General features: G+C 44.1%; 195 protein-coding genes, 7 tRNA genes and 2 riboswitches (2 of these 204 only partly in view). Of the genes, 74 read left to right on the top strand and 128 right to left on the bottom strand.

Going from position 1 to position 230,686, the window contains the following annotated elements; genetic code table 11:
* From LJ707_RS11665 to LJ707_RS11540, 26 genes are all read right to left on the bottom strand, one after another.
* Positions 1 to 893 carry the 5' portion of an acyltransferase gene (locus tag LJ707_RS11665; protein ID WP_228951114.1) on the bottom strand. It extends 244 nt beyond the left edge of the window, so the window shows 893 of its 1,137 coding nt (coding positions 1-893); the start codon lies at positions 891 to 893; its stop codon lies off the left edge, out of view.
* Between the two features lie 20 nt (positions 894 to 913).
* Complete coding sequence (locus LJ707_RS11660; protein ID WP_228951111.1) at positions 914 to 2,713, bottom strand: ABC transporter ATP-binding protein; 1,800 nt, start codon at positions 2,711 to 2,713, stop codon at positions 914 to 916.
* A 35-nt stretch (positions 2,714 to 2,748) separates the two neighbouring features.
* Positions 2,749 to 3,273 (bottom strand): ArsR family transcriptional regulator, encoded by a 525-nt coding sequence (locus tag LJ707_RS11655; protein ID WP_228951109.1) that lies wholly within the window; start codon positions 3,271 to 3,273, stop codon positions 2,749 to 2,751.
* 215 nt (positions 3,274 to 3,488) lie between these two features.
* Complete coding sequence (locus LJ707_RS11650) at positions 3,489 to 5,891, bottom strand: tyrosine-protein kinase (protein ID WP_228951103.1); 2,403 nt, start codon at positions 5,889 to 5,891, stop codon at positions 3,489 to 3,491.
* Between the two features lie 17 nt (positions 5,892 to 5,908).
* Positions 5,909 to 6,712, bottom strand: a complete 804-nt coding sequence (locus LJ707_RS11645) for a polysaccharide biosynthesis/export family protein (RefSeq protein WP_228951098.1) — start codon at positions 6,710 to 6,712, stop codon at positions 5,909 to 5,911.
* Positions 6,713 to 6,923: 211 nt separating this feature from the next.
* Positions 6,924 to 8,321 (bottom strand): UDP-glucose 6-dehydrogenase, encoded by a 1,398-nt coding sequence (locus LJ707_RS11640; protein ID WP_228951096.1) that lies wholly within the window; start codon positions 8,319 to 8,321, stop codon positions 6,924 to 6,926.
* 281 nt (positions 8,322 to 8,602) lie between these two features.
* A complete protein-coding gene (locus LJ707_RS11635; RefSeq protein WP_228951094.1) occupies positions 8,603 to 9,349 on the bottom strand; it encodes a tyrosine-protein phosphatase in 747 nt (248 codons plus the stop codon).
* Between the two features lie 115 nt (positions 9,350 to 9,464).
* Positions 9,465 to 13,751 carry a DNA-directed RNA polymerase subunit beta' gene (gene rpoC, locus LJ707_RS11630; RefSeq protein WP_228951092.1) on the bottom strand — a complete coding sequence of 1,429 codons (4,287 nt, stop codon included), beginning with the start codon at positions 13,749 to 13,751 and terminating at the stop codon, positions 9,465 to 9,467.
* A 149-nt stretch (positions 13,752 to 13,900) separates the two neighbouring features.
* Positions 13,901 to 17,704 carry a DNA-directed RNA polymerase subunit beta gene (rpoB, locus tag LJ707_RS11625; protein ID WP_228951090.1) on the bottom strand — a complete coding sequence of 1,268 codons (3,804 nt, stop codon included), beginning with the start codon at positions 17,702 to 17,704 and terminating at the stop codon, positions 13,901 to 13,903.
* Between the two features lie 169 nt (positions 17,705 to 17,873).
* Entirely contained in the window at positions 17,874 to 18,257 is a 384-nt protein-coding gene (gene rplL / locus LJ707_RS11620) for a 50S ribosomal protein L7/L12 (RefSeq protein WP_228951088.1), read from the bottom strand.
* A 64-nt stretch (positions 18,258 to 18,321) separates the two neighbouring features.
* Entirely contained in the window at positions 18,322 to 18,843 is a 522-nt protein-coding gene (rplJ, locus tag LJ707_RS11615) for a 50S ribosomal protein L10 (protein WP_228951086.1), read from the bottom strand.
* 2 nt (positions 18,844 to 18,845) lie between these two features.
* Positions 18,846 to 19,544: a 50S ribosomal protein L1 gene (rplA, locus tag LJ707_RS11610; protein WP_194102314.1), complete on the bottom strand. Its 699-nt coding sequence runs from the start codon at positions 19,542 to 19,544 to the stop codon at positions 18,846 to 18,848.
* A 22-nt stretch (positions 19,545 to 19,566) separates the two neighbouring features.
* Positions 19,567 to 20,010 carry a 50S ribosomal protein L11 gene (rplK, locus tag LJ707_RS11605; RefSeq protein WP_194102315.1) on the bottom strand — a complete coding sequence of 148 codons (444 nt, stop codon included), beginning with the start codon at positions 20,008 to 20,010 and terminating at the stop codon, positions 19,567 to 19,569.
* A 194-nt stretch (positions 20,011 to 20,204) separates the two neighbouring features.
* Complete coding sequence (gene nusG, locus LJ707_RS11600) at positions 20,205 to 20,747, bottom strand: transcription termination/antitermination protein NusG (RefSeq protein WP_194102316.1); 543 nt, start codon at positions 20,745 to 20,747, stop codon at positions 20,205 to 20,207.
* 12 nt (positions 20,748 to 20,759) lie between these two features.
* Complete coding sequence (secE, locus tag LJ707_RS11595) at positions 20,760 to 20,954, bottom strand: preprotein translocase subunit SecE (RefSeq protein WP_228951084.1); 195 nt, start codon at positions 20,952 to 20,954, stop codon at positions 20,760 to 20,762.
* 26 nt (positions 20,955 to 20,980) lie between these two features.
* Positions 20,981 to 21,051 (bottom strand) — tRNA-Trp (locus tag LJ707_RS11590).
* Between the two features lie 103 nt (positions 21,052 to 21,154).
* Positions 21,155 to 22,342 carry an elongation factor Tu gene (gene tuf / locus LJ707_RS11585; RefSeq protein WP_228951082.1) on the bottom strand — a complete coding sequence of 396 codons (1,188 nt, stop codon included), beginning with the start codon at positions 22,340 to 22,342 and terminating at the stop codon, positions 21,155 to 21,157.
* 50 nt (positions 22,343 to 22,392) lie between these two features.
* Positions 22,393 to 22,464, bottom strand: a tRNA-Thr gene (locus LJ707_RS11580).
* Between the two features lie 88 nt (positions 22,465 to 22,552).
* Positions 22,553 to 22,625 (bottom strand) — tRNA-Gly (locus LJ707_RS11575).
* 85 nt (positions 22,626 to 22,710) lie between these two features.
* Positions 22,711 to 22,791: transfer RNA gene (locus tag LJ707_RS11570), tRNA-Tyr, on the bottom strand.
* 34 nt (positions 22,792 to 22,825) lie between these two features.
* Positions 22,826 to 22,898, bottom strand: a tRNA-Thr gene (locus tag LJ707_RS11565).
* Between the two features lie 255 nt (positions 22,899 to 23,153).
* Positions 23,154 to 23,501 carry a ribosome hibernation-promoting factor, HPF/YfiA family gene (hpf, locus tag LJ707_RS11560; RefSeq protein WP_194102319.1) on the bottom strand — a complete coding sequence of 116 codons (348 nt, stop codon included), beginning with the start codon at positions 23,499 to 23,501 and terminating at the stop codon, positions 23,154 to 23,156.
* Positions 23,502 to 23,513: 12 nt separating this feature from the next.
* Positions 23,514 to 24,407: a tyrosine-type recombinase/integrase gene (locus LJ707_RS11555; protein WP_228951080.1), complete on the bottom strand. Its 894-nt coding sequence runs from the start codon at positions 24,405 to 24,407 to the stop codon at positions 23,514 to 23,516.
* Between the two features lie 90 nt (positions 24,408 to 24,497).
* Positions 24,498 to 24,692, bottom strand: coding sequence for a 30S ribosomal protein S21 (gene rpsU, locus LJ707_RS11550; protein WP_228952509.1), 195 nt, complete (start codon positions 24,690 to 24,692; stop codon positions 24,498 to 24,500).
* 106 nt (positions 24,693 to 24,798) lie between these two features.
* Positions 24,799 to 25,326 carry an adenine phosphoribosyltransferase gene (locus tag LJ707_RS11545; RefSeq protein WP_228951077.1) on the bottom strand — a complete coding sequence of 176 codons (528 nt, stop codon included), beginning with the start codon at positions 25,324 to 25,326 and terminating at the stop codon, positions 24,799 to 24,801.
* Complete coding sequence (locus tag LJ707_RS11540; RefSeq protein WP_228951074.1) at positions 25,323 to 26,156, bottom strand: helix-hairpin-helix domain-containing protein; 834 nt, start codon at positions 26,154 to 26,156, stop codon at positions 25,323 to 25,325. The genes LJ707_RS11545 and LJ707_RS11540 overlap by 4 nt, the downstream gene beginning before the upstream one ends.
* Before the next feature lie 86 nt (positions 26,157 to 26,242).
* On the opposite strand from LJ707_RS11540, the gene LJ707_RS11535 reads away from it, so the two are divergent.
* Positions 26,243 to 27,997: a lysophospholipid acyltransferase family protein gene (locus tag LJ707_RS11535; protein WP_228951072.1), complete on the top strand. Its 1,755-nt coding sequence runs from the start codon at positions 26,243 to 26,245 to the stop codon at positions 27,995 to 27,997.
* Between the two features lie 81 nt (positions 27,998 to 28,078).
* On the opposite strand, the gene LJ707_RS11530 is transcribed toward LJ707_RS11535, so the two are convergent.
* The 12 genes from LJ707_RS11530 to LJ707_RS11475 all read right to left on the bottom strand — a co-directional run bounded on the left by LJ707_RS11530 (position 28,079) and on the right by LJ707_RS11475 (position 45,521).
* The gene (locus tag LJ707_RS11530) at positions 28,079 to 29,536 is read right to left on the bottom strand and encodes a hypothetical protein (protein ID WP_228951070.1); all 1,458 of its coding nucleotides are present in this window, start codon (positions 29,534 to 29,536) and stop codon (positions 28,079 to 28,081) included.
* A 17-nt stretch (positions 29,537 to 29,553) separates the two neighbouring features.
* Complete coding sequence (locus tag LJ707_RS11525; RefSeq protein ID WP_228951067.1) at positions 29,554 to 29,874, bottom strand: hypothetical protein; 321 nt, start codon at positions 29,872 to 29,874, stop codon at positions 29,554 to 29,556.
* A 394-nt stretch (positions 29,875 to 30,268) separates the two neighbouring features.
* Positions 30,269 to 31,597: a hypothetical protein gene (locus tag LJ707_RS11520; protein ID WP_228951065.1), complete on the bottom strand. Its 1,329-nt coding sequence runs from the start codon at positions 31,595 to 31,597 to the stop codon at positions 30,269 to 30,271.
* A 145-nt stretch (positions 31,598 to 31,742) separates the two neighbouring features.
* A complete protein-coding gene (locus tag LJ707_RS11515; protein ID WP_228951062.1) occupies positions 31,743 to 34,553 on the bottom strand; it encodes a TonB-dependent receptor in 2,811 nt (936 codons plus the stop codon).
* Positions 34,554 to 34,658: 105 nt separating this feature from the next.
* Positions 34,659 to 35,192 carry an Mpo1-like protein gene (locus tag LJ707_RS11510; protein ID WP_228951060.1) on the bottom strand — a complete coding sequence of 178 codons (534 nt, stop codon included), beginning with the start codon at positions 35,190 to 35,192 and terminating at the stop codon, positions 34,659 to 34,661.
* 44 nt (positions 35,193 to 35,236) lie between these two features.
* On the bottom strand, positions 35,237 to 36,799 hold the full coding sequence (gene rny / locus LJ707_RS11505; protein ID WP_228951058.1) for a ribonuclease Y: 1,563 nt from the start codon (positions 36,797 to 36,799) through the stop codon (positions 35,237 to 35,239).
* Between the two features lie 224 nt (positions 36,800 to 37,023).
* The gene (locus LJ707_RS11500; protein ID WP_194102328.1) at positions 37,024 to 37,314 is read right to left on the bottom strand and encodes a cell division protein ZapA; all 291 of its coding nucleotides are present in this window, start codon (positions 37,312 to 37,314) and stop codon (positions 37,024 to 37,026) included.
* A 22-nt stretch (positions 37,315 to 37,336) separates the two neighbouring features.
* Positions 37,337 to 37,627, bottom strand: coding sequence for a hypothetical protein (locus LJ707_RS11495; RefSeq protein ID WP_228951055.1), 291 nt, complete (start codon positions 37,625 to 37,627; stop codon positions 37,337 to 37,339).
* A gap of 113 nt (positions 37,628 to 37,740) precedes the next feature.
* On the bottom strand, positions 37,741 to 40,140 hold the full coding sequence (gene pheT, locus LJ707_RS11490; protein WP_228951053.1) for a phenylalanine--tRNA ligase subunit beta: 2,400 nt from the start codon (positions 40,138 to 40,140) through the stop codon (positions 37,741 to 37,743).
* A 97-nt stretch (positions 40,141 to 40,237) separates the two neighbouring features.
* On the bottom strand, positions 40,238 to 43,366 hold the full coding sequence (locus LJ707_RS11485) for a PAS domain S-box protein (RefSeq protein ID WP_228951050.1): 3,129 nt from the start codon (positions 43,364 to 43,366) through the stop codon (positions 40,238 to 40,240).
* A gap of 6 nt (positions 43,367 to 43,372) precedes the next feature.
* Entirely contained in the window at positions 43,373 to 44,659 is a 1,287-nt protein-coding gene (glyA, locus tag LJ707_RS11480) for a serine hydroxymethyltransferase (RefSeq protein WP_228951047.1), read from the bottom strand.
* A 103-nt stretch (positions 44,660 to 44,762) separates the two neighbouring features.
* A complete protein-coding gene (locus LJ707_RS11475) occupies positions 44,763 to 45,521 on the bottom strand; it encodes a ScpA family protein (RefSeq protein WP_228951040.1) in 759 nt (252 codons plus the stop codon).
* 139 nt (positions 45,522 to 45,660) lie between these two features.
* Here LJ707_RS11475 and dxs point away from each other — a divergent pair, with 139 nt between their 5' ends.
* On the top strand, positions 45,661 to 47,592 hold the full coding sequence (dxs, locus tag LJ707_RS11470) for a 1-deoxy-D-xylulose-5-phosphate synthase (RefSeq protein ID WP_228952508.1): 1,932 nt from the start codon (positions 45,661 to 45,663) through the stop codon (positions 47,590 to 47,592).
* Positions 47,593 to 47,706: 114 nt separating this feature from the next.
* Positions 47,707 to 49,539: a glycoside hydrolase family 15 protein gene (locus tag LJ707_RS11465; RefSeq protein ID WP_228951037.1), complete on the top strand. Its 1,833-nt coding sequence runs from the start codon at positions 47,707 to 47,709 to the stop codon at positions 49,537 to 49,539.
* Positions 49,540 to 49,544: 5 nt separating this feature from the next.
* Here LJ707_RS11465 and LJ707_RS11460 read toward each other — a convergent pair whose 3' ends face one another.
* Both LJ707_RS11460 and gmd read right to left on the bottom strand, forming a co-directional pair.
* The gene (locus LJ707_RS11460; protein ID WP_228951035.1) at positions 49,545 to 51,185 is read right to left on the bottom strand and encodes a gliding motility protein RemB; all 1,641 of its coding nucleotides are present in this window, start codon (positions 51,183 to 51,185) and stop codon (positions 49,545 to 49,547) included.
* Positions 51,186 to 51,204: 19 nt separating this feature from the next.
* Positions 51,205 to 52,341, bottom strand: coding sequence for a GDP-mannose 4,6-dehydratase (gmd, locus tag LJ707_RS11455; RefSeq protein WP_228951033.1), 1,137 nt, complete (start codon positions 52,339 to 52,341; stop codon positions 51,205 to 51,207).
* A 148-nt stretch (positions 52,342 to 52,489) separates the two neighbouring features.
* Between gmd and LJ707_RS11450 the strand changes: the two genes are divergently transcribed.
* Entirely contained in the window at positions 52,490 to 52,708 is a 219-nt protein-coding gene (locus tag LJ707_RS11450) for a PLD nuclease N-terminal domain-containing protein (protein WP_228951027.1), read from the top strand.
* A gap of 49 nt (positions 52,709 to 52,757) precedes the next feature.
* Here LJ707_RS11450 and LJ707_RS11445 read toward each other — a convergent pair whose 3' ends face one another.
* The 10 genes from LJ707_RS11445 to LJ707_RS11400 form a co-directional block, all read right to left on the bottom strand.
* Positions 52,758 to 53,324, bottom strand: a complete 567-nt coding sequence (locus tag LJ707_RS11445; protein WP_228952507.1) for a DUF3109 family protein — start codon at positions 53,322 to 53,324, stop codon at positions 52,758 to 52,760.
* 9 nt (positions 53,325 to 53,333) lie between these two features.
* The gene (locus LJ707_RS11440) at positions 53,334 to 54,113 is read right to left on the bottom strand and encodes a DUF3108 domain-containing protein (protein ID WP_228951024.1); all 780 of its coding nucleotides are present in this window, start codon (positions 54,111 to 54,113) and stop codon (positions 53,334 to 53,336) included.
* 156 nt (positions 54,114 to 54,269) lie between these two features.
* Entirely contained in the window at positions 54,270 to 54,785 is a 516-nt protein-coding gene (locus LJ707_RS11435) for a DUF2480 family protein (RefSeq protein ID WP_228951023.1), read from the bottom strand.
* A 70-nt stretch (positions 54,786 to 54,855) separates the two neighbouring features.
* Entirely contained in the window at positions 54,856 to 56,967 is a 2,112-nt protein-coding gene (locus tag LJ707_RS11430; protein ID WP_228951021.1) for a SurA N-terminal domain-containing protein, read from the bottom strand.
* Positions 56,968 to 57,058: 91 nt separating this feature from the next.
* A complete protein-coding gene (gene lptC / locus LJ707_RS11425; RefSeq protein WP_228951020.1) occupies positions 57,059 to 57,637 on the bottom strand; it encodes an LPS export ABC transporter periplasmic protein LptC in 579 nt (192 codons plus the stop codon).
* A gap of 1 nt (position 57,638) precedes the next feature.
* Complete coding sequence (locus LJ707_RS11420; protein ID WP_228951019.1) at positions 57,639 to 58,982, bottom strand: hypothetical protein; 1,344 nt, start codon at positions 58,980 to 58,982, stop codon at positions 57,639 to 57,641.
* Positions 58,975 to 59,718 carry a type III pantothenate kinase gene (locus LJ707_RS11415; protein ID WP_228951018.1) on the bottom strand — a complete coding sequence of 248 codons (744 nt, stop codon included), beginning with the start codon at positions 59,716 to 59,718 and terminating at the stop codon, positions 58,975 to 58,977. Before LJ707_RS11415 ends, LJ707_RS11420 begins: the two co-directional genes overlap by 8 nt.
* Complete coding sequence (purQ, locus tag LJ707_RS11410) at positions 59,718 to 60,410, bottom strand: phosphoribosylformylglycinamidine synthase subunit PurQ (protein ID WP_228951017.1); 693 nt, start codon at positions 60,408 to 60,410, stop codon at positions 59,718 to 59,720. Before purQ ends, LJ707_RS11415 begins: the two co-directional genes overlap by 1 nt.
* Positions 60,411 to 60,455: 45 nt before the next feature.
* On the bottom strand, positions 60,456 to 61,442 hold the full coding sequence (locus tag LJ707_RS11405) for a DUF6427 family protein (RefSeq protein WP_228951015.1): 987 nt from the start codon (positions 61,440 to 61,442) through the stop codon (positions 60,456 to 60,458).
* A 31-nt stretch (positions 61,443 to 61,473) separates the two neighbouring features.
* Entirely contained in the window at positions 61,474 to 62,901 is a 1,428-nt protein-coding gene (locus tag LJ707_RS11400) for an L-serine ammonia-lyase (protein ID WP_228952506.1), read from the bottom strand.
* Positions 62,902 to 62,995: 94 nt separating this feature from the next.
* Here LJ707_RS11400 and LJ707_RS11395 point away from each other — a divergent pair, with 94 nt between their 5' ends.
* On the top strand, positions 62,996 to 64,147 hold the full coding sequence (locus LJ707_RS11395) for a DUF1624 domain-containing protein (RefSeq protein ID WP_228951013.1): 1,152 nt from the start codon (positions 62,996 to 62,998) through the stop codon (positions 64,145 to 64,147).
* Here the strand turns inward: LJ707_RS11395 and LJ707_RS11390 are convergent.
* From LJ707_RS11390 to LJ707_RS11355, 8 genes are all read right to left on the bottom strand, one after another.
* Positions 64,138 to 64,845 (bottom strand): peptidoglycan DD-metalloendopeptidase family protein, encoded by a 708-nt coding sequence (locus LJ707_RS11390; RefSeq protein ID WP_228951011.1) that lies wholly within the window; start codon positions 64,843 to 64,845, stop codon positions 64,138 to 64,140. The two genes, LJ707_RS11395 and LJ707_RS11390, sit on opposite strands and share 10 nt — an antisense overlap.
* A gap of 11 nt (positions 64,846 to 64,856) precedes the next feature.
* Entirely contained in the window at positions 64,857 to 65,228 is a 372-nt protein-coding gene (gene rbfA, locus LJ707_RS11385) for a 30S ribosome-binding factor RbfA (RefSeq protein WP_228951009.1), read from the bottom strand.
* Between the two features lie 101 nt (positions 65,229 to 65,329).
* Positions 65,330 to 65,707: a hypothetical protein gene (locus tag LJ707_RS11380; RefSeq protein ID WP_228951007.1), complete on the bottom strand. Its 378-nt coding sequence runs from the start codon at positions 65,705 to 65,707 to the stop codon at positions 65,330 to 65,332.
* Between the two features lie 5 nt (positions 65,708 to 65,712).
* A complete protein-coding gene (locus LJ707_RS11375; protein WP_228951005.1) occupies positions 65,713 to 66,939 on the bottom strand; it encodes an FtsX-like permease family protein in 1,227 nt (408 codons plus the stop codon).
* 22 nt (positions 66,940 to 66,961) lie between these two features.
* Positions 66,962 to 67,603, bottom strand: a complete 642-nt coding sequence (locus LJ707_RS11370; protein ID WP_228951003.1) for an MBL fold metallo-hydrolase — start codon at positions 67,601 to 67,603, stop codon at positions 66,962 to 66,964.
* A gap of 182 nt (positions 67,604 to 67,785) precedes the next feature.
* Positions 67,786 to 68,094 carry a hypothetical protein gene (locus LJ707_RS11365; RefSeq protein ID WP_228951001.1) on the bottom strand — a complete coding sequence of 103 codons (309 nt, stop codon included), beginning with the start codon at positions 68,092 to 68,094 and terminating at the stop codon, positions 67,786 to 67,788.
* 3 nt (positions 68,095 to 68,097) lie between these two features.
* Complete coding sequence (gene gldD, locus LJ707_RS11360; RefSeq protein ID WP_228950999.1) at positions 68,098 to 68,676, bottom strand: gliding motility lipoprotein GldD; 579 nt, start codon at positions 68,674 to 68,676, stop codon at positions 68,098 to 68,100.
* The gene (locus LJ707_RS11355) at positions 68,673 to 69,545 is read right to left on the bottom strand and encodes a shikimate dehydrogenase (protein ID WP_370632396.1); all 873 of its coding nucleotides are present in this window, start codon (positions 69,543 to 69,545) and stop codon (positions 68,673 to 68,675) included. The genes gldD and LJ707_RS11355 overlap by 4 nt, the downstream gene beginning before the upstream one ends.
* A gap of 255 nt (positions 69,546 to 69,800) precedes the next feature.
* On the opposite strand from LJ707_RS11355, the gene LJ707_RS11350 reads away from it, so the two are divergent.
* The 4 genes from LJ707_RS11350 to LJ707_RS11335 all read left to right on the top strand — a co-directional run bounded on the left by LJ707_RS11350 (position 69,801) and on the right by LJ707_RS11335 (position 79,692).
* Positions 69,801 to 72,986, top strand: a complete 3,186-nt coding sequence (locus tag LJ707_RS11350; protein ID WP_228950998.1) for a TonB-dependent receptor — start codon at positions 69,801 to 69,803, stop codon at positions 72,984 to 72,986.
* 23 nt (positions 72,987 to 73,009) lie between these two features.
* The gene (locus tag LJ707_RS11345; RefSeq protein WP_228950997.1) at positions 73,010 to 74,638 is read left to right on the top strand and encodes a RagB/SusD family nutrient uptake outer membrane protein; all 1,629 of its coding nucleotides are present in this window, start codon (positions 73,010 to 73,012) and stop codon (positions 74,636 to 74,638) included.
* 140 nt (positions 74,639 to 74,778) lie between these two features.
* Complete coding sequence (locus LJ707_RS11340; protein ID WP_228950996.1) at positions 74,779 to 78,357, top strand: VCBS repeat-containing protein; 3,579 nt, start codon at positions 74,779 to 74,781, stop codon at positions 78,355 to 78,357.
* 6 nt (positions 78,358 to 78,363) lie between these two features.
* On the top strand, positions 78,364 to 79,692 hold the full coding sequence (locus LJ707_RS11335; RefSeq protein WP_228950995.1) for a vanadium-dependent haloperoxidase: 1,329 nt from the start codon (positions 78,364 to 78,366) through the stop codon (positions 79,690 to 79,692).
* Positions 79,693 to 79,765: 73 nt separating this feature from the next.
* Here LJ707_RS11335 and pruA read toward each other — a convergent pair whose 3' ends face one another.
* Positions 79,766 to 81,394 carry an L-glutamate gamma-semialdehyde dehydrogenase gene (gene pruA / locus LJ707_RS11330; protein WP_228950993.1) on the bottom strand — a complete coding sequence of 543 codons (1,629 nt, stop codon included), beginning with the start codon at positions 81,392 to 81,394 and terminating at the stop codon, positions 79,766 to 79,768.
* Positions 81,395 to 81,588: 194 nt separating this feature from the next.
* Here pruA and LJ707_RS11325 point away from each other — a divergent pair, with 194 nt between their 5' ends.
* Together LJ707_RS11325 and LJ707_RS11320 are read left to right on the top strand one after the other, a co-directional pair.
* Positions 81,589 to 82,272, top strand: a complete 684-nt coding sequence (locus LJ707_RS11325) for a carboxypeptidase-like regulatory domain-containing protein (protein WP_228950991.1) — start codon at positions 81,589 to 81,591, stop codon at positions 82,270 to 82,272.
* Positions 82,273 to 82,430: 158 nt separating this feature from the next.
* Positions 82,431 to 83,723 carry an HAD-IB family phosphatase gene (locus tag LJ707_RS11320; RefSeq protein WP_228952502.1) on the top strand — a complete coding sequence of 431 codons (1,293 nt, stop codon included), beginning with the start codon at positions 82,431 to 82,433 and terminating at the stop codon, positions 83,721 to 83,723.
* Between the two features lie 165 nt (positions 83,724 to 83,888).
* Here LJ707_RS11320 and LJ707_RS11315 read toward each other — a convergent pair whose 3' ends face one another.
* Both LJ707_RS11315 and LJ707_RS11310 read right to left on the bottom strand, forming a co-directional pair.
* Positions 83,889 to 84,362, bottom strand: a complete 474-nt coding sequence (locus LJ707_RS11315; protein ID WP_228950990.1) for a universal stress protein — start codon at positions 84,360 to 84,362, stop codon at positions 83,889 to 83,891.
* Between the two features lie 65 nt (positions 84,363 to 84,427).
* Positions 84,428 to 85,711, bottom strand: a complete 1,284-nt coding sequence (locus LJ707_RS11310; protein WP_228950989.1) for a voltage-gated chloride channel family protein — start codon at positions 85,709 to 85,711, stop codon at positions 84,428 to 84,430.
* A gap of 32 nt (positions 85,712 to 85,743) precedes the next feature.
* Positions 85,744 to 85,811: riboswitch (Fluoride riboswitch) on the bottom strand.
* Positions 85,812 to 85,941: 130 nt separating this feature from the next.
* Here LJ707_RS11310 and LJ707_RS11305 point away from each other — a divergent pair.
* Both LJ707_RS11305 and LJ707_RS11300 read left to right on the top strand, forming a co-directional pair.
* Positions 85,942 to 86,343 (top strand): putative quinol monooxygenase, encoded by a 402-nt coding sequence (locus LJ707_RS11305; RefSeq protein ID WP_228950985.1) that lies wholly within the window; start codon positions 85,942 to 85,944, stop codon positions 86,341 to 86,343.
* Between the two features lie 34 nt (positions 86,344 to 86,377).
* A complete protein-coding gene (locus LJ707_RS11300) occupies positions 86,378 to 87,331 on the top strand; it encodes a tryptophan 2,3-dioxygenase family protein (protein WP_228950982.1) in 954 nt (317 codons plus the stop codon).
* Here LJ707_RS11300 and LJ707_RS11295 read toward each other — a convergent pair whose 3' ends face one another.
* Positions 87,332 to 88,432 (bottom strand): S41 family peptidase, encoded by a 1,101-nt coding sequence (locus tag LJ707_RS11295; RefSeq protein ID WP_228950980.1) that lies wholly within the window; start codon positions 88,430 to 88,432, stop codon positions 87,332 to 87,334.
* A gap of 164 nt (positions 88,433 to 88,596) precedes the next feature.
* Between LJ707_RS11295 and LJ707_RS11290 the strand changes: the two genes are divergently transcribed.
* Positions 88,597 to 89,661 carry a branched-chain amino acid aminotransferase gene (locus tag LJ707_RS11290; protein WP_228950978.1) on the top strand — a complete coding sequence of 355 codons (1,065 nt, stop codon included), beginning with the start codon at positions 88,597 to 88,599 and terminating at the stop codon, positions 89,659 to 89,661.
* 73 nt (positions 89,662 to 89,734) lie between these two features.
* Here LJ707_RS11290 and LJ707_RS11285 read toward each other — a convergent pair whose 3' ends face one another.
* From LJ707_RS11285 to LJ707_RS11270, 4 genes are all read right to left on the bottom strand, one after another.
* On the bottom strand, positions 89,735 to 90,016 hold the full coding sequence (locus LJ707_RS11285; RefSeq protein WP_228950976.1) for an ATP-dependent Clp protease adaptor ClpS: 282 nt from the start codon (positions 90,014 to 90,016) through the stop codon (positions 89,735 to 89,737).
* Between the two features lie 41 nt (positions 90,017 to 90,057).
* On the bottom strand, positions 90,058 to 92,757 hold the full coding sequence (locus tag LJ707_RS11280) for a carboxypeptidase-like regulatory domain-containing protein (RefSeq protein ID WP_228950969.1): 2,700 nt from the start codon (positions 92,755 to 92,757) through the stop codon (positions 90,058 to 90,060).
* Positions 92,758 to 92,843: 86 nt separating this feature from the next.
* A complete protein-coding gene (dcd, locus tag LJ707_RS11275; protein WP_228950966.1) occupies positions 92,844 to 93,380 on the bottom strand; it encodes a dCTP deaminase in 537 nt (178 codons plus the stop codon).
* 74 nt (positions 93,381 to 93,454) lie between these two features.
* Positions 93,455 to 93,607 carry a hypothetical protein gene (locus LJ707_RS11270; protein WP_228950964.1) on the bottom strand — a complete coding sequence of 51 codons (153 nt, stop codon included), beginning with the start codon at positions 93,605 to 93,607 and terminating at the stop codon, positions 93,455 to 93,457.
* A 148-nt stretch (positions 93,608 to 93,755) separates the two neighbouring features.
* Between LJ707_RS11270 and LJ707_RS11265 the strand changes: the two genes are divergently transcribed.
* From LJ707_RS11265 to LJ707_RS11250, 4 genes are all read left to right on the top strand, one after another.
* Positions 93,756 to 94,409: a 4'-phosphopantetheinyl transferase superfamily protein gene (locus LJ707_RS11265; RefSeq protein WP_228950962.1), complete on the top strand. Its 654-nt coding sequence runs from the start codon at positions 93,756 to 93,758 to the stop codon at positions 94,407 to 94,409.
* Positions 94,399 to 95,121 (top strand): lipoyl(octanoyl) transferase LipB, encoded by a 723-nt coding sequence (gene lipB / locus LJ707_RS11260; RefSeq protein WP_228950960.1) that lies wholly within the window; start codon positions 94,399 to 94,401, stop codon positions 95,119 to 95,121. Before LJ707_RS11265 ends, lipB begins: the two co-directional genes overlap by 11 nt.
* A complete protein-coding gene (locus LJ707_RS11255; protein WP_228950958.1) occupies positions 95,118 to 95,837 on the top strand; it encodes an SGNH/GDSL hydrolase family protein in 720 nt (239 codons plus the stop codon). Before lipB ends, LJ707_RS11255 begins: the two co-directional genes overlap by 4 nt.
* 77 nt (positions 95,838 to 95,914) lie before the next feature.
* Complete coding sequence (locus LJ707_RS11250) at positions 95,915 to 96,298, top strand: response regulator transcription factor (protein ID WP_228950955.1); 384 nt, start codon at positions 95,915 to 95,917, stop codon at positions 96,296 to 96,298.
* Between the two features lies 1 nt (position 96,299).
* Here the strand turns inward: LJ707_RS11250 and LJ707_RS11245 are convergent, their stop codons facing one another.
* From LJ707_RS11245 to gltX, 5 genes are all read right to left on the bottom strand, one after another.
* Positions 96,300 to 97,286, bottom strand: coding sequence for a glycosyltransferase family protein (locus tag LJ707_RS11245; RefSeq protein ID WP_228950953.1), 987 nt, complete (start codon positions 97,284 to 97,286; stop codon positions 96,300 to 96,302).
* A gap of 44 nt (positions 97,287 to 97,330) precedes the next feature.
* A complete protein-coding gene (locus LJ707_RS11240; protein ID WP_228950951.1) occupies positions 97,331 to 98,185 on the bottom strand; it encodes a UDP-2,3-diacylglucosamine diphosphatase in 855 nt (284 codons plus the stop codon).
* 624 nt (positions 98,186 to 98,809) lie between these two features.
* Positions 98,810 to 100,327, bottom strand: a complete 1,518-nt coding sequence (locus LJ707_RS11235; RefSeq protein WP_228950944.1) for a GH3 auxin-responsive promoter family protein — start codon at positions 100,325 to 100,327, stop codon at positions 98,810 to 98,812.
* Between the two features lie 16 nt (positions 100,328 to 100,343).
* The gene (lptB, locus tag LJ707_RS11230) at positions 100,344 to 101,084 is read right to left on the bottom strand and encodes an LPS export ABC transporter ATP-binding protein (protein WP_228950942.1); all 741 of its coding nucleotides are present in this window, start codon (positions 101,082 to 101,084) and stop codon (positions 100,344 to 100,346) included.
* Positions 101,085 to 101,296: 212 nt separating this feature from the next.
* A complete protein-coding gene (gltX, locus tag LJ707_RS11225; protein ID WP_228950940.1) occupies positions 101,297 to 102,817 on the bottom strand; it encodes a glutamate--tRNA ligase in 1,521 nt (506 codons plus the stop codon).
* Between the two features lie 153 nt (positions 102,818 to 102,970).
* Between gltX and LJ707_RS11220 the strand changes: the two genes are divergently transcribed.
* Both LJ707_RS11220 and LJ707_RS11215 read left to right on the top strand, forming a co-directional pair.
* On the top strand, positions 102,971 to 104,179 hold the full coding sequence (locus LJ707_RS11220) for a HAMP domain-containing sensor histidine kinase (protein WP_228950938.1): 1,209 nt from the start codon (positions 102,971 to 102,973) through the stop codon (positions 104,177 to 104,179).
* A complete protein-coding gene (locus LJ707_RS11215) occupies positions 104,157 to 104,675 on the top strand; it encodes a DinB family protein (RefSeq protein ID WP_228950931.1) in 519 nt (172 codons plus the stop codon). The genes LJ707_RS11220 and LJ707_RS11215 overlap by 23 nt, the downstream gene beginning before the upstream one ends.
* On the opposite strand, the gene LJ707_RS11210 is transcribed toward LJ707_RS11215, so the two are convergent.
* Together LJ707_RS11210 and LJ707_RS11205 are read right to left on the bottom strand one after the other, a co-directional pair.
* Positions 104,676 to 105,362, bottom strand: coding sequence for a hypothetical protein (locus LJ707_RS11210; RefSeq protein ID WP_228950929.1), 687 nt, complete (start codon positions 105,360 to 105,362; stop codon positions 104,676 to 104,678).
* A gap of 120 nt (positions 105,363 to 105,482) precedes the next feature.
* On the bottom strand, positions 105,483 to 105,827 hold the full coding sequence (locus LJ707_RS11205; protein ID WP_228950927.1) for an LPXTG cell wall anchor domain-containing protein: 345 nt from the start codon (positions 105,825 to 105,827) through the stop codon (positions 105,483 to 105,485).
* Between the two features lie 337 nt (positions 105,828 to 106,164).
* Here LJ707_RS11205 and LJ707_RS11200 point away from each other — a divergent pair, with 337 nt between their 5' ends.
* The 5 genes from LJ707_RS11200 to LJ707_RS11180 all read left to right on the top strand — a co-directional run bounded on the left by LJ707_RS11200 (position 106,165) and on the right by LJ707_RS11180 (position 109,744).
* On the top strand, positions 106,165 to 106,746 hold the full coding sequence (locus LJ707_RS11200; protein WP_228950925.1) for an RNA polymerase sigma factor: 582 nt from the start codon (positions 106,165 to 106,167) through the stop codon (positions 106,744 to 106,746).
* Positions 106,743 to 107,237, top strand: a complete 495-nt coding sequence (locus tag LJ707_RS11195; protein ID WP_228950923.1) for a hypothetical protein — start codon at positions 106,743 to 106,745, stop codon at positions 107,235 to 107,237. Before LJ707_RS11200 ends, LJ707_RS11195 begins: the two co-directional genes overlap by 4 nt.
* 325 nt (positions 107,238 to 107,562) lie before the next feature.
* A complete protein-coding gene (locus tag LJ707_RS11190; protein ID WP_228950921.1) occupies positions 107,563 to 108,420 on the top strand; it encodes a DUF2911 domain-containing protein in 858 nt (285 codons plus the stop codon).
* Positions 108,421 to 108,535: 115 nt separating this feature from the next.
* Entirely contained in the window at positions 108,536 to 109,081 is a 546-nt protein-coding gene (locus LJ707_RS11185) for a peroxiredoxin (RefSeq protein WP_228950919.1), read from the top strand.
* Positions 109,082 to 109,159: 78 nt separating this feature from the next.
* A complete protein-coding gene (locus LJ707_RS11180) occupies positions 109,160 to 109,744 on the top strand; it encodes a carboxymuconolactone decarboxylase family protein (protein ID WP_228950918.1) in 585 nt (194 codons plus the stop codon).
* Between the two features lie 290 nt (positions 109,745 to 110,034).
* On the opposite strand, the gene LJ707_RS11175 is transcribed toward LJ707_RS11180, so the two are convergent.
* From LJ707_RS11175 to LJ707_RS11160, 4 genes are read right to left on the bottom strand one after another with little or no spacing between them, the layout of a single operon-like run.
* Entirely contained in the window at positions 110,035 to 111,576 is a 1,542-nt protein-coding gene (locus LJ707_RS11175) for a DHA2 family efflux MFS transporter permease subunit (protein ID WP_228950917.1), read from the bottom strand.
* A 6-nt stretch (positions 111,577 to 111,582) separates the two neighbouring features.
* Positions 111,583 to 112,635, bottom strand: a complete 1,053-nt coding sequence (locus LJ707_RS11170) for an HlyD family secretion protein (RefSeq protein ID WP_228950916.1) — start codon at positions 112,633 to 112,635, stop codon at positions 111,583 to 111,585.
* 18 nt (positions 112,636 to 112,653) lie between these two features.
* Complete coding sequence (locus LJ707_RS11165) at positions 112,654 to 114,012, bottom strand: TolC family protein (RefSeq protein ID WP_228950915.1); 1,359 nt, start codon at positions 114,010 to 114,012, stop codon at positions 112,654 to 112,656.
* On the bottom strand, positions 114,009 to 114,641 hold the full coding sequence (locus tag LJ707_RS11160; RefSeq protein ID WP_228950914.1) for a TetR/AcrR family transcriptional regulator: 633 nt from the start codon (positions 114,639 to 114,641) through the stop codon (positions 114,009 to 114,011). Before LJ707_RS11160 ends, LJ707_RS11165 begins: the two co-directional genes overlap by 4 nt.
* Before the next feature lie 194 nt (positions 114,642 to 114,835).
* On the opposite strand from LJ707_RS11160, the gene LJ707_RS11155 reads away from it, so the two are divergent.
* The 4 genes from LJ707_RS11155 (at position 114,836) to LJ707_RS11140 (ending at position 122,034) form a co-directional block, all read left to right on the top strand.
* A complete protein-coding gene (locus tag LJ707_RS11155) occupies positions 114,836 to 117,334 on the top strand; it encodes a PIG-L family deacetylase (RefSeq protein ID WP_228950913.1) in 2,499 nt (832 codons plus the stop codon).
* A 148-nt stretch (positions 117,335 to 117,482) separates the two neighbouring features.
* Positions 117,483 to 119,894: an ABC transporter permease gene (locus LJ707_RS11150; protein WP_228950912.1), complete on the top strand. Its 2,412-nt coding sequence runs from the start codon at positions 117,483 to 117,485 to the stop codon at positions 119,892 to 119,894.
* 112 nt (positions 119,895 to 120,006) lie between these two features.
* The gene (locus tag LJ707_RS11145; RefSeq protein WP_228950911.1) at positions 120,007 to 120,213 is read left to right on the top strand and encodes a hypothetical protein; all 207 of its coding nucleotides are present in this window, start codon (positions 120,007 to 120,009) and stop codon (positions 120,211 to 120,213) included.
* A 111-nt stretch (positions 120,214 to 120,324) separates the two neighbouring features.
* Positions 120,325 to 122,034 (top strand): sodium:solute symporter, encoded by a 1,710-nt coding sequence (locus tag LJ707_RS11140; RefSeq protein WP_228950910.1) that lies wholly within the window; start codon positions 120,325 to 120,327, stop codon positions 122,032 to 122,034.
* On the opposite strand, the gene LJ707_RS11135 is transcribed toward LJ707_RS11140, so the two are convergent.
* From LJ707_RS11135 to LJ707_RS11120, 4 genes are all read right to left on the bottom strand, one after another.
* Positions 121,994 to 123,139 carry a M20/M25/M40 family metallo-hydrolase gene (locus tag LJ707_RS11135; protein ID WP_228950909.1) on the bottom strand — a complete coding sequence of 382 codons (1,146 nt, stop codon included), beginning with the start codon at positions 123,137 to 123,139 and terminating at the stop codon, positions 121,994 to 121,996. The genes LJ707_RS11140 and LJ707_RS11135 overlap by 41 nt on opposite strands.
* Positions 123,140 to 123,151: 12 nt before the next feature.
* Entirely contained in the window at positions 123,152 to 123,697 is a 546-nt protein-coding gene (locus LJ707_RS11130) for an N-acetyltransferase (protein ID WP_228950908.1), read from the bottom strand.
* A gap of 246 nt (positions 123,698 to 123,943) precedes the next feature.
* Complete coding sequence (locus tag LJ707_RS11125; protein WP_228950907.1) at positions 123,944 to 125,629, bottom strand: sodium/sugar symporter; 1,686 nt, start codon at positions 125,627 to 125,629, stop codon at positions 123,944 to 123,946.
* Between the two features lie 202 nt (positions 125,630 to 125,831).
* Complete coding sequence (locus tag LJ707_RS11120; protein ID WP_228950906.1) at positions 125,832 to 127,454, bottom strand: NADP-dependent glyceraldehyde-3-phosphate dehydrogenase; 1,623 nt, start codon at positions 127,452 to 127,454, stop codon at positions 125,832 to 125,834.
* A 123-nt stretch (positions 127,455 to 127,577) separates the two neighbouring features.
* On the opposite strand from LJ707_RS11120, the gene LJ707_RS11115 reads away from it, so the two are divergent.
* The gene (locus tag LJ707_RS11115; protein ID WP_228950905.1) at positions 127,578 to 128,183 is read left to right on the top strand and encodes an HAD family phosphatase; all 606 of its coding nucleotides are present in this window, start codon (positions 127,578 to 127,580) and stop codon (positions 128,181 to 128,183) included.
* A gap of 16 nt (positions 128,184 to 128,199) precedes the next feature.
* Here the strand turns inward: LJ707_RS11115 and LJ707_RS11110 are convergent, their stop codons facing one another.
* The 4 genes from LJ707_RS11110 to LJ707_RS11095 all read right to left on the bottom strand — a co-directional run bounded on the left by LJ707_RS11110 (position 128,200) and on the right by LJ707_RS11095 (position 136,100).
* A complete protein-coding gene (locus tag LJ707_RS11110; RefSeq protein ID WP_228950904.1) occupies positions 128,200 to 129,429 on the bottom strand; it encodes a hypothetical protein in 1,230 nt (409 codons plus the stop codon).
* 43 nt (positions 129,430 to 129,472) lie between these two features.
* Positions 129,473 to 130,429: a methylenetetrahydrofolate reductase [NAD(P)H] gene (metF, locus tag LJ707_RS11105; RefSeq protein WP_228950903.1), complete on the bottom strand. Its 957-nt coding sequence runs from the start codon at positions 130,427 to 130,429 to the stop codon at positions 129,473 to 129,475.
* A gap of 92 nt (positions 130,430 to 130,521) precedes the next feature.
* Positions 130,522 to 134,196, bottom strand: coding sequence for a methionine synthase (gene metH, locus LJ707_RS11100; RefSeq protein WP_228950902.1), 3,675 nt, complete (start codon positions 134,194 to 134,196; stop codon positions 130,522 to 130,524).
* 148 nt (positions 134,197 to 134,344) lie between these two features.
* Positions 134,345 to 134,455: riboswitch (SAM riboswitch) on the bottom strand.
* Positions 134,456 to 134,495: 40 nt separating this feature from the next.
* Positions 134,496 to 136,100 carry a S41 family peptidase gene (locus LJ707_RS11095; protein WP_228950901.1) on the bottom strand — a complete coding sequence of 535 codons (1,605 nt, stop codon included), beginning with the start codon at positions 136,098 to 136,100 and terminating at the stop codon, positions 134,496 to 134,498.
* Between the two features lie 108 nt (positions 136,101 to 136,208).
* On the opposite strand from LJ707_RS11095, the gene murQ reads away from it, so the two are divergent.
* From murQ to LJ707_RS11080, 3 genes are read left to right on the top strand one after another with little or no spacing between them, the layout of a single operon-like run.
* A complete protein-coding gene (gene murQ / locus LJ707_RS11090; RefSeq protein WP_228950900.1) occupies positions 136,209 to 137,021 on the top strand; it encodes an N-acetylmuramic acid 6-phosphate etherase in 813 nt (270 codons plus the stop codon).
* A gap of 16 nt (positions 137,022 to 137,037) precedes the next feature.
* Positions 137,038 to 137,604 carry a hypothetical protein gene (locus LJ707_RS11085; RefSeq protein ID WP_228950899.1) on the top strand — a complete coding sequence of 189 codons (567 nt, stop codon included), beginning with the start codon at positions 137,038 to 137,040 and terminating at the stop codon, positions 137,602 to 137,604.
* A 50-nt stretch (positions 137,605 to 137,654) separates the two neighbouring features.
* On the top strand, positions 137,655 to 138,395 hold the full coding sequence (locus tag LJ707_RS11080; RefSeq protein WP_228950898.1) for a Bax inhibitor-1/YccA family protein: 741 nt from the start codon (positions 137,655 to 137,657) through the stop codon (positions 138,393 to 138,395).
* Between the two features lie 79 nt (positions 138,396 to 138,474).
* Here the strand turns inward: LJ707_RS11080 and LJ707_RS11075 are convergent, their stop codons facing one another.
* The 7 genes from LJ707_RS11075 to LJ707_RS11050 form a co-directional block, all read right to left on the bottom strand.
* Entirely contained in the window at positions 138,475 to 140,943 is a 2,469-nt protein-coding gene (locus tag LJ707_RS11075; protein ID WP_228950897.1) for a YfhO family protein, read from the bottom strand.
* Between the two features lie 77 nt (positions 140,944 to 141,020).
* Positions 141,021 to 141,317 (bottom strand): hypothetical protein, encoded by a 297-nt coding sequence (locus LJ707_RS11070; RefSeq protein WP_228950896.1) that lies wholly within the window; start codon positions 141,315 to 141,317, stop codon positions 141,021 to 141,023.
* A gap of 2 nt (positions 141,318 to 141,319) precedes the next feature.
* Positions 141,320 to 141,577: a DUF4834 family protein gene (locus tag LJ707_RS11065; RefSeq protein ID WP_228950895.1), complete on the bottom strand. Its 258-nt coding sequence runs from the start codon at positions 141,575 to 141,577 to the stop codon at positions 141,320 to 141,322.
* Between the two features lie 163 nt (positions 141,578 to 141,740).
* A complete protein-coding gene (gene uvrB / locus LJ707_RS11060; RefSeq protein ID WP_228950894.1) occupies positions 141,741 to 143,774 on the bottom strand; it encodes an excinuclease ABC subunit UvrB in 2,034 nt (677 codons plus the stop codon).
* Between the two features lie 129 nt (positions 143,775 to 143,903).
* Positions 143,904 to 144,941 (bottom strand): macro domain-containing protein, encoded by a 1,038-nt coding sequence (locus LJ707_RS11055; protein WP_228950893.1) that lies wholly within the window; start codon positions 144,939 to 144,941, stop codon positions 143,904 to 143,906.
* 1 nt (position 144,942) lies between these two features.
* On the bottom strand, positions 144,943 to 145,179 hold the full coding sequence (locus tag LJ707_RS20315; protein WP_255678879.1) for a DarT ssDNA thymidine ADP-ribosyltransferase family protein: 237 nt from the start codon (positions 145,177 to 145,179) through the stop codon (positions 144,943 to 144,945).
* Positions 145,151 to 145,546 (bottom strand): DarT ssDNA thymidine ADP-ribosyltransferase family protein, encoded by a 396-nt coding sequence (locus tag LJ707_RS11050; RefSeq protein WP_255678878.1) that lies wholly within the window; start codon positions 145,544 to 145,546, stop codon positions 145,151 to 145,153. The genes LJ707_RS20315 and LJ707_RS11050 overlap by 29 nt, the downstream gene beginning before the upstream one ends.
* Before the next feature lie 242 nt (positions 145,547 to 145,788).
* Here LJ707_RS11050 and LJ707_RS11045 point away from each other — a divergent pair, with 242 nt between their 5' ends.
* Positions 145,789 to 147,309: a family 43 glycosylhydrolase gene (locus tag LJ707_RS11045; protein ID WP_228950892.1), complete on the top strand. Its 1,521-nt coding sequence runs from the start codon at positions 145,789 to 145,791 to the stop codon at positions 147,307 to 147,309.
* 122 nt (positions 147,310 to 147,431) lie between these two features.
* Here LJ707_RS11045 and LJ707_RS11040 read toward each other — a convergent pair whose 3' ends face one another.
* Positions 147,432 to 147,701: a hypothetical protein gene (locus LJ707_RS11040; protein ID WP_228950891.1), complete on the bottom strand. Its 270-nt coding sequence runs from the start codon at positions 147,699 to 147,701 to the stop codon at positions 147,432 to 147,434.
* 722 nt (positions 147,702 to 148,423) lie between these two features.
* Between LJ707_RS11040 and LJ707_RS11035 the strand changes: the two genes are divergently transcribed.
* From LJ707_RS11035 to LJ707_RS10925, 23 genes are all read left to right on the top strand, one after another.
* Positions 148,424 to 149,014, top strand: coding sequence for a Crp/Fnr family transcriptional regulator (locus LJ707_RS11035; protein ID WP_228950890.1), 591 nt, complete (start codon positions 148,424 to 148,426; stop codon positions 149,012 to 149,014).
* Positions 149,015 to 149,071: 57 nt separating this feature from the next.
* A complete protein-coding gene (locus tag LJ707_RS11030) occupies positions 149,072 to 149,527 on the top strand; it encodes a hypothetical protein (RefSeq protein ID WP_228950889.1) in 456 nt (151 codons plus the stop codon).
* A gap of 180 nt (positions 149,528 to 149,707) precedes the next feature.
* Positions 149,708 to 150,304, top strand: a complete 597-nt coding sequence (locus LJ707_RS11025; RefSeq protein WP_228950888.1) for an RNA polymerase sigma-70 factor — start codon at positions 149,708 to 149,710, stop codon at positions 150,302 to 150,304.
* A 112-nt stretch (positions 150,305 to 150,416) separates the two neighbouring features.
* Positions 150,417 to 151,418 (top strand): FecR family protein, encoded by a 1,002-nt coding sequence (locus LJ707_RS11020; protein WP_228950887.1) that lies wholly within the window; start codon positions 150,417 to 150,419, stop codon positions 151,416 to 151,418.
* A 244-nt stretch (positions 151,419 to 151,662) separates the two neighbouring features.
* Positions 151,663 to 155,091 carry a TonB-dependent receptor domain-containing protein gene (locus LJ707_RS11015; protein WP_228950886.1) on the top strand — a complete coding sequence of 1,143 codons (3,429 nt, stop codon included), beginning with the start codon at positions 151,663 to 151,665 and terminating at the stop codon, positions 155,089 to 155,091.
* Positions 155,092 to 155,096: 5 nt separating this feature from the next.
* Positions 155,097 to 156,887: a hypothetical protein gene (locus LJ707_RS11010; protein ID WP_228950885.1), complete on the top strand. Its 1,791-nt coding sequence runs from the start codon at positions 155,097 to 155,099 to the stop codon at positions 156,885 to 156,887.
* A gap of 6 nt (positions 156,888 to 156,893) precedes the next feature.
* Positions 156,894 to 158,144, top strand: coding sequence for a hypothetical protein (locus tag LJ707_RS11005; protein ID WP_228950884.1), 1,251 nt, complete (start codon positions 156,894 to 156,896; stop codon positions 158,142 to 158,144).
* 5 nt (positions 158,145 to 158,149) lie between these two features.
* Positions 158,150 to 159,166 carry a fasciclin domain-containing protein gene (locus LJ707_RS11000; RefSeq protein ID WP_228950883.1) on the top strand — a complete coding sequence of 339 codons (1,017 nt, stop codon included), beginning with the start codon at positions 158,150 to 158,152 and terminating at the stop codon, positions 159,164 to 159,166.
* Positions 159,167 to 159,177: 11 nt separating this feature from the next.
* Positions 159,178 to 160,392 carry a fasciclin domain-containing protein gene (locus LJ707_RS10995; protein ID WP_228950882.1) on the top strand — a complete coding sequence of 405 codons (1,215 nt, stop codon included), beginning with the start codon at positions 159,178 to 159,180 and terminating at the stop codon, positions 160,390 to 160,392.
* Positions 160,393 to 160,397: 5 nt separating this feature from the next.
* The gene (locus tag LJ707_RS10990; protein WP_228950881.1) at positions 160,398 to 161,453 is read left to right on the top strand and encodes a fasciclin domain-containing protein; all 1,056 of its coding nucleotides are present in this window, start codon (positions 160,398 to 160,400) and stop codon (positions 161,451 to 161,453) included.
* A gap of 9 nt (positions 161,454 to 161,462) precedes the next feature.
* On the top strand, positions 161,463 to 162,428 hold the full coding sequence (locus tag LJ707_RS10985) for a fasciclin domain-containing protein (RefSeq protein ID WP_228950880.1): 966 nt from the start codon (positions 161,463 to 161,465) through the stop codon (positions 162,426 to 162,428).
* Positions 162,429 to 162,487: 59 nt separating this feature from the next.
* On the top strand, positions 162,488 to 165,787 hold the full coding sequence (locus LJ707_RS10980; protein ID WP_228950879.1) for a TonB-dependent receptor: 3,300 nt from the start codon (positions 162,488 to 162,490) through the stop codon (positions 165,785 to 165,787).
* A 238-nt stretch (positions 165,788 to 166,025) separates the two neighbouring features.
* Positions 166,026 to 166,877, top strand: coding sequence for an AraC family transcriptional regulator (locus LJ707_RS10975; protein WP_228950878.1), 852 nt, complete (start codon positions 166,026 to 166,028; stop codon positions 166,875 to 166,877).
* A gap of 160 nt (positions 166,878 to 167,037) precedes the next feature.
* On the top strand, positions 167,038 to 169,113 hold the full coding sequence (locus tag LJ707_RS10970) for a beta-galactosidase (protein WP_228950877.1): 2,076 nt from the start codon (positions 167,038 to 167,040) through the stop codon (positions 169,111 to 169,113).
* Positions 169,114 to 169,317: 204 nt separating this feature from the next.
* Positions 169,318 to 169,803 carry a cyclophilin-like fold protein gene (locus LJ707_RS10965; RefSeq protein WP_228950876.1) on the top strand — a complete coding sequence of 162 codons (486 nt, stop codon included), beginning with the start codon at positions 169,318 to 169,320 and terminating at the stop codon, positions 169,801 to 169,803.
* A 106-nt stretch (positions 169,804 to 169,909) separates the two neighbouring features.
* On the top strand, positions 169,910 to 170,599 hold the full coding sequence (locus tag LJ707_RS10960; protein WP_228950875.1) for a hypothetical protein: 690 nt from the start codon (positions 169,910 to 169,912) through the stop codon (positions 170,597 to 170,599).
* A 196-nt stretch (positions 170,600 to 170,795) separates the two neighbouring features.
* Positions 170,796 to 173,267, top strand: coding sequence for a TonB-dependent receptor domain-containing protein (locus tag LJ707_RS10955; RefSeq protein ID WP_228950874.1), 2,472 nt, complete (start codon positions 170,796 to 170,798; stop codon positions 173,265 to 173,267).
* A gap of 7 nt (positions 173,268 to 173,274) precedes the next feature.
* Positions 173,275 to 174,270, top strand: a complete 996-nt coding sequence (gene moaA, locus LJ707_RS10950) for a GTP 3',8-cyclase MoaA (RefSeq protein WP_228950873.1) — start codon at positions 173,275 to 173,277, stop codon at positions 174,268 to 174,270.
* Between the two features lie 33 nt (positions 174,271 to 174,303).
* Positions 174,304 to 175,434 (top strand): XdhC family protein, encoded by a 1,131-nt coding sequence (locus tag LJ707_RS10945; protein ID WP_228950872.1) that lies wholly within the window; start codon positions 174,304 to 174,306, stop codon positions 175,432 to 175,434.
* Positions 175,435 to 175,450: 16 nt separating this feature from the next.
* Positions 175,451 to 176,035, top strand: coding sequence for an NTP transferase domain-containing protein (locus LJ707_RS10940; protein WP_228950871.1), 585 nt, complete (start codon positions 175,451 to 175,453; stop codon positions 176,033 to 176,035).
* Positions 176,036 to 176,357: 322 nt separating this feature from the next.
* Complete coding sequence (locus tag LJ707_RS10935) at positions 176,358 to 176,825, top strand: (2Fe-2S)-binding protein (RefSeq protein WP_228950870.1); 468 nt, start codon at positions 176,358 to 176,360, stop codon at positions 176,823 to 176,825.
* Between the two features lies 1 nt (position 176,826).
* On the top strand, positions 176,827 to 178,929 hold the full coding sequence (locus LJ707_RS10930) for a molybdopterin cofactor-binding domain-containing protein (RefSeq protein ID WP_228950869.1): 2,103 nt from the start codon (positions 176,827 to 176,829) through the stop codon (positions 178,927 to 178,929).
* A 77-nt stretch (positions 178,930 to 179,006) separates the two neighbouring features.
* Positions 179,007 to 180,257 carry a PQQ-dependent sugar dehydrogenase gene (locus tag LJ707_RS10925; RefSeq protein ID WP_228950868.1) on the top strand — a complete coding sequence of 417 codons (1,251 nt, stop codon included), beginning with the start codon at positions 179,007 to 179,009 and terminating at the stop codon, positions 180,255 to 180,257.
* Between the two features lie 1,166 nt (positions 180,258 to 181,423).
* Here LJ707_RS10925 and LJ707_RS10920 read toward each other — a convergent pair.
* From LJ707_RS10920 to LJ707_RS10910, 3 genes are all read right to left on the bottom strand, one after another.
* Positions 181,424 to 181,894, bottom strand: coding sequence for a cupin domain-containing protein (locus LJ707_RS10920; protein ID WP_228950867.1), 471 nt, complete (start codon positions 181,892 to 181,894; stop codon positions 181,424 to 181,426).
* Positions 181,895 to 181,902: 8 nt separating this feature from the next.
* A complete protein-coding gene (locus LJ707_RS10915) occupies positions 181,903 to 182,457 on the bottom strand; it encodes a DapH/DapD/GlmU-related protein (protein WP_228950866.1) in 555 nt (184 codons plus the stop codon).
* 300 nt (positions 182,458 to 182,757) lie between these two features.
* Positions 182,758 to 183,504, bottom strand: coding sequence for an SDR family oxidoreductase (locus LJ707_RS10910; protein WP_228950865.1), 747 nt, complete (start codon positions 183,502 to 183,504; stop codon positions 182,758 to 182,760).
* Positions 183,505 to 183,937: 433 nt separating this feature from the next.
* Here LJ707_RS10910 and LJ707_RS10905 point away from each other — a divergent pair, with 433 nt between their 5' ends.
* From LJ707_RS10905 to LJ707_RS10870, 8 genes are all read left to right on the top strand, one after another.
* A complete protein-coding gene (locus LJ707_RS10905) occupies positions 183,938 to 184,408 on the top strand; it encodes a (2Fe-2S)-binding protein (protein ID WP_228950864.1) in 471 nt (156 codons plus the stop codon).
* Positions 184,405 to 186,558, top strand: a complete 2,154-nt coding sequence (locus tag LJ707_RS10900) for a xanthine dehydrogenase family protein molybdopterin-binding subunit (RefSeq protein ID WP_228950863.1) — start codon at positions 184,405 to 184,407, stop codon at positions 186,556 to 186,558. Before LJ707_RS10905 ends, LJ707_RS10900 begins: the two co-directional genes overlap by 4 nt.
* A complete protein-coding gene (locus LJ707_RS10895; RefSeq protein WP_228950862.1) occupies positions 186,555 to 187,151 on the top strand; it encodes a hypothetical protein in 597 nt (198 codons plus the stop codon). The genes LJ707_RS10900 and LJ707_RS10895 overlap by 4 nt, the downstream gene beginning before the upstream one ends.
* A gap of 243 nt (positions 187,152 to 187,394) precedes the next feature.
* Positions 187,395 to 188,156, top strand: a complete 762-nt coding sequence (locus LJ707_RS10890; protein ID WP_228950861.1) for an alpha/beta hydrolase — start codon at positions 187,395 to 187,397, stop codon at positions 188,154 to 188,156.
* 314 nt (positions 188,157 to 188,470) lie between these two features.
* On the top strand, positions 188,471 to 189,079 hold the full coding sequence (locus tag LJ707_RS10885; RefSeq protein WP_228950860.1) for a TetR/AcrR family transcriptional regulator: 609 nt from the start codon (positions 188,471 to 188,473) through the stop codon (positions 189,077 to 189,079).
* Positions 189,080 to 189,188: 109 nt separating this feature from the next.
* Positions 189,189 to 190,496, top strand: coding sequence for a TolC family protein (locus LJ707_RS10880; protein ID WP_228950859.1), 1,308 nt, complete (start codon positions 189,189 to 189,191; stop codon positions 190,494 to 190,496).
* Positions 190,497 to 190,506: 10 nt separating this feature from the next.
* Positions 190,507 to 191,559, top strand: coding sequence for an efflux RND transporter periplasmic adaptor subunit (locus LJ707_RS10875; protein ID WP_228950858.1), 1,053 nt, complete (start codon positions 190,507 to 190,509; stop codon positions 191,557 to 191,559).
* A 4-nt stretch (positions 191,560 to 191,563) separates the two neighbouring features.
* Positions 191,564 to 194,620 carry an efflux RND transporter permease subunit gene (locus LJ707_RS10870; protein ID WP_228950857.1) on the top strand — a complete coding sequence of 1,019 codons (3,057 nt, stop codon included), beginning with the start codon at positions 191,564 to 191,566 and terminating at the stop codon, positions 194,618 to 194,620.
* Positions 194,621 to 194,814: 194 nt separating this feature from the next.
* On the opposite strand, the gene LJ707_RS10865 is transcribed toward LJ707_RS10870, so the two are convergent.
* Both LJ707_RS10865 and LJ707_RS10860 read right to left on the bottom strand, forming a co-directional pair.
* Positions 194,815 to 194,887 (bottom strand) — tRNA-Met (locus tag LJ707_RS10865).
* A gap of 147 nt (positions 194,888 to 195,034) precedes the next feature.
* Positions 195,035 to 195,107: transfer RNA gene (locus tag LJ707_RS10860), tRNA-Met, on the bottom strand.
* 145 nt (positions 195,108 to 195,252) lie between these two features.
* On the opposite strand from LJ707_RS10860, the gene era reads away from it, so the two are divergent.
* Entirely contained in the window at positions 195,253 to 196,128 is an 876-nt protein-coding gene (gene era, locus LJ707_RS10855) for a GTPase Era (RefSeq protein ID WP_228950856.1), read from the top strand.
* Between the two features lie 143 nt (positions 196,129 to 196,271).
* Positions 196,272 to 197,573, top strand: coding sequence for a ribosome biogenesis GTPase Der (der, locus tag LJ707_RS10850; RefSeq protein ID WP_228950855.1), 1,302 nt, complete (start codon positions 196,272 to 196,274; stop codon positions 197,571 to 197,573).
* Between the two features lie 85 nt (positions 197,574 to 197,658).
* On the opposite strand, the gene ispF is transcribed toward der, so the two are convergent.
* Both ispF and porV read right to left on the bottom strand, forming a co-directional pair.
* Positions 197,659 to 198,141 (bottom strand): 2-C-methyl-D-erythritol 2,4-cyclodiphosphate synthase, encoded by a 483-nt coding sequence (gene ispF, locus LJ707_RS10845; protein ID WP_228950854.1) that lies wholly within the window; start codon positions 198,139 to 198,141, stop codon positions 197,659 to 197,661.
* 2 nt (positions 198,142 to 198,143) lie between these two features.
* Positions 198,144 to 199,295 carry a type IX secretion system outer membrane channel protein PorV gene (gene porV / locus LJ707_RS10840; protein WP_228950853.1) on the bottom strand — a complete coding sequence of 384 codons (1,152 nt, stop codon included), beginning with the start codon at positions 199,293 to 199,295 and terminating at the stop codon, positions 198,144 to 198,146.
* 211 nt (positions 199,296 to 199,506) lie between these two features.
* Between porV and LJ707_RS10835 the strand changes: the two genes are divergently transcribed.
* A complete protein-coding gene (locus LJ707_RS10835; protein WP_228950852.1) occupies positions 199,507 to 201,123 on the top strand; it encodes an SUMF1/EgtB/PvdO family nonheme iron enzyme in 1,617 nt (538 codons plus the stop codon).
* A gap of 383 nt (positions 201,124 to 201,506) precedes the next feature.
* On the opposite strand, the gene LJ707_RS10830 is transcribed toward LJ707_RS10835, so the two are convergent.
* The 28 genes from LJ707_RS10830 to LJ707_RS10695 form a co-directional block, all read right to left on the bottom strand.
* Positions 201,507 to 202,169: a DUF4159 domain-containing protein gene (locus LJ707_RS10830; protein WP_228950851.1), complete on the bottom strand. Its 663-nt coding sequence runs from the start codon at positions 202,167 to 202,169 to the stop codon at positions 201,507 to 201,509.
* Positions 202,166 to 202,876, bottom strand: coding sequence for a 16S rRNA (uracil(1498)-N(3))-methyltransferase (locus tag LJ707_RS10825; RefSeq protein ID WP_228950850.1), 711 nt, complete (start codon positions 202,874 to 202,876; stop codon positions 202,166 to 202,168). Before LJ707_RS10825 ends, LJ707_RS10830 begins: the two co-directional genes overlap by 4 nt.
* Positions 202,877 to 202,886: 10 nt before the next feature.
* Positions 202,887 to 204,227, bottom strand: a complete 1,341-nt coding sequence (locus LJ707_RS10820) for a hemolysin family protein (RefSeq protein ID WP_228950849.1) — start codon at positions 204,225 to 204,227, stop codon at positions 202,887 to 202,889.
* Between the two features lie 7 nt (positions 204,228 to 204,234).
* The gene (locus tag LJ707_RS10815; protein WP_228950848.1) at positions 204,235 to 204,780 is read right to left on the bottom strand and encodes an inorganic diphosphatase; all 546 of its coding nucleotides are present in this window, start codon (positions 204,778 to 204,780) and stop codon (positions 204,235 to 204,237) included.
* Positions 204,781 to 205,452: a DedA family protein gene (locus tag LJ707_RS10810; RefSeq protein ID WP_228950847.1), complete on the bottom strand. Its 672-nt coding sequence runs from the start codon at positions 205,450 to 205,452 to the stop codon at positions 204,781 to 204,783.
* 59 nt (positions 205,453 to 205,511) lie between these two features.
* Complete coding sequence (locus LJ707_RS10805; protein ID WP_228950846.1) at positions 205,512 to 206,891, bottom strand: NADH-quinone oxidoreductase subunit N; 1,380 nt, start codon at positions 206,889 to 206,891, stop codon at positions 205,512 to 205,514.
* A gap of 17 nt (positions 206,892 to 206,908) precedes the next feature.
* Positions 206,909 to 208,378, bottom strand: coding sequence for a NuoM family protein (locus LJ707_RS10800; RefSeq protein WP_228950845.1), 1,470 nt, complete (start codon positions 208,376 to 208,378; stop codon positions 206,909 to 206,911).
* A 23-nt stretch (positions 208,379 to 208,401) separates the two neighbouring features.
* Positions 208,402 to 210,312: an NADH-quinone oxidoreductase subunit L gene (gene nuoL / locus LJ707_RS10795; RefSeq protein WP_228950844.1), complete on the bottom strand. Its 1,911-nt coding sequence runs from the start codon at positions 210,310 to 210,312 to the stop codon at positions 208,402 to 208,404.
* Positions 210,313 to 210,459: 147 nt separating this feature from the next.
* Positions 210,460 to 210,789 carry an NADH-quinone oxidoreductase subunit NuoK gene (gene nuoK / locus LJ707_RS10790; RefSeq protein ID WP_228950843.1) on the bottom strand — a complete coding sequence of 110 codons (330 nt, stop codon included), beginning with the start codon at positions 210,787 to 210,789 and terminating at the stop codon, positions 210,460 to 210,462.
* Complete coding sequence (locus LJ707_RS10785; protein ID WP_228950842.1) at positions 210,773 to 211,294, bottom strand: NADH-quinone oxidoreductase subunit J; 522 nt, start codon at positions 211,292 to 211,294, stop codon at positions 210,773 to 210,775. Before LJ707_RS10785 ends, nuoK begins: the two co-directional genes overlap by 17 nt.
* Before the next feature lie 61 nt (positions 211,295 to 211,355).
* Positions 211,356 to 211,853, bottom strand: a complete 498-nt coding sequence (locus tag LJ707_RS10780) for an NADH-quinone oxidoreductase subunit I (RefSeq protein ID WP_228950841.1) — start codon at positions 211,851 to 211,853, stop codon at positions 211,356 to 211,358.
* 16 nt (positions 211,854 to 211,869) lie between these two features.
* The gene (gene nuoH, locus LJ707_RS10775) at positions 211,870 to 212,910 is read right to left on the bottom strand and encodes an NADH-quinone oxidoreductase subunit NuoH (RefSeq protein WP_228950840.1); all 1,041 of its coding nucleotides are present in this window, start codon (positions 212,908 to 212,910) and stop codon (positions 211,870 to 211,872) included.
* Complete coding sequence (locus LJ707_RS10770) at positions 212,911 to 213,903, bottom strand: 2Fe-2S iron-sulfur cluster-binding protein (protein ID WP_228950839.1); 993 nt, start codon at positions 213,901 to 213,903, stop codon at positions 212,911 to 212,913.
* A gap of 225 nt (positions 213,904 to 214,128) precedes the next feature.
* On the bottom strand, positions 214,129 to 215,493 hold the full coding sequence (gene nuoF / locus LJ707_RS10765; protein ID WP_228950838.1) for an NADH-quinone oxidoreductase subunit NuoF: 1,365 nt from the start codon (positions 215,491 to 215,493) through the stop codon (positions 214,129 to 214,131).
* The gene (gene nuoE / locus LJ707_RS10760; protein WP_228950837.1) at positions 215,493 to 216,020 is read right to left on the bottom strand and encodes an NAD(P)H-dependent oxidoreductase subunit E; all 528 of its coding nucleotides are present in this window, start codon (positions 216,018 to 216,020) and stop codon (positions 215,493 to 215,495) included. The genes nuoF and nuoE overlap by 1 nt, the downstream gene beginning before the upstream one ends.
* Complete coding sequence (locus tag LJ707_RS10755; protein WP_228950836.1) at positions 216,013 to 217,224, bottom strand: NADH-quinone oxidoreductase subunit D; 1,212 nt, start codon at positions 217,222 to 217,224, stop codon at positions 216,013 to 216,015. Before LJ707_RS10755 ends, nuoE begins: the two co-directional genes overlap by 8 nt.
* Positions 217,225 to 217,229: 5 nt before the next feature.
* On the bottom strand, positions 217,230 to 217,733 hold the full coding sequence (locus LJ707_RS10750; protein WP_228950835.1) for an NADH-quinone oxidoreductase subunit C: 504 nt from the start codon (positions 217,731 to 217,733) through the stop codon (positions 217,230 to 217,232).
* Complete coding sequence (locus LJ707_RS10745) at positions 217,733 to 218,275, bottom strand: NADH-quinone oxidoreductase subunit B (protein WP_228950834.1); 543 nt, start codon at positions 218,273 to 218,275, stop codon at positions 217,733 to 217,735. The genes LJ707_RS10750 and LJ707_RS10745 overlap by 1 nt, the downstream gene beginning before the upstream one ends.
* A gap of 124 nt (positions 218,276 to 218,399) precedes the next feature.
* Positions 218,400 to 218,771, bottom strand: a complete 372-nt coding sequence (locus LJ707_RS10740) for an NADH-quinone oxidoreductase subunit A (protein ID WP_194101515.1) — start codon at positions 218,769 to 218,771, stop codon at positions 218,400 to 218,402.
* Between the two features lie 79 nt (positions 218,772 to 218,850).
* The gene (locus LJ707_RS10735) at positions 218,851 to 220,542 is read right to left on the bottom strand and encodes a lipopolysaccharide assembly protein LapB (RefSeq protein WP_228950833.1); all 1,692 of its coding nucleotides are present in this window, start codon (positions 220,540 to 220,542) and stop codon (positions 218,851 to 218,853) included.
* A gap of 13 nt (positions 220,543 to 220,555) precedes the next feature.
* Positions 220,556 to 221,476, bottom strand: a complete 921-nt coding sequence (locus tag LJ707_RS10730; protein WP_228950832.1) for a PstS family phosphate ABC transporter substrate-binding protein — start codon at positions 221,474 to 221,476, stop codon at positions 220,556 to 220,558.
* The gene (locus tag LJ707_RS10725; RefSeq protein WP_228950831.1) at positions 221,463 to 221,693 is read right to left on the bottom strand and encodes a hypothetical protein; all 231 of its coding nucleotides are present in this window, start codon (positions 221,691 to 221,693) and stop codon (positions 221,463 to 221,465) included. The genes LJ707_RS10730 and LJ707_RS10725 overlap by 14 nt, the downstream gene beginning before the upstream one ends.
* A gap of 9 nt (positions 221,694 to 221,702) precedes the next feature.
* The gene (locus LJ707_RS10720; RefSeq protein ID WP_228950830.1) at positions 221,703 to 222,530 is read right to left on the bottom strand and encodes an energy transducer TonB; all 828 of its coding nucleotides are present in this window, start codon (positions 222,528 to 222,530) and stop codon (positions 221,703 to 221,705) included.
* Between the two features lie 44 nt (positions 222,531 to 222,574).
* Positions 222,575 to 223,108 (bottom strand): biopolymer transporter ExbD, encoded by a 534-nt coding sequence (locus LJ707_RS10715; RefSeq protein WP_228950829.1) that lies wholly within the window; start codon positions 223,106 to 223,108, stop codon positions 222,575 to 222,577.
* A gap of 6 nt (positions 223,109 to 223,114) precedes the next feature.
* The gene (locus LJ707_RS10710) at positions 223,115 to 223,726 is read right to left on the bottom strand and encodes a biopolymer transporter ExbD (protein ID WP_228950828.1); all 612 of its coding nucleotides are present in this window, start codon (positions 223,724 to 223,726) and stop codon (positions 223,115 to 223,117) included.
* Between the two features lie 81 nt (positions 223,727 to 223,807).
* A complete protein-coding gene (locus tag LJ707_RS10705) occupies positions 223,808 to 224,635 on the bottom strand; it encodes a MotA/TolQ/ExbB proton channel family protein (protein WP_228950827.1) in 828 nt (275 codons plus the stop codon).
* A 441-nt stretch (positions 224,636 to 225,076) separates the two neighbouring features.
* Positions 225,077 to 225,415 (bottom strand): translation initiation factor, encoded by a 339-nt coding sequence (locus LJ707_RS10700; protein WP_228950826.1) that lies wholly within the window; start codon positions 225,413 to 225,415, stop codon positions 225,077 to 225,079.
* A gap of 63 nt (positions 225,416 to 225,478) precedes the next feature.
* A complete protein-coding gene (locus LJ707_RS10695) occupies positions 225,479 to 226,426 on the bottom strand; it encodes a diacylglycerol kinase family protein (RefSeq protein ID WP_228950825.1) in 948 nt (315 codons plus the stop codon).
* A gap of 217 nt (positions 226,427 to 226,643) precedes the next feature.
* Here LJ707_RS10695 and metK point away from each other — a divergent pair, with 217 nt between their 5' ends.
* From metK to LJ707_RS10665, 6 genes are all read left to right on the top strand, one after another.
* Positions 226,644 to 227,894: a methionine adenosyltransferase gene (gene metK, locus LJ707_RS10690; RefSeq protein ID WP_228950824.1), complete on the top strand. Its 1,251-nt coding sequence runs from the start codon at positions 226,644 to 226,646 to the stop codon at positions 227,892 to 227,894.
* Positions 227,895 to 227,969: 75 nt separating this feature from the next.
* The gene (locus LJ707_RS10685; RefSeq protein ID WP_228950823.1) at positions 227,970 to 228,866 is read left to right on the top strand and encodes an AraC family transcriptional regulator; all 897 of its coding nucleotides are present in this window, start codon (positions 227,970 to 227,972) and stop codon (positions 228,864 to 228,866) included.
* Between the two features lie 66 nt (positions 228,867 to 228,932).
* Complete coding sequence (locus LJ707_RS10680; RefSeq protein WP_228950822.1) at positions 228,933 to 229,397, top strand: hypothetical protein; 465 nt, start codon at positions 228,933 to 228,935, stop codon at positions 229,395 to 229,397.
* Between the two features lie 4 nt (positions 229,398 to 229,401).
* Positions 229,402 to 229,704, top strand: a complete 303-nt coding sequence (locus LJ707_RS10675) for a DUF3817 domain-containing protein (RefSeq protein ID WP_228950821.1) — start codon at positions 229,402 to 229,404, stop codon at positions 229,702 to 229,704.
* Between the two features lie 50 nt (positions 229,705 to 229,754).
* Positions 229,755 to 230,315 carry an NUDIX hydrolase gene (locus LJ707_RS10670; RefSeq protein WP_228950820.1) on the top strand — a complete coding sequence of 187 codons (561 nt, stop codon included), beginning with the start codon at positions 229,755 to 229,757 and terminating at the stop codon, positions 230,313 to 230,315.
* A gap of 84 nt (positions 230,316 to 230,399) precedes the next feature.
* Positions 230,400 to 230,686, top strand: partial view of a type IX secretion system membrane protein PorP/SprF gene (locus tag LJ707_RS10665; RefSeq protein ID WP_228950819.1) — the start only. 718 nt of this gene lie beyond the right edge of the window; the window shows 287 of its 1,005 coding nt (coding positions 1-287); its start codon is at positions 230,400 to 230,402; the stop codon falls past the right edge of the window.

Here is a 230,686-nt window from a genome sequence, read left to right as displayed (position 1 = left end):
CATAGCGATATTTTATATATCGCCGTAATAACAAAATTTGAGCTTTTTGTTTTGAGATTGTTGCAGGCCGGTAAAAACAGCGCGAAAGCAACGGTCATTACAGTTAAAAAGAAAACCTGTATAACCGGGTTAACGCCTTCCATGGCATTGTTATTTAAATAGAACACAAAAAGCACAGCCGCTATAATGCCGCCGATAATGGCGCCAGGGCCAACCAGTTTTTCATATGCCTTACGGTGATAAAATTTCAGGAAGGCCACAAATACACCGGTCATCATGGCATCCAGCCTGCTGATCACGATCATACGGGTTTCCCAAAAATGGTAATGCTTAATGGTTAAACAATAAAAACGGAAACCGATAGGCACGGCTATGAACAATAGCATTGCCGTAAGAAAAGAGTTTTTGATACTGAATTTAAATACGTACCTGAAAAACAACACGGCCAACGGGTAAAACATGTAAAACCACTCCTCAATACAAAGGCTCCATGATACATTAAAGAATGATGGCTTGACCCAGGCAAAGTTTTGCAGAAACACAAGGTACCAGCTTAAATGCTGTATGCGCAGGTGCGGTGGTTTAAGCAGCAATACACAGGCAATATTTACCAATATAAAAAAGTAATAATTGGGCAAAGTGCGCATCCAGCGGCGAACCCAGAATGTTTTTAATGAGCCACCTGTAGCTTCTTTTTCAAAAGTTTTGATAAGTATGCCCCCTATCAAAAAACCGCTTAATACAAAGAAAAGCTCAACGCCCCAAAAACCAAGTACGGTAATGCTTTGCTGATCGGCAATTGGCAGGTAAAACCGGGCATGACTGAACAGCACAAACAATATCGCTATGCAGCGCATCAGGTCGAGTCCAAAAATTCTTTCGTTCTTATTCATCTGCAAAAATTATAACCGGTTTAAACTTCCTGCAACTCAACCATCCGCCTAAAGCGCTCAGATGTTTCAACCATCTCATCAAATGTGCCGCTGGCAGCTACTTTGCCCTGCTCAAGCAGGTAAATGGTATCAGCATTCTTTATGGTTGATAAACGGTGCGCGATAATCAGCATGGTGTAAGTACCGTGCAGTTTCTCAATATTATCCTGTATCACACGTTCAGTTTCTGAGTCTAATGCCGAGGTAGCCTCGTCCAGTATCAAAATATCGGCATCCTTATACAATTCACGCGCTATTGATATACGCTGCTTTTGCCCGCCCGATACCAGGGTACCATGATCGCCAAGCATAGTATTTTCCTTATCAGGCAAACCGGCAATAAACGTGGTTAACGATGCCAGTTCAACCGCTTTATTAAAGCGCTCAATATTTTGAGGAGTACGCTCCGCCCAAAAGGTGATGTTGTTGTAAATGTTATCATTAAATACCACCGCTTCCTGTGAGATATAACCGATACGGTTACGGAAGGTATTTAAGTTAAAATCGTTAAGAGCGGTATCATCAACCAAAAGCTGGCCCGAATCGGGTTTTAACAAACCTACCAATATATTGGCCAGCGTAGTTTTACCCGAACCGCTTTCGCCCACAAAAGCTACTGTTTTATTTTTAGGGATCGAGATGTTAACATGATCAAGTATCGGTTTAACTTTATCATATGAGAATGAACTATCGGCTATCATGATACCGCGTTCAAAACCGGTGTAGGTTTTGGTTTCGTCATGCTCCTGCCCTGCAGCCATCTCGGTATACAAGGTAGCAACCGAATCCATTGAACCGCTGTTTTGTATAAAGCTTTGCCAATAGTTTTGCACCAGTACTAATGACATTAACGCTCTGTAAAACAACAGTAAACTTAACAATATGGTACTCAACATGGTACCCATGTAGCTTACCTGCAAGTAAATTACCCCGGCAACTATAAGTATAATAACCGGCTCCTTAACACTGTTGGTAATAGCCGCGTTGTAACCCATCTTCTTATTAAATTCCTCAGAATCGCGAATAACATTTTTAATGTGATTAGAGAAACTTTCAAAATAATTGGTTGATTTAAGGTACTTAAAGTAGTATATAGATTGCGTAATAAGCTTATTGAACTGGTTACCGGTTTTTGATATGCTCATTGAAGCACTCTTGGTTGATTTGTAGATGCGCCTGTATAATAAGCTTGATATACCTGCGCCCACGCCTACAATAAGCGCAAACTGATAGTTGGCCAAAAACGCCAGCGCCACATAGGTTAAAAGCATTACGGCAGACTGTATGGCGTTAAAGTAAAACTTTACCGTTTGGTTTAAGCGCCCCACCTCGCCGGTAAGCGTGTTTTGCACCCGCCCGGTATCTAACTTTAAAAAGTTACGGTAAGTTAAGCCCTGCAATTGTGCCAGCAGCGCGAAACGGATACGCCGCATAAAGTAAAACCATAATTGCACCTGGCCATTTTGCTGAAAAAATTTAAGCCCCCCTTTAACTGCAAATAACAATACCAGTACTACCAGTATTGAATTTAAGTTGATCTGGAAACCGAATGAAGTGATAGCATCAGTCAAAAAGTGAAGTTTACCCATTGATTTACCTGATGACTTCATCTCGCCGGTATCACTTACTGATTGCAGCAGCGGCATAAACATGGCTAAGCCCATACCATCCAAAAAGCTTACCATAATGCCCAAACCGGTATTTAAAAGCAGCTTGTTGCCTATAACATTATAGTAAAATTGAAAGTAGCCTATAAAGTTGTTTTTAAAATTCAGTTTCATTTATCAGTGGTATGCTTGGTCATCTCTTATATTAGTTATCGCTCCCATATCAGTAAAGCCTGATTGGTGGCTACATAATTACCGGCCTCATCGGCCTCCATTATCAGCAATCGTATTTTGCGCTTAATTACCTTTTCGGCCTTTTCTATCAGTTTGGCGGTGTAAGCCCGGTTTAACTCGGCACCAACCAGCAACAGATCTATCACCTGGCTATCGCGGCCGCGGGCAAAATCACCGGTTATATAGGCCGATTGTAAGTCGCCTATCCTGCGTAATACTTTTTCAATAATTTCATCAATGCCTACAAACTTGAACAATATGTTATTCAGTTCGCTAAAAAAGGGGTGAGAGCGGTTTGCCTGGTATAATTTTTTGTTGCCCGAGGCTGATGATACCAACAGGCCGGCATCTTCAAACCTGTTAAGCTCCAAACGTATGGCATTACTTGATTCACCGAACTCCGCCTCGAGGCTGCGCAAATAGGCCTTGGTATCGCTGTTAAGAAAAAACTTTAACAGCAATTTAATGCGGGTTTTCGATGTTATCAGCGTTTCGAGCATATTTTTTAAAGCGTGTTACGTAGATGTTTTAACTCACTTTTTTCACATCGTAAATGAGTAGTATTATTACTCATTTATTATCTTATCACAAATTAAGGCAAAAAAAATGATTAAATGCAAAAAATAGTTTACATTTTTTGCATTTAATCATTAAAATGGCCATTCTGTTAATAAAATACTTATTTACCAATAAGCATTTGTTAACTAATATATTTTTAAAACCGGCTCAGGAATTTGGCGATCTTCTTTTTGAACGACATTTTGGTGCGGGTATTATCGTCAGAATAATAACCATAGCCGTAGCCATAACCGTAGCCATAACCATAACCGTAACCATAACCGTAGCCATAGCTGCCTGATGATTGGATAGCATTCATAACAATACCCAGTTTAGGCAATTTACGTTCCTCGTACAACTGGTTAAGTATTTGTATCTGGTTCTTTTGGGTATAACCGTGCCTTACTATGTACAAGCTCAGGTCGGCCAGGCGGGCCAGGATAAGCGTATCTGTAACCAAACCTATCGGCGGTGAGTCAATAATCACCTCATCAAAGTTCTCTTTCAGGTACTCTATCAGTTCATCCATCGCTCTTTGCTCCAGCAACTCTGCCGGGTTTGGCGGTATAGGGCCTGAACTTATGATGTAAAGATTAGGGTGTACATCGCTTTGCTTAATGATCTCTTGTTTGGTTGCTTTACCTATCAGGTAATTGCTTATACCAAATGAGTTATCGATACCTAAGCTGCTTGATATTTTAGGTTTACGTAAATCGAGCTCGAGTACCACTGTTTTGCGGTTGGATATAGCAAACGCCGCACCAAGATTCAGCGCCACAAAGCTCTTTCCCTCGCCAGACATGCTGGAGGTAAACAACGTAACATGTGATTCCTGCTTGGCACCAAAAACAAACTGCAGGTTAGTACGGAATGCCCTGAACTGCTCGGCAATTGCTTTACGGCTTTTAGGCTTAACTACTATAGGCTCAAAACCATCACTGAACATGATCTGGCCTAATATAGGCGCTTTGGTTTTATCCATCACATCCTGCTGGCTGGCTATCTTGTTGTTAAGCTGATCCTTAATATAAACGTAACCGGTTGATACCACTAAACCCAATACCAGTGCAAGGGTATATACAATTTGCGCTTTAGGCTTTATTGGCGAATCATTAACATACGGCTCGTCAATAACGCGGCTGTCGGCAATGGTTGCAGCGTATGAAAGCGCCGCCTCTTCCCTTTTTTGCAACAGGTAGGTAACCAGGTTATCCTTAATTGTTTGCTGGCGCTGCAGGTCAATAAACTGGCGTTCCTGCTTAGGTATCTGGCGTATAGCACCTTCCATCTTGCTGTTTGTAGATGTAAGATCGCGCTTGGTGAGCAATAACGAGTTTTTCATTACCTGCACACTCTCACTTATCGCTCTTTTTGATGCTTCTATTTGCGATTGCAAAGGCTCAAGCAATGGGTTATTAGGGGTGCCATTTGCTAAAATACTGCTCTTTTTTGCCTCCAGGTCGGTAAGGGTTGATATCAGGCCTAACATAACCGGGTCATTCATACCCAGGGTAGTTGGTACCGAAGCTGATTGATCGGCATTGGCCACATATTTTTCAATACCCTCTATCACACTTAACTGTATGTTAACCTCGTTAAGTTTGGCATCAACGGTTTGCATGTTCTTCAACACCATATCCGCCTCAGATGATATATTGGTTAAACCGGCGCTGCTTTTAAATTGCTCAACGCGGCGCTCGGCAATGTTCAGTTCGCTTCCTAATGAGTCCAAACGGTCCTGTACAAATTTAAGCGTACTTTCGGTAACCAGGTTCTTATCCTCTATCGCGGCTTTGTTATACTCAAAAATCAATCGGTTAAGTATATCAGTACCTCTTTTAGGTATAACATCCTCCAGCGTTATTTGCAGTACTGTAACGTTTTTTGTAGGCAATGTTATAAGCAAACTACCTAAAAGCCGGTTAGCGATCAGGTATGGTTTGGCTATTTTGATCTTTATATCATGGCCTTTAAACGCGTTAACATCCTTGGTATTATCTATTTTCCAGGAGCCAAAAAACTTGTGATATATCTTTCCGAATTCGCCATTGAACTTTTCTCCGTCATTGTTTTGTACCACAAACTTGTTACCACCCAAATAAGTAAAGTGAAGTTCATACGACCGTGAGTTTGGGTTAAACTCTATAGCGAACATCTCGATAGGGCCATTCTTGTACAAAGGCCTTTCAATAATATCGTTGGTTGAGTAATATTCAATACCGAGGTTAAGGTTGGTTACAACCTTTTCCATCAGGGCTTTTGATTTGAGTATCTCGATCTCATTTTCAACCACTTTTCCGTTCGAAAAAAGGTCAATCTCACTAAGAGCCATTTGCGGTGTTGAACCGTTCTTTGAGTCATTCTTTATCAATACCGACGTTTGCATCTGGTATACCGGAGGTGTGTACCTCATATAAAAGAATGCGGCGCACATGGCAATTATGCCTGCTACCAGGTATAGTGGCCAGTGATAAAGGTACCTGAATAATATTTGCTTAAAATCAACCGATTCTTCGTCAGTATTTTGCACATTCTGAGCAGTTACTGTTCCGTCTTGCATAATTAGATGATGGTGGCTTAATTACTAAACCGGTAAATTAGTAATGAAATGGTAGTTAATATACTTACTATTAAAGTAGTGTTTTGATATAAGTTTTCGTTACGTTCCAAACGTTTGATATTTGGCTCAACGTAAATCACATCATTGTTATTCAAATAAAAATATGGCGATTCAAATACCTTTTTTGACCGGAGATCTAAACGTGCGAACTGCATCTGATCTCCGTTTTGGCGTATAACCAAAATATTTTCGCGGCGTGCGGTTACACGAAGGTCGCCGGCAAGGGCAATAGCTTCAAGCACGTTAACCCTTTCGTTGGTGATCTGAAAGGTTCCTGCCCTGGCAACTTCACCGGTAACCGATACCTTAAAGCTAAGCATACGTACAGTAACCGTTGGATTTTTAACATATTGGGCAGCTAACGCGGCAACTGTATCTTTAACCTGGGTTGTTGTTAACCCCTTAACTTTGATTTTACCAAGGGTTGGCAATTCAACCTCGCCTTTTTCATTAACCAGAAAACCTCCGTATTGTAAAGTATTGGCATTGTTGTTATTGTTGCCGCCCCCGCTCATACGAGATTCCGTCATGTTATCGCCAAAAAGCACACTGCTTTCTGAACTTAACGAAGTGATTTTGATACTCAGTACATCATTTGGCTGTACAATTTGTGGCCGGTATTGTTCAAGAGCGATTTTTACCTGGGTAGAATCCAGATCCTGAAAATACGGAACGCTCTTGTATGATACACATGAAGAGAAGCAGTAGCTAAGCAAAATAAACGCGAAGAGTACCCTGCAAGTACGAAAAATTTTATACATAGATTAAATGATCATGATACAATACTAACAATTTTTTTCAATAGCAAAAATCACCTCTTATAGGTATGCCATAGCTAAACTGCGGATATATATAAAAAGAGCTTGAAACCAAGCCCTTTTCTTAATTTAATTTATAAAAAACGAATAGTTAAATTACTCAATTCCATATATAGAACATGAATTATATATCGTTTAGTATTTTGGTTGTAATTTACTTACCTATTGTGTATACCTTGAAACCTATTTCAGTTAACGCGGCCGAATCAATTATGCTGCGACCATCAAATACAAAGGCCGGTTTTTTCATATTATCAAATATACGTTTCCAGTCATAAGCCTTAAACTCATCCCATTCTGTAAGTATGGCAATAGCGTGTGCATCTTTACAAGCCTCATATGGGTCAGTAAAGTTGGTAACCAATTGCCTATTTTTTTCGCCGCTGCGGCTTCCTAAATAATCAAGGTCAAAATAAACTTGCGACTCAGGCACTTTCGGATCATATACTGCTATTCCGGCTTCTTCATTTAATAAGGCATCAGCTACATAAATAGCCGCCGACTCACGGGTATCATTAGTATCCTTTTTAAAGGCCCATCCTAAAAACGCAATCTTTTTGCCTGATACGGTATTGTACAATGTTTTAACAATGTTGTTAGCAAAACGGCTTTTTTGATGATCGTTCATGATGATCACCTGCTCCCAGTAATCAGCCACCTCTTGCAAACCATATGAGCGGGCTATGTATACCAGGTTCAAAATATCCTTTTGAAAGCAAGAGCCGCCGAAACCTACTGATGCTTTCAGGAATTTAGGGCCGATACGGCTATCGGTACCAATTGAACGGGCAACTTCAGTTACATCGGCACCGGTGCGCTCACAAAGCTCAGACAGGGCATTGATTGATGACACACGCTGCGCAAGAAACGCGTTAGCGGTAAGTTTTGATAATTCAGACGACCAAAGGTTAGTAGTCAGGATACGTTCGCGTGGTACCCAGTTGGCATAAACTTCAACAAGTGAGTTCAGCGCGTCCTGCCCTTCAGGTGTGGTATCGCCACCTATCAGCACACGGTCAGGCGCGTGCAGATCCTCAACCGCGGTACCTTCTGCCAAAAACTCCGGGTTTGATAGTATCTGGTAATTTACACCGTTACCCGTGTTTTGTAATATATTTTTAACAGCCTCGGCAGTACGTACCGGAAGCGTTGATTTTTCAACCACAATTTTATCATCCTTGGCAACACGGGCTATCTGGCGTGCACATAGCTCTATATACTTCAGATCGGCAGCCATACCCTTGCCTGAACCATAAGTTTTGGTAGGTGTATTTACTGATATAAATATCATTTGGGCCTCATCAATGGCCTTATCCACTTCAGTTGAAAAAAACAGGTTACGGCCGCGTGCTTCAGCTACCACGGCAGATAGTCCTGGCTCATAAACAGGAATATTTTCTGTATCGGGGTCGTTCCAGGCAGCAATACGCGCTTCATTAAGATCGACAACGGTTACTTGAATATGAGGACACTTTTGCGCTATTACAGCCATAGTAGGCCCGCCAACGTATCCAGCACCAATACAGCAAATTTTAGTGATTTTCTTGTTCATATATAGATTGAAGTGATTTATAAAGCTTGAGGTATATTACCGTATAAAAAAATAATTATTATCAATTTATTACGCAATGTATAAAAGCACAGTTTTACCTCGCTAAGATAGATATTAAATTAAAATTTCTCACTAAAATAGAAAAAAATTCAAAATAAATTTATTTATACCCTCGTTTTATTATCAATATTGCAAACTATGATAATAGTAACAATAGTTACGAGGTATATACGCAATAGCGGCAGCTTTGTTTTAAAACGTGAATTTTTTTATTATTAAATTTAGATACCGAATAACTCACGGTTCCTGAATTCATAATTTTTCACCTCATCGTAAACGTCTTTCCAAAGGCGTGCATCCAGGAAACCCTGCAAGTGCTTATCATGATGAAAATCAGTACCGGCAAGTGAGTATACACCTTCTTTTAGTAGTTTTAACGCGGTATGCTTCACTTCGCGACCATAATATCCGGTTACTGAAAGGAGGTTAAGTTGCAGCAGGCAGCCCATATCCTTAAAACGCTTTATTTTTTCGGGCTTATGATGGTAAAAGTTATAGCGCTCGGGGTGAGCGAGTATGGGTTTATAGCCCTGTACATTAAGTTCAAACACGTAACTTTCAATATCAGGAGTTTCTGACAGGTATGACATTTCAATAAGCAAATGTTTACCCGGCAGTTCCATCAGTCCCTCCTCAGCATTCATCAGCGGGGCAAAGTCATTATCTACCATATATTCTGCTGCCGCGGATACACTTACACCCATTTTTTTTATTTCATCGGCTGCAAGCACTTTGTTAAGCGCGTCGGTTATACTATTGCGGTTATTAGGGTGTACTTCCATAAAAATATGGGGCGTACAAATAAACTTGTTAAAACCAAGCTGGTTTAAAGCGGTGAAGTAACTTATACTGGATTGCAGATCGGGTGATCCGTCATCAATTCCAGGCAATAAATGTGAATGAATATCTGTGCCCAACCAATCAAACCGCACATCAGGCAATGCCTTCTTCTTAAAAAAACTGAACATATTATAGCTTATAGAAACGTAAAAAACACTTCTTAGGTTTTTTATTGATACCCTAAAAATAACAAAGCCTTCCGTATTAACGGAAGGCTTTGAAAAATATTTATTTGTGAAGTTATTATGCTTCTACATCCTCGGTTTTTGAAGCCATCAGGCGATCAAATTCCTCCTGAGAACCTACGCGGATATTCTCGTATTCGCGTAAACCGGTACCTGAAGGAATCAGGTGACCTACGATAACGTTCTCTTTCAAACCAAGCATCTTATCACGTTTACCGGCGATAGCAGCTTCGTTCAGTACTTTGGTAGTTTCCTGGAACGATGCGGCCGAGATGAACGACTTGGTACCTAATGATGCCCTGGTGATACCTTGCAGTATCGGGCTTGAAGTTGCCGCGATGGCATCTCTCACCTCAACCAGTTTCAAGTCACGGCGTTTAAGGGCTGAATTTTCATCGCGCAGTTTACGCATTGAAATGATCTGGCCTGCTTTAAGCGTGGTTGAATCACCCGGCTCAATAACAACTTTCTTGTCGAATATGTCGTCATTCTCAAGCATGAAATCCCAACTGTCAACAGCTTCTTTTTCAAGGAAACGGGTATCACCTGCATCCTCGATAGATACTTTCTGCATCATTTGGTGAACGATAACCTCAAAGTGCTTATCGTTAATTTTCACACCCTGCAAACGGTAAACCTCTTGTATACCATTTACCAGGTACTCCTGCACTGCTGCAGGGCCTTTAATGGCAAGAATATCGGCAGGTGAGATAGAACCGTCAGACAGTGGCATACCGGCTTTTATAAAGTCATTATCCTGTACAAGGATGTGCTTTGAAAGTGGTACCAGGTATTTTTTAACCTGACCGTCTTTTGATTCAATGCTGATCTCGCGGTTACCACGTTTAACACCACCTAAAGTTACCACACCGTCAATTTCAGTAACAACGGCAGGGTTTGATGGGTTACGTGCTTCAAATAACTCGGTTACACGCGGTAAACCACCTGTAATATCTCGCGTTTTACCGGTTGAACGAGGTATTTTAGCAATAACCTGGCCTGTTTTAAGTTTATCACCTTCGTCAACAGCAATGTGCGCGCCTACCGGGATGTTGTATCCCTTAATGATCTCGCCTTTGTTGTCAGCCACCTGGATAACCGGGTTCTTGGTTTTATCCCTGGTGTCGATAATAACTTTTTCGCGGTGACCGGTTTGCTCGTCAGATTCCTCACGGAAGGTAATACCTTCTAATACCGCCTCAAACCTTGCAGTACCTGCAAACTCAGAGATGATAACCGCGTTGTACGGATCCCATGAACAGATACGGTCGCCTTTAGTGATCTTGCTGCCATCCTTAATATACAGGTATGAACCGTATGGGATGTTATTGGTCATGATCACTTTATTGCTGCCGGCCTCAATAATGCGGAACTCGCCTGAACGGCCTAATACCACATCAACCGGACCTTCTTCTGTTTCGTATTCAACAGTACGTACGTTCTCAAATTCAATGATACCATCAAACCTTGCGTTGATCTGTGATTCAGCCGCGATGTTTGACGCGGTACCACCCACGTGGAAGGTACGAAGTGTAAGCTGTGTACCCGGCTCACCGATTGACTGTGCCGCGATAACACCCACAGCCTCGCCTTTTTGCACGCGTTTACCGCTTGCAAGGTTACGGCCGTAGCAAAGGGCGCATACACCACGTTTGCTTTCGCAGGTTAATACCGAACGTATTTCGATACCCTCCAGCGGAGAGTTCTCTATCTTTTTAGCTATTTCTTCAGTAATGTCCTGTCCGGCTGATACCAATAACTCATTAGTAAGCGGATCAGTAACATCATGCAGAGAGGTACGGCCTAAAATACGGTCATACAATGGCTCAACAATATCCTCATTGTCTTTAAGCGCAGTGGTATAGATACCTCTTAAAGTACCGCAATCCACTTCACCAACAATCATATCCTGGGCAACGTCATGTAAACGACGGGTTAAGTAACCCGCATCCGCCGTTTTCAACGCCGTATCCGCCAAACCTTTACGGGCACCGTGGGTAGAGATAAAGTACTCCAGTACCGACAGGCCTTCTTTAAAGTTTGAAAGGATCGGGTTTTCGATGATCTCGCCACCTGAACCTGATTTTTGAGGCTTGGCCATCAAACCACGCATACCTGCAAGCTGACGGATCTGCTCTTTTGAACCACGTGCACCTGAATCAAGCATCATGTACACTGAGTTAAAGCCCTGATTATCGGTAGACAGGATGTTCATTACATTCGCCGTTAAGCGGTTGTTGATACGTGTCCAGATATCGATGATCTGGTTGTAACGCTCGTTGTTGGTAATGAAACCCATGTTATAGTTACCCATAACTTCTTCCACTTCTTTTGAAGCTTGTTCAATCAGCGTAACTTTTTCTTCCGGAATGTTGATATCCTTCAGGTTAAATGATAAACCACCCTGGAATGCCATTTTAAAACCTAACTCCTTAATATCATCAAGGAATTGGGCCGCACGTGCCATACCGGTGTTTTTAACTACGTCACCAATAATATCACGCAGTGATTTTTTGGTAAGCAGCTCATTGATGTAACCTACCTCTTCAGGTACGTGCTGGTTAAACAGTACGCGGCCTACAGTGGTATCAATCAGTTTATTCACGATGCTGCCATCGCGCTCTTTAACGTTAGCTTTAACTTTTATAAAGGCGTGCAGGTCAAGTTTCTTCTCGTTATAAGCGATAATTACCTCTTCGGCAGAGTAGAATGATAAGCCCTGGCCTTTTACCACGCGTGTTTCGTCAGTTTTACGGCCTTTGGTTATGTAGTACAAACCAAGCACCATGTCCTGAGATGGTACGGTGATAGGCGTACCGTTTGCAGGGTTCAGGATGTTGTGTGATGCAAGCATCAAAACCTGAGCCTCCAAAATGGCCGCGTTACCCAGCGGTACGTGAACCGCCATCTGGTCACCGTCAAAGTCGGCGTTGAACGCGGTACAGGTTAACGGGTGTAACTGGATAGCTTTACCCTCAACCAAACGCGGCTGGAACGCCTGTATACCCAGCCTGTGCAGCGTAGGCGCACGGTTTAGTAATACAGGGTGACCTTTAAGTACATTCTCTAATATATCCCAAACAAGTGGGTCTTTACGGTCAACTATCTTTTTGGCTGATTTTACTGTTTTAACCACACCACGCTCAATCATCTTGCGAATGATGAATGGTTTAAACAGCTCGGCTGCCATATCTTTTGGCAAACCGCACTCGTGTAATTTAAGGTTTGGCCCTACAACAATTACCGAACGGGCAGAGTAATCCACACGTTTACCCAATAAGTTTTGACGGAAACGGCCTTGTTTACCTTTCAGGATGTCTGAAAGTGATTTAAGGGCACGGTTACCTTCAGTTTTTACCGCGTTAACTTTACGTGAGTTATCGAATAACGAATCTACAGCTTCCTGCAACATACGTTTTTCGTTACGTAAAATTACTTCCGGCGCTTTGATCTCGATCAAACGTTTTAAACGGTTGTTACGGATAATTACACGGCGGTAAAGGTCATTCAAGTCAGACGTAGCGAAACGGCCACCTTCCAACGGCACCAACGGGCGCAGTTCAGGCGGGATAACCGGAACGATCTTAACGATCATCCACTCAGGGTTATTCTCGATACGGCTTTTAGCATCACGGAAAGCCTCAACAACCTGTAAGCGTTTTAATGCCTCGTTTTTACGTTGTTGTGAAGTTTCATTAGCTGCCTGGTGGCGCAGGTTGTATGAAAGTGAATCCAGGTCAAGGCGTTTCAGTAATTCTTCAAGCGCCTCGGCACCCATCTTGGCCACAAATTTCTGTGGATCTTTATCGTCAAGATACTGGTTCTCTTTTGGTAAAGTATCTAATACGTCAAGGTATTCTTCTTCAGTAAGGAAATCCATTTTCTGGATGCCGTCACCTTCTTTAATACCCGGTTGTATAACTACATATCTTTCGTAGTAAATAATAAGGTCGAGCTTTTTGGTTGGTAAACCTAAAAGGTAACCTATTTTGTTTGGTAATGAACGGAAGTACCAGATGTGCGCTACCGGAACCACCAGGTTAATGTGGCCCATACGCTCACGGCGTACTTTCTTTTCAGTTACTTCAACACCGCAGCGATCGCACACGATGCCTTTGTAACGAATACGTTTGTATTTACCGCAATGGCACTCATAATCTTTAACCGGACCGAAGATACGTTCGCAAAACAAACCATCACGCTCAGGCTTGTAGGTCCTGTAGTTGATGGTTTCCGGCTTCAAAACTTCACCGCTTGAACGCTCAAGTATAGACTCCGGAGAGGCCAGACTGATCGTGATGCTGGTGAAATTACTTTTGATTTTATTATCCTTTTTGTAAGACATAGCTCTTTTTTTAAAGGTCAAAGGTGAAAGGTAAAAGCTGAAAGGTTATTACACCGCTTCTTCTATATTCCTTTTCCTTTTTAGCTTAATGTTATTTAAAGGGTGAAAGGTTAAAAAAAACTTTAACCTTTCACCTTTATCCTTCTACCTTATTCCAGCGTGATATCTAAACCTAAGCCGCGAAGCTCATGAACCAGTACGTTGAATGATTCAGGAACTGATGGTGTAGGCAGGTTTTCACCTTTAACAATGGCTTCGTAAGTTTTGGCACGGCCGATAACATCATCCGATTTAACGGTAAGTATCTCCTGCAGGATGTTGGCTGCACCGAATGCTTCAAGTGCCCAAACCTCCATCTCACCAAAACGCTGACCACCAAATTGTGCCTTACCGCCCAATGGCTGTTGTGTAATAAGCGAGTACGGACCGATTGAACGGGCGTGCATCTTATCATCAACCATGTGGCCCAGTTTAAGCATGTATATTATACCTACTGTGGTTGGCTGGTCAAAACGGTCGCCTGTTAAGCCATTGTACAAATAGGTCTGCCCTGATTCAGGCACGCCTGCTTTCGCGATCCATTCTTCTACCTCATCATGGGTTGCACCATCAAATATCGGGGTAGCGAATTTTACGCCAAGCTCTTTACCTGCCCAACCTAAAACAGTTTCATATATCTGCCCAAGGTTCATACGCGAAGGTACACCCAGTGGGTTCAATACAATGTCAACCGGTGTTCCATCTTCCAGGAACGGCATATCCTCATCACGTACAATACGTGCAACAATACCTTTGTTACCGTGGCGGCCTGCCATTTTATCACCTACTTTAAGCTTACGCTTTTTAGCGATGTAAACTTTGGCCATTTGCACAATACCTGATGGCAGTTCGTCACCAACACTGATCGCGAACTTATCACGACGGTAAGCACCCAGTTCCTCATTTATCTTGATGTTGTAGTTATGAAGCAGGATCTTGATCTGCTCATTCTTGTCATCATCAGTTGTCCACTTGGTTGGGTTAATGTTATCGTAGTTAAGCTCGGTAAGTATCTTTTGCGTAAACTTAACGCCTTTAGGCACAAAAAGCTCTTTGTAAACGTTGAATACACCTTGTGAGGTTTTACCGTTAACTATTTCAAACAGTTTCTCGATCAAAGTATTTTTCAGTTCTTTTAAAGCCCTGTCATGCTTGGTATCCAGTTTCTCTAACTGTGCTTTTTCTTCAGCTTTTGAAGTCTTTTTAGCACGAGAGAACAACTTGGTATCAATTACCACACCGCTGATAGACGGCGGAGTTTTTAATGAAGCATCTTTAACGTCACCGGCTTTATCACCAAATATGGCGCGTAACAGTTTCTCTTCCGGAGAAGGATCTGATTCGCCTTTAGGCGTGATCTTACCGATCAGGATGTCGCCTTCCTTAACCTCGGCACCAACACGGATAATACCGTCTTCGTCAAGGTCTTTGGTAGCTTCTTCTGATACGTTAGGAATATCAGCGGTTAACTCCTCCTCGCCACGTTTAGTGTCACGAACTTCAAGCTCGAACTCCTCAACGTGTAATGAAGTGAATATATCCTGAGATACCACACGCTCTGAGATCACGATAGCATCCTCAAAGTTATAACCTTGCCAAGGCATGAATGCTACTTTAAGGTTACGGCCTAATGCCAGCTCACCATCCTGTGTAGCGTAACCCTCGCAAAGCACCTGGCCTTTTTCAACCCGCTCGCCTTTTTTAACGATAGGTTTAAGGTTCATGGTAGTACTTTGGTTGGTTTTCTTGAATTTGGTCAGCCTGTATGATTTTGAATCACCATCGAATGATACCAAACGGTCAAGCTCGTTACGGTCATATTTAATACGGATCTCGTTAGCGTCAACATACTCAACCACACCATTGCCTTCGGCATTGATCAGGGTACGAGAGTCTTTTGCTACACGGCCTTCCAAACCGGTACCTACAATTGGCGCCTCAGGGCGTAAAAGCGGTACGGCCTGGCGTTGCATGTTCGATCCCATCAATGCACGGTTAGCATCATCATGCTCCAGGAATGGGATCAATGACGCCGCGATAGATGTGATCTGGTTTGGTGCAACGTCCATATAATCCAGCCTTTCAGGCTCAATTACCGGGAAGTCACCCTCAAAACGTGCCTTAACACGTGGGGTATCAAAATTACCTTTATCATCGTACATGGCATTTGCCTGCGCGATGGTTTTGCCATCCTCATCCTCTGCCGACAGGTATACCACAGGCTCATCAACCGCTACCTTACCATCAACAACGCGTTTGTAAGGTGTTTCGATAAAGCCCAGGTTGTTGATCTTGGCGTGTACGCAAAGAGATGAGATCAGACCGATGTTCGGACCTTCAGGAGTTTCGATAGTACACAAACGACCGTAGTGGGTGTAGTGAACGTCACGAACCTCGAAACCTGCACGCTCACGTGACAGACCACCGGGACCTAAAGCTGAAAGACGACGCTTGTGCGTAATCTCCGCCAATGGGTTGGTTTGGTCCATAAACTGTGATAGCTGGTTGGTACCAAAGAATGAATTGATCACTGACGATAGTGTACGCGCGTTAATCAGGTCAGTTGGTGTGAACACCTCGTTATCACGAATGTTCATACGCTCACGTATGGTACGGGCCATACGTGCTAAACCTACGCCAAACTGAGCATAAAGCTGCTCACCTACGGTACGTACACGACGGTTTGACAAGTGATCGATATCATCCACCTCTGCTTTTGAGTTGATCAGTTTGATCAGGTATTTAACAATGGCGATGATATCCTGCTTGGTTAACACCTTGATCTCGTCAGAAGTATCTAACTTAAGCTTACGGTTGATGCGGTAACGACCAACATCACCCAAATCATATCTTTTATCAGAGAAGAACAAACGATCGATGATACCACGGGCGGTTTCCTCATCAGGTGGTTCAGCGTTACGTAACTGGCGGTAGATGTGCTCAACCGCTTCTTTCTCCGAGTTTGAAGTATCTTTTTGTAGCGTATTATATATAATGGTATAATCACCACTGGTTGAAGCATCTTCCTTGTTCAGGATGATGGTTTTTACACCAGCGTCAATTATCATATCAATATGATCGTCTTCCAGTATGGTTTCACGCTCAAGGATGATCTCATTACGGTCGATAGACACTACCTCACCGGTATCTTCGTCAACAAAGTCTTCAACCCATTTTTTAAGTACCCTTGCGGCAAGCTTACGGCCGATATATTTTTTCAGACCTGATTTGCTTACCTTAACCTCGTCAGCCAGTTCAAACAGCTCAAGGATGTCCTTGTCTGAATCATAACCGATGGCACGAAGCAGCGTGGTAACCGGGAATTTCTTTTTACGGTCAATGTAAGCATACATAACGTTGTTAACGTCAGTAGCAAACTCGATCCATGATCCCTTGAACGGAATTACACGGGCTGAGTAAAGTTTGGTACCATTAGTGTGGCGGCTTTGGCCGAAGAACACACCTGGTGAACGGTGCAATTGCGATACGATAACGCGCTCGGCACCATTTATAACAAAAGTACCTTTAGGTGTCATGTACGGGATGGTACCCAGGTACACGTCCTGTACTATTGTTTCAAAATCTTCATGCTCCTCGTCATTACATGATAACTTAAGCTTAGCCTTTAATGGCACGCTGTAAGTTAATCCGCGCTCAATACACTCTTGTATATCGTAACGTGGCGGATCAATAAAATAATCAAGAAACTCAAGAACGAAGATGTTTCTTGAATCTGAGATAGGAAAGTTTTCGGCAAATACTTTGAACAACCCTTCTTTATAACGGTTGTCTGAAGTTGTTTCCAATTGAAAAAATTCCCGGAAAGATTGTAACTGAACATCCAGGAAGTCCGGGTATTCCAATACCTTACGGCTGGTTGCAAAGTTTACTCTTTGATTTTTTGTGTTTGCCAAGGGATTAAAATTTAGTTTAATTATACTATCAGATATGTATTACCTGTACTAAAATTTGAGTGTTGCCTGTGCGGCCATATCTGATCTCTCAAATCTAAAACCTGTATAAACAGCAATAGACCCCGACCTAAAACGGTCGGAGTCTGATGCTATTGTGTGTTGGGTTAAATTATTTAACCTCAACTACCGCTCCGGCTTCTTCTAATTGTTTTTTAAGAGCTTCAGCTTCTTCTTTAGATACACCAGCTTTTAATTCTTTTGGTGCACCGTCAACAAGATCTTTTGCTTCTTTCAAACCAAGACCGGTTAAGTCTTTAACTAATTTCACTACAGCTAATTTTTGACCACCAGCTTCTTTCAGGATAACGTCGAAAGCTGTTTTCTCAGCAGCAGCCGGAGCAGCGTCATCGCCACCAGCAGCAGGAGCAGCAACAGCAACAGCTGCAGCAGCAGGCTCAATGCCGTACTCGTCTTTTAAAATCTGAGCTAATTCGTTTACTTCTTTTACTGTTAAGTTTACCAACTGTTCAGCAAACGCTTTTAAATCTGCCATTTTATTTAAATTTTTACTTTAATACTTTGTGTGTTGTTAATTGCGAACTTTAATGAGGTGTTCGTTAACCTTCTCTCTCTTGTAATGTTTTTACAATACCTGCCAGTTTGTTTCCGCCTGATTGAAGCGCTGAAACAACGTTCTTTGCTGGTGATTGCAGTAATCCGATGATCTCGCCGATCAACTCTTCTTTTGACTTTAGTTTGGTCAAAGTATCAAGTTGGTTATCGCCAATAAATACAGCCGAATCAATGTATGCCGCTTTTAATACCGGTTTGTCACCTTTTCTTCTCAGCTTTTTGATCAACTTGGCCGGAGCGGTTGCTGATTTAGAGAAAAGTATAGATGATGAACCTTTTAATACGTCATATATCGGATCGAAATCGCCGCCTGCAGCTTCCATAGCTTTTTTGATCAAGCTGTTTTTTGCTACCTGTATTTTGATGTCATTTTCAAAACACTGACGACGGATATCATTGATTTTTGCAACCGTTAAATCAGCAGTATCAGTAATATAAAAGTTACCGTACTCTTTGATTTGCTCAGTAAGGGCAAGAACAAGTTCGTATTTTTCTTCTTTATTCATGATTAGATCCCCGCTACTGTTTTGGTTTCAATTTCAATTCCTGGCGACATAGTTGCAGAGAGGTGGATACTCTTGAAATATGTTCCTTTTGCTGCTGATGGTTTTAATTTTGAGATGGTCTGTAAAATTTCCAGCGCGTTCTCATAAATTTTTTCAGCAGGGAAAGATGACTTTCCTATTGAGGCATGGATGATACCGGTTTTATCAACCTTAAAGTCGATCTTACCAGCCTTAACCTCAGTTACAGCTTTACCGATATCGGTAGTTACTGTGCCTGATTTAGGGTTAGGCATAAGGTTACGCGGGCCTAATATACGACCTAAACGACCTACCTTAGCCATAACACTTGGCATAGTGATGATAATATCAACATCAGTCCATCCGCCTTCAATTTTGGCAATATAATCATCCAAACCTACGTAATCTGCACCTGCGTCCTTTGCTTCCTGCTCTTTATCAGGAGTACAAAGTACCAGTACACGTACAGTTTTACCGGTTCCATGAGGTAGTGTTGCAATACCACGCACCATTTGATTGGCTTTACGCGGGTCAACACCTAAACGTACATCTATATCTACTGAAGCGTCAAACTTTGTTAAGGAAATTTCCTTCACCAAAGCTGATGCATCCTGTAATGAGTATGCTTTATTGGCCTCAATTTTGGATAGTGCCGCTTTTTGATTTTTTGTTAATCTTGCCACTGTCTTAAACTGATTTTATAAATTAATTGTTCCAGGGAGCCGTACCTGATACGTTGATCCCCATGCTGCGCGCAGTACCTGCTACCATTTTCATGGCCGATTCAACTGTGAACGCGTTTAAGTCAGTCATTTTATCTTTAGCGATGGTTTCAACCTGATCCCAGCTTACAGTTGCAACTTTTTTACGGTTGGGTTCTGCTGAGCCGCTTTTCAAACCTGATACCTCAAGCAACTGGATAGCTACAGGAGGGGTTTTGATGATAAAATCAAATGACTTGTCTACGTAAACAGTAATAACCACAGGTAACACTTTACCAGGTTTATCCTGGGTACGTGCATTAAACTGCTTGCAAAACTCCATAATGTTCACACCTTTTGCACCCAATGCAGGGCCAATCGGAGGAGATGGATTTGCAGCGCCGCCTTTAACTTGTAGTTTTACTAACGCACCGACTTCTTTTGCCATTTTAAATTTACTTTAATAATTACTCAATGTTAGTAAGTGGAAGCTATGTAACATTTTGTTTGTGAGTGGTGATTTATAAATAGTGAGTTGTTAAACCTTCTACCTCTAATCCATTCACTCAACTTCTTTTTATATATTAAGTTAGCGGTAAAGGTAAACAGCTATTCACTGCTCACTAATTACCGCTTACTAAATTATTCTTTTTCTACCTGCATGTAATTCAACTCAAGCGGCGTACGGCGCCCGAATATCTTTACCATTACCTTCAGCTTCTTTTTCTCTTCGTTCACCTCTTCAATTACACCGCTGAAACCGTTGAAAGGTCCATCCATTACCTTTACATTCTCGCCCACATAGTATGGTACGTTAATGGTTTCGGTTTGGGCGGTCATTTCGTCAACCTTACCTAAAATACGGTTAACTTCTGATTGGCGTAACGGGATAGCGTTTCCGGCTTTATCACCTAAAAAACCTATTACGCTGTTTATGTTTTTTATGATGTGCTCAAGCTCACCATCCAGAGCGGCTTCCATTAAAACGTAGCCCGGAAAGTAGTTGCGCTCTTTGGCGATCTTTTTACCATCGCGCATCTGGTAATACTTTTCAGTAGGTATAAGCACCTGAGGTATCAGGTTTGATATACCTAAGCGGCTAACCTCGGCATCAATATATTGCTTTACCTTTTTTTCTTTACCACTGATGGCCCTAACTACGTACCATTTTAACTGATCACTCATCCTATTCAAATATTAAGCCAGTGAACTATAGAATTGTTTAAGGATGTAACCAATCAATTGGTCCATACCAAAAATAACCGCAGCAATGATGATCGCTGCTACCAACACTAAAATAGCGCTGTTAAGCAGTTCTCTCCAGGTTGGCCAGGTTACCTTTTCGGTCAACTCTATGTACGACTCTTTTATATACTCAGTTACGTTAGCCATTTTAATGTTTGCTCTCTCTGTATAAGCACGGGAACAAGGATTCGAACCCTGATCAAAGGTTTTGGAGACCTCTATTCTACCGTTGAACTATTCCCGTGTGATTAGTATTGTTATATTAAACAAAGTACTCAGAATTGCTTCCGAGTACTTTGTTTTATAATTAACCTAACCTTTTACTGCTATTGCAGGATAAGGAGAGATTAGTTTAAGATCTCAGTTACCTGACCAGCACCTACTGTTCTGCCACCTTCACGGATAGCGAAACGTAAGCCTTTTTCCATTGCGATAGCGTTGATCAGTTTTACAGTGATCGTTACGTTATCACCTGGCATAACCATTTCTACACCTTCAGCAAGTGAAATTTCACCTGTTACGTCAGTAGTACGGAAATAGAATTGCGGACGGTATTTGTTGAAGAATGGAGTGTGACGGCCACCTTCAGCTTTTGAAAGTACGTAAACTTCTGCTTTGAAATCTGTGTGAGGAGTTACTGAACCTGGTTTACAGATAACCATACCACGACGGATATCAGTTTTCTCAATACCACGTAACAATAAACCTACGTTGTCACCAGCTTCACCACGGTCAAGGATCTTGCGGAACATCTCAACACCAGTAACGGTTGATTTTAAGTTCTCAGCACCCATACCCAGGATGTCAACTTGCTCACCAGAGTTGATCACACCACGCTCGATACGGCCGGTAGCAACTGTACCACGACCAGTGATTGAGAACACGTCCTCAACCGGCATCAGGAATGGAAGATCTGTCAAACGTGGAGGGATAGGGATGTAGTTATCTACAGCGTCCATCAGCTCCATGATTTTACCAACCCATTTCGGATCAGCATTTAAGCCACCAAGTGCAGAACCTTGGATAACTGGAATATCATCACCTGGATATTCGTAGAATGATAATAATTCACGAATTTCCATTTCAACTAATTCTAATAATTCCGGATCATCAACCATGTCAACTTTGTTCATGAAAACAACAAGTGCAGGTACACCTACCTGACGAGCTAACAGGATGTGCTCACGGGTTTGTGGCATCGGACCATCAGTAGCAGCAACTACGATGATTGCACCGTCCATCTGAGCAGCACCGGTAACCATGTTTTTCACATAATCCGCGTGACCTGGACAGTCAACGTGTGCGTAGTGACGGTTAGCAGTTGAATACTCAACGTGTGCAGTATTGATAGTTATACCACGCTCTTTTTCTTCAGGAGCAGAGTCGATTGAATCGAAAGAACGAGCTTCAGATAAACCCGCATCAGCTAATACTTTTGTAATTGCAGCTGTAAGGGTGGTTTTGCCGTGGTCAACGTGACCAATAGTACCGATGTTTAAGTGCGGCTTACTACGGTCAAACTTTTCTTTTGCCATGATTTATATTAATTTGTAGGTTAATTTAACTTTTATAATTCTCTTACCTGAGCCAACAATGGGATTTGAACCCATGACCTCTTCCTTACCAAGGAAGTGCTCTACCCCTGAGCTACGTCGGCTTATATTTTAGTTCCAGTTTACAGTTGCCAGTTTTTAGTTTGCAGTTAAACTGCTTACCGCGAACCGCCTTCTGCATACTGTTAACTGAGCGGAAGACGAGGTTCGAACTCGCGACCTATAGCTTGGAAGGCTATCGCTCTACCAACTGAGCTACTTCCGCTTTTTTTTTAAACTCTAAAATCTAAATCCCAAACCCCAAGGATAACCTTTTGGATTTAGTATTTAGATTTTTAGAATTCATAATGTGGGGGGAGAAGGATTCGAACCTTCGTAGCCGAAGCAACGGATTTACAGTCCGTCCCATTTGACCGCTCTGGTATCCCCCCGTTTTGTTATTCCATATTATTGAAATTAACAAAGAGCCTCCTATCGGGATCGAACCAATGACCTACTGATTACAAGTCAGTTGCTCTACCAGCTGAGCTAAGGAGGCTTATACTTTTCAACCCTGTCCCCTCTGCATCGTCCCGCAATTGTGGGTGCAAAGATATCAATGGTTTATTAATTACAAACTTTATTTTTTTTATTTTAAAGAACGTCCTTTTTCGTGTTGTAGCGTACTCAAAGCACCCTCCCGAAATGGACTGCAAATCTACAAAATTTTAATGCGTCTGCAAATTTTTTAATAAAAAAAATCGGCAGGCAAAATACCCGCCGATTGGCTGTTTGATTTACAGTATTTTACAAATTATATTTCGTACTCAGCATCGGTTAAAATCGACTTTTTGGCCGCTGCTTCGTTGGCATTTTTCTTCTGTTTATGTTTTTCTATTTGTTTGCGTAAGCCTTCAATGGCAAGGTCGGTTGCTTCTTCAAACGTCTTGCATTGCTCCTTGGCAAATAGCTGGCTGCCCGGAAGCTGCAGTTTTATCTCAGTTATCTTGTTTGCTTCGTCTTCAACATTTTCCAGTTTAAGATAAACCTGGCCGCTTACAATATGATCATAAAACGTGTCGAGCTTATCGGCCTTTTTCTGGATAAAGTCTAACAATTTCTTGTCTGCGGTGAAATGGATTGATTGCACTGTGATTTTCATGTTTCCTCCTTTTTATGCCTTGGGATGGGCGAGTTTATAAATAGACTTTAATCGTTCAACAGAGTTGTGTGTGTACACCTGGGTTGCACTGAGATTGGCATGGCCCAAAAGTTCTTTTATGGAATTCAGATCAGCCCCGTTGTTCAGCAAAGCAGTAGCAAAGGTATGCCTCAGCACGTGCGGGCTGCGTTTTTTTTGGGTTGATATATAGGAGAGGTACTTTTGCACTATTAAATAAATTAGTTTCGGATACGCGTTTGCTCCTTTATTTGTAACGATCAGCGTTAACAAATTGTTATCAAAATTTTGATTTTTCTTTAACGCCACATAATCAGCAAGTAACAATGCCAATTCGCGGTTAACCGGTATAATGCGTTCCTTATTTCGTTTGCCCAAAACCTTTATTGTGCCTTCATAAGGGTTAAAGTCGGTTTCTTTAAGCCCTAAAAGCTCGGCCAAACGTATGCCTGTACCAAATAAAAGCTCTATCACCAGCTTATCGCGCATGCCTTCAAAACCATTATCAAAAATGATGTCGCTGTTTAGCATTATGGCCAGCTTGGCATCCTCCACCACTACGGGCAGGTTTTTAGCTATTTTAGGTGTATTAACTTTTGCTGCCGGATTGGCCGTAATAAGTTGCTCCTGTAATAAAAACTTAAAGTATTTGCGCAGGGTGGCTATCTTGCGGTTTATGCTGCGCGGGCTGCGCTTGTCCTCATCCATAAGGGCAACCATCCAGCCCCGAATATCATGATGGGTAATATCGGCGGGGTTTTCGGGCGGGTGCCCATCCCCTGTTAAATGAGCGAAGAATTGTTCCAGATCTGTACGGTACGCCACAACGGTGTGCGGCGAGTATCGCTTCTCAAACTGTAAGTAATTTATAAAACGCTCTAAAAACATAAAAACTATTTGCGCATCCGTAAAATTGAATGTACAAATAGTTTTTAATATGTTTTATAGAAAAACTGAAATTCTTATCGGCTGAAAGAATTACGCAGTAGTATCTAAGTTTAAACCTTGTTTGTAGATAGCGTTTTTAACTACCGTACGGCGGGTAACTGATTTTTTCTCGAAAGCCTGACGACTACGAAGTTCTCTAAGAACACCAGTTTTTTCAAATTTCTTCTTAAAGCGTTTTAACGCCTTGTCTAATGATTCGCCTTCTTTAACGTTGATAATGATCATATACTCCTTAATACCTCCTTTCAGGGACGACAAAGGTAGGAATTATGTTTATATTTTAAAAATACTAATTTGGTTTTATTTTAGTGACTAATAAGTACTTGCATTTTTAATACTCGGCCAGTACTATTATGGTATCGCTTAAAGGCTTTATGCGCTCACGGCCATTTAAAAAACCGAGCCCAACCACAAAGGTAAAACCGGCTACTTTGCCGCCCATTTCCAGTATCAGCTCGCTTGCCGCACTTACCGTACCGCCTGTTGCCAGCAGGTCATCATGTATCAGTACATGGCTGCCGGGCTCAAAAGCATCGGTATGCAATTCAATAGCAGCGCTGCCGTATTCCAGCTCATAAACCTTTTGAGTAACCGCATGTGGCAACTTACCTGCTTTGCGCACTGGCACAAAAGGCACGCCCAGTTTATTAGCCAGCGTAAGGCCGAATAAAAAGCCACGGCTTTCAATACCAGCAACTACATCTATTTGCAGCCCTTGCAGCTTTGCTACAAATTCATCCGTTATGCTGCCGCATAAACCGGCATCCTTTAATATGGGGGTTATATCCTTAAACACAATTCCCGGTTTCGGAAAATCCGGAATATCGCGTATGGCTTGCTTTATTTGCTGCTCTATCATTTATATATGAGGTATGGCTTTATTTGTTGTATAGTTCGGGGGTCTAATATCACAATATCCGCCAAATCATCGGCAGATAAATATTCGCCGTGCTGCACACGGTACTGCACAATGGCATTTGCCTGTTTATAATTAAGGTACGGCAGGCGGTTTAATTCATCTGCTTCGGCCATATTAACGTTTATCTTTTTTACAGCATGTGCATCTACCCGTAACTGATCACTTATCACGGCATACTTTTCGGCATTAAGGCCATAAACTTCCATCAGTTGCTGCTTGGTGTTGTAGCCACCAAGCAATGTACGGTATTTGATTATGCGCGATGCAAATGCAGGGCCTATACCGTAAACTGTAGTTAACGTGGCCGAGTCGGCATGGTTAAGTTCAACCGGTACAATAAGCTTTTGCTTATGCGGATAGGCGCCACCTTTTACGGGCAGATCAATAAACGGTTCAAGCTGTTTATATTTTTCGGGTGATATGGTGTAAAGTTTAGCCACATCAGCCTTACTGTAAAAACGCCCTCCTTTTTGTTTATAGTGCATAATCACTGCTACCTGGCGCTCACTTAAACCCAGATTACGCCAACCTGCAGATGATAAGGTATCCGGGTTGAACTTTGATATTGTTTTAATAAAATTATGGTGCTCGCCCGCTGTCGAGCTTAAGTGCTTTGATAAGGTTATGATTTGCTTTTTATCGATAACGGGTTTGGCATAACCGTTAAAAGCATTTTTAATAAATGGCACCGCGGCTACAATGATGAACAATACAACCAACCCGTTCCACGTTTTCTTGCTTATTGCCAGATGATTTAAAAGATATGCCATTATAGCGTGTGTTGAACAGCCGATATTTAGATAAAATTGCGGATATTTAGTTTTTTTGTAGACAAATTACCTGATCATAAAGACAGATGAAGATAATAACTACCGACGAATTTGCAAAGGCGACCAAACTGGACAAACTAAAAATGCCCGGCCTGGCCTCATTGCTGATGGAGTTGATGAAAATAAACCAGGTGAACGATTTGTTTGCCCAGGCCCAGCCCAAACAAGGGCCTGATTTTGTAGATGCCATACTTGAAGGCTGCGGGGTAAGTATTGAATATGATGAGGCCGACCTGAAACACATACCCAAGGATGGCGGCTTTATAGCCATTGCTAATCACCCTTACGGAGGTATTGAGGGCATGGTACTGCTTAAAATACTTTGTACTGTTAGGCCTGATGCCAAAATAATGGCCAACTTTCTGTTAAAAAAGATACCTAACCTGGCCGATTATTTTATCGCTGTTAACCCCTTTGAAAATGTTGAGCATTCATCAAGCATAAGTGGGTTAAAAAGCACACTCGAACTATTAAATAATGGCACACCGCTGGGCATCTTCCCGGCAGGTGAGGTATCAACCTTTAAGTTTGATAAGCGCGAGGTTACCGATCGGCTGTGGCACCCTGTGGTGGGTAAAATAATAGCCAAGGCAAAACTGCCCGTTGTGCCTATCTATTTTCATGGCAATAACGGCTTGCTGTTTAATTTGCTAAGCATTATTCATCCAACGTTACGCACAGCCAAGTTACCATCTGAGCTTTTTAACAAGCAGGGGCATACTATTAAACTTCGTATTGGTAAACCAATACAATATGCTGATATACCCGACAACAACAACGGCCCAAAACTACTTAACTTTTTGCGCGCTAAAACTTATGCGCTGGGCGCCGGCCTTGCCGAAGAGAAAAAGCTGTTTAGCCCAAGCAACCTGTTTAAGATACGTAAAACGCCTGAGCAGATAGTTGCTGAAACTGACGCTGCCGTAATTGAAAAAGAGATTGAAAGTCTACGCGAAACCTATCGTTACGTTGCTGAGGGCACGTATGAGTTGTTTATTGCACCTCCATCAACCGTACCTTGTATCATCAGGGAGATAGGCCGGCTGCGCGAGATCACCTTTAGGGATGTTGGCGAGGGTACCAACAAGCAAATAGATTTGGATGAGTATGATATTTATTACCACCACCTTTTTATTTGGGATAATGATGCTAAAAAAATAGTAGGTGCTTACCGCATAGGCCTTGGCGACGAGATATTTTACAGCATGGGCAAAAATGGTTTTTATGTAGCCGAGCTGTTCAAAATAAAATCGCAGTTGATGCCGGTGCTCAGAAAAAGCCTTGAATTGGGCCGCTCATTCATCCGTAAAGAGTATCAGCAAAAGCCGTTGCCGCTGTTCCTGATGTGGAAGGGTATATTCCGTTACCTGGTTGAAAACCCTCGCTACCGTTACCTTATCGGGCCGGTAAGCATCAGCAACTCGTTCTCCAAGCTATCTAAATCACTCATCGTTGATTACATTAACCGCAATCATTTTGACCATGAATTGGCGCAGTACGTAAAACCACGCAAAAAGTTTAAGGTTGATTTCTCAAGCGTAGATACTGACATATTAAAAGGCGGCGAAGATAACTTTAAGATGCTGGACAGTATTATATCTGACATTGAGGTGCGCAGCATGAAGGTACCGGTATTACTCCGCCAGTATATTGGCCTCAACGCCAAGATAATTTGCTTTAACATTGACCCTAAGTTTGCCGATTCGCTCGACGGTTTCCTGGTGCTTGACCTGGAGAAGGTACCGCAGGAAATGCTGGAGAAGCTGGCAAAGGGATCTTGATTTTATCACCAAACAAAAAATGCCCCTGTTAACATAATTAACAGGGGCATTTTTTTATCCTAAATTGTAAACTGACCTGAATTAGTTTACTACAATATTTTTAGTTGCAGTTACTTCTGTAGTATACTTTCCGCCAGAAATAGTACATTCTAAACGATAATTACCTGCAGGTAAACCAAAATCATACAAAGCCGGATTGCTGCCTGACTCCTGGTAGTTATAAGTTGTACCATTTATGCCGACCGCTTTCCATGCGTAAGTAATACCTGCTTCGGCCGAGATATAGCTTGAACGGAAGGTTACTGATGCTGAAGAGCTGAATGTAGCCGGACCGTTTATATATGAATTGATCACACTGTTGGCGTTAACAGGATATCTCGAGTTAAAATAAGTTACATCATTTGCGAAAGGTAAACCATAGTTACCAACCAAGTAAGACCACGCACTTGTGACCTCAAATGCCCTGCTCATTATAGAGTTTTCATGATTAGGTACTGTTGAAGATGTATGACCTAATGCCATTGTATGAGCAATAGCATGAAAAAGATGTAAAATATCGTCACCACTTGGAGCAAGCGTGTAACCTGGGTTGGTATTTACTATGATTTCACCACCCGGATTTCCGTTACCTTTTACCCATTCAGCCTCAAACGGAATTTTAGTAGGTGAAACCGGAAGTGAAGCACCTTTAACTACAACATCGACCCGTGGTGCAATACTATAAGTGAAACTATCATATATAAGATTTATTTTGATATCTGTATTAGCTGTATTCCATACACGGGCAGCCTCCAAAATGCCATTATACCAGTTACTGCTTGACCAAACCGAAGCATCAACCTTTATATTTATATTATGATCGTAAGTGTTGTTTACCCCATAATAAGGATTTGTTACAGCTAATAAAGCTTTGGTAATCCTTATATCACCCTCTACAACATAATAGGTAGAAAAGGTTTGCATACCTATTGTAGAAAATCCCATATTCTGCATTTTAGTAATATCTGTAGGCGGATTAGGGTTAGTAGGATTGGTTGGGTTAGTAGCAGTTGCACTTATACTATAAGTTGTGGTTGAATTTGATGTAACCGGGTTGGTAGATTTTACACCCTGGCTCCATAAGTAATATGAATATTTTAAAAATATCAACCCGCTGGTTTTATTTGCAGGCAATTTAGCTTCAAGACCTGTTTTGCTATATACCAAAGGATTGTTTGTTGAAAAGTCAGACTCGGTTACACGAAAAGGATCAGATATTGCAACATTATCACTGGCACCTGGGCTGCTTGATGCTGAATACATTACTGTAACTGTCCAGTCAACTTTTTCTGGTTGATTTTGATTATTTACATTTATATACTGCCTTGTAATATCAAAATCTACTTTAAATGTAGTTATAACACTTGAGTTAGGCACATTTAATTTACCCGAAACAAGGTAAGTTGACTGTATTTGAAATTTTGAAAGTGCACTTGAAAAAGCCTTACTGGCTCCAAACAATGAAATAAAAAACAAAGAAATAATAAAATACTTTTTCATGATAGGTACAGGTTAAATTAATTTGTTTGAGATTCGTATTTTGCTTTGTATTCATTAGCTTGATCATAATTCTTTTCAACTGAATCTCGCTTTAATTTCAACTGGCCGAACAAAGTATATTCTTTTGATATTGCATCATAGGTAATATTTGCTGTATCAACACCAAATGATATTGACATAAATTTTTTGATCGCCTGATCTTTTGACTTGCCTGCTTCTATTGTTAATACTGAATCTTTATTTGTTGCAGATGGTTCAACATTTTGATTTTTTTCGCAAGCAGAAAAACTTAAAACACAGATAGTGCTCAAAGTGAATAATATTGACTTATTTTTCATGGTAATTAAGATTTTAGTTTAGGAATGTTAAGCCTGATAGGTTTGGCACATAGGTGTGTACCGCATTGGGAAGTGTTGCTTGGTATTTATTCGCTCAGACTAATAACTCATAAATACAAAAGCATATAAATTACTTTTTGTCCATGTGATATTATTAAGGTTCGGGTTATTTAGGTGTGATTTAGAAAAGGTAAATGTCAAAAATCAGTGCCTCTGTTTTTATGCCGGGGTTGTATCTGTTATAGCTTAAAAAAAGTATACCTATAAAAAATAAGGATTTATTATTCCAAAGATTCTGTGATACAGATTAGATATAGGTTTAAAAAAAAAGAACTGCAATGGTTCTTTATTGCAGTCCTTTTATGATTAGTATTTAATTATTTTAATCCAGATATTATCTGCTCCAAGATACCCATGCAGCTTTTGTCCAGTCATTTGCCGGATCAACAGCACCAAGGTAAGTTACTTTGGTAAAGAAAGCATCATTGATTGAGCCTTCAAATTTAGCAGCAGTAGTTAATGCAGGTGTACCTGTTTTTGGAGCCAGGTTTGGCGTTGCATTATTGAAAGGATCTGTTAAACCTACGGCAGCAGCATCAGTATATGATTTTGTACCATCACGGCCTTCAACAAGCGTTTTTAAACCAGCGGCATCAATTAAAGCTGTGTTAGTTAATTTATCAACCTTGTAGTTTGCACCGTATGATTGCAGTAAGCTGTTTTTAAAACCACTTTCGCCAGATATGTAGTAACTTGCAGTTACATCGTTATCAATAACGATACCTGCTTTTTGGCCACCCATTACCACTGAATTAGCCAGGATAAATTTAGCACCTCTTCTGAAACGGGCATTGTTACCATAATCAGTTGATGTACCGGCTGCATTGTTAGGACCAATAGCAGTAAAGTTTGACATCAGCGGGAAGGTGTTTGGAGTTAACAAATAACCTTTAGCATCAGTAGTGTTATCAAACTCAAAGTTGTTTGAAATATCACCGCTTGTACCTTTGTTATCAGTAAATGCAGGATCTTTTACCGATACAGCAAACTGAATTTTACCATGGTAACCGTCATCAAAGTCAAAATCATCATCAGCGCAATTGTAAGCGATAAGATATTTTGCGTTGAATGAACCACCAAAGAATTCAAAGGCATCATCAAGGCCACGTACAATCTGAACGTGATCAACAGTAGTACCGCTACCTACAGTGTACATACTTAAACCGTTCACCTCATCACCAGGGTTAACCGCTTTACCAGCGTATTCAATACGTACATATTGTAATATACCTGAGTTATCAGCATCGTTATCACCACCAAAAGACTGGTGATTAACATCAACACCACCTTCAATTACTGCGTGGTTACCATTACCTTTAGCTCTACCAACAAGTACTAAACCACCAAAGTCACCAGGTTTTTTCTCAGTTTCGTTCGAGGTAAATACAATTGGTTTATCAGCAGAACCTGCTGCTTTAATTTGAGCGCCTTTGTAAATGATCAATACACCGGCAGAATCTTTATTACTTACTATTTTAGTACCCGGATCAATTGTTAAAGTAGCACCGTTATCCACATACACATAGCCTCTTAAACGGTAAGTATTCTCGGCAGTCCAGTGAGTATCTTTGGTAATAGTACCTCTTACATCAAGGTTACCACCTGCCGGAGGAGTAGGAGTTGGATCATCATTGTTGCTGCTTGAGCAAGAAGCTAAAGCCATCAATCCCGCAATTCCAAATAAATAAAAGTGTTTTTTCATTTGTCTGTTTCTAATTTTGATCAAATATCCCATTAGGATGTTAACTTAACTTAAAGTGTAGTTAATCTTAAAATTATGCTTGGGTTAAGCCGCTGTTAAATGCAGATTATTTAAAGTTATATTTAAATGAAAGTGTTGAGCTAAAACCGTAGTAACGATTTTGTATAATCCTGTCTTCGCTTGGGTTGTAAGCGGTTTTGCTTTGATCGCCATAATTATAATACAGCGCGTTGGTTTGTGCCAACAGGTCAGACAGGGTTAACTTCAATTCGGCACGTTTGTTAAGTATACGCTTGCTGATCTGGAAGTCTATCACATCACGCGGTTTCTCGTATATATCAATACTGCCGGTTACACCACGGAATCTTAAACGCTCACCTATACGGTTGTACAATACGTTAAATGTAAAGCTGCTGCTTTCAGGAGAGTAATATAAACCTGAGTTGATAAGGTAAGGCGACTGCCCTTGCAGTGGCGTTGATACTTCCCTGTCGGCAAATTTTACCTTTGCATTTATATATGACGCGTTCAGGTAAAAAGTAATGTCGCGGAAAAAGTTAGCATCACTTATAAAGTTAAGCTTCTTCCTTAATTCAACTTCGGCACCAAAATCCTTGGCACTTTCAGCATTGGCGTATGAAAGGATATCGTTGTCAAGGTTGATCTGCTCGATAGGATCCTTGAATTTTTTATAGAATGCTGATACTGATATTATCTCACCACCGGTAGGGAAATATTCAAAACGCAAATCGGCATTGGTAATCACAGCCCTTTTCAGGTTAGGGTTACCGGTTATGTTAAAGTTTGTTTGATAATCAAAGTACCTGAAATCGGCCAACTCCCTAAACTCAGGCCTGTTCAGTGTTTTTGAGAAACTGGCACGTAAGTTTGATTTATCACTCAATGAGTAAGTTAAGTTTGCTGATGGTAAAAGGTCGGTATTAACATACTTGCGTACTGCTTTACCTCGTGCGTCAAGCTGTTGGTTATAATACTCGATACGGGCACCCCATACCAAACGCAGCTTTTCGGTAAGTTTATTGTCAAGCATGGCATAACCTGCACCCTGGTTAGCGGTACCGGTATAATCGGTAGATGACAGATCGAGCCTTGAAAATGCGATGTTGTTTTGCCCGATGCTTTCAGGACTAAAGATATTATCAACAGTAACGCCATTGGTTAACGGAATGCTTTTACCGTTGCCTACAATATCAACATAACCAAGCGCATCAATGGTAAAGTCGCGGTCACGACGATAGCCTAAACCACCTATTTTTAAACGCTGTAATTCATCAAGCCATTTAAATGAATAGGTTGCATTTACTTTTGCCTGGTAAATATTTTCATTCAGTTTTGAGTAAACACGGCCAAGTGTATTTGGCAGCGGGCTGTTTTCGCTTGAAAAAGAGATATACTCAGGCGCATTTTCCGGCGTAAATACGGTTACGATACGCTGATCCGGCTGGTTACGGTATGACAGGCCGTATGAAGCAGCCCAGTCAATATTCAATTTATTTTCGCCAAGCGTGTGCTGACCTTCAAGCAAGGTATTGAAAACACCGTTTTGAGTGCTCTCGCTCGAGAAACCACGGTAAAGGGTTGGCGTGGCATCATTATCACCACGTATCAAACCATTCTTAGTTTCTTCATAGTCTATCTTGAAATCGTTATTGAACAGTGTACGCATGGCCAGCTTATTTTTGCCATAGGTATAACCTAATGTAAGCAAGCCGCCCAGGGTTTTAACATTCGAGAAAACATTACGATCAAAGCTGTACGGAGGCAGTTGCTCACGTGCCGAGATGTTGTATTGTGTACGGTCGCCATCGCTTATACGGTAACCGGTGTTATAATTAAAGGCGAAGTTGTAACCCAGGCGATTTTCATTTTTAAGCGTTTTTGAGTTACCCGTAGCAAACTGCAAGCCTAAATTTGGCAGTGTATTTTGAAGCTGCGAACCGAATGTATTTGGAAACTGCTTAGCTATCTCAATTTTTTGCAGGCTGCTTGTACCTGATGTGTAGTTTGATTTTACATTGGTGTAAGCACTTGGCAATTTGCGTGAGCCGTCGTCAAAACCCAAAAAGTCATACTTACCGTTTGGCTGCGGATCAACAAAATTATCCTTAAAGGTTGATTTGCTGTTATAACCAAAACTTACGGTACCTTCCATAAATTTAGTATCCGGAATGTCGCGGGTTATGGTGTTGATGGCGCCACCGGCAAAATCGCCCGGAAGGTCAGGAGTAGCTGTTTTATAAACTACGATGTTATCAATAAGCGAAGCGGGGATGATATCAAAAGAAAACGCTTTTCTATCCGGCTCTGAACTTGGCAGTAACGAGCCGTTTAGCAGGTTTACGTTATAACGTTCGGCCAAACCACGTATTACTACAAATTTACCATCCTGTACGCTGGTACCGCTTACGCGTTTAAGCACATCACCCGTGTTACGGTCGGGCGAACGGCGGATAATATCTGCAGATATACCATCAGTAACCTGTACACTGTTTTTTTGACGTGAGTATAATGAGGCAACAGACTCCTGCCTGTAAGTAGCTTTAATAACTACCTCGCCCAGCGCGTTCGATGCTGATTCGGTCAGGGTAACATCAAGGTTAGTTACCGCATCGGCCTTAACAATAACATCAGATATCGACTTGGCTTGATATCCTACATATTTTACTTCTACAGTATACTTACCGGGTGCCAAACCACCCAAAACATATCGGCCTTCAACATTGGCCGCGGCACCCTTAGTAGTACCCTGCACCACTACGGTTGCACCAATAAGAGTTTCATTGGTTTTTTGATCGATGATCTTACCGGCAATTTTTCCGGTTGATTGAGCAAATAAGTTATCTGCTGATACGCTTAATGCAAGCAGGATAACCAATAATGATAATAGTTTTTTCACTTGATCTGATTTTTTATCAAGCGCAAATCTATTAACCCAATGTTAGCTGCATGTTACAGGTACATTACCTTAATTTGGTATAAATGTTAATTGAATGTTAACACTCTAAAAGCGGAGAGGCAATCGCTTCAAAATGAGGTACCACAGATATATAGGGGCAACAATTATATTTTTGAGTTGCTTGGCCATGCTTAACTTACCTTTTTCAAGCGTTTGCGAAATAAACATGGCCGTTATGCTTATAACAAACAATATTAAAGGCACAACAAATAATGCAGGCCCGCCGGCCTTTTCAACCTGCTCTAATTGAATAATGAAATAGCTGAAAGCAAAATAGGTGAACAATATAAAGTAGGAAAGCACCGGCGACAGGCGGTAGTAATAGAATACGCTAAACGCCAGCAGGAATGATGCCCAGTTAACAAAACCATTATACTTACCCAAAAATGCTATATACGGAAATGGCAATGCCCATATTAATGCAAATACCGAAAAAAACAGCAATGGTGTTGCTGTACGGCTAACCAGTTTATTTACCGGATGCTGGTGCGCAGCCTCATAAGCTGCAAAAAGCATATCAACCCGGCGCTGGGGTTGCGCTTTAGGTTTTGTTTGTGATGATCTGTTATGTTGAGCCACCGTAGTAAAGCGAAAACCCTCCGCTTAGCACGGAGGGTTTGTTATTATTTTGCGTATGATACCGAACGGGTTTCCCTGATAACGGTTACCTTGATCTGGCCGGGATAGGTCATCTCGGTTTGTATGCGGTTTGAAATATCGGCAGCCAGTACTTCTGATTGCGCATCGGTTATCTTTTCACTTTCAACAACTACACGCAGCTCACGGCCGGCCTGTATAGCGAAGGTTTTTTCAACACCGGGGTATGAAAGCGCCAGGTCTTCCAGCTCCTTTAAGCGTTTAATGTAGCTTTCAACCACCTCGCGGCGTGCACCCGGGCGTGCGCCCGATATGGCATCACACACCTGGATGATAGGTGACAGCATTGAGGTCATCTCTATCTCATCGTGGTGAGCGCCTATGGCGTTGCAAACTTCAGGATGCTCTTTATACTTTTCGGCCAACTGCATACCTAAAATAGCGTGTGGCAGTTCCGGGTTATCATCAGGCACTTTACCAATATCGTGCAGTAAGCCGGCACGTTTGGCCAGTTTTACGTTCAGGCCCAACTCGGCAGCCATAGTGGCACAGAAGTTAGCTACCTCGCGCGAGTGTTGCAGCAGGTTTTGCCCGTATGATGAACGGTAACGCATACGGCCAACCATACGGATCAGTTCCGGATGCAGTCCATTGATACCAAGATCGATCACGGTACGCTCACCTATTTCTACAATCTCTTCTTCAATTTGCTTTTTGGTTTTGGCAACCACCTCCTCAATACGTGCAGGGTGTATACGGCCATCTGTAACCAGGCGGTGCATAGCCAAACGGGCTATCTCACGCCTTACCGGGTCAAAGCCTGAAAGAATAATGGCTTCCGGTGTATCATCAACAATGATCTCGATACCCGTAGCCGCCTCAAGCGCACGTATGTTACGCCCTTCGCGGCCAATGATACGGCCTTTGATCTCGTCATTCTCGATGTTGAAGATAGATACCGTATTCTCGATAGCTGCCTCGGTAGCGGTACGCTGTATAGTTTGAATAACTATCTTCTTAGCCTCTTTGGTAGCGGTAAGCTTAGCCTCGTCAACAATATCCTTTATTTGAGCCATAGCCTTGCTGCGTGCTTCTTCGCGCAGGTTGTCTACCAACTGGTTTTTGGCTTCCTCGGCAGATAAACCGGCTATTGATTCCAGTTGCTTTACATGCTCCTGTTTCAGTATGTCAACCTCTTCCTGCTTTTTAACGGCAATCTCGGTTTGCTTTTCCAGATTCTTGCGAACATTGTCAAGCTCCTGCTCCTTACGGTTAGCATTCTCCAGCTTTGAATTAAGCGATTGCTCTTTTTGCTTGATACCATTCTCGCGTTGAGAAAGGTTATTGTTTTTTTGGTTTACTTCCTGCTCATGCTCAGCTTTCATCACCAAAAATTTCTCTTTGGCTTCAAGCAACTTATTCTTTTTTAATATCTCGGCATTGTTCTCAGCATCCTTCAATATTTTTTTAACCTTGTTTTGTGCTGATACTTCCTGATCCTTAAACAGCTTGCGTAACAGGAAGCGGCCGACAACGATGCCTACTCCGACACCGATCAGCAGCCCGATAATAACATATAAAAAATCCATTCTTTAAGTTTATAAAATAAAAAAACCGCAACTAAATCTTAAGTGTCATGTATTGAAAAACCTCTCATCAGAATTACTTGGCCGGTGCTATCGTTAAATACACGAAGTAACGTATGCTTCCACTGGCGCCCTGATATTGAAGCGTTAAGTTTTTAATAGTGAAACTCAAGATTTAACCGCGGCCAAATCTTAATTCGCTCATATTATGTAAAGAACATTTATTACTACTTCGAGAAAAAGTCAGTCAGTAACTGATCAAGCTGATAAACCTTATCGGCCACTTCGGTATCCTCCGCCGTGACTTTTTTCTCTGCTTTTAACGTAGATGTTGCATAGTGCAGCACACACATCGACAGCAGATCTTGCTTATCCCTTACCGCATAATTTTCCTGGTATTCTTTTATACGGTCGTTAATCAATTTCGCTGCCCGCCTTATTATTTCCTCTTCCTCCATGTTTACCTTTAAGGGGTAAACTCTGTCAGCAATATTTATTTTTATGGAGATCTCTCCCATTTGAGCTATTCACGTTTTTATATTACTTTTTCAGCAATACAATACACTTGTCAATTTCCTGCACAAAGTCGTTAATTTTTTGCTTAATGTCAAGGCTTTTTTCATTTGTTTCTGAAAACGACCTTGCCACTTTCAATACACGAAGCTTCTCTTCAAGCTCCGCGGTTTTATTTTTACTGGTTGTTAGCGCCACACTCAACGACTGATTTTCAAGCCTCATCAGGTCATTTTCCTCCTGCAAGGCAGCGCAAAGCTCCATTAACCTTTCGGTTTTATCAATTATTGCATTTAACTGTTCGCCTAATTGTGGCATGCGTTTTAATTATTGATTTATTGAATTATTGATTGAATTAATGAGTTATTGAATTATTGATTTAAGACTTGATTCAATAATTCAATAACTCATTAATTCAATAATCCCTTCCCCTACTTCCTGATCTCCGCTCCTGCTTCTTTGCCTAAATTAAGTATTAATTTCTGCATTATGGCATCAATAGCTTTATCGGTAAGGGTTTTTTCGGCATCCTGCAAAACAAAGCTCACCGCGTATGATTTTTTTCCGGCGGGTAATTTATCGCCCTCATACACGTCAAACACATTCACTTCCTTCAGTAGCTTACGCTCTGTTTTTTGGGATACCTGTTTTATTTGCTCAAAGGTAACCACCTTATCAACCAGCATTGACAGATCGCGCCTAACAGCCGGAAACTTTGATACCTCCTGGTAAACAATGGTGTTTTTACGGGCCAGCGTTAATATCATATCAAAGTTAAAGTCGGCGTAAAAAACCTCCTTGTCAACATCAGCCTTTTTAAGTGCCGATGCCGACACCGCACCAAACTTAACCAGTGTTTTGTTACCACGGGTATATTGCAAGCCATAAGCAAACTCATTGCCCTCAGCATCGGCCACGGCAATATCCTTAACATTCAGTTTTTCAACTATGCCGTCAACAATAGCTTTCAAATTATAAAATGATACCGCGGTAACTTTGTTATTCCATTGCTCGGCAGTTTTAGCGCCGGTAATAAATACCGAAAAGCGTTGCACCTCGTTGTACTTATCATCGGCCAGGCTGTACACCTTGCCAAATTCGTAAAGTTTCAGGTCGGCATTTTTACGGTTCTGATTATAAGCTACAGCTTCCAAACCTGAATACAGCAGTGTTTGGCGCATCACATCCAGATCACTGCTAAGCGGGTTCAATATCTTAACCGCGCTGTCCAGATCATCTGAATATGCTGATTTAGTCAGCGAGTTTGATAATATCTCATTAAAGCCGTTAGCGGTCAGCAAATCCGACAAAAGATTTTGAACCGTGTCTTTTTCCGGGCGTTGCGATGTATTAAGAGATGCCCTGATCTGCGTAGGTATCTCAATGTTGTTATAACCGTAGATGCGAAGTACTTCCTCTATCACGTCAACCTCGCGGGTTACGTCAACACGGTAAGGCGGTACTTTTAATGAAAGGCCTTCTACTGTTTCGGCAACCACTTCAATATCCAACGCCTCAATGATGCTTTTTATCTCGCTATGCGGAATATCCTTCCCAATAAGTCTTGTAGTATTTTTGTATGATAACTCAACGGCAAAGGGTGCAACAGGTGCAGGGTAAATATTAACCACATCTGATGATATTTTTCCGCCGGCAACTTCCTGTATCAGCAGCGCGGCACGTTTAAGCGCATAAACCGTATGATCAGGATCGGTGCCACGCTCAAAACGGAAAGAAGAATCCGTTTTTAAACCATGCCTTTTAGCCGTTTTACGCACCCATACCGGGTTAAAGTAAGCGCTCTCTAAAAATATATTGGTTGTACCCTCGCTAACACCCGAATCAATACCGCCAAATACACCGGCAATGCACATCGGTTCGGTTTCGCTGCATATCATCAGGTCATCTGCTGATAGTTTGCGCTCCACACCGTCAAGCGTTTTAAATAAGGTACCTTCGGCAGTAGTTTTTACTACTACTTTGCCACCGGCTATTTTGTCCGCATCAAACGCGTGCAGGGGCTGCCCCAAATCATGGAGTACATAATTGGTAACATCCACAATATTATTGATGCTGCGTATGCCGATAACCGCCAGTTTTTCTTTTAACCATTTTGGCGATTCTTTTACTTCCAAACCGGTTATAGTTACACCGCTGTAACGCGGCGTAGCTTCACTGTTATCAACCGTTACATTAATAACCCGGCTGTTATCATCCATCTTAAAAGCCGAAACATCAGGTTTTTTTAAACCGATCTTTAAAAAGGCGGCTATATCCCGCGCGGTACCCAGGTGCGATGCCGCATCGGCACGGTTAGGGGTTAAGCCTATCTCGTACAGGTAATCATCATTCAGTTTAAAGTGCGCTTTGGCAGGTGTGCCTACCACGGCATCATCACTCAGTATCATGATACCTTCGTGCGAAGTGCCTAAGCCTATTTCATCCTCAGCGCATATCATGCCCTCAGAGAGCTCTCCCCTTATTTTTGATTTTTTGATAGTAAACGGTTCGCCTGATGTTGGGTAAACCGTAGTGCCCACCGTAGCTACCACAACTTTTTGGCCGGCGGCAACGTTTGCAGCGCCGCAAACAATATGCAGGTCTTCGGCACCGCCAACATCAACGGTAGTTACATGCAGGTGATCAGAGTTGGTGTGGTTGGCGCAGGTTTTTACATAACCTATTACCAGGCCCTCCAGGCCACCGGGAACGGCCTGCACCTTTTCAAGGCTCTCCACCTCAAGGCCGGTGCCTGTTAATATCCGCGATATTTCTTCGGGAGTTTTATCTGTATCTATGAAATTCTTTAGCCAGTTGTATGATATCTTCATTATGCCTGAAAATGATAATCGGCAAAGATATAAAGATTTCGGTAGTGCAGGGGCGTAGCCATGTACTCCTTACAATAAATTAATTTAAAAGCGCCCGTTATTGTTTTTGGTAGCGGCTAAGTTTGCCGTATAGTGTTTTAGGGTCAAAAGGCTTTAATATATAATCATTCATCCCTGCCTCGGTAATGCGTTCTATTTCGGTATTCAACATAGACGCGGTGAGGGCTATAATAGGCAGTTGCTGAAAGTAGGTTTCAGTTTTTGACCGTATGATCTGCGTAGCTTCAAGGCCGCCCATTATCGGCATGTGTATATCCATCAAAACAGCATCGTATTTGGTATCTGATTCTATCTTCTCAACCGCTTCCTGCCCGTTTTCGGCAAAATCGGCCTCGGCACCCCACTTTTTAAGCACCTTGTTAACCAGCAACCTGTTTATCTGGTTATCATCAACTACCAATACATTTATACTCAATGCTGTTTCCACGGCGTTATCCATAGTGTTCGTTTGGCGCTCGGCCTTATCAAATGTTATAGTGAACCAAAAAGTTGAACCCTGCCCCGGCGTACTGTCAACATTTATACGCGAGTCATGCAGTTCTATCAGCCGTTTGGTAATAGGCAACCCCAGGCCTGTACCGCCGTATTTACGGGTAGTATCAGCCTCGGCCTGCTTAAACGATTCAAAAATAGTGCTTATTTTATCGCTTGCAATACCTATACCGGTATCAATAACGGCAAAACGTATGCGTACTGTTTTTTGTGTTTGCTCAATAACCTTCAGGTCAATGGTTATGCCACCATCAGAGGTAAATTTAACCGAATTGCTGGCCAGGTTAAGCAATATCTGGCTGAGGCGGGTACGGTCGCCAAGTATACAATCCGGAATTTCATCATCTACACGCGACCGTATGTAGATATCCTTTTCAACAGCTTTGTAATGTACCGAACTGGTTACGCTTTTTACCAGGTCGCGCATGTTTACGCTTACTTTTTCAAGTTCAACGTTACCTGTTTCTATCTTGGTAAAATCAAGCACATCATTTATTAGCCTCAACAGGTTTTCGGCCGAGAATTTCAGGATGTTAAGATTTTCTTTTTGCGACTCAGACGGATTATCCTCAATCAGCAGGTGCGACATGCCGATCACCGCGTTAAGCGGCGTACGCATTTCATGGCTTAATACGGATATGAACATATCTTTAGCCCGGTTAAGCTGTATGGCCTCCTCTTTAGCGGCGATAAGTTCAAGCTCAACCTTTTTCTTTATGGTGATGTCAATAATTACCTCGATGTACTTATCAACCCGGCCATGCTCATCCAGTATTACGGAGTTGATCACCGAGATCCACAATGGCTGCCCATCCTTTCGGTAAATAAGCAGATCGACCTCGAAAGATTGTTTATTTTTTGAAAGTTCGCGGCTGCGCTCAATAATAGCGCTGTCGGTAAGTTCGCCCTTTACTATATCGCCCAGGTGATGCCCGCGTACATCATTAATAGCATAACCGGTTATTTTTTCAAAGCCGGTGTTTACCCACTCTACATTACCTTCATTATTATTGATAATAACACCGCTGGTAATACTGCTGGCCACCAGCGAAAGCATTTTGAGCTGTTGCTCGGTTTTTTTACGCTCGCTGATGTCAACCATTACACCTACATGGCGGTCAACCTTGCCTTCCTCATTAAACAGTGGGCTGTTTGATATCCACACCCACACCGGTATCCCATCCTTGCGGTATATCTTTATTTCTACCTCATACGGCAGGTTAGCATCAATGGCCTTTTTAGCCGCCTTGAATACTGACATATCGCTATCCTCACCTAACAGCATGGTACCAAACTGTTTGCCCTCCATCTCGGTAAAGGTATAGCCGGTAAGGTTTTCCATGGTTTCATTCATCCACATCACGTGGCCATTGGCATCGCGAATAAGGATACCACCCGGAGATTTACGCGCGGCGAATGACAGTATTTCCAGATCGTGCTCGGCGCGTTTACGGGTGTTGATATTTATAATAACACGGATGTATTTTTCAATATTTCCATCGGCATCATAAACTACGGAATTGGCTACCTTTATCCACAGGTCTTCACCATCCTTGGTAGTCATGAGCAAATCCATCTCGTACGACTGCTTTTTCTCCAACAGTTCATTAAGCTGATCTATTGAATAATGCTGTTCGCCACCCTTCAGTATCACGCTTCGCAGGCGTTTACCTTCAACATCGGCCTGGGTAAAGCCGGTAATTGTTTCAAAGGCGCTGTTTGTCCACAACACCCTGTCATTGGCATCGCTAATTACCACCCCGTTGCTTACTTTGCTGGCCACCAGCGAGAGCTCCTGCAACTCGCGGCTTACCTGTTTATGCTGGGTAATATCGCGGCCGCTGGCGTACCATTTATCCTGCCTGAAGGTGAGCGACCAGCTTAGCCATTTAATGATACCGGCACTGGTTGTTACCTGTGTTTCTACCTCAATGGCCCGCTTTTGTTTACTTAACGCGCTTTTTATAACGGCAAGTGATTGCTCTTTACTTTCATCAACAAAAAAATCCCATATCAGCCTGCCTTTAGCTTCTTCGGGTTTGTAGCCCAGTACCGGCTCAATAGCCTTATTTACAAGCTGCAGCCTGAAATCCTTATCCATGATGCAGTGTATCTCTGATGAGGTATCAAACAGAATATAAAATTCCTGGTGCGCCGCCAGGCTTTCTTCAAGTTCTTTTTTTTGTTTGCGGAGGATAAGATGGGAAATTACCTCGCCTGCCAGTGTTTTGAGGGCTTCCTTTTGTTCATCGGTAAGCGTGTGCGATACACTGTCAATAACACAGAGCGACCCTAAACGGTAACCGTCAGGATCAATAAGCGGCGCGCCCGCGTAAAATTTTACGTTAGGCGCGCCGGTTACATATTTATTGTCTTTAAAGCGGTCATCAGTGGTAGCGTCATTGATCTCGAGGATCTCATTGCCCATGATGGTATGGTTGCAAAAAGCATCCGAACGCAGTGTTTCGGTACCTTCCATCCCTACTTTTGACTTAAACCATTGCCTGTCTTCGTCAATCAGGGTGATCAACGCGATGGGCGCATTGCATATGTATGATGCAAGGCGTGTTATGGCATCAAACTCCTTCTCCGGTAAGGTATCCAGTATCTGATATGATGCTAACGCCGACAGCCGTCTTTCTTCGTTATCTGCTAATGGTTTATTTTCTATCACTTATAGTTATTCTGCTCCTTTTTCGCGGTATAAAGGATAATCCGCCATTAATTTATGCACCTTTTTACGTACTTTCTTTAAAGAATGTTCGTTTTCAGGGTCAACAATTACCGCGTCTATAAGTTCTACAATCTCTTCCATTTGTTTTTCTTTTAAGCCGCGGGTGGTAATGGCAGCAGTACCCACACGTATGCCCGAGGTTACAAATGGCGATTTATCATCAAACGGAACCATGTTTTTATTCACGGTAATATCAGCGATAACAAGAGCGTTCTCGGCAGCTTTACCGGTAATGTTCTTGTTACGCAGATCGATCAGCATCAGGTGGTTATCAGTACCGCCTGAAATGATCTGGTATCCACGGTCAACAAAAGCTTTGGCCATGGCCTGGGCATTCTTTTTAACCTGTACAATGTATTTCATGTAGCTTTCGCTCAATGCCTCGCCAAACGCAACGGCCTTAGCAGCGATGATGTGCTCCAGCGGGCCACCCTGCGTACCCGGAAAAACGGCCATATCCAATAATGATGACATGGTACGAATTTCACCTTTCGGAGTTTTGTGGCCCCAAGGGTTCTCAAAATCCTTACCCATCAGGATCAGACCGCCACGTGGGCCGCGTAATGTTTTGTGAGTAGTAGTGGTAACAATATGGCAATGCGGCAGCGGATCGGTCAGTAAACCGCGTGCTATCAGGCCCGATGGGTGTGATATATCAGCCAGTACCAATGCACCAACCTTATCAGCCACGGCACGGATAAATTCATAATCCCAATCACGTGAGTATGCCGAAGCACCGCAGATGATCATTTTCGGTTTTTGCTCCAACGCTACTTTTTCAAGTTGCGCGTAGTCAATCAAACCGGTTTCTTTATCAACACCGTAAAAGTGCGATTCATATAATTTACCCGAGAAGTTAACCGGCGAACCATGGGTTAAGTGCCCACCGTGCGACAGGTCAAAACCCAGTATCTTATCGCCCGGCTGCAGGCAGGCCAGCATAACCGCGGCATTGGCTTGCGCACCTGAGTGCGGCTGCACGTTAGCCCACTCGGCATTAAATAATTGCTTGGCACGCTCAATAGCGATGGTTTCAATTTCATCCACTATCTGGCAACCGCCGTAATAACGTTTACCCGGCAGGCCTTCGGCATATTTATTGGTTGCTACTGAACCTGCTGCCTCCATTACCTGGCGGCTCACAAAATTTTCTGACGCGATTAGTTCAATGCCTTCTTCCTGGCGTTGCTGCTCATCATCCAGCAGTTTAAAAATTACTTTATCTCTTTTCATGTGTTAAGTAAAAACGCCCCTAAGTTAGGTATAAGATGTTAGATATGAGCTTTCAGATTGATAATAAGACCTAAGCATAGCAAAGCTTATTTAAACCATCAGGCTATATTACATCGGCCCCGCTTTTGGGCGATATCCAAAAATTATTATATCCGAGGCCTATCTGTATATCTATCAGCTCCTGCTGCAGCATCTCCAGCATGGCCAAAAAATTGTAAACAAAATGCACCTTATTTTCTGAACTGGCGGCCATCGCCCTGAAATCAAGCCGCTGGTTAATCCGCAGCAGATCGTCAATCGCCTTTTTCTGCTGCTCAATAGAGTACGGGTATTGCACAACGGTATGCTTTACCTCCTGACTGCGGCTCAAATAGTTTTTCATTACCCGCTCATAAACTACCATCAGGCGGTACAAAGTGAGTTCCGATAGCTCCTCCCCCGGCAAGGCTGCCTTTTCCATACCCTCAACATCAGCTTTAATGTTGCCGCGCTTTTCCTGCTTAAAGCGTTCATCTTCCAGCGGGCGCAGTTCTTCGCATAAATCCTTAAAGCGTTTGTATTCTATCAGTTTGCGTATCAGCTCCTCCTTGGTATCTATTTCATTGCCCTCGGCATCAGTTTCATAACGGGGCAGCAGCATTTTAGCCTTGATACGCATCAGCGTGGCGGCCACAAAAATAAACTCGCTGGCCACCTCCATATTCAGGCTCGTGAGGTGATGTATGTATTGTAAAAAATCGTTGGTAATGCGGGCTATAGGTATGTCATGAATGTTCAGCTCATCGCGCTCAATAAAAAATAAAAGCAGATCGAACGGACCTTCAAACTGGGGTAACTTTATCTCAAAATTATCATCGGTCATAACCTGCTCAAAATTAATTAAATTGATGCTTTTGCTAATATGCGGTAAATTATTTAAAACAATTATATGTTACAGCTTGTCCTGTTTTTATCATATTATTTCACGTAATTTGCAGGTTAAAATATTGTAATTGATGTCGATGCAGGTACCGGCAGGTAATTTGTTGGAAAAAATCAACAATCCTTCTGATTTAAAGCAGTTTAGCGAAGATGAACTTGAGCAAATATGCCAGCAGCTTCGCCAGTATATTATCGATGTAGTGTCGGTAAATGGCGGCCACTTCGCGGCCAGCCTTGGTGTGGTTGAGCTTACAGTTGCCCTGCATTATGTAATGAACACCCCTTACGATCAACTGGTATGGGATGTTGGCCACCAGGCTTACGGCCATAAAATTTTAACCGGCCGCCGCGATATATTTCATACCAACCGTGTTTATAAAGGCATAAGCGGTTTCCCTAAACGTGGCGAAAGCGAGTATGATACTTTTGGTGTAGGCCACTCCTCTACTTCCATATCAGCGGCACTGGGTATGGCTGTGGCATCGCACTATAAAGGCGAAACCGACCGCCAGCACGTTGCCGTGATCGGCGATGGTGCCATGACTGCCGGCCTTGCCTTTGAAGCATTGAACCATGCGGGTATCGAAAAATCAAACCTGCTGGTGATCCTGAACGATAACAACATGTCTATCGATCCTAACGTTGGGGCTTTAAAGGAGTATCTTACCGACATTACCACCTCAAAACCGTACAACCGTTTCAGGGATGACGTAGCAAGTGTACTCTCAAAGTTATCATCAGTTGGGCCGGATGCCTTTAAGGTGGCCAAAAAACTGGAGAAAAGCATAAAAGGTACCTTACTTAAAAAGAGCAACTTTTTTGAGGCGCTTAAATTCAGGTACTTTGGCCCGATAGACGGGCACGATGTTAAGCACCTGGCAAAAGTATTGCGCGATCTGCGCAATATACCGGGCCCAAAGCTGTTGCATTGCGTTACCGTAAAGGGTAAAGGCTATGCGCTGGCCGAAAAAGATCAGACCAAGTGGCATGCTCCCGGCTTATTTGATAAGATAACCGGCGAGATCAAAAAAACATATCACGAAAAGCCGCAGCCGCCTAAGTATCAGGATGTGTTTGGCCATACCATAATTGAGCTGGCCGAGCAAAACCCGAAGATTATGGGCATCACCCCGGCCATGCCATCGGGCTGTTCGCTTAACCTGATGATGAAGGCTATGCCGCACCGCGCTTTTGACGTAGGCATTGCTGAGCAACATGCCGTTACATTTTCGGCAGGGTTGGCAACACAGGGTTTAACACCTTTTTGTAACATTTACTCGAGCTTTATGCAGCGCGCCTTTGACCAGGTGGTGCATGACGTAGCCATACAAAAACTAAACGTAGTGTTTTGCCTTGACAGGGCCGGCATTGCCGGTGCCGACGGGCCTACACATCACGGTGCTTATGATCTGGCTTATATGCGCTGCATACCTAATATGGTTGTATCAGCACCGATGAACGAGGAGGAACTGCGCAACCTGATGTATACTGCCCAGCAGGAAAACATGGGCCCTTTCACCATACGCTACCCGCGCGGCAACGGTGTTATGGTTGACTGGCAGCGCCCTATGAAAGCCATCCCGGTAGGTAAAGGCCGTTTAATTACCGAAGGTGAGGATGTGGCTATTTTAACAATCGGCACTATAGGCAACGAGGCTACTAAAGCTATTACCGAATTGAATAACGAGGGCTACTACCCTGCCCATTATGACCTGCGCTTTGTTAAACCATTGGATGAGGCTTTATTGCACAGCGTTTTCCAAAAGTTTGATAAGGTGATAACCGTTGAGGATGGTTGCCTTGAAGGCGGCATGGGCAGCGCGGTGCTCGAGTTTATGGCAGACCATGGCTACAGTGCCAAAATTAAACGCCTGGGCATGCCTGATGCCATTATTGAACACGGTGAACAACCTGAGCTTTGGGCTGAATGCGGTTACGATGCCGCGGCTATCTCCACACAGGTTAGGCTGATGGGGCTGAAAAAAGATACAACACATACCATTGCATCATAAATATAACGGGCGGTTTTTACCGCCCGTTTTTTGTTTATACATGCCCGCGGGTTGTAGCTGTAAACCTTTACGCCTGTATGGGGTTATGTTAAGGTAACAAACAACTACCTGCGCATGGAGCATGAAAAACGACCCTACCAACCTATAGAAAATTATGGCATTATAGGCAACATGAAAACTGTGGCCTTGGTGTCGCTTAACGGGTCAATTGATTTCATGTCCTTCCCGAGGTTTGATTCACCTACCATATTCGCGTCAATGCTTGATGAAAATAAGGGAGGCTATTTTTCGGTAGAACCACAACTACAGGATTATAATACCCGCCAGCTTTATATACCGGGCACAGCGGTGTTGCTCACCCGCTTTTTTTCAGAAGATGGTATTGCCGAACTTACTGATTACATGCCTATAACCCGTGATCCTAAAAGTTCAGTATGCGCTATTGTACGGCGAATAAAAACCATCCGGGGCAATATCAGCTTCCGTATAAATTGTGTACCCCGGTTTGATTATGCCACCGCTACACATGAGGTAGAAGCTAAAAGTGAAAACGAGCTTATTTTTACCAGTATTAATGATGGCGGTGCAAAGCTTCGGCTCATATCAAATTTTCCCCTTGAGATCAATGATCAAAAAGGCTGCGCGGATATTACCCTTAACGAATCAGAAGATGCCTGGATAGTTCTTGAATCCATCAAAACAGGTGATGAAAAGGAGCTGAAGCATATTACCTATTATACTGAAAATACTTACCGCGAAACTATAAGCCAATGGCGCACCTGGCTTAACAAGGCCGCCTATAAGGGCCGCTACAGCGAGGTGATCTACCGCTCGGCCATCACCTTAAAACTGCTTACCTCCGCCGAGTTTGGTTCGGTAATAGCCGCGCCTACTTTTGGTTTGCCTGAAACAGTTGGGGGTAACCGCAACTGGGATTACCGCTTTACCTGGATACGTGATGCCGCTTTTACCATGTATGCTTTTTTAAGGCTGGGCTTGAATGAAGAAGCCACTCAGTTTTTAGATTGGATATACGAGCTTTGTAAAAATAACAACCTGCAATTGCTGTACGGTATTGATGGCGAAAGATCCTTATCCGAAAAAGAACTTGACCACCTGGATGGTTACAAAGGCTCAAAACCTGTACGTATAGGTAACGAAGCCGCCAACCAAACCCAGTTGGATATTTATGGTGAATTGATAGATACCATCTACATCTACAATAAATCGTACAAACCAATAACTTTCGCCTTTTGGGGCATTATTGAAAAACAGGTACAGCATGTTATTGAACGCTGGCGGGAGCCCGACCACGGCATTTGGGAAATAAGGAATATGAAGCGCGAATTTTTACACACGCGCCTGATGTGCTGGGTTGCTATGGACAGGGCCATTAAAATTGGCGAGGACCGCTCATTCCCTTTCCCTGAAAAGGAATGGAGGGCTGTGCGCGATGAGATATATACTGATATTTACCACAACTTTTGGAATAATGACCTGCAGGCCTGGGTGCAGTATAAAGGCGCTAATAATGTTGATGCCAGTGCATTGCTGATGCCGCTTACCCATTTCATAACGCCGTTGGAGCCACGCTGGCAATCAACCATGAAAGTGATAGACCGCGACCTGCGGCTGGATGTACTGATATACCGGTACCACAATCACCTTGAAAAAATTGACGGACTGGATGGTGAGGAAGGTACTTTTAATATGTGCTCGTTTTGGTTTATTGAAGCTTTGGCCAAAAGCGGCGAGATTGACCGCGCCGTTGAAAATTTTGAAAAAATGATGGGCTATGCCAATCACCTTGGCCTTTTTAGCGAAGAGCTGGGTAAACGTGGCGAACACCTGGGTAACTTTCCGCAGGCATTCACACATCTTGCATTAATAAGCGCGGCCGTTGAACTGGATAAGCAGTTGGGCAGAATTAAAGGGTTTAATTTATAAACCCTTTAATCTATCGCCATACCGCTTTTACGTGATTTAAACCCGGCCAAATCATTATAAAAGCTGCGGAACGAACTGCGCAGCCCAACGGTGATCATGCCTGTACGGCTTTTAAACTCGTTGTTTACATCGTCACGTATCAAGCCGCCAAGCTCAATGCGCAGGTTATATTTTGGGTTGAGCAAATACGCCACCTTACCTTCAAGTAAATACATATTGGTGGTTAAACCCTGCCCGGTCCAGTTGCCGGTAAGCCGTGCAGGTTCGCGGTAATCATCAAACAAATTTTTACCGTAGTTAAGTCCGTTTATATCCATACCGTATCTGCCAAAATCAAACTCTCCCGAAAAATCAAAGCGTTTGTATGAGTAATTTAATAATCCTACTACTTCCCTGAAATTAGCACCCCATGGATGCGCCAGAGATTCGCTGTTACTGGTATAATTTATCGCTGTTGAACGCTCAGAGAAGGTATACGGACTAATGGTATTGGTTTCCAGTAAATAATTTAATCCTTGTATGCTAAACAGGTTTGCGCCGCGCACGCCCAGTTGCCAGCCAAACTTATTACGTGAGCTGCCATTGCCTGAGAAAAAATTATCCGCCTCAAACTCATCCAGCATAAACTGGCCGTAGGCAGTAAGGTGGTCACTGATCTTATATTTACTTGTGAAACCGATAACGGCATTATCCGGCGATCCGCTTGATGCCTCAAGAGGGCGCAAAAATATAATAGGGTTGATATAAGTAAAATCAAACCCGCGTTTATGGCCTGCATCGTCCTCATTGGCCCATACAATTGCATCAAAAAAACCTAATGACAGGCGGTTGTTTACATTCCAGTCTAAAAAGTGAAATATGCCCCATTTACGCCTGTCGTGTGTATAATTATTCAGATCAGGATTCATCGGGTCGCTCATGTTCGTCCACATGGCCATGTAACGCACATTGCCCAACGTTCCGGTCAGCCTGAAGTAATTAGAAGGAGAAGCGTAATCAGATAAAAGCAATGAACGGTAACCATCGCCTATAAATGTACGGTCGCGGCCGGCAGAGATATTCAGATACTTTACAGGAGTATAGGATATATTGGCTGTTATGTACGACCAATCCTTGGTATCGCTGCTATTCGGGCTGCGAGAATATGCCTGGCCGGGTACAATACCCACCTGGTTAATGTAAGTGGTTAAATATTCAGGAAATAAAGCACGGTTTAAAAAGCCGCTTACGTTGTATGATACCTTATCGCCAAAAGTACCGCCTACTTGCAGGCCTAATGATGTAATACGGGTTGTACGCTTAAACTGCCTAAAGTCACGACCAATAACCAGGTCAGGCAGCAGATCAGCGTAGAAAGTACTGTTAGGGGTTTTAACATCTATCTGATGCTCGGTAAACAGCTTACGGTACCCGGCCCCATGCTCACCATCGCTGCCATAATTCATTAATGAATCGTAACTGTGGCGCAACAGGCTGTCATCAACTAAAAATGGCTTTAAGGCACTATGCACCCGTGTTTTAGTAGAGTACACATCGGCATTCAGCTTTTGATAGAACTGGTATGAGTACGGCTGGTAAACCGATTGCGCCCTCGCGGCAATAGCAGATGAAACAATGATGAGTACAAGCGTAAATATTTTTTTCATTTGAGGCTGTTGTTTTTACCTATTCAAAATAATTTAGTGTTTTAAATCCGCCTTTTTGCAGGTGGCCATCCTTTTTAACCTCAAGCAGATCGGCATGTACCATATCGGCAACCAGTGCATCCAGATCATACTTAGGCTGCCAACCCAGTATTGTACGGGCTTTAGTGGCATCGCCTATCAGTAATTCCACTTCAGTTGGGCGGTAATATTTCGGATCAACCTTTACAACCGTTTGCCCGAATTTAAGTTTTGCCGCATCAATATTTAATTCGGTAAGGCGGTCTTCGTCCAGGTCAATGATCACCCCCTTCTCGTTTTCGTTCCTGCCGCTAAACTCAATTTCAATACCCAGTTCGGCAAAGGCCAGCCTTATAAAATCACGCACGGTAGTGGTAACACCTGTAGCTATCACAAAATCCTGCGGCTCGGTTTGCTGCAGCATCAGCCACATGGCTTCCACATAATCTTTTGCGTGTCCCCAGTCGCGCTGTGCCGAAAGGTTGCCCATATACAGGTGGCTTTGTAAACCCATAGCTATCCTGGCCGCAGCGCGGGTTATTTTGCGGGTAACAAAGGTTTCGCCGCGTACCGGGCTTTCGTGGTTAAATAATATACCATTGCAGGCATACATATTATATGCTTCGCGATAGTTAACGGTGATCCAATAACCATACAACTTGGCCACCGCATACGGCGAGCGTGGATAAAAAGGGGTGGTTTCGCTTTGCGGCACAGCCTGCACCAAACCATACAACTCCGATGTTGATGCCTGGTAAACACGCGTTTTGCTGGTAAGCCCTAACAGGCGCACAGCCTCCAGTACCCGCAACACACCTATACCATCGGCATTGGCCGTATATTCGGGCGTATCAAAGCTCACCTTTACATGGCTTTGCGCGGCCAGGTTATAGATCTCGTCAGGCTGAATTTCCTGAATAATACGGATGAGGTTGGTTGAATCGGTCAGATCGCCGTAGTGCAGCCTGAACTTTACCTCCTGCTCATGCGGATCGGTGTATAAATGATCAATACGATCAGTATTAAATAATGACGAACGCCGCTTTAGCCCATGCACCGTATAACCTTTTTTCAACAGAAATTCGGCTAAGTAAGCGCCGTCCTGCCCGGTAATACCTGTTATCAGAGCTGTTTTCATGCGATGTTAGCTTATTAGTTTACAATAATATTTAATTTAATTGTAAAACGCCTTGTAAACATCAGCTAACCATTCACCTAATTTACATGTAACAATATATACTTATCTGTATCTTAATTACATACATCACATAAACAATATTAAACCTATGGAACCCGCATTTTTAAGCTTAGGCACTCCGGAGATAATACTGATCTTCTTTGTCGTAATAATTCCAATCCTGACCTTAATAGACATTGTCCGGTCAGACTTTAAAGATCAGTTTACAAAATTGCTTTGGGTAGTGATCGTATTACTTGCACCATTTATAGGGTGCCTGCTCTATCTCCTGATCGGCAGAAGCCAAAAGGTAAGCAAATACATATAGCTTTATAAAAGAGAGAGAGCGATGAATATTGTTCATCGCTCTCTCTCTTTTATGCTTCAGCAGCTACGGCTTCTTCAAGCTCTTTGTACCAATCCTCACCGTATTTACGAATGAGCGGTCCTTTTAAAAATTCGTGTACATGTACTTTAAGCTGATCGCCAAAGGTACAGGCATCGCTGCAAATACTCCAGCGATCGTAATGCAACACATCAAACTCCGGGTAAGCGGTAATGCGTATAGGGTACAGATGGCATGATATAGGTTTTTTCCAGTCAATATCGCCGGCCTCATATGCTTTTTCTATGGCACATTTGGTGATGCCGTTTTCCATGATTACGTAAGCACACTCTTTATTCGTGTCAACACACGGCGTGGTGTAGTCGCCTTCAAAATCGGTAACATAAGTACCATCCTGTTCAACGGTGGCAATCCCCTTGGCCGTCATGTATGGTTTTACCTTAGGATATATCTCATCCAGTATGGCACGTTCCTCATTCAGCAACGGCGCACCCGAGTCGCCTTCAATACAACACGCGCCCTTGCATTTGTTCAAATTACAAACAAAATTCTCCCTCACTACATCCTCATGCACCAGTACGCTGCCAACTTCAATCATCATTATTAATTACTTCTTTATAGGATTTAGCGGATATTTTAGCCCTTTGGCCCCGGTGAGGTCCATAGTAAGGCTACCCACAATTACTTCAACATGTGCCCTTACCGGTATGCGGTTGGCATCATCCGTTATCCAAAGATACAGTTTACTATTCTTTTTAAATATTTTGCCGGGTATAATAGTTGGGTTGAACTTTAAGCAATTAAAGGTACCCATTGAGCATTTAACCTGCTCCTTGCCCAAATATGTTATGCTCAGCTTATGTATGCCATCCTCTAAAAAGTAAGGCATATCAATAGTTTGGCCAATCTTGATCTTTGATATATCAAGCGAACGGGCAAAATAATAAGCCGATACAAAATCAAACATCTGCCCCTTAAACTCAAACTCACCTTTGTCGGCTTTTATTTTACCGTCCTTATGGTTAAACGTAACCTTATCGGTATGCTTATAACTCCCCTCCTTACGGTTTTCGGTGTAGAAATAGGGCATCAAAGTTGTTTTGTCAACAAAGCTCTCATAACGGTTACGCACTTTGTAAAATACGTTGAACGTACCGGCCGTTTTACCATCAGCAATGATGTGGTACGCCGGTTTACCATCAAATTTTTGCGCGCTTTCCGCCACCTTTAAGTTGGCCTCGGCGGCAGTGAAAATGCCGTATTTAAGTTTGTAGTTCAGCTCCTCTCCTACGCCAAAAACAGCTTTATCAACGTTATCAAGCGTTTGAGCGTAGTTTGGTATAACTGCTATTACAAGCAGGCTGCATATTAAAATAAATTTCTTCATTCGGTGTATTCCGGGTTTATCAACATGCGCTTTATACGCAGTTACTGTGCAATTTGACGGCTGCGCGCCAAAATAGTTTAACATGCCGCAGCTTACTCAAATTGTATCACTATTTACAGTCACAAAAAACACACCGTTTTTATAATAGCGTAAATATTAATCCTTACGCTTATAGATAGGCACGGTTGAGCACGGCTCACCAAACATCAGGCTTTTTGCCACCGGGGTAAGCTTTTTAGCAAGTTCAACGTAAGCGGCCACAGGCACCGGCACATCACCGCAGCCTTTTATAACAAGGCGCTGGTCGCGATATTTCTCTGTATCAAGGTTTGCGGTGGCTTTTACAAACAGTACCGTTTCAAGAACCTCTGCATCACCAAACACTACCTCGCGGGCGTAAGGTGCCATGCGGTTGGCCAGCAGCATGTATGCCCATGCCGGTACAATGGCATCGGCCGTGCAGGTAACGGCTACAAACTTATCCTGATACTGGCTCCAGTCATGCCCCTTAACAAATTCCCTGAAATCCTTTTCCTTTAGTATCAACCCGTGAAAAAGATTATCCTTTATATCGTACACCACACGTTCGCCCTGCTGGTAAAACTCCGCCGGATCAAGCGTTACCAACCCGCTTTGGGCAACCTTATTTATGATATTTTCCTGAATTTCCATCTTTCTTTAAAATAAAAAATCCGGGAACGTTATATAACATTCCCGGATGCAAAATTACTTTAAAATACGGTTATAAGAACTTAGCTCTGTAATCTTTTACATTCGCCTTATCTTGCAGCGCCTCGAACAACTGGCCTTGTGAGCGTTGCAGTAATGCCTGGCCAAGCTGTTGTTTTTGTTTAATGGCATTGGTTAATGGCGCCGGTTTAACAAAACCATCAACCACAAAAGCGTAAACGCCGTTAGTGCCTTCAACAGGTTTTGATACTTTTTTAGGTTGTGAGCCGAATACTGAACCTATAACACTATACTCAACACCAACACCCGGTATTACAGGGTTAGCAAATACAATGTTTTGTGCGGGAGCTACCTTGCCACCCACTTTTTGGGCTACCTGGTTAATACTTGATGCCCCGTTAACAGCCCCCTGCATTTTTTCAACAAGTTGTTTTGCTTTAACCTTGTTGCGTACCGCAGCCTCAATAGCTGTTTTAACAGCATCAAGCGGCAACTGGCCTTCAGGTTTTATTTGAGTTAACTGCGCAACAATATATTGATCGCCGGCAGTAAACACCTGCTCAGATACATCACCAACATCGGCTTTAAATACCCAGCGTACAAGCTCACGGGCATTATCTAAACCCGGCAAGCCTGATGCAACACCGTTAACATCATTAGCCGGCATAATGGTTAATTTATCTTTTTTGGCTTCGGCGCTAAAATCGCCATTGTTAACACCGGCTAAAAATGCCTGTGCTTTGCTGTAAGCGGTTGTGCGTGTTTTTTCGCTTGGCGCTATCGGTTTATCAACCACGGCAACCTTAACTACTTTTGACGAACCTTTTTGATCCTCTATACGGATCAGGTGAACACCAAACTGGGTAGTAACTACTTTAAGCTCGCCTTTGCTGCCGTTAAAAGCAGCCTCATCAAACGCGGGCACCATGGCACCACGGCCAAAAGTACCCAGGCTACCGCCTTTTTCGCCTGATTGTTTATCTTCTGAGAACAATTTAGCCAGCTCATCAAATGAACGGCCGCCTTGTATCAGCTTTTTCAATGAGTCTACCTTAGCCAAAGCTTTTTCTTCACCGCCTGCTGCCTGGGCAGAGATAAGGATGTGGCTTGCTTTAACTGAATCCGGACCAACACGTGAGTCGACCAGTTTGGCTACTTTGTAACTGCCGTTTGACAGGTATGGACCATATACAAAACCTTTTGCAGCATTAAACATTACCGAATCAAGCGCAGGGTCAAGCTGCCCTTTTTTGCGGTAAACAATAGGCTCCTTGGTTTCGGCGTTTATTTGTACAAATAACGAGTCGTTATTGCTGGTTTTAAAATCAGCAGCCAGTTTTTCGGCTTGCGTTTTTATGGCCGCGCTGTCCTCTTTTGAGGCCGCGCCGTTCACTGCCACATATTTAAAGCTGCGCAGTTCCTGTTTATTCTTAAACAGGTTTTTATGCGCATCGTAATACTCCTGGTAATCGGCATCAGTAATGGTAACTTTATTATCAGGTATTGACGCATAATCAAGCGCTACATACTGAAAGTTGGCCAGCTTGTTCTTAGCTTCATAATCGTCTTTAGCTTCAAGCGAATTTACATACAGGCCATTGCTAACAAGGGCCACATATTTTTCAGCCTTTTTTGACTCGATGATCTGAGCCACAAAATCACGCCATTGCTTTTTCATCGGGTCGCCATCCTTAGCCGCGTTAATGTTGCTCAGCACGTTGTTAAGTTGCGCGCGGTCAAGCTCGCCGGTTTGCGGGTTGCCAAACATCTGCACAATTTGAGGGCTTGGGTTATTACCGCTGATAAGTGATTTGGTTTCGCTTTCGCCTACGGTGATGTTCAGTTTGGCTATCTGGTTAGTGATAATAGCACGGCTGATCATCTGGTTCCAGGTGTTTTCCTGTACGTAGCTCAATATTTGCGGCGTAATGCTTGCCTGACCTGATTGTTGTTTGAATTGTTCTGAATTTTGCTCAACCCTGGCATTAAAATCCTGAATGGAGATATTTTCATCACCCACTATACCAACCGTGTTGGCATCACCTCTGAAAAACGAGCCACCAAAGTGGATAACCTCGCCTGCAACAAAAGCAAAAAGCGCAATACCGATAACGATGACGAGTATCACCCCCATCTTCTCGCGCAAAAAACTCATAATTCCCATATAAACTCTATAATTATTAACTATTTAAAAAGAGGGCGCAAGATACAATTTTTAGTAAAATTCTCTCAAACAAATTTGACGTTGAAATTATTTATTGCTGCATGGCTTTTTCATCCACATTCCAGATGCCGGTAGTTTGGTTCATGCTGTAACGGGTAAAGTCCTGGTTGCTCTCAAAATTGGTACCGTTTGAAATATTGCCATTGGCAAAAACTATTTGTACGGGCTGGCTTGAGGTTATCAATTGGGTTTTGGAATTCCAGATAAGTTCTTCGGATTTAAACACATCTCCCTGCTGGTTTTTTGATACCACGTTTTTGTACAGCTCAATAAGGCTGTTATCGTTTTTAGTGATGGCATACTTTGAGGTAAGTGTGTTGATCACTTTAAGATCCTTATCATAAAAAAGGATCTTAACACCATTGGGCATTTCGTAATACGGGGTATCAACCTTATGGTTGATCATCAGCGGGGCAAAAACCACGGCCTTAACATGTGCCGAGTCGCTGTAAGTGATCTCGGCATCAATGGTACGCTCCTGTGGTTTAATATCCTGCTCAGACAGGGCTTTGATCTTTTTAAGATCATTCTCGCACGAGGTAAAAAACAAGCCTGCAAACAACACTGCAAACCACCATATTGATGCCTTTTTACCCCTGTGCAAAAACATGTTAATCAAACTTATAACGGGTAAACCACTTATCATTAAGCGTAAACCCTAAACGTATGTTAATGTAATTCTCTTTAACCAGATTATTGATAAGTGAACCGCGTTTACCTATCTCGGCCGATACGTTGATCTTGTAGTAGCTGGTGCTTGTTTGGCTCGGGCGCAACGGAAGACCTAAACCAAAAGTAGCGGCGTACTGGGTAATATCGGTACTGTTAACACGCAGGTTGGTTTGGTTATACATAAAACCAAAACGGTAATCAACCAGGGCCCAGTAGTTATTAAGCTTGTTGATATTTGGCGTTATTTGCGCGCCAATGTTATAGGTTTTGCTATCCTTCATGTTTTGGTTAACGTTTTCATAACCATCGCCCGCGGCAGACAGATCAGACCATTTACCCATTGTGTAATCAGCACCTATCAATAACTTTTCGCCGGCTTTGAATGATACACCAAACCTGTTTACCGATGGTAGTTTAAGTTTTGATTTAGGGCTTACGGTACTCACCACACTGTCAAGCGGCAGGTTCTCGCTACCGTCGGTACTGTTAATGGTAAAGTGCGAAACGTAGGTGCTGTTTTGAATATTAAGTTTGGTTGGCGCCGAACCTGAATAACCGAAAGTAACTACATTACGTTCGCTTACATTAAACATAAACTGCGCGCCGTAATCGTAATTAAGGCCCTGCACACTTGCATTATTCTCGATACGGGTATTGAAAGCGCCGTACAGATCAGGTATTGACGTTACCCGGTAATCCTTCATGCTGCCGAATATGTATGATACATTGGCACCCAGCATTAAATGCTTACCAATGCCAAAACCATAACCGATGTGCGCTTTGGTTAAACCGCCTTCGCCGCTGTATTTTAAATTTACCGCGTTGGTATCAGCCGGGTCACCTGTACCCAGGTTTGATTGTGTTTGGGTATACTCATAACCACGCTGGCTGTATGGCTGCAAGCCAAAGCTCAAGGCCGAACGCTTGGTTACCGGGAAGGCGAAAAGCAGGTGGTTAAGCCTGAAGTTGGTACTTTTTTCTGACCCCTGCCCGTCGCGGGTAAGTTTAAGGCTGCTGCCAAACGCGCCAACATCAATGGTAGTAAGCGCAATGGCCCCGTATGATGCCGGGTTAATGGTATTGATAGTGGCAAAACCACTGATAGTATTAGTTGCTGTTGCTATACCGCCCATACCGGCTGTTTGCGGTGTCCAGTTCGGGTCAATATCGCCAATACCGTATCGTGAATAAGGCGAACTTGTGGTTGCACCGTTTTGAGCGCTTGCGCCAAAGGCACTGATAACAAGAACAAGCGTAATAAATAGCTTAGTGTATTTAGTCATTATGTTGTAGTAATGCAGCATTTAATCCTATTAAAACCAAATTAGGTTCAATATTAATTTGGGGGGCAAAGATGCTATTTTTCAACAGAGTATCAAAAAAATCGCTATCACCGCCGGTTAGTATAATGTTCAGTTGTTTATCAGTTTTGCTGTAAGCCTTAATAAAGCCTTCAAGCTCGTATTTTAACCCGTTTTGCACACCGGATTGTATGGCGGTTAGCGTACTGTTGCCATAATCCATTCCGAAAGCGGCATCGGCTTCAACCAACGGCAGCCCTTGTGTGTAATGGTTTAAAGCCTTATAACGGGTATTTAGCCCCGGCGATATACTGCCGCCAAAATAATTTGCACCGGCATCAACCCAATCATAAGTTATTGTGGTGCCGCCATCAATTACCAGGCTGTTTTTTTGGGGGTACAAATATACCGCGCCGTTAACCGCGGCAACCCTGTCAAGCCCCAGGGTATGTGGTGTAAGGTAATGGTTGGTAATGCCCTGAGCCATAGCAGCGGCAAAATGCACTACTGTTAACCGTGTGCCTAATACAGAGAGCCAGTAAGGTGTATCCTTTTTTACTGATGATATGATGGCTTTGCTGATGGTGTACCTGTTAAGCAACTCATCAAATAAAGCGGTATCAGCATCGGCATAGTGCCCGGTTTCAAGCAATTGTTGCTGCTCAAAAACGGCAACCTTGGTAAGCGTATTCCCTATATCAATTACCAGGTTAGCCATCAGGCCTTCACCATTGATAATATTGATTCAAAAATAGCCAGGCCATCCTCATTGGCAAGCACAGCATCGGCGGCGCGCTCAGGATGTGGCATAAAACCAAACACATTACGGTTTTTATTGGTGATGCCTGCAATGTTTTGCAGTGTACCGTTAGGATTGGCATCATCAGTTATATTACCCGCCTCATCACAATACCTGAACAATACCTGGTCATTATCATTAATTGATTTCAGTGTATCCGCGTCAGCAAAATAATTACCCTCGCCATGCGCTACCGGAATTTTCAGTACACGCTGCGCATCAATCTGCGCGGTAAGCAATGAATTTTGGGTTTGAGGCAACACAAAAGTGTTATGACAGATAAATTTACGGTTTTTGTTATGCAGCAGGGCACCTTCAAGCAATCCTGATTCGGTCAGTATCTGGAAACCATTGCATATACCCATTACATAACCGCCTTTTGCAGCAAACTGTATAACCTCCTGCATAATTGGCGAAAAACGGGCAATAGCGCCAGAACGTAAATAATCACCAAATGAGAAACCACCGGGCAATACTATAAAATCACAACCTTGCAGGTCGTGATCCTTATGCCAAAGGCGTACTACCTGCTGACCCAATATCTTATCCAATACGTAGATAATATCTTCATCGCAATTGGACCCCGGAAATATAACAACTCCAAATTTCATGTTACAAAGCTAACATAACGGCTCAAATTTGGACGAATATTATAGTTAAAAAGTGTTAAACTGAAAGTAAATAATGCCCGCCACTAATAAAAAATACAGCGTTTCGTAAAACCAGCGGCTTGTGGCATGCAAAAAATAATAGGCGAAAGTAATGGCCACAGGCACAGCGCAAAGCAAAAAATGGTTGAGCTGAAACTCAGGTTTTACATAAAATGCTAAGCCGGCCACCACAAAATACACCAGCAATAACTGGAACGATTTGCGGATGTGTACATAGCTCTTAAAAAAGCCCTGCTGCAATTTATAGGCCGATATGGCCAGTATAACTACTACCGGTATAAGCAGCGTGTAAGTATAGTTATTGATGCTGATGCTTGTTGGAAATTTACCCGCCAGCGGCAGCCATATACCTGAGAAACGGCCTATCCTGTCATTACAATAATACACTACGGCTAAAAAGAAAAATACGGTTGCGTAACCAATAATTACTGCCGCCCACTCGCGCCAGTTAAAAGGCCTGAAAATAATGAGCGCGATAAACACCACCAAAAACACCCAACTGAATGGCAGGTAGATAAGTGAACCGAGAGCCACGATCAACCCCATATCATAACAGGTGGATTTTACCTCGCTGCCCTTATAAAGGCTGAATAGTTTATACAGCAGCCATATCACCAAAAAATTACATATAAGCGGCGCGCTCAGCCTTAAAAACGGGGTAAACAAGGCAGATACCGTGATATACATCAAGGCAGGCATATACGAGGGCTTGTTGAGCAGGTTAAAGTAGTTCACCATGGTATTAAGCAACAAAGCCTGTATAAATACCAGCAACGCTGCCAGCAATACATTAAAGAATGGCGATAAAGCATACTCATAGGATACCGGCACCAGCAGGCGCGAGAACGACTCGACAAAGATAAACTCCAGCTTATCGGGCACATTAACTAAATAACCTATACGCATGGCAAAAACCAGCACTGCCAGCCACAGTATCACTATCGGGTTGTACGATCGGAAAATATTGATCATGGGTGTGCTGATTTGTTTTTTTATCTGAGGATCAACATTCAGGTAAGCTGATCGGTATGTTTACCGCCAGGCCACCGTCAGATGTTTCTTTATATTTTGAGTTCATATCCTGCGCAGTTTGCCACATGGTTCTTACCACCGCGTCAAGGCTTACCTTGGCATTATCGGGATTGGTTTGCAGTGCCAGTTGTGATGCCGTGATGGCCTTGATGGCGCCCATGGTATTACGCTCGATGCAAGGTACCTGCACCAGGCCGCCAATAGGATCGCACGTTAGGCCGAGATGATGCTCCATAGCAATTTCGGCGGCCATTAGCACCTGCCTTTGCGAGCCGCCCAGGCACTCGGTAAGTGCCGCCGCGGCCATGGCTGATGATACGCCGATCTCGGCCTGGCAACCGCCCATGGCGGCTGATATGGTTGCGCCCTTTTTAAAGATGCTGCCAACCTCCGATGCCGTCATCATAAACCTGATGATCTTATCATCACTAAAACCATCACAAAAAGCGATGTAATATTGCAGTACCGCAGGTATAACCCCTGCCGCGCCATTGGTTGGCGCAGTAACTACACGGCCGAACGAGGCATTCTCCTCATTAACAGCCAGCGCGAAGCAGCTCACCCAATCCAGTATATTTTTAAAACCGTCACCGCTTTGCCTGATCACGCTAACCCACTCCTCGTAGTTATTGTATGGCAAACCTTTGGTAAGGCGCTTGTTAAGGCTTGCTGCACGGCGTGCCACGTTAAGGCCGCCGGGTAATGAGCCTCCGGTATGGCATCCACGGTAAATACATTCTTTTATCACTCTAAATATATTGAGTACACCCGCGCGGGTTTCGGCTTCGGTGCGCCAGGCAAGCTCGTTCTCCATCACCACCTCAGATATTTTGAGGCCGGTTTTCATACACCATATCAGCAGATCGCGGGCAGTATCGATCGGAAAAGGCAGGTCTACCTCCGCTCTGGAGCTGTTATCATCCCCTTCCTTAATTACAAAACCTCCGCCAATAGAATAATATGTGGCCGATATAGCCTTACCATCGCTCAAAAAAGCCTGGAAGGTAACGGCATTGGGGTGGTAAGGCAAACTTTGGCTAAACAAAAATAACAGGTCATCATCCTTATAAAAGCTGATGGGCCTTACATCGCCCAGCACTAATTGCCTCGAGGTGATGATCTCGTTAACTTTCGGCTCTACCTGGTTAACCTCACAGGTAACCGGGTCATCCCCGCTTAGGCCCAACAGTATGGCGATATCGGTACCGTGGCCCTTGCCGGTTTTTGCCAGCGAGCCGTACAACAGCACCTTTACCTGCACCACCTGCGGCAAGGCACCCGCATCAGTCAGCAACTGTACAAATTGCTGTGCCGCACGCCAGGGGCCTAACGTGTGCGAACTTGATGGCCCTATGCCTATCTTGAATATATCGAATACCGAAATCTGCTCTCTTTGCATCTGAACCGCGAAGTTACATATCATAAGGCTATAAATTAAATTTAAGCCTTGTATATAGATTAGTTTTATGTAAGTTGCATTAAACTTTATTACAATGACCGATTTTGTTGTTCAGCCTAAAAAAAGGGTCGACTCAATAGATATTACGCGCGGCCTTATTATGGTAATTATGGCGTTAGACCATGCACGCGATTTTTTTATGCCGCAGCAATTTGATCCTACCGACCTCACCAAGGCTTCAACATCATTATTCCTGACCCGTTTTATAACACATTTTTGCGCGCCTACTTTTGTTTTTTTAGCCGGCACGGGCGCTTTCCTCTCTTTTAGCAGGGGTAAAACCAAGGGCGAGGCCGCCAAATTTTTGCTAAGCCGCGGTATATGGCTGGTGTTACTCGAACTAACGGTTATACGCTTCGGCTGGTCATTAAATATTAAGTTCGATTTTGTATTTATACAGGTGATCTGGGCTTTAGGCATCAGCATGATGGTATTAGCCGGACTTATTTATTTGCCACGCGCTGTAATTGCCACCTTTGGGCTCATCATGATATTCGGGCACAACGCTTTGGACGGCATCAAAGCCGACCAGCTACAAGCTCCCTGGGGTACTGTTTGGAGTATTTTGCACATACAAGGCATTATACAATTAACAGGCTACACCAAAGTATTTGTTTTGTACCCGCTGATACCGTGGATAGGCGTTATGGCCTTAGGCTATGTATTTGGCGGCATCTTTAAGCTTGATCCTGCTAAAAGGCAGCCGCTGCTGTTAACCATTGGGCTGTCATCATTAGCGCTGTTCGTGGTGCTACGGTTTATCAATATTTACGGCGATCCAAACCCGTGGACGGATCAAGGGGTGTGGCATCGTACCATCCTGTCGTTTATCAACGTACAAAAATATCCGCCATCGTTAGATTACCTGCTGATAACGCTTGGCGCATGCAACCTGCTTTTAGCAGGCTTTGAGTATGCAGGCAACCGTTTTACCAATATTATGGTGGTATTTGGCCGGGTGCCCATGTTTTATTACATACTGCACCTGTACCTGCTGCGCCTGATGGCTTTTATCGCCTATTTAATAGTTATGGCAGGCAACAACGGCGAGGGGCCAAAACAAGGTGCCCCGTTATACTTTGTTTACCTGATGTGGCTGCTGTGCGTATTTATTTTATACTTCCCCTGCCGGTGGTATATGAAGTATAAAATGACGCATAAACAATGGTGGCTGAGTTATTTATAATCTTCAGGCAAAAAGTTCAGCAGCAAATTAGGGTCGGCAATAATTTCGAGGTATTCCGCTTTTTGAGATGGTTTGCACACGCCAGGAAAATCGCCCTGATTGCCCTGCATATCCAGCATTAACTGAAAATGCAGATGCGGCGGCCAGTTGCCGTTCTCATCGGCAGCGCCAAACTCCGCTATTTTTTGCCCGGCATGTACCTGTTTCCCAACCTGCAAATGCTGCAGCGAAGCCCGGTTTAAATGTCCGTACAAACTATAGAGTGTGAGTCCGTTTACATTGTGCTGAAGTATGATGGTGGGGCCATAGTCGCCTTGCCCGGCATTATCCTTAAAGCTATGCACCGTACCATCAAGCGCAGCACGTACAACGGTACCGGCGGCTGCCCATATATCAACGCCCAAATGCAGGCTACGGGCTTCACCGGCATCGCTGAATAATTGCCTGCCTGCGTAAATAGTTCGGTTCTCCAGGTAACCACCAATACCGTACCGGCAGGCCGCATCGTCAAGATTGGTATTTACCCAGTTACTGAATGCCTCAACATCATCAACTATTTGCGGCGTGAGGGCGGTATTGGCATCGGTAAGGTCAATACGCAAAAGCTTATCTGTACCGCTGTCAAAATCAACTACTACCGAAACGGGCACTTCAGCAATTGCCAAATGTGCCGCCAATGTAACCGATGCTTTTCCCATGGCTAAAAAAATTATTCAGTATCGGGCTGGCGCGGCTCTTTGCTGATTTTATCAAAAAGCTTGTCCATACGCTCAACATATTCGCTGGTATCATCCACAAAAAACTCAAGCTGCGGGATGATGCGCACCTGATCTTTAATACGGGCACCCAGTTTATACCTGATCTCGGAGGCGTGCGATTTTACCAACTGCAAAGCCTGCTGGTTATTTTGACTGTTAAAAAAGCTCAAAAAAACACGCGCTATAGCCAAATCGGGCGTTACACGTACTTTTGTTATAGTTACAAGCGTATCGGGCAAGTAAGCCGCGCCTTCGCGCTGAAATATAGCGGCAAGATCCTGTTGAATTACTCCCGCAAATTTTTGCTGACGTTTTGATTCCATGATAAGAAGTTTATAGGGCTAAAGCCGCATGGTTAAAAGCTTAAAGCTAATATTAAAAGCTATAAGCCGCTAATTTGTTTTGATTGTTTAAGCGGGTACAGTTAATGGCAAATATCCTGCGGAATTTCCCGGGTTATTTTGATGAGTTTGCGCACCACCAGCGTGCTGTCATACTCCGCTCCAAGGCCATCCTTATCTGACGGTACCTTTACGCCCTCAACCTCTACATACACCGGTTCATACGGTTTTTCAAAGTTAAGTTGCGAGTATTCAAGTTCAAGCTGCGCTGAGCTATCGGTAACCCAAAACTCCTTTTCGCGCCCGCACTCGCTGAATGATTTTATCTCGGGGCCAAAACTGTAAAGGCCTTTATAAACTTTAGGCTTGTTGCTATAGTTACCGCCACCGCATGATGCCATGGCCATTAACAAAACGGCGCAACCTAAAAACACATATTTAACAGATGATGAATGCATCATTTAATTTATAGATCCTGCTTTATTTCACTTAATCCTTTAACACTAAGCCTGGCACTTATGCCCGAGGCTATTACCGCTATTATTAAAACGGTTAAAAAAACGAGGCCAAAATCGGCTATTTTCAAATCCACAGGGTAAGCATCAATAACCGTTAATGCCCCGCCCATGCGTATCAATCCGTAATGTTGCTGTAATATACAAAATATCAGACCCACAATAATACCGGCTACACAACCTATTATTGATATCATCATCCCCTCAAAAAAGAAGATGCCCTGTATCAGCTTTTTACCCGCGCCCAGGCTGGTAAGTATGGCAATATCCTTACGTTTATCAATTACCAGCATGGTTAATGAGCCAATTATATTAAATACCGCGATGATGAGCACAAATGTTAATATCATAAATACCGACCATCGCTCGTAATTCAACGTTTTATATAGTTCGGTATTTTGCTGCATGCGGCTTTTTACATAAAATTGTTTGCCAATATGCTGCTCAATATCCTGCTGAACCTGGTTAATGTTAGTACCCTTTTTAAAGTTGAGCTCTAATGATGATACCTGCTTGGGTTCGTCTAACAAATCGCGGGCAAAGCTAAGCGAGGTTACTACAATATCATCAAAATCCTGCTGTATACCAAACACGCCCGACGGAGTAATATTGCGTACCACAAACTCATTAAGCGGGTTAGATGCGGCGGCGGCATTGCGCCGCGGCGAATAGATCTGCAGGTTGGCATTAGGATCATAAACGTTAACCCCAAGGCTTGATTGTATGGTTGTACCTATAACGGCGTAATTCTTCCCATCCATCATCAGGGTGAATGAACCCGACATGATGGTACTGTCCAGTTGTGTGTTTTTTAAGAAGCTATTGCTAACGCCTTTTAATGTGCCGATAAATTGCTTGCTGCCATAACGCAGTAACACCTTCTCCTGCAATACCTCGGTGTACGAAAATATGCGTTCATCCTTTTGCAGATTTGTAAAGTAGGTAGTATCAGGGTTAAAGGTTTTGCCCAGTTTGGCCTCTATCTTCAGTTCAGGACTAAAATTGCTGTACAGCGACAGTATCACTTTCTCAAAACCGTTGAATACCGACAGGATAATGATCAGCGCCGCGCTGCCCACAAACACACCAAGCATGGATATGCCCGATATGATATTGATGGCATGCACCTTTTTACGCGAAAAAAGGTAGCGTTTGGCTATGTATACCGAGGTGTTCAAGTTGAGGGCTGTGTGCTAAGTATTAATCGTTAAAAAAGGGATTGTATTGTTTTTCAAACCCGATAGTGGTTTCAGGGCCATGGCCGGGATATACCGTACAATCCGCAGGCAGAACAAATAATTTTTCGCGAATGTTTTTTAATAATTGAGCATGATTGCCTCCCGGCAGATCAGTACGGCCTATGCTGCCCCTGAAAAGCACATCGCCGCCTATCAAAATATCATCCTGCTTATCATAAAAGCACAAGTGCGCGGGCGAGTGGCCGGGGGCGAAAATCAGTTCGAGCGTGGTATCACCAAAACTGATGGTACCGCTTTCGGGCAGATATTCATCCGGCAAAGGTGAGTTTTCATAACGGAACCCCATTTGCTGCGCGCTTACCGGAGCGTGGTTAAGCACCACAGTTTCGCCGATATGAAACTTTGGCTTTAAACCGTATTGATCGAACACGAACTTATTGCCCAGTACATGGTCAATATGGCAATGGGTATTTAATAGCAATACGGGCTTGAGGCTATTTTCGGCAATAAAACTTACTACGGCATTTTGCTCGGCACCGGTGTACATACCCGGATCAATAATGGCGCATTCGCCGCTATCATCATACAACAGGTAAGTATTTTCCTGAAATGGATTGTTTACGAAGCACTGAACCTTAGCCATGGCAGCAAAAGTATTCAAATTAGGCTAAAAAGGTGGCGGCGAAAAGTATTTTTTGGCTGGGCTTGTTATATTGTACTACATTGTTGATCCCGCCATGATATATTGACGGCCTACTTCCACCTGAATGTTTTGATCATCCTGTCAACATCCTGCTTTACAAAATCAAGCACCGGTTATTAAAATCATTTAATTCGAACCGAAGAATCAAATAACATAAATAATTGACAAACTATTACAGCAATTAAAATTAGAGAGAGATAACCTGATCTATCTGAATATTCGGTAAAAGCTCTGCGCCCGGCTTTTATTTCATTTATTGCAGCAGCCTTTAAAGTATCAACATTTTGTTCTTTTTTTATATTTTCAATACGCTCCATCATAAGTGCATTGTTTTTTGATGCCGCTATATCTACCTGTAAGCGCAAGCACCCCCAAACATAAACAGTTACAAGCAATACTATGATTTGCAGATATCTGGCAAATTGTTTCATACTCTACTTCCACCTGAATGTTTTGATCATCCTGTCAACATCCTGCTTTACAAAATCAAGCACCGGTTGTATAGAATCCAAACGTGGTTCGCTGCTAAAGTATAATGCCCCGCGCAGATAATGTTTGGTGCTGTCGGTCAAAAAAAACTGTACAGATGATGCCGCGTTACCATCAATGGTGTAATACAGGCCGTAAACTTTACGATCGGGGTAGCTGATATAACCTTCATCAATAGAAGTAGCCTTTACCGTGTGTTTAAAAGCAAAGGTGTGGGCATCCTCAACCAACTCGTTAAATATTTTTTTTGAGGTTACGGGCTGATAGCTTAAATGCAGCACTCCTTTAAACTGCTTAAAGTTCATGTTTATCCAGCAACTATTGGTCGCGGCTTTTGGGTCAGGGCTGATATTGGCATATACGGGATATTGAAAGCTGTAAGGGCAGCCCTCATTATATAAGCGGTATGCTTTCTCAGGGTAATAAATCCGAAAATATCCCCTTGGCTTGGGCGAATAATCTTGATCATCGTTACAGGCCGCCAACAGCAATATCAGCGCCGCCAATATAGCTGCAAACCTCATGGATAACGTTCTTTGGAGTTCCATATCGTCCATGCTTTTTCGGCTTGCAGTATCAGCATCTCATGGCCATTCTTTGTATCGGCCCCAACTTGAGCACCCTTTTGCAAAAACAGGGTTTGCTCGGGGTTGTATATCAGGTCGTATAATAAATGTCCGTCGGTAATGGCCTCATAAGGTATAGGCGGGCATTCATCAACATTAGGGTAAGTACCTACCGGGGTAGTATTAATGATAAGCTTATTTTCAGCAACCATATTTGCTGTAAGCTGCTCAAACAGGATGCTTTCCGGTTGTTCTTTGCGGGTTACTATGGTATATGGAATCTCCAGCTTATTCAATACATAATACACCGCCTTGGCCGCGCCGCCATTACCAAGTACCAACGCGCTGCTATGGCGTGACTTTAATAATGGCTTAAGCGATTCCTCAAACCCGTAAACATCGGTATTGAAACCTTCGAGCCTAAAATCATCCCCGCCAAAACCAACCTCGCCCTGGAATGCCACCGATACCGGCGACTCCTTATCTATACGGATAGTATTTACCGCGCCAACATGTTTTGCCCCGGCATCAAGCCAGTCAATATACTTCATTACATCAACCTTATAAGGTATGGTAACGTTAAGGCCGCACAAATCCGGGTTTTGATGCAAAAAGGCGTTAAAGTTCTTGATATCCTCTATCGGGTACAGTTCGTAAACGCAATCGGTGATACCTTCGCGCTCAAATTTATCGGTAAAGTATTTTTTTGAAAACGAATGGGAAAGCGGGTAACCTATAAGCCCATATTTTTTCATGCGGGTAGCTATTATTGAACGGCTAATATAAGCAATTGGTAAATAAATACCGTTGACGGGTTCAATTTTCACTGCTCAAATTTTATTGGCTTAATGTAACGGCCATATTGAGCTAAACAGCCTGTAATATTATTATATGTTGTTTAGACACCTATTAAAAAAATTTTGGCATCGATTGCAAAAAAGTATCAAACCTCCCCTTTTTGCATGTAAAACGACTAAAAAGCATCGAAAAATGATAATTTAATACTATACCATTGTAGTGCTGTCTGTTAAATTTGTTACATACAATTAATAAACCCAGTTCTCTAATCAAATTACTGTCACATGAAAAGAAATTTACTGTTTTTCAGAAACAGTGGGTATCTCAGGCTGTTCCTGTCTGTGTTACTTGCTGCTTTTACCTTTTTAAACGCTTCTGCGCAAAGCAAGCGTGTTACAGGTGTTGTTTCTGACAATGCAGGCCCAATACCGGGGGCAAGCGTGCGCGTAAAGGGCAGCACCACGGGTACCACAACTACCCCAACCGGTACTTACAGCCTTAACGTGCCAGATGGCGCGGTACTGGTAGTAACTTATGTAGGTTACGCCACACAGGAAATACCCGTAGGCGACCGTACTACCGTAAACATTACCCTGCAATCAAACAGCCAGGCGCTGCAGGAAATTGTGGTTGTAGGTTACGGCACCACCCAGCGTAAGGACCTCACCGGTTCGGTAAGCTCAGTTAGTGCCGACCAGGTGGCCAAAGTACCCGTTACCCAGCTTGACCAGGCCCTGCAAGGCCGCGCGGCAGGTGTGCAGGTAACCAATAATGATGGTGCACCGGGTGCAGGCGTAAGCGTGCAGATACGCGGTGTGGGTAGCTTAGGCAGCAACGATCCGCTGTATGTTGTTGATGGATACCCCATTACAGGTGGCCTAAACAACATTAACCCGAATGACATTGCCTCAATGGACATATTAAAGGATGCATCGGCAACCGCTATATATGGTGTACGTGCGGCTAATGGTGTAGTTATTATTACTACTAAAAAAGGCCGTAAGGATGGTGTTCAGGTTTCTTTAGACATGAATGGTTCCATACAAAGCGAACCTAAAAAATATAAAGTATTGAATGCCGAACAATGGGCAACCCTTGCTAATGAAACACCTATAGATAAGCTGCCTGAATGGAGCAACCCATCAGCATTAACTAATGTTAACTGGCAAGATGCCGTATACCGCACAGGTTCAAGGCAAAATTATAACTTGGCCATACGCGGTGGCAATGAAAAGGTACAAACCGCTTTTTCAGCCGGTTACTTTGACCAAAAAGGTGTTGTATTGGGATCATTCTTTAAAAGGATCAACCTGGGTTTGAATCTTGATTACAATGTAAATAAATGGCTAAAAGCCAATGCAAGTGCTAAGTATTCAAGGCAAAATAATGCTAATCCATTTGGAACTGGCAGTTTGTTACAGCTTGCAGCCCTTATACCAACAATAGGTGCTAACAGTGCCACCAAAGAGGCCTCGGATGGTAAAGGCAACTATGGTTTTTATAACCCGATAAACATTTACACCAAAAGCTGGAACAACCCTGTTTATTTTATAGAATCATTAGATACTAAAAATCAAACCAACTATTTTTTAAGCACTACCTCGCTTGAAGCAACAATAATTGAAGGTTTAAAAGTAAAAACCAACCTGGGTATCAATGCCTCTGATTATTCGGGATATTATTTTACCCCTGCCGATTTACGTACGCAGGAACAATATGGTGTAGCGAGTAATAATAACCTGAGTACCTACTCACAAAGTGCCAATAATACTTACGAGTGGCTATGGGAAAATACAATATCATATAATAAAACCTTTGGCAAACACACTTTAGACCTTTTAGCTGGTGTTTCTGAACAAAAAAACAACTTCAGAACCATTGGCGGTAATGGCAATAATTTACCAAGTAATTCCATTCGTGATTTAAGCCAGGTACAAAATCTGGTAGCATTTGGTAATCAAACTGTTTATACGCTGGCATCTCAGTTTGGTCGGTTAAGCTATAAATACGATGATAAATACTTATTAACCGCTACGGTTCGTCGCGATGGTTCATCAAGGTTTTATCAAGGCAATCAATATGGCGTGTTTCCTTCGGCATCTATTGCGTGGCGAGCTAAGCAGGAAGATTTTTTAAAGGATGTAAACTTCGTATCTGATCTGAAATTACGCGCTGGTTATGGCGAAGTAGGTAACCAGTCAAACATTCCATTATTCCAGTACCTTGCGCGTTACGGCTCAGGCGGTCCGGCGGCATCAGGCACCAACGTTGGTTATCCTTTTGGTGGCAATTACCAAACCGGCCTTGCTTACCTGAACCTTGATAACAGAGATCTTACCTGGGAAACGTCACGCCAAACCAATATTGGTTTAGATATGGCTTTTCTGAACAATGATTTAACCCTTACTGTTGACTGGTACCGTAAGGACTCCAAAGACTTTTTATTGAAGGTGCCAATTGCCTCACAATCCGGCGTTACTACGCAGGCCCAAAATGCAGGCAGTATACGTAACCAAGGCTTTGAAATTGCACTGAACTACCGCAAAAAAGTTTCTCAGGATTTTAATTATGGCGTAGGTTTAAACCTTACCACAGTAAATAATGAATTATTAAGCATTAACAAAAGAATAAACTCGCTTACCAACCTGGTTGTGTTAAACTCAGCTTCGGCAAACGGATGGAACCAGTTTAGCCGTACCTACATTGGTCAGCCTGTTGGTGAGTTTTATGGTTATGAAAGCCTTGGCATATTCCAAACTCAAGCTGAAATAGATGCATTGAATGCCGGTGCACCTGACGGCCATTATCAAGGTAATGATACTCAGCCAACTCAACCCGGCGACAGAAAATTCAAAGATATCAATGGCGACGGACAGATCACGGCTGATGACCGTACCAGCTTAGGCAGCCCGATCCCTAAATTTTATGGCGGCTTTAACCTTGACCTTAATTATAAAGCTTTTGACTTTAATGCTTTCTTTTACGGCAGCTATGGCAACAAAATATTTAACTATTCAGCCCGTAACCTGGAGAGCTTTCAGGCAGCCGGATTTGTGGGTGTGCAAAACGTAAGCCAGGAGTATGCTGAAAACCGCTGGACACCTACTAATCCTTCAAACCGCTATGCAAGGTTGAACTATAATGATGATATCAGCGCTAACAATGTACCATCGAGCGTATATGTTGAAAACGGTAGTTACCTGCGTTTGCGCAACGTAACTTTAGGATATACCTTACCGGGTGAAATTGCTAAAAAATTAGCATTGAGCAAAGTACGGATATCACTTTCAGCACAAAACCTATTCACAATCACAAAATACTCTGGCTTAGATCCTGAAATTGGCCAGCCAACCGGTAATGATGCTAATGATGCTACTGCTACTGCAGCAGGCCCAACCGCTGCTGGTATTGATGTAGGCACGTATCCCCTGTCAAGATATTACACCCTTGGCTTAAGTGTAACATTTTAAGTAAGGCCTTAAAAAATATAATAATGAAGATTAAAAAATATTTATATGTACTGACAGTCGGACTGGTAGTACTGCTCCCTTTAAGTTGCCAAAAAGGGTTTTTGGATCAAAGAGACACTGCCAATGGCACTGAACAAGCTTATTTTGATAAACCAGCGGACGGCATAGCGCTGGTAAATGCAATTTATGACACTTACCAGAATGCTGACTTACTAAAAAAATCGCTTTGGTATTATGCCAACTTTCAAACCCACGACTTTTTTAACTGGGGTAATGATCGCTTTTATAATACCTATTCAATACCTGCTACGTTTGGCGCTATACAGGTATTTTGGCAACGTGCTTATATTGGCATAGCCCGTGCCAACTCGGCCTTACCTATCATCGCCAAAATGAAGGATAACGGCATTTTAACTGAAGCGCTTGCTAACCGTTTAACCGGCGAGATTTACTTTTTACGCGGCATGACGTATTATTACCTGGCCTCAAGCTTTGGTGGCGTACCCCTTGAATTAACTACCGGCGCTAATGACGGCCTTAAACCACGTAGCAGCCAGGATGAGGTATTTGCACAGGTTGAATCAGACCTTAAGCTTGCGGTTGACCTACTACCATGGAAAGAGCAATATGAAGCGGGAGACTTGGGTCGTGCAACAAAAGGCGCTGCTTTAGGTTACTTGGGAGCTGCCCAAATGTGGCTTAAAAAATATACTGAGGCTTTAGCCAGCTATAACCAACTTGATGGTAAATACACCCTGCTGCCCAAATTTATTGATGTACACGAAGCTGATAAAGAAAACAATGACGAATCAATATTTGAAGTTCAATTTATACCTGCAGGTACCCAAAGCTGGGGTGCCGGTAACGAGGTTGCTTGGATAGGCTCATTCGGAATGCCCGAGGAGGTATCAAACTTTGGTTATGATTATGCCAATAAGGGTTTATATGACGGTTTTCAGGCAGGCGATCTACGCAAGATAGCAACTGTAATAGGTCCTGGTGATGAAAATCCGAGCCCTGGTATTATTGCAAAGGGAGGAATAAAATCATATCCATTAGTAATTGCTGGTTTTAACAGAAAAGATAATAATGGCAATCCTAATCCTGACCCTAAATATGTAGGTGCTGACGGCAAAATCATCAATACCTGCGGTACCGTTGCCCGCCCTTGGATAGGGTCGGACGCTACACAGTTACGCAGTGGTTATTACAATGAAAAAATGTGGCGCGACCCTACCCTTACCGGTAACTCTGGCGATGGTATCATCTTCGGCGCACAAAACCAAATATTACTTCGTTTTGGTGAAGTACTATTAAGTAAAGCCGAATGCCAGATACGTACCGGTGACGTAGCCGGCGGCCTGGCAACCTTAAAACTGGTTCGTGACCGTGCTTTCGGTGGCAGCGCCCCTGCAACTTTCATCAGCGAGGGTAAAACCATCACTGATCCGTTGCAGATGATATATCATGAATATCGTCATGAACTTTCAGGTGAGTATTCAACCTTTTACAACCTGCGCAGGGCTGGTGTAGCAACTTCCTTTATACAGGAGGTGTATAACATAGCCATCCCTACAGGCCGTGAGTTATACCCAGTCCCGCAATATGAGATCGGCTTAAATCCTAACCTGACGCAAAATCCGGGTTATTAATAGCCTGACACCTTATTATCAAAAGGCCTCTCTCCACAAAAGAGGGGCCTTTTTGGCTTAATAACCACTTGCTTATTTAAAAATACCTTTTAAATTTGGAAAGGTAGCCGCCAGGTAGCCTACCCTAATTATAAACGTACATGATTAAACTTTACCCTTCGCTGTTAGCGGTTTTACTGCTTGTGCTTTGTGCCTGTCAAAAGCAACATCCGCTGTTTGAGGATATGCCCTCATCGCACACCGGAATCAATTTTCGTAACGACATCACCGAAACTGATTCTATCAACCCGCTGGATGTAGTGAACGTATACAACGGCGGCGGCGTTGGCATTGGCGATTTTAATAATGATGGGCTGCCCGATATTTACTTTACCGGCAACATGGTATCCAACAAGCTATACCTCAACCGCGGCAACCTTAAGTTTGATGATGTTACTAAAACCGCTAATGTTGCCGGCATGGGGCATTGGGGGCGCGGCGTAGCCGTTATCGACATTAATAACGATGGCTGGCTTGATCTGTATGTTTGTAACTCCATTTTGGCCAACCCTAAAATGCGTACTAATCTGCTTTACATAAATCAGGGTAAAAGCGCTGACGGCATACCCCGTTTTAAGGAGATGGGCAAGGAATATGGCCTGAATATGAGCGAGCAATCGGCCATGGCAAGTTTTTTTGATTACGATAATGATGGCGACCTGGATATGTACCTCACCGTAAACAACGCCACCGCCACCTATAACCCCAGCATTTTTGGCAAAGGCTTTTACCAACCCGACCGAAAATCAGGCCGCTTGTACCGTAACGATCAGGATGCCGCACTTAAGCACCCGGTTTTTACAGATATAACCATTGAGGCCGGTATAACCCGCGATGGTTACGGGCATGGCGCATCTACCGTTGATATTAATAACGATGGCTGGAAGGACATTTACGTTTCTAACGATTTTATATCGAGCAATATCCTGTTCATCAACAATCACGACGGTACTTTTACCGACCGCTCGATGGAGTATTTTAAGCATACCGCTTACAACGCCATGGGACAGGATGTGATAGACATTAACAACGATGGCCTGCCAGATGTAATAGAACTTGACATGAACCCCGAGGATAACTTCCGTAAAAAAATGATGCTTGGGGCCAACATGTATCAAACTTATCAGAATTTTGATAATTACACCACGCAATACCAATATGTGCGTAACACCCTGCAGCTAAACCAGGGACCGAGAATGGTGAATGGTAAGCCGGGCGCGCCCGCATTTGCCGAGATTGGTTTTTTAAGCGGCATATCGCAAACCGACTGGAGCTGGACACCCCTTGTAGCCGATTATAATAATGACGGCTACCGCGATGTGATCATCACCAATGGCTTTCCTAAGGATGTATCAGACCATGATTTTATGGCCTATCGACAGCGCGCTTATTCCGTGGCCTCAAAAAAGGAAATACTGGCGCAAATACCGCAGATCAAACTACATAATTACGCTTACCTCAATAACGGCGACCTTACTTTTCAGGATGTAAGCAAGGATTGGGGCTTCGAGGTAAAAAACTTTTCGAGCGGCGGTGTTTATGCTGATCTGGATGATGATGGCGATTTGGATGTGGTAATAAACAATATTAATGACGAAGCATCGGTATATCGTAACACCTCGAGGGATGATAAAGAAAAGCTAACCAATCAGCATTACCTGAAGATCAGCTTTGCAGGCGATAAGTTTAATATAAACGGTTTGGGTGCAACGGCTGAGATATATTACGATCACGGTAAAACACAGGTTTACGAAAATACGCCTTACCGTGGCTATGTATCAAGCCTTGAAGGTAGCGCGCACTTCGGGTTGGGTAAAACCCAAAAGCTTGATTCGGTTATTATTAAATGGCCGGGCATCAACAAATATCAAAAACTGGTTAATGTTAAAGCTGACAGCAAACTAACTGTAAAACAAGCTGATGCTAAACAAAGCTTTACCTGGGGCTACAAACAAACCGCGCAACCACTGTTTAACGAGGTTACCGATTCACTGGGCATTAAATACACCAATCAGGATATGGATTTTATCGATTTCAATATCCAGAAACTATTACCTCATAAGTTTTCGGAGTATAGTCCGGCACTGGCGGTTGGTGATGTTGATGGTAATGGTGTTGATGATATGGTGATCGGTGGCAGCCTGTATAACCCGGCGCAGGTGCTTTTGCAGCAAGCTAACGGCAAATTTATACAGCGTGCGTTTACCAAACCTGCGGTTGATGTTAAAAGCAATTACAAAGATGAAGGTTTGTTATTATTTGATGCCGACGGCGATGGCGACCTTGACCTGTACGCCAGCAGCGGCGGCTATCACGAAGGGCCGGAAAGTGCCGCCTACCAGGACAGGTTTTACCTGAACGATGGCAAAGGTAACTTTACTTTAGCTGATAATGCTTTGCCTGCGAATACCGCCAGCAAACTATGCGTTCGCGCATGCGATTATAACCTGGATGGTAAGCCTGATCTGTTTGTTTCCGGCCGTGTATCGCCATGGAATTACCCTAAGCCTGTATCGAGCTTTATTTTAAGGAACGACAGCCAAAACGGGCAGGTTAAGTTTACGGATGTTACTAAAAAGGTAGCCCCTGCCCTGCTCAACATCGGCATGGTGTGCGACGCACTTTTCTCCGACTTTAATAACGACAACAAACCCGACCTGATATTGGCCGGAGAATTTATGCCGGTAACTTTTTTGGCTAACAAAGGCGGCAAGTTTGAAAATGTAACTGCATCATCGGGCATTGAAAATAGAACCGGCTGGTGGAATACTATTGTAGCAGGCGATTTCAGGCACACAGGCCGTATGGACTACATTGTGGGTAACGGCGGAACCAACACCATTTACCAGGCCAGCGAAAAATACCCGGTATCCGTTATCGCAAAAGATTTTGATAAGAACGGCAGTTTCGGGGTAATACCATCTATCTACTTCCCTGACTCGAATGGTATAAAGCGGGAATATCCCGCCGTTGGGCGCGATGACCTGCTCAAACAAAATATCAGCTTTAAAAAACGGTACACCAATTACCGCTCGTTCGCTACCGCTACCATGGATGAATTACTTACACCCGAACAGCGTGAAGGTGCCATAAAGCTTAGCGCCAACACCATGCAATCATGCTATCTGCGTAATGATGGTGGCGGCAAATTTACTATCATTCCGCTACCGCAAATGGCGCAAATATCGGTACTAAACGGTATGGTGGCTGATGATTTTGACGGTGATGGCAACCTTGATGTAGCTATTAACGGTAATGATTACGGTACAGAGGTATCAACCGGGCGATATGACGCGCTGAACGGCTTATTGCTAAAAGGTGATGGCAAAGGTAACTTTAAACCACTTTCAATAATGGAAAGTGGTATATACCTGCCGGGCAATGGCAAGGCACTTGCCAAGCTGCAAAACAGTAAGGGCGGCTATTTAATGGCAGCCACACAGCACCGGGGCAAGCTACAGGTATTGCAGTTAAACAAATCCACCCGTAATATTGGCATAAAGGCTGATGATATGAACGCGAAGATCAGCTACCGTAATGGCAAATCGCAAAAGCAAGAATTTTATTATGGCTCATCATTCCTGTCGCAGTCGGGCAGGTTTTTAACACTGGGCAAAAATGTATCAGCCGTTACTGTAACCAATAACAAAGGTCAAAGCCGGAGCATCGCCCTAAAATAACATTCTATGAAGATCAGTAAAACCTTTACTATTTTATTAATTGCCGCTACTTGCCTATATGCCTGCCAGCAGGATAAAAAGGCAGCCACCATTAAAATTATTGATGCCGACGTAATCCATCAAAATGAAGATAAACTGACGCAGTTAATAATCTACGATGTGTTTACGCCGCCTGTGGCCAGTCGTATTTACGCTTATGCCTCTTTAGCCTCGTATGAAGCGATACGTTATGCACAACCGGACTATCTGTCGCTTACGGCGCAGTTACAAGGTTTTGCCCCTATGCCCAAGCCCGAAGGAGGCAAAAAATATAATTTCACCCTGGCTGCAACACAGGCATTTTTTAGCGTAGCCCGCAAGGTTACCTTTTCTGTCGATTCGCTAAAGGGGTATGAAGATGGCTTGCACGAGCGTTTTAAGAGTACCATGGATGATTCAACCTATGCCCGCTCGATTGCCTTTGGCGATACGGTGGCTAAGGTGATCATTAAACGTTTGGTAAAAGATAATTACCTGCAAACGCGTGGCAAGCCCAAATTTTTGGGCAGCCAGTTACCTGGCAAATGGCACCCTACCCCACCCGATTACCTTGACGGCGTAGAATATTGCTGGGGAACGATGAAAACCTTTGTGCTTGATTCATCAGACCGGGTAAGCATCCCCCCGCCGCCGCCGTATAGTGAGGATAAGAACAGCGCCTATTTTAAACAGAATGTAGAGGTATACCAAACCAGCAAAAGGCTGACCGATGAACAAAAAGATATTGCCCGCTACTGGGACGATAATCCCTTTGTGCTTGAACATGCCGGGCACATGACCTTTGCTAACAAAAAGATAACTCCCGGAGGGCACTGGATAGGCATTACTGCCATTGCCTGCAAAAAAAACAAGGCCGATGCGGTAAAAACAGCGCAAGCGTACGCACTTACATCCATCGGCATGTACGATGCTTTCATTTGCTGCTGGAATACCAAGTATGAAACCAATTATGTACGCCCGGTTACGGTGATTAATGATAAAATTGATGCCGAGTGGACACCACGCCTGCAAACCCCGCCCTTCCCGGAATATCCGAGCGGGCATAGCACCATTACCCGCGCGGCAGCGGTTATGCTTACACACCTGTTTGGCGATAACTTTGCCTTTCAGGATACCAGCGACCTGCGCTACATCGGCATGAAACGTGATTTCAAATCATTTGTTCAGGCGGCAGACGAAGCCTCGATCAGTCGTTTTTATGGCGGGATACATTATAAGAATAGTGTTGACCAAGGCGCCCTCCAAGGCAAAAAGGTGAGTGAGTACATCATCTCGAAATTGAAACTGAAGAAATAACCAACCTGCATCCAGGCATAAAAAAACTCCCTTACCAAATGGCAAGGGAGTTTTTTTATTATCAGGATTTCGATTATCCTAAAAACGGATAGCGGTAATCCTTCGGCGAATCAAAGGTTTCCTTAATGGTGCGTGGAGATACCCAACGCAGCAAGTTGATCATTGAACCGGCCTTATCATTAGTGCCTGAACCGCGGGCACCGCCAAATGGCTGCTGGCCAACTACGGCACCGGTTGGTTTATCGTTAATATAAAAGTTACCGGCAGCGTTACGCAGGCGTTGTGTTGCCTGTGCAATGGCATACCTGTCTTGCGATATAATTGAACCTGTAAGCGCGTAAATAGATGTTTTGTCGAGGATATCCATGGTTTCCTCAAACTTATCGTCCTCGTATACATAAACGGTAAGTACCGGACCGAACAACTCCTCGCACATGGTTACATAATGCGGATCGTTTACACGGATTACGGTAGGCTCAACAAACCAGCCTTTTGATTTATCATGACCGCCACCGGCAATCAGCTCAACACTTTCGTCGGCCTTGGCGGCATCAATGTATCTGGCAAGCTTATCAAATGATGCTTCGGTGATCACCGCGTTTACAAAGTTGCTGAAATCCTCAACCGGGCCCATTTTGATAGAGGCCAGATCGCGCTGCACATTTTCTTTAACCGCCGGCCATGATGAAGCCGGGATGTAAGCACGTGAAGCGGCTGAACATTTTTGACCCTGGTACTCGAACGCGCCACGTACCAGGGCGGTGCTTACTACCTCAGCATTAGCGCTTGGGTGGGCAAGCACAAAATCCTTACCACCGGTTTCGCCAACTATGCGCGGGTAGGTTTTGTATTTATGGATGTTGGTACCAATAGTTTGCCAGATATTCTGGAATACGCCGGTTGAACCGGTAAAGTGTATACCCGCAAAATCAGGGTGATTAAAGATAATCTCACCGGCAACAGGGCCATCAACATAAATAAGGTTGACAACACCTGCAGGCAGGCCGGCTTCAATAAATATCTGCATGATAACGTTAGCCGCGAAAATTTGCGGATAGGCAGGTTTCCAAACTACTACGTTACCCATCATGGCGGCACTTGCAGGCAGATTACCGGCAATGGCGGTAAAGTTAAATGGCGTTAAGGCGAACACAAAACCCTCAAGCGGGCGTTGCTCAACCCTGTTCCAGATACCTTTTGGCGATACCGGCGGTTGCTGGCCGTATATCTCCGTCATGTACTCTACGTTAAAGCGCAAAAAGTCGGCAAACTCGCAGGCGGCATCAATTTCGGCCTGGTAGGCGTTTTTTGATTGCCCCAGCATAGTAGCGGCATTAATTTTAGCACGGTACGGGCCAGAGATCAGATCGGCAGCTTTTAAAAATATGGCGGCACGTTGCTCCCAGGCCAGGTTTTCCCAATCGGCTTTGGCGGCCAGGGCGGCATCAATAGCGGCTGTTACATGGCTCGCGTCACCTTCGTGAAACGTAGCCAGCAGGTGCTGATGATCATGCGGCGGGCGCAGTTCAAGAGTTTTACCGGTGCGTACTTCCTGGGCACCAATGTACATGGGTATGTCGGCCACAACAGCGCGTGCCTCTTTAAGCGCAGCTTCTAACGAAGCACGCTCAGCACTGCCCGGAGCGTAATTTAATACAGGCTCGTTCTGCGGCTTAGGGACGTTGAAAAATCCTTTAAGCATAATTTTATGTGAGTCAAATTAATATGTGGCAAAGATACGGGTTAATGTGCAGATGTGGTAACGGGTGGGTGGCTGTAATGTAAAAATGTGTTAGTATAATAGAGCAGGTAACCATCACCCAATTGTTAAAAACGTTAAATAACAAACCAATGTGGCTTAAACAGGTTATATTTAGCAGGTAACTACTTATAACTATGAAACTGCACTACCTTGCCCTCACCTTTATATTTTCTATTGCCTTTATGGCAGCAAATGCCCAAAAATTAAAAGGCACCGTTTACGAGGGCAGCGGCAGCACCCGTATACCCGATGTTTTTGTGCACGACCTCACCAACAAGCAAATGACGCTTACTGACAAGAACGGTAATTTTGAAATATCGGCAGCATCGGGGCATTTGGTGGTTTTCAGCGCGCCTACTTACGCGCCTGATACGGTTTATGTTACTGATATGGCTAATAAAAAGATCAGGCTTAACCCGCAGGGCATACGCCTTAGTACAGTTAATATATCGGGCACCCGTAAAGCATTTGATCCGCAGGCCGAGTACCCGGAGGTTTACGAAAAAAGCAAGGTATATCCGCTATCGCCATCAAGCTGGTTCAGCCGCGAAGGCCGCAATGCACGCCGCTTGAAAAAATACTTTAAACGCGAGGTGCAGGAGCGCGAGATAGACCAGGCCTTTAATGCCAGAACTGTTACCAGTGTAATACCCCTTAAAGGCGAAGATCTGGAAAATTTCATGACCCTGTATCGCCCTAAATATGATGACATAAAAAGCGGCGATCAGCAATCGCTTACCGTTTATATTAACGATGCCTATAAAAAATACCAGGCATTACCGCCCGAAAAACGCCGCCCCCAACGTTTACAGGAGTAAGCCCCGTTAAATATTACACCGATTATAAAATCAATAGATTGGTATAACGTTTTACCTGAAATTCAATGTCATACTTCAGCATTTTAATGCACTTATTGTAGCCTGCACACTATGAAGTAACCCCTAAAAGTTGCACATTTGCGCTTTGCCTTTTGTAACTGATGGACTACTTTATAATAGATTTTGACAGCACCTTTACCCAGGTGGAAGCCCTTGACGAACTTGCCCGCATATCGCTTAAATCGCACCCGGACAGGGAGAGCATTTATGAGCAGATAGAAGGGTTGACCAACCTGGCCATGGAAGGCAAGCTATCATTCAGCGAGAGCTTACAGCGCCGTGTACAGTTGCTACAGGCTAACCGGGATCATCTCAAACTGCTGGTAAGCCATCTTAAAAAGAAGGTTTCCCGCTCATTCTCACGCAATACCGCGTTCTTTAAAAATCATTCGGATGGTGTGTTGATCGTATCAGGCGGGTTTAAGGAATTCATCACACCGGTGGTTACCGAATATCATATTAAAAAGGAAAATATTTACGCCAACACCTTTGTGTTTGATGATGAAGGCAACATCATTGGTTACGACAGGGAGAACCCCCTATCTAAAGAAGGCGGCAAGGTGATATTGCTTAAACAGCTAAACCTTCCCGGCGATATTTTTGGTATTGGCGATGGTTATTCTGATTTCCAATTAAAGGAGTCAGGCCTGATCAAAAAATTTTTTGCCTTTACGGAGAACATCGAACGTAAATCGGTAGCCGAAAAGGCCGACCATATTACACCAAGCTTTGATGAGTTTTTGTACATCAATAAGCTACCTCGTGCCATATCATACCCTAAAAACCGCATTAAGTGCCTGGTAGTGGGTAATGTTGATGAAGAGGCGCTGGCTCAACTGAAAAGGGAGGGCTATAACATCCGCCATAAGGATACTATTGAGGATAGCTACCTGCATGAGGCCGGTGTATTGCTTTGCAGCGAGACAACCCAACCTACGCCGGAGCAATTGCAAAACGCAGGCAGACTAAAGGTGATCGGTATATTTGGTAAGATACAAAGCCGCAAGCTGGCCGAAGTAGCCTGTGAATATGGCATCATTGTTTTTGACGACCCGAAGCATAACCCGCGCAATGACGACTTTATCCCGAAAAGGGTGATCGCGTTTATGAATGAGGGTAAAACGCATACCAGTTGCAACTTTCCCGACTTGCAGCCACCACGCGTAAACAATGCCCACAGGTTGATACACATCCACAAAAACGTACCGGGCATACTGGCCAAAATAAACGATGTATTCGCACGCCACAACATTAACATTGTAGGCGAGTTTTTGGTGACTAACGCACAGATAGGTTATGTTATAACCGACGTTAACACCGGCTACGATCCGCAGGTATTAAATGAGCTTAAAGCCATTGAGCAGACTATAAAATTCAGGTTGCTTTATTAAGGTCATCGGGGATTGGTCATTAGGCATTAGGCAATTGTCATTGGTCATTGGGCAATTGTCATTAGTCATTGGGCATTATGGAATATCCAAACCAATGACTAATGACAGCAACGCAACCATGACCAATGACAACAAAGCGAAATGACTAATGACAGCAATAGCTAATTACCCTTCCACAAACGGCACTACCAATACCGGTACAGTAGCACGGCGAACTACACCTTCAGATACGTCGCCCATCAGCAGGCGGTCGAGGCCGGAGCGTTTATGGGTGCCGATCACGATAAGGTCTGCATGAAATTCTTTGGCACATTGCAGTATGCCATCGGCTGTTGAGCCGTATTCGCTAAAATAAGTTACCTGCAAATCAGCAGCCAGCTCATTAACGGTACGCTGTATCAGTTTTTCGGAGTTATCAGATTGTGAAGTAATCAGATCAATTTCCTCCGGTCCGCCAACGTTAGCCAAGGGTACGCCCAGCAAATTGTCCGACGTATCCATAGGCGTAACAACAGGTTCAATAATATTTACCACCCCAACGGCAGCGTCAAATTTTCGGGCGATATCAAAACCATACTTAGCCGCGTGTTCGGCGTACTTACTGTCATCAATTCCGATGATTACTTTTTTGATCTGCATGATTTCCTGTGTTAATCATCTTATAACAGCTAATAATAGCAAATGTGTTTTTGGTGATGCAAATATTAGCCGCCAGTTTTTGTACCGATCAATTTTTGCGCGCCATATATGCCCGAAGGGCCGCTGAAGTAATAAGCAACAAAACAGGCCACGGCAAACAGCAGCGCATGCTCACTGCCAAACAACTCAATACCCATAAGGGTGCAGGCCAGCGGGGTATTAGTAGCCCCGGCAAAAACAGCGATAAAGCCCAGCGCGGCAAACAGGCTTACCGGCGCATCCAGCAAGGAAGCCAGGGTATTGCCCAGCGTAGCGCCTATATAAAACAGCGGCGTAACCTCACCCCCTTTAAAACCCGTACCCAGGGTAATGCAGGTGTATATCAGCTTCCAAAGCCAGCTTAACACATCAGCCCCGCCCTGGTGAAAGGCGGATACAATGGTTACCGCACCGGGGTATTCGGCATCAACACCAAGACTCAAATAATCAGGTTTGCCTAACAGCAGCGTAAGCGCTATAATAATTGCGCCACCGCAGGCAGGTATCAGCCAGCTTTTTTTTATGCCTTTTACAGCGATAGTTTTTACCTGGTGCACGGCGAATGAGAACAGATAAGCAACGAGCCCAAAGCATACAGCGGCTACCACCACCTTGAGCAATAGCAGTAAATCAAGGTGAATGTTATATCCGTAAAATTGCTGCTTGGCAGTAATAACATCTATATGATATTGGGTATGATGCAAGCCCCAGGCTAATACAGTCAGATCACCAAACATACCCGCGATAAGGCAGGGCAGCAGGGCATTATACCTGATCCGGCCGATAGTTAACACCTCCAGCGCGAAAACCGCCCCGGTTAACGGCGTACCGAAAACCGCTCCGAACCCTGCCGCAATGCCGGTTGTTAATATTACTTGCCTGTCGGCATTATCCAGCTTAAACCAACCGGCAAACAAGTTAGCTACGCTTCCGCCTATTTGCACGGCTGTACCTTCGCGACCGGCCGAGCCACCAAATAAATGCGTTATTACCGTGGTAAGTAAAATAAGCGGAGCCATACGTTTGGGTACGCCTGCACCGGGCTGATGGATCTCGTCAATAACCAGGTTATTGCCTCTTTCGGCAGATGCGCCATACATCTTATACAAAAAATGGATAGCCACACCCGCCAACGGCAACAGGTACAGCAGCCAGGTATGCGCAAAGCGGTAATGTATGGCCAGGTTTAAAAGCCACAAAAATAACGCCACCATGGAGCCTATAGCCACCGAAACCGGTATGGTGATCAACGACCAGCGCAAAACATATTTAAGGGTTGAAAGGTGCCCGGAGAAAAGATTTTTAAACATAACCTACTTGCAAATAAATGAATAAAACTTATTTGTTGGTAGGCGTCATCAGCTTATTAAAAGCGGTTCAAATAGGCAGAACACCATTGCCTTTGTTGTACAATACAAATATGTGCTAAAAAACATCAATCTGCAACTGTATTATCTTCAAACCCCAAAAATATAACCACCGGTGGTTATATTTTTGGGGTTTATACGTTAAAGCTAAAAACAACATCTATATTAAAAAAATGCAAACAAATAATACAGCTAAGTTTTTTGTGATGATCGCCATTGCGTTACTCACAATTTCAATTAATAACAGAGCCGCTGCGCAGCAACAACAAATGGTAAGATTAGCTAAAGTACAGGTAGATCCTGCTCAGCTTAAACAATACAGTGCTGCCCTTAACGAGCAAATGGCCACTGCCATTAAAGTTGAACCCGGAGTAATTAGTTATTATGCCGTTGCCGATAAAAAACGCCCATCGAGCATTACCATATTGGAGGTTTACGCTGATACCGCCGCCTATAAGTTGCATATTAAAACCCCGCATTTTAAAAAATATAAAAAAACTGTTGAGCACATGGTAAAATCGCTTGAGCTTGTTGATGTGAATGTTGTAGCAATAGCAAAAAAACCGGGCATGTAAACACTGCTCTGCATACTTTTTATAATTTTGAGGCATGATCTCTCCCGAAATAGAAAAGCGGCTTGCCCAACTCCAGGAAAAGTACGAGGCCATGGGCCAGGACATGACATCCTATCTTGACGGCCTGCTGTATGCCGATTTTTTAACGTATTGGGATTATATACATCTGGATACATTATTGAGCCTGCAAAGCCCGAAAACGCCGTTTCCGGACGAGGAGATCTTCATCATGTACCACCAGATAACGGAACTGTATTTTAAACTCTCGTTACATGAGTGCAGGCAGATCAGCGAAAAGGGAACGGAATTAACCACTGAATTCTTTACCGCACGGCTAAGGCGCATTAACAATTACTTTGAGGCGCTAACCCATTCATTCATTATTATGGTTGATGGCATGGAGAAGGAGCAATTCCTGAAATTCAGGATGTCGCTGCTGCCTGCAAGTGGTTTTCAGTCGGGCCAGTACCGCATGATCGAGATCTACGCCACCAACTTTATTAACCTGGTAGCAAAAGATAAACGCGAACAACTTGCCCATGCACCGTTTGAAGAGCAATTTGAATACATATACTGGAAGTTTGGCGCTACCGAGCTGGCTACCGGCAAAAAAACGCTTACGCTTAAACAGTTTGAAAAAAAGTACGCTAAAACCTTCATCGAACTGGCACAAAATACAGCTACCACCAACTTTTATACCCTTGCCCTGCAACTACAGCAAAAAGGTGAATTAACTGATGCACTGAAGCATGAGCTGCATCGTTTTGATGTGAATGTGAATATCAACTGGCCGCTGTCGCACTATAAATCTGCCGTGCGTTACCTGCACCGCGAGCCGGAGGAGATCAGCGCTACCGGCGGCACCAACTGGCAAAAATACCTGCCTCCGCGTTTTCAAAAACGCATCTTCTTCCCCTCGTTATGGACGGATGAGGAAAAGGACAACTGGGGCAAAGCCTGGGTGGAGCATGCCTTGCGGGGCGAGTAATTATTGCTTTCGCATAAGTACCTTTATTGTATTTATTTTATCCGGTGTGTTGGGATCAAGCTTTACATCGGGTAAAATTCCAATATTATCAATTGGATGTTCAGGCAATCTTTTTGAACGGCTTATGGGTATTACGAGGTTCAGATCCTTACAAGGAATATCAAAGTACTGAGTATTTGCATAATCTAAAGTTCCGGCTGAATTCTCTCCGTACACCTTTACTTTTTTACTTTGTTTTGCAATGATCAGAAATGACTCAGCCGAACTTGCTGTGTTCCTGTCAATAAGCACAGCCACTTTAGATGGATACTTGTGCACCGTATCAAGTTTTATCTCGAAGTTTTCTTTACCCGACGGATTCACAAAACCATCTGGGTTCGCTTTCATCAGGCCGATCAGGTTATTAATTAAGGACTTTGCTTCTTTAGAAAGATCATCGTCTTTCAGGTTTTCCTCCAGTACCTCGATATTACCCTTAGATGAGCGATATTCATCAGGCTTAATTTGAATCGGGTTGGTGTATAGATAGGGCAATACCGCACTAAAAGCATAATCAGTACCGCCATCATTACCTCGCAGGTCAATAATCCAGTTAGGTATTTCCTTTAATTGCTTACTGTAAGCCTGAATTACGCTATCAATATTCTTTTTCTCATCCCATACAAAACTTGGCAGCCTGATAAGTAATGTATTGGAGTCTGGTTTGCTGATATTGGTTTTGCTGCCGGGCTTATCATTATTATCAGCCTTTACTACCGGTTTTGCAAATCGCCCGGCTAATTTCTTTGCTTCTTCCGGGTGTTTCTTTCTGTATTGCCAATCAAGCTGAACCCTGAGGTGATTATCTTTAAAGTAATTGGTCCAGGTTCTTAAAATAACAAAGCACGAATCAGTGTTGTTTAAACCGGCTGCCCGCTTGCGCAGCGATTTGGTGAACAATTCAAACTCTTTACGATTATTGTTTTTGACCTTATCGTTGAACCCGGCATAATCAGATTTGACATGCTTAACAGTATAGTCAAAGTTCAGGCCACAGTCGCAATCCTGTGCTACCAACGTTATTGGCAGTAATCCTATTAAAATGGTGAAAAGTATTTTCATTAATTTATATATCGTATAGAGCGGCTAAAACTAAATTAGGTTTAATATATAATTTATAAACCGTTACTGCTGATTTGTTATTACCCTGACAATGATTTGACCTTTGTTTCCGCTTAAAAAGAATAAAATTCATAACTTGCATACCGGAATAAATTTTTACAGCCATGACTGAGACTTTGGATATACAGATCACCAAAACAACGCAGCCGCGTTTGCAGGAAACTGATTTTGACAACCTGCCCTTCGGAAAAACATTCTCTGACCACATGCTGATGGTGGATTATGCCGATGGCGAATGGAAGAATTTTCAGATCATTCCTTACGGTGAGATTTCGCTGAGTCCGGCAATTTCAGCTTTACACTACGGCCAGGCATTTTTTGAGGGCATTAAGGCCTACAAACACGAGGATGGCAAAGTGGTTATCTTTCGCCCCGAAAAAAACGCGGAACGCTTTAACCGTTCGGCCGAGCGCCTTTGTATGCCAACTATCCCCGAGGATGTTTTTGTACAAAGCATTGCCGCACTGGTTGATATTGACCGCGGCTGGATACCTACCAAGGCTAACCACGCGCTTTACATACGTCCGTTTATGTTCGCTACCGACCCTTACCTGGGCGTACAGGCATCAACAACCTATAAATACATGGTGTTAACCGGCCCGGTTGGTCCGTATTTTTCAAAACCGTTAAGGGTTAAAATAGAATCGCACTATACACGTGCCGCGCAAGGCGGTATGGGCTTTGCCAAGGCTGCCGGCAACTACGCCAGCTCCATGATGCCAGCTAAAAAAGCGGTTGAAGAAGGCTTTGACCAGATCATCTGGACTGATGGCAGCAATCATGAGTATATTGAAGAAATGGGCGCGGCCAATGCCATGTTTATTTTAGATGGTAAACTGATAACCCCAAGCACCGGAGATACCATACTTAAAGGTGTTACCCGCGATACGGTTATTAAACTGGCCCAGGCATGGGGCATCCCGGTTGAGGAGCGTAAAGTAGCCGTTGCCGAAATTATTGAAGCAGCCAAAGCAGGCAAACTTACTGATGCCTTTGGTGCCGGTACAGCAGCTACCATTGCCCCTGTTGGTTCCATCAACTATAATGGTGAGGAATTTACACTTAGCGATCCGGCAACACGCGAGTTCTCTCAAAAGGTATTGAAAACACTGGATGATATACGCTATGGCCGTGCCGAAGATACTTACGGCTGGAACTACATAGTTTAAAACCCTACAGCTACATATAAAAAGCAAAGGGCCTGAACAATGTTCAGGCCCTTTGCTTTTTATTATCTTTTATTTATTCAACAGTAACGGTAAGGCCTTCCTGCTGTAATATTTTGCGGTATATCTCCATCTCGGTGAACGAGCCTTCCAACACAGCGCATTTACCTTCGTTATGCACTTTCACCGCTATTTTTTCGGCCTGCGCCTCTGAGTAATCAAGGTACTTCATCATGCAATAGATCACGTGTTCAAAGGTGTTCACATCATCGTTCCACAAAATAAGGCGGTGCATTTCTTTAAGTCCGGCCAGTAGCTCTTCAAGCGTAAACGTTTGTTCCTGTACTTCTGTTGGCATAGTGGCCGCAAATTTACTCAAAAAATAGCAAACCACATGCCTTATTGCACTTTATAGCGATAAACCTGCCTGCCAATATGGCCCGCGTCGTCAATCCCTTCAACCACTACGCGGTAAGATCCTTTGCCGTCGGCATTAAAATAGCTTACCTCGGCTGGCGTTTTACCATCGCAATAAATATTAGGGTTCCAATATATGGTGCTGCGCATATCAGCCATATTGGTGTTTTTGTCAGGCACATCATACTTAGGCGAATAAAACGCGCGCGATACATAATACCCCAGCGGTGTATACATTACCACTCCCGGCGGGTTGCCATCATATGATGACTTAAAGCCGCCGTCGCCACGCTTGGTAGTTATTATAATAACACCGTTAGCACCCTGAAAGCCATAAATAGCAGATTTTCCGCCCGAACGCAATACCTCTACCGTTTCTACATCAAACGGGGTAATATTACGTAAAGCGTCATCCCCCTGGGCCATTCCATCAATCAGCACAGTCATTTGTCCGCCACCACGGGTGGTATAGGGTATACCGTTTCTGAACATTACACCCACCAGGCGGCCTTGCAGGCACTGCTCAAGCGTAGAGCATGCCTGAAGATCTTTGGCGGTGATAACCTGATCGGCATTACCGGCACCGTTAAGGTTGGATGAATGCTTAACCACAGGCTCTCTTCGCGAAGTTATCTTTACCTCGTTCAGCAAATTATTGCGGCTTGCTATACCATACTTCACCTTCTCGTTAAAATAAGCGGTACTCTGGCGCAGGTAGCCCATCATATCGCCATCAACATTAACGGCTACATCTGCCCTGTTTTTGCTGATGGTAACACTTTGGCGGGGATCAGCATCCAACTTTACATCAACATAGCGCTTGCCTTTTGGGGTGGTTGCCTGCACCATGAATTTCAGGCTGTCGGTAAATATCAATCCTTTAAATACAAAATGCCCGTTGGCATCGGCCACGGTATCTATCATAAATGGGCGACCTTTATTTGTATTGTTAAACAACATTATTTTAGCACCGGCCACCGGCTTTTTGCTTTGGGTAACCGTACCGGCAATATCAATAGTTTGCTCGGGTTTATATATCATTGGGCCCATGTTGCCTGCCAGTAGTTGCTTCCACTCAAAACGGCGGTAGCCCTGGGTAAGCATCAGCAGGTCAAGGTCGGCACGGGTTTTATCGCTAACGTCATGAAAGTAATAGTTTGGTTTTTCTACGTAACCTTTTAAATCGCTGGTAAGCAATATGCTCGCGAAGATGCTGTTCTCCTCATCTTCATCAACCTTAACCTTTGATTCGTCGATAACCGACATGGAGAGGTTGCTCACCCCCGCGCTATCAGCCGAGAAACGGCCTTCAATACCAAGGCTTACCTTTTCTCGCGTGGCATAGTCCTGCTTTGAAGGGCTGAGCTTAATTTTAAGATCATCAGCCTTTTGTATGAATGCCAAACGCTCGTTAAGCGGCTCGCCCGTGGCGGAGAATAGCGTGAACTGTACAATACCCGAGGTAAGCCTTGTTTTTGGGATCACCGCTGTAAAAGCGGTATCAGCCCCTTTAGGTTTTGCCGCATAACGCACCTTACCGCCAGCCTGGGCGACAAGAATAAGATCCTGAGCGGCTGTACCCGCCGAGGTTATTTTAAACACCAGCACAGCCGGGTTATTGTTATTGATATTCATCACATAGCCCGATGTACGCATGGCAGGCATATCCACATCTTTTACTGATCCATCCGCAAACGTAAGTGATGCCTTGTAAGTTTTACCGGCGGCAGGTGTAAAAGTAAATGCCCCCATGCCCAAATGTTCAGTAGCGAACGAGGCCACAGTATTACCCTGCCCATCCTTTACTACGCCTTTTACCTCTTTGCCCAGCCCATCGGCACCGGTTGCTTTAAAGGCTACCTTTGAGGTAAGACCGTTTACGAGATAGCCACTCTCCGGAAAGAATTGCACATCAACCGTATTTGCCACCGCTTTAAGCGGGATGCTTTTGGTTACTTTTTCCTTATTATCAATACTTATAGTAGTGATTAGGTTGCCGGGCTTAAATGTACCGGGCGCTTTTACATCAAAGCTTATTTTAACATTACCTTCGGCATTAGTAACGCCTTTGCCTTTGGCGATGATCTTACCGTCAGATACTACCCGGTATATTACCTCCCTGTCAGCATAAGGGCTGCCATCAAACTCACGGTAGTTTATGGTTGCGGTTACCTGCTGCTGGCCATTTACCGCAGCATAGCTGTACGTGGTATTGGTAAATACTTTGTTTGACATTGCTTTGCCAATGGTGATGGTTTTATCAAAAAAGTATTCCTCACCGGCGTTGCGCATCCAGTTGGTATAGGCGCGAATACGGTAGCTGCCACTCTCCAGCAAACTGTCTGACAGTATAAAATCGCCCCAGCCGAGGCCGCTGGTAAGTGATATCCTTTCGCGGCGGCGCACGCTGTCGCGGTCGTTAACCAGTTCAACGGTAAGAATGCCGCTTAATGCCGAAAGACGGTGATCTTCGCCAACGGTTACGTATGCTTTATACCATAGCGTATCGCCAACGGCATAATAGGGTTTATCAAAATGGAGGTATACCTTCTCCTGCGGGCGCTGCACAAGCCATTGCTCAAGGCTTTCAACAATTTTCTGCACCGGGTCATCAGCAATAATAAAACCCACAGAAAGCGAGCACGCGGCAAGCAGTGATAAGATAAGCGGTTTAAATTTCATTGGTTTAAATTGTGCGCTTAAATTACACAAAAACCGCATTAACCGCGAGTTAAATCAAAATTGTTGCAATACTGAACTGATCCGGCTTAAAACTTGTTCTTCCACATCATACTCTCTACCGGGCGGGTAGTTGGGTTGTTGTACTTGGCGTTGCCTTTTGAGTTGTAAAAGGTTTCAATATCGCCCTCAACTACAAAGTAAATAAGTTGGCCAATAGGCATACCCGCGTATATTTTTACCGGCTGCGCGCATGATATTTCAAGCGTCCAGGTGTTGCAAAAACCTACGTCGCCTTTACCGGCGGTGGCATGTATATCAATACCCAACCGCCCCGTGCTTGATTTACCTTCCAGAAAAGGCACATGACGGTGTGTTTCGGTATATTCCATGGTTACGCCCAGGTACAGAGTATTGGGCTGCAACACAAAACCATCCTTGGGTATCTCAAAATAAGTGATCTCGTTATGTAATTTGGCATCCAGCACCCTGTCCTTGTAAGTAGCTAAATGCTTGCCCAGGTGTACATCGTACGAGTTGGTGCCCAGGCATTCGCGTTTAAAAGGCTCAATAATAATGTGGCCTTTATCAATTTCTTCGAGGATGCGCTTATCAGATAATATCATGACGAGGTATGTTACCCGGCTAAATTAAAACTAATTACCCAAACAGCAAACCCTTTAATACTAAAACCGGCCCTTTAGCGGGGCCTGGTAATATGCGCGTTAGCATGGGGCGACTGGCGGATGATTTTATCGCTCAGGGCAACATCATTATTAAGCTGCTGTTTGCAGCAGGCTTCGGTAGCGGCAAGTATCAGCAAAAACGATACGGCGGTATATATCTTTTTCATTGCTTTTTAATTGTGATAGTGTTCAATAGCTATGACGGAAGTTTGCCTGCCGATGTTACACCACCGGCATTATTTTTTAACGTTGATGCCCCTGTTAAATGATAATTATTTGATATAATTTTGCCTTTCAAATTGCACCTTTACATTTATGGCTATAGCGTACAGGCAACGTATTGATGATGACACAGAATTTGCCCTCTGGAAAATTGAGGAAGCGGCAGATGACCTGTACGTTAAGCTACAGTTAAAGGATGATGAAAAGGCCGTTTTTGACAGCCTTGGCAACAGCAAGCGCCACCTGCACTGGCTGGGCACACGCGTGCTGCTACGCACCATGTTAAGTACCGATGAGTATATTGACTGCAAGGTTGATGTGCACGGAAAACCATACCTGGTAAACCACCCCTACTACATATCATTCAGCCACTCGTTTGATTATGCTGCCGTTATGATAAGCCGCAGGTACCAGGTGGGTATTGATATTGAACAGGTAAAGCAAAAGGTGGAACGCATTGCCCACAAATTTATGCGCCCCGAAGAGCTTGATTTTATTAGCGAGCGCCGCAAAATTGAGGAGCTTTATGTTTGCTGGTGCGTTAAGGAGGCAGTATATAAATGCTACGGCCAAAAAACCGTATCATTTTTAGATAATATTTTATTGGAGCCCTTTAGCTTTGAAGGGCACGGCGTGGTTAACGCGGTGCTTGATAAGGGCAATGTTAAGATAGATTACAAGGTAGGCTATCAGCAATATGAGGATTATATGATAGGTTACGTTATACAGGACGGCAATGAAGAATAAGAAGGTTATTTTACAGGATTGGGGGCTGATTGATTATAAAAAGGCCTGGGACAGACAGGAAACTCTTTTTGCCGAAACCGTAAACCTTAAAATGGAGCTGCGTAACCGCATGGTAAGCGCAGGAGATAATTATGAGGAGAAAACACTCACCAACAATTACCTGGTGTTTTGCGAACATCCGCATGTATATACTTTGGGCAAAAGCGGCAAGCCTGAGCATTTATTATTAAATGAAGCTCAGCTTAAAGAAAAACAGGCCTCGTACTACCCTATTAACCGCGGCGGCGATATTACCTACCACGGGCCGGGGCAAATTGTAAGCTACCCGATACTTGACCTTGACAACTTTTTTACCGACATACACCTGTACCTGCGCACTCTTGAAGAGGCCGTTATACTTACCATGGCTGATTTTGGCCTGAAAGGCGAACGCTACCCGGGCTATACCGGCGTTTGGCTTGATGCAGATAACGAAAAGGCCCGCAAGATATGCGCCATGGGCGTACGCTGCAGCCGTTGGGTTACCATGCACGGCCTGGCATTTAACGTAAATACCGATCTGGATTATTTTAAAAATATAGTACCCTGCGGCATTGATGACAAAGCTGTTACCAGTATGCAGCACGAGCTTGGCGAACAAGTAGATATAAGTAAAGCTAAAGAAATCCTTAAACACCACATTTCCGTACTTTTTGGTATGGAGATGATATGAAGATAATTACCCTTGCTTTTACGTTGCTTAGCCTCACCGCGTGCGATAAGCGGCAAACCAATATGGAAACCCCGAATAACGTAACCACTCCGCCAGCAACTGATACCTTACGCAGCGGGCTTACCTACCTTGCCCTCGGCGACTCGTACACCATTGGCGAAGCTGTTGAAGCCGACAAAAACTTTCCGAACCAGTTAATTACCCGTATGCCGCAATACGGTTTGCAATTTAACAAGCCGCAAATTATTGCACGTACCGGCTGGACGACGGATGAACTTATACAAGCTATAGATCAGCAAAAACCTACAGGTACGTTTAATCTGGTAACTTTACTCATCGGGGTTAATAACCAGTACAGGGGATATAATATTGACACCTATCGTACTGAATTTAAAAAATTACTCAACACCGCCCTTAATTATGCCGGTAATAATAAGGCGCATGTTTTTGTATTGTCGATACCTGATTACAGCGTAACGCCTTTCGCCCAAAATTCCGACAGGGAAAAGATAGCCCGCGAGATTGACCAGTATAATGCCATCAACAAAGCGGAAACCGAAAATATGGGTATCGCTTATATTGATATTACCCCCATATCGCGCCAGGCAACTGCAAAACCGGAGCTAATAGCCAATGATGGGTTGCACCCTTCGGCACTGATGTATAAGGCATGGATAGACCTATTTGCAGGTACCGTAGCTACCCTGTATAAATAAAATAAAACCTTACAAAATTTCTACAAAAACAATATTTTTAATTATAAATAAAGTTTATATCTTTGCCGCCCCTAATTATGGCAACTAAAATATTGGTCATTGAAGATGACAAGGATATTCTGGACGTGCTGGAGTACGTACTGGAAGATGCAGGCTATGAGGTTATTACCGGTAGTGATAGCTCAATGCTGGCTTACGCCGATCAGCTTAAACCTGACGTGGTATTGATTGACGAATGGCTTGGAGCCGAGCGAGGCAGCCATTACTGCAAAACCATGAAATCAAGCATCGCGATGCGCAATATACCTGTGGTACTAATGTCTGCCGCTATGGATATTGAGCATATTGCTAACGAATGCGGAGCTGATGCCTATATCAAAAAGCCTTTTGATATTAATTATGTGATCTTTATTGTAAGCAGCCTTTTGGGTGATAAGGCAACAAAAACCATGTCTGCCTGAGTTAGCGGGCATATTGCTTAACCATACCGGCAACTATCCGCGCGGTTTCATCCGGAAAGTTAACCTGCACCACCTTGCCGTGGTTTACCCATTCGCTTAAAGCACCGGTAAATTGCTGATCAATAGCATTTACTACCGGTACGCCCATTTTTGAGGCTGCCAGCGCATTGCATTGCTGCTCAAACTGCCCGCGCATGGGTATCATCATCACCTTTTTTTGCAGGTATAACGCTTCGGCAGGCCCCTCGAAACCACCACCGGTGAGCAACCCCTCGCAGGTGGCAAGGCTTTTATTGAACGCCTCATTATTTACCGGGAAAATCTGCACGTTACCTTCACGCAGCGGTTGCTTTTGCCGTTTTGAGAACACATGCCATTCCACATCCTTTACCTGGCTCAGGTATTTAAGCAGGGTTTTATCCTGGTAAGCAGGCAGGTATACCGAGTAATGCCCCAGGTTACTTGTTTCCATTGCCCTTATTTCACTGCGGATAACCGGGGTATGTATAAAATCGGCATATCGCTCAAAGTGAAAACCTATGTGGTGTGTAGTAGGCGAGTAATATTTAAATAGCCATTCGGCATAGTTCCATTTCGGTGGCCGTGGTGTGTTTTGAGAGATAAATGAACATTGATGGCTCAATGATACCGATGGCAACTTTTGCACCTTGCAGGCCCAGGCGCTTACCGGTTCAAAATCGTTCACTATCAAATCGTATTCATTAAGTGGCAACCGGTGTATATCTTTCCATAGCTGTTTCAAATTCATGGTTTTAAAGGTGGCCCATTTATCAACCCCGCCCTTTTTACCAAAAATAAAACTGAAACCATGAAAACGGTATTTCAGTGGTTGCGACAGGCTCACCTCGGCCTCGGTGCCGCTCACCAGCAAATCAACTTCGCCATGTTGCTGTAAAAGAGGAACTATTTCCCGCGCACGGCTAATGTGCCCGTTGCCTGTTCCCTGTATCGCATAAAGTATCTTCATATTAATGCCGGGCTCAAGGTAACAAACAAATTGGTGCTTAGCAATTACTGTTGCTCTTGTCTGAATTTTTCTAACAATACATTCACATCCAGCCGTTGCGAAAGATCCTCATTGTCAGTTTCATCATCGGTTGTAAGCTCATCGGTAAAATCTTCAGGTTTGTATCTGAAAATTTTCCATTCACCCTGGCTGTACTCCAGCGCGGTAAGGCTCTCCACCCAATCGCCCGAGTTAAGATACAATACTGAGCCCGTTCCCTCGGTTGAATTGATGCGCCTGATCTCGGCATGGTGTATATGGCCGCATATCACGTAATCGTATTTTTTATCAACGGCAAGGTCGGCCGCGGTTTGCTCAAAGTGGTTAATGAATTTTACGGCGTCCTTAAACTTAGCCTTTACCTTTTGCGAAAAGCTCATTTTTGGCCTGCCTATCAGTTTCAGAAACCAGTTGGTAAGGCTATTAAGCAAAATAAGTGAATCATACCCTATAGCGCCCAGTTTGGCCAGCCATTTGGAGTGCTGCATGGTAACGTCAAACACGTCGCCATGAAAAATCCAGGCTTTTTTGCCATCCACATCAAGCACTATTTTATTGAGAAGTTGAAACGCGCCCAAATCAAAATCGGCAAACTTACGCAGCATTTCATCATGGTTGCCGGTAAGGTAATATACGGGCACGCCTTCGGTAACAAATTTTAGTATACGGCGTACCACCTTCATATGCGCCTCGGGCCAGTACGATTTACTGAACTGCCAGATATCAATAATATCGCCATTCAATACCAGCGCCCTGGGCTTGATACTTTTTAAGTATTTAAGTAATTCCTTAGCATGGCAGCCATAGGTACCCAGGTGCACATCAGATATTACCGCTATATCAACTTCGCGTTTTGCCATTGATCAAACTCGGGAGAAAAATTTTTATGCCGGTATATGCTTATACGCCGGCCTTTCAGAAAAAGATATAACGTTCACTCGTTATCCTCATCCTCATTAACACTTAACTCGTACGGACTGAGATAAAAGATACCGGTAAGCCCCAGCAACGCTATCACAATCAGGTAAGCAATTTCAAAATTCATGGTAAATAAATTTTTACAAATATCAGCAAATCAATATTATCTGATTATTAAGACTGCGTTAAAGCAAATAAGTTAATCGTAATTTCAGATTTATTTTATCCACATATTGAGGTTATTAACAGTTAGAAACCCGCATTAACCAATACAATTTTTCACCACGTCATTGCGAGGTACGAAGCAATCTCTTATTAGCGAATAAGTGTTGGACTGTTTTAAAGATTGCTTCGTACCTCGCAATGACGTGTTTTTAACTCCATCTCCTGTAGGTGAGGCCCGGGAGTAAGGCGACGGATTTCTCCTCGTACCTCGTTCGAAATGACAATTAGCCCTACGTAGGTGAGGGCCGGGTGTGAGGTTAGCAATGCGACGGATTTCTCTTCATTTGAAATGACAAATTAGTCCTACCCACTCTCCTTCAGGTGAGGGCCGGGGTGAGGAGTTATGCCGGTTCCAGCATCCGTAAAATAGCATCAACATACTGGCGGTCATTAGCCAGGCGGGGTACTTTATTTTGGCCGCCAAGTTTGCCTTTCCCTTTAAGCCAGTTAAAGAAAGTGCCTTCGGCTACGCGGCGCACTATCGGGCGGCGCAGGGCCATATCCTTAAATCGCTTGGCATCATAATCGGAGTTGATCTGCCGCAGGGTTTCGTCCAGTATATCTACAAAACGCTCAAACTCGGCCGGAGCTTTAACAAACTCAATCAGCCACTCATGCGCACCGCTTTGCTTACCATCAAAATAAACCGGGGCGGCGGTATAATCGCGTATAATAGCACCGGTGCTTTTACAGGCTTCTTCAAGCGCGCGCTCGGCATTATCAATAATCACCTCTTCGCCAAAGGTATTGATGTAATGTTTCGTACGTCCTGATATTTGAATACGGTAGGGTGCCAAACTGGTAAACTTAACGGTATCGCCTATCATGTACCGCCAAAGCCCGGCATTGGTAGTAATAATCAGCGCGTAGTTTTTACCGATCTCTACCTCATCAAGTGTAAGCGTCTGCGGGTTATCATCGTGCATATGCTCTACGGGCAAAAACTCGTAAAAAATACCATAATCAAGCATCAGCAGCATATCATCATGCTCTACCCTGTCCTGTATACCAAAATAACCTTCGGAGGCATTGTAGTTTTCCAGGTAGTACATCTTATCGGTAGGGATCAGCTTTTTGAACTGTTCCCGATACGGCGTAAAACTCACCCCGCCATGAAAGCAGAATTCAAGATTAGGCCATATCTCAAGCATGTTATCCTTACCTGTGATCTCGAGGATGCGGTTAAACAGTACAATATTCCAGGTAGGTACACCGCCGATTCCGGTAACGTTTACATCGAGCGTGGTTTTGGCTATCTTCTCTATTTTTTCCTCAAAATTATCCAGCAGCGCAATATCCAGATTAGGGGTACGGCCAAACTCGGCCCAAAAGGGCAGATTTTTCATAATAACAGCCGAAAGATCACCAAATGAAGTTTCGGGACTGAACTGGCTTACCTGCTGGCTGCCACCAATGGTGAGCGATTTACCGCTAAACAATTTAGCGTCAGGCCGATTGTTATAGTAGATGGTCAACGCATCCTTACCGCCCTTAAAATGGCATTCGTCTAAAGCTTCTTCACTTACGGGGATAAACTTGCTCCTGTCGCTGGTGGTACCTGATGATTTGGCGAACCACCGTACTTCTGACTGCCACAATACATTTTGCTCTCCTTTGAGCATTCGCTCGATGTATGGCTTCAGGCTGTCGTACGTTTGGATGGGTACGCGCTCGCGGTAATCGTTAAGGTTTTCAATGGATTTATAATGATGCTTTTTACCCCACTCGGTATTTTCGGCACCCATTATCAGGTTTTCAAACCACTCCTCCTGCACTTCATTGGGGTATTTCATAAAAAGCTCTATCTGGTGGATACGCTTTTTCATGAACCAGGAGATCACAGAATTAAAAATGGACATGCTTGTCTATCTTAGGTTAAATGGCAAAACTCTTGCGCTTAAGCACAAAGTTCGCACCAAGATACACTTTTCTTACCATTTCATTTTCAGCTAAAACTTCGGGTACGCCCGACTCCAGGATTTTTCCTTCAAACAGCAAATAGGCCCTGTCTGTAATGGATAATGTTTCCTGCACGTTGTGGTCAGTGATCAGGATACCGATGTTGCGGTGTTTCAGTTTATATACCATCGCCTGAATTTCCTCAACCGCTATAGGGTCAACACCGGCAAAAGGTTCATCCAGCAATATAAAGTTAGGTTCAGCAGCAAGCGCGCGCGCAATTTCGGTACGGCGGCGCTCTCCGCCGGATAGCAGGTCGCCACGGTTTTTGCGTACTTTATGCAAGCTAAACTCATCAATTAATTCTTCCAGCTTATCGCGTTGCTGCTCCTTGGTCATTTTGCCCATTTCGAGCACAGCCTTGATATTATCTTCTACAGAAAGTTTACGGAACACCGATGCTTCCTGTGCCAGGTAACCAATACCTTTTTGCGCACGGCGATACATCGGGTCGCCGGTTATTTCCTGGTCGTCAAGGATAATACGGCCTTCGTTAGGCTTTATCAAACCCACTATCATGTAAAAAGAGGTAGTTTTACCGGCACCATTAGGCCCCAGCAAACCCACAATTTCACCCTGCGCTACATTGAACGATACATCATTAACAACGGTACGCTGCTTATATTTCTTTATTAAATGCTCTGCCTGCAGGATCATAGTGGATGGATAAATTCTAAATGCTAATATCTAAGCTTTTAAACTCTAAAATACTAAAACCTAAACTCTAATTTAGAGCTAAGCTATAAATTAGAAAGCTTTAAAAATCTTAATGTTAATACCTAACTCTAAACAAGGCTAATTTATTGCAGTTTGATTTTTATATTGACTTTATAAAGCCCTCCCCTCCGGGGAGGGTTGGGAGGGGTTTTTTACGCCGTAAACGCCTCCAAAGCCTTCTCAATCCTCACCACCGTTTCATCCCGGCCAAGCATCTCGGCAATATCAAAAACATGCGGACCGAATTTGCCACCTACCAGCATAATACGGAAAGGCAGCATTACATCGCCTATCTTAAAACCCTTTTCGTTGGTAAATTCTTTAAACTGAGCTTCCAGATCAGTTGCCTGCCAAGCATCAGCAGTGGTATATTTAGCCTTTAGCTCCTTAAAAAAATCGGTTTTAGCATCTGTCCATTTTGGTTTAACGGCGTTGAGGTCATATTCCGCAGGTTGCTCAAAAAAGTAAGCGCCCTGGGCGTAGAAATCCGTCAGCAATACACAACGGTCTTTAACCAGCTCGATAACTTTCAGCAATTTGGCATCATCACTAACAGTGATGCCTTTATCAGCAAATACCGCTTTAACTTTTTGCTTTAAGCTTTCTGCATCAAGCTTTTTTATCCACTCGGCATTAAACCACTTGGCTTTCTCAAAATCAAACTTGGCTCCGGCCTTGCTCACACGCTCCATGCTGAATTTTTCAACCAGTTCATCCAGCGAAAATACTTCCTGGTCGGTACCATCATTCCAGCCCAGCATAGCCAGCAGGTTCAGGAAAGCCTCGGGCAAAAAGCCCAGTTCACGGAAACCCGGGGTAAGCTCGCCTGTTTTTTGATCCTCCCAATTCATTGCATAAACCGGGAAACCTAAACGTGCGCCATCGCGCTTGCTCAGCTTGCCGTGGCCATCAGGTTTTAATATCAAAGGCAAATGCGCCCATTGCGGCATACTATCCTTCCAGCCCAGGTATTCCCATAGTAAAAGGTGTACCGGCGCTGATGGCAGCCACTCCTCGCCACGCAGGGCGTGGGTTATCTTCATCAGGTAATCATCAACTACTACAGCCAGGTGGTATGTTGGCATACCATCGGCCTTTAACAATACCTTATCATCAACCTGGTTGGTTTCAAAACTAACGTAGCCGCGTATCATATCCTTAAAACTGATGCTGTCATCCTCAGGCATTTTTATGCGGATAACGTGCGGCGTACCATCATGTAATAACTTCTCTACCTCGTGTAAAGGTAAGGTAAGCGAGTTACGCATATCATAACGGTGGCCATGCCCGTATTGAAAATTAGGCACATCCTCACGCTTTTTAGCCAGCTCTTCGGGGGTATCAAAGGCATAGTAAGCATGGCCTTCGGCTACCAGCTTCTCGGCATACTCACGGTACAGCGGTTTGCGCTCACTTTGGCGGTACGGCGCGTACGGGCCACCTACTACCGGACTTTCGTCGGGCGTTAGGCCGCACCATTCCATGCAATCCAATATATATTGTTCGGCACCTTCAACATAGCGGCTTTGGTCGGTATCCTCAATACGTAAAATAAAATCGCCGCCATGTTTTTTGGCGAACAGATAATTGAACAATACGGTACGTACACCGCCTAAATGTAAACCGCCCGTTGGGCTGGGCGCAAATCTTACTCTTACTTTGTTGTCAGCCATGATGCCGCAAAGATAATTTTAATGAGCGATTAAGCGAACAGTTGATGCACAGCCATGTTTATTATGGCGGTATACTGACTTGCCGCAAACCTGCCGGTACCAAAATATACGCTTTTACGTTTCAACCCAATTGTGTACTTTGTGCACCTTAATATGAATCCGTACCAACAAAAACGCCGCTGGAAATACCTGTTACTTGCCTTTGCCGTGGTGATAGCCAGCGGATCATTATTATACACCAACTACCTGGTTAAAAACATTGCCCAAAGCGAGCGCACCCGCGCGCAGGTATGGGCGTTAAGCATGCGCCAGATATTTTTGAGCGATGATAACGATTTTTTGAATTACGTTTTTGCCGTGCGCGACAGCCTTACCGTACCGGCACTGGTAGTTGATGATAAGGGCGAATTTAAATACAAAAAAGGGCTGGACAGCACCAAAACCTTTATTAAGCTTGAAGCTGAGGAAAACAAGAACATTCAATACGATACCACCTACTTCAGGCAGGAACTGAACTACATGAAGGAGCAGCATGAACCGATAAGGCTCGAGGTATTCGGCTCGCAGTGGCTGGTTTATTATAAGGATTCGGCCTTGCTCACGCAGCTTAAATATTTCCCATATGTGCAGCTATCGGTGATAGCCATATTTTTGCTGACGGCGTATACGGCATTCAGCTCATCCCGAAAGTCAGAACAAAACCAGGTTTGGGTAGGCCTTGCTAAGGAAACCGCCCACCAACTGGGTACGCCCATATCATCGCTCATGGCGTGGATAGAGCTGATCAAGGATAAATTCAACGCCGAAAACGACCAGTTAATTGCCGAGATGGAGAATGATGTTAAGCGGCTGGAAATTGTGGCCGACAGATTCTCCAAAATAGGTTCGCGCCCGATACTGGAAGAACATGTGGTATTTGATGTGGTTAAGGATTTTACGGACTACTTCAGGGTGCGGGTAAGCGACCGTATTACCTTTAATATGAGCGGTAATAGCGATGTTAAGGCCGGCCTGAACATCCCGCTGTTTGACTGGGTGCTGGAAAACCTGTTGAAAAACGCCGTTAACGCCATTGCCGACAGGGGCACCATCAGTATTGAGATAAGCGAAAGCAAAAAGCAGGTGTTTATTGATGTTACCGATACCGGTAAGGGCATACCCCGCTCAAAGTTCGATACTGTTTTTCAACCCGGATATACTACCCGCAAACGCGGTTGGGGTTTAGGCCTTTCGCTCACCAAACGCATGGTAGAGAATTACCATAACGGGCACATCTATGTAAAGGATTCGGAAGTAGGTAAGGGCACAACTTTCAGAATAGTTTTAAAAGCCATAAAAAATGATCAGCAAACCACAGCCTGACGAGTACGCCCCTCAACCGGGCGGCTATATCAACCTTATTAACAATAATGAAGATGTGCTGGAAATATTGCAGGCACAAACAGATATTATACAACACCTGTTTTATAAACTCAGTAACGAGCAGGCCATGTATGCCTATGCCGAAGGTAAATGGACGTTGAAGCAAGTGCTTGGCCATTTAACCGATACCGACCGTGTATTTAGCTTCAGGGCGTTTTGCTTTGCGCGCGGGCAGGCCGAGCTACCGGGCTTTGACCAGGATGTATACGTAAACAACGCAGGATTTAACTCGCGCAGCATCCAGGAATTAACTGATGAATTTATAGCTGTACGCAAGGCCACCCTCTGTTTTTTCCGTTCGGTTACTGATGAGCAGCAAACACGCCGTGGCATAGCCAGCGGCCACCCTATAACAGTACGTGCCCTGGCTTATGCAGCGGCAGGGCACGTAAGATATCATTTAAACCTGCTCAGCGAGCGGTATGGTATACGTTAATTAATTATACCACTTAGTACGGCGTGTACTATTAGTGTCGTTATTATATTTTGATACCATTATAAATTCAGCATCAAGCGCCTGGCCTTTATAAGCCGCAGGTATCCAGCTTACTAAAAACTTATCGCTGTCATTATCAAGTTTAATAGCTTGCTTTTCGTAGTCACCCTTATCAGTTTTATAAGCAACCGTATATTTTGCTTTACCATCAGCTCCCACACGGGCATCTATCACTACCTCTATTTCGCCACCCGGCGCATTTAATATTTGAGGCACCTTGTTAAGTACAAGCGATGCCATATAATCTACCGAACACAAAGGCAGCGGGGCCGAAGCATTTTTTTTAGCCTCATCATTGCCCGATGATATTTTTACCTCTACGTTGTCAAGCTGTTTCTTATCATAATAAAGTATTTTTTTACTATCGTAGTTGTAGCGCAGGGCCAGCTTTTTATCGTTATCAAAAAAGTACCAGGTACCGGTACGCTCTCCGTTTTTATAAAAACCCTGTACTATGGCGCCATCGTCTTTGGTATTACGCACGGCGTACATGCCTTCTTTGGTTTTACCATCATCAGCTAAAGCAAAAACAGCCTGGGTATTGTATGTTATCGGGAGGGTTTTTTCTTTTTGCGCAAAAGCAACGCTGCTGCTAAGCAACAAGGCGGATAAGATCAGATTTTTCATTGATTTTTGAATTATTATATAAATATAACAAACCGCTCAATTAAATAACAACTAAAAGTTTAATTAAAAAAGCATACCCGGCTTAAATCAGGTATGCTTTAATAATAAGTTGCAGTGGTGTTACTCTTTATCCAATACTTCCTTTTTTTCGATGCGGTATGACAGGAACAAACCCAAACCGCCGAACATGAATATCAGGCCGAAGTAAATGGCTACATTTTCGTCTTCGTCACCAGTTAAAATGGTACGTGTTAACACACTTGCTAAAAACAGGCCTAAACCGGCACCTAATAAAAGCAAACCCCATTTTAAATTTTGGTACGGTGCTGATTGTGGTTTAACGTGGGGGTTCATGCCGCGCTCAATCATAGCCATGCGTTCGCGGTTGCGGAAATAGTAAATACCAAAAATTAAAGCAAACAATCCCAGTGTAATTAAAATCGGGATTAAAATTTTTCCGTCCATAACTAAGTTTTTATAAAGTTGATAATATTTTGTTTATTAATCACACCGTAATGGTGTATTTGCAAGCTATGACCACATCATTTTAAAAGAGGTTACACCTTATTTGAAAAAAAATTCTAAAACCTGAATACTAAATTCTATTCTGAATGCTATCTATCCGGAAATGTTAAATTAAACGTGTAATGCAATCTATCTGCAAACGCTGCAATTTTATAAGGTAAATAATATTTGCTTTTGAAGTGCTTGAACATTTATAGTGTTTATTGCAGGGAATTAACGAAATTTAAAAAATGCTGTAACCTGATTTGCTCAGCACGCGTCAGAGTAGTTGTTATACATGCAACACAAGCCAACAGATATCGAACTTATTGAGCAAAGCCTCACGGGTGATCAATCGGCCTATGCCGAACTGATCAGGCGGAACCAGCGTTTTGTATTTACCTTAGCCCTGCGTTTTACCAAAAACCGTGAGGATGCCGAAGAGGTAGCGCAGGATTGCTTTGTAAAGGCTTACCGCAATTTACAGGCATTTCAGGGGCAATCAAAGTTTAGTACCTGGCTGTATAGCATTGTGTATACTACAGCCATGACGCATCTGCGTAAAAAACGGATAGCTACTGACTCGATAGACGACGAGGGAACCTTTATACAGATAGAGAACAAACCCTCGGGCTATGATATGAATAATGTGGAGAACCGGTCACGGTCATACTACCTTAACCTGGCCATTGAGCAGCTTTTGCCTGATGATGCCGCCGTTATAACCCTGTTTTATAAAGGCGAACAATCATTAGATGAAATTGCACAGGCACTGAACATGGAGGCCAATACGGTTAAGGTTAAACTATTTAGGGCGAGGCAGCGTTTAAAAGAAAAGCTGGAGCGCCTGTTAAAACACGAAGCTAAGGAATTGATATGAACAGCATCGAAGAAAAACTCTGGAATTACATTGACGGTACCTGTACGCCTGCCGAGCAGGCCGCCATTGCCTTGCTTATAGAGCATGATGAGGTGTACCGCCGCAAATACGGGGAGCTACTGGCGCTGAATGCCGAGTTTACCAACATTGAACTTGATGAACCACCAATGGCGTTTACCTACAATGTATTGGAACAGATACGTGCCGAACAGGCCTTAAAACCGTTAAAGGCAAATATTGATAACCGCATTATAAAAGGTATAGCCGCGTTTTTTATTTTAACCATATCGGCACTGGTCATTTACTCCATATTGATGGTCAATTGGTCTGCCGGTAACATTGAATGGAAAATGCCGCAATTAAACTTACCCAAAGTATCAGGTTTATTAAGCAGCGGTGTAATAAAAGGATTTTTATTTTTTGATGTGGTATTAGGCTTGTACCTGTTTGACCACTTATTACGCCGCAAGAAAATTGCCAAAGCGGCATAATTACACACAGTGTACAAAAATACTGACACTTTGTGCAAATGGATACACACAACAATAGCAATAAACCCCAAATATCGGCCTCTGAATATATTTTAAAAGGCTTTAAACTTTGGTATAGTAATTGTAATACATTATATGAACTGGTAAACTTACCGGTTTAATTGTGATAAGGTTTAGGTTGAAAGTCCCCCGGAGCAAGTCTGGGGGGCTTTTTATTTTTATATCGGGGCCATCCCGATTAAACCTTCATCAACTTTTCATTTCTAATACATACCTTAGTTGGCAACTTTGCGTTAATCACAATATTATTTATTAACTCACCACCATGAAATTTTTATCAGCTTGTATAGCTACACTTGCACTAATTACGTGTTTTAACACCAGTTTACACGCACAGCAACAAGCCCCCCGTATACCCGAAGCAAGCTCCACACAAACCATTATTCAGGATTTTGGCCTCGGCAAAATAACCCTTACCTACTCGCGCCCTAATGTTAGGGATCGTAAAATATTTGGCGGCATACAGCCTTACGGCGATGTTTGGCGTACCGGCGCTAACTGGGCAACAACCATTACCTTTAGCGAAGAAACCATTGTTGAAGGCAACAAGATACCCCCGGGCACTTACTCGTTGTTTACCATACCCGGCGAAAAGGAATGGACTATAATACTGAACAAAACCGTTAAACAATGGGGCGCATATGATTATAACCAGGAGGATGACCTGCTACGCTTTAAAGTACCGGTTATAGCACTGAAAGAAAAACGTGAAACCTTTACCGTTGCCTTTGCCAATGTAACCACTAAAAATGCCGATCTGTACTTATTATGGGATTACACGGCCATAGCCATTAAAATGCAAACGAATGATAATGCACAGATACTTGCCAATATTGATCAGTTAATGAAAGCGCCCAAAAAGCCTTACTTTAATGCCATACAATATTATTACGAGAACGACCAGGACCTGAACAAAGCGCTTAAATGGGTATACGAGGCACAAAAGGCTGAGCCAAAAGCACCATGGTTCAAATTATGGGAATCGCGTGTACTGCTAAAACAAGGCAAAAAGGCCGAAGCCATCAAGGCCGCAAAGCAAGGCATAGCACTGGCAAAAAGCTCAAATGATGAGGAGTATGTACGTCTTAATCAGGGCGCTTTGGATCACGCCAATCAGCAATAACAGAAATCTATTTATCAAACATAAAATATAGATAAAAACTATAAGCTATAAATTATTCATATTTTGATGGGGCACCTTTTTGGGGTACATTTGTAAAAAAATCAAAACATCAAATATGATAACCATAGGACAGAAATTCCCTACATTTTCTAAAACAGCAGTAGTTAGCATTGAAAAAGGCAAAGAGTTTGAAACTTTAACTTCTGACTACCTTGTTAATGATGATAACGTATGGACCGTGATTTTCTGGTGGCCAAAAGACTTCACTTTTGTTTGCCCTACCGAGATTGCTGAGTTCAACAAAAACTACGGCGAATTCCGTGACCGCGAAACCCGTTTGATCGGTGCTTCAACCGACTCAGAGTTTGTTCACCATGCATGGAGAATGAACCATGACGATCTGCGTGATCTTAAATTCCCGATGCTGGCTGATACTTCAAAATCATTAGCTGAAGACCTGGGTATTTTAGAACCTACCGAAAAGATAGCTTACCGCGCTACTTTTATTATTGACCCTACCGGTATTGTACGTTGGGTATGCGTAAACGACCTGAACGTAGGCCGTAACGTTAAAGAAGTACTGCGTGTGCTTGACGGTTTACAAACTGACGAGCTTTGCCCTTGTAACTGGGAAAAAGGCCAGGAAACCCTTAACGCTTAATACTGACACTTACATATATCCCCGCACTATCATTAGGAATAATGCGGGGATTTTTTTGACCTCAATTTTTATAATATCATGAGCGAAAGCACTGAAATAATAACCGAATTATTGCAAGCAACAGGCCTTGAAGCCGGTTACCGTACCGAGAGCCTTAGCCTGCTTGAAAAAGGCGAATCACGCTACCTGCGCGATCTGAAACTAAACTTTACCAGCACCCTTACCAGCGAGCATTTGAGCGCTAAAGAGTGTGGATTAATTGGTTTGAGCATTGCTGCCAACAATAACAATACCCCGCTTACAAAGTATTACACCAAATACAGCGAAGAGCAGGGCGCAACCGCTGCCGAGATTGCCGAAGCCGTTGGCTGTGCATCATTATTGGCATCAAACAATGTGTTTTACCGTTTCAGGCACTTTACCCAAAAGGAAAAATACACCCAGATACCTGCCCGCATACGCATGCAACTGATGATGAAGCCTGTAACCGGTAAAGAGTTTTTTGAATTGCTGAGCCTTGCCGTATCGGCAGTTAACGGCTGTGAGATGTGTGTTAACGCCCACGAGGATTCGTTAATTAAACTTGGCACTACCGAGGAGCGTATTTTTGATGCCGTACGCATAGCATCATTAGTTACCGCAACCGGTAAAGTGATATTTTAATACACATTACCCCCTGTTTTTTTATAAACTATAATGCCCCGTGCTTAAAAGCCGGGGCATTTTTTTTAAAAACTGTTTGCTGCTAAAATAAAGTTTGTATTTAAGGCAGATTAAAGTAACTTTAGGGCAAGATTAAACAACCTCGGTTTCATAATATATTACTTGCGACTGTGCTGCTGGGGTGAAATTAATTTAATTGTTAATTTTTTGGGGAAGCCGTTCCGTATTCAGTACTGGAACGGCTTTTATTTTTATAACAATTATATTGATAGCTCCTTTTTTGCCTCTATTTAGTGTGCATCAGTTACCGCTTTCAGTTTTTTAAATGGCTGTAAGTATAATAACGGTATCGAAAACAGCATGATCAAGCCTGATATCCAGTATGCATCATCATAAGTTAACAACATGGTTTGCCTTATTACTGTACCTTCAATAGCCCGGTAGGCCATCTCGGTAGCATCAAGTACTGATTTACCTTTGGCCACAAAGCCCTGGGTAAGCATATGCAAACGCTCGTTAAACTGCGGGTTATACGGGTTTATATTTTCAATCAGTGTACTGCGGTGATAGCCCTGCCTGATATGTATAATGGTTGTTAAGGCCGCAATACCGAATGAACCACCTAACTGGCGCATCATATTGTTCAGGCCTGATCCCTGGCCAATTTCCGGACCCTTCAGATCAGCCATGGCAAGCGTAGTAAGCGGTACGAATAGTAAGGCCATACCCACACCACGTATCAGTAAGGGCACCATCACATCCTTTTCGCCGGTGGCAAGGGTGGAGTTGCTTAGCATCCAGGTAAATACAAAGAACAGGAACATACCGGCCGTAGCCATAAACTGGGCAGGCACACCCTTATTAAGCATTTTACCTATAAAAGGCATCATTACTATGGTACACAAACCACCCGGAAATAGGAGTTCACCCGTTTGCTGCGCGTTAAAGCCCAGCAAATTCTGGCAAAATACCGGGAACACGAATACCGACCCGTATAAACCGAAGCCCAATATAAAGGAGGTGAACATACCTACGGCAAAACTTCGGTGCCGCATAATGTTAAAGTTCACCACAGGGTGATCGGTACTCGTTTCGCGCCACACAAACAGGATGGCACCTAATATGGCGGTTACGGTAAGCACGGTGATATAACCTGTAGCAAACCAGTCCTCGCTCTCACCTTTCTCCAGAATGGTTTGCAAACTGCCTACTGATATAGCCAGGAGTAATATGCCCCACCAGTCAACCGGCCGGCCGATGACCTTGGGCGTTTCCTTAATGTAAGTGATGGTAAGGAATGCCGCCAAAGCACCAACGGGAATATTTACGTAAAATATCCACGGCCATGAATAGTTCTCGGTAATCCAGCCACCTATTGTCGGGCCTACAGTTGGGCCTACTACCGCACCCAAACCAAAAAGGGCGGTTGCGGTACCAATCTGCTCACGCGGCCAGGTTTCAAGCAAAATAGCCTGTGCTGTTGATATCAAACCACCACCTGCTATACCTTGCAAAATACGGAAGAGCACCAACTCCTCAAGCGTAGTGGCATTACCGCATAAAAATGAGGCAATGGTAAATACTATGATCGATGTTAAAAAGTAATTCTTTCGGCCAAACCTATCGCCCAGCCAGCCCGACATGGGCAGTACAATTACGTTGGCCACTGCATAGCCGGTTACTACCCAGGCTATGTCCTCGAGCGTAGCACCCAGGTTACCCTGTATGTGCGGGATAGCCACATTCACAATAGTGGTATCTATCAGCTCGAGCAGCGAGGCCATAATTACCGTAATGGTAATTATCCATTTTTTAAAGCCTGTTTCAGCCATGGTGTATTATTTAATATTAACCGAAGCATTTACGCTCATACCAGGGCGTAGTTTGGCTAATTGTTCTGGAGTTCCGTTTATTTTAATTTTAACCGGTACACGTTGTACAACCTTTACAAAGTTACCTGTAGCGTTATCCGGCGGCAGTAATGAAAATTTTGCACCTGTAGCAGGCGAAAAATTGTAAACCGTACCTTCAAGCTCCATATCAGGGTAAGCATCAACCTCAATATTTACCTTTTGGCCGTTACGTATCTCGTTTAACTGCGTTTCTTTAAAGTTAGCGGTAACATACAGGCTGTTATCATTAACAATAGCGAACAGGGTTTGCCCCGGCTGCACTAACTGGCCTACCTGTACATTCTTTTTGGCAGCGGTACCGCTTGCCGGTGATTTTACCTGCGCGTAGCTTAACTGCAGCTTGGCATAATCAATATCAACCTGGCGCTGATCAACACCGCTGTTGGTAACCTTTAACTGGTTACGTGTAGTACCTACCTGTTGCGATGCGGCTTTGTATTGTTCCTGAGCGGCACGGTAAGCAGCACGGGCAACAGCCAGGTCAGATTTTGCCTGATCGAATTGTTGCTGTGTAACTGATCCGTCTTTCACCAGGTTGGCATAACGCTCGTAATCTTTCTCCACCTTCTCTAACCTCGCGGCGGCTGATGTTACTTCGGCCTTAGCACTGGCTGAGTTAGCGGCGGTTGAGTATATCTGCGATTCGCTCACGCCAATACCAGCGCTTGCACCTTTTTGTGCGGCCTGCGCTTGCTCCAAACGTACCTTAAGGTCGCGGTCGTCAATTTTAACTAATAACTGGCCTTTATTTACGTGGGTGTTTTCTTCAAACAAAATGCTGTCAACGTAGCCGCCAACGCGTGCTACAACCGGGCTTATGTCGGCATCTATCTGCGCGTCGTCAGTATCCTCATGCGCGCTGAAGTAAATGTATTCTTTGATACCGAAAATGATACCGCCCAGCAATACAATGCCTAATATAATGGGTACTATCTTCGATTTCTTTTTTGGTTCCTGTGTGTCTGTATTCTGTGCCATTTTGGTGATGTTATAATATTATTTGTTTAGTGTTCCGGTTGATTTTAGTAGAGTGTAATATGCCAAGCCCGCATCGGCTTTAGCAAGCTCAAGGTTAATTTGTGCCTGGTAAAGCAGGGTTTGCGCATCGGCACGGTCAACAGCCGAAGCGATATTGCTGCGGTATTTTGACTGTAATATCTTATTGTTCTCACCCGCCTGCGCTATAGATGTTTGCAGCAGCTTTATTTTTGATAGTGCCGCTATATATCCCTGGTAGCTTTGGTTAACCTCATTTTTGATACGGTCAACCTCAATACCTTTGTTAATATCAACCTGTGTGCGTTGAATTTTTGCTTCGGCAACCTTGTGCTTATTGGTCCACAGCGCGCCAAAGTTCCATGAGGCGGTAAGGCCTACTGATATTGGTGTAATGTAATTGCCTGATTTTGGTAGCGGGTTAGCTGCCGCATCAACATAATACGCGCTTGCCGCGGCATTAAGGTTTGGCAATAAATTACCTTTTACTGAGCCTATGTTTTTATCAGCTACCTGAGCCTGCAAATCAGCCTGTTTTAATTCAGGGCGATTGGTGATGGCCGTATCAATATAACTTGCCAGCATATTTACCGCGCGTTGGGTGGTATCTATCTGGTCTATCCTGATCTCGGTAGTTTCGGGTAAGCCAAGCAATATATCAAGGTTGTAGTTAACTATCTTACGGTTGTTCTCCAGGTCAATGCCGTTCAGCTCAATGTTTGAACGTTGTAACTGAAACTGCAATACATCATTCTTGGTAACCAGGCCCTGCTCAAAAAAACGTTGCGATTGTTTAATTTGCTGATCAACAGTGGCTAAATTTTGCTCCACTACCTTTTTACTCTGCAATACCTTGTACAGGTTATAATATGAGTTGATGATGTTGTACACGATCTGATCCTTATCGTTCACCTCATCCAAACGGGCTATCTGGCTTAATAACTCGGTAGACTCGCGGGCGTATTTTAATTTATTGCCCGAAAAGATGGCTTGATTAAGCGATGCGATACCCAACCAGGCATCAGCGTGCTTTGGCAGGTTCAGGCTTTCCTCGCCAAACTGCAGCCTGTTGGCCGGTATTTGCGCACGGTTGTAGCCAAAGCTTACACTACCGGTTGGCAATGATCTGTCCTTAGCCTGGTTATATTGCTCAACCGCCTGATCAATTTTTGATTTTGATAATTTTAATTGTTTACTGTTGGCTACGCCCAGGTTTATTGCTTCGTCAAGGGTCAAAGCCTTATCCTGTGCGTTGGCCGCTGTTGAGATGAGCAAGGCCAGCAACACACCGAAGATGGCATAAACAAAAAGCTGCCGGTGTAAAAAGTGCGGGTTTGTGGTGTTGTTATGAGTTATCATTTTACGAGTAAGTAGGTGTTAAGTAACTGTTTAAGGTATTTTTTTATGCGGGGTTTTAATTCCTGTTCCATATACTCCGCATCGTTTACATCCCGCTTTAGCAATTTTGATGCTAAATGCGTGCTGTTGGTAATATAATTTTTGGTGCCAAAAATGGTAGCGATAGCCATCTCTACATCCGTATCCTTATGGAAGATGCCGGTGCTTATGCCTTCATCAAAAATGCGTTTGAATTCATTTACGTTGCCCATAATAATATCGCTTAGCTTATCAGTAAGTTCACTGCGGCGGCCGAGCCATATCTCACGGTTCATCAGGCGCGAAAAGCAACTGTTTACTACCACCTTATCTATAAAGCTATCAATACACTTTTCAAGCTTATCCCAGGCGTTCATGCTTTCATCATTGCCAATGTTATTGATCACCGTGCGGAACACCTCTATTTTACGTTCAAACACAGCCACTAACAATCCTTCTTTTGATCCGAAGTAATAGTTAAGCATGGCCATATTTACCCCTGCTTCGCCTGATATCATCCGGGTGGAGGCGGCATCATAACCTACGTCAGAGAATACCCTCTCGGCAACGTCGAGTATATGATCTTTCTTATCGGTTTTTTCCTTTTCCATTTTTTTGATGGCACAAAATTAATCAAGCGATTGATTAATTAGTGTAATCAAATTGTAAACTATATTCAAACTACTGATAATCAATTAATAAAAATTAATCAATCGATTAATTAATTATTTTTTTACATAGATTTTAACACGATTGTTATGTTGAAAAATAGAAAAACTGTACATCTTTATATATTTTTACCGGCATGAAGAGAATTCTTTTATCTGCCTCACTACTATTACTATCCATATATAGCTATTCACAATCGGCCCCGGCGGCTGATGTTGCCTCTATTGAACAAAATTTACAGGGACTTAATACCCTTGGCAGTGTGCTGTACGTAGCAGCTCACCCGGATGACGAGAACACCCGGCTTTTAGCCTGGCTTGCACGTGAAAAACATTACCGAACGGGCTACCTCTCGCTTACCCGCGGTGATGGCGGCCAAAACCTGATCGGTACTGAGCAAAGCGAGTTATTAGGCCTCGTACGTACACAAGAGCTACTGGCCGCGCGCCGCTATGATGGCGCCGAACAATTTTTTACCCGCGCCAACGATTTCGGCTTTTCAAAAACACCCGAAGAAACCCTTAAAATATGGGACAAAGAGAAAGTACTTGGTGATGTGGTTTGGGTGATCCGCAAATTCAGGCCTGATGTAATGATCTGCCGCTTCCCTACCACCGGCGAGGGCGGGCACGGGCATCATACCTCATCGGCCATACTGGCGCAGGAGGCATTCGCCGCCGCCGCAGATCCGAAACGTTTTCCGGAACAATTAAAATACGTGCAGGTATGGCAAGCCAAACGCCTGCTATGGAATACCTTTAATTTTGGCAATACCAATACCATTAACCCTAACCAATTTAAGGTTGATGTTGGAGGATATAATGTATTTATGGGTAAAAGCTATGGCGAAATAGCCGCGCAAAGCCGCTCCAACCATAAATCGCAGGGCTTTGGTGCCGCCGCCCAGCGTGGCGAGTGGTTTGAATATTTTAAAACCATTGCAGGCGAAGCTCCAAAAAAAACATTATTGGATGGTGTTGATACTACCTGGGCACGCACTAAAGCCCCCGCCGAGATAAGTGCCGCCATTGTTAATATACAAAAGAGTTTTAGCCCCTCACATCCGGAGCTGTCGGTAAACGCGCTGGTTGACCTGCTGGGCAAAATTGAGGCCACCGGAGATGTTTACTGGCGCACCCAAAAAGTAAAACAGGTTAAGGATTTAATTGCGGGCTGTGCCGGTTTATGGTTTGAAAGCTATGCCACCGAGCCTACCTACGCCGTTGGTGACAGTATGGGCGTAATGAACCAGTTTATTATTCGCAACCCGGTACAGGTAACTTCAGTAGCTATTGATAACGGGCGGATGCGCAGCGTAGTAGCCGGTATCCGTACACCCAATGTGCCTACCCATGAATTCCGTACGGTGGCGTTTGACGCGGTGAAGAACCGCATTCCGTTCAAAAACACCTCTCAGCCTTACTGGCTGGGCAGCGCGCATGGCATAGGCCTGTATACGTTACCTGCCGATACCCTTGCAGGGTATCCCGAAAACCCGAACACGCCGTCAGTGAGTTTTGAATTTACCATCAACAATAAAAAGATACGTTATGAGGCACCGGTAGTTTACAAATACACTGACCCGGTACGTGGTGAGGTGTATCAGCCTGTTGAGATCGTTCCGCCCGTTACAGCCAATGTGGAGAACCCGGTTTACCTGTTCAGCGGGCAACAACCGCAGCAGGTACGTATCAAGCTAAAAAACTTTACGCCTGATGGCGAAGGCTATGTGAGCATAAAGCCCGTTAACGGCTGGACCATCAGCCCCGAAAAAATAGACTTTGCAGATAAAAAGATAAACGATGAATGGACAGTAAGCTTTACCGTTACCCCTACCGGTGCAGACCCTTTAGTGAGTAAGCTACAGGCTGTAGTAAACACGGTGGGTAAGGATTGGTCGCTTGGTTTACATCGTATAAAATATGAGCATATTCCAAACATCACGCTTTTTCCGCCTGCGGAGGCACGTTTGGTTAACCTCGACATTAAAACCGCGGGTAAAAATATTGCGTATCTGCCCGGCGCGGGCGATAAGATACCCGAGGCTTTAAGGCAACTGGGTTACAACGTACATATTTTAAGCGAGGATGATATTATGAATACCGACCTGGCTATTTATGATGCCATCATTACCGGTGTACGCTCATTTAACGTTAACCCACGCCTGGTGTTTGAGCAACCCCGCCTGCTTAATTACGTAAACAATGGCGGCAACCTGGTGGTGCAATACAACACCGCAGGGCGTATGGTTACCGATAGTATTGGCCCCTACCCCTTTGAAGTGGTTAACCAGCGTGTAACCGAGGAGGATGCTAAAGTAACGTTTTCAGATCCGGCCAGCCCGCTTCTCAATTATCCCAACAAAATAACCAATGCTGATTTTGATGGCTGGATACAGGAGCGCGGCCTTTATTTTGCCGCAAGTATTGATAAGCGTTACAGCACGCCATTGCAAATGAACGATACCAAAATGCCGCCCAACAAAGGTTCGCTTATTACGGCAGATTATGGCAAGGGCCGGTTTGTATATACATCGCTATCATTTTTCAGGGAATTACCTGCCGGGGTACCGGGCGCGTACAGGTTGTTTATCAACTTATTAAGCAAACCGCAGCCACCGGTGCAACAGCCATAATGCTGTATCAAAACCGAACGATTATTGTATCGTATGCGAACAAATAAACAATTATCACATACACATAAACAACTGATTTACAAATAGATAAATAAAGGGCACAGCGTATGCAGTTTTAACATAGCTCAATTAAACAATCATCATTATCATGATAAAAAGCTATTTTAAAACTGCATGGCGTAACCTGTGGAAAAGCAAGTTCTTTTCGGCTATTAATATTATTGGCTTATCAATAGGCATGGCAGCGTGTATCGTTATCATGCTTTTTGTTTTTTATGAGAAGAGCTTTGATAATTTTCACAACAAAAATATATACCGTTTAAGCGAGGTACAAGCGCCTCCGGGCATGGCGGCTTCTCAAAAAGTAGCGCTTTCAATGGCGCCAATGGGGCAAAGCTTAAAAAATGATTATCCTGAAGTAAAAAACTATGTAAGAGTAAAACGGATCGATAAGTACCAGCTTACCAATCAATCAAAGAAACTTTTTTTGCAGCAGGGCCTCTTCGTCGACTCTACATTTTTAGAGTTATTCAACTTTCCATTGGTTAAAGGCGATAAGCGCACCGCCCTGCAAAAACCTAACAGCGTATTACTTACACAGCAAACCGCGAAAAAGCTTTTTGGGGATGATGACCCGATAGGTAAAACAATAACGCATTACGCCGCAGATACAACAACATACGCTGTAACAGGTGTGCTGGCCGACGTACCCCAAAATTCGCACCTACAATTTGAAGGCTTATTTACGTTAAGCACCATGTACCAGCAATGGCAGGGCCGGTTTAACAGCTGGGGCGGCAATTGGCTTACTACCTACATTGAGCTTGCACCCGGTGCCGATATTGCTCAACTTGAAAACAAAATGCCGGCTTTCCTGAAAAAATACATGAGCGAGGGCGGGAACTGGAAATATTACGAGCTGTTTTATACACCGTTAAAAGATGTACATGCCTCAACAACCGATGTTGGTTTGGATTATATGAATTATCAAAAATTCGATAGCAAATCAACCAACCTTTTCAGCCTGGTGGCTATTGTGGTACTTATCATCGCCTGCATCAACTTCATGAACCTGACCACCGCCCGCTCGGCAGAATGGTCAAAGGAAGTGGGTATCCGTAAATCCATCGGTGCGCAGCGCAACCAGTTGGCCGCACAGTTTTTAGGCGAAACAGTAATGCTGGCCTTGCTTGCATTGGTATTAGCGCTTATAATGGTAAAGCTGTGTTTGCCTTTTGTTAACCAGCTTAGCCAGCGCAGCCTGGAGCTCTCCCTTTTCAGTGATCCAATAATTTTGTTAGCCATTACCGGATTAGCCATTGTGGTGGGTTTACTTTCGGGCTTGTATCCAGCGCTGTTCCTGTCATCCTTTCAGCCTGTTAAGGTGCTTAAAGGTGCCATATCATCATCAGGCAAGGGTAAGGCCGGCTTGCGCAATGCATTGGTGGTTGGGCAGTTTAGCAGCGCGGTTTTTTTGATGATAGCTACTGTTTTTGTGGTAAAACAACTGCGCTACATGCAGCAGCGCGATCCCGGCTTTAACCGCGAACAAATTGTAACCATACCGCTTGATAATGTTACCAGCCAAAAGTACGATCTGTTAAAACAGGAGCTATCAGGCAATACAGCCATTGCCGATATTACCGGCGCGCAGGATGTATTGGGCAGCCATATGGATCAATCGGGCGTTCAATATAAACCCGCCAACGGACCAACGCGCGAACTGGCCACAACAAGGCTTATTGTGGATAATAACTTCCTCAAACTGTATAATATTAAACTGGTAGCCGGTAAAAACTTCTCGGCTGATAAATCAGGCTATGGCAGGGAATACATTGTTAATGAGGCTTTGGCCAAAGAGCTTTTAAAAGATGAACCAAAGGCTAAGCTAAGCTCATTGCTGGGCCGCCAGTTTGGGTTTGACTCGCTGGGTGTGATCACCGGCATCGCAAAGGATTTCAACTTTAACTCCATGCACCATAAAATTGAAACCATGTTTATGTTCAACGTTAGGGAATGGGGTTTCAGCCAGATGTCCGTCAAGATCAATCCCGGTAAAACCGCCGAAGCGCTTACACTGATAAAAACCAAATGGGCAGCTACCTTTCCTGACTATCCTTTTGAATATACGTTTGTAGACGATCATTTTAAAGAGGTGTATCAGGCCGATAACCAGGTAAGCCAGGTGATAAGTATACTTACAGGGCTGGCTATTTTTATATCATGCCTTGGTTTATTAGGCCTCGCCTCCTACTCTGCCGAAAAACGTATCAAGGAGATAGGCGTACGCAAGGTGTTAGGCGCATCGGTACAAAATATAGTGCTGCTGCTGTCAGGCCATTTCCTGAAACTGGTATTACTGGCCAACGTTATTGCCTGGCCGCTGGCCTGGTATGCCATGCATAACTGGCTTGATAACTTTGCCTTTCGCATTAATATTGAATGGTTTGTTTTTGTGATGGTGGCGGCAATGTCTGTCATTATCGCCTTACTTACCATCAGTTTTCAGTCGGTTAAGGCGGCTATTGCCAACCCGATAAAAAGCCTGCGTACCGAGTAAATATTAAACATTGTGGCCTATTGCGGGTTTAACTCATGGTAAAGGTTAATTAATGTTGCCAATGAAAATATAATCGATATTTTTGCGGGTAAATAAACATAGATAAAACATTATGTCACATCATCACCACTCACATAAACACGAAGAAGAAGCAAAAAAGAACGACTACATCTATTTTGTTGTAGCACTTATCAGCGGCATGTTTGTTGGCGCTATTGTTGACAGGGGCTTGATCTACATACCTGTTGGTGGTGTATTTGGTTTATTAACTGCCGCGGTATTTATAAAATTCCTGGTTAGAGGCCGTGAAAACGTCTGATAATAACGGGCTACCCACATTTATACGTAACTGGAACCAGTTTTACATCTTGGTAGGTGTTTGGCTGGTTCTTCTTATTTCTGTATTTTGGCTCGTTACCAAAATATTTGAATGAGCTTTACCGACTGGATTGTACTTGCCGTAACCCTGCTTGCCATTATTGGCTATGGCTTATGGAAAAGCGGCAGTAATAAAAATGTAGACCAGTTTTTGGTAGGCAACCGCTCGCTGCCCTGGTACGCGGTAGGGCTTTCGGTAATGGCTACGCAGGCCAGCGCCATCACCTTTCTTTCAGCACCCGGGCAAGCTTATGGCGATGGGATGCGCTTTGTACAATTCTATTTCGGGCTGCCGCTGGCCATGATTGTGCTGTGTATAACCTTTGTACCCATATTTCACCGGCTAAAAGTTTATACCGCTTACGAGTACCTGGAGCAACGCTTTGACCTGAAAACACGCGTGCTCACATCGTTTCTGTTTTTGGTGCAGCGGGGCCTGTCAACCGGTATTACCATATATGCGCCGTCCATCATCCTGTCAACTATTTTACATATCGATACTACCTACACCACCCTGGCTATAGGCGGACTGGTTATTTTTTATACTGTTTATGGCGGTACCAAGGCGGTATCATACACCCAAATGCTGCAAATGAGCATTATATTTTTAGGGATGTTTTTTGCCGGGGTGATGGTGGTAAAACTATTGCCAAATAATGTGGGCTTTGTTGACGCGCTGAAACTTAGCGGCAAGCTCGGCCGCATGAACGTGATCGACTGGAAGTTTGACCCCGATAACAGCTACAATGTATGGAGCGGGTTGATCGGTGGTTTCTTTTTGCAGTTATCCTATTTTGGTACTGATCAAAGTCAGGTAGGCCGGTATTTAACCGGAAGTTCGGTAGCGCAAAGCCGGATGGGCTTAATTATGAACGGACTGATCAAGATACCGATGCAGTTTTTAATATTGCTGATAGGGGTGCTGGTATTCGCGTTCTACCAGTTTAACAAGCCACCGGTATTTTTTAACAGTTATGAGGTTGACCGGGTAAAAAACAGCAGCTACGCCCCGCAATACAATGCCATTGAGCAAAACCATGCCAGGGTATTTGAGCAGCGTAAGGTAGCGGCGCAAAACCTGGTATCGGCTTTTGAGAGCGATGATGAAAGCAAAATCGCATCAGCAAAAACCGAACTGAAAAAAGCTGATACCGATGCGCTGCAACTCCGCAAGCAAGCCGTAGCGTTAATGAAAAAGAATAATGCCGCCGCCGACACTAACGATACAAATTACGTTTTCCTGAGCTTTGTTACCCAATATTTGCCACAGGGATTGATCGGCTTGCTCATCGCCATTGTGTTTTTAGCATCCATGGGCTCAACGGCCAGCGCGCTTAACTCACTGGCATCAACCAGCGTAGTTGATATTTATAAGCGGGTGATTAACCCTACGGCAAGCGACAGAAATTACCTGAATGCCTCGCGCCTGGCAACGGTGATTTGGGGTGTGGCCAGCATTGGCATGGCGTTGTACGCCGGCAAGCTGGGTAATTTATTAGAGGCCGTAAACCAATTAGGCTCATACCTGTATGGCACCATACTGGGTGTATTTGTAGTTGCTTTTTACCTTAAACACATTAAGGGTACCGCAGTATTTTGGGCAGCCATAATTAGCGAAGCCATTATTTGCCTGATGGGTTATTATGAGGTGGTGGCTTATTTATGGCTCAACGCTATAGGGTGTTTGGTGGTGGTGATCGTAGCATCGGTATTCAACATGTTTAACAGGGGTAGCTCAACGGCAACTCCGGGTTATGAATAAGCCGGTACACCAGATTATTCAGCAGGTGAATGTAGACGTTAATGCCCTCGCGTATCTCATCCATAAAAATATATTCATCGGCCATGTGCGAGCGTGCTGAATCACCGGGCCCCATTTTCATGGATGGTACCGTTAACCATCCCTGATCTGAACTGGTTGGCGATACATAGGTTTTGCGACCCAAATCAATGCCCGACAATACCAGCGGATGGATATGGCTGATAGATGATGGCTGCATTACGCCCGGCCTTACGGTTATCTCGCAACCGGTATAGCTTTTTATTACATCCAATACTTCGTCAGCCGTGTAGCAACTGTTCAGCCGCACATCTACCGTAAAGCGGCACTCATGCGGAATGATATTATGCTGAATACCGGCATTGATTTGCGTAACGCTCATTTTTACCGGCCACATAAAGGCAGGCTGTTTCGGGAATTGATAGGTACTAAACCATTGTATGGCTTTAAGCGCTTTATAAACCGCGTTGTCCCCCTCGTTACGGGCGGCGTGGCCGGGCTTGCCGTAGCATACGCAATCAAGCACCATGTTACCCATTTCGGCAGTGGCCATGTGCATTTGGGTAGGCTCGCCTACTATGGCAAAAGCAATATTACCAAGCTGAGGCAGAACAGCGTTTAGCCCGTTATAACCCGAATTTTCTTCCTCGCCTGTTGCCGCTATGCACAGGTTAAAAGGCAGATGCGCATCATCATAAAAATAAACAAATACCGATAGCAGCGACACCAGGCAGCCACCCGCATCATTACTGCCCAAACCATACAAACGGCCATCAGCCATAACCGGCTCAAACGGATCGCAGGTATAACCCTCATTAGGCTTCACGGTATCGTGGTGAGAGTTAAGCAGGATGGTAGGCTTAGCAGGATCATAATATTTATTAAAAGCCCAGATGTTGTTATAGTTGCGGTGCACCGGAATATGATGGCCGTACAAAAAATCAGTAATAAGGGCGGCTGTTCCATGTTCCTCGCCGCTAAAGGATGGTGTAGCTATTATGCGTGTGAGTAATTTCAGGGCATCATCAGCTAAATTATCTATACGTTCAGCGTCATCCACCACGGGATGAATAAGTACTTGTTCCATAATTCAGAATGTTTAGTTTTTTGAGGGATTGAACAGCATGGCAGTACACAGGCAGTTGCAGCGGCATTTACCCTCCAGTATGTTATGGTTAACGCAGCTTTTGCACCCTTCCCAAAAATGTTCATCGGTAGTAATTTCGGAGTAGGTTACCGGCTCAAAGCCCAGGCGGGTGTTAAGTTTCATAATGGCCAGGCCGGAGGTAATGGAGAATATCTGCGCATCAGGATATTTTTCGCGCGAGAGTCGGAATATCTCTTCCTTTATGGCTGCCGCCACACCCAGTTGCCTGTATTCAGGCGATACAATGAGGCCGCTGTTTGATACGAATTTACCATCTTCCCACTCCTCTATGTATGAGAAGCCCGCCCACTGCCCGTTATCGCTTACGGCTACCACGGCTTTACCGCCGTGTATCTTTTCAATAATACTGTTTACCGGGCGTTTAGATATGCCTGAGCCACGGGCAATGGCAGAGCGTTCGGTTTCTTCAGAGATCTGTTGCGCGTAAATATCATCATCAGGTGTTGCCAGCCTCACGATGAAGGAATTGTTTTCCATGGTTATTGATATTACTTGATGGCTGCATTATATCATCAGCCAACAACTATCAATAAATCAAATGCCAATCACGCTTACAGCTCAACACCACCCGCAAGTAAACTCACTATCAATACATTACATACCAAAGCACGCAATATGGCAATTAGCTAACCCTTCCATTTTGAAAAGGTTATTATCATAACGATATAAAAAAAGCGCCTGCATATTTATGCAGGCGCTTGCTATAATTAAAAAAATAATTTACTACCAGAAAATGCTGTAAAGCGCAACCAGGATACCCCCTATAAGCAGTGCACCAGCGGTAAACGCCCTTGAGGTACGGAACATGGATGATTCAATTTCCAACCCGTTGGTTTTAATGCCTTTTGATGCATCAATTTTTGAGATGATATACATACCGATGATACAGATCAGGAACACAAAACCCATACGGTCAAGAAACGGGATCTCGTAAACGCCGGTACCGTTATCCTTTGAAAACCCGTAAGGAGCCATGAATGACAGATCAGCCCATTGCGGTAAGAATTTGAATATTACCGAAAATATAAAGCCGCCAATGGTAGAGAATAACGCCGCGTTTGAAGTAGCCTTTTTCCAGAAAAAACCCAGGATAAACATGGCGAAGATACCCGGAGATACAAAGCCGGTATATTCCTGAATATACTGGAAGCCTTGCTTGCCTTCGCCCATCAGCGCATCGCCAATAAGTAGGGATAATATCACACCCAATATCATGGATACCGCTACAGACCATTTTCCTAATGATACCAGTTGTTTATCAGTAGCATCAGGCTTAATGGCTTTTTTATAGATATCAAGTGTAAAAATGGTAGCTATACTATTGGCTTTTCCCGCTAATGAAGCTACAATAGCCGCCGTTAATGCCGCGAATGACAGGCCTTTTAATCCTGAAGGTAAAAGGTTAAGTAATGATGGATAAGCTTTGTTTACATCAACAACACCTTTAGCGCTCAGCATTTCCTGCTGAAACATGCCTTTTTGGTACAAATAGTAAGCCGCTATACCCGGTAATACCACGATAACCGGCATCAACAACTTTAAAAATGCCGCGAACAGGATACCACCGCGCGCCGTATTCAGGTTAGCCCCCAAGGCACGCTGCGTAATGTACTGGTTACAGCCCCAATAGTTAAGGTTAGTGATCCACATACCGCCGATCAGTACTGAAAGACCCGGCAGATCCATATAGTTAGCATTGTCCTTATTGAATATCATGTGGAAGTGATCGTTCACCTCTTTATGTAAAACGCTTAAACCGCCTACTATACCTGTACTGCCTGATATATTATTGATTTGCCCGATAGCAAGGTAGGTAGCCACCAAACCACCTAATATCAATACAAAAACCTGTATAACATCGGTATAACCAATTACCTTCATACCACCCAGGGTGATGATGATGGAGAATACCGCTAATAAACCGATACACAATTCCAGGTTTAAGCCTGAAATACCGCTTACCGCCAGTGCACCCAGGTAAAGGATAGACATGAGGTTAACCACAATGTACAGCAACAGCCAAAATATAGCCATAATCATGGCTACTGTGCCATTATACCGCTGATGCAAAAACTGCGGCATGGTAAATATTTTATTACGCAGGTAAACCGGGATAAAAAATATAGCCACAATAACCAGTGTAGCTGCTGCCATCCACTCGTAAGTTGATATAGCCAAACCCATTTTAAAGCCCGAACCACTCATACCGATGAACTGCTCGGCCGAAATATTGGAGGCGATCAATGAAGCGCCAATTGCCCACCATGTTAGTGATCCTTCGGCCAAAAAGTAGTCTTTTGAAGTAGCATCTGCATTGTGCTTGCGTTTGTATACCCAAAATCCGTACAGCGACACGATGATCAGGTACACAAAAAACACGGTGTAGTCACCGGTAGAAAGTGTTTTCATTAGTTATTTTTAGGTTTAATATGTCTGTTTGACAATTATAGTTTTTAATTATTGGTTTAGCAATAGCATATACAATTTGTTGTGCAAATTTTTCAAGTTTATAAATATAGGTGTGCAATGTTAACAAATCCGTTAATAACAGATTAATTACAAAAAAGCCCCCGTTTATACAGAGGCTTTTTACTGTAGTAGCATTTGATACCTAAAGGATAAATTTTGTACTTAAAAAGTTAGAATCGTTATCGTGCACTATCTCGTTGATGATCTGCTTATTGACATCGTTCAGCTTGGTAGCTACCAGCGAGCGGATGGAGAACGAGCGCAGGGCATCATGAACTGACAATGTGCCCTCGGCGCTATCCTTACGGCCTGTAAAAGGGAACACATCCGGCCCGCGCTGGCATTGGGCGTTGATGTTTACACGGCTCACCAGGTTAACAAACGGATCGATCAATGAGGAGATCTCCTTGGCATCATTACTAAAGATACTCACCTGCATACCATGCGGCGAATCTATCTGGTATTGTATCGGTTCTTCTATCGATTCATACGGCACCACCGGTATCACCGGGCCAAACTGCTCTTCACGATACAGCTTCATTTTATCGTTAACCGGGTAAACTACCGCCGGGAACACGAATGATTCGGACGTTACGCCACCGTTCTCATTCATTACCCTGGCACCGTTGGCGGCGGCATCATCAATACACTCTTTCAGGTAATCGGGTTTATGCGGCTCGGGCAGCGGGGTTATTTTTACATCCTTCTCCCACGGGAGGCCTATTTTCAGGTTAGATACGCTTTCGCTTAGTAAACGCAAAAACTCGTCGGCTACCTCCTTATGTACAAATATCATTTTAATGGCGGTACAGCGTTGCCCGTTAAAAGATAATGAGCCCAGTATACACTCGCTTACGGCAAGCTTCAGGTCGGCGTGTTTGGTAACAATGGCAGCATTTTTAGCATCCAGACTTAAAACAGCACGCAGGCGGTTAATTTTAGGGTGGCTCTTTTTTAATCCGTTGGCTACCTTGCTTGAGCCAATAAACGCCAGTACGTTAATTTTGCCGGTTTGCATTAGTCCGGGAGTAACATCGGCACCACGGCCATAGATGGTATTTACTACTCCTTTGGGGAAGGCTTCCTGGAAAGCCCTCAACAGTGGGTAATGCAACAAAGTGCCATGCTTAGGTGGTTTAAATAGCAGGGTGTTACCCATAATAAGTGCCGGTATCAGCGTAGTAAAGGTTTCGTTAAGCGGATAGTTAAACGGCCCCATACAAAGCACCACACCAATAGGCGAACGGCGGATCTGGGCTATGATGCCCTCGGCCATCTCAAAACGAGATGATTGGCGGTCGATATCCTTCAGCCCATCAATAGTAGCGTTGATGTACTCTACCGTACGGTCAAATTCCTTTGCCGAGTCGGCGTATGATTTACCGATCTCCCACATCAGCAACTTCACCACAAATGTGCGCTGCTCAATCATTTTGTACACAAATTTTTCCATGCACTTAATACGCTGGTCAAGGCTCATAGTAGGCCATTCGCCGCGGCCGTTATCGTAGGCGGCAATAGCGGCATCAAGGGCTTCCATGGCTTCTTTTTCGGTACAAACCGGGTAGGTGCCAATTAATTTGCGTTTAAGGCCTTCGGGAGTTGGTATGCAAACGGGCGAATAAACTTCGGTTACATCGCCTTCCCAGGGCTTCATTTCGCCGTTGCTGAGGTATTCACGCTGATGCACTTCCTCAATCCTGAACTCGTCAGGTATCAGGCTTTCATCAACAAAAAGTGAACGGAGCTGATCTTGAAAACTCATGGTGTATAGTTTAGTTGTTTTATCATAAAGTGAGACATCTAACCGCACAGCATCGCTTTCACATAACGCAAGTTAAAAATTAATACCCTTACATTTACCCGGTACATGTAACTTTATATTGATATGATAAAAGCCATAATATTTGACCTGGGCGGTGTTTTGATAGACTGGAACCCACGACTTTTATACCGAAAAATATTTAGCAACGAAGAGCAGATAACCCACTTTTTGGATAACGTTTGCACACCCGACTGGAATGAGGAGCAGGATGCCGGGCGAAGCCTTGCCGATGGTACCGAGCTACTGGTAAGGCAACACCCGGAGCATGAGGATAACATACGCGCTTTTTACAGCCGATGGACAGAAATGCTTGGCGGAGAGATAGCGGGTACCGTTGAATTGTTTAATCAGTTGCGAAACGATGACCGCTTTAAACTTTACGCCCTTACCAACTGGAGTGCCGAAACCTTTGTAATTGCCGAGCAGGAATATCCATTTTTGAAACAGTTTGACGGTGTAGTAGTATCGGGCATTGAAAAAACACGCAAGCCACATGCGGAATTTTACCGGATATTGCTTGAACGGTATAATGTAAAGCCCGAAGAAGCCTTATTTATTGATGACAACCTGCGCAATGTTGAAGCTGCCATTAAGCTGGGCATTGACAGCATACGCTTTACATCAGCAAATGAATTGAAAACAGAATTACAAACAAGGGCCATACTATAAGTACGGCCCTTGATAATTATTTAAAATGGTACCTGAACGTACCGCCAAGTATTGATGACGATATACTAAACATGGTGTAGCTTGTAAAAGCGGCGTGCCCGGTATAACCGGCAGCTATTTCAAAACGGTTATTTATAAGCGTGCCTACTTGCAACGGAAAATTTGCCCAATATTGCTCCAGCTTGTACGGGCCATAAAGATAGCCCGGTGTAGAGCCCTCGGCAAAAAACCGATTATTTTTATAAAAAGACAGGTTTAAGCCAAGACCTACTGAAGCAAATAACCGCAGCTTGCTGGTGCTGTAAAAGTTATATAGTACCTGTGGCGTTATGGTTACGTTATATTGCTCAAAGGCATAATACTGCCGTTCGGCTAAACCGGTATATAGTGGATCCTGGCCTGCAAAGGTGGGTTTATTGTATGCAAATGATACCTCGCCTCTTAAAACCAGCCTGCGTGTAATACTATTGGTATAAACATCAACACCCGCGCTTATTTTTGGCGAAAAACTATTTACCGTACCGGCTTTTACAAACTGATTATCGCCGCCGAACTGGTTACCTGATACTATACCACCCAAACCCACAAAAAAATCGTATCCGCCGGCACTCTTTTTTACCACGGCACCGCCACCATTTATTTTTTGTATTACTCTCAGCAAGTCGTCTCGCTTGTAGCCTAAATGGTCAAAATCGGTAAACTTAACGTTGCCGCCTAAGTACTTACGCTGCAACTCAAATATTTGCGAGATGTAAACAGGCAAGGTACGGATGGTGCTGCCATCTTCGTAGTAATTATAGTAGATGAGTTCTACAGGCGCCTGATCGCCTTCTTTGTAAAAGAAACTACGCTTGTTATCCTTAAACTTATCATACAATGACACTTTTGAACCGCTAATCAACTCATGCAAAAACACAGTATCAATGCGCGTTGTAGTATCACGATAAGAGTCCAGATCGGGAAAAACATTCTTATTATTACTAACATGGCCTACATACGCCAGGTACGAATAATCGCTTGCTGAAAAACCCTTAATGGTAAGCGGTGTATACTTTGCTTCTTCTCTATATGTATGATTTTTTTTAAAGCTGACAGATTGTGGATTGGTTTCCCATTCCTTTACATTAATATAGCCCTTAACAGTATCGCCATTATTATTTACCACGTATCCTTCGCGGTAATTTTGTTGGGCAGAAGCAATTACAGGCAGCATTATAGCCGCCAAAATTGTGAATAAGGGTTTCATGAAAAATGTGTAAGGTTCAGATCAATAATATAAATTGTAATAGTTAAAATATTGCCTCGGCAATGCGCTTAGTTGGGCCCGGGTTACCCATGGTATAAAAGTGCAGTACCGGCGCGCCAAATTTAACCAATTCTTTACATTGATTGATCATCCATTCAATACCCACATCTTTTACCTGCTTTTCGTCTTTACAACCCTGTATGGCATCTACCAGATCCTCGGGCATATCAATAAAAAATGTTTTTGAAAGGCTAACCAGTTGTTTTGACGCGGTGATAGGCTTCAATCCCGGAATAATTGGCACGTTAATGCCATGTTCGCGGCACTTGTTCACAAACTCAAAGTATTTTTGGTTATCAAAAAACATTTGGGTAACAATAAATTCCGCACCCATATCCACCTTTTGTTTCAGGTACTTAAAGTCTGATTTAAGGTTGGGTGCCTCAAAATGCTTTTCGGGATAACCGGCTACACCAACGCAAAAGTTAGTTTTTACGCTATCTTCATAATCTTCGTGCAGGTAAATACCATTGTTCATATTAACTACCTGTTGCAGCAACTCGGTAGCATAGCAGTGTCCGTTAGGTGTTGGGATAAAAGTAGCATCGCCACGGCGGGCATCGCCGCGCAGCACCAGCACGTTATCAATGCCTAAAAATTGCAGATCAACCAGCGCGTTTTCGGTTTCGTCCTTAGTAAAACCGCCGCAAAGCATGTGCGGCACGGTATCAACCTTATACTTATTCATGATAGCCGCGCAAATGGCGATGGTACCCGGGCGCTTACGGTAGCTCAGCTTTTCGAGCAGGCCGTTATCATGCTGTTTATAAATATAATCTTCGCGCAGCGAGGTAACATCAATAAACGGCGGGTTAAACTCCATCAACGGATCGATAGCGTTGTAAATACCCTGTATGCTCTGCCCTTTTAAAGGCGGTATCAATTCAAACGAAAAAAGTGTTTTGCCGTTGGCGTTTTGGATATGTTCGGTGATCTTCATTAGCCCCTAACCCCTAAAGGGGGATTTTTTGGATATAGATTATGTTAGTTGTCAAATATAATATAAAGCTCCCCCTTTAGTGGGCCGGGGGATCAATAATTCAAATTAGGCCCCAGCCATCTTTCGGCATCTTCAATGGTCATGCCTTTGCGGTGGGCATAGTCAGTAACCTGATCCTTGCCTATTTTACCCAGGCCAAAATACCTTGCCTGCGGATGCGCGAAGTAGAACCCGCTTACCGATGCGGCGGGCATCATGGCCAGGCTTTCGGTAAGGTACATATGGGCATTGTCTTCGGCTTTTAACAGCTCAAACAATGTAGTTTTTTCGGTATGATCCGGACAAGCCGGATAACCCGGTGCCGGGCGAATACCCTGATATTGCTCTTTGATCAGGTCGATATTATCCAGATGCTCATCTTTGGCATAACCCCAGTATTCCTTACGTACCAGTTCGTGCATTTTTTCGGCAAAGGCCTCAGCTAAACGGTCGGCAAGGGCCTTGGCCATGATGCTGTTATAATCGTCATGATCCTTTTCAAATTCGGCCACCAGTTCGTCGCAGCCGATACCGGCGGTTACTGCAAAGCCACCCCAGTAATCAGTTACGCCGCTTTCTTTTGGCGCAATGAAATCAGCAAGGGCGTAATATGGCTCATCCTTAGCTTTTTCGGCCTGTTGACGCAGGGTATGTATCTTTGTGATAACGTGCCGGCGTGTTTCATCAGTATATAGCTCGATATCATCGCCCACGCTGTTTGCCGGCCAAAAGCCGATAACGCCGTTGGCGTGCAGCAGCTTTTCGTCAACAATGCGTTTAAGCAGTACCTGCGCATCATCAAACAGCTTTTTAGCTTCCTGACCCACAAACTTATCCTCAAATATTTTTGGATAACTGCCGCGTAGCTCCCAGGTATGAAAAAACGGTGTCCAGTCGATATAAGGCAGCAACTCCTCCAATGGGTATGATTCAATAACCTTTGTACCCGTAAACGTTGGTTTATTGGGGATAGAACCATTCAGGTTGATGTTACACTTCATGCGCCGGGCATCATCAATGCTTACAAAACGCTTATCGTTACGCTTGTTTAAATGCGCCTCGCGGGCTTTGGCATATTCATCTTTTATACCCTGAATATAGTCATCTTTTACGTTGGCGTTCATCAGGTTGCTGCAAACCGTTACGCTGCGCGATGCATCCAGCACGTGTATGGCGGCTCCAGAATAGTTAGGCGCTACCTTTACCGCGGCATGTATGCGTGAGGTAGTTGCGCCACCAATTATCAGCGGAATGGTAAAGCCTTCGCGTTCCATCTCCTTGGCAAAATGCACCATCTCATCTAACGATGGGGTGATCAAACCACTCAAACCAATAATATCTACCTGGTGCTTTTTAGCTTCTTCAATAATGCGTTGCGCAGGCACCATTACCCCAAGGTCAATCACCTCGAAGTTGTTACAGGCCAATACCACGCCAACTATATTTTTACCAATATCGTGCACATCGCCTTTTACGGTGGCCATCAGCACCTTACCAGCATTGCTGCGCTGTGAGGCATCGGCATTTTTAGCTTTCTCGGCTTCAATAAATGGCAGCAGGTAGGCTACAGCCTTTTTCATCACCCGGGCCGATTTTACCACCTGTGGTAAAAACATCTTACCGGCACCAAACAGGTCGCCTACGATGTTCATGCCGTCCATCAACGGCCCTTCGATCACCTCAAGCGGACGGGCATATTGCTGCCGCGCTTCCTCAACATCGGCATCAAGATATTCTATTATACCTTTTACCAGCGCGTGCGACAAGCGTTTTTCAACCGGCTCCTTGCGCCATTCCTCATCACGGATGATCTCCTTGCCTTTACTCTTTATGGTGTCGGCAAACTCAACCAAACGTTCGGTAGCGTCTGGCCGGCGGTTAAGCAGTACATCCTCAACCAGTACCAGCAGGTCTTTCGGGATTTCCTCGTAAACCTCCAGCATACCAGCGTTAACAATGCCCATATCCAAACCGGCGCCAATGGCATGGTATAAAAATGCCGAGTGCATAGCCTCGCGCACCACATTATTACCACGAAACGAGAAAGATATATTACTTACCCCACCGCTCACCTTGGCGTAAGGCAGGTTTTGCTTTATCCAGCGGGTAGCTTCAATAAAATCAACCGCGTAATTGTTGTGTTCCTCTAAACCGGTGGCTACGGTTAATATATTTGGGTCGAAAATGATATCCTGCGGAGGGAAACCAACTTCGTTAACCAGTATATTGTATGATCGCTGGCAGATTTCGATACGGCGTTCCAGCGAATCGGCCTGGCCGGTTTCGTCAAACGCCATCACCACTACGGCAGCGCCATAGCTTTGTACCTTGCGCGCGTATTCCTTAAATTTTTCTTCACCCTCTTTTAGCGAGATGGAGTTTACAATGCCTTTTCCCTGTAAACATTTGAGGCCTGCCTCGATCACTGTCCATTTGGATGAATCGACCATGATGGGCAGCTTGGAAATATCAGGCTCAGATGCTACCAGATTCAGGAATTTCACCATTACGGCTTCAGAGTCGATCATACCCTCGTCCATGTTAACGTCGATCACCTGGGCACCGCCTTCAACTTGTTGACGGGCAACAGTTAAGGCAGCCTCATAATCCTCAGCCAGTATCAGTTTTGAAAATTTTGGCGACCCGGTAATGTTGGTACGCTCACCTATGTTCACAAAGTTAGTTTCGGGGGTAAGTGTTACCGCCTCCAAACCACTCAGGCGCAAATACGGATCGATCTGCGGCAGTTGGCGCGGCGGGAATTTTTCAGCCCTCTCGGCAATACAACTGATGTGATCGGGCGTAGTGCCGCAGCAGCCGCCTACTATGTTTACCAGCCCGGCCTTGATAAAATCATCAACCTGGTGGGCGGTTTCGTGCGGGGTTTCATCATACGCGCCAAACTCATTGGGTAAGCCGGCGTTAGGGTATGCTGAAATATATACATCGGCCTTGGTGGAAAGCTCTTCCAGGTATGGCCGCATCTCTTTAGCACCCAAAGCACAATTTAAACCTACTGATAACAAGTTGGCATGGCGGATAGAATTCCAGAACGCCTCAACCGTTTGCCCCGAAAGGGTACGGCCCGAAGCATCAGTAATAGTACCCGAAATCATGATAGGTAGGTGCTTGCTGCTTTCTTCCGCATAACGCTGAATGGCAAACAGGGCCGCCTTGGCGTTCAGGGTATCAAATATGGTTTCAACTAATAACAGGTCAGAGCCACCGTCAACCAATCCGCGCACCTGATCATAATAAGCCCCGGCCAGATCGTCAAAGCTCACGGCACGGTACCCGGGATCATTTACATCCGGCGATATGGATGCCGTACGGTTGGTTGGGCCAACGGCGCCGGCCACAAAGCGCGGCTTTCCGGGTGTTTTTTTATTGTATTCGTCGGCCACCTCGCGGGCAATGCGGGCACCTTCGTAGCTCATCTCGTAAGCCAGCTCTTCCATGTGGTAGTCGGCAAGCGATATGTGCTGCGTGCTGAAGGTGTTGGTTTCAATAATATCGGCACCTGCATCCAGGTACTCGGCATGTATGGCCTTAATAATATCGGGGCGCGTAAGGTTAAGCAGGTCGTTGTTACCTTTTAAGTCCGACGGATGCGCGGCAAAACGCTCGCCACGAAAATCAGCCTCGGTAAGCTGGTACCGCTGTATCATGGTACCCATTGCCCCGTCAATAACCAGTATGCGTTTTTTAAGTTCTTCTCTAATGTCCATTGCTCAGTTTACAGTTTGCGGTGGGCAGTTAACCACCAGCAATAAGCATACAAGTAAAGTTTGGATATGCATAACTGCATACTGCCAACTACTAACTGCATACTATACTAAAGCTTATCTCGAAAAGTCGGGTGTACTATTTGACTTTCGCTTATCTTTCCTAACCGCTTAGTTTGCTGTTAAGTAGAATGTAGCACCTTGTAAGCACAGGTTGCTAAGACATCGCAGGGTCTAATCCCTCCGTCTTTCTCCATAAGCGTTGCAAAATTGCACAATAAGTTTATAATGTGCAACTGTTTTTACCTGATAGCTGTCAGCGCTTTGTTAAATGCGCTGTCGTTATTATTTACAGCCTGAAAGTACGCGCTATCGCCCCATTTAAAGCGGGCCGCATAAGCTTTTAATAGTGTTTTTATAGCAGGAGCATTGCTCAATACATCAGCCTTATTAGCCGGTTTAATTAAACCCGTAGCATATTGCATAAACCTATCTAATTCGGCATCGGTTACATTATAGGTATTAACAAATTTATCAGCTACGTTGTATGAGCGCAGCGTGGGCTGCATTCTATCAAGCACGTACGATGTAAAAACCTGTGCATCGGTCAGCTCGATTATAAGCGGAGTACTTTGCGCGGTATCGGCAGGCACAAAAATGTCGGGCATGATGCCGCCGCCGCTAAACACCCGCTTACCACTGCTGGTACGGTATGGCGATCTTTTATTCAGCGCGCTATCGTTCAAACTCATTTCGGCCGAAAATAGCTCTCCTTTACGCATACGCTCTGCCAGCTCATTACGATAGCTGGTGATGCCACGGCTGTATGATTTTTGTATCGACCTGCCCGAAGGGGTGTAATACCGGGCAACGGTTAAATTAACTGCCGAGCCATCATCAAACGGAAACTGCTGCTGTACCAAACCCTTGCCAAATGAACGGCGACCCACGATCACGGCACGATCCAGATCCTGCAAAGCGCCTGATAATATTTCACTGGCGGAGGCTGAGTATTCATCGATCAGTACGGCCATACTTCCCTCCTGGAAACTACCTGAATCTGTAGCAAAATAGTCTGTACGTGGCTCATGCACCCCTTTGGTGTAAACAATCAGGTCGCCTTTGGGTAAAAACTCGTCGGCCAGTTCGGTAGCCGCGGTAAGGTAGCCGCCGCCATTGCCGCGCAGGTCAAGTACCAGTTTTTTAACGCCTTCGGCCTTTAGCTTGGCTATGGCCTTCTTAAAATCGGCATTGGTAGTTGCCGCAAACTTACTGATCTTGATATAACCAACCTCATTACCGGCAACATAAGCTGCGTCAAGGCTGCTTAACGGTACACGGCCGGGCTTTATGGTAAATGTTTTTTTGATTGAATTATCATCAGGCAATAATGCGCTTATGGTAACCGCATTTGTTTGCTTACCCTTTTGTAGCAGCAGTTTGGTTACTGCACTATCGGTAATGCCGATACCTGCAAATGGTTTGCCGTTAACGGCAATTACCCTGGTACCGCCCGGTATGCCTGCCTTAGCTGCTGGTCCGCCGGGATAAACCTGCGTGATCACCAACGTATCACGAAGCAAACTGTACTCAATGCCCAAGCCGGTAAAACCACCCTCCAGCCGCTCGTTAACCGCGCTGGCCTGCCTTGGCGGCAGGTATAGCGAATGCGGGTCGAGCTTTTGAAGCAGCTCATTAACAGTGGCACCCTCAATACTATCCACATTAACTGAATCCACGTAGTTGTACTGCACCAGTTGCAATACTTTCGACATTTTATCGTTCCGGTTTAACGACAGACCGAAAGGCTGGCCGTCCATATCGCCGCGACCCAGATAGATACCCAAAACCACCCCTGTTAAAATCAGAAAGGCAGACCTGAATATTATGGAAGCGGTTTTTTTCATCAGTATTATATTAACACAAAGATAATTAAATTAAGTTCTGCGTATAATTTACACATTACTGTATTTGATGAATTTTACCGAATTTTGTTAATCTAAAATCTACAATAAATGGAAGCTACTACCGAGCAAAGCTCATACTACAATGATCTGGAAAAGATGAGTGTGGGCGAGTTGCTGCAAAATATAAACCGTGAGGATAAAACCGTACCATTAGCTGTTGAAAAAGCACTGCCCCAGATAGAGGCGCTGGTTAAGGGCGTTACCGAGCGCATGCGTGCCGGTGGCCGCCTGTTTTACATTGGCGCGGGCACCAGCGGCAGGCTCGGCGTGGTTGATGCTTCGGAATGCCCGCCTACCTACGGTGTACCCTTTGATATGGTGATCGGCATTATAGCCGGTGGCGATGGCGCCATCCGTAAAGCCGTTGAGTTTGCCGAGGACGATGCCGAACAAGCCTGGCAGGATATGCTGGCCTATAACATCACTGCTAAGGATGTGGTGGTAGGCATAGCGGCATCGGGCAAAACACCTTACGTTATCGGCGGCTTAAATACTGCCAATGCCAATGGCTGCCTTACCGGCTGTATAGTATGCAATAGCGGCAGCCCGGTTGCTGCCGAAGCGCAATACCCGGTAGAGGTGGTTACCGGCCCTGAATTTGTAACCGGCTCAACCCGCATGAAGGCAGGCACCGCGCAAAAACTGGTATTAAACATGCTTACCACCAGTGTTATGATACAATTAGGCCACATTAAGGGTAATAAGATGGTGGATATGCAGTTATCAAACAATAAACTGATTGACCGTGGCACCCGCATGGTAATGAGCGAAACCGGGCTTGACGAGGCCACCGCCGCCAACCTGCTGAAACAGCATGGCAGCGTACGCAAGGCTGTTGAAGCCTCCGGAGTAAATAATTAATTACAGGAATACACAAATGCACGAGATAGAACCATATTACAAATGGCGTGACGATTATATAGCGGCGGAGGATGAACACTCGCCCTTTTATGCTACCCAATACAGCGAGTTTGAGTTTGATAAGCAGATATACAATTACCTGCTGCATCCGCAATGGGATACCTTTGGCTCGAACACGCTTTACCTAAAGGTTATATTTGTTGACTATGACCGCAATTTTGCCATCATTGAGTTTATTGGCGAATGGAACGATGCCATAAATAATGATATTATGCTGCTGAAGCGTGAGCTTATTGAGCTGATGATGGACGAAGGCATCAACAAGTTTATACTGATAGGCGAAAATGTACTGAACTTCCATTCATCCGACGATTGTTATTACGAGGAGTGGTTTCAGGATGTGGAGGATGGCTGGATAGCGGGCATCAACTTCAGGGAACATGTGATAGAGGAATTCAAACGCAACAACATAGACTATTACATTAACTTTGGCGGCGAACTTGACGAACTTACCTGGCGCGGCCTTAAACCCGTACAGGTATTTAAAAAGGTAGAAGAGCAGCTTACCAAACGGTTAAACTAAACAGGCTTAACATTGTCTAACAATTCACTAACAACCTAACAAATTAAATAATGCAGGATAACACTCAACCCTACGTTTATAACAACGTAATTGAAATTGAAAACGCTGATGCATCGCGCAGGTTTATTGCCAATGTATTCATGTGGATGTTTGTAGCCCTTGGCCTTTCAGCCGGATTGGCCTGGATATTCGGACACGATATAACTTTGTTTAAACTACTGATAGATTTAGAAACAGGGCAACGCACTGGCCTTGGCACCGTAGTAATGTTTTTACCTTTGGCATTTGTACTGCTAATGTCATTCGGTATAAACCGCATAGCTTACCCACTGCTTATTGTGCTGTTTTTTGCATTCGCTTTGGCTATGGGTCTAAGCCTAAGTTTTATATTTGCAGCTTATGCAGAAACTACTATAGCCGGCGTATTTATCACTACATCTGTAGTGTTTGGCATAATGGCCGTTGCGGGCTACACCACCAGTCAGGATCTTACCAAATTTGGCGCTATACTCACCATGCTGCTTGTAGGTATGATCGTGGCATCACTTGTTAACTGGTTTATGCACAGTGAAGGCCTTAGCCAAATCATCACTTATGTTGGTGTGGCTGTTTTTGTTGGCCTTACCGCTTATGATGTTCAAAAGCTTAAACGTATCGGTTCGGGCATGGAATACGGCGAGGCATCAACTAAAAAGATGGCCGTTATGGGCGCTTTAACCTTGTATCTTGATTTTATCAACCTGTTCTTACTATTGCTACGTTTATTCGGTGGCGGCAGGAGCAGGAACTAAGTTCAACATTTTATAAAAAGCAAAAGGCGGCAATTAATATTGCCGCCTTCCGCTTTCTATATTGGAATCTGATTTACGATCAGGCTACCTTTTTCTTACGGACTTCTGTATATATCGCCCCACCTAATACCAGCACCAACAGAATTGATCCGGCGAGTGATATGTTTTCACCGGCATAGTAAGAGGTTGGGTGGAAGATGAACTCGATCTTATGGTTACCTACCGGTATCTGCGCGGCACGCAGCAGGTAATCGGCACGGAAATATGGTTTCTCCTCGCCATCTATCAGCATCTTCCAGCCTTTGTCATAATATATTTCAGAGAATATGGCTATCTGCGCAGCGGTTGAGCCTGTTTCGTAAACCAAATGCTCCGGGTCATAGCTTACCAGTTTGATGCTGGCGTTAGGATCAATACCGATATTCTTTTCATCAATAAATGATTTGTACTGCTTATCAACAATGGCCTCATCCTTCGGGTTAAAGCTGGTAATAGCCTGCATTTCCTGATCGGCATTATCGGCATATTTAATACTCTTTACAAACCAGGCATTGCCGCAAGCGCCATCATTATGCTGCATACCTGTCTGGCCGGTTTTAGGGTCAGCAGTGATGATGTATTTGGTGTTCAGCATATCCAGCACATCAGAGTTAATGCTTTTTGATAGCTGGTTTTCCATCAGTTCATCAAAACGGCGTAAACGTGCCGAGTGGAAACCACCTACTGTTTTATGAAAGTACGATGCATACGAATCACGGAACGGATCAGCCAAGCTCAAATCCATTACACGGTAATATGTAGTATCGCGCGAGATGATGTTATCTACCTCTCTTGCTTTATAAATGTTCGCAAAATCCGACTTGTCAACAAAATTGGTATCCTTTAGATAGCGCTTGTCAACCGTCCACATATCAGCCAGTATCACTGCAACAAATGCGAAGGCAAGTGCGGTTGCGTTCAGTTTGCCTTTGATGTATGCCCACAGTATACCAAAGGTAATCAGCACGAATATCAGCGAGCGGATGGCATCCGCCTTAGCCAACGACATCCTGTCCTGCACTAAGGCTGAGGCCACCGTGTTGGCCATGCCGCTATCGCCATTAAAGGCTTGCGACAAGCTGCTTACCAATGTTTCCTGGTTGCTGCCTTTAAAGCTGTAGAAAATATCAGGTGCTACAGCCATAATAATCAGCAGGCCGCCGGTAATGTATAATGATATTTTAAGTTTGTTGAACAATGGCTTTTTATCCTCCGCGGTTACCACCTCGTTAATGGCCAAAAATGCCAGTATCGGGAAACAAAGACTTGCGATTGCCAATATCGACTCCACAGCGCGAAACTTGTTGTACAGCGGGAAGTAGTCAAAGAATATATCAGAGAATACAATAAAGTTTTTACCGAATGACAGCAGCACGCTCAGCAGCGTGGCGCCAAGTATCCACCACTTTATACGGTTTTTTACTGCTATCAAGCCAAATATGTACAAAAAGCACACGATAGCGCCAAAATACCATGGGCCCGCGGTACCCGGCTTGTCGCCCCAGTAAACGGGCAGTTGCTGTGCAAAACCTTGTGCCTGCCCTGCATCAACGCCTTTATCAGTAAGCGCTTTTACTACTTTTGAATCTTCGCCAAGTGGCGTATGGTCGCCGCCGCCATAAGCGTTAGGAACCAGGAAGGTGATGATCTCGCCCACCCCTTCGCTCCAGTTATAGGCATAGCCTTTATCAAGCCCCTGACCGGCTTCGCTGCCATCGGCTTTCGCTGTCAGGTTGGCTTTGCCACGAATGGTGTACTGGCTATATTCGTAGGTAGTCCACAAGGTACCGGCGTTAATTAAAATGGCCAGCACAAATGAGGCGGCCAAAACACCTATCGACTTTAAAAATGGTGCGGTTTGTTTCGCCTTTATAGCATGATATGCCTCAATAGCCACTAAAATTATCAGCGACAGCATAAGGTAATACGTCATTTGTACGTGGTTCGAGCGTACTTCCATCGCCATAAAAAAGGCGGTGATAACGCCACCCCACAGGTAGTTGCCACGCAGGGTAAGCAGTATACCTGCCAGCAGTGGTGCAAAAAAGGCTATGGCGTAGGCCTGGTTGGCGTGCCCCGCCATAATATAAATAAAGTTGTATGATGAAAAAGCGAAAGCTATAGCACCGGCCGCTGCCATTATTGGCTTAAAGCGCAGCACGCTGAACAGCAAATAACCACCCAGCAGGTACAGCAACACCGTATCAACCGGGTTAGGGAACACGGTTTTTAGCACATCAATTACATGGGTGGTGATGTTTGATGCATAAGGTGCCCATATCTGATATGATGGCATACCGCCAAACATCTGGTTGGTCCATAACGGGGCATGGCCTGTTTTTTCTTTAACAGTCATTATCTCGCGCTGCATGGCCTGCGCCTGAGATACATCGCCCTGGTAAAGCATTTTGCCTTGTACCAGCGGACTAAAGAAATAGGCAAATGAGATTACCAAGAAAGCTGCTATTACAGCTAAATGCACGCCATTGCGCTTAAACCAGTTGTTCATCAATATAGTTTAAATGAGTATGAATGCTCAAAAATAAAAATTTGACCCGGATTGTAAATTAAAGTTAAAACGAATGTTTAACAAGGGGTTGCCCTGCTGCGGAATAAGAAAAACAAAGCCACCATACCCAGCAGGCTTATTATATAAGCAATGATGCGAATAGGGTCGAGCTCTTCGCGGTTGCGGCGAACAATATAAAAGTTATAAAGTACAAGACAGCCAAGCACTACCCAAAAAAAAGTATTGATTTTGGTGCACATGGCAAACAATTGTGTTGATATAGAAAACACCACATAGTTAACGATGATGAGCATAATAGTTTCGGGAGTATTATTATGCTGTGGGCGACGCCTGAAAACCTGCTCGGGTACCATAGCTATTTAACTTCCTCGTAGCTTACGTACTCGCCTTCACTGTCAGGCACTGATGAACGTTTTTCGTGCGGAACATAGTCAACACGGATACTTCCCTCGGGCTTGCGCGGAGGTTGCTGCTGTTGGCGGTATTGGTTATTAGCCTGTTGTTGTGCTTTGTTAACAATTTTTTGAAAAAACATAGGCAGCAGCAAACGTGCTATTATACGCACGATGTATAAAACCGCTATCGCTATGAATAAAAAACGTAATAATCCCATGCGAATTAATATTGTGCCTGCAAATATAAGTTAATAACGCTAAAAATGTTTGGTTATGATTGGTGGTTGGTTTTTACTGCCCGGTCATTGGGCATTGATCATTGGTCATTGAGGATCTTTAGGGTAAACAAACTTCAAATGACTAATGACCAATGCCTGATCGCTATTTCCCCCCAAACCTTTCTTCCATCATTTTCTCCAGGGCGAACATTTCATCGCGGAGCTTGGCGGCTAACAGGAAGTCCATATTCTTGGCGGCGGCGAGCATATCCTTGCGGGTGTTGTCTATCGATTTTTTAAGATCGGGCTTGCTCATGTACTGCACTATCGGGTCGGCAGCCAGGCTAACGGTATCCTGCTCTACATAGGCTTTTTGTACACCACCCTTAAAGTCGACCACCGAGGTTTGCTCAATAATGGCTTCTCTTGATTTACCTACCGTGCGCGGCGTAATGCCATGCTCGGTGTTATAGGCAATCTGCTTTTCGCGGCGGCGGTTGGTTTCATCCATCGTGATCTGCATCGAATCGGTAATGGTATCGGCATACATAATTACCCTGCCCCGATCATTACGCGCGGCACGGCCGATGGTTTGTATCAGCGAACGCTCCGACCGCAGGAAACCTTCCTTATCGGCATCCAAAATGGCAACCAGTGATACTTCGGGCAAATCCAATCCCTCACGCAATAAGTTTATACCGATCAGCACATCAAACTCACCAAGGCGCAAACCGCGCAGTATCTCCACACGTTCCAGCGTTTTTACTTCGGAGTGTATATAGCGGCATTTAATACCCAGCTTATCCATATACTTGGCCAGTTCTTCGGCCATACGTTTGGTTAAAGTGGTAACCAATATACGGTCGCCCTTTTTTATGGTTTGATCCACCTCTTCCAGCAAATCATCTACCTGGTTAATTATAGGGCGTATCTCTATAACCGGGTCAAGCAGTCCGGTTGGGCGTATCACCTGCTCTACCACCACACCTTCTGATTTTTCGAGCTCGTAGTCGCCCGGTGTGGCACTCACATAAACCGTTTGCGGGGCAAGCCTCTCAAACTCCTGGAAGTTTAACGGGCGATTATCCATAGCGGCAGGCAGGCGGAAGCCATAATCAACAAGCGATATTTTGCGCGAACGGTCGCCGCCATACATGGCACGGATCTGCGGCACGGTAACGTGGCTCTCATCAATCACCATCAGGTAATCATCCGGAAAATAATCCAGCAGGCAGAAAGGCCTGGCACCGGGCTGGCGGCCATCAAAAAAGCGCGAATAATTTTCGATACCCGAGCAATAGCCCAGTTCGCGTATCATTTCGAGGTCGTAGTTCACCCTTTCTTCCAAGCGTTTGGCCTCTAAAAAGCGACTATCATCTATAAACTGTTTCTTACGGGTTTCCAGTTCCTCCTGTATGGCCCATACCGATTGCTGAAAACGCTCGCGCGGGGCAACATACAGGTTGGCCGGGTACAGCACCATGTGCGTCATCTTCTCGATTGTTTTACCGCTGGTGATATCAAACGTGCTTAGCTCCTCAATATCATCACCGAAAAAGGATATGCGGTAGGCATGGTCCATATACGCCGGGAAAATATCAACCACATCGCCTTTAACCCTGAAGGTACCACGCTTAAAATCGGCCGTGGTGCGGGCGTACAATATCTCTACCAAACGGTGCAAAAACGCGTTACGACTAATACGTGTACCTACCGCGAACTTAAATACTGAGTTGGCAAAATCCTCCGGGTTACCCATACCGTAAATGCACGATATGGACGATACCACGATCACATCCCTCCTGCCCGACATAAGCGCCGAGGTGGTGCGCAGGCGCAGTTTCTCGATCTCGTCGTTTATCTGCAAGTCCTTTTCTATATAAGTATTGGTTGTGGGGATGAAAGCCTCTGGCTGATAGTAATCGTAATAAGATACAAAGTAGTTCACCGCGTTTTCGGGGAAGAACTGCTTGAACTCGCCGTACAATTGCGCGGCAAGGGTTTTATTATGGCTCAATATCAGCGTAGGGCGTTGCGTTTGAGCTATCAGGTTGGCCACCGTAAAGGTTTTGCCAGAGCCGGTAACACCCAGCAGGGTTTGGTACTGATCACCATTATTAACGCCCTCAACCAGTTGCTTTATAGCTGTAGGCTGATCGCCTGTGGGTTGATATTCAGAGGTAAGTTTAAAATCCATCTATAACAAAAATACGAATAAGTTTAACAGCGAAAAGGCGAGTATGTTGTATTAAAACATAACAATGAAAAGCTGACACAAACCATCATATAACTAAAAACGCTTTCGTTATAGAAAGCGTTCCTATCCTTATACCAGTTTATGTTCCTTTAATCGTGTTAAAGCCTGTTGTACAAATCTCTCGTTCGAGAAAAGGGTTTTTTTTCGATTACTCCATTGTGTTAGATGAGAAGAAATAACTTCAATATCCTTCGTATTATGCTCGGATGACAAGAAATCAATTGTTGATAGCAACTCCAAACCAAATGAGGAATAAAAGCCGGAAAGAAAAGACTTTGTTTTATTAACTATATTGAGATATATTAAATTAGACTGCTCTGCTAAATAATCAAGTACATCTTTCTCAGCCTCTAACATCAGCCCCAATTCTTCAAAGGGCTTTTTATCCATAGCACTATAACCGCTGATGTAACTGCCATTAAGATAATATAAAACACGCCTCACCTTGCCTGAATATGGCCCATAAAAATTAGGTTTAAAGTTTAGTTTAAATATATCTTTTGCGCCAAAACGCTGTAAAAAATAAGCTATTTTTTCAGCGGAAAATTCAGAAACAAACTCTCCATCCCTTACAACATCAAAAAGCACGGCTAACAGCATGGCCCTGGCCGGTGTTAATTTGGCTCGTTCGGCTTTCATTACCTCTTTTATCACAACATTAGGTAAGTATACCTGCACGTCACAATCCGTATTACCAACTATGTCCTCGATTATATTTTTTACCCTGCCCCAATCTAAACCACCATGGCCTGTACCTAATGATGGTATAGCTACAGATTTAATGTTTCGCGCAGCTATTAACTCGGCTATTTTTTTTAATCCGGTTTCAATATAGCTATACTCTGATGGTTTGCGCCAATCAGTTTTGGTTGGCAAGTTCACTATAGTTTTCTTACCGTATAACAGAGAATCTTCTTCGGTAACAACCAAATCACCAATATCAAAACGACCCTCTTTACACGCTGTTTGATATATTTTAAAATTTTGAGGGAATTCCTTTTTGAATTGCAAAGCAAGGCCTTTACCCATAATACCCATAGTATTTACGGTATTTACCAAAACTTCGGCATTACTTTCTAATATATTCCCTTCAATATATCTAATCATACTAAAAATAATATTGTGGTCTTACAGCTATCACCCTTTCCTGAATTCCGTACGCTATCAATTTTTGTTTAGCGGCGTCATTAAAAACGGCGTATCCTAACAACGCACTAACAGGCAAATCATCTTCCAATAAAAATTCCGCTTCTTTTCGCCTTTTCAAATCGAGATCATTATCGTCTTTCCAATATGTAACACCTATGGCTTCATGGTCAATTGTGTTGTGAATATTTTCCAACATCTTCAACATTAAAAAAATCTGTAAAAGCACTTAAAGCGTGTCCATTTGAAAATGCAAAACCTAAACCATGATTTATAATCTGATCTAAATTTGTTATACAATATACAACATCTTCATTAGATATTGAATTCATATTATAGGTCGCACTGTTGTTTCCATGCTTAATTACATATAACATCGGCATACGATAACCGAAATAGAATGGGATGTAATCACTCAATTTATTCCTACCCAGCACAATTACTTTCTCTCGTTTTGTAATTAAACCAGGAAATCCAATTTGTACATAATCAGGATTTTTATTGGGTGAATTTTGATGAGTAATGCCGTGCTTAAGAATATGCGGTATATTCTTAACATGTGTCATTCTATATAAATATATTCTATTCAATCCTTTTTATACAATGTGACAATTATAGCTATTTAATATTTACACGAGAAAAAAATATCTAATTTTTTTAGCAATTTATAGTATTATTTATTTTGTTTTTACACCGATGATTCATCTCTAACAGCTCCTCCACTAACAAAAAACCCAAACAAGTGAAACCCAATACTTAAATGCGCCGTTTAACCTATAACCAATTTTATTAACTATACCTATCTATCATGAAAAAACTTTCAGGACTTATGCTCATGCTGTGGGCTGTGATCACTATTTTATTGGCAGGTTGTAAAAAACAAGAGACACCCGCTGATAACCCAGCCGACACCGACACTATCAAGAAAGAAACTGCCGCATCGCCTATTTTCACCAACGCGCTACCCTCAGTTGATAATGGCAGCTATTATGACCCATGGGTTATCCACATAGGTGGTTTTTATTACTACTGCGGATCAGACGGCGGGCGGCTGTACATCACCAAATCTGCCACGCTGCAAAACCTGCTGCAGCAAACTAAAACATACATTTTTACGCCTCCGGCAGGCACCGGGTATTCATCAAACCTGTGGGCGCCTGAGCTGCATTACCGCGGCGGCCACTGGTATGTTTACTTTGCTGCCGACAACGGCAATAACGACAATCACCGCATGTATGTGCTTGAGGGCGGCACCAACTCCGGCGATCCGCTTGCGGGTGGCTACGCCTATAAAGCCAAACTCACCCCGGCTACCGACCGCTGGGCTATTGACGGGCACCCGTTTGATTACAATGGTGAGCAATACTTTGTATGGTCGGGCTGGGAAGGTACCACCAATGTTTCGCAATACTTATACATCGCTAAAATGAGTAACCCCTACACCATTACCGGCGAACGGGTTGAAATATCCCGCCCGGATTACGCCTGGGAAAAGGTAGGCACGCCTACCGTAAACGAAGGGCCAACATCCCTCATCAGCGGTAGTACAGTGAACATTATTTATTCGGCCAGCGGTAGCTGGACGAATGACTATTGCCTTGGCCGCATTACATGCACCAATGGCAACCTGATGGTAAAATCATCATGGGTAAAGCAATCTACCGCGGCGTTTTCACGCTTTGGAAACGTTTACGGGCCGGGCCATGCCTCGTTCGTTAAATCGCCCGACAATATACAGTGGTGGATAGTGTACCATGCCGCTAACTCAGATGGCTCCGGCTGGGACAGGCGCATCATGACACAGCAATTCGCCTGGGATGGTGATATACCTTATTTTGGCATCCCGATAGAAAAAGGTATCCCTATCCCGTCGCCATCCGTAGGTACAGCTTATGCCATGCCGATCGCCAACGGCACCTATCGCATCAAATCAAAAGTAACCTCGCAATGTGTTGATGTGCCCAGCGGCAGCAGTACCCCGGGAGAGCAGATACAACAGTACACAGACAACGGCAACATTGCGCAAAAATGGGTGTTCACCAGTTTGGGCAATGGCTATTACAAGATTAAGTCGGCAGCCTCAAATTTATGCCTGGATAACGCCGGCGGATCATTATCGGCAGGAAATATATTGATACAATGGACGGATAACAACAACATAGCCCAGCAATGGCGTGTACAGGATATGGGCAACGGCTACTTTAAGCTGATCAACCGCCGCAGCCTGTTCGCTCTAAACGTACCGCAAAGTAATCAAACACCCGGCACCAAGCTGGAGCAATGGTTTGAAAACCAGTACGACGCGGAATTGTGGCAGATAGTGCCGTAAGACATCACGATAGTTTAAACCAGAGAGCCTCTTCAATTAAATGGAGAGGCTTTTTAATTGGTTAATAGGTTTCCCTAAAATCAGCTCATCAAAAAAGTAAAGTATTTACAATAATATATTTATTAGTTTGATTTGGTGTTCAGCAATCCCTTAAGGCGCAGGTAATTTTTAAGCAGATCGGCAAAGGTATTGTCGTTCATTACCAGGCGCACCTCTGATGACAGGCCCAGTATGTTGCACACTATTTCGTCAATACGCATCCCGCCGGCTTCGTCAATAGTTTTCAGGCAGCGGCCTAAATTATTTATCGCGCGCTCCTCGTTCAATAATTCGTTAGGTATAAAATCAGGCAGGTTAAACTCATCCTTCTTGCTGCTCCATTGTACTCTCATTGGGTAATGTTATTGTTTACAAATACACATTCTAAAACCGAGCCAAATAAACTATTAAGCAATATTGATCACCTGTGTGATAAAACAATGGCTGTGTTTACACGAAACGGGGAAGCAAATTCCCCAACTGATATAGTTTACAATATATTTTCCCCGCTTTTACATAGGTTTTAACTTAAAAAAGCCGCTGGTATAGCAATTGCATTTACCTAATTACATAATAGAGGTAGTATGGTAGTTTTAATTTCAAGCTTGGTGATTGCCAACGTAGTGGTACTTGTTTCAAGGAAACATGCACCCAGGAAAGAATTTTAGCGGTAGGATGTGTGATGTAGGGTAGCAGGTAGGCAACGCCTACCTGCTTTTTTAATTATTTATGGAACTGATATTAATTTTATTGGTATTTATTACCATATGGAACGTTGCGCGGTATTTTGAGATATGGTGAACCCCTGAACGGGAAAATGTACTCGAATCTATGTCCTTTGGGTTAATGTTATGAAATGCCTTTGTTACTAATAAAAATATCTATTTATTAAGCTTAACTACTGCTGTTGTGGTTCGCCAGCCAAAGGCATCGGCGCTGTTGCTGCACAGGCACTTAAATTTTAGCAAACCGTAAGGCCGCGTCAAAACATTGAACAAATTTGCTGAAATTATTGAGCCAAAGCCAAATGTTTAATTCGCACTTTAGTGGTGAATTAAACGCTGAGTTAAAGCCAATGAACAAGCAACATGATCTCGCATCTTTTCGTAATGCAATTTTCAACATGCAGGTTTTGGATGAGGATTGTTGGGCTGCATTAGCTGAGATATTACTGCTGAAAACTTTAAAGAAGGGCGACTACCTGACCAGCGAGGGTGGAGTTGAAAAAAACATCTATTTTATTAACGAAGGGTGTACCCGAAGTTTCTTTAGCCGTGACGGTAAAGAATTTACCGTTGATTTTCAGTGGCCTGCTGAATTTACAACGGCATACTATTCTTTAATAACAAGCGAACCCAGCAATGTAAATATTGAAGCACTAACAGATATGCAGGTAATTGTAATCAATTACCTGGCCCTATTGAGATTATACCAGCAATACGCGGACTTAGAAAGAGTAGGCAGGAAAATAGCAGAAGCTCAATACATCCGCAGGCTAAGGAAAGAAATGGATATGCAATCACTTACAGCAGAAGAACGATATACAAAGCTACTGGATAGCAACAAGTTAATGGTAGCCCGTATTTCTGTAAAGCATTTGTCATCATACCTCGGCATCCAGCCTGAAAGTTTAAGCCGAATTCGTAAACGCTATGCACGAAACTAACATACATCATTTACCGGCTGAGAAATATTAACGTGTTTTGTGCTTTATTAAAGCAACATGAAACCACTAATCGTTTTAATATCTGTTTTTTTGGCAACATCAGGTGTATTGATGTTAACCCCTGCGGGGCTGAATTTGATGCTGGCAGCAAACATTTCCATGAGTGCTATGCTACTTTTTACCGCAATTGGCCATTTTAAATTTACCAAGGGCATGGCTATGATGATTCCATCGTTTATTCCATATAAAACGCCACTGGTTTATTTGACTGGCCTGGCAGAAATAGCTTTTGGCTGCGCGCTGCTTATTCCGTTTTGCCGTGCAAATACAGTTTATATACTGATAGTTTTTTATACCCTAATACTGCCTGCCAATATTTACGCTGCGATAAAAAATGTTAATTACGAGCAGGCCGACAATACTGGCCCCGGATTGAAATACTTATGGTTTAGAGTTCCTGAACAAGTATTTTTTATAGCATGGCTGTATTTATTCAATATCGGCCTGCAATAATTGTTGAGATATTCAGATTGACTTTTCTAAAAATTCCCTTCACCAATTACTACAAATGGTTTGTGGACTATAAATGCCGCTAACAGCATCAAACGGGTTTAATTAATAAATGATTAACCTATCATTAATACATAGGTATTATTCGCTTTTTACTTTTGTTTGGTGTAAAAAGTAACGTTGATGGCTTATAAAGATTTACCAGATCATATTCTTTTAGAGAAATTCCGGGAAAATGATATTAAGGCTTATGACGCTCTTTTTTTTCGCTATTTTAGAAAGATCCATGCTTTTGCCAAATCCTCTGTCAGAGATGACGAAACGGCAAAAGAACTTGCTATGGATGTCATGGTTCGATTGTGGCAGAAGAAAGGTGAAATAGTGATTCAGACCGACCTCAACGCCTATCTTTACCAGTCAATAAGGAACGCTTTATATAACAACTGGAAAAGAAAAGCTATTATCATTTCACCTCTTGCTAATCTTGCGGAATCTTTTGAACCAATAGCGCGAACTGCGGATCATGCACTGAACTGTAAAGAGCTTCAACAATATTACCAGGAAAAATTAAATCAACTAAGTCCGCAACGTAAAGAAGTGTTTAAAATGAGCCGGGAACAAAATATGTCCTATGCCGAGATCGCGGATCATTTAAACCTTTCAGTACACACGGTAAGGAACCATGTAAGTGCTTCCCTGCAATATTTCCGTGAGCATCTTAACGAATTCGCCACACTGCTCCTTCCGGTTATTTCCCTGCTGACGGTTTTAAAGAGGTAGCAGACCATTACTAAAACGGCCTGCTTCCCGGATTTTTACATAAAAATATTTTTTTTCATTTGCATTAGTACGCCCATTCATTTTGCCTGTTTACCTCAATAAGAAACGAGGTATGCAAGAACCCATAAGCAAAAAATCAATTATTAGATTTTTAAGCCACGAATGCAGTGAGGCCGAAAGGCAAGAGGTATTACATGCCTTAAATACGCCCGAAGGACAACGCTTATTTGATGAAGTGCTGCAGGAGAGATGGGATGCAACAAAGGCAACGGATGACCTGAGTGACCTACAATTGTCGGAATTGTACAAAGAGCTGCAGCAAAGGATCGGGCATGCAAAAGACAGCAACGTTTTCAGCATTTTTCGTTCTGATTTATTTCGTTATGCCAGTATAAGCGCGGCTGTTATCATCAGCCTGATTCTGGTTATCACACAAAAACAAAGCAAACCTGCTGAAAACAGGCTTGTCAGGATGCGCCAGATCGTTAACCCTTATGGCAAAAGATCTGTGATCACACTGCCGGACAGCTCGGTTGTGTATCTGGGTGCCGGAAGTAAGATAAGTTTCCCGGAGAATTTTGAAAGCGATAACAGGGATATCAACCTGGATGGTGAAGCTTTTTTTGATGTTAAACACAAGCCTGAACAAGCCTTTATTGTTCGCACCGGCAACTTGCAGACGAGGGACATCGGTACTTCATTTAAAATCAGTGCTTTTAAAAATCGTCCGGTTACCGTTGCGCTGGCAAGCGGCGAGGTCAGCATCGAACGCCTGAAAGGCAAGGAAATTAAGGTACTGGCTCACCTGCAGCCTGGCCAACAGTGTGTATGGAACAATGAAACTTTTAAAACAAACCCGGTGCCTGTTAATGATATTACCGATTGGAAAGACGGCCATTTAGTGTTCGATGGTGTTCCTTTAAGTGAAATGACCGCGGTAATTGAGCGATGGTATAATGTAAAGATCGCATTTAAGCACAATTCCAGAAAAGAGTTACTGGTAACTACCCGGTTAACTGTAGCGAATACTCCGGTCACCTCCATTATGGAAGCTTTAAGCGTTATGGCGCATTTTACCTACCGTATTGACGGTCAAAAAATCACTATAAATTAACCAACAGCAGAAAGGACATATATGTAAACATACTTACACAAAAAAACCGCCCTGCTATTAACAGAGCGGCAATTCTTTAGTAAAAGCCTCTGGATTGGAACCCCTTTGCGGCTTATTCACGAATTAACCCTTCAGCATTTTTGCTTTAGGGGAGTAACAGCCTATGTTCAAAATGAAAATAAACCATAACTGGTGTAAAATTATCGAAAAAGGATCACAACCCGCTAAATGTATCCTGTTTTTTATGAAATGTTCACTTATCGTACTTATTGTTCAACTCACCTTTCTGAGCATGCTGTATGCAAGTTCAGCCAAAAGTCAGACTCTTGATCAAAAGATCGACCTTAATCTGGAAAATGCCAGCGTAAAAGAAAGCCTGAAAAAGATACAGCAGCTCAGTAAGGTTAACTTTTTGTTTGATGATGTTTTATTAAAGTCGATAAACAAAAAGGTTTCTATCCGCGTTAATAACATTACCGTTAAAGATGCCCTGGAATCAATACTGGACCGTACGGTGTTACAGTACCGTATAATAAATGGTTTTGTAACTATAGACAGGAAACCCATCCCCCCGCCCCCCGGCGTCATAGAAGGTACCATTTATGACGCCAAAACCAATGAATCACTGATAGGTGCCATTGTTATTGTTTCAGGCCGTTCATACCCCACAGATGTTCAGGGGCATTATAAGATCAATATCAACCCCGGCACCTATTCGGTAGAAGCACGGTTTATTGGTTATGATTCTAAAACGATCAGCAGCGTTATCGTTAAATCAGCAACTGTAACCACTTTAAATATACAATTACAACCCTCTTCTACTGCACTGGGCGAAGTTAAAATTGAAGCGCGGCGCAGGGCGGGCAATGAGGTTGTATTGCTTAACGACCGCAAGAATTCTTCGGCTGTTACTGATGGTATATCGGCACAGAATATTGAAAAAACTGCCAGCATTACCACCACCCAGGCGCTGCAACGGGTAACAGGCGTTACCATAACGGATGATAAATATGTAGCCATTCGCGGCTTGGGTGACCGCAGTGTTATCGCGCAGCTCAACGGCGCAAGGCTGTCATCGGCCAACCCGGAGCGAAGCACCGTACCTTTAGACCTGGTACCGGCCGCCTTGCTTGACAATATCAATATCTATAAAACATCAAGCCCGGACAGGCCTGCTGATGCCTCTGCCGGATTGATAGAACTGAAAACCAAATCGGTACCGGAGCACCTGGTGTTCGAGGTTACCGCGCAAACCGGTTATAACTCAAACGTAGGTTTAGGAGGACAGTACAATAGTTTTTATAATGGCGACCCGGGTTTCTTCGGGCAGAACGTCAGTAAGCATAATTTAAGCAGCGATTTTCTCAACTTAAGCCGGCAATATCCCGGAGGCCTGGTGCAGATACAAGACCTGTTCATTCAGAGCCGTAACAGCCCGGCGCTAAAAGCTGAAGCACTGAGGGTAAGCAAGGTAATGCAAAGCCTCGATCCGGTACTGACCACAAGTTACCGTAAGGCCGATCCTAACCAGGTTTACACGATATCCTTTGGTAACTCTTACAAGGTATTGGGTGGGCATACACTGGGTGTTATTGTGAATGCCAACTATTACCAGCGCACTACTGATATTTATAATGGTGAACGCAACCAGTATAGCCTGTACCAGGGCGTTGTTACCGGCTCCCCATCCATTTATAACCCTTTGCGTATTCCCGGTACCATAAGCCCTAACTACCCAAGGCTTGGAAAATACATCAGTTATGCCGAAAATACCGGCACCAAAACGTTGAATTATGGCGGCTTGCTTGGATTGACCTACCAGTTCAATAAGCGTAACGAAATTCAATTTCAATATATAGGCAGCCGGGGTGCCGAAGCAGAGGGCAGTAATCTTAATGGTACCTGGCAAAATACCGGCCTTAATTATCCGGTATATAATACCGTAAACCAATTACGGAACACGTACCGTAAATTCAATACTTTTAACTTCCAGGGCGAGCATAAAATACTGGACAAGGAGTGGTCGCCTAAGTTGAGTTACAACCTTAGCAGCTCTAACAGCTCACAGAACGATCCTGATTTTCGCTCTACCAACGTGGCTAATCTCCGCACTGTACAGTACCAGGACCCTAATGGTGTAGGTATCGGCACCAATACCTACTCATTCGTGAGCGGATTGGTACATGGAGCCGGTTCTGATCTGAATAATGTTATTGTGGCTGACCCCAATGGCCGCCAGTACCGCAAACTGGATGAAACCAATTATAATTTAAAAGCGGATGTTACGCAACCTTTCAAAACGGGTAAGCTACAGCAGGCTTTTAAATTTGGTGTTAACTATTTAAAAAGAAACCGGGATTTTACACAGAATATTTTAGGCCTGCCCGGTTCAACACTTACCGGTGGCAATGCACAATTACTTAATAATGTAAAAGGCGATATCAATCAACTGGTATCACCCGCAAATATAGGCTTACTGGCACCTGACCGTTATGATAACGAAGGGCAGCCAATGGCAGGTGGGTTTTTATACCAGATACGTAAGGCCCCTAATAATTACACAGGTACTTATGAAACACGTGCCTTTTACAGCATGCTTGATGCGCATGTACTGGAGGCGCTTCGTGTAACAGGAGGTGTTCGGTTTGAATCGACAGACATCAGGGCGCAGGTAGATACAGCCAATGTATTTGTTCCTTTAAACCTGAATACCATTACCGGACTGCCAACCGAAAAGGTAGGTTATAACACCACCATGCCCAATACCCGGTACTCCAGAAATTACCGGCCGTATTATTCTGTAAACATCACCTATTCAAAAATAAAGAACATGAACTTCAGGCTGGCCTACAGCACCTCGCTCGCCAGGCCTGAATTAAGAGAGCTGACCAATATTTTTGAGTTCGACCCATTTCAGTTCGCGGTGATCGGTGGTAATCCTAACCTGATCAACCAGTTAACCAAAAGCGCGGATTTCAGGTGGGAATGGTTTGACAGCCCTGGCGAGATTCTCTCTGCTTCTGTTTTTACAAAAACCATTGAAAACCCTTTACAGCGTGTATTCAGGTATGCATCACAGGGCAATCTGTCCACCGCTCCGGAATTTCCGCTCATTATTTACGAAAATGACCCCAATAACGGCAAAGTATACGGCGTTGAAATGGAAGCCCGTCGTGACCTTGGTAAAATTTGGGATCCGCTTAAATACCTTTTTGTTGGAACCAATCTTTTGTTCAACGTAAGCAGCATACAAAAAAACCCGGAACGTTTGGATGCCGCAAGAATAAATGACCGCCGTTCGCCCGAAACCAGCCCCGTGTTTGAACAGGCACCTTATGCCATCAACACCTACCTTGATTATGCCAATACACGAAGCGGCACCAACATTACGGCCAGCTTTAACATAGTGGGGCCGAGGCTTATACAAGTACAACTGGACGGCACACCCGATCTATACGACCGGCCGGTGCCAACCATGGATCTGGTATTCAGCCAAAAGCTGGGTGCAAAATGGATCATTAAAGGATTTGCTAAAAATCTTTTTGACCCGGCGTATAAGCAGGTATACACCAGTCCCGGCCAAAACGGTAAGTTTTACGGCAGCGAGTACATCTACCGCAGTTATCACAAAGGCGCTGAATTCTCATTAGGGCTCACCTATAAATTATTCTGATCATTATGAAACAAAAATCTCCGATCATATCCGGCAGCTTTCTTTTTCTGTTAGGCATCGTGGCTTGCCTGAGTGCCTGCAAAAAGGAAAAGCTGGACAATACACCCCTACAAACTGAAGTTGGCAATAATTCGGCTTCGGCAATACGTTTGTTCAATTTGGCAACATCAACAGATGTGACAGTTAACAACATCCCCCTCACGGCCCGGCAAAACAATGGCCAGAACCAGGGAAGTACCGACATCGGCCTTTCCTTGTTTCCATCAGGAAAATGGTTAAGCGGCGAGGATGGGGCGCCCTTCGTTTTGCCAAACAACCTGCTTGATAAAAATGGCAAGGCCCATTTTATCATTGGTACACTGGATACCACTATTGTTAACAATGTTGAAAACCCCAGGGACTATTACCTGATGGCAAACGGCCATTTGCGTGTAGTGGAACGGAACAATACGCAGCCGGCAGCCAGTCAGAACTTTAAGATACGCGTTATCAACTATGGTAGCCAGGCATTTGGCAACCAACTGGAACTGGACGGCCCGGTAACGCTGACCTATGCAGATGGCAGCGTGGTGGATCAGCGATTGAGTAATATAGCGCCGGGAGCATCCTCCGGTTATATTGAATTACCCTATGGTGCTTACCAGTTTAAGTTATTTGTAGCAAGCGGGGGTAATATTGATGTAACCAAGCAACTGGCGGATGTTCCTACAACTCCTTACTACGACCCATGCAACCCTTCCTTTCACCCACAGCAGGGCATCAACCCCAGGGTACGCACCTTTAAGCCGGGCGGGGTATATACCATTATGATTTCGGAGAACCGGCATGCTTTATATAGCGATTGTGCCAAAATATTACCGCCCATAATATACGCTAATTCTTACCGGGTACTTACCGAATCTAATCCCGGCGTAAACAACACATTCGCCCGTATGCAAGCGATAAACGCGCTTCCCGGGAAAACCATCTCCGTTAGTGTGGACGGCAAAGCATTGGGAGGTACATATCCGTACATAGGCCAAGCAGCCGGTACAAAAGCATACCAGGCCGACTATCAGATTTACGTACAGGGCAAACACCACATTGTTGCCAGAGATGAGGGCGGCAGTTTGCTTGCGGAGGCTGACCTGACACTTTACCCTTATGACAACTACACGATATGGTTATACAATAACGGAGAAGGGAAACCGGAACTGGTATTTCAACCCAATGATATGACCGGGACTTTGTACAGTAGCACCTATCATCCCAACGGGCCCATTGTGCCGGACGATGGCACCAATGGCGCAGCAAGGCTCATTCAATACCCTTATGCTTTGCAATCCCGTTTTATTAACCTGTGTGCCGATGTGCCTTTTGCGACATTTACCAATGACCATCAGTTGCTGCTGCCTGCCATAGGCCCGAATTTGCAGGATTCGATCAGGTATTTCAGCGCCTATGTTAACATGAAGCCGGGCGCATTGCCTTTACGCAATGCTTCTGTTATCTATTCGCTACCTAACTATTCACCAGCATCTACCGGAGTGCCTTTTGGTAATACTGAGAAAGCGTATTTGCCCAGCCTGATACGTGTTTTTCGCTCCAAACCAGCCCCCCAGGCAGAAGTGCCGGGTAGTGTTGAACAAGGTGTTTTACCCATACAGGCAAACCAGGCCTTCATCGCCAATAGTAATCTATACTCATTCCCGCAATTTAAAAGCCCTGAAACGGGCATTTATACCGTGGCCCTGGTGGGGCGAATGGCCGGTTCAGTAAACGGAGCGAAGCTCATGGTAATTAAACATAACAAGTAAAAGAAAATGAAAATAAGTCAATTAATTTTTTTACTGCCTTTTTTGCTGAGCGCAGCGTTTTCATCATGCAAAAAATACGAGCTTAAGCCGCAGGTGGAGGATGCTTCTTATATCAGGGTGTTCAACAATCTCACCTTTACGGTAGATTTTTTGAATAATCAGCAAACACCGCCGTTCCTTACCTTCCTGATGGACCCTGAGCTTGATGCCGACGGAGTGCCCAACAATGCAGGCATCATTGGCGATTACCTGGGAACAAGGCAGTTATATAGTATCTCCTACCCTATCAATGCCGGTAACAGTTCAACAGGCAATGGTACGCTTAACGAGTCAGGCCAGCCTAACCCGCCGTTAGGCTATCCGCAAAATTACGAGTATCCGGGCAATGCACATGTATTAACGGCGCCTGTTATCAACGGTTTTGATCTCTCGTCATGGGCGCAGATCTCATCCGGAAAGCACCGTATCATGTTTGTGGTACGGCCGCAGAGCAACACGCCCTTCAGAGATCTCGGTAGCGTGCAGCGCGCAAGCATCCTGGTAGATACCACCATCAACCTTGAAAAAGGTGAAGTATATACCCTTGAAGTAGTATCGCGTGATCTGGATAACGGTAAATATGGGCTATACGTCCGCAAAGAGGAATTTATCCACAAAGCCTTCGACGAAAATAAATTGTATGCCGGTTTCATTAACCTGTCCGGAAAAAGGCCCGAACAGAGCAAGTACGGCACCGCCTTTTTCTTCCCGGATAAGGTACGCATCAACAGTACTTATAATATTTTTAACGATGCCGCATCAAGCTCAGCAGGATCATATTATCACCCGCTGGAGGGTTATGATAATACCTATTATACTACGCTTAGTTCCAAATTCGATCAGTCCATATCGTATCTGCCATTACCGATGCTACCGCAGAGCGCCTTTTTTTATCAGGGTGTTTTACGTACGTACTCCCCGATAGTATCAGTAGCGAACCAGAACACAGGAACAATGCCATACATTAGTTTTAACATGCTGGATGCCGATCTGCCTGTTACAACGCCTACAGGTTTTAAACTTAATTGCTGGAGTGATCCTGCTGTATTCAACAATTACACCTTCCGCAATCCGCATACTACGCCAAACTTAAACCTGGTGATCAACAGCAACAATCAATTTAAGGTATACAGCACGGTCAATATTTTCGAAATGGTGTATAACCGTGTTTACCTGATGCAGATAAAACGGGGGATTGACCACGCCCCACAAAATTAAAAGCCATGAAACTCAAAAAATATATCATTACACCGCTGCTGTTTTCTGTATTGTTATTGCTTGCTTCGTGCATTAAGGATTATGACACCCAGCCGGAACCCACGGTGGCTCAAAGACCGCTGTTAACGCTACTGGAAAACAATTACAGCTTCAGCATTTTTTACCAGGTAATAAAGCGACTGGGAATGGATAAAATGCTTAACGGTACCGAAGCGTATACGCTTTTAGTACCGGATGATGACGCTTTCGCACTTGCAGGTATTACGCCGAAAACTGTTTCATCTGTTGATACAGCATCGCTCCGAAAGATCATCGGCTATCACATTATTAAGGGAGCCTTACCTTATAACAAAATACCGCAAACGGTAGACTATCGATTTACCGCGCTTACAGCACAACCGGTTTACTTTTCTGTAACCCTGCCTGACCCGAACCGGACAAGGCCACAACTGCTCCACGTTAACGGCATTACCGCAAAAAAAACTGATGTGGTGGCATCTAACGGGGTAATACATGTGCTGGAAAAGGTCTTAACCGCTCCGGCCGCATCTGTTAAATCAATATTGAACAATAATCCCGATTACAGTTTGTTTGTACAGGCGCTAAAGCAATTCGGGTTATTTGACCAGTTGGATAAGGCAGGCCTTTTTGTTGTACTGGCACCCGACAATGAGGTTTTCATGCAAAATGGCATTGACGAAAGTACCCTGGCTACACTTGATACGCTGACCTATAAAAAATTCCTGTTTGCGCCTTATGTGATACCCGGAAAGTTCTTTTTCAGATCTGACCTGGACGATGCGCCTTTAACCGGCATAGGGCCTAAAGGTGTAAGAGGGAGTGATTACCTGCTGCAAATTGACTATTACAATTTTAGCTTTCAGCTACTGCCCGATAAGGTTGACCCGTTTTATTTCCCGAATACCGTACAATTTACCTCTTCTGATCAACTGGCATTTAACGGCGTTGTGCACGGGATAAATAATCTGCTCATCACTCCTGATTATGCATTAAAGCAATAAAGAAGTTCATCATGAAATTACAAACCATATATATTAACATCATCATGCTTATTGGCTGCCTGGCCATATTACCAGGCTGTACCAAATCAATAGAAGCTATTATTCCCACGTCGGTATCTATCCGGTACGAGGAAAAGGAACTGGCTGACGTATTGGCCGGGGAAAAAAATCTTCTGCTGTTCAACCAGGCGTTTAACCGCCTTGCATTAGCCGGGCAACTAAGTGCAAATACAGGCTACACCATTTTTGCACCTACCGACTCGGCATTTAACGCCGCGGGTATAACCACCCAGTCAATCAGCAGTATGCCTGTAAAGGATCTGCAAAAATTAATTACCCAGTACATTGTAGTAGCGGCTGTTGACAGGGCTGCGCTTGAAAATACGATTACCAGTGTAGGGCTCAATACATTGAGGCAGGATACCATACCTACTGCCAATGGCGGCACTACTATCCGGATCACCCAGCTATACGCCCGGATGAGCGGTTCAGTTTATTTAAACGGTGATAATAAAGGCACGCCCAAAACAATCATCAAAGCATCTAATGGGTATATCTACCCTGTTTCCGGATTAATCCGCCCCTTTGATAACCGCACTTTGCTGGATGCCATCAAATCAGACCCGGATTTAAGCCTTTATTATGAAGCGATCCTGATCGGCGATAGCGTTCGCCAGGCTGGTTTGGGTTATGATGATAACAGTATCACCGATATCAACATGCTTAAAAACACAGGTTCATTTATGCCTACCATCCTTGCGCCAACCAATAAAGCATTTCGCGATGCCGGGTTTAATACGGTAGATGATATCAGGCAGTTTGCTACAAGCGGATATGTGGGTTATGACCTCGACACCTTTACTTTTTTTATTTATTCTAAACTGGATAGTGTGCTTAAACGACATACGCTGTACAGAAGCGGCAACCTGTCTGCCACTGTCCGGATATTTTACAGCGACCTGCTTAACCCGGCTATTAACAATGGATTTTACAATACATATTTCGGCCCGGGCGGATCTTTAGAAAGCGTAGAGTTAAAGTATAGCACACCGCTGGCGTTCTCTGCATCGGGTAACGATGCCTATGTAAAATGGACGGACGACAGCAGCCAGCCTATATTACGCATACCGCATGATGCAGCCGGCAGTACACCTGCTATTAACCGCAACCTGTCTAACGGTACCCTTATTAAAATAGATCAACTCTTTTACCCGGCCGTAAAATAATTCCTATGAAAAAAGTACACCTACTCAATATTTCCGGGATGCATCTGCTGCTCATCATGATGATGGGTTTAGCGGCCATTACTGGCTGCCAGAAAGACGACGCGATAAACGCACAAGCCGCTTCGGAAGATGGCAATACCATAAAGTTCGTACTGAACGATAATTTTAACTTCAGCATGGCCAATGCCGCAGTAAACAACGTTCGTTTAAACAGCATACTGGCCGAAAAAGGACCTTATACCTTTTTCGTACCTAATAACAATGCCTTTGCATCTGTTAGTATCACCGAGCAGTCGCGTTTGTCGTTTTACAGCAACAGCCAGCTTACCAACCTGATGAGTTACGGCATTGTTAATGAAAAACTGGAACTTAAAAAACTACCGCTAACGGATAACAAAGCATTTAAGACACGCAGTGGTGGTAACATTTATATAAGTAAATACCTGAATGGTACCGATACCGTGATCACGGTAAACGGTGTGCAGATCATCAGCACGGACAATCCGGCATCTAACGGAACGGTACAAGTGCTGCCGCAAATGATGAACCCGGAAGTATATTCAAAGGTCACGGGGTATCTTCGGGCCGATACTTCGGTAACACTTTTTAATGCGGCGCTTGAACGATCCGGATTGAGCACCACCTTACTTAACGGTAACGATGTTTATACCTTGCTGGCGCCTTCAAACCTGGCCTTCCAGCAATCTGCTCAACTGGGCCTCAACCTGGGAATTAGTACTCTGGATAGCATTGTTCATGCCCAGCCCGCCAGGCTTGCTGCTTTGTTAAGATACCACATCATCAAAGGCCGTTATTTTGATAATGATTTTTTTAACCTGAGTAACAATGGTACAAAGGCCATTACCATGCTAAGCGGCGGCGAAATGAACATTGGTGGCCTGCAGGGCGGTTTTAAAGCCATCAACTTTATTGCCGGCGGCGCTAACGGCATACCTGCGCAGATATACGTGCCTGTTACCTACAGCCCGACAACCATTAACGTGAATTTGCCCTGCGGCAATGGCGTTGTTCATATTATTAACAGGGTACTCATCCCATAAACAGCAAATATGAAAACCATGTTTCGTACTTACCCAAGTCATAAATTATTTACCTTTTTTACCGGGGGCTTATGCCTGTTATTAGCCCTATTATCGGGCTGTAAAAAAAACGACCCTGAAAATTTCAATAAGGCTACACCAACTCTTTTTCAGTATATAGATACCGGTAAGCATTTCGGTTTGTATCGCGCCGCCTTAAAGCGCGCCGGTTTATATAATGCAGCCACTTTCAGCAACGATGGCCCGTTCACCGTTTTTGTACCGGTTGACAGTGCTTTTATCCATGCAGGACTAAACCTGGTTGCCATCGAAAAATATGATACTGCTGATCTTTCGGCGCTGCTGAAATACAGTATTGTTAATGGTAAGCTCAGCAGCACCAGTTTACTTGGCTTTTATAGCCAGGAAGTTACCAGCCTTAACACTAATTACCGACCCACCATTACCAAAAATTACTACGGTATTTTTTTTAACGGCATACCGGTGGCATCGCAGGGAAGCATCAGCCTGAATGATGGGGTAGTACATGAGTTGGAGCGCCTGCCATTGGTACCAAAAGGCAACCTTTATGAAACCATTGCCAATACCCCCAGCCTTTCACTTTATGCGGCGGTACTTAAACATACCGGAAATGATACGCAACTGACCACTTTATCAACTGACGGCCGCCCGTTCACCGTATTTGCACCTGATAATGAGGCCTGGCGTAAAATGGGATATAATTCCGTAGCGGATATTTATAATGAAGATCCGGCTAAGCTGAACAACTGGCTTGATCAGTATATCAGCCGCGACGTTAAGTTCACCGCTAATTTCAGGGGCGGGTATGCATTTTTTAATGAACTGTTTTATGTGCGTGCTGACGGCATGTCCATAGTGACCCGGGGAAATATAGCACCCACGCATATCATTCGGCCGGATATTATAGCCAATAACGGCGTTTTACACATCGTAGACCAGGCTTTCGTGCTTTAATTTATTATAGATCATTACAATCACGCAGTACTGTTACCGGTACTTTAACAAATACTACAATGAAAAGGAAATTTACCTTTAATACCCTTGTTTTGCTTTTTTTTAGCGTGCTGGTATTGTTTTTTGCAACCCATGCCAGTGCCCAGGAAACAAGCGCCGGGCTTCGCGGCCGGGTTACAGATGCATCCGGTCAAACCTTACCAGGCGCTACGGTTACCGCGGTACATACAGCATCGGGTACCCGCTATGCTACATCTACCGGGGCTGACGGGCGGTTTAACCTGCCTGGCTTACGCGTAGGCGGCCCATACTTAATTGAGGCAAAATTTTTGGGAATGAATACCGAAACACGACCCGTTGAGAAGATCAGCCTGGGTGAAGCCCTGACGATCAACTTTGCACTGAGCGACAATACCAAAACGCTAAGCGAGGTGGTAATAAAAGCACAAAAAACCGGCCCAAAGGCTAATAATTATGGAACGGGGCAAAACATTTCACGTGACCAGATCAAAAACCAACCCACTATCAGCCGGAGCATTACCGATATCACCAAGCTTGTTCCGCAGGGATCGAAAGATAACTCTTTTGCAGGTACCAACTTCAGGTATAACAACGTAACCATCGATGGCGCGATCAACAATGACGCGATTGGCTTCAGCCCCTCGGCCGGCGGGCAAACCGGCGCCTCGGGCATGCCGGGTTCATCAACCCGTACCAACCCGGTGTCACTCGATGCCATTGAGGACATACAGGTTTACCTGGCCCCTTATGATGTTAAGATCGGTAATTTTACGGGCGGCAGCGTGAACGCGGTTACCCGTTCGGGCACCAATACGGTGCATGGGTCAGTTTATGGTTTCGGGCGTAACGCTTCATTAGTGGGGCCTGATCATACCGGTACGGAGCTGAACAGGAAACTACCATCCTCCTTTTACGATTATCAAACGGGTTTCAGACTGGGTTTTCCATTGATAAAAAATAAACTTTTCTTTTTCACCAATGAAGAGATCACCCGCCGGCGCGACCCGGTATTGCAGGTGGCCGGCAGCCCGGGGTCATCAGGCATCCTCAGCGCTGCTGATGCGCAAAAAATCAGCGATTATTCCATTCAAAACTATGGATTCGATCCCGGAACGGCAGGATTGTACAACGCAACGTCTAACTCGATCAAATTTTTTAACCGGTTAGACTGGAACATCAATGACAAGAATCAACTGGCCATTCGCAATAACTATATCCGGTCTGATGCCATCAATATGGAGCGCGACCAGTTAAATTTCCGTTTCGGCAGCATTGCCTATAAACAAAACAACAACCAAAACTCCACCGTGGCCGAACTGAAAACCAGGTTCAATAATAATTTTTCGAACAGCGCGGTGGTAGGTTACAGCCATATCCATGATTACCGGACACCGACCGGGGATCCGTCTTTTCCGCAGGTACAGATCGTTGGCCGCACACCGGGCAGTACCATTTTTTTCGGTACAGACCGGGAGGCGTCGATATTTAACATGAAACAAAGCACCATCGAGATTACCGATAACCTGGTGTGGAATTTGGGTAAACATACACTAACCGCCGGTACACACAACGAGTTATACAAGATCAACTATGGCTTTGTAAATGCCTGGAACGGCAGGGTGACTTATCAAAGTATCGACGATTTTCTGAACAATAACCCGCAACGGGTACAGGGCAGTTACAGCTACACCAATAACAACCGGGATTATTTGCTGGCCAACCCGGGTGCAAACTTTAATGTGAACTTTTATAGCGCTTATGTTCAGGATGAGATACAAATTACTGACAGGTTCAGGTTTACACCGGGTATCAGGTTTGACTACCAGGACATACCTACCAAACAGATATTGAGCGATAAAACGCGCAACGCATTTACCGATCCTTATTTTGGAACAACTTATACTTACACACCTTTGAACCAGATAAGCGGGAATTACCTGGGCAAAGTACAGGTATCCCCAAGGGCTGGTTTCCGTTTTGATGCCCGTGGCGATCAAAGCCTGGTATTACGCGGCGGCCTGGGTATGTTTACTTCACGTATACCTTTCGCCTGGCTGGGGTATGCTTTCTATAATAACGGCAACACCTTTGGTGCTTACGATCAGCGAACGAACGGTAATCCGCCCTATGTATTTGTCGGCGATCCGCTTAAACATCAGCCCGGTACCGGCATAGGCGGCTTTGCCGGCCAAAACGGACAGATCACCAATGATGTAAATGCAGGTAAAACACAGGTAGATGTGATCGCTAATGATTTTACCATGCCCAAAGTATTGCGCGGAAGCTTAGCGTTGGATTACAGGGATAAAAATGGCTTTAAATACAGCCTGGAGGGTATCTACACCAAAACCATTAAAGACGTTATTTTTAAACAAGTAAATATAACCGATAACCCTACTTATTTTGCCTATGATACGGCGGCTACGCAACGCAAACAACCCATATTTCCGGGCCAGAATTCACGTAACCCGCAATTTGCGAACGCTTACGAAATGAGCAATACCTCACAGGGCTATCGCTACAGTATTACCGGGCAGGTTTCAAAAAACTTTGATAATGGTTTTGGTTTTAGCGCCGCCTACACCTACGGCCGGTCAAAAGATATCTCGAACGGTATCCGTAACTCGTTTGAATCCAATTGGCAACTGAACCAGGCGCTGAACCCGAATGACCCGCAACTGGCCAATTCCAATTTCGATATCCGTAACCGCATCGTGATCAGTGCCAACTACCGTAAGGCCTGGAATAAAATGTGGGTGAGCAACTTCGGGCTGTTTGTTACCGCGCAATCAGGTAGCCCGTTCACTTATGGTTTTGTGAACTATACCCCGCAAAACACCCCGCAGCAAATCGGCCTGGCTTACATCCCGGCTAAAGGCGAAACCATCAACTTTTTTGCCGCCACGCCAACACAGACCGCCCAGCAGCAAGCTGAGGCCTTCGACCGTTTTATTGATGGCAATGACTACCTGAATTCACGCCGGGGCGGCTTCACCGAGCGTAATGCTGCCCGAACGCCGTGGAACAATAACGCCGACTTTCACTTTGCACAGGACATTAATTTTGACAATCAAAAAAGCACCGCTATACAACACACCTTTACCATAAGTTTAGACATCATGAACTTTACCAATCTGATCAATAAAAACTGGGGCAGGGTATATTTCTCACCCAATACCTATAACTCTACCTCAAGCGTAGGCCTGGTACCCTATATACCGGCACGGTCGTCGCAAGGGTATCCGCTATACCAGTTTGTTGATCCGGGTAAACCTTATTCGGTTGATCCGTTGGCTTCGAGGTGGCAAATGCAGTTGGGTGCCAGGTATACCTTCTAAATATAAATTCAAAAGGCAGGTTTTTTACCTGCCTTTTATGAGATAATATCCAAAGGCCTGTACAATCATTAAGCAAATCAAACCGAATCATCCACTTAGCAAAACGTTTATGATCAACATACTTTTGTGATAATGATAATCCCTTTATGCTTCAGGTTAACTGTGAGATAATTTCTGTCTAAATTGAATTTTTATTTGATTTTCTTAGCTTTGATTTATGTCAAACCAGATTAAAAGAATGGAACAAGCAATTAAAACAGAGCACATTACTAAGAGTTATGGTTTCAATGCATCCTGTTCTGATGAAACAGATAGCGTGGTTAGAACATACAGCAGAAAGGATTTTTATAAAGTATGCCTGTATCGTGGTAAATGCATAATTGAATATGCAGACCGAGGAATTGAACTCGATGGACTCACTTTGTTTTTTGGAACACCGCACATTCCGTATTCATGGGAAGATATTGAAAAAGAGAAAGCATATTCAGCACTGTTTACCGAAGAATTTTTAAAAACAAATAACAATTCAGAAAGCCTACAGCAGTCTCCGCTGTTTAAAATCGGAGGTACCCCGATATTTAAGTTGAATGAAGAACAGGGAAAATCGATCACTGATATTTTTGAAAAGATCATTACTGCTTACCATACTGATTATATTTATAAAAGCGATCTGATCCGCAGTCATATCAACTTGATTATCCATGAGGCGCTGCAGATGGAGCCATCCGCAAGCTATACAAAACACAAAAACGCCTCATCGAGGGTAACTGCACTATTTTTGGAACTACTGGAGCGTCAGTTTCCAATCGAATCGCCACAAAATCCATTAAAACTTCGTAACGCTGCAGATTTTGCCGGAAGCCTGGCAATACATGTAAATCACCTTAACAGATCTGTAAAAGAAGTTACCGGGAGGCCTACTACGGCACACATTGCAGAGCGGATTATTACTGAAGCAAAAGCATTATTGAAGCATACAAATTGGAGTACAGCCGAAATTGCTTTTAGCCTGGGTTTTGAATACCCTACCTATTTTAATAATTACTTTAAAAAACTGACAGCAACAACGCCTACGGCATTTAGGGGTTAGTTATTCGAAAGAATGGCGTGATCACTATTACCTCCGCGTTCCGTAAACACTTTACTTGGACGTGGCGGTACTGAATGCTGTAGTAATAGAAGACTGCACGTTTTAACGAGTGCGTTTGATAGAAAAAGACCTTGATATTTAATTCCGAAAATTAAGCCTCATGAATTATTTTAAATTATTTACCTGCATTTATTTGTTTTTCGTCTTTAACGTTAAGCCTGTATCAGCACAAAAATTCAGTACCGGCAAGTTATTGTACGGTGTAGCATATTATGATGAGTATATGCCTGCTGAACGCCTGGATAAAGACGTAGCGATGATGAAAGCAGCGGGGATTAACGTGGTTCGGATAGCTGAATCCACCTGGAGCACTTTGGAACCGCGGGAGGGGGAATTTAATTTTACCCATATCGATCGCGTATTGCAGGCCATGAATCATGCCGGTATAAAGGTAATTATTGGTACACCAACCTATGCTATACCAGCCTGGCTGGCAGCAAAGCATCCGGATGTGCTGGTTACTACATCTCGCGGGCAGGTTGGCTACGGTACAAGGCAGAATATGGATATTACCAACGAACATTACCTGAAAGCGGCTGAGCGTATAATTCGTAAATTACTGGAACATGTTAAAGATCATCCTGCTGTAATAGGATACCAATTGGATAACGAGACCAAAGCTTATGGAACTGCCGGGCCTAACGTTCAGAAATTGTTTGTGTTGTATTGCAAACAAAAATTCCAATCGCTTGATACGCTTAACAAAATATGGGGCCTTGATTACTGGAGCAACAGGATCAATAGCTGGGACGAGTTTCCATCAACAAACGGAACCATCAATGCCAGTATGGCTGCCGAGTTCGCAAAGTTCCAGCGTAAACTGGTTACTGATTTTTTAGCCTGGCAAAACAATATTGTTGCAGAGTACAAACGCCCCGAACAGTTTACCACCCAAAATTTTGACCTTGGATGGAAAGGTCATTCTTTTGGCGTTCAACCAGAGGTTGACCACTTTGCAGCGGCCGCACCACTGGATGTTGCCGGGATAGACATTTATCATCCCTCCCAAGATGAGTTGACCGGGGTAGAAATATCGTTCGGGGGAGATATGACACGTTCAATGAAAGGTGGTAAAAACTATTTAGTGCTGGAAACCGAGGCGCAGGGTTTTCCGGAGTGGGTTCCATATCCCGGACAATTGCGTTTACAGGCTTTCAGCCATTTAGCTTCCGGGGCAAATATGGTTGAATACTGGCACTGGCACTCTATTCACAATTCAGCGGAAACGTACTGGAAGGGTTTGTTAAGCCATGATTTTTCGCCTAATGCAACGTATAACGAAGCAAAGGTCATCGGGAAAGAATTTGAACGCCTGAGCCCACACCTGATTAATCTGAAGAAAAATAATGAGGTTGCAATTCTTTTTAGTAATGAAGCCCTGACTGCCTTTTCTAACTTTAGCCAGGGGATGTCCTACAACGACATTCTAAGGTCTTTTTATGACGCCTTTTATCGAATGAATGTAGGAACTGACCTGGTTGACCCATCAAGTAAACATCTTGAAAAGTATAAACTGATCGTGGTGCCGGCCTTATATGCCGCACCGGATAGCTTGTTGCGCCGGCTAAATAACTATGTTAAAAACGGTGGCCACATTATCTACTCCTTTCGGAGCGGATTTTCAGATGAGAACGTTAAAGTACGTAGTACACGACAACCGGGTGTAATTGCGGAAGCCTGTGGTATAGGATACGACCAGTTTACGATACCAAAGAACGTTGGGGTACGAAGCAGCAGTTTTGATATTACCGAAGAAGATGCGCAAGCCAGGCAGTGGATAGAACTGATTACGCCTACAACAGCTAAGGTTTTGGCATATTACAAGCATCCGGTATGGGGTAAGTACGCAGCCATAACAGAGAACCAGTTTGGCAAGGGTAAGGCAACGTATATAGGGTTTATGCCTTCACAGAGTTTGGTAAGTAAAATTATTGATGACGCTGTGAAAAAGGCACAGATCAGCAGGGATAGTGACCTGAAATTCCCGCTGATCAGCAAATCCGGCATGAATGAAAAAGGCAAACAGGTCCATTTTTATTTTAATTATTCAGCAACACCAAAAGCAGTTAAGTATTTCCGTAAAACAGGCAGGGAATTACTTTCAGATAAAGATATTGCAACGAACAGCAGTTTTGAGATCGGCCCGTGGGATTTAAAAATTATTGAAGAAAACTAATTGGCATTAAGCGCTCCATTCATCATTAACAATGATGTTATCATGACAGACCTCATGCTATAAAATTAGTTATACCTTCATTAAAAATCCAGCGGAATAAAGTCGTTAATAGCCAACCCACAACATAAGGTTAATGTTTGAAACCCTTAACCTTATGTTTGAATATCTTTATATCAGCGGCCGGTGATCAAGTAATTTTGTATTATGAAAAAGATAATACCATTACTTTTTTTTGCCTTTATGTTAAACAGCGCCTTTACCTCGTGCAGCAAAAACGGAGATGATATGAATACTGACACCGATACGGAAAATAGCGGCACCGAACCCAATGTTCCTGCCGGAAGGATCACCATCACCGCGGGTGGCCAAACCTATAACGCAACACTGGCTAATAATGCTACAGCCAGGGCGTTTCTTGGCCGGCTTCCGTTAACGATCAATATGCAGGATTTGAATAATAACGAGAAATATTTTGATTTTGCCGAAAGCCTTCCTGCTAACGCCTCAAATCCTGGCACCATAAACAACGGAGATATTATGCTTTACGGCTCAAATACGTTGGTGCTGTTCTACAAGGGGTTCTCAACATCCTATAGTTACACCAGGATTGGCCGGGTAGACAATCCATCCGCACTCCAGGCGGCATTGGGTACCGGAAACAGCACGGTTACATTCGCGGTAAACCCGTAATACTGTATATATCAATTTTTATAAATAATTAAACTCCGATAAAAACAGGCCAGCGAATTGGCCAGCTTTTACAGAGCAGGCTATCTTTTACAGATAAAAATCAAATATGGACAGAAACCATTTTTTAAAGAAAAGCCTTTTAGGCTTGGGTGCTATGGCAGTATTGCCAATGGCTGTTTCATCGTGTTCTAAAGGCCGTGAGGGCAATAATTCGGACATGATAGATACAGGCAATGCTGGCGATTGTGCGCTTTCGCCAGCCGAAACACAAGGCCCTTTCCCTATAAGAACGCCTGCCGAATATGTACGTGCAAGTATAATTGGCGACAGAACAGGTATCCCTCTTTTAATGAATTTAACTATTCAGGATCAAAGCAATAGTTGCACACCGCTTGCTAATGTATTAGTAGATGTGTGGCAATGCGATAAGGATGGGTTATACTCTCAATACAACACGCAAACGGGTGCCAATTACCTGCGCGGAAGGCAAACTACCGATAATAATGGGCAGGTATCTTTCATTAGTATATTCCCGGGTTGGTATCGGGGCAGGGCACCGCATATACATGTTGAGGTGTTAACGCCCGGTGGCAACTCGCTACTGGTTACGCAAATCGCTTTTCCGGTTTCCGCTTATACAGCAGTTTATGCTACAAACGATTATAACGGCGCGCCGGATACCTCCAATACCCAGGATAGTATATTTGCCGATAGCCTGAGCAGGAATATGGCTGATTCAATTACCGGAAATATTACGGATGGTTATACCTTAACTAAAAGGATTGTTGTAGCATAATAACAGAAAGGGTCAAAATTTGTCAGGAACATCGTTGTTCATTTTGGCAATAACGATGTTCTCTTACTTCATAAAAGCGATGTGCAGTTTTACTAAAACCGGTTATTTTTTACTGATACTTTCGTTTATCACGTCAATATCTTTTGCCCAAAAGTTGCCGATTAAAAACACGGCGAAAAAAGTAGATTCTAATTGGGTGCATCACTTAGACGAGGTTGTCGTTTCAGCTTCGCGTACTGAAGAGAGTATTCTGAAATCCCCGGTAAGCATCGAGAATATAAACGCTAAGTATTTTAAAAGCACTGCTTCGCCCTCATTCTTTGACGCGCTTGAAAATGTAAAGGGCGTGCAGATGCTTACACCCAGTTTAGGTTTCAAGATCATTAACACCCGCGGCTTTGCAAATACCACCAATGTTCGCTTTACTCAACTGGTTGATGGTATTGATAACCAGGCACCGCACATCGGCGCGCCAATAGGCAACGCCATGGGGCCAAGCGATCTGGATATCGAACGGGTAGAGATCATTCCCGGAACAGCATCGGCCTTATATGGACTGAATGCCGTTAACGGCCTGGCCAACTTTATTACCAAAAACCCGTTCACCAGTACAGGTATTACTATACAGCAAAAAACAGGCATCAACCATGTAGGCGATAACAATTCCAATGTCAAACCTTTTTCAGAAACCAGTTTAAGGATCGCTGAAAAGTTATCCGATCGTTTCGCCTTTAAGATCAATGCTACTTACACCAAAGGGTATGACTGGATAGCCGATAACCGGACAGACCTGAACCCAAATGCCAATGCGGGGGTTAACATACCCGGCGGCATTGATAACCCTGCCTATGACCCGGTTAACGGTTACGGCAACGAATCATCAAACCGCCGCACTATCACGCTACAAGGAAGGCGTTATGTGGTAGCCCGAACCGGCTATGCCGAACAGGATGTAACCGATTACAATATCCGGAACATTAAAGCCGACCTTGGCCTCTATTACAAGCTAAGCCCGAAAACTACAATTAGCTATACTTATCGTTTAGCCAACCTGGACAATGTTTACCAGCGTGCCAACCGGTTTGCGCTGAAAAATTATGTGCTGCAACAACATGCTGTCGAAATAATGAACGACATTTTCCAGGCGCGTGCTTTTGTAACCAGCGAAAATACCGGCAAGTCATACAACCTGCGTTCAGCCTCCGAAAATATGGACCGCCGTTTCAAAACAGATGATAACTGGTATACCGATTACACCACCGCGTTTAACAGCGCCACAGGCGTAGCCGGAACCTCAACCATACAAGCACTTAACCAGGCAAGGCTTGCTGCTGATCGCGGCAGGTTACAGCCGGGTACAACCGCGTTTCAAAACACATTGAATGAACTGGCCGATATTAATAACTGGGACCAAGGTGCTGCACTGCGCGTAAAAGATGACCTGGTACATGGAGAAGCCCAGGTAGATATTACTAAAGCCCTTGGCGGCAACTTCAGGCAGCATACCGGCCTGGAATTACTGGCCGGGATGGATTATCAGGCCTATATTATCCAGCCGGACGGTAACTATTTTGTGAACCCGGTAGGCGGTGATCCAAACAAGACCTTTTCCTATGGTAAAACCGGCGGCTTTGTACAGGTAGGCAAAAACTTATTTCACGAGATGCTGAAACTGACCGCAACCCTGCGAGCAGACAAGAACGATTATTTCCGGGTCAAATATAACCCCCGATTTACGGCAGTGTTGACCCCGGATGATCATCAGAGCGTCCGCATGTCATACCAAAGCGGTTCCCGTTTTCCCAGCATTTTTGAGGCTTACTCCAATGTTAATAGTGGCGGCGTCAGGCGGGTTGGCGGGTTGAGGGTCATGTCCAACGGCGTATTTGAAAACGCCTACCTTCGCAGTTCTATTGATCGTTTCCAGGCCGCGGTAACCAACGACTTTAATAATGGCGGACTAACGACGGCGCAGGCTATCGAACAGGAAAAAGGTTTGCTCGTCAAAAACTATTACAGTTACCTCCAACCGGAACACATCAAATCCCTTGAGCTGGGTTATAAAGGCATTTTCCTTTCACGCACATTAAAAGTAGATGCTGACGTATATTACAATAAGTATAACAACTTCATCGCGCAGATCGAGATGAACGTTCCGGGCACCACCCGGCCGGATTCGATACCCTACTACCTGAATAACCGGAGCCAGCAAAGCCGCTACCGCATTTATACCAATTCGCGCAGCGTGGTATACAACTATGGTGGCAGCCTGGGTTTAAGTTACCTGTTTATAAATAAATACACACTTGGCGGTAACGTTGCTTACGCTAAATTAAGCCGCACCAACAATTCGGACGGGTTTGAGGATGGTTTTAATACCCCGAACTGGATCACCAATGTTTCCTTTGGTGGTGAGCATGTGGTCAGCAGCCTGAGTTTTAACGTCACTTACAAACACCAAAGCAGTTTCTACTGGCAGTCGTTTTTGGTAAACGGCGATGTTAAGGCTTACGGCAATATAGATGCACAGGCTAATTATGACTTTTTAAAGGAGCATCTGAATGTAAAACTCGGAGCTACCAACCTGCTTAACCATTATTACAACTCGTATCTGGGCGGACCTTATATTGGCGGGTTATATTATACTACCCTTACCTATAAATTATAAAATATACATGAGCGGAACCCAATTAATTGATCAATACGGGAGAAAGCTGGATTACCTGCGGCTATCGGTAACGGACCGCTGTAACTTCCGGTGTTATTACTGTATGCCTGAAAAAGGGATCAATTTTGCACCGCGTACAGAACTGCTTTCATTCCAGGAAATGTATGACCTCGCCGCCATTTTTGTGCAGCTTGGTATCAAAAAAATCCGTATTACCGGTGGTGAGCCTTTTGTTCGCAACGGAATTATACCTTTCCTCTACCGCTTATCCGCTTTAAGTAAACCGGAAGAAATTACCATTACCTCTAATGGCACTTTGTCAGCTAAGCATCAGTCTGCATTAAAAGAGATGGGCATCCGCAAGATCAATATCAGCCTGGATTCTCTTGACCCGGTTCGCTTTTTCAGTATCACCCGCCGGGACTGTTTTCAACAGGTTTATAAAGGTATCTTTGATTTGCTGCAAAATGGGTTTGAAGTAAAACTGAATTGCGTAGTGGCTGAAAACAAGAATGTAGAAGATATTATGCCTTTTGTTAAACTAACTAAAGATTATCCGCTATCGGTGCGCTTTTTAGAGGAAATGCCGTTTAATGGAAGTGCAGAAAGTAATGAAAGGATGATGTGGGACCATCAAAGGATCTATGACCATATCAGGTTGCATGAGGCAGCCATCATTCCTCTTATTGATCCTGTTAATTCTACTTCAGTTAATTACCGGGTTAATGGCTACCAGGGAACCTTCGGCATTATCCCATCATTCAGCCGAACTTTTTGCGGTACCTGTAACCGTGTAAGGTTATCAGCAACAGGCGAATTGCGAACCTGCCTGTACGGGCCGCCGGTTGCAAACCTGCGTGATCTGATCCGTAATGGTGCCGATGTCATAGATATCAAAGAAGCGATACAACAAGCCCTGAGTTATCGGGCCAGGGATGGGTTTGAAGCAGAAAAATTGAGCGGATCAAATATTCACACCTCGATGTCTTCATTAGGAGGCTAAACAAAAATGGCATTCACGAAATTATAACCCAACATGAAAGAGCTTACAGCAATCATAAAAGCTTTTGACCAGGCAGAAAAACTCGGAAAAAAAGCGGCACTGGCAACCGTGGTACAGGTTGAAGGATCTTCGTACCGCAGGGCCGGTGCGCGAATGCTGGTTACTGAAGATGGTGAGTTGACCGGGGCAATTAGTGGTGGTTGCCTGGAGGGAGATGCTTTGCGCAAAGCCCGGCTGGTGATAAGCCAGCAAAAAGCCATGCTGGTTACTTACGATACCACTGATGAAGACGATGCCAAACTGGGTGTAGGCCTGGGTTGCAACGGCATCATCCAGATACTTATCGAACCGATCAATGCCGGGGAGCCATTAACCCCTATCCGTTTGCTCCGTTCGTTTTTGAGCAAACGTGATCCTGCTGTGCTAATCACTGTTTTTAACATGGATGACCGGCAGAAAACGCAATTCGGCACATGCATGCTGGTTGAAAGAGGGGGGCATGTTACAGGTGAACTGAACCACGAGATCATGTCCGAAGAAATTTTAAACGATGCGGTACACGTGCTTCAGGAGGGTAACCGGGATCATAAAACCTACGTTTATAAAAACGGCTATACCTGCTTTATTGAACTGCTGGAACCTGCGGTATCACTCATTATCGCAGGGGCAGGAAACGATGCTTTGCCTCTTGTTGAAATAGCCAAGGTTTTAGGTTGGACCGTTACCCTTGCCGATGGCCGGGCCAATTACAACACCCCTGAAAGATTCCCAATAGCCGACAAGCGGATCATTGCAAAACCGGAAGCGGTAATGAAAGAATTACAACCGGACGAACGCACGGTTTTTATGTTGATGACCCATAATTATAATTACGATCTGGCATTGCTGGAACAGTTACTGCCATTAAACCCGCCCTATATTGGGGTATTAGGCCCCAAAAAACGGCTCGACCGGATGATCGAAGAACTAACTTCATCTTTACTATCCGCAAAAATACCCGAAAACCTGCATGGGCCGGCAGGCTTGGATTTAGGTTCAGAGAACGCCGAAGAAATAGCCCTTTCTATTGTTGCCGAAATTCAGTCCGTTATGAAGCAACGCGATGGTAGGCCCCTAAAAGAAAAAGTGCTTGTTCATAAACGTACAGAAGTTCAAAATCACTAAAGGCGGAGAATTAAAAATGTTAAGTATAGTCATATTAGCCGCGGGTGCATCCAGCAGGCTGGGCAGGGCAAAGCAGAATTTAATCGTCAAAGATCTGACCTTGCTGCAACAAGCAGTGATCAATGCTCAGCAGGTCAGCCATAATGTGGTTGTTGTGTTGGGCGCTGATCATGAGGCTATAGCCGGTACCATTGATCATCTGGAGCCAACAATTTTGCATAACGCGGAGTGGGTGGAAGGAATTGCATCGTCTGTACGGAAAGCGATATGCCAGTTATCTGACGACCTGAAGCTCCGGGCCGTGCTATTTATGGTCTGTGATCAGCCATTTGCAAATGCCGGCTTCTTACAGTTAATGGTGGATACGGCCAAAGCGTCTGACCGCAATATCATAGCAAGCGGCTATGGCCATACCATCGGTGTGCCGATACTATTTAAAAGAGCCTATTTTGATCACCTTAAAAATTTGAAAGGAGATGAAGGTGCTAAGAAAATAGCGATCACCCACCCGGATGACCTACTCGTTATCCCCTTCCCCGAAGGCGTTATCGATATTGACACCGAACAGGATTACCAGGCTTTTAAAAAATATGGAGATTAATATTATCAACTTCGGCAGTATAACCGAAGTGATCACTGATCGGTGTGCGGAGCATGGTTAAAAAGGAACTGCCTATCTGGAGGAAGGAAGTATTTGAGGGCGAAACGCATCAATGGAAATAAAATACCTGAACAACGATTGATATATATTATTCATACATAGCATTCATCAGCACAAAAGTCATGCTTTTAGCAGTGTTTGAAAATTGCAGCGTTTTGTTTGATTTTCTTTATGGCTAAACAACTCCTAAATGATAGTTTTATGAATAAAAAAACAACCCGGATTCTAACTCGGTTAATATATTCTAAAACATTAAAGGATCATGCCCAAATATACGCTCTCTGTCAATGGAAATTTATTATCAGCAGAAGCAGATGCTGATACCCTCTTACTTTGGGTCCTGCGCGACCATTTAAACCTGGTAGGGACCAAATTTGGTTGCGGTATGGCACAATGTGGTGCTTGTACTGTTCATGTTGACGGACAGGCTGCCCGTTCATGTGTGCTCCCGGTTTCGGGTGTGGGCACCCGCAAGATTGTCACTATTGAAGGGTTAAGTTCAACTGGCGACCATCCGTTGCAGCAAGCCTGGGAAGAGTTAGATGTTGCCCAGTGCGGTTATTGCCAATCCGGCCAGATCATGTCTGCCGCAGTACTGTTGAAAGAAAACCCGCATCCAAGCGACGAAGATATCGATAATGCCATGGGCGGAAACATCTGCCGGTGCGGAACTTTTGTCAGGATACGAAAAGCCATCCATTTAGCAGCTAAAAAAAACAAAGCAAAGTAACATGAAACCAACTATATCGAGAAGGCATTTTCTTAAAGTCTCCGGCATATCAACCGGGGGAATGCTGCTGAGCTTTTCTTTCCTGAACCAGGCTGTTAAGGCGGATACTGCGGTCGATTCTTCTTTTGATCTTAACATGTTCATCAGGATAGGCTCTGACAATACCATCGTATTACTTGCACCAAATCCTGAGATCGGCCAGGGCGTTAAAACATCGTTGCCGGTTATTGTGGCCGAGGAACTCGCCGTTGACTGGAGAAAGGTAAAGGTTGAACTGGCACCGCTTGATGCTAAATTTGGCAGGCAAACAGCGGGGGGAAGCGGATCTGTGAGGGGCAGGTTTACTGCCTTGCGTACAGCGGGCGCCACCGCCCGCGAGATGCTTGTAGCTGCCGCCGCCCAAACATGGAACGTGCCTGCTACAGAATGTATAGCAGATAATGGAGAAGTGCTGCATAAACCCAGCGGGAAGAAATTAACCTATGGCGAACTGGCTTCAAAAGCGGCCACTATGCCCGTGCCGTCCAGCCCCGCGCTAAAAGCAACTAAGGATTTTAAACTCATCGGTACCCGCATTACAGATGTGGATGCGCATAAGATAACCACGGGCAAGCCTCTTTATGGCATTGACACACGCCGTGAAGGTATGTTATTTGCCATGGTTGCCCGGCCACCGGCTTACGGAAAAACACTGGCATCGGTTGATGATACTGCAGCCCGCAAAGTAAGCGGTGTTAAGCATGTTATTAAACTTAAAAATTCGGTAGCCGTTGTTGCGGCTTCAACATGGGCAGCTAAAAAAGGACGCGAAGCGCTGGTTATCCGGTGGAACGCAACAGAAAAACTGGAAAACAGCGCCGAACACTTTGCTGCCTTTAAAGAAATGCTGGACAAAGGCGCACCATCCGCAGCAAGAAATGACGGTGATGTGCAAGCTGCTATGCAAAGTGCAAGTAAAGTACTGGATGTGACCTATGAGTTGCCTGCGCTATCTCACGGACAAATGGAGCCGCTTAATTTTTTTGCTGATGTGCAGAACGGGAAAGCGGAACTGTATGGCCCGACACAGGTTCCGGGGCAGGTTAGAAACGAAGTTTCAAAAGCTTTGGGCATTCCCGAAAAAAACATTACGGTTGGCGTGCCACGCCAGGGCGGCGGATTCGGGCGTAAGTTAATGTCTGACAACGGCCTCGAAGCAGCATTAATTTCCGCCGCGGTGCAAAGCCCGGTTCAGGTACAATGGACGCGTGAAGACGATATGCAAAATGATTTCTATCGCCCTGCTGAAATGTACCGGTATCGTGCTGCACTTACCGAAGATGGCCTGACCGGATGGCATCAGTCAGGCGTAGGTATCGGCGGAGGCCCACGTGGGGATAGTTATGTGGCCGGCGCGCTGGCCAACTATCGTTCGGAAGGGCAAGGATTGAAAAGTAATACCCCAACGGGCTGGTGGAGGGCACCGGGTGCGAATACCTTAGCCTTTGCAGCGGAAAGTTTCCTGGACGAGGTATGTTCGGCCTTGAAAAAGGATCCTGTCGCCTATCGTCTCCAATTATTAGCGAAGGCCAAAACAGATCCCGTCGGACGCCTTGGATATGATCCTGAAAAATATAAAAGCGTGATCGATCTGGTAGCCAAAATGAGCAATTGGGGAGCTACTCCTGACGGCATACACAGGGGATTTGCTACCTGGTTTTCTTTTGGCTCTTACGCAGCCCAGGTTGTTGATCTGAAAATGATCGGCGGCAAACCTAAGGTAATGAAGGTGTACTGTGCAGTGAACTGCAGCAGGGTTATTAACCTGAGCGGCGCTGAAAACCAGGTTGAGGGTGCAATTGTCGACGGTATTTGCCACGCAATGTTCCCCAAAATAACATTTGTAGACGGAGCCGTAGCCGAAAGTAATTTTCACGCTTACAGGTTCCTCCGTATAAATGATGCTCCTTTAGCCATCGACGTGAAATTTGTTCAAAGTGACGAAGCGCCAACCGGATTAGGAGAGCCCGGCCTCCCTCCTGTAGCGCCTGCTTTGGCGAATGCTTTATTTTCAGCAACCGGTAAACGATTCAGAAAAATGCCATTTGCAGAGTATTTGGCTTAAGTCTGAAATATATCAGTGCTACCATAGGGCATTATTTACGAGTAAGCTCAGATAATGAATCATCTATAAAACATATCATGAAAACAAGTATCAATTTTTGCCCCAAAATAACCACTTTACTTGCTGTTAGCTTGATTACACTGGCAAGCTGTTCAAAAAATAACGCAACATCTGATAACGAGACTAACCCTACAACAAGCGTAAACCCTGTTGAAACCGGCCGTGCAAACGCCAGTTACAGGCCGGCGTTTGACGGGCAAACGAGGATTTCAGGCATCCGCACAACCACTGCTATACAAACGAGTGTCATTACCTCTTCCCTAACTGCCCCGTGGGGAATCGCTACGCTTCCTGATGATCGTTTCCTGATCACGGAGAAAGCGGGCAACATGCGCATAGTTACTTCAACAGGTACTGTTAGTTCGCCTATAACCGGGTTTCCTGCTGTAAACAGTTCGGGTCAGGGCGGTTTGCTGGATGTAGCCGTAGATCCGAACTTCCAATCGAACAGAATGATATACTGGACGTATGTCCGTTCAGTAGGTGGCGGCAATGCCATAGCTGTGGGCAGAGGGAGGTTATCAACTAATGAAAGCGCTATAGAATCACCCACCGTTATCTACAGCTCCACCACTCCATCTTCACAAACCAGCAATTATGGCTCACGGATCATTTTTGATGCCATGGGAAACCTGCTCGTGTCTTTTGGAGATCGTACTTCAAATGAAGTAAGAATAGAAGCACAATCTGTAAATAGTAGTATAGGTAAGGTTATCCGCATAACAACTAATGGAACAGCCGCCGCCGGAAACCCGCCATTTAATCAACCAGGTGCCTTGCCGGAGCTTTATACCATAGGGCATCGTAATCCCCAGGGCCTGGCTATTCACCCGGTAACCGGTGACATTTGGGAAAGCGAACACGGACCGCGCGGTGGCGATGAGATCAACCGGCTGCGCCCCGGGGCTAATTACGGCTGGCCCGTGATCAGTTACGGCATAGAATACAGCGGGCAGGCTGTAGGTGCAGCTATACAGCAGCAAAATGGCATGGAGCAACCTGTTTATTACTGGGACCCGGTGGTGTCACCAAGCGGCATCACGTTTTATGCAGGTAGCAGGATACCGGAATGGCAAAATAACCTTTTCCTGTGTTCTCTAACCCAAACGCATATTATCAGGCTGGTAATTGAAAATAACCGTGTTACCGGGGAGGAAAGGTTACTGGCCGCTGAAAATCAAAGATTCAGAGATATTATACAAGGTCCTGATCAGGCGCTTTATGCCATTACAGACCAGGGGAGATTATACAGGATTGACAGGCAATAAGTAAGTGAATTGATTGGCTGAAGAATATTCGTATCAATGTTAAGCCAGGGTTTGATCCGGCGGAGAGAATCCTGGCTTTTAGCAAAGAGCCGGGCACAACATACGGTTATTTATTTCCGGGTTACATGATGTTGTAACTAATTCGCTAAAAAAACCGTGTCGTTAAAAATCACGGGAGACAAACTGCTTTTTACAGGTGATTTTAACACATCGTTCTGCTTGCAAGCACTGAAATTTTTTAAAGCAAAATGCATAACCTGCAGTAACAGTTGCTGCAAATATTCATTCTTGAAAATATATCTGCCTCTTGATACATCCTCAATCTTCTCGGTGATTAATAAAAGATCATATTTCTGCAGAGCTGTAAGCGGATAACAGATTTGGGATTGCAAGTGCAGTAAAGCGCAATCTATCAACGGGCAATCATTCGGTCTGAAAAACTCCTGGCCAATGATCAAGGTTACACCTGACCTCGCCCGCAAAAAATTCCCATACATTATGCTATCGCCGGGTTTTATAATGTGAAAAGTTGCATCCTCCAATTCGTTGAAAAGTAAATTACAGACCAGCCAGTTTGAGCCTGTTGGCAGCGGTAATGCGGACAAGATCCTGAAATCACCGGACTAATCAATTTTCAGATCACTATCTGCATTGACCAATGGATTCATTTTACTTAATCCGCTGTTCCTACCTACATTTTCCAATAATGATTCAAGCCATTTATTGAAATTTATTTTCATAATTGTTTTTATTAACCACACATTTTTTAAAGACTGCCACGTATACCAAAGGAAGCCGAGAGTTTCCTTGCTTAATTCAGAGAGAGGTTGCTGATCCCGGCATGTGCATAATTTGAAAAAAATCAGCAAAAAGAGAGGCATTAAAATCATTATTGCGGGGTAAAACTTTTAAGCACAGCTAAACTTGCCTTTTACAATAATAACCTAATCTCATCCTGCAAAGTTAGGATGGCATAACTTTGAAAGTTAAAGATAATCAAACCGTTAATTAAGATTTTCAAATGCTAACTACGTATTCATTTCATATTCCAGGCAGGTAGATGTTTTGCGCCTGTCATGTTCTATTTCAGTGAGTTGAAAATCACTAAAGCGTAAAACAGGCAATCTTTTGACACTATACCTGAAATATTCGGTAAACTCCAAAAATCAAGGCTTTGCTTTATATTCTTCATCTGTTACCGCCTGTTTCCATTCAACAACACCTTTCTCTGTATTAGGCACAATGTATAGTTGCTGCAAACCGGTATCACGGCTGGCACCATGCCAGTGCAGTGTATTAGGCGGGCATTTCACAACATCACCTTTACGGATAATCTGCACAGGTTGCCCTTTAATCTGGTGATAACCTACCCCGTCAGTAATAACCAATATTTGTCCGCCCGGATGTGTGTGCCAGTTACTGCGGGCTCCCGGCTCAAAGTAAACATTGCCAACAACGGTGGTAAAGGTGCTGTCTTTATCTACCAATGCGGTGTTCCAGGCCTTACCGGTAAAATTGGCCGCAGGGCCAGGTTCGCCTTTCGGGAAAATGGCATTTTGTGCTACATTATTTTTCGATTCGCATCCAACAGCCATTATTACCGTTGTCGCGGCTATTGCTATTACCGTATTTTTCATAACATTTATTAAATTGATTTTATGGCTTTAGCAGGAACGCCGCCAACTACCGTATTATCCGGTACATCCTTACTCACTACTGCGCCCGCCGCTACTACCGTATTTTCGCCGATGGTTACACCGGGCAATATGGTTGCGCCTGCGCCAACCCATGCGTTTCTTTTAATAATAATGGGTTTGCAGATAAGCCCCCTGCGTGTAGACGGATCGAGCGGATGATTTTCAGTGACCAGATTCACCCTCGGCCCAATAAGCACATGATCTTCAAGCGTAATACCGCCCATATCTAAAAAAGAGCAGGCATGATTGATGAAAACATGCTTACCTAATTTTATAGCGCGGCCAAAATTAGTATGAAAGGGTGCGAATATAGTGGTAGTGTCATCTATCTCTGAACAGATGATATCGCTTAGCTTTGTCCTGACATCATCAATACTGGTAGCGGCATTCATAACCGGGCTTAATGCCTGCGTAGTGGCGACAATTTCATTCACCTTATAAAATTCAGGGTCATCTAACAAAACAAGTTCACCCGCGCTTAGCCTCTGGAAAACATCTTTCATACTGCAAATTTAGTTGTATTGAAACTTCGCTGTTTAAGGATTTCAAACCAATGATTAAGATTAGCAAACCATGTGTGCAAAAGAAGGGGCTGTACAATTCGGTGCGATACGAACAGACGATGGATTCAATTCTGAAAATTAAAGGGACTATAAAATTGACCGAAAAATAGCCCTGATTGAATTTTTTATTGAACAAATTTAAATATGCCCGGCCAACTATCAATATGCTTATGAAAGTTGGTCAGGCAGTTTGTTATAGCCGCTTGCCTCGGATTATGCAAGTTAGCAGCAGGGCTGATTTTAAAGTTCCTGAGATGTAGGACGGAAGATAACTTCATTGATATCCACATCCTCAGGCTGGCTGATGGCAAAGGCAACCACACGCGCAAAACTATCAGGACTGATGCCAACAGACCCTACATAATCCTGGTTAGCCTGCTGTATATCCACTTCAGTAATATGCTCCAGCAGTTCTGTTTTAACAGCACCGGGACAAACTATACTTGTGCGGATATTATAAGGCTTTACCTCCATCCGTAAGCCTTCGGTTAAAGCGCGAACCGCAAATTTGGTAGCAGAATAAACGGCAGAGCCGGCAAATATTTTATGGCCCGCAACAGAAGAGGTATTGATGATCTGACCTGATTTCTGCTCTTTCATATAAGGGAGCACGGCGGCTATACCGTTAAGCACGCCTTTGATGTTTACATCGATCATCTTGTTCCACTCGTCAACATTAAGGCGATCTATCGGCGATAGGGGCATGATGCCTGCATTGTTGATTATTACGTCTACCCGCCCAAATTTTTCAACGGCTGAATCAACCAGTTTCTTTACCTGGTCCAACTCTGTTACATCCGCAGCAATAGCCAGCGCTTTTCCCCCATTGTTGGTAAGCTCATCGGCAAGTTTTGCTATTCTGTCTGCTCTTCTGGCACCCAATACAACTGTTGCTCCAAGTGCCGACAAGTGTTTCGCTGCAGCTTCGCCTAAACCACTGCTTGCGCCTGTAATTACAACTACTTTACCTTCAATATTATTTTTCATGATTTTTGTATTTTGATTGATTATTAAAAATTAGATGGTTATTGATTTGATAACGACGATGCAAGTTTCTTGGTAAACCTCATCTCGCTTTTTACAGCCTTTATAAGCAGGTGTGATAGCATATTATCCCTTTACACAAAGGTCGGCAGTGAGCGTAAAAAAAGCTTATGAATAACAAACAAATCAATAAAGATTTCAAACAAATTTTGGTAAAACATACAGATATTGATAATTAAAAAGATAACTTTTTAACTATCAATACAGAATAATTAGCGCCGGCGCTGGCTAACAACGGATCAGTTAGGATAATAAAAATGAATTATCACATTATGTATTTGAATTTCTTAGGTAATGGTTTGATTAGTGTAACTCAAACGATGATCTGCTTCGTATATTTAACATTTGGTTTAAGAGGTTTAATATAACAGATGCAATGGTAAGTTTGACGATAAACGGAGTTCAACGGCAGATCGATGCAGATCCGGATATGCCCCTGTTGTGGGTGATCCGTGACATTTTAGGTATGACCGGCACCAAGTTTGGATGCGGTGTTGCACAGTGCGGCGCATGCACGGTGCACCTTAACGGAGAAGCCGTTCGATCGTGCGTAACCAAAGTTAGCAGAGCCGCCGGCCAGCAAATTACCACAATCGAAGGTCTTTCAGTCAATAATAACCATGTTTTGCAAAAGGCATGGGTTGAATTTGATGTTCCTCAGTGCGGTTACTGCCAGTCAGGCCAGTTAATGTCGGCTGCGGTATTGCTGCGTGAAAACCCTAACCCTACAGATCAGGATATTGACGATGCCATGTCTGGCAATATATGCCGGTGCGGCACTTATCCCCGGATAAGAGCGGCCATTCATCAGGCTGCAAAAATGCAGCAGGAAGGAGCTAAATCATGAACAGGCGCAATTTTATTCAATCCGGTGCACTTTTAGGTGGCGGATTACTTATTTCATTTAAAATACCGGTGGCCAATAAATTAGCTGCTTTAAATGAGGCTGCCGAGGGTGTTGCTTTTACCCCCAATGCATTTTTAAACATCGGCACAGATAATTCAATTACGGTAGTTTTAAGTCACGTAGAAATGGGGCAAGGCATCTGGACCACGCTGCCCATGCTGCTGGCAGAAGAACTGGACGTTGACCTTGAGCAGATAACTGTTAAACACAGCGGTGCAGACAAAGCATATAACCATAATGTTTACGGCGTACAGATCACCGGCGGATCATCAACCACATGGTCGGAGTTTGACCGATACCGCAATGCCGGTGCAACAGCAAGGATATTGTTAACCCAGGCCGCCGCCAGACGCTCGGGCGTTGCCCTGCAAAACTGTAAAACAGAAAAGGGTACTGTTATTGCCGGAGGAAAGAAATATACCTATGGCGAACTGGCTGCCGATGCGGCGCTGCTACCTGTTCCTTCAAAAGTTCCGTTACGCACCCCGGCTGACTGGAAATATATTGGCAAAAGCACTAAGCGTTTAGATGCAGCCGTGAAAACGAATGGCGAGGCTATATTTGGCATGGATATTCATTTTCCGGGATTGCTGACAGCCGTGGTTGCGCATGCGCCGGTTTTTGGTGGCAAAGTAAAATCATTCGATGCCGGTAAAGCCAGGGCGGTAAAAGGTGTTAGGCAAGTAGTTGAAATACCTACCGGGGTTGCTGTAATTGCCGACCATTATTACGCAGCGCAGCAAGGTAAAAAAGCGCTGCAAATAATATGGGAAGATGGCGTGGGTGCCCAGCTATCTACAGTTAAACAAACTGCGGCATATAAAAAGCTGGCAGCTACTAATGGCTTAACTGCTCAGCAAAAAGGGGATGTAGCCATTGCCCTGGCAAAATCAGCCAAGGTGATCAAAGCAGAATATGTGTTTCCTTACCTTGCCCATGCACCTATGGAACCATTGAACTGTACGGTAAAAATTGATAAAGATAGTTGTGAGATATGGACAGGCACGCAGTTGCCGGGAGGCGAACAGGCCGCGGCGGCCAAAATACTTGGTTTGGCACCCGAAAAGGTGAAGATCAATATTCCGTTTTTGGGTGGTGGATTTGGCCGCAGAGCAACGCCCGCTACCGACTTTGTTTCAGAAGCCGTGCATATTGCAAAGGCCTGTGGTAAGCCAATAAAAATGGTGTGGAGCCGCGAAGACGATATGAAAAGCGGACACTACCGGCCATTTTTTGTACATAACGTTACTACGGGGCTTGATAGTAAGGGCATGCCTATCGCCTGGAAACATAACATCGTTGGTCAATCCATCATGAAAGCGGCAACTCCTGCATTCGGCCCCCCTCAAAACCCTATTGACGATACTTCGGTTGAAGGTGTAAAGGGTTCGCCGTACCTTACCAGCGTACCCGATCATTTTGTTGGGCTGCATAACACAGACGAGGTTGTACCGGTACTGTGGTTCCGTTCGGTAGGGCACACCCATACAGCTTATGTAATGGAAACCATGATGGACGAGCTGGCCCATAACGCCGGTCAGGACCCGGTTGAATACCGGAGAAGTTTTTTCAAAGAACACCCCCGCCATTTGGCTGCATTAAATTTGGTTACCGAAAAAGGCAACTGGAAAAAAGCGTTGCCTAAAGGACGTTACAAAGGTGTTGCCGTTACGGAGGCGTTTGGGAGCTTTGTGGCTACCATAGCCGAAGTAAGCATCCTGAACGGGCAGGTAAAAGTGCATAAAATAGACTGCGCCATTGACTGTGGATTAGCCGTTAACCCTGAAGGCGTTAAAGCACAATCAGAAAGCGGTATCATTTTTGGTTTAACCATGGCGCTTTACGGCGAGCTTACCCTGGAGGGGGGCAAACTACAGCAAAATAACTTTTATGATTATAAGATTGCCCGCATGAACGAGACACCCGAGATCAATGTTTACATAGTTGAAAGTAACGGCAAAATGGGCGGAGCAGGAGAATGTGCCGTACCGCCAACTGCGCCGGCAATTGCTAATGCAGTTTTTGCTGCAACCGGTAAACGCATCTATAATCTTCCTGTAATGAACCATAAATTAACCGAGCAAGCATGAAAAAATTGATCGTCTTTAGCTTCATATTATTCACCTTATCTTTAATTATACTGTCATTTAAAACAGAAACTCCCAATAATGCGGGGCAATTAGTGGTACGTAAGGATAGTGTTGCTTCAGTAAAAGCATTTAAAAAGGTTTATACGGTGTTGATGAGTGCCCGTTGCATGAACTGTCACCCATCAGGAGACGTGCCTTTACAAGGAGATGACAGCCACTTACATACCATGGGGCCTAAACGGGGCATTGACGGGAAAGGCGTGTATGCCATGAAGTGTTCAAACTGTCACCAGGCCACCAATACACCGGGGTTGCATACGCCTCCCGGAAACCCGAACTGGCATTTGCCTCCGGCCAATATGCGTATGGTTTTCCAGGGCAGAACGCCAAGGCAACTGGCCAAACAACTTATTGACCCCAAACAGAACGGGAACAAGGATTTAAAAAAACTAATTGAACATGCTGATGATGGCCTGGTACTGTCGGGCTGGAACCCCGGCGAAGGCCGTAAGCTTCCTCCAATGAGCCATGCCGAATTTAAAAAAGCCTGGTTAACATGGTTGTCCACAGGTGCCTATGCACCCTCAAAGTAAGTTTAAACTGATCAGTATTGCATAGCTACTTGCGGTTAATATTAGGCCAAGTCATGCTTGACTTATACTTTAGCCATAAATAGTCCATTTTATACTGTTTTTTTATGAGGTCATCATTAAATATAATATCAGGTTAACATGAAGCGCCTCTAACAAACTATCAGTGAAATTAAAGCGCTCCCACCTGATAGCGAAAATGAATTACAGCAATTACTTTGGTCCTACCTTTGTTATTCGCCTAAAATGCAATTACGGCTTGCACATGAGCAATTTTTGCAGGGGGCTGAAAAGCAAAGCCTATTTGTTTACGACAACTATTTTGCAGAGAAACAACTACGCTTTAACACATTTACATGGGGCAATGGAGAATACAAGTTACTTATAACCCATGGATGGGGATCAAAAGCTGCTGATTTTTTGGAATTGATAACTGCTTTGATCCCCATCAAAGATATTCAAATAATAGCGTTTGACGCGCCGGGTAATGGAAGCTCAGAAGGGGAGCTTTCAAATCTTATTCTGTACGAATTGGCGATTAAAGCCATCATTTCAAATTATGGCCCGCCTGATATTATAATAGGGCATTCATTAGGGGCAATGGCTAACATAATTGCTGTAATGGAAACGCACATAATGCCTTTATTGATGATCAGTATTACGCCGCTTGTAAAATTAAAGGAAAATTTTGCCGCCAGTATGGATGCTGTTAATATACCCCCGGTAAGTCAATCCATTTTTTTTGAAGCTTTTAAAAGTAAATTTGGCGTACCAGCTTCCAACTTTGATCTTGATAATTTTTACGAATTAAATCCTGAAATTGAACATTGGTTATTTTATGATCCCAATGACATAATTTCTCCGTACGCTTATTTAAAAGAGTTTCTAAACAATCAAAAACTCATCACCGCAAAAAATTATGACGGCTTAGGGCATGATAAAATAATACGGTCACCTATAGTAATTAATGCGGTGGTCGATTTAATAAATTCTACGCTGAAAAATTAGATTCATGTAATCCTGCCGTAATGATTATCAATCTATTCAGGTAAATTCAACGTGCCCCGAAAATTAACTAATTACCGTTCTATCATTTTTTGCGTGGTAAACAGGCAACTAATTTTTGTAAATGAAATATATCTTAAATGTCATTATCTAAAAAATAGGTGAATATTTTTTGCTTTTTTAAACAGTGTTCAATATTATTACATTGATTTATATTTAATTCAAATCATTAGTGTCTGAATGTAAAATGAAGCTTTAACCTTAACGGAGTTTCGTCGCACCACAGGCAATCTTATATTTGCAACGAATAAATTAAAATGGGTATAGCAGAACGTAAACTGGAAGAGAAGCAGGAAATGCATAAACGCATCCTTGATGGAGCGCGTAAAATATTCCTGCAAAAAGGCTATGATCAGACCAGTATGCGCAATATCGCCCAGGAGATCAACTATAGCCCCGGCTCCATATATTTTTATTTTAAGGATAAAAGCGAGATCTTTCACGAACTTCATAAGGAAGGTTTCCTTTTGCTGCTTAACCAGTTAAAGGTACTACAAAAGGTACGCGACCCCTTTGAAAGATTAAAAGCCTCGGGCCGGGTTTTTATCCAATTCGCACAAGAGAACAAAGATTACTACAACCTGATGTTCATTGTAGACGAGCCGGTTAAAAATTCTTTGTCTGAAGGGTTCCAGATTGCCGAGGAGGCAATAAGTTATATGCAGGAAATGGTGAGCGAATGCCAGCAGAACGGCAAATTCACGAATATGGATACGGAATATTTTACTTTCCTGATCATTTCTGTTGTGCATGGCATCTGTGCACTTTTCTGTAAAAATCGCAACACCAGTTTTATTGGCAAAACCGACGAAGAATTGATGGAGAATGGTTATGAGTCTTTTGTAGCCCTGCTCGAGAAAAGTTGATCCTTTTTTTTAATTATATATTGAACACTGTTTAAATTTAAAACAATGATTAAAAATGAAATTTAAGAATATTACCCTTTTTAAGCTTTTGCTTTTATCGACAGCCCTAATGGCTGCACCCCTTGCAAAAGCCCAGGGCCGGCTGGATGAGTACATCCGGGATGGCCTTGCCTCTAACGAGAGTATTAAGCAACAAAACTTCGTACTCGAAAAAAACATCTACGCGCTAAAGGAGGCCAAAAGCATGTTCCTGCCGGAGGTTACCTTTTCAACCACTTACACAAAGGCAGATGGCGGGCGTACGATAGATTTTCCAACCGGCGACCTGTTCAATGGCGTTTACGCTACGCTGAACCAGTTGACTGGCACAAACGCTTTTCCGCAGTTGCAAAACCAAAAGATACTGCTTAACCCGGACAATTTTTATGATGCCAAATTCCGCACGACGCTTCCTATACTCAACGCTGAACTGATCTACAATAAGCGGATCAAGAAGCAGCAGGTAGACCTGCAAAAGGCAGAAGTATTGCTTTACAAGCGCGAACTGGTTAAAGAGATCAAGACTGCGTATTACAGCTACCAGAAAGCAGTGTATGCCACGGGTATCTATGAGTCTTCGCTACGGCTGGTGGAAGAAGGACAAAGGATCAATACCAAGCTGTACGAAAACAGCAAGGTGAACCGGACTGTTGTGCTCAGGAGCCAGAACGAAGTATCAAAGATGAATGCTTCGCTCACCGATGCCAGGAAAACCGCGGAATCGGCGCGCTACTATTTTAACTTTTTGCTTAACCGGCCGCTTACCGATAGCATCCTTTTGGATGATATAAAGGCCTTGCCTGCCGCCGAACAGCTATCAGGCAACAGCGTCAGCGGCAGGGAAGAACTATCCAAGTTACGCATCGCGAAAGATATTAACGGCAACCTGACCGGACTGGCCAAATCCTACATTGTTCCCAAGTTAGGTACCTTTATTGACCTGGGTTCGCAGGCTTTTGACTGGAAATTCAACAATAACAGCCGTTACTACCTGTTTGGCGTTTCTCTGCAATGGAACCTCTTTTCTTCGGGCAAAAACAATTACCGGGTAAAGCAGGCGATCGCCGATCAGAATGCCCTGGCCTCGCAAACCGATTACGTACAACAACAATTATTAACGGAATTGAAGGTGCGCCAGGCCGCTATGCAAAGCGCGATTGCGAAATACCAGGCGGCGGAGTCGCAACTAAAAACAAGCCAGGTTTATTACGGTGATATGCTGAAGTTGTACAAACAAGGCATGGCCATCTATATCGAACTGCTCGATGCCCAAAACCAGTGGATCGACGCGCAGCTTAAAACTAACATTGCCCTTTATGATACCTGGATAGCCAATGCCGCGATCGAACGTGCAAATGCAGGTTTCACCATTCAATAAAATCAAGATCATGAAAAATATAAAATTACTCAGCATTATAATAGCGTCGCTAACCATAATAGCTTCATGCAAAGGAAAGCATAGCGAGGAAAACCCGCTCGGCGAACCGGATGTCATCTCCGTTAAGGTTTCAAAAGTTTCTGTTTTAGGTGTACCCGACCGCATTACCGCCACCGGCCTGGTCAGCACAGAGGATGAAGCCAGATACGCTTTCAAGATCGGCGGTGTGATCAGCCGCATCCTGGTACATGAAGGCCAGTTCTTTAAACAGGGGCAATTGTTAGCTACGCTCAATTCCACTGAAATTTCCGCAGGTTTAGCACAGTCCAGCCTCGGGGTGGATAAAGCGCAGCGCGATTATAACCGCGCCATAAACCTGTACAAAGACAGTGTTTATACCCTGGAGCAATTGCAGAACACCAAAACGGCTTTAGATGTGGCCAAAAAAGCCCGTGAAGCAACGGCCTTTAATGAGCGCTACTCTAAAATATACGCGGCATCTGATGGCTTTGTAAGCAAGAAAATAGCGAACGAAGGAGAAGTAATTGCCGAAGGAATGCCGGTGCTACTTATTAATTCAACTGAACAACATAACAGTTATTCGCTTAAAGTGGGTGTTACTGACCGGGAATGGGCCATCATCAGGCCGGGGCAAACCGCCAAAGTAACGCTCGACGGCTTCGCGGGTCAAACCTTTGATGCCACCGTATTCCGCAAGTCGCAGGCTGCCGACCGTGAACAGGGCTCATTCCAGATTGAACTAAAACTGCAATTAAAGGGCGTAAAGCCCGCGGTGGGCATGTTTGGCAAAGCGGAGATAACTACGCATCAGGATGAAAGTGTAACGATTATCCCCTATGCATCGCTGGTAGAGGCCGATGGCAATAAAGGATTTGTATTTACCACCGTAGGATCAAACAGGGTAAAACGGGTGCCGGTCAGTATTTTGAAGTTCGATAATGAAAAGGTGTACCTCAAAGATAAATTGGAAGGGATAGACCAGATCGTAGTTTCCAACAGCGCCTACCTCAACGAACAGTCTTTCATCAAAATCATCAGGTAAGACCATGAAGATCACAAATTTTGCAGTCAAGAACTATCAGTTCACGCTGATCATATTTCTTCTGGTAGCAGTAGTCGGCGTGCTGACGCTGTTTACCATGCCCCGTTCGGAAGATCCGACCACGCATCCTCCGCAGTATATTATTACGGTTATCTATCCGGGTACCAGTCCTAAGGATATGGAAGAGCAGGTGGTAAAACCTATCGAGAACAAGATCTACGGCCTGGAAAATATTGAAAAGATACTTACTACGGTAGAGGATGGTGTAGCGGTTATACAGCCTAAATTTAAATACGGTGTGGATGTAGATAATAAATACCAGGAAATATCTACCGAGATCAATGCTTTGAAAAACAGCGAGCTTCCCAAAGATATTTACCTGATCAAAACAGAAAAGGTATCCTCGGCGGATGTAAAGGTTTTGCAGGTTGCGCTGGTTTCTGACAATGCTTCAGGTAAGATGCTGCGGGACGAAGCAGACATCCTGAAAACACAGTTGGAGAAAATCACCAACCTGAAAGAAGTTAAATATTTCGGGATGCCGGAACAGGAGATTCGTATAGATATGCAACTGGATAAACTCGCGCAACTAAAGATACCGCTTAATGTGGTAATAGGTAGTTTGCAAAGTGAAGCCGCGGATATCCCCGGCGGCAGCATTAACCTGGATAGCAAGGTATTTAATGTTAAAACCAGCGGCAAATTCAAAAACACCGATGATGTGGCCAATACGGTTATTTACAATGCCAATGGCAAGATCATTTATTTAAAAGATGTAGCCTCGGTAAGTTATAAAGATGCTACGGTAAATCACATCACCCGGATAAACGGACACCGTTGCGTACTTGTTACAGCGGCCATGAAAGACAATGTAAATATAGCCAGCGTTCAGAAAGAATATTTACCGGTACTGGAAGCATTTGGCAAAACCCTGCCGCAGAATATCCGCCTGGTTAAAAACTTCGACCAAGCCAATATGGTATCCGAGCGTTTGGGCCATTTGGGTTTTGATTTTGGTTTAGCTATTATTTTGGTCGTGGTTACTTTACTGCCATTGGGCTTTAGGGCCTCACTCATCGTGATGATCTCTATCCCGCTTTCTTTAGCACTGGGCCTCATTGCTATGAATATGCTGGGCTATTCATTAAACCAATTGAGTATTGTGGGGCTGGTAGTCGCCTTAGGCTTGCTGGTAGATGACAGCATTGTGGTGGTAGAAAATATTGAACGCTGGCTTAGGGAAGGCCATTCGCGAACGGATGCCATATTTAAAGGTACGCAACAGATCGGCATAGCCGTAATCGGCTGCACGGCTACGCTGGTGATCGCTTTTCTGCCGCTGGCTTTTTTACCTGATGTGGCCGGCGAATTTATCCGGAGCCTGCCAATGGCTGTCATGACCAGTGTTTTGGCATCCATGATAGTTGCTTTAACGCTTGTACCTTTCCTGGGCAGCCGGATGTTAAAAACCCATACGCATGGTGAGGGAAATTTCTTTTTAAAACACCTGCAAAGGTTTTTGACCAGATCTTACAGCCGTGTAATGCCAATTGCCTTAAACTGGCCTAAAACAACCATAGGTATATCTATAGCGTTGAGCGGCCTGGCCTTTTTCCTGTTCACCTTAACAGGATTCAAGCTTTTCCCGACATCTGAAAAACCGATGTTCCTGATCAATATCAAAATGCCCTTACAGGCTGATATTCCCGAAAGCAACCGTGCAACCAAAGTGGTAGAAGGAGAATTAAAGAAGCACAAGGAGGTTGTGTATTACACCGCTAACGTAGGTAAGGGTAATCCACAAATCTATTACAATGTGCACCAGCAGGATGTAAAGCCTGACTTTGCCCAGGTGTTCGTTCAATTGGACGACGGGACAAGCCCGTCCGAAAAAACCGAACTGATCAAACGTTTGATAAAAAAGTTCAACGACTTTCCCTATGCCAGGATCGAGATCAAGGATTTTGAACAGGGGCCACCTATCGAAGCAAATATTGTTGTCAGGGTATTCGGCGAAAACCAGGATACCTTACGCTCACTTTCCTTTAAGATAGAAAAGATCCTGAGAAATCATCCGGGTACATTTTTTGTCAACAACGAGCTAAATACCTACAAGTCAGATATTAAAATAAGTATCGATAAGGAAAAGGCACGTACTTTAGGGGTTTTGACGAGTGACGTAGATAAAGTTATCCGGATGGCTGTTGCCGGGCTGACGGTAGGCGACTATATCGATGATCGCGGCGATTCACGCAACGTAATGATTACCATGCCCAGGGATAAGTTCTCCAATCTGGATGTACTGAAAAACCTTTACGTTAATAATGTGCAGGGTACCCCGGTGCTGGTTGATCAGATTGCAACCATCACTTTTGAAACCTCGCCCACTGCGATCAACCATTTTAATAAAGCAAGGTTTGCCAAGGTTACTTCTCTTACTAAAGAGCATGTACTGGCCAATGATATTCTTGAAGATGTTGTACCGCAGTTAAATAAATTAAAAATGCCGCAGGGCTATTACTACAAACTCTCCGGGGAAGCAGAATCGGAAGGAGATACGCTTGGCGGCAACTTCCTATCGGTGATCATCCTGAGTACATTTCTTTTTGTTGGGGTATTATTGCTGCAGTTCAAAACTTTTAAGGGTATAATCATCGTTTTATCAATCATTCCGCTGGGTATACTTGGTGGCGTTGTATTGCTGCTCTTTACCGGCAACCCGATGTCGCTGGTATCCATTATTGGTTTTATCGGCCTTTCAGGCATACAGGTAAAAAACTCGCTGTTATTGGTTGATTTTACCAACCAGCTTAGGTTGGAAGGGCACAGCATAGATGAGGCAATCCATATGGCCGGAGAAACACGTTTTTTGCCGGTAGTGTTAACTTCTATCACGGCCATCTGCGGTTTGCTGCCAATCGCGCTTAACCCGAACCCGCTGATCGCGCCTTTGGCTGTCGTATTGATCGGCGGACTGATAAGTTCTACCATTCTTTCAAGGATTGTAACGCCGGTGATGTATAAATTGATCCCACCAAACTTGGAAGGTCACCAACAATGAGAAAGTATATGGTGTAAATAATAAGGATTTAATTTTATTTAAAATTCATATTGCCGGGCTTAGGGAAACTGTGTTAATACCAAACGTAATTTCCGACAAAAAAGCGACTGAGTTATTTTCCTGATCAATAACGAGTTGGGGTCAAAAAAAAAATCGGACAAAACTTAGATTTATCTAAGCTTGTCCGATTTCGGTAGCGGGAACAGGACTCGAACCTATGACCTTCGGGTTATGAGCCCGACGAGCTACCAACTGCTCCATCCCGCACTGTATTTGGTATTGTACATAACGGGCATAACTCCGTAATGTTTGCTCCTTATATTGTTAAGAAGACTTTTTTTTGCAGTTATACTGCCGCTGTATTGAAAGCAAAGGCCTCAAGTCGGTAAGACTTAAGGCCTCATGCTTTTTAGGTAGCGGGAGCAGGACTCGAACCTACGACCTTCGGGTTATGAGCCCGACGAGCTACCAACTGCTCCATCCCGCACTATAGTGCTTATATTTTCTTTTTCGCCATAACCCCGAAAAAGCCTTTTCAAATACCGAAATCGAAATTAAGATTTGTTTTGAATTGGACTGCAAAGATATAATTCGTTTCTTTGCAGTCCAAATATATTTTAAAAAAAGTTTGTATGAGTCATAGGGCAGGTTTTGTTAGCATAATAGGTAAACCAAACGCAGGTAAATCAACGCTGATGAACCATCTCGTAGGCGAAAAAATGTCGGTAATTACTCCAAAGGCGCAAACTACACGTCACCGCATTTTGGGTATCGTTAACGGCGATGATTACCAGATCGTATTTTCGGATACACCCGGCATCATTAAACCGCATTACGCCCTGCACGAAAGCATGATGCACCAGGTAGAGGGCTCAATAGTTGATGCCGACCTGATACTGCTGGTTACCGATATAAACGAAAAGCACGACGAGGATGATGTTATCAAAAAGCTTGAAGGCTCGTTAGCCCCGCTGGCTATACTGATCAACAAGATCGATCAGTCGGACGCGGAGATCGTGAAGCAAAAAGTTGAATACTGGCAACAAAAGCTTAACCCAAAAGCGGTGTTTGCCATATCGGCCCTGCACGAGCACAACCTGAAAGCCATTATGGATTTTATAATGGACCACCTGCCCGAGCACCCGGCCTATTATGAAAAAGATGCGCTGACAGACCGTAATGATCGTTTTTTCGCGTCGGAAATGATACGTGCGCAGATATTTAAACAATACAAAAAGGAAATTCCGTACAGCACCGAGGTTATTGTTACCGCTTTTGCTGAGGGCGAAACCCTGCACCGCATCAGTGCCGAAATTATTGTTGAGCGCGATTCGCAAAAGAACATCCTGATAGGCAAAAACGGTGAGATGCTTAAGATCGTAGGCAAATACGCCCGCCTGGATATGGAAGAATTTTTTCAGCGCAAGGTATTTTTGGAGATGTTTGTAAAGGTTATACCCGACTGGCGCAGCAAAAAGAACTACTTAAAAAAGTTTGGGTACGAATAAAAATATAAGATATGAGATATTAGATGCGAGATTTGAGATAATCTTCCGTCCTTTGTCTTAATAATTTAGATGTGAGATTTAAGATATGAGCTGGCGCGCCAACTCATATCTTAAATCTCACATCTCAAATCTAATTCATAAGAATGAGTAATATAGTAGCTATAGTAGGCAGGCCCAATGTTGGCAAGTCAACCCTTTACAACCGTTTAACAGAAACCCGCAAGGCCATTGTTGACGATTTTAGCGGCGTTACGCGCGACAGGCACTACGGCATAGCTGAGTGGACCGACCGTACGTTTACCGTGATTGATACCGGTGGCTATGTAGCCCGGTCAGAAGATGTTTTTGAGGCCGCCATACGTGAGCAGGTGGTAATAGCCATTGAGGAGGCAAGCGTTATCCTGTTCATGGTTGACGTTACCACCGGCATAACCGACCTTGACGATGAAATAGCAGCCCTGCTGCGCAAGGGCAGCAAACCTGTGTTTGTAGTAGTTAACAAGGTTGATAATACCATGCTACAGTCTGACGCTACCATATTTTACAGCCTTGGCCTGGGTGAGCTTTACAATATATCATCCATGACAGGATCAGGCACCGGCGAACTGCTGGATGATGTGGTTAAGCACTTTGATGAGGAATTGCCCGAAGAGAACGCGCTGCCTAAATACGCCATAGTTGGCCGCCCTAATGTGGGTAAATCATCCATCATCAACGCGTTGCTTGGCCAGCAGCGTAACATTGTAACCCCTATAGCGGGCACCACGCGCGATTCGATACATATACGCTATAACCAGTACGGGCACGATTTTATGCTGATTGATACGGCCGGTTTGCGTAAAAAAACAAAGGTTAAAGAGAACATCGAGTTTTACTCGGTAATGCGTACCATCAAGGCCCTTGAAGAGGCCGACGTGGTAATACTAATGGTTGATGCCGTTGAAGGGCTTGAAGCGCAGGACATCAACATCTTTCACCTGGCCGAAAAGAATAAAAAAGGCATCATGATCGTAGTTAACAAGTGGGATCTGATAGAGAAGAACAGCAAAACAGTTAAGGTTTTTGAGGAGCAGATAAAAGAAAAGATAGCGCCCTTTACTGATGTGCCTATCGTATTTACCTCGGTTACCGAAAAGCAACGTGTATTAAAGGTAATAGATGTGGCCAACAAAGTTTTTGAAAACCGCGCGCGCAAAATAGCCACTTCAAAACTGAATGATATTATGCTGCCGATCATCGAGAACTATCCGCCGCCGGCATTAAAGGGCAAATATGTAAAAATTAAATACGCTACGCAGATAAGCGGCACATCGCCCATGTTCGCTTTCTTTTGTAACCTGCCGCAATACATTAAAGAGCCTTACTACCGCTTTGTAGAGAACAAACTGCGTGAGAACTTTGATTTTTCAGGCTCACCTATCCAGGTTTGGTTCAGGCAAAAATAAGATCACTGCAATACCTTGATAACAGTAAAAGGCGCTCGTTTGGGCGCCTTTTACTGTTTATGTATGCTAATACAATCCTATATATTTATATCTTCTCAATCAAACACACGGCATAAGCCACTACGCCTTCCTCGCGGCCTATAAAACCCAACTGCTCGTTAGTGGTAGCCTTTATGGATATATCTTCCTCGCTGATGCCTGCCGCCTGGGCAATATTTTTTTGCATGGCCGGTATATGCGGATTTATCTTTGGTGCTTCGAGGCATACCATGGCATCAATGTTACCTATGGCCCAGCCTTTTTCAGCCAGTAGTTTGATTACGTGCTGCAATAATACCAGGCTGCTAATGCCTTTCCAACGGTCATCCTTGTTTGAAAAATGATAACCAATATCGCGCAGGTTGGCTGCGCCAAGCAACGCATCGCAAATAGCGTGCAGCATAACGTCGGCATCTGAGTGGCCGTACGCGCCCGAATGATGATCTAACTTAACTCCGCCTAAAACAAAAGGGTGCTGATCACGCAACTGGTGAACATCAAACCCAAAACCTACCCTAATTTTCGCCACAATTACTTTTTGCCGCCAAAGTTAGCAGATAATGTGAAACGCAGGGTATTGGCCAGCGCGCTGTTTTGCTGGTTTGCCGCCAGGTACGAAAAATCAAACCTGTAATCCTGGTACTTGAAGCCCACACCCATTGACAGATACTTGCGCCCACCCTTTGAGGCAGCCTCACAGAAGTAGCCTGTACGCAGTGCAAACTGCTGGTTATACCAGTACTCCAAACCCGGCGATATGGTGATCTCCTTTATCTCCTCGCTAAAGCCGCCCGGCGCATCAGTAAACGACTGGAAGATACCGGCAGGTACTGATACATCGTCGCCGTTGTTTACACTGCCGTCAGCATTAACAGTGGTAGTAGGTACCAGCAGCTTGTTCACATCAAAAGCGAAGGTAAGCTGATTCGTAGCATCTAAAAACCAGGTATTAGCAATACCCAGCTTCATGTTGGTAGGCAAAAAGTACCGTGGGCCATTATCCGTATAGCCTATTTTAGTACCTATATTGGATATGTTGGCGCCAAAGGCAAATATGGCATCTTTACCAAACTGCTGTGTTGGGTTTTTATAATACATTGAAACATCGGCCGCCACGGCATTGGCCGCGCGCGCTGTTTGCGCCGACCCCGAAACAAATGATATGTTTGACAGGTTGGAGCGTATGTATCGCAGCGTTAAACCTAATGACAGGTTATCACCGAATTTACGCGCGAATGATCCGTCTATCGAGAATTCATTAGGGCTGTACGATCCCTGGCTGGTACCGCTTTCATCAGCAAGGGCTATGGAGCCAAGGTTAAAGTAGCGTAATGATAACCCTAAGCTGTTACGGTCATCCAGCTTATGGGCATAGCTAAGGTAAGCCAAACTAACATCAGGCACCAGCCGGCGCAACCATGGGCTGTATGATAATGACAGGGTATGGTTCTCCTCTAAAAAAGCAAGTTTTGACGGATTCCAGTAAGCTGAGTTAGCATCAGGCGATATGGCCACTCCGGCATCGCCCATAGCGCCTGACCGTGAGTCGGGGGCGATGGTAAGAAACGGCACTTCGGTACGTATTGCCGTGCCCGAGCTTCCGTTTAAATTGGTTTGCGCAATTGCCGCGCAAGGCACCATAATGGCCGCGTATACAGATGCTTTAATAAAATTAAGCTTCATTTAGCTGGATGAGTAAGTGTTATATTTTCAAATATATGATTTTGATGCCGGGGTATCATCAAAACTACAAATGATAATACGTAAATGCTATAATTAGGTTGTAACAAAATTAGCTCGGATTACGTTAAAAAACCAGTAAACAAAACACAAGGTATTGTTGTATTAAAGGGTGAAGTTGCTACTTTTACCACATATAATTGCTTTAGATAATATGAAGATAACTTTTACAAGAACTGCTTTGGCGTTACTGGTGCTTGGCATGGCCGTAAGCGGCTGCTCCAAAAAACAGCGTTCGCAAAAAACAGGCCTTGCCTATAACGACAGATCAAACGGCGGTTATATGCGTTTCAGGCAAACGCACCCAAGCCCCGGCCCGGGGCTTGTACCTATTGAGGGTGGTACCTTTGTAATGGGTGGCAGTGCCGATCAGGATGTTACCTTTGATAACAACAACACACGCAGGCGTGTTACCGTACCATCTTTTTATATGGACGAAACCGAAGTATCAAACCAGGACTGGCTTGATTACCTGCACTGGATAAATATTACCTTTCCGGATGACCGTGAGCTTTATTACAACGCCACACCGGACACACTGGTATGGCGCAAGCCGCTATCATACAATGAGCCTTATGTTGATAATTATTTAAGGCACCCTGCTTTTCAGGATTACCCTGTTGTAGGTATTACCTGGGAACAGGCACAGGACTATTGCACCTGGCGTACAGACCGTACCAACGAAAATATTTTACGTGAACGTGGCTACCTGGCTAACTGGAAGGATAACGCGGCCCGTAAAGGGAAAGAGCCATTTAATACCGAAATATATACAAACAACCAGTACCGTGGCGCAGGTATTGATGGTAAAAAGATGATGCCCGATTTAAACCCGAACGCGCAAGGCACAAAAGCAGTACGCCCGGTGCGTATGGAGGATGGTATTATAAAACAAGGCTATCGCCTGCCATCAGAAGCTGAATGGGAATATGCTGCATTATCACTTGCAGGCAATACTGAATTTGAAAATATTAACGACGGCAAGGTATACCCATGGAATGGTCTCGGCGTACGCTCACCTAAAAAAGCCACCCGTGGATTAATGCTGGCCAACTTTAAACGCGGCAACGGCGATAATGCCGGTGTAGGCGGTTATTTGAATGATAAGGCTGATATTACCGCGCCCGTACGATCATACGAGCCTAATGATTTTGGCTTATACAACATGGCCGGTAACGTGAACGAATGGGTGGCCGATACTTACCGTCAGATGTCATTTGAAGATGTTGAGGATTTTAACCCTTTCCGTGGTAATGAATTTACCAACAAACGCATGGCCGACCCAACAAAGGGTGTTTACGCAAAAGATAAATATGGCAGGCCGATAAAAGACCCGGCAAAATCAAACCGTAAAATGAAATACAGCGAGTTTGTGGCCATGCAAAATGGTGGTGCCGCGCAAAGCACTACCGGTGATGCGCAAGCCCCTGCGGGTACAGATAGCACCGGCGTTACAGCTACCGCTGTACCAAGCGCTATTGCAGGTAAGCCTTATAAAAATGATTTCCGTGATTATATTGACACTGTTGATGCATCACTGTACGGTACCACTACACTGGTAAGCAACCGCTCAAAGGTTTATAAAGGCGGCTCATGGAATGATATGGCCTACTGGCTAAATCCTGCTACACGCCGTTTTATGGATCAGGATAACTCAAGTGCCGAAGTTGGCTTCCGTTGTGCCATGACCATGGTTGGCGCGCCTGAGATCAATCCGCAAGGCAAACCGCACATCAGGGTTAAAAAACCTAAGAATTATAAATCGAGATAGATTTATTTACCATATTAAAAGAGAAAGCCGCAATTTACTTGCGGCTTTCTCTTTTAATATGGTGTTGAATGCAATATTATAACCGAACTAACGCCAGGCGCTGTCGGTTGATTGGATATTGATAATCGGGCTTTTTGCGAACAATCAATTCCCTCCCCTGGGAGGGTTAGGGAGGGGTTCGCCTACTACTTACAAAATCCACTCGTTCCTATCATAAGAAAATTGGCGAAATTATCATTCTGCAGATTTCTCCTCGTACCGCGTACGAAATGACAATAAATTTATTCATTACATCATTGCGAGCAATGGTTAAAAAATCCTTTAAGATATATCGCTTTAAAAACTACTTGATATGCGATAATGATGACAATGGATAGCAATAGTTACCTCGTAAACACGTACTGCACCAGGTTGGCGCCCATTTTCAGTGCCTTTAAGCGCATTTCCTGGCTATCGCCGGGATACGTACCATAATCCTCCCACCCGTTACCCAAATCGCTCTCAAACGAGTAAAAACACACCAGCCGCCCTTTATATATCAAACCAAAAGCCTGCGGGCGTTTACCATCATGCTCGTGCACTTTGGGCAGGCCGCCGGGCAGATCATACTTTTGGTGAAACACAGGGTGGTTGGGCGGCAGCTCGACAAAATCAAGCTCCGGAAAAACCTTCTTCATTTGCGGGCGTATGAATTTATCCAGCCCGTAGTTATCATCAATATGCAAAAAGCCACCGCCTGTTAAATATTTGCGCAGGTTTTGGGCTTCCTGTGCCGAGAATATAACGTTGCCATGGCCTGTTAAAAAAACAAAGGGATAATCAAACAACTGGGCGCTGCCAACCTCTACTATATCCTCATCGGCCTGAAAATTAGTTTTAAGGTTATCGTTACAAAATTTGATGAGGTTTTGCAGGGCCGTACGGTCGCCATACCAATCGCCGCCGCCGTTGTACTTTATACGGCCGAGCTTATAAGTAGCGGCACTATAACCGCTTAACAGCAACGATGCCCCGATAAGTGCTGACCATAAAAGTTTGCTTTTCATACCCGGTTTAAAAAGTTCACTTCAAAACAAGCCTCCAGCGCGGCTGTTTCGGTGCGCAGGCGGCTATCACCTAAAGTTATAGGTTTATAACCGCTATTCAAAGCAGCTACAACTTCACTATCGGTAAAATCACCTTCGGGCCCAATGAGTATGGTGCTGCGACCTCCGGTAGTTAAAACCGATTTTAATGCCTCTTTATCGCCGGGGCCGCAATGGGCAATAAACCCCTGGCCGGTTAGGCCTGCCGCTATAAACTTGCTGAAAGGTACAGCTTCATTCAGTACAGGGTGATATGCTTTGATGGATTGCTTTACCGCCGACGTAATAATACGGTTAAGGCGATCCACACGGGCATCCTTACGTTCAGAGCGCTGGCAGATGATAAGCGACACCTCGTCAATACCAATTTCGGTAGCCTTTTCTAAAAACCACTCCAAGCGTTCAATATTTTTTGTAGGTGCTACCGCGATATGCAGGTAATGGTTTCGCTGCTGGTAATTTTCGGTTACGGATACAATATCGAGAATGGTACGTTTGGGGTGAGCATCCTTTATACCGGCGATATAAAAACCACCCCGGCCGTCAATCAACTGTACTTCATCTCCAACGGAAAGACGAAGCACGCGCACACAGTGCTTGCTTTCCTCCTCGTTTAAAAAGTATTGCTTAACCGAAGGCTCAATATCGGGTGTGTAAAACAGGTGCATAGTTTGCAAATTAATGCAAATCTACCGTATCTTCATCATTAATCAACAGTTCAAGCTTTACAGCTTCAATGTTTTGGTCGGATTTTTTGAGCACGGTAATGTTATATCCGTTGGCTTCCCGTTGTTCGCCCACGTCAGGTATCTTACCAAATAAGTCGCCCAGCCAACCCGAAACGGTATCATAATCACCATCCTCCGGCAAATCATGCGGCAGGTGCTCATTAACATCATATATAGAGGCCAGCGCGTTTACAATAAACTCACGCTCGTTCACCTCTTCAACTATCGGTTTTTCCTCGTCGTATTCGTCCTGTATTTCGCCTACCAACTCCTCAACAATATCCTCAAGGGTAACCATACCCGCGGTACCGCCAAACTCATCAAGTACAATGGCTATCTGTATGCGTTTTTGCTGCAGCTCGGCCATTAAATCATTGATCTTTTTAGTTTCGGGGATAAAATATGGTTTGCGGATGATATCTTTCAGGTTAATGTCCTCGCCTTTTACCATTAACGGAAGAATATCCTTAGTATGCACAATGCCTACTATCTTATCAATAACCTCCTCATAAACCGGCATACGCGAGTAGCCTTCTTCAACCAATATCTCAAGCAATTCCTGCTTTTCAGTGTCAATATCAATACCTGATATTTTGGTACGCGGCACCATGATGTTTTTCACCACGCGCTCGTTAAACTCAAATACATTCTGGATCAGCTCGTGTTCGTTACTATCAAGCGCACCGCTTTCCTTGCCTTGTTCAAGCAGGTATTGCAATTCTTCGGAGCTGTGATGCGTTTCAGAACCATGAATGCTGATCACGCCGAAAGCTTTAAGTATAAAGTTGGCAAAACCATTAAGCGCCCATATAAACGGCCTGAACACCACAAAAAAGAAACGCAACGGAAAGGAAACCGCCATTACCGTACGTACTGAACGTTGTATGGCAAGTGATTTTGGTGCAAGCTCGCCAAATACAATGTGCAATACAGTTATTACAATAAATGATATAACATGGCTTGCAGTAATAAAACCGGGGCTAAGCGCAATACCAAAGGCCATAAACGCGCGTACCACCAGGCTTGTAACCACATCCTCGCCCACAACACCTAAGCCAAGTGAGGCAATGGTTATACCCAACTGCGTTGCAGCCAGGTAACCATCAAGATTATGTAATATGCCCCGGGCTATTTTTGCTACGGCGCTGCCTGATTTGGCTTTGATCTCGATCTGAGATCCCCTCACCCTTACCATGGCAAACTCCGCGGCAACAAAAAAGCCGTTCAATAAAACCAAAAAAATGGTTGCAAATATGTAAAAACCGCTTATTTCGTAATGCTCGGGGTCCATGTATTAATTATTGGTAAACGGGAAAGGTGGTTTGATAAAGCTCAAGGCTTTCTTCAATTACCTTGTGGGCATAACTTACACCAAGCCATTTTTCAATGGTTACATTCTTATCTTCCAATGTTTTGTAATCCTGGAAAAAACGAACGATCTCTTTCATGGTATGCGGCGGCAGTTCAGCTATGTCATTAATATAATTTACTGACATATCATTAGCAGCAACAGCGATGATCTTATCGTCCTGTTCGCCATTATCAACCATGTGCATTACGCCGATTACTTTAGCCTCGATGATAGACATCGGGTAAACATCAACAGAACAGATCACCAGGATATCCAGCGGATCTTTATCATCACAATAAGTTTGCGGGATAAAGCCATAATTGGCCGGGTACATTACTGATGAAAAAAGTACACGATCAAGTTTTAACAAACCTGAATCTTTATCTATTTCGTATTTTGCTTTTGAGCCCTTTGGGATCTCGATAATAGCATTTACTACTTCCGGAACATTTTTACCAGCCGATACCTGGTGCCATGGGTGTTGAGTACTCATTTATTCTTGTATATCTTTATTATCAATTTCGTTTTCTTTAACGCTTTTACCGCTAATAAGTTTCTTTTTCACGAAAGCAAATATCAGGGGAGCAGTTGTTATTACTAAAAATGCTAAAATAACATATTGCAGATAATTTTCTATTTCGGGATAACTCCTGCCTAAAAAATAACCTGCCAATGTAAGTACGCTCACCCACAAAACGCTGCCCGTTATGTTGTAAAGGGTAAACTTTTTAAAACTTACTTTAACAACTCCTGCAAAGATAGGTGCAAAAGTCCTGATTATCGGAAAAAATCTGCCTAAAATAAGCGCTGTACCGCCATATTTATGATAAAACTCCTCGGCAACCATTACATAACGCTTTTTAAAGAACCATGAGTCCTTGCGTTTGTATAGTAAAGGCCCCGTTCGGTAACCAAACCAGTAACCCACATAATTGCCTAAAATTCCGGCAATTGCTAATGAAAATACCAGCATACTTATATCAACCGGCAGTTTATCTGCGGCGCAAAATATGCCCGCCATAAACAATAGGTAATCGCCGGGAAGAAAGAAACCAAAGAAAAGACCGGTTTCGGCAAAAACAACTACAAGCAAAACGTAAAAGCCAAGACCGATTATGGTATTGGCATCAGTTAAACTTTGCAGGCTATCCCAGATGTTTTCCATGCAGTGTGGCCGTAAAACTACAAATAATTATGTGAAGTTTGGCTGGCCCCTATCTGTTATCAGATGAGATTAGAAATTATTGCAGGATAAATACCAATTAAGATAGTTATTAATGCTGACAAGCCTAAAACAAAGCTGTAATAAGCAGGTACAGTAACTTCGCCCTTATCAGTAGTTTTAAAGTACATGGCAATAATCACCCTGAAATAATAAAATATGCTGATGATAGCATTAACCACAGCCAGCACTACAAGCCACAACTGGTATTTTGATAAAGCCTCAGAGAACATGAAGAACTTACCAACAAAGCCTGCCGTTAACGGTATACCTGCCAACGAGAGCATGGCCACTGTAAGTGTAAATGCCAGAAACGGGTTTTTAGCCGCCAGGCCGTTAAAGCTGTCAAAACTATCTGACCCGCTTTGGCGGCGCACCAGTATAAGCGCGCCAAAGGCGATGATTGAAGCCACAGAGTAAGCTGAAGCATATACAAACACTGAGCTTGCCGAGGCAGCACCTAACGCTACAATAGCGAACAGCAGGTAGCCTGCATGTGATATGCTCGAAAAGGCCAGCATTCTTTTAAAGCTTTGCTGATACAGTGCGGTAATATTACCGATGAATAATGTTATGATGGTGATGACCAGCAGCACAGGTGCCCAAAAATCAGACAGCGGCGCAAAGCTTGCCGAGAACAAACGCAGGAAAGCGGCGAAACCTGCCGTTTTTACCACGGTTGACATGAAGGTGGTTATCAGCGTTGGTGAGCCTTCGTACACATCCGGTGTCCAGAAATGGAAAGGGGCTGCACCAACTTTAAAGCACATACCTACAATGATAAGCAACAAGCCGGTATAAAACAGCGGACCGATCTCGCGCGGGTTTTCAACTACGAAATTACGGATAGCCTCAAGGTTGAACGAGCCTGATGCACCATAGATCAATGTAATACCGAACAACAGGAAACCGGTTGAGAAAGCACCCATCAAAAAGTATTTAAGCGCGGCCTCGTTAGATGCAAAATCATTTTTACGGATACCTGCCAGAATGTATAAACTTACTGACATGATCTCGATACCGATGAACAACATCACCAAATTATGGAATGATACCATTACGATGATACCCGCCAGGGCGAATAATATAATGGCGTAATACTCGGCTACGTGGCTGCTTATCTTTTCAAAATAGCCTTTTGAAAGCAGCAATATCAATATAGTTGATACTATAGTAATGCCTGAGAAAGCTATAGAAAAGTTATCAAACAGCATCATGCCCGAAAATATAGGCTGGGCATTGGTATCCCATTCGGCAATGGCAAACCCTAAACCGGCTAATAAGCCAATAACCGCTACAGGCAATAACGCTTTGTTTGCTTTAAACAACCCAAGATACAAAAGCAGCAAGGGTAAGACTGATAATATTATTAAGGTGGTCATCTCTCTTTAAATTCTAATTACTTACTTGTCATTGCTGCAACCTTTTGGCTGATCTCTGTAAGCAGGTTATTCACTGCTGCTTCGGATATGTGTAATAGTGGCTGCGGGTATACGCCTATTACAATAATAAGTGTACAGATTATGCCTAAAACCAATTTCTCGGTACCGGTAATGTCTGTAAACAGGGCGGTAAGTTCATTGGTTTCGCCGTGCATTACCTGCTTGTACATACGCAGCATATATACCGCGCCCAGTATGATGGTTAGTCCGGCTACGGCGGCTATCCATATATTATAGTTGAACACCGCTTTCAGCAACAAAAACTCCCCGATAAAACCATTGGTTAATGGCAGGGCTACTGTACCTAATGTTATAATCAAAAATGCGATGGCAAACTGAGGAGCCACCCTGGCAATACCGCCCATCAAGCTAATATCACGTGTACCAAGCCTGCGGCTGATGATATCCCAGATAAAAAATAAACCTACTACATTGATACCGTGGTTTACCATTTGGATCAATGCGCCTTGCATACCCTGGGTATTATATGCGAAGATACCTGCGGCTATCAGGCCAACGTGGGCTATGGATGAATAAGCTACCAGGCGCTTTCCGTCCTTTTGATTAAAGGCGATCAGCGAAGCATATACAATGCCGATAACTGCCAGTATAATTACTATATTTTGCCATATTAAAAAGCCAACCGGCACATTAGGCAGCAACCAGCGGATTACCCCGTAAATACCCATTTTAAGCATTATGCCCGAAAGCAGCATGGTACCGGCAGATGGTGCCACAGTATAGGTATCGGGCTGCCATGTATGGAACGGAAACACCGGCATTTTGATAGCGAAAGCGATAAAAAACGCCCAGAACAACCATGCCTGCTGCAGGTTGGTTAAACCCATGCTTGAAAGATCGCTCAGTTCATACGTTTTTGCCGGGCTATGCAGGTACAGATAGATCAGCCCTAACAGCATGAACAGCGAACCCGCGAAAGTGTAAATGAAAAATTTAATAGTGATGCGGATCCGGTTTTCGCCTCCCCATAAACCGCATATAAAGTAAATGGGTATTAGCGCGGCCTCCCAGCCAACATAAAATAAAAAGCCGTTTAACGCGGTAAATACGGTAAGCATACCTGCCTGCATAAACAGTATCAAAGCATAAAAAGCGCCTGCATTTTTATACTGATGCTGGTAGGTAGTCAGTATAATAAGCGGAACAAGCACCGTGGTTAATAAAACCATGATCATACTGATGCCATCAATACCGGCGGTAAAATATATTCCGAATTTTGGCAGCCACGGATAACTAACGCTAAACTGTACAGAAGCGTCAGGCACAAATCGGGTTAAAAGCAGTAATGCTATAGCCAGCTCGGCAACAGCAAAAAATAATGCCACATGTTTGGCTGCGCCGTTTTTAATAAAGGCGGTAATTACAGCGGCAATTACAGGTAAAAAAAGTAGAATACTAACCGTCATTTTATCAACTTAACGCTTGCGTTTTAATTAATTAGGGTGTAACCGTACAGCAGCACTGCCACAATACCTATCACCATCATAAATATATAGAAGCCTACATTACCTGTTTGCAACAGGCGCAGACCTTTACTTGCTTCAATTGAGCTTTTACCCAAACCGTTTACCAGGCCATCAATACCCAGCAAGTCAACCACCTTGTAAAAGAATACCGACAGCGCGTCCAGTGGCTTGCGGATCAGGAAATCATACAATTCATCCACATAAAATTTATTGTATGACAGGTTTGATAATATGTGTCGCTCTTCGGTATCAGCGGCAGGTACATGTTTACCGCTTATATACTTAATGTAAGCATAGCCAAGGGCTATAAGTGCGGCACCAACTGATACACCCATCAGGATGTATTCAGTGCTATGCGACAGATGATGTGCCTCGCCGGTAAGTTTTGCCGAGGGCTCAAACACCGGTGCCAGGAAAGCACCCAATTCGTGATGACCGCCCAATACCTCAGGTACACCAATCATACCACCTACCATAGACAGTATGGCCAGCACAATAAGCGGGATGGTCATGGTAGCGGGTGACTCATGCAGGTGATGCTCCTGATCGTGTGTGCCACGGAATTTACCGAAGAACGTAAGGAACAGCATACGGAACATGTAGAACGAGGTGAAGCCAGCGGTGATTACCCCTATTACATATAAAGTGGTGCTGTGCTCAAAAGCATGGGCTAATATTTCATCCTTTGAAAAAAAACCAGCGAATGGCGGTATACCCGCTATAGCGATGGTACCGATAAGCATGGTATAAAAGGTTACGGGTAGTTTGCCTTTCAGTCCGCCCATTTTGCGCATATCCTGCTCATTGCTCATGCCGTGGATAACCGAACCGGCACCCAGGAATAATAAGGCTTTGAAAAACGCGTGGGTAAGCACGTGAAAGAATGCGCCGGTATAAGCACCAACACCCAATCCCAAAAACATATACCCTAATTGCGATACTGTTGAGTAAGCCAATACCTTTTTAATATCCGTTTGTGTAAGGGCGATAAGCGCCGCGAAAGCCGCGGTTGCCAAACCTATTATGGAGATCACCTCCAGGGTAACAGGTGCCAGGGTGAACAATATGTTCGAGCGGGCTATCATATAGATACCGGCAGTAACCATGGTTGCGGCGTGGATCAGTGCCGATACCGGGGTTGGGCCGGCCATCGCGTCGGGTAGCCAGGTAAACAATGGTATTTGTGCCGATTTACCGGTAGCACCTACAAATAACAATAAGGTAATTAACAGGATAGTGCTGTCGCCGGATTGCATAGTGGCTGCCTTGCTGAACACATCCGCGAAGCTGATGCTGCCGAAGGTATTAAATATCAGGAATACCGCGATCAGGAAACCAAGGTCGCCAATGCGGTTCATCACGAATGCCTTTTTAGCGGCATCGGCATAGCTTGGGTTGTTGAACCAAAAGCCGATCAGCAGGTATGAGCATAACCCCACGCCTTCCCAACCGATGAACATTACCAGGTAATTGGAGCCCATTACCAGCAGCAGCATAAAGAAAACGAACAGGTTTAAGTAAGCGAAAAACTTACCAAAGCCCTTATCATGGTGCATGTAACCGATAGAGTATAAATGGATCAGAAAGCCAACACCCGTTATGATGAGCAGCATGATAGCGCTCAACTGATCGATCAAAAAAGCGAACGATACATTCAGGTTGCCAACGGTGAACCAGTTATACAGCTCAACGTTAATGGGTACGCCTGATGCCTTGATCTGGAAAAAGGTAGCCACGCTTAGCCCGAATGATACCAGTACCAGCAGGCTGCCAATAGCGCCAATTAAATTTTTAGGCAAAGCATTACGCCCAAGCCCGTTAATAATAAAACCGGCTAACGGTAGTAAAGGAATAAGCCAGATGTATTTGTCCATGTTGTAGTCTATCTCTAACTATCATTTTGAGTTCTGCTTATCCGGAGATTGCTTCGTTCCTCGCAATGACGTATATATCTTTTTTTACTTCTATCAGTTTATCTGTTCAAAATCCGAAATTGAAAATTCGAAATCCGAAATCACCCGCTACCACTTCAACCTGTTCAGCACATTTATATCCAGCGAGTTGGTATTGCGGTATATCATTACGATGATGGCCAGCCCTATGGCTACCTCGGCAGCGGCCAGGGCCATGATAAAGAATACGAACACCTGCCCCGCGGCATCATTTCTGTATACCGAAAAAGCGGTAAGCAGCAGGTTAACCGCGTTAAGCATCAGCTCAACCGACATAAAAATGATGATGGCATTACGGCGCAGCAGTACACCAATTACTCCTATCGTAAATATAATGGCGCTTAACAGAATATAGTGGTTAAGCGGCACCGCTTGTATGGCGTTAGTAAAGCTTTCCATCAGGTTGTGTTTTTGGTTGTTTATCCTTAGTTGCCAGCAAAACAGCGCCTACCATTGCCGATAGCAACAGCAGCGATGATACTTCAAAAGGCAATAAAAATTCGTTAAAGAGTACCTTGCCCAGGTTTTTTACCAAACCCAGCTCGGGGTTTTGCAGCACTACCGGCTGCGATACGGCCAACGTTTTAAGCGAGGCCACAATGGTAACCAGCAGGCAGCCGCCGCCAAATACAGCGGCAATTTTTACGATGTTTGATTTCATGGGCTCATTATCCTTATTCAGGTTCATGAGCATGAGCGTGTACAGGAAAAGTACCAGTATGGCCCCCATGTAAACAATAAAATTTACAATGGCTAAAAATTGCGCGTTCAGCAATATGTAATGTACCGTGAACGTAAAAAAGGTTAATACCAGGTATAATATACTGTGCACGGGGTTACGTGCCGTAATAACCAGTATCGCAAAAAATATGGACAGGAATGCGATGAAGTAAAATGTACTCATGTTTAGTATTGAAAAACACCTTGCCCGCCGTAATACGCAGGCTAAGGTATAAAACTTCTTTTTATTGGTTTAAGGGCGCTTCCACTAATTTATCCTTACCATAAATAAAATCCTTGCGCAGGTAATCTGCCGGCACAATATCGCCATCTAAGTAGATAGCTTCTTTAGGGCAGGCCTCCTCACATAAGCCACAAAAAATACAGCGCAGCATATTTATTTCGTAAACAGCAGCATATTTCTCCTCGCGGTACAGGTTCTCCTCACCTTTCTGGCGCTCGGCAGCCGTCATGGTAATGGCTTCAGCCGGGCACGATAAAGCGCACAAGCCACAGGCCGTACAACGTTCTCGGCCATGCTCGTCACGTTTAAGAGAGTGCATACCCCTGAAATTTTCAGAAAACTCACGCTTCTGCTCCGGGTATTTAATGGTTACCGGTTTCTTAAAAAAGTGCTTCATGGTAATTGCCAGGCCTTTAAAAATAGCCGGCAAATAAGCACGCTCCCAAATATTGAGCGGCTTTACTTCAAGTACCTTTTTTTTATTGCTTAATGATTCCATTTATACAAACTCCACATTAATTTAAAAGCGTAATAACAATACCTGTTATTACAATATTGGCTATTGCCAACGGGATCAGGGTTTTCCAGCCCAGGTTCATCAACTGATCGTAACGAAAGCGCGGGATAGTCCAGCGAATCCACATAAAGAAGAAGATGAACGCGAATATTTTAGCGAACAGCACCACCACACCAATAATAGTAACCAGGTTTGGCGAATCAATCAATTCCATAAACGGGAAATTATAACCACCAAAATAAAGCGTAGCCATTACCGCTGATGACACGAACATGTTAATGTATTCGGCAAACAGGTAAAAGCCCAGTTTCATGGATGAATATTCGGTATGGTAACCACCTACCAGCTCGGTTTCGCACTCAGGCAAATCAAACGGGGTACGGTTGGTTTCGGCAAAGGCGCATACAATGAATATCAGGAAGCCCAATGGTTGCTTAAAAAAGTTCCAGGTAAACCAGCCATCATGCCAAAAGCCGTGTTGTTGCTCCGCGATCTCACGCAGGCTTAACGAACCTGTTACCAGTAGCAGGGCGATGATAGAAAGCCCCATTGAAATTTCGTAGCTGATATTTTGCGATGCCGCACGTATAGCCCCCAGCAGCGAGTATTTGTTGTTTGATGCCCAGCCACCTATCATGATGCCGTATACACCTAATGATACCACACCGAAGATGTACAGGATACCTACGTTGATATCAGTAACCTGAAGATCAATAATGGTTGAACCGATGGTAAGCTTTTGGCCCCACGGAATAACAGCCGAACCAATACACGCTGTTAATATAGCCAGCGACGGGCCTACGATGAACAGCAAACCACTTGCCCTTGTCGGGATGATCTCTTCCTTCAAAAACATTTTGGCACCATCAGCCAGTGGTTGTAACATACCAAACGGACCGGCGCGGTTAGGGCCTACCCTATCCTGAAAAAAGGCGGCTATTTTACGCTCGGCATAGGTAGAGTACATGGCTATCACTAAGCTGATAGCGAACACTATAACGATCAGTATAACTTTTACTATAATATCTGTTAATTCCATTTACAGGCGGGTTTCGCGTTCAAATTGTTCTTTATTAGCTTCCTGCAACAGCGGGTTGGTTTTTACCACCGGCAGCGGCTTCATGGTTTCGTAATGGTTAGCGCTGATCACTGATTTATGCGATACCTTGCGCGGGCCTTCAATCGTCCAGTCGGCTGTTTTCTTTTTATCAAAGCGGCAGGTGTTACAAATAAATTCCTCTACCTCGCCATAAACATCCTTACGGCCTGTAACCCTGATCACATCCTCACCTTTGTACCATAAGGTTACCTTGCCGCAGCATTTATCACAATCGCGGTGTGCTTCAACCGGTTTGGTAAACCACACACGGTTTTTAAAGCGGAAGGTTTTATCAGTTAAAGCGCCTACCGGGCATACATCTATCACATTGCCCGAAAAATCGTTATCAACCGCTTTTTGTATATAGGTTGATATTTCGGAATGATCACCGCGGTTAAGGATACCATGCAGGCGGGTATTGGTTATCTGGTCTGCAGTGAACACGCAGCGGTAGCAAAGTATGCAACGCGTCATGTGCAGTTGTATCTTGTCGCCAATGTCAATCTTTTCAAACGTACGGCGGTCAAACTCGTAACGGGTTTTGGCGGCGCCATGCTCATAGCCCAAATCCTGCAAGTGGCATTCACCGGCCTGATCGCACACCGGGCAATCCAGCGGGTGGTTGATCAGCAGCATCTCTACCACGCCTTTACGCGCTTCAATAACCTCGGGCGAGGTTATGTTTTGCACTTCCATGCCATCCATCACCGTGGTACGGCACGATGCTACCAGCTTGGGCATAGGGCGCGGATCTTTTTCAGAGCCTTTGCTTACCTTAACCAAACAGGTACGGCATTTACCGCCGCTGCCCTCAAGCTTTGAGTAATAACACATAGCAGGCGGAACAATATCGCCACCTATCTGCCTCGCGGCATTCAGGATGCTTGTTCCGGGTTCTACGTCAACAGTGATTCCGTCTATCGTTACTTTCATTTTATCACTCCTAAATCCCCACTTATAGTGATGGACTTTTAAGACCTTATATTTCTTTCTGTCATGCTGAGCTTGTCGAAGCATCCGCCAATTTATGTCCGGCGTTTAGCCCTTCGACAGGCCCAGGGTGACACCCTTTTATTTTCTTTCCCGTCATTGCGAGGTACGAAGCAATCTCTCAGTCTGTCGGGGATTGTTTCGTACCTCGCAATGACGCTATGCTTATTATGCTTCCGTCTTTTCCACCTTCGGCAACGGGTCGGCGTAATTGGCCAAACCGTAGTTGCGTGTGGTAGCTTCGGCAGCATTGGTAACATGCCACTCAAATTCATCCCTAAAGTGGCGTATGGCACTGGCTACCGGCCAGGCTGCCGCGTCACCCAGCGGACAAATGGTGTTACCCTCAATTTTTTTAGATACATCAACCAGCAGGTCCATATCGCTCATTTTGCCATGGCCATATTCCAGGCGGTGCAAAACCTTTTCCATCCAGCCGGTACCCTCACGGCATGGCGAACACTGTCCGCAGCTTTCGTGATGATAAAAGCGGGCGAAATTCCAGGTGTTACGTACGATGCACTGATCTTCATCAAACACGATGAAACCACCCGAACCCATCATACTGCCGGTTGCGAATCCACCGTCAGACAGGGATTCGTAGCTCATCAGCCTGCTTTCGTTGTTGATGGTTTTCAATATCAAATTAGCAGGCAAAATCGGCACCGATGATCCACCGGCTACTACCGCTTTAAGGCGTTTGCCATTGGCTATACCGCCGCAATATTCGTCGCTGTAAATAAATTCTTCAACCGGTACACCCAGCTCTATCTCATAAACACCCGGTTTATTGATATTGCCCGATGCGGAGATCAGCTTGGTACCGGTACTGCGGCCGATGCCGATCTTAGCGTATTCGTCGCCACCCTCGTTAATGATAGGCACTACCGCGGCTATCGACTCCACATTATTAACCACTGTAGGGCAACCATACAAACCGGCAATAGCCGGGAATGGCGGCTTAATACGCGGGTTACCACGTTTGCCTTCTAATGATTCAAGCAATGCGGTTTCTTCTCCGCAGATGTAGGCACCGCCACCTGGTTGTACGTATAGTTCCAGATCGTAACCGGTACCTAATATATTTTTGCCCAGGAAACCTGCATTTTTGGCTTCGGCAATGGCTTTTTCAAGGATGCGTATCTGCGGCATCATTTCGCCGCGAACGTAAATATATGATGTGTTGGCACCCAGGGCGTAACTGGCCACGATCATGCCCTCGATCAGTAAGTGAGGGATCTTGGTCATCAGGTAACGGTCCTTAAAAGTTCCGGGTTCTGATTCATCGGCATTACAAACCAGGTAACGGGGCACACCTTCGGGTTTGGCTAAAAAGCTCCACTTCATCCCCGTAGGGAAACCCGCGCCGCCACGGCCACGCAAGCCTGATTTTTTCACTTCTTCCACAACATCGTCAGGAGAGAGTGTTTTCAGCGCCTTTTCAACCGCGGCATAACCCCCTGTTTGGCGATACCCATCAAGGGTATTGATGCCGGGTGCATTTATATGTTGTAATAATAATTTGCGTCCCATTAGTTATTTGCCTTTGCTTTCAAGTCCGCTATTAAAGTATCAACCGATTGGGTTGTTAAATTTTCGTAAAAAGTATACTCAGGGCCAATTTGCAGCACCGGGCCAAAGCCACAGGCAGCCAAACACTCCACACCTCTCCAGCTAAATAAGCCATCAGCGGTTACTTCACCCTCTTTAACACCTAACTGCTGCTCAATGTAGTCCATTATTTTTTCGGCACCTACCAGGCAGCATGGGCCTGTGCGGCAAACCTCCAGTACATATTTGCCCTGCGGGCGCATAAAGTACATGGTGTAAAAAGTTGCCACCTCGTATACCTCAATAGGTAAAATATCAAGATACTCGGCTACCTTATCCATAGCCGGGGCACTTACCCAACCGTATTCGGCCTGTACCAGGTGCAATACCGGCAACAAGGCCGATTTTTGCTTTCCTTCCGGATAGCGGCTTTTTATATCATCAAACTTAGCGATCAGCGCTGCTGAAAACTCAACAGGTGCCTGCTCAGTATTTTCAACTCTAAGCATCTAATTCTCCCGCTATAACGTTTAAACTACTCATGTTAATTATCGCGTCAGACAGTAGCATGCCCTGGCTCATGGGCGCGTACATCTGGTAATTTATAAAGCTTGGCCTGCGGAAGTGCAAACGGTACGGCGAACGGCCACCATCATTCACCAGGTAAAAACCCAGTTCGCCGTTAGCGCCTTCAACGGCGTGGTATACATCGGTAACCGGGGTTTCAACCTCACCCATCACTATCTTAAAGTGATAGATCAGCGCTTCCATATTATTATAAACTTCTTCCTTTGGAGGCAGGTAGAACTCAGGCACATCGGCGTGGAATATATCCGCGGGTTCTTTTTCGATCTTGGTAAGCGCCTGCTCAATAATGCGCAAGCTTTGCTTCATTTCTTCGTTACGTACCAAAAAGCGGCTGTACACGTCGCCATTCTCTCCTACGGGGATCTCAAAATCAAAATCTTCGTACGATGAATAGGGCTCCATAGCGCGTACATCATAATCAATACCGGCAGCACGCAGCAGCGGCCCGCTCCAGCTATAGCTCAAAGCGGTTTCGGCGGTAACCGGGGCAACGCCCTTGGTACGGTCAATAAATATACGGTTACGGTTAAAAAGGTTTTCAAACTCCTTTAAAACCGGCGGAAATTCCTTTAAAAACTTGCGGATCTTGTTAAACGCGATGGTATTGAAGTTACGCTCAAACCCGCCTATACGGCCGATGTTGGTTGTAAGGCGCGAGCCGCAGATCTCCTCGTAAATTTCATAGATCTCTTCGCGATATTCCATCATGTACAAAAAGCCCGTAAAGGCGCCGGTATCAACCCCCAATACGCCGTTACATATAATATGATCGGCGATACGGGCAAGTTCCATAATAATTACGCGCATGTAATCCACACGTTTTGGCATGGTGATGCCGGCCAGCTTTTCAACCGTCATGTGCCAACCCATATTGTTTATGGGCGATGAGCAGTAGTTCAGCCTGTCAGTCAGCGGGGTGATCTGGTAAAAAGGGCGGTGTTCGGCAATTTTCTCGAACGCGCGATGGATATAGCCAATGGTTGATACGCCGCTTACTATACGCTCACCGTCCATTTGCAGTACGTTTTGGAAAACGCCGTGCGTAGCCGGGTGCGTTGGCCCTAAATTAAGGGTCGATAGTTCGCCTTGCGGATCATTATCAAAAAATACAGGATGGTTCTGCATACGTATTATCTTCCAAAAAAGTAATCTTTCTTATCTACACGGTTCGGGTCTTCCAGCGGAAATTCTTTACGCATCGGGAAGGCCGTCATATCGTCAACATTTAAAATACGGCGAAGGTCAGGGTGGCCGTCAAACACAACGCCAAAAAAGTCGTAGGTTTCGCGCTCCATCCAGTTGGCACCGTCCCACAGCACAGTAGCTGTAGGGATATGCACATCAGCATCGTGCAAAAACACTTTAACGCGAATGCGTACATTATTAACCAAACTATGCAGGTGGTATATTACACCGATAGGTTTTTCCTGTTCAGGATAATGGATAGCCGTAATATCTGTCAAAAAAATGAATTGCAGCGTTGCATCATTCTTTAAAAAGGCAAGCAGATCAATGATCTGATCACGACCGGTTTCAACGGTCAGCAAACTGTGGGGTTCGCCAATTACGGTTACCTGCTCGTTAAACTTAGCGGCTATTTTATCTAAAACTTCCTGATTGGTTATTTTACCCATTACTGAATTCCATATTTAGCTAAAAGTTCCTGGTATTTAGGTTCGTTGCGGCGGCGCAGCGTTTCAGTTTGTACCAGTTTCTGAATATTTATAAAGCCATCAATAATAGCTTCGGGGCGTGGCGGGCAACCGGGCACATAAACATCAACAGGTATAACCTCATCAATGCCCTGTAATACCGAATAGGTATCAAATATACCACCGCTTGACGCGCAGGCACCAACGGCCATAACCCAGCGCGGCTCTGCCATTTGCAGGTATACCTGGCGCAGTACAGGTGCCATCTTTTTTGAAATGGTACCCATAACCATCAACAGGTCGGCCTGGCGCGGCGAAAAGCTTAAACGCTCGGCACCAAAACGGGAAAGGTCATAATGAGAGCCCATTGTGGCCATAAACTCAATACCACAGCATGAAGTTGCAAATGGCAGCGGCCATAATGAGTGCGAACGGGCCAACCCGATTGCTTTATCAAGCGAGGTGGCGAAGAACCCTGAACCTTCAACGCCCGGAGGGGCATCAACTATCTGAATATCACTCATGAACTACTATTATAAACTTAGGTTTTACCAGCAAAAAGACCGCCGGAAAGCACAAATTTATAATAAAATACGAGCTATACGCATTCAGAAAGCTATGTATGAGGTATTTAGAATCAATCTAAACTCAATCCCACTCAAGGGCGCGTTTCTTGATGATGTAGATAAAGCCAAGCAATAAAGTACCCATAAAAATGAACATCTCGATCATGCCGGTTTTACCCAGCTCTTTGAAATTTACCGCCCATGGATACATGAATATTACCTCCACATCAAACAAAACGAACAGGATGGCTACAAGGAAGTATTTAATAGAGATAGGAGTACGCGCGTTACCTATTACCTCGATACCCGATTCAAATGGCGTAAGCTTATCATTAGTTACACGTTTAGGACCTATTTTGTGGGTTACAAACATGGTTGTAAATACAAAACCCAGTGCAACTACCATCTGAAAGATAATTGGTAGAAAATTAATTGGTAAACTCTGTGCTTCCATATTGCAAATATAATAATGTAGGTGTAATAAAAAAGGCCTCATAAAAATGAGGCCTTTTGTTTATTTATCAGAGCAAGATTTATTTGCCCTTAGCACCACCCTTTTTAGCAAAAAAGCGTTGCGCTTGTTTATTAGCCGGATCTAACTCACGTGCTTTGGTATAGTTTTCAGCAGCTTTAACCTCATCCTTATCTTTAAACTCATATAATGAACCAAGATATGAGTAAGCTTCTGCCAAACCTTTTTTATCAGCTTCGGCAGGAGCACCTTTAGCGGTTACTATCTGAATATATTGCTCATAATATGGCTTGGCTATGCCTGTGATATTATCACGATTTGTTTCTTTATAATCGTTCACACGGGCACGGTATAAAGCTACGATCGGGATAGGAGTTGTTGATTTGGCCTGTATATAAGAAAACGCACTGTCCGCTTTGGTAAGCAGGGCAGGATCAGCGGTTGGTTTTGGTTTAGCAGTGCTAAAGTACTGATCCTGAAAAGCAAAGTAATAACTCAAACCCATTGATAAATAATCATTCAGTTTTGCACCGCGTGATTTTTCAATATACTTTGAGTAAGCCTCGCCAGCTTCAGCGTATTTCTTTTTTTGGTATAAAGTTTTAGCAATGTCAGCGTACAAATCAACTTGAGTGGTGTCTAATTCCACTGCCTTGCGCAGTGAATTTATACCGGTTGAGTCATCGCCCATAGCAACTTGGATACGCCCTAAATAAAGGTAATCACGCGGAATGATACGTTTTTCACCGGCTTCAGCCATAAACTTTTTCATACCTGCCAATGCAGCAGTATAATCTTTATTCTCGTAAGCAGCGTAAGCTTTATAACGATATATCTTAAGGTTATTTGCACCTGCTACTTTTTCAAGCTCGGCAACCTCTGCCTGTAAAGTTGGATAATCACCGGCAGCTAACAAAAAGTCGGCATAACGCATACGTGATTCAACCGAACGATCAGTTAAGCTCAGGTATTTTTTATAGTTCTCAACACCTTCTTTAACTTTAGCTGACGCCATCTTTGGGTCGTTAAATGCCCAGCGAAGGTCAGTTTCAGCCCACTCACGGTAAGCCGGGCCATAGTTAGGGTTAATGGCTAATGCCGCTTTGTATTCAGTTTCTGATTGCTCAAAGTTGTTGGCATATCTCCAAAGTACACCCTTAGCTACTATAGCGCTTGCTGCTTTAGGGTCGGCGGTTAATGCCTCCTGGTAGTTGGTTAACGCCTCGCTGCTTTTTACTAACAAACGGTTAGCATTACCCAGCTCTACCAATAATGCGGCATCTTTAGGGTTAACTGCTTTACCTTTTGCCAATACATCCGCTGCTGCTTTAGCATCGGCAGGGTCAAGCAAATAAGCTTCGCCTACATATAAATATGGCGTGCTGCTTTTACCTGCCAGGCTAACAGCTTGGTTAAAGTTGGTAGTAGCACCTGCAGCGTTTTTCTCTAAACGTGCAACTGCGCCTAAACCGGCATAATTTAATGCTGATTTAGCATTTTTTGCGATACCCTGGGTAAATACAGCTTTTGCTGAATCCGGATAATCCTGTAATATATATACCCAACCCAGGTAGAAATAATTTTCGTCCTTATCTGCCTGTGTTTGGGTCAGATTTTTAAGCATTGATTTTGCTTTCTGATACTGTTCGGCGTCAATAGCTTTTTTGGCGTCGTCTAAACTTTGCGAAAAAACTGATGAACCCATAAGCATCAGCGGCAATGCTGCGGTGGCAATTTTACTGATCTCTTTCATCGATTAATTTATTTTACTCTTTCTTTATGTTTATTTCTCTACGTGGGATCGAATCCGGCAGTAAACCGGACTTTAGTATTATACGCTGTCCGCGTTCACTTGCTAAAAACGATGCAAATCCTGTGCCTAAACCTACCCGCCCGGTGCTATTTAAAATATAGAGCTCCCTGCTTAACGGGTACTGTTTTAAGACAAGCGAAGTTTGTGATGGTTTAAAATATTCATTTGGGTACTCTTTACTACCCTCATCACGTACGCCCATTATCTGCACTTTTTGCACATATGGCGCGTAATCTTCATCAGGATCATTAAGCCAGCTAAAACCAACTATGCCTATCGCACCCTCATGTTCACTTACATATTTTACAACCTCTTTGTTTGACTTAAGCGCATAAATATTCTTTTGCTTAAGCTCCTTATTGCCCGAAAATGCCTTTAGATAGCGTACGACACTGGAGTTCGGATTATCAAAAACGATATTTTGATCGGTTTTAGTCTGTCCGTTCAACATTTTTTTTATTTCTGACACTGTGATGAGCGTATCTGCCGAGCCTTTGTTCACAATAAGCGCCACGGCATCCACCGCAAACTTATCAACTACCGGGGCCAGCCTGCGTTCATCAAATATCTTTTTTTCTGCCGGCGTTAACTCGCGCGACATGATGGCCACACGCACACTGTCATTCAAATACAAGTTGAGCAACTCGTTTTCTGACAGGTACTGTATATCCAGCTTAGCTTTGCTAAACAGGCTTTCAAACACTACCTGCTCTTCGGCAACTATAGGCTCAAATGATTCATCAGCCAATATTTTGATCTTTCCTTCCGCAAAACTATCTGAGGGGGCTTTGTTATCTTTTTGCGATGATCCGCAGGCTGATAATAGTACCCCTGCCGTAACAGCAAGCAAAAGTTTTAGATTATTCTTCTTCATTATCCTTTTTGAGTAAACGTGAAAACCTGAGTATTCCGTAAAAAATGAAGAAGGCGCCAAACAGGTAACGCTGCCAGCCGGTGAGCGGCAGGTTCATGGCATCCCAAAACATCACCATTACACCAAGTGTAATTACACAGATAAACGTAACAACCCCTAAAATAAGCAAAAATCGCCTTTTGAGCGATTTTTGCTTTGAATTTGTATTAAATGGCATTATTTGCAATTATTCGCTTGCTAAGTTAAACGCGATAGGAACGGTATATTGTACACGCACCGGACGACCATTCTGGATACCAGGTGACCATTTTGGTGATTTTTTCAATACACGCATAGCTTCCTCATCGCAACCACTGCCAATACCGCGAAGTACTTTAATATCAGTTAATGAACCATCCTTTTCAACAACGAACTGCACGAATACACGGCCTTGTACGTTGTTTTCGCGGGCTACTGCCGGGTAATGGATGTTCTTTTCCAGATATTTACCGAAAGCCGCTAAACCTCCGGGGAAGTTTGGCTGCGTTTCAACCGCGGTAAAGATCTCGTTCGGGTCACTCTCGATCACTTGCTTTACGTCAGAGTTACCTACAGGCTCGTCAATACGTATCTCAGCGTTCGGGTCGCCTTTCTGGTCACGCTGGCCAGGGTCAGCAACCTCAAGTTCTTTAACCGTTGGCGGATCTTTTTCCACAACCTGGTCATCAGGCTTTACCACCGGAGGCGGGAATTTAACCTGGTCAACCTTTGGTTTTGGCGGCTCTGGAGCCGGCGGAGGTGGTTTTTTAGTTTGATCTACGGGTGGAGGAGGCGTAAGTACCACATCGGTAACTTTAACCTTTTCAGCCTCCTTAGGAATGATGCCTTTTATGGCATTAACAATAGTAGGCAACGATATAACAAATACGAATAAAACAATACCAATTAGTAAAGCTTTACCGGTACGTGCTGAGTTTTGTTTCCTTAACTCATATGCTCCGTACTCTTTGTTACGACCGGCGAATACTACGTCAATCCATTCCTGTTTTAATAAGTCTAATTTTGATCCTAACATTATTTTAGGCTTTACTTTTTAATAACGTATTAAACAGTTGTTAATTAATATAAGCCCTGTTCTTTCAACAGGTTAACTTCTACAGGTGATATATCAACAATACCGTATGATTGGATATTGGTGATTGCGATCTCGTCAAGCGCGTCAACCATGTTTTTGTAAACTGATTTATCGCTCGGTTTTAAGATCACGAACATATATTTTCCTGTTTTGTCCTGCACTTCTTTGCTTTTATCAAGCAAAATCTGGCGCAGGCCTTTTTTGCCATAGCTTGCCACTTCGGGCGCTGATTTGCCTGGCTCGCCGATATACCACATCAGTTTATCGTCTTTACCTAACAGCAGCGTCATGGTACGTGAAGCGGCAACATCAAGCTGCTGATCTTGCTTCTCGTCCTTGTCCGGCATGGCAATGTCCATCGCTTTCGGCTTTGACAGGGTGGTTGTTAGCATGAAGAAGGTGATCAGAAGGAAAGCCAGATCCACCATCGCTGTTAAGTCAACGCGTGTTGATGCTTTCTTACTTCTTACCTTCCCGCCTTTTTTCTTACCCCCGCCGGAGGTATCTAATTCTGCCATCTTATTTTATTTTGATGCACCCCTCAAGGTGGTAATTAAACTAAATTTATTGACTTTTTGGCGTTGCAAAATGGCTACAACATCTTTAACTACAGGATATTCTTCCTTGCTGTCACCCTTTATTGATACACGCAGCTCCGTATTGTGCAATGCTTTTGCAGCAATACGCGACTCACGGATCCAGTTGAAAAGCTCATCGCTTACTGAATCGCGCGGAATACCCGGTTGCTGATAACTTTTGCGCTGGTCAGCATCCATATTCAAAAACTGCTTTAAGTTACCTATCGGCACACCAAATACAGGCAATACCTCAAAGCGTGCATACTCTTCAGGAGTGAATTGCTGGCCATATTTTTCGCCCATTTGTTGTAATACCTGCCTGCGCACGTCATTACCTTCAACTGAGAAGAAAGCTTTACCAGAACCAACAGTTATTACAGCAAGGTTATCGTCAGGAATGGGTATCTCTTTCACAGAGCCCGGAACATCTACCGGAACCGGGTCTTCAACCCTTGGTTTGGCAGTTAATATGAAAAAGGTAAGCAACAGGAACGCCACATCACACATGGCTGTCATGTCTATCGCTGTACTTTTTCGTGCTACTTTTACTTTTGGCATTTTCTTATCTATTTAAAATATTAAGGCTTTATATTAATTATACCGCCCGCATATTATGGGCGGTTAAGCGCATAATATTTTTTATTTGTGTGACGATGCAAATGTTTGTACGATGCTGAAACCAGTTTCGTCAATAGCGTAAGTCAGTTTATCAATTTTAGATGTAAATAAGTTGTACATAATGATTGATAAAGCTGATGTAAAGATACCTAACGCAGTGTTGATCAAGGCTTCAGAGATGTGTGAAGAAAGAGCAGCCTGGTTTGGAGCACCTGATGTAGCAAGCTCAGAGAACGCACCGATCATACCAACAACCGTACCTAACAGACCGAATAATGTACCGATAGATACCAGGGTAGCGATGATAGTAAGGTTTTGCTCAAGCATTGGCATTTCAAGAGCGGTAGCTTCTTCAATATCTTTTTGGATAGCTAATGATTTTTGCTCAACATCCATGCTTGGGTCATTTTCGATCTCACGATATTTTTTCAAACCTGATTTGATCACGTTTGCAACTGAACCTTTTTGTTTATCGCACTCAGCGCTGGCAGCTTCAATGTTACCGGCGTTAAGGAAGCTTTGTACTTTACGTACGAAAGAATCAACATTACCTGTACCTGATGCTTTACCAATAACGATGAAACGCTCGATAGAGAAAACGATAACCATCAACAGGAAGCTGATGATAACCGGTACAATCGGACCACCTTTGTGTACAGTACCGAAAACGTCTTCAGGCTCATTAGCCGGATCACCACCTTTGTAGTGGCTTGGGTGACCTAATACGAAAATAAAAATACAGATAGCAACTACTATACATAAAGGAATAGCAAGAGTTGCGAAAATGCCCGATGAGCTTGAGCTTTCTTGTTTAACAGGAGTACTTGGTTTTGATGGTACGTTAGCCATTACAGTAAAATTTAGTTTTTAGTTTATGTTTATTTTTTATGTTTAATATGCTTACTCAGCGAATAACAAAATTAAAATTTTCGGAATGGAAAAAAATCAAAATCCGCTATTCTTAATAATTATTTAACAATTAGCCGCAATATTGTTTCGATAAATGGCGGAATACAATAACGTGTACAGTACCAAATATTGTTTGTTGCAACTATAATTTTTTACAATGAAAATTATTTTTTTCAATAATAGCAAAAATTATCCTACAAAAAGTGTGTAACTAAACTGATAGATTTTTACCACTGTGCAACAATTTTAGTATTACTAACATACGTTTAAGCCTGTAAATTAGTATATTAACTGTAAATTTAGTTGTATTTTTATTTATAATACCATCAAAAGCAAATAATATCTTTTTTTAACAAATTTGCAATCGATGGCATAAAACGGTTATCCGCCGGCTTTTTTAGCCTTATAACCATCTGCCAGCAGCATGGCCAATATCTTATCCCTAAAATCGCCTTGTATCAAAATCTCGCCATCCTTGGCACTGCCGCCAACGCCGCATTTGGCTTTTAGCTTTTTGCCAAGCGCTTCCAAATCGCTGTCCAAACCAATAAAACCCACAATACGGGTAACCAGTTTGCCGCCGCCTTTACGGTCGAGATGTATTTTTAGATTTTGCTGCTGCGGTGCAAGGGTATCCTGCGGCCCGCTATCCGCTTCATTATAGTGAAAACCCGGGTCGGTTGAGTAAACCACGCCGGTGTACTTCTGGTTCTTTTTCATGCTATGTATAAGGTTACAATAACAGGCGGCAAATTGTTCAGCGCTTATCAGATAATAATATGGTTAATTATTATTGCTGGTTACTAAAGTACCCCAGGTACTTTTGGTATCATCGCCCTTTACAAATCCCTCGCCTACTATTACGTTTAACGAGCGCGGTATAATGTTTATTTCGGCATCGGTACCAATTATTTGCGGCTCGCCATCCAAATGCGCAGGGCCCTGGCCTGTACGGGTTACATGGATGCGCTTACCACGGATGATCTCGACGTAGGGCGACTTATCTGCCGTTTTATTGAACATGCGCAGCGCCATCTCCGGAAATTTATATAACGGGAAGGGTTTTACCACGCAAACATCCAGCATACCATCCTGCACCGAGGCTTTGGGCGATACGTGAGCATTATTGCCGAACTGCGATGAATTGGCAAAGCTCAGCATAAAGGCTTCCCTATCGTACTCGCGCCCATCAATAGCTATATGGTACGATTGTGATTTATAGTTCAGGATTTCCTGTACCGATGATTTAAAGTAACTGTAAAAGCCACGCTTTTTGGCATTTTTACCTTGCGCAAAAACATTGCTTATATGGGCATCAAAACCCAAACCGGCCATATTAAAAAAGGGTTGCCCGTTAAACAAGGCCGAATCGATGGTTTCAACACGTGTTTTATTGAAAGTTTCAACCGCGCCGCGTACATCCATAGGTATGCCTAAAAAGCGCGACAGCCCGTTGCCCGAACCGAAAGGGATAATGCCCAAAGCGGTATCGCTGTTAACTATGGCTGATGCTACCTCGTTTACCGTACCATCGCCGCCCACGGCAACAACAACATCATACTGCCCTATGGCTTGCTTAGCCAGCTCGCGCGCATGGGTAATACCCTCGCTAAAACTAAACGTGGCATCAAACAGGGCCGTGTCAAGATAGTTGCGTATAAGTTGCGGCACCCCATCCTTCTTCTTACCTCCCGAAACCGGGTTCACAATAAATAAAACTTTCTTTTTCAATAACCTGTATTTAAGCGGGTCAAAAGTAAGTTATTTTCGGCTTTGTAAAAATTGTTTTATTTTAGCCGCCCGAAAGTGGACTGATTTAAGCTGCCTCACCGCGGCGAATTGCAACCACGTAAATAAAGTGCTAAAGTTTGCTCCTTTTTTTACCGGGTTTCCGTTTTATCGCCCCCATCTTTCCGGTTGTTTACATTATATTTATTTAAAGATTTTTATGCCATATTTATTCACTTCAGAATCCGTATCAGAGGGGCACCCTGATAAAGTTGCTGACCAGATATCAGACGCGCTGATCGATCAATTCCTGGCTTTTGATGCCGAATCAAAAGTAGCCTGCGAAACTTTGGTTACCACAGGGCAGGTTGTTTTGGCCGGCGAGGTAAAATCAAAAGCGTATTTAGACGTTCAAAAAATTGCACGCGATGTAATTAACCAAATTGGTTATACCAAAGGCGAGTATATGTTTGATGGTAACTCGTGCGGTGTGTTCTCGGCCATTCACGAGCAATCTCCTGATATTAACCAGGGTGTTGAGCGCCAAAACAAGGAAGACCAGGGCGCCGGCGATCAGGGTATGATGTTTGGTTACGCCACCAGCGAAACCGATAATTACATGCCATTGGCGCTCGATCTGGCACATGCGCTGCTGATTGAACTGGCAGCTATCCGCCGTGAAAACAGCGAGATAAAGTATTTGAGGCCTGATGCAAAATCGCAGGTTACGCTGGAGTATAGCGATGATAATCAGCCGATCCGTATCGACTCTATCGTAATATCAACCCAGCACGATGATTTTGACAGCGAAGAAGCCATGCTGGCTAAAATACGTAAGGATATTATAGGTATACTTATACCCCGTGTTAAGGCTAAATATCCAAAATACGCCCATTTGTTTAATGATGGCATCAAATTCCATATTAACCCTACAGGCAAATTCGTTATCGGCGGCCCGCATGGCGATACAGGCCTGACCGGTCGTAAGATCATTGTTGATACCTATGGCGGCAAAGGCGCGCACGGCGGTGGCGCTTTTTCGGGTAAAGATCCATCAAAGGTTGACCGCTCAGCCGCTTACGCTACCCGCCATATTGCTAAAAACCTGGTAGCTGCCGGTGTTTGCAGCGAGGTATTGGTACAGGTATCGTACGCTATTGGTGTGGCGCAACCTATGGGCATTTACATAAACACTTACGGAACCAGCAAAGTAAGTGTTAACGATGGCGAGATAGCCAAAAAAGTTGAAGCTATATTTGATATGCGCCCATACGCGATTGAAACACGCTTTAAATTACGCAACCCTATTTACAGCGAAACCGCAGCTTATGGCCACTTTGGTAAAGAGAGCCAAACCGTAAGCAAAACCTTTGTTAGCCACGATGGCAAATCGGTAACTAAAGAGGTTGAACTGTTTACCTGGGAAAAACTGGACTATGTTGACGCGGTAAAAACTGCCTTCGGCCTGTAATTTAACGGTAATAAAATTTTATTGAGATAGCGACGGGCAATGCCTGTCGCTATTTTTGTTGGTGCCTGTTTCAATATGTCATCAACCCGAATAAATACTTATGATCCGCTGGCCTTTACCTCGCGCTTTATGCCCGTTGAGGAAATGAAGGCACTTGCCGGTAACTTTTTTGTATTACCCGTTGAGGATATGTATAAGCATTTGGCGCGGCCGGTGCCTGCAATACGGGCAACATCGCACTCATTGTTATACATTACCGAAGGCGAAGCCAACATGGGTGTAGGTAATAATAATTATACTATTGGGACTAACCAAATGCTGGTTGTTGCCGCCGGGCAGGTATTTTCATTCGCCCCCGGTGATATTAACAAAGGTTACATCTGCAACTTTAATGATAGCTTGTTAACAGGTAAATTTGGCAGTGCCGAACTTTTACACAGCTTTGAGTTTTTAAAAATATGGGGAAACCCGCTTATTAAACCCGATGCCGAAACAGGCCGCTACATATACCAGTTGTTTAAACGCCTTGTTGCCGAATACAGCAAAAATAAACTAAGTAACATCGATGTACTGCAACCTTATCTGCTAAGTTTGCTGACCGAGATAAACCGGGCATACACCCCGTTGCTAACTCAGGGCAATACACGGCCAAACAGCTTGGTAAATAAATTCAAAGAATTGGTTTTCACTTATTTTCGTACCCATAAACTGGTAACTGATTATGCCGCGATGCTCCATATTTCCGCTAATCATCTCAATAAGATAATCAGGAACGCTACACAAAAATCGCCGTCGGTATGGATAGATGAGGCCATAATTGCCGAGGCAAGAGTATTGCTTATACAAACTACCCTAAGCATTAGCGAAATAGCCCACAGTATCGGCCTTGATGATCCATCCTACTTTACACGTTTGTTTAAACGCTATGAAGGCGTTACCCCATCCGCCTACCGCGCGATTGATAAATGCTGATGTTGGCCTGATGCATCCTATCTACCGGCTGCTTAAATGTTGAAATTTGCTGCGTAAATATTAACCATGTACGCCATACTTATTTTTTTGCATTCGGCAATGCGCTGGCTGGTGCTTGCCTCGTTACTTTATGCCATAGTTAACGCCTTGCGTGGCCTGCCGGGCAAACGCCTGTTTACCACTGCTGATGACAAACTGCGCCATATTACGGCCACTATTGCTCATGTACAGCTTGCCATAGGTTTTGTGCTTTACTTTAACAGTCCGTTTATACTATACTTCAGGCAGCATTACCACGAGGCGATAAAACAACTGCCCTATTTGTTTTTCGGCATGATACATATCGGTATGATGACGCTCGCTGTCATTATCATTACCGTAGGTTCATCAGTAGCCAAACGCCGCCAAACCGACCAGCAAAAATTCAGCACCATGGCCTTGTGGTTTACCATCGCTCTTATTATAATCCTCATCAGTATACCCTGGCCTTTTTCGCCACTGGCACAAAGGCCGCTTTTACGCACATTTTAAATTTATGCTTAAACAGTTAAACACAAACATTGGCCGCCTGCGGCTGCTTGCCCTGCTTGAGGGACTATCATTAATTGTATTGGTTTTTGTTGCCATGCCTGTTAAATACATTTTTAATGATGCCTCATGGGTAAAAGCCATTGGCCCGGTGCATGGTGTGTTGTTCCTGCTATTTGTAGTGAACACTATCAGCGCCGGTATTGAGCTGCGCTGGAAATTCAGCGAAACCACCTGGAAGGTTTTATTAGCCTGCATTATTCCATTTGGCACTTTTTATGTAGACAGGAAGATACTGAGCCGGTATTAAATTATTGTAACCGCGGGGATAAACAGCACAAACCATTATATTTACCCCTAATGGCAAACCCTACCTTAAACCCCTGGACCATAACCGGGCATGATGAAAAATACGATAACCCCTGGATAAACGTAACCGAATACCAGGTACTCAACCCGGCCGGCAATCCCGGCATTTATGGCAAGGTACGTTTTAAGAACCTGGCTATAGGTGTTTTACCGCTGGATGCCGAGATGAATACCTACCTGGTTGGGCAGTACCGTTTCCCGTTGGAGCAGTATAGCTGGGAGATGCCCGAGGGTGGAGGAGTGATCGGTATTGATCCTCTGGATTCCGCTAAGCGGGAACTATTGGAAGAAACCGGCCTGAAGGCGGCCGAGTGGACAGAGATACAACGCATGCATCTCTCCAATTCCGTTAGCGATGAACTGGCCATTATTTACCTTGCTCGTAACCTGGAGCAGTTTGAACCCGAGCCCGAAGAAACTGAACAGTTAGTAATAAAAAAGCTACCTTTTGATGCTGTTTACCAAATGGTTTGCCGTGGCGAAATAACCGACAGCATGACGGTAGCCGCAGTGCTCAAAGTAAAAACCATGTTGTTTGAAAGCCAATTGTAACAAACTAAGGCATTTACTTGCATCCATCAACTTTTAATTATTAAATTGGACAGCACCTTTTATTTACCAGTTTAATTAACTTAATTGTCGGCTTTATCACGCTATATTACTCCTGTTTTAACCGGCATTTTGCTATTATTAATGGTATGCGTGCAGGCACAGCAAAAACCACAGTACACACAATACCCTTTTAATAACTACCTGGTTAACCCGGCTTTTGCGGGTATTGAAAATTATGTAGACCTTAAATTGGGCCACCGCAGCCAGTGGACAGGCCTTGATGGCGCGCCAAAAACTACTTACCTTACCATAAACGCCCCTTTAGGAGAAAATTTTTTAAATGGCGGCGCAGGCAGCGGCAACCCAAATGA

The sequence above is a fragment of the Mucilaginibacter sp. UR6-1 genome (assembly GCF_020880975.1).
Classification (GTDB): Bacteria; Bacteroidota; Bacteroidia; order Sphingobacteriales; family Sphingobacteriaceae; genus Mucilaginibacter.
Note: the sequence above shows the minus strand (reverse complement) of the source record. Positions and strands in the feature narration are given on the sequence as shown.

Bases quoted from the DNA above. Each gene is read 5' to 3' on its own strand.
- LJ707_RS11660 (WP_228951111.1), bottom strand. From the start codon at position 2,713: ATGAAACTGAATTTTAAAAACAACTTTATAGGCTACTTTCAATTTTAC.
- LJ707_RS11655 (WP_228951109.1), bottom strand. From the start codon at position 3,273: ATGCTCGAAACGCTGATAACATCGAAAACCCGCATTAAATTGCTGTTA.
- LJ707_RS11650 (WP_228951103.1), bottom strand. From the start codon at position 5,891: ATGCAAGACGGAACAGTAACTGCTCAGAATGTGCAAAATACTGACGAA.
- LJ707_RS11645 (WP_228951098.1), bottom strand. From the start codon at position 6,712: ATGTATAAAATTTTTCGTACTTGCAGGGTACTCTTCGCGTTTATTTTG.
- LJ707_RS11640 (WP_228951096.1), bottom strand. From the start codon at position 8,321: ATGAACAAGAAAATCACTAAAATTTGCTGTATTGGTGCTGGATACGTT.
- LJ707_RS11635 (WP_228951094.1), bottom strand. From the start codon at position 9,349: ATGTTCAGTTTTTTTAAGAAGAAGGCATTGCCTGATGTGCGGTTTGAT.
- rpoC (WP_228951092.1), bottom strand. From the start codon at position 13,751: ATGTCTTACAAAAAGGATAATAAAATCAAAAGTAATTTCACCAGCATC.
- rplL (WP_228951088.1), bottom strand. From the start codon at position 18,257: ATGGCAGATTTAAAAGCGTTTGCTGAACAGTTGGTAAACTTAACAGTA.
- rplJ (WP_228951086.1), bottom strand. From the start codon at position 18,843: ATGAATAAAGAAGAAAAATACGAACTTGTTCTTGCCCTTACTGAGCAA.
- rplK (WP_194102315.1), bottom strand. From the start codon at position 20,010: ATGGCAAAAGAAGTCGGTGCGTTAGTAAAACTACAAGTTAAAGGCGGC.
- nusG (WP_194102316.1), bottom strand. From the start codon at position 20,747: ATGAGTGATCAGTTAAAATGGTACGTAGTTAGGGCCATCAGTGGTAAA.
- secE (WP_228951084.1), bottom strand. From the start codon at position 20,954: ATGGCTAACGTAACTGAGTATATAAAAGAGTCGTACATAGAGTTGACC.
- tuf (WP_228951082.1), bottom strand. From the start codon at position 22,342: ATGGCAAAAGAAAAGTTTGACCGTAGTAAGCCGCACTTAAACATCGGT.
- hpf (WP_194102319.1), bottom strand. From the start codon at position 23,501: ATGAAAATCACAGTGCAATCAATCCATTTCACCGCAGACAAGAAATTG.
- LJ707_RS11555 (WP_228951080.1), bottom strand. From the start codon at position 24,407: ATGTTTTTAGAGCGTTTTATAAATTACTTACAGTTTGAGAAGCGATAC.
- rpsU (WP_228952509.1), bottom strand. From the start codon at position 24,692: ATGATCATTATCAACGTTAAAGAAGGCGAATCATTAGACAAGGCGTTA.
- LJ707_RS11545 (WP_228951077.1), bottom strand. From the start codon at position 25,326: ATGATAGAGCAGCAAATAAAGCAAGCCATACGCGATATTCCGGATTTT.
- LJ707_RS11540 (WP_228951074.1), bottom strand. From the start codon at position 26,156: ATGGCATATCTTTTAAATCATCTGGCAATAAGCAAGAAAACGTGGAAC.
- LJ707_RS11535 (WP_228951072.1), top strand. From the start codon at position 26,243: ATGAAGATAATAACTACCGACGAATTTGCAAAGGCGACCAAACTGGAC.
- LJ707_RS11530 (WP_228951070.1), bottom strand. From the start codon at position 29,536: ATGAAAAAGTATTTTATTATTTCTTTGTTTTTTATTTCATTGTTTGGA.
- LJ707_RS11525 (WP_228951067.1), bottom strand. From the start codon at position 29,874: ATGAAAAATAAGTCAATATTATTCACTTTGAGCACTATCTGTGTTTTA.
- LJ707_RS11520 (WP_228951065.1), bottom strand. From the start codon at position 31,597: ATGGCTTTAGCTTCTTGCTCAAGCAGCAACAATGATGATCCAACTCCT.
- rny (WP_228951058.1), bottom strand. From the start codon at position 36,799: ATGGATTTTTTATATGTTATTATCGGGCTGCTGATCGGTGTCGGAGTA.
- LJ707_RS11500 (WP_194102328.1), bottom strand. From the start codon at position 37,314: ATGGGAGAGATCTCCATAAAAATAAATATTGCTGACAGAGTTTACCCC.
- LJ707_RS11495 (WP_228951055.1), bottom strand. From the start codon at position 37,627: ATGCCACAATTAGGCGAACAGTTAAATGCAATAATTGATAAAACCGAA.
- pheT (WP_228951053.1), bottom strand. From the start codon at position 40,140: ATGAAGATATCATACAACTGGCTAAAGAATTTCATAGATACAGATAAA.
- glyA (WP_228951047.1), bottom strand. From the start codon at position 44,659: ATGAAAAGAGATAAAGTAATTTTTAAACTGCTGGATGATGAGCAGCAA.
- LJ707_RS11475 (WP_228951040.1), bottom strand. From the start codon at position 45,521: ATGACCGATGATAATTTTGAGATAAAGTTACCCCAGTTTGAAGGTCCG.
- dxs (WP_228952508.1), top strand. From the start codon at position 45,661: ATGCAGGTACCGGCAGGTAATTTGTTGGAAAAAATCAACAATCCTTCT.
- LJ707_RS11465 (WP_228951037.1), top strand. From the start codon at position 47,707: ATGGAGCATGAAAAACGACCCTACCAACCTATAGAAAATTATGGCATT.
- LJ707_RS11460 (WP_228951035.1), bottom strand. From the start codon at position 51,185: ATGAAAAAAATATTTACGCTTGTACTCATCATTGTTTCATCTGCTATT.
- gmd (WP_228951033.1), bottom strand. From the start codon at position 52,341: ATGAAAACAGCTCTGATAACAGGTATTACCGGGCAGGACGGCGCTTAC.
- LJ707_RS11450 (WP_228951027.1), top strand. From the start codon at position 52,490: ATGGAACCCGCATTTTTAAGCTTAGGCACTCCGGAGATAATACTGATC.
- LJ707_RS11445 (WP_228952507.1), bottom strand. From the start codon at position 53,324: ATGATTGAAGTTGGCAGCGTACTGGTGCATGAGGATGTAGTGAGGGAG.
- LJ707_RS11440 (WP_228951024.1), bottom strand. From the start codon at position 54,113: ATGAAGAAATTTATTTTAATATGCAGCCTGCTTGTAATAGCAGTTATA.
- LJ707_RS11435 (WP_228951023.1), bottom strand. From the start codon at position 54,785: ATGGAAATTCAGGAAAATATCATAAATAAGGTTGCCCAAAGCGGGTTG.
- LJ707_RS11430 (WP_228951021.1), bottom strand. From the start codon at position 56,967: ATGGGAATTATGAGTTTTTTGCGCGAGAAGATGGGGGTGATACTCGTC.
- lptC (WP_228951020.1), bottom strand. From the start codon at position 57,637: ATGTTTTTGCACAGGGGTAAAAAGGCATCAATATGGTGGTTTGCAGTG.
- LJ707_RS11420 (WP_228951019.1), bottom strand. From the start codon at position 58,982: ATGACTAAATACACTAAGCTATTTATTACGCTTGTTCTTGTTATCAGT.
- LJ707_RS11415 (WP_228951018.1), bottom strand. From the start codon at position 59,718: ATGGCTAACCTGGTAATTGATATAGGGAATACGCTTACCAAGGTTGCC.
- purQ (WP_228951017.1), bottom strand. From the start codon at position 60,410: ATGAAATTTGGAGTTGTTATATTTCCGGGGTCCAATTGCGATGAAGAT.
- LJ707_RS11405 (WP_228951015.1), bottom strand. From the start codon at position 61,442: ATGATCAATATTTTCCGATCGTACAACCCGATAGTGATACTGTGGCTG.
- LJ707_RS11400 (WP_228952506.1), bottom strand. From the start codon at position 62,901: ATGCAAAGAGAGCAGATTTCGGTATTCGATATATTCAAGATAGGCATA.
- LJ707_RS11395 (WP_228951013.1), top strand. From the start codon at position 62,996: ATGACCGATTTTGTTGTTCAGCCTAAAAAAAGGGTCGACTCAATAGAT.
- LJ707_RS11390 (WP_228951011.1), bottom strand. From the start codon at position 64,845: ATGGGAAAAGCATCGGTTACATTGGCGGCACATTTGGCAATTGCTGAA.
- rbfA (WP_228951009.1), bottom strand. From the start codon at position 65,228: ATGGAATCAAAACGTCAGCAAAAATTTGCGGGAGTAATTCAACAGGAT.
- LJ707_RS11380 (WP_228951007.1), bottom strand. From the start codon at position 65,707: ATGATGCATTCATCATCTGTTAAATATGTGTTTTTAGGTTGCGCCGTT.
- LJ707_RS11370 (WP_228951003.1), bottom strand. From the start codon at position 67,603: ATGGCTAAGGTTCAGTGCTTCGTAAACAATCCATTTCAGGAAAATACT.
- LJ707_RS11365 (WP_228951001.1), bottom strand. From the start codon at position 68,094: ATGAAACAATTTGCCAGATATCTGCAAATCATAGTATTGCTTGTAACT.
- gldD (WP_228950999.1), bottom strand. From the start codon at position 68,676: ATGAGGTTTGCAGCTATATTGGCGGCGCTGATATTGCTGTTGGCGGCC.
- LJ707_RS11350 (WP_228950998.1), top strand. From the start codon at position 69,801: ATGAAAAGAAATTTACTGTTTTTCAGAAACAGTGGGTATCTCAGGCTG.
- LJ707_RS11345 (WP_228950997.1), top strand. From the start codon at position 73,010: ATGAAGATTAAAAAATATTTATATGTACTGACAGTCGGACTGGTAGTA.
- LJ707_RS11340 (WP_228950996.1), top strand. From the start codon at position 74,779: ATGATTAAACTTTACCCTTCGCTGTTAGCGGTTTTACTGCTTGTGCTT.
- LJ707_RS11335 (WP_228950995.1), top strand. From the start codon at position 78,364: ATGAAGATCAGTAAAACCTTTACTATTTTATTAATTGCCGCTACTTGC.
- pruA (WP_228950993.1), bottom strand. From the start codon at position 81,394: ATGCTTAAAGGATTTTTCAACGTCCCTAAGCCGCAGAACGAGCCTGTA.
- LJ707_RS11325 (WP_228950991.1), top strand. From the start codon at position 81,589: ATGAAACTGCACTACCTTGCCCTCACCTTTATATTTTCTATTGCCTTT.
- LJ707_RS11315 (WP_228950990.1), bottom strand. From the start codon at position 84,362: ATGCAGATCAAAAAAGTAATCATCGGAATTGATGACAGTAAGTACGCC.
- LJ707_RS11310 (WP_228950989.1), bottom strand. From the start codon at position 85,711: ATGTTTAAAAATCTTTTCTCCGGGCACCTTTCAACCCTTAAATATGTT.
- LJ707_RS11305 (WP_228950985.1), top strand. From the start codon at position 85,942: ATGCAAACAAATAATACAGCTAAGTTTTTTGTGATGATCGCCATTGCG.
- LJ707_RS11300 (WP_228950982.1), top strand. From the start codon at position 86,378: ATGATCTCTCCCGAAATAGAAAAGCGGCTTGCCCAACTCCAGGAAAAG.
- LJ707_RS11295 (WP_228950980.1), bottom strand. From the start codon at position 88,432: ATGAAAATACTTTTCACCATTTTAATAGGATTACTGCCAATAACGTTG.
- LJ707_RS11290 (WP_228950978.1), top strand. From the start codon at position 88,597: ATGACTGAGACTTTGGATATACAGATCACCAAAACAACGCAGCCGCGT.
- LJ707_RS11285 (WP_228950976.1), bottom strand. From the start codon at position 90,016: ATGCCAACAGAAGTACAGGAACAAACGTTTACGCTTGAAGAGCTACTG.
- LJ707_RS11280 (WP_228950969.1), bottom strand. From the start codon at position 92,757: ATGAAATTTAAACCGCTTATCTTATCACTGCTTGCCGCGTGCTCGCTT.
- dcd (WP_228950966.1), bottom strand. From the start codon at position 93,380: ATGATATTATCTGATAAGCGCATCCTCGAAGAAATTGATAAAGGCCAC.
- LJ707_RS11270 (WP_228950964.1), bottom strand. From the start codon at position 93,607: ATGAAAAAGATATATACCGCCGTATCGTTTTTGCTGATACTTGCCGCT.
- LJ707_RS11265 (WP_228950962.1), top strand. From the start codon at position 93,756: ATGGCTATAGCGTACAGGCAACGTATTGATGATGACACAGAATTTGCC.
- lipB (WP_228950960.1), top strand. From the start codon at position 94,399: ATGAAGAATAAGAAGGTTATTTTACAGGATTGGGGGCTGATTGATTAT.
- LJ707_RS11255 (WP_228950958.1), top strand. From the start codon at position 95,118: ATGAAGATAATTACCCTTGCTTTTACGTTGCTTAGCCTCACCGCGTGC.
- LJ707_RS11250 (WP_228950955.1), top strand. From the start codon at position 95,915: ATGGCAACTAAAATATTGGTCATTGAAGATGACAAGGATATTCTGGAC.
- LJ707_RS11245 (WP_228950953.1), bottom strand. From the start codon at position 97,286: ATGAAGATACTTTATGCGATACAGGGAACAGGCAACGGGCACATTAGC.
- LJ707_RS11240 (WP_228950951.1), bottom strand. From the start codon at position 98,185: ATGGCAAAACGCGAAGTTGATATAGCGGTAATATCTGATGTGCACCTG.
- LJ707_RS11235 (WP_228950944.1), bottom strand. From the start codon at position 100,327: ATGTCCATTTTTAATTCTGTGATCTCCTGGTTCATGAAAAAGCGTATC.
- lptB (WP_228950942.1), bottom strand. From the start codon at position 101,084: ATGATCCTGCAGGCAGAGCATTTAATAAAGAAATATAAGCAGCGTACC.
- gltX (WP_228950940.1), bottom strand. From the start codon at position 102,817: ATGGCTGACAACAAAGTAAGAGTAAGATTTGCGCCCAGCCCAACGGGC.
- LJ707_RS11220 (WP_228950938.1), top strand. From the start codon at position 102,971: ATGAATCCGTACCAACAAAAACGCCGCTGGAAATACCTGTTACTTGCC.
- LJ707_RS11215 (WP_228950931.1), top strand. From the start codon at position 104,157: ATGATCAGCAAACCACAGCCTGACGAGTACGCCCCTCAACCGGGCGGC.
- LJ707_RS11210 (WP_228950929.1), bottom strand. From the start codon at position 105,362: ATGAAAAATCTGATCTTATCCGCCTTGTTGCTTAGCAGCAGCGTTGCT.
- LJ707_RS11205 (WP_228950927.1), bottom strand. From the start codon at position 105,827: ATGGACGGAAAAATTTTAATCCCGATTTTAATTACACTGGGATTGTTT.
- LJ707_RS11200 (WP_228950925.1), top strand. From the start codon at position 106,165: ATGCAACACAAGCCAACAGATATCGAACTTATTGAGCAAAGCCTCACG.
- LJ707_RS11195 (WP_228950923.1), top strand. From the start codon at position 106,743: ATGAACAGCATCGAAGAAAAACTCTGGAATTACATTGACGGTACCTGT.
- LJ707_RS11190 (WP_228950921.1), top strand. From the start codon at position 107,563: ATGAAATTTTTATCAGCTTGTATAGCTACACTTGCACTAATTACGTGT.
- LJ707_RS11185 (WP_228950919.1), top strand. From the start codon at position 108,536: ATGATAACCATAGGACAGAAATTCCCTACATTTTCTAAAACAGCAGTA.
- LJ707_RS11180 (WP_228950918.1), top strand. From the start codon at position 109,160: ATGAGCGAAAGCACTGAAATAATAACCGAATTATTGCAAGCAACAGGC.
- LJ707_RS11175 (WP_228950917.1), bottom strand. From the start codon at position 111,576: ATGGCTGAAACAGGCTTTAAAAAATGGATAATTACCATTACGGTAATT.
- LJ707_RS11170 (WP_228950916.1), bottom strand. From the start codon at position 112,635: ATGGCACAGAATACAGACACACAGGAACCAAAAAAGAAATCGAAGATA.
- LJ707_RS11165 (WP_228950915.1), bottom strand. From the start codon at position 114,012: ATGATAACTCATAACAACACCACAAACCCGCACTTTTTACACCGGCAG.
- LJ707_RS11160 (WP_228950914.1), bottom strand. From the start codon at position 114,641: ATGGAAAAGGAAAAAACCGATAAGAAAGATCATATACTCGACGTTGCC.
- LJ707_RS11155 (WP_228950913.1), top strand. From the start codon at position 114,836: ATGAAGAGAATTCTTTTATCTGCCTCACTACTATTACTATCCATATAT.
- LJ707_RS11150 (WP_228950912.1), top strand. From the start codon at position 117,483: ATGATAAAAAGCTATTTTAAAACTGCATGGCGTAACCTGTGGAAAAGC.
- LJ707_RS11145 (WP_228950911.1), top strand. From the start codon at position 120,007: ATGTCACATCATCACCACTCACATAAACACGAAGAAGAAGCAAAAAAG.
- LJ707_RS11140 (WP_228950910.1), top strand. From the start codon at position 120,325: ATGAGCTTTACCGACTGGATTGTACTTGCCGTAACCCTGCTTGCCATT.
- LJ707_RS11135 (WP_228950909.1), bottom strand. From the start codon at position 123,139: ATGGAACAAGTACTTATTCATCCCGTGGTGGATGACGCTGAACGTATA.
- LJ707_RS11130 (WP_228950908.1), bottom strand. From the start codon at position 123,697: ATGGAAAACAATTCCTTCATCGTGAGGCTGGCAACACCTGATGATGAT.
- LJ707_RS11125 (WP_228950907.1), bottom strand. From the start codon at position 125,629: ATGAAAACACTTTCTACCGGTGACTACACCGTGTTTTTTGTGTACCTG.
- LJ707_RS11120 (WP_228950906.1), bottom strand. From the start codon at position 127,454: ATGAGTTTTCAAGATCAGCTCCGTTCACTTTTTGTTGATGAAAGCCTG.
- LJ707_RS11115 (WP_228950905.1), top strand. From the start codon at position 127,578: ATGATAAAAGCCATAATATTTGACCTGGGCGGTGTTTTGATAGACTGG.
- LJ707_RS11110 (WP_228950904.1), bottom strand. From the start codon at position 129,429: ATGAAACCCTTATTCACAATTTTGGCGGCTATAATGCTGCCTGTAATT.
- metF (WP_228950903.1), bottom strand. From the start codon at position 130,429: ATGAAGATCACCGAACATATCCAAAACGCCAACGGCAAAACACTTTTT.
- metH (WP_228950902.1), bottom strand. From the start codon at position 134,196: ATGGACATTAGAGAAGAACTTAAAAAACGCATACTGGTTATTGACGGG.
- LJ707_RS11095 (WP_228950901.1), bottom strand. From the start codon at position 136,100: ATGAAAAAAACCGCTTCCATAATATTCAGGTCTGCCTTTCTGATTTTA.
- murQ (WP_228950900.1), top strand. From the start codon at position 136,209: ATGGAAGCTACTACCGAGCAAAGCTCATACTACAATGATCTGGAAAAG.
- LJ707_RS11085 (WP_228950899.1), top strand. From the start codon at position 137,038: ATGCACGAGATAGAACCATATTACAAATGGCGTGACGATTATATAGCG.
- LJ707_RS11080 (WP_228950898.1), top strand. From the start codon at position 137,655: ATGCAGGATAACACTCAACCCTACGTTTATAACAACGTAATTGAAATT.
- LJ707_RS11075 (WP_228950897.1), bottom strand. From the start codon at position 140,943: ATGAACAACTGGTTTAAGCGCAATGGCGTGCATTTAGCTGTAATAGCA.
- LJ707_RS11070 (WP_228950896.1), bottom strand. From the start codon at position 141,317: ATGGTACCCGAGCAGGTTTTCAGGCGTCGCCCACAGCATAATAATACT.
- LJ707_RS11065 (WP_228950895.1), bottom strand. From the start codon at position 141,577: ATGGGATTATTACGTTTTTTATTCATAGCGATAGCGGTTTTATACATC.
- uvrB (WP_228950894.1), bottom strand. From the start codon at position 143,774: ATGGATTTTAAACTTACCTCTGAATATCAACCCACAGGCGATCAGCCT.
- LJ707_RS11055 (WP_228950893.1), bottom strand. From the start codon at position 144,941: ATGATTAGATATATTGAAGGGAATATATTAGAAAGTAATGCCGAAGTT.
- LJ707_RS20315 (WP_255678879.1), bottom strand. From the start codon at position 145,179: ATGTTGGAAAATATTCACAACACAATTGACCATGAAGCCATAGGTGTT.
- LJ707_RS11050 (WP_255678878.1), bottom strand. From the start codon at position 145,546: ATGACACATGTTAAGAATATACCGCATATTCTTAAGCACGGCATTACT.
- LJ707_RS11045 (WP_228950892.1), top strand. From the start codon at position 145,789: ATGAAAAAACTTTCAGGACTTATGCTCATGCTGTGGGCTGTGATCACT.
- LJ707_RS11040 (WP_228950891.1), bottom strand. From the start codon at position 147,701: ATGAGAGTACAATGGAGCAGCAAGAAGGATGAGTTTAACCTGCCTGAT.
- LJ707_RS11035 (WP_228950890.1), top strand. From the start codon at position 148,424: ATGAACAAGCAACATGATCTCGCATCTTTTCGTAATGCAATTTTCAAC.
- LJ707_RS11030 (WP_228950889.1), top strand. From the start codon at position 149,072: ATGAAACCACTAATCGTTTTAATATCTGTTTTTTTGGCAACATCAGGT.
- LJ707_RS11025 (WP_228950888.1), top strand. From the start codon at position 149,708: ATGGCTTATAAAGATTTACCAGATCATATTCTTTTAGAGAAATTCCGG.
- LJ707_RS11020 (WP_228950887.1), top strand. From the start codon at position 150,417: ATGCAAGAACCCATAAGCAAAAAATCAATTATTAGATTTTTAAGCCAC.
- LJ707_RS11015 (WP_228950886.1), top strand. From the start codon at position 151,663: ATGAAATGTTCACTTATCGTACTTATTGTTCAACTCACCTTTCTGAGC.
- LJ707_RS11010 (WP_228950885.1), top strand. From the start codon at position 155,097: ATGAAACAAAAATCTCCGATCATATCCGGCAGCTTTCTTTTTCTGTTA.
- LJ707_RS11005 (WP_228950884.1), top strand. From the start codon at position 156,894: ATGAAAATAAGTCAATTAATTTTTTTACTGCCTTTTTTGCTGAGCGCA.
- LJ707_RS11000 (WP_228950883.1), top strand. From the start codon at position 158,150: ATGAAACTCAAAAAATATATCATTACACCGCTGCTGTTTTCTGTATTG.
- LJ707_RS10995 (WP_228950882.1), top strand. From the start codon at position 159,178: ATGAAATTACAAACCATATATATTAACATCATCATGCTTATTGGCTGC.
- LJ707_RS10990 (WP_228950881.1), top strand. From the start codon at position 160,398: ATGAAAAAAGTACACCTACTCAATATTTCCGGGATGCATCTGCTGCTC.
- LJ707_RS10985 (WP_228950880.1), top strand. From the start codon at position 161,463: ATGAAAACCATGTTTCGTACTTACCCAAGTCATAAATTATTTACCTTT.
- LJ707_RS10980 (WP_228950879.1), top strand. From the start codon at position 162,488: ATGAAAAGGAAATTTACCTTTAATACCCTTGTTTTGCTTTTTTTTAGC.
- LJ707_RS10975 (WP_228950878.1), top strand. From the start codon at position 166,026: ATGGAACAAGCAATTAAAACAGAGCACATTACTAAGAGTTATGGTTTC.
- LJ707_RS10970 (WP_228950877.1), top strand. From the start codon at position 167,038: ATGAATTATTTTAAATTATTTACCTGCATTTATTTGTTTTTCGTCTTT.
- LJ707_RS10965 (WP_228950876.1), top strand. From the start codon at position 169,318: ATGAAAAAGATAATACCATTACTTTTTTTTGCCTTTATGTTAAACAGC.
- LJ707_RS10960 (WP_228950875.1), top strand. From the start codon at position 169,910: ATGGACAGAAACCATTTTTTAAAGAAAAGCCTTTTAGGCTTGGGTGCT.
- moaA (WP_228950873.1), top strand. From the start codon at position 173,275: ATGAGCGGAACCCAATTAATTGATCAATACGGGAGAAAGCTGGATTAC.
- LJ707_RS10945 (WP_228950872.1), top strand. From the start codon at position 174,304: ATGAAAGAGCTTACAGCAATCATAAAAGCTTTTGACCAGGCAGAAAAA.
- LJ707_RS10940 (WP_228950871.1), top strand. From the start codon at position 175,451: ATGTTAAGTATAGTCATATTAGCCGCGGGTGCATCCAGCAGGCTGGGC.
- LJ707_RS10935 (WP_228950870.1), top strand. From the start codon at position 176,358: ATGCCCAAATATACGCTCTCTGTCAATGGAAATTTATTATCAGCAGAA.
- LJ707_RS10930 (WP_228950869.1), top strand. From the start codon at position 176,827: ATGAAACCAACTATATCGAGAAGGCATTTTCTTAAAGTCTCCGGCATA.
- LJ707_RS10925 (WP_228950868.1), top strand. From the start codon at position 179,007: ATGAAAACAAGTATCAATTTTTGCCCCAAAATAACCACTTTACTTGCT.
- LJ707_RS10920 (WP_228950867.1), bottom strand. From the start codon at position 181,894: ATGAAAAATACGGTAATAGCAATAGCCGCGACAACGGTAATAATGGCT.
- LJ707_RS10915 (WP_228950866.1), bottom strand. From the start codon at position 182,457: ATGAAAGATGTTTTCCAGAGGCTAAGCGCGGGTGAACTTGTTTTGTTA.
- LJ707_RS10910 (WP_228950865.1), bottom strand. From the start codon at position 183,504: ATGAAAAATAATATTGAAGGTAAAGTAGTTGTAATTACAGGCGCAAGC.
- LJ707_RS10905 (WP_228950864.1), top strand. From the start codon at position 183,938: ATGGTAAGTTTGACGATAAACGGAGTTCAACGGCAGATCGATGCAGAT.
- LJ707_RS10900 (WP_228950863.1), top strand. From the start codon at position 184,405: ATGAACAGGCGCAATTTTATTCAATCCGGTGCACTTTTAGGTGGCGGA.
- LJ707_RS10895 (WP_228950862.1), top strand. From the start codon at position 186,555: ATGAAAAAATTGATCGTCTTTAGCTTCATATTATTCACCTTATCTTTA.
- LJ707_RS10890 (WP_228950861.1), top strand. From the start codon at position 187,395: ATGCAATTACGGCTTGCACATGAGCAATTTTTGCAGGGGGCTGAAAAG.
- LJ707_RS10885 (WP_228950860.1), top strand. From the start codon at position 188,471: ATGGGTATAGCAGAACGTAAACTGGAAGAGAAGCAGGAAATGCATAAA.
- LJ707_RS10880 (WP_228950859.1), top strand. From the start codon at position 189,189: ATGGCTGCACCCCTTGCAAAAGCCCAGGGCCGGCTGGATGAGTACATC.
- LJ707_RS10875 (WP_228950858.1), top strand. From the start codon at position 190,507: ATGAAAAATATAAAATTACTCAGCATTATAATAGCGTCGCTAACCATA.
- LJ707_RS10870 (WP_228950857.1), top strand. From the start codon at position 191,564: ATGAAGATCACAAATTTTGCAGTCAAGAACTATCAGTTCACGCTGATC.
- era (WP_228950856.1), top strand. From the start codon at position 195,253: ATGAGTCATAGGGCAGGTTTTGTTAGCATAATAGGTAAACCAAACGCA.
- der (WP_228950855.1), top strand. From the start codon at position 196,272: ATGAGTAATATAGTAGCTATAGTAGGCAGGCCCAATGTTGGCAAGTCA.
- porV (WP_228950853.1), bottom strand. From the start codon at position 199,295: ATGAAGCTTAATTTTATTAAAGCATCTGTATACGCGGCCATTATGGTG.
- LJ707_RS10835 (WP_228950852.1), top strand. From the start codon at position 199,507: ATGAAGATAACTTTTACAAGAACTGCTTTGGCGTTACTGGTGCTTGGC.
- LJ707_RS10830 (WP_228950851.1), bottom strand. From the start codon at position 202,169: ATGAAAAGCAAACTTTTATGGTCAGCACTTATCGGGGCATCGTTGCTG.
- LJ707_RS10825 (WP_228950850.1), bottom strand. From the start codon at position 202,876: ATGCACCTGTTTTACACACCCGATATTGAGCCTTCGGTTAAGCAATAC.
- LJ707_RS10820 (WP_228950849.1), bottom strand. From the start codon at position 204,227: ATGGACCCCGAGCATTACGAAATAAGCGGTTTTTACATATTTGCAACC.
- LJ707_RS10815 (WP_228950848.1), bottom strand. From the start codon at position 204,780: ATGAGTACTCAACACCCATGGCACCAGGTATCGGCTGGTAAAAATGTT.
- LJ707_RS10810 (WP_228950847.1), bottom strand. From the start codon at position 205,452: ATGGAAAACATCTGGGATAGCCTGCAAAGTTTAACTGATGCCAATACC.
- LJ707_RS10805 (WP_228950846.1), bottom strand. From the start codon at position 206,891: ATGACCACCTTAATAATATTATCAGTCTTACCCTTGCTGCTTTTGTAT.
- LJ707_RS10800 (WP_228950845.1), bottom strand. From the start codon at position 208,378: ATGACGGTTAGTATTCTACTTTTTTTACCTGTAATTGCCGCTGTAATT.
- nuoL (WP_228950844.1), bottom strand. From the start codon at position 210,312: ATGGACAAATACATCTGGCTTATTCCTTTACTACCGTTAGCCGGTTTT.
- nuoK (WP_228950843.1), bottom strand. From the start codon at position 210,789: ATGGAAAGCTTTACTAACGCCATACAAGCGGTGCCGCTTAACCACTAT.
- LJ707_RS10785 (WP_228950842.1), bottom strand. From the start codon at position 211,294: ATGAGTACATTTTACTTCATCGCATTCCTGTCCATATTTTTTGCGATA.
- LJ707_RS10780 (WP_228950841.1), bottom strand. From the start codon at position 211,853: ATGGAATCATTAAGCAATAAAAAAAAGGTACTTGAAGTAAAGCCGCTC.
- nuoH (WP_228950840.1), bottom strand. From the start codon at position 212,910: ATGGAATTAACAGATATTATAGTAAAAGTTATACTGATCGTTATAGTG.
- LJ707_RS10770 (WP_228950839.1), bottom strand. From the start codon at position 213,903: ATGAAAGTAACGATAGACGGAATCACTGTTGACGTAGAACCCGGAACA.
- nuoF (WP_228950838.1), bottom strand. From the start codon at position 215,493: ATGGGACGCAAATTATTATTACAACATATAAATGCACCCGGCATCAAT.
- nuoE (WP_228950837.1), bottom strand. From the start codon at position 216,020: ATGCTTAGAGTTGAAAATACTGAGCAGGCACCTGTTGAGTTTTCAGCA.
- LJ707_RS10755 (WP_228950836.1), bottom strand. From the start codon at position 217,224: ATGCAGAACCATCCTGTATTTTTTGATAATGATCCGCAAGGCGAACTA.
- LJ707_RS10750 (WP_228950835.1), bottom strand. From the start codon at position 217,733: ATGGGTAAAATAACCAATCAGGAAGTTTTAGATAAAATAGCCGCTAAG.
- LJ707_RS10745 (WP_228950834.1), bottom strand. From the start codon at position 218,275: ATGAGTGATATTCAGATAGTTGATGCCCCTCCGGGCGTTGAAGGTTCA.
- LJ707_RS10740 (WP_194101515.1), bottom strand. From the start codon at position 218,771: ATGGAAGCACAGAGTTTACCAATTAATTTTCTACCAATTATCTTTCAG.
- LJ707_RS10735 (WP_228950833.1), bottom strand. From the start codon at position 220,542: ATGAAAGAGATCAGTAAAATTGCCACCGCAGCATTGCCGCTGATGCTT.
- LJ707_RS10730 (WP_228950832.1), bottom strand. From the start codon at position 221,476: ATGAAGAAGAATAATCTAAAACTTTTGCTTGCTGTTACGGCAGGGGTA.
- LJ707_RS10725 (WP_228950831.1), bottom strand. From the start codon at position 221,693: ATGCCATTTAATACAAATTCAAAGCAAAAATCGCTCAAAAGGCGATTT.
- LJ707_RS10720 (WP_228950830.1), bottom strand. From the start codon at position 222,530: ATGTTAGGATCAAAATTAGACTTATTAAAACAGGAATGGATTGACGTA.
- LJ707_RS10715 (WP_228950829.1), bottom strand. From the start codon at position 223,108: ATGGCAGAATTAGATACCTCCGGCGGGGGTAAGAAAAAAGGCGGGAAG.
- LJ707_RS10710 (WP_228950828.1), bottom strand. From the start codon at position 223,726: ATGCCAAAAGTAAAAGTAGCACGAAAAAGTACAGCGATAGACATGACA.
- LJ707_RS10705 (WP_228950827.1), bottom strand. From the start codon at position 224,635: ATGGCTAACGTACCATCAAAACCAAGTACTCCTGTTAAACAAGAAAGC.
- LJ707_RS10700 (WP_228950826.1), bottom strand. From the start codon at position 225,415: ATGAAAAAGAACCAGAAGTACACCGGCGTGGTTTACTCAACCGACCCG.
- metK (WP_228950824.1), top strand. From the start codon at position 226,644: ATGCCATATTTATTCACTTCAGAATCCGTATCAGAGGGGCACCCTGAT.
- LJ707_RS10685 (WP_228950823.1), top strand. From the start codon at position 227,970: ATGTCATCAACCCGAATAAATACTTATGATCCGCTGGCCTTTACCTCG.
- LJ707_RS10680 (WP_228950822.1), top strand. From the start codon at position 228,933: ATGTACGCCATACTTATTTTTTTGCATTCGGCAATGCGCTGGCTGGTG.
- LJ707_RS10675 (WP_228950821.1), top strand. From the start codon at position 229,402: ATGCTTAAACAGTTAAACACAAACATTGGCCGCCTGCGGCTGCTTGCC.
- LJ707_RS10670 (WP_228950820.1), top strand. From the start codon at position 229,755: ATGGCAAACCCTACCTTAAACCCCTGGACCATAACCGGGCATGATGAA.